Annotated in this window: 225 protein-coding genes, 3 tRNA genes and 2 pseudogenes (1 of these 230 only partly in view); 73 read left to right on the forward strand and 157 right to left on the reverse strand. The window is 64.6% G+C overall.

What is annotated here, in order from left to right; all coding sequences use genetic code 11:
• The 3 genes from V5279_RS25565 to V5279_RS25575 all read right to left on the reverse strand — a co-directional run.
• Positions 1–26, reverse strand: partial view of a saccharopine dehydrogenase family protein gene (locus V5279_RS25565; protein WP_338689120.1) — the beginning only. Its footprint begins 1,150 nt before the window's first position; 26 of the gene's 1,176 nt are visible here — the first part of the coding sequence; its start codon is at positions 24–26; the stop codon falls past the left edge of the window.
• Positions 27–86: 60 nt separating this feature from the next.
• On the reverse strand, positions 87–872 hold the full coding sequence (locus V5279_RS25570) for a DUF169 domain-containing protein (protein WP_166294676.1): 786 nt from the start codon (positions 870–872) through the stop codon (positions 87–89).
• A 78-nt stretch (positions 873–950) separates the two neighbouring features.
• On the reverse strand, positions 951–1,745 hold the full coding sequence (locus V5279_RS25575; protein ID WP_338689125.1) for a YdcF family protein: 795 nt from the start codon (positions 1,743–1,745) through the stop codon (positions 951–953).
• Between the two features lie 66 nt (positions 1,746–1,811).
• On the opposite strand from V5279_RS25575, the gene V5279_RS25580 reads away from it, so the two are divergent.
• The 4 genes from V5279_RS25580 to V5279_RS25595 all read left to right on the forward strand — a co-directional run bounded on the left by V5279_RS25580 (position 1,812) and on the right by V5279_RS25595 (position 5,554).
• Positions 1,812–2,753 carry an acetamidase/formamidase family protein gene (locus V5279_RS25580; protein WP_338689127.1) on the forward strand — a complete coding sequence of 314 codons (942 nt, stop codon included), beginning with the start codon at positions 1,812–1,814 and terminating at the stop codon, positions 2,751–2,753.
• 85 nt (positions 2,754–2,838) lie between these two features.
• Positions 2,839–4,665 carry an AMP-binding protein gene (locus V5279_RS25585; RefSeq protein ID WP_338689129.1) on the forward strand — a complete coding sequence of 609 codons (1,827 nt, stop codon included), beginning with the start codon at positions 2,839–2,841 and terminating at the stop codon, positions 4,663–4,665.
• A gap of 173 nt (positions 4,666–4,838) precedes the next feature.
• Positions 4,839–5,039 carry a hypothetical protein gene (locus tag V5279_RS25590; protein WP_016844973.1) on the forward strand — a complete coding sequence of 67 codons (201 nt, stop codon included), beginning with the start codon at positions 4,839–4,841 and terminating at the stop codon, positions 5,037–5,039.
• Positions 5,040–5,089: 50 nt separating this feature from the next.
• Positions 5,090–5,554 (forward strand): GcrA family cell cycle regulator, encoded by a 465-nt coding sequence (locus V5279_RS25595; RefSeq protein ID WP_338689141.1) that lies wholly within the window; start codon positions 5,090–5,092, stop codon positions 5,552–5,554.
• Here V5279_RS25595 and V5279_RS25600 read toward each other — a convergent pair whose 3' ends face one another.
• The 3 genes from V5279_RS25600 to V5279_RS25610 form a co-directional block, all read right to left on the reverse strand.
• Entirely contained in the window at positions 5,555–6,517 is a 963-nt protein-coding gene (locus V5279_RS25600; protein ID WP_338689143.1) for an SDR family oxidoreductase, read from the reverse strand.
• A gap of 182 nt (positions 6,518–6,699) precedes the next feature.
• Positions 6,700–6,879, reverse strand: a complete 180-nt coding sequence (locus V5279_RS25605) for a hypothetical protein (RefSeq protein WP_224497116.1) — start codon at positions 6,877–6,879, stop codon at positions 6,700–6,702.
• A 455-nt stretch (positions 6,880–7,334) separates the two neighbouring features.
• Positions 7,335–8,867 carry a porin gene (locus V5279_RS25610; RefSeq protein ID WP_338689145.1) on the reverse strand — a complete coding sequence of 511 codons (1,533 nt, stop codon included), beginning with the start codon at positions 8,865–8,867 and terminating at the stop codon, positions 7,335–7,337.
• A gap of 453 nt (positions 8,868–9,320) precedes the next feature.
• Here V5279_RS25610 and V5279_RS25615 point away from each other — a divergent pair, with 453 nt between their 5' ends.
• A complete protein-coding gene (locus V5279_RS25615; protein WP_166205492.1) occupies positions 9,321–9,833 on the forward strand; it encodes a MarR family winged helix-turn-helix transcriptional regulator in 513 nt (170 codons plus the stop codon).
• 460 nt (positions 9,834–10,293) lie between these two features.
• Here the strand turns inward: V5279_RS25615 and V5279_RS25620 are convergent, their stop codons facing one another.
• The 8 genes from V5279_RS25620 to V5279_RS25655 all read right to left on the reverse strand — a co-directional run bounded on the left by V5279_RS25620 (position 10,294) and on the right by V5279_RS25655 (position 17,013).
• Positions 10,294–11,415 (reverse strand): calcium-binding protein, encoded by a 1,122-nt coding sequence (locus V5279_RS25620; RefSeq protein ID WP_338689149.1) that lies wholly within the window; start codon positions 11,413–11,415, stop codon positions 10,294–10,296.
• A gap of 672 nt (positions 11,416–12,087) precedes the next feature.
• Positions 12,088–12,165, reverse strand: a tRNA-Pro gene (locus tag V5279_RS25625).
• Between the two features lie 85 nt (positions 12,166–12,250).
• Positions 12,251–12,868 carry a MerR family transcriptional regulator gene (locus tag V5279_RS25630; RefSeq protein ID WP_338689152.1) on the reverse strand — a complete coding sequence of 206 codons (618 nt, stop codon included), beginning with the start codon at positions 12,866–12,868 and terminating at the stop codon, positions 12,251–12,253.
• 127 nt (positions 12,869–12,995) lie between these two features.
• On the reverse strand, positions 12,996–13,331 hold the full coding sequence (locus tag V5279_RS25635) for an integration host factor subunit alpha (protein ID WP_021079083.1): 336 nt from the start codon (positions 13,329–13,331) through the stop codon (positions 12,996–12,998).
• A 130-nt stretch (positions 13,332–13,461) separates the two neighbouring features.
• Positions 13,462–14,439 (reverse strand): beta-ketoacyl-ACP synthase III, encoded by a 978-nt coding sequence (locus V5279_RS25640; RefSeq protein ID WP_166205499.1) that lies wholly within the window; start codon positions 14,437–14,439, stop codon positions 13,462–13,464.
• On the reverse strand, positions 14,436–15,497 hold the full coding sequence (gene plsX, locus V5279_RS25645; RefSeq protein WP_166296890.1) for a phosphate acyltransferase PlsX: 1,062 nt from the start codon (positions 15,495–15,497) through the stop codon (positions 14,436–14,438). The genes V5279_RS25640 and plsX overlap by 4 nt, the downstream gene beginning before the upstream one ends.
• Before the next feature lie 395 nt (positions 15,498–15,892).
• On the reverse strand, positions 15,893–16,465 hold the full coding sequence (locus V5279_RS25650; RefSeq protein WP_338689164.1) for a DUF177 domain-containing protein: 573 nt from the start codon (positions 16,463–16,465) through the stop codon (positions 15,893–15,895).
• Positions 16,462–17,013 (reverse strand): ubiquinol-cytochrome C chaperone family protein, encoded by a 552-nt coding sequence (locus tag V5279_RS25655; RefSeq protein ID WP_338689166.1) that lies wholly within the window; start codon positions 17,011–17,013, stop codon positions 16,462–16,464. The genes V5279_RS25650 and V5279_RS25655 overlap by 4 nt, the downstream gene beginning before the upstream one ends.
• 137 nt (positions 17,014–17,150) lie before the next feature.
• On the opposite strand from V5279_RS25655, the gene V5279_RS25660 reads away from it, so the two are divergent.
• Positions 17,151–17,627 carry an outer membrane protein assembly factor BamE gene (locus V5279_RS25660; protein ID WP_224741565.1) on the forward strand — a complete coding sequence of 159 codons (477 nt, stop codon included), beginning with the start codon at positions 17,151–17,153 and terminating at the stop codon, positions 17,625–17,627.
• 54 nt (positions 17,628–17,681) lie between these two features.
• Here V5279_RS25660 and makE read toward each other — a convergent pair whose 3' ends face one another.
• Genes makE through makC (V5279_RS25690) form a run of 6 tightly spaced genes read right to left on the reverse strand, consistent with a single transcriptional unit; the run spans position 17,682 to position 22,640 of the window.
• On the reverse strand, positions 17,682–18,737 hold the full coding sequence (gene makE / locus V5279_RS25665) for an alpha-pore-forming cytotoxin subunit MakE (RefSeq protein ID WP_338689169.1): 1,056 nt from the start codon (positions 18,735–18,737) through the stop codon (positions 17,682–17,684).
• A 15-nt stretch (positions 18,738–18,752) separates the two neighbouring features.
• A complete protein-coding gene (locus V5279_RS25670; RefSeq protein WP_338689171.1) occupies positions 18,753–19,541 on the reverse strand; it encodes a hypothetical protein in 789 nt (262 codons plus the stop codon).
• A gap of 59 nt (positions 19,542–19,600) precedes the next feature.
• Complete coding sequence (gene makA, locus V5279_RS25675; RefSeq protein WP_338689173.1) at positions 19,601–20,725, reverse strand: alpha-pore-forming cytotoxin MakA; 1,125 nt, start codon at positions 20,723–20,725, stop codon at positions 19,601–19,603.
• Positions 20,726–20,744: 19 nt separating this feature from the next.
• Entirely contained in the window at positions 20,745–21,803 is a 1,059-nt protein-coding gene (gene makB, locus V5279_RS25680) for an alpha-pore-forming cytotoxin subunit MakB (RefSeq protein WP_166296902.1), read from the reverse strand.
• Between the two features lie 2 nt (positions 21,804–21,805).
• Positions 21,806–22,234: an alpha-pore-forming tripartite toxin MakABE regulator gene (gene makC / locus V5279_RS25685; protein WP_210292747.1), complete on the reverse strand. Its 429-nt coding sequence runs from the start codon at positions 22,232–22,234 to the stop codon at positions 21,806–21,808.
• Between the two features lie 16 nt (positions 22,235–22,250).
• Positions 22,251–22,640, reverse strand: a complete 390-nt coding sequence (makC, locus tag V5279_RS25690; RefSeq protein WP_338689179.1) for an alpha-pore-forming tripartite toxin MakABE regulator — start codon at positions 22,638–22,640, stop codon at positions 22,251–22,253.
• Between the two features lie 129 nt (positions 22,641–22,769).
• On the opposite strand from makC (V5279_RS25690), the gene V5279_RS25695 reads away from it, so the two are divergent.
• On the forward strand, positions 22,770–23,435 hold the full coding sequence (locus tag V5279_RS25695; protein WP_338689181.1) for a hypothetical protein: 666 nt from the start codon (positions 22,770–22,772) through the stop codon (positions 23,433–23,435).
• 145 nt (positions 23,436–23,580) lie between these two features.
• Entirely contained in the window at positions 23,581–24,588 is a 1,008-nt protein-coding gene (locus V5279_RS25700) for a tripartite tricarboxylate transporter substrate binding protein (protein ID WP_338701383.1), read from the forward strand.
• 431 nt (positions 24,589–25,019) lie between these two features.
• On the opposite strand, the gene V5279_RS25705 is transcribed toward V5279_RS25700, so the two are convergent.
• The 9 genes from V5279_RS25705 to glyA all read right to left on the reverse strand — a co-directional run bounded on the left by V5279_RS25705 (position 25,020) and on the right by glyA (position 33,721).
• Positions 25,020–25,175: a hypothetical protein gene (locus V5279_RS25705; protein ID WP_165123933.1), complete on the reverse strand. Its 156-nt coding sequence runs from the start codon at positions 25,173–25,175 to the stop codon at positions 25,020–25,022.
• 168 nt (positions 25,176–25,343) lie between these two features.
• Positions 25,344–27,464 carry a sodium-translocating pyrophosphatase gene (locus V5279_RS25710; protein WP_166205509.1) on the reverse strand — a complete coding sequence of 707 codons (2,121 nt, stop codon included), beginning with the start codon at positions 27,462–27,464 and terminating at the stop codon, positions 25,344–25,346.
• Positions 27,465–27,782: 318 nt separating this feature from the next.
• Positions 27,783–28,784, reverse strand: coding sequence for a thiamine-phosphate kinase (gene thiL / locus V5279_RS25715; protein ID WP_338689186.1), 1,002 nt, complete (start codon positions 28,782–28,784; stop codon positions 27,783–27,785).
• Positions 28,785–28,922: 138 nt separating this feature from the next.
• On the reverse strand, positions 28,923–29,417 hold the full coding sequence (gene nusB / locus V5279_RS25720; RefSeq protein ID WP_166296910.1) for a transcription antitermination factor NusB: 495 nt from the start codon (positions 29,415–29,417) through the stop codon (positions 28,923–28,925).
• Positions 29,418–29,419: 2 nt separating this feature from the next.
• Positions 29,420–29,911 carry a 6,7-dimethyl-8-ribityllumazine synthase gene (gene ribH / locus V5279_RS25725; RefSeq protein ID WP_166205512.1) on the reverse strand — a complete coding sequence of 164 codons (492 nt, stop codon included), beginning with the start codon at positions 29,909–29,911 and terminating at the stop codon, positions 29,420–29,422.
• Between the two features lie 235 nt (positions 29,912–30,146).
• Positions 30,147–30,755, reverse strand: a complete 609-nt coding sequence (locus V5279_RS25730; RefSeq protein WP_338689191.1) for a riboflavin synthase — start codon at positions 30,753–30,755, stop codon at positions 30,147–30,149.
• The gene (ribD, locus tag V5279_RS25735) at positions 30,755–31,915 is read right to left on the reverse strand and encodes a bifunctional diaminohydroxyphosphoribosylaminopyrimidine deaminase/5-amino-6-(5-phosphoribosylamino)uracil reductase RibD (protein ID WP_338689193.1); all 1,161 of its coding nucleotides are present in this window, start codon (positions 31,913–31,915) and stop codon (positions 30,755–30,757) included. Before ribD ends, V5279_RS25730 begins: the two co-directional genes overlap by 1 nt.
• On the reverse strand, positions 31,912–32,394 hold the full coding sequence (gene nrdR, locus V5279_RS25740) for a transcriptional regulator NrdR (protein ID WP_029081130.1): 483 nt from the start codon (positions 32,392–32,394) through the stop codon (positions 31,912–31,914). The genes ribD and nrdR overlap by 4 nt, the downstream gene beginning before the upstream one ends.
• A 25-nt stretch (positions 32,395–32,419) precedes the next feature.
• Positions 32,420–33,721, reverse strand: a complete 1,302-nt coding sequence (gene glyA, locus V5279_RS25745; RefSeq protein WP_338689197.1) for a serine hydroxymethyltransferase — start codon at positions 33,719–33,721, stop codon at positions 32,420–32,422.
• A 621-nt stretch (positions 33,722–34,342) separates the two neighbouring features.
• Here glyA and V5279_RS25750 point away from each other — a divergent pair.
• A complete protein-coding gene (locus V5279_RS25750) occupies positions 34,343–36,619 on the forward strand; it encodes a TonB-dependent siderophore receptor (protein ID WP_338689199.1) in 2,277 nt (758 codons plus the stop codon).
• A 194-nt stretch (positions 36,620–36,813) separates the two neighbouring features.
• On the opposite strand, the gene V5279_RS25755 is transcribed toward V5279_RS25750, so the two are convergent.
• The 7 genes from V5279_RS25755 to V5279_RS25785 form a co-directional block, all read right to left on the reverse strand.
• Entirely contained in the window at positions 36,814–38,313 is a 1,500-nt protein-coding gene (locus V5279_RS25755) for a tripartite tricarboxylate transporter permease (protein WP_338689201.1), read from the reverse strand.
• The gene (locus tag V5279_RS25760; protein WP_338701384.1) at positions 38,313–38,810 is read right to left on the reverse strand and encodes a tripartite tricarboxylate transporter TctB family protein; all 498 of its coding nucleotides are present in this window, start codon (positions 38,808–38,810) and stop codon (positions 38,313–38,315) included. Before V5279_RS25760 ends, V5279_RS25755 begins: the two co-directional genes overlap by 1 nt.
• The gene (locus V5279_RS25765) at positions 38,810–39,778 is read right to left on the reverse strand and encodes a tripartite tricarboxylate transporter substrate binding protein (protein ID WP_338689203.1); all 969 of its coding nucleotides are present in this window, start codon (positions 39,776–39,778) and stop codon (positions 38,810–38,812) included. Before V5279_RS25765 ends, V5279_RS25760 begins: the two co-directional genes overlap by 1 nt.
• A gap of 2,591 nt (positions 39,779–42,369) precedes the next feature.
• Positions 42,370–42,591: a hypothetical protein gene (locus V5279_RS25770; protein WP_021078384.1), complete on the reverse strand. Its 222-nt coding sequence runs from the start codon at positions 42,589–42,591 to the stop codon at positions 42,370–42,372.
• A gap of 20 nt (positions 42,592–42,611) precedes the next feature.
• On the reverse strand, positions 42,612–42,842 hold the full coding sequence (locus tag V5279_RS25775; RefSeq protein WP_338689212.1) for a hypothetical protein: 231 nt from the start codon (positions 42,840–42,842) through the stop codon (positions 42,612–42,614).
• A 186-nt stretch (positions 42,843–43,028) separates the two neighbouring features.
• A complete protein-coding gene (gene ldtR / locus V5279_RS25780) occupies positions 43,029–43,547 on the reverse strand; it encodes a transcriptional regulator LdtR (protein WP_338689214.1) in 519 nt (172 codons plus the stop codon).
• A 670-nt stretch (positions 43,548–44,217) separates the two neighbouring features.
• The gene (locus V5279_RS25785; protein ID WP_029081124.1) at positions 44,218–44,679 is read right to left on the reverse strand and encodes a DUF6163 family protein; all 462 of its coding nucleotides are present in this window, start codon (positions 44,677–44,679) and stop codon (positions 44,218–44,220) included.
• A gap of 205 nt (positions 44,680–44,884) precedes the next feature.
• Between V5279_RS25785 and hemB the strand changes: the two genes are divergently transcribed.
• On the forward strand, positions 44,885–45,949 hold the full coding sequence (hemB, locus tag V5279_RS25790) for a porphobilinogen synthase (protein ID WP_338689216.1): 1,065 nt from the start codon (positions 44,885–44,887) through the stop codon (positions 45,947–45,949).
• A 5-nt stretch (positions 45,950–45,954) separates the two neighbouring features.
• Here hemB and V5279_RS25795 read toward each other — a convergent pair whose 3' ends face one another.
• Entirely contained in the window at positions 45,955–46,545 is a 591-nt protein-coding gene (locus V5279_RS25795; protein WP_338689218.1) for a DUF6151 family protein, read from the reverse strand.
• A gap of 205 nt (positions 46,546–46,750) precedes the next feature.
• Between V5279_RS25795 and V5279_RS25800 the strand changes: the two genes are divergently transcribed.
• Positions 46,751–47,308 (forward strand): RDD family protein, encoded by a 558-nt coding sequence (locus V5279_RS25800; protein ID WP_338689220.1) that lies wholly within the window; start codon positions 46,751–46,753, stop codon positions 47,306–47,308.
• 86 nt (positions 47,309–47,394) lie between these two features.
• Complete coding sequence (locus V5279_RS25805) at positions 47,395–48,171, forward strand: arginyltransferase (protein ID WP_166296929.1); 777 nt, start codon at positions 47,395–47,397, stop codon at positions 48,169–48,171.
• Between the two features lie 13 nt (positions 48,172–48,184).
• On the opposite strand, the gene V5279_RS25810 is transcribed toward V5279_RS25805, so the two are convergent.
• Positions 48,185–49,558, reverse strand: coding sequence for an Nramp family divalent metal transporter (locus tag V5279_RS25810; RefSeq protein ID WP_338689224.1), 1,374 nt, complete (start codon positions 49,556–49,558; stop codon positions 48,185–48,187).
• A gap of 387 nt (positions 49,559–49,945) precedes the next feature.
• On the opposite strand from V5279_RS25810, the gene V5279_RS25815 reads away from it, so the two are divergent.
• Positions 49,946–51,187, forward strand: a complete 1,242-nt coding sequence (locus tag V5279_RS25815; RefSeq protein WP_338689226.1) for an MFS transporter — start codon at positions 49,946–49,948, stop codon at positions 51,185–51,187.
• On the opposite strand, the gene V5279_RS25820 is transcribed toward V5279_RS25815, so the two are convergent.
• The gene (locus V5279_RS25820; protein ID WP_338689228.1) at positions 51,188–52,441 is read right to left on the reverse strand and encodes an adenylate/guanylate cyclase domain-containing protein; all 1,254 of its coding nucleotides are present in this window, start codon (positions 52,439–52,441) and stop codon (positions 51,188–51,190) included.
• Positions 52,442–52,615: 174 nt separating this feature from the next.
• On the opposite strand from V5279_RS25820, the gene V5279_RS25825 reads away from it, so the two are divergent.
• A complete protein-coding gene (locus V5279_RS25825) occupies positions 52,616–52,807 on the forward strand; it encodes a hypothetical protein (protein WP_166294491.1) in 192 nt (63 codons plus the stop codon).
• Here V5279_RS25825 and V5279_RS25830 read toward each other — a convergent pair whose 3' ends face one another.
• Positions 52,808–53,686 (reverse strand): DMT family transporter, encoded by an 879-nt coding sequence (locus tag V5279_RS25830; protein WP_338689232.1) that lies wholly within the window; start codon positions 53,684–53,686, stop codon positions 52,808–52,810.
• A 92-nt stretch (positions 53,687–53,778) separates the two neighbouring features.
• Between V5279_RS25830 and V5279_RS25835 the strand changes: the two genes are divergently transcribed.
• Complete coding sequence (locus V5279_RS25835; RefSeq protein ID WP_338689234.1) at positions 53,779–54,600, forward strand: helix-turn-helix domain-containing protein; 822 nt, start codon at positions 53,779–53,781, stop codon at positions 54,598–54,600.
• Here the strand turns inward: V5279_RS25835 and V5279_RS25840 are convergent.
• The 13 genes from V5279_RS25840 to rpoZ form a co-directional block, all read right to left on the reverse strand.
• Entirely contained in the window at positions 54,591–55,394 is an 804-nt protein-coding gene (locus tag V5279_RS25840) for an N-acyl homoserine lactonase family protein (protein WP_338701385.1), read from the reverse strand. The genes V5279_RS25835 and V5279_RS25840 overlap by 10 nt on opposite strands.
• Positions 55,395–55,447: 53 nt before the next feature.
• Complete coding sequence (dmeF, locus tag V5279_RS25845; protein WP_338689236.1) at positions 55,448–56,407, reverse strand: CDF family Co(II)/Ni(II) efflux transporter DmeF; 960 nt, start codon at positions 56,405–56,407, stop codon at positions 55,448–55,450.
• A 149-nt stretch (positions 56,408–56,556) separates the two neighbouring features.
• On the reverse strand, positions 56,557–57,507 hold the full coding sequence (locus V5279_RS25850) for a cation diffusion facilitator family transporter (protein WP_338689238.1): 951 nt from the start codon (positions 57,505–57,507) through the stop codon (positions 56,557–56,559).
• Positions 57,508–57,714: 207 nt separating this feature from the next.
• A complete protein-coding gene (gene parC, locus V5279_RS25855; RefSeq protein ID WP_338689240.1) occupies positions 57,715–59,970 on the reverse strand; it encodes a DNA topoisomerase IV subunit A in 2,256 nt (751 codons plus the stop codon).
• Positions 59,971–60,042: 72 nt separating this feature from the next.
• Entirely contained in the window at positions 60,043–60,792 is a 750-nt protein-coding gene (gene recO, locus V5279_RS25860) for a DNA repair protein RecO (RefSeq protein WP_338689242.1), read from the reverse strand.
• A gap of 104 nt (positions 60,793–60,896) precedes the next feature.
• On the reverse strand, positions 60,897–61,277 hold the full coding sequence (locus V5279_RS25865) for a hypothetical protein (RefSeq protein ID WP_166294478.1): 381 nt from the start codon (positions 61,275–61,277) through the stop codon (positions 60,897–60,899).
• A 44-nt stretch (positions 61,278–61,321) separates the two neighbouring features.
• Entirely contained in the window at positions 61,322–62,257 is a 936-nt protein-coding gene (gene era / locus V5279_RS25870; protein WP_338689245.1) for a GTPase Era, read from the reverse strand.
• Positions 62,250–63,071 carry a ribonuclease III gene (rnc, locus tag V5279_RS25875; protein ID WP_338689248.1) on the reverse strand — a complete coding sequence of 274 codons (822 nt, stop codon included), beginning with the start codon at positions 63,069–63,071 and terminating at the stop codon, positions 62,250–62,252. The genes era and rnc overlap by 8 nt, the downstream gene beginning before the upstream one ends.
• Positions 63,068–63,829, reverse strand: a complete 762-nt coding sequence (lepB, locus tag V5279_RS25880; RefSeq protein WP_029081105.1) for a signal peptidase I — start codon at positions 63,827–63,829, stop codon at positions 63,068–63,070. The genes rnc and lepB overlap by 4 nt, the downstream gene beginning before the upstream one ends.
• A gap of 284 nt (positions 63,830–64,113) precedes the next feature.
• The gene (gene acpS, locus V5279_RS25885) at positions 64,114–64,530 is read right to left on the reverse strand and encodes a holo-ACP synthase (protein WP_338689251.1); all 417 of its coding nucleotides are present in this window, start codon (positions 64,528–64,530) and stop codon (positions 64,114–64,116) included.
• Complete coding sequence (locus tag V5279_RS25890) at positions 64,527–65,300, reverse strand: pyridoxine 5'-phosphate synthase (RefSeq protein ID WP_338689253.1); 774 nt, start codon at positions 65,298–65,300, stop codon at positions 64,527–64,529. The genes acpS and V5279_RS25890 overlap by 4 nt, the downstream gene beginning before the upstream one ends.
• Before the next feature lie 93 nt (positions 65,301–65,393).
• A complete protein-coding gene (locus V5279_RS25895) occupies positions 65,394–67,685 on the reverse strand; it encodes a bifunctional (p)ppGpp synthetase/guanosine-3',5'-bis(diphosphate) 3'-pyrophosphohydrolase (RefSeq protein ID WP_338689255.1) in 2,292 nt (763 codons plus the stop codon).
• Positions 67,686–67,891: 206 nt separating this feature from the next.
• Positions 67,892–68,284 (reverse strand): DNA-directed RNA polymerase subunit omega, encoded by a 393-nt coding sequence (gene rpoZ, locus V5279_RS25900; protein WP_016844003.1) that lies wholly within the window; start codon positions 68,282–68,284, stop codon positions 67,892–67,894.
• Between the two features lie 360 nt (positions 68,285–68,644).
• On the opposite strand from rpoZ, the gene V5279_RS25905 reads away from it, so the two are divergent.
• Positions 68,645–69,280 (forward strand): NYN domain-containing protein, encoded by a 636-nt coding sequence (locus tag V5279_RS25905; protein ID WP_029081102.1) that lies wholly within the window; start codon positions 68,645–68,647, stop codon positions 69,278–69,280.
• Complete coding sequence (locus V5279_RS25910) at positions 69,261–69,920, forward strand: uracil-DNA glycosylase (RefSeq protein ID WP_166294464.1); 660 nt, start codon at positions 69,261–69,263, stop codon at positions 69,918–69,920. The genes V5279_RS25905 and V5279_RS25910 overlap by 20 nt, the downstream gene beginning before the upstream one ends.
• 3 nt (positions 69,921–69,923) lie before the next feature.
• Here the strand turns inward: V5279_RS25910 and V5279_RS25915 are convergent, their stop codons facing one another.
• From V5279_RS25915 to dapA, 5 genes are all read right to left on the reverse strand, one after another.
• The gene (locus tag V5279_RS25915; protein ID WP_224741670.1) at positions 69,924–70,535 is read right to left on the reverse strand and encodes an LpxA family transferase; all 612 of its coding nucleotides are present in this window, start codon (positions 70,533–70,535) and stop codon (positions 69,924–69,926) included.
• A gap of 15 nt (positions 70,536–70,550) precedes the next feature.
• Positions 70,551–71,129 (reverse strand): peroxiredoxin, encoded by a 579-nt coding sequence (locus V5279_RS25920; protein ID WP_338689275.1) that lies wholly within the window; start codon positions 71,127–71,129, stop codon positions 70,551–70,553.
• Positions 71,130–71,275: 146 nt separating this feature from the next.
• Positions 71,276–71,749, reverse strand: coding sequence for an SsrA-binding protein SmpB (gene smpB / locus V5279_RS25925; protein ID WP_029081099.1), 474 nt, complete (start codon positions 71,747–71,749; stop codon positions 71,276–71,278).
• A gap of 1 nt (position 71,750) precedes the next feature.
• Entirely contained in the window at positions 71,751–72,167 is a 417-nt protein-coding gene (gene mscL, locus V5279_RS25930; protein ID WP_166306627.1) for a large conductance mechanosensitive channel protein MscL, read from the reverse strand.
• 59 nt (positions 72,168–72,226) lie between these two features.
• Positions 72,227–73,117: a 4-hydroxy-tetrahydrodipicolinate synthase gene (gene dapA, locus V5279_RS25935; protein WP_338689278.1), complete on the reverse strand. Its 891-nt coding sequence runs from the start codon at positions 73,115–73,117 to the stop codon at positions 72,227–72,229.
• Positions 73,118–73,439: 322 nt separating this feature from the next.
• Between dapA and V5279_RS25940 the strand changes: the two genes are divergently transcribed.
• From V5279_RS25940 to V5279_RS25950, 3 genes are all read left to right on the forward strand, one after another.
• Positions 73,440–75,908 carry a lytic transglycosylase domain-containing protein gene (locus V5279_RS25940; RefSeq protein WP_338701386.1) on the forward strand — a complete coding sequence of 823 codons (2,469 nt, stop codon included), beginning with the start codon at positions 73,440–73,442 and terminating at the stop codon, positions 75,906–75,908.
• 229 nt (positions 75,909–76,137) lie between these two features.
• Positions 76,138–76,231: transfer RNA gene (locus V5279_RS25945), tRNA-Ser, on the forward strand.
• Between the two features lie 287 nt (positions 76,232–76,518).
• Entirely contained in the window at positions 76,519–76,935 is a 417-nt protein-coding gene (locus V5279_RS25950) for a hypothetical protein (RefSeq protein WP_338689280.1), read from the forward strand.
• A 52-nt stretch (positions 76,936–76,987) separates the two neighbouring features.
• Here the strand turns inward: V5279_RS25950 and V5279_RS25955 are convergent, their stop codons facing one another.
• From V5279_RS25955 to V5279_RS47210, 13 genes and pseudogenes are all read right to left on the reverse strand, one after another.
• Positions 76,988–78,568 carry an anti-phage dCTP deaminase gene (locus V5279_RS25955; protein ID WP_338689282.1) on the reverse strand — a complete coding sequence of 527 codons (1,581 nt, stop codon included), beginning with the start codon at positions 78,566–78,568 and terminating at the stop codon, positions 76,988–76,990.
• A gap of 516 nt (positions 78,569–79,084) precedes the next feature.
• A complete protein-coding gene (locus tag V5279_RS25960) occupies positions 79,085–79,381 on the reverse strand; it encodes a hypothetical protein (protein WP_338689284.1) in 297 nt (98 codons plus the stop codon).
• Entirely contained in the window at positions 79,378–79,737 is a 360-nt protein-coding gene (locus V5279_RS25965; RefSeq protein WP_338689286.1) for a hypothetical protein, read from the reverse strand. Before V5279_RS25965 ends, V5279_RS25960 begins: the two co-directional genes overlap by 4 nt.
• On the reverse strand, positions 79,734–80,198 hold the full coding sequence (locus tag V5279_RS25970) for a DUF5681 domain-containing protein (protein WP_338689288.1): 465 nt from the start codon (positions 80,196–80,198) through the stop codon (positions 79,734–79,736). Before V5279_RS25970 ends, V5279_RS25965 begins: the two co-directional genes overlap by 4 nt.
• Positions 80,199–80,201: 3 nt before the next feature.
• A complete protein-coding gene (locus V5279_RS25975) occupies positions 80,202–80,423 on the reverse strand; it encodes a hypothetical protein (RefSeq protein WP_338689290.1) in 222 nt (73 codons plus the stop codon).
• Between the two features lie 140 nt (positions 80,424–80,563).
• Complete coding sequence (locus V5279_RS25980; protein WP_338689292.1) at positions 80,564–81,289, reverse strand: hypothetical protein; 726 nt, start codon at positions 81,287–81,289, stop codon at positions 80,564–80,566.
• Between the two features lie 732 nt (positions 81,290–82,021).
• Entirely contained in the window at positions 82,022–82,315 is a 294-nt protein-coding gene (locus V5279_RS25985; protein WP_338689294.1) for a hypothetical protein, read from the reverse strand.
• 10 nt (positions 82,316–82,325) lie between these two features.
• Complete coding sequence (locus V5279_RS25990; RefSeq protein ID WP_338689296.1) at positions 82,326–82,505, reverse strand: hypothetical protein; 180 nt, start codon at positions 82,503–82,505, stop codon at positions 82,326–82,328.
• 12 nt (positions 82,506–82,517) lie between these two features.
• Positions 82,518–83,333, reverse strand: coding sequence for a helix-turn-helix domain-containing protein (locus V5279_RS25995; protein ID WP_338689298.1), 816 nt, complete (start codon positions 83,331–83,333; stop codon positions 82,518–82,520).
• A gap of 382 nt (positions 83,334–83,715) precedes the next feature.
• The gene (locus V5279_RS26000) at positions 83,716–84,255 is read right to left on the reverse strand and encodes a hypothetical protein (protein ID WP_338689300.1); all 540 of its coding nucleotides are present in this window, start codon (positions 84,253–84,255) and stop codon (positions 83,716–83,718) included.
• Between the two features lie 18 nt (positions 84,256–84,273).
• Entirely contained in the window at positions 84,274–84,564 is a 291-nt protein-coding gene (locus tag V5279_RS26005) for a helix-turn-helix domain-containing protein (RefSeq protein ID WP_338689302.1), read from the reverse strand.
• A gap of 240 nt (positions 84,565–84,804) precedes the next feature.
• Positions 84,805–86,046 (reverse strand): tyrosine-type recombinase/integrase, encoded by a 1,242-nt coding sequence (locus V5279_RS26010; RefSeq protein WP_338689304.1) that lies wholly within the window; start codon positions 86,044–86,046, stop codon positions 84,805–84,807.
• 225 nt (positions 86,047–86,271) lie between these two features.
• Positions 86,272–86,454 (reverse strand): annotated as a pseudogene (locus V5279_RS47210) (hypothetical protein); the annotation flags it as partial.
• A gap of 113 nt (positions 86,455–86,567) precedes the next feature.
• On the opposite strand from V5279_RS47210, the gene V5279_RS26015 reads away from it, so the two are divergent.
• On the forward strand, positions 86,568–87,932 hold the full coding sequence (locus V5279_RS26015; protein WP_338689307.1) for a matrixin family metalloprotease: 1,365 nt from the start codon (positions 86,568–86,570) through the stop codon (positions 87,930–87,932).
• A 97-nt stretch (positions 87,933–88,029) separates the two neighbouring features.
• Here V5279_RS26015 and V5279_RS26020 read toward each other — a convergent pair whose 3' ends face one another.
• Both V5279_RS26020 and gcvA read right to left on the reverse strand, forming a co-directional pair.
• Positions 88,030–88,242, reverse strand: a complete 213-nt coding sequence (locus V5279_RS26020) for a hypothetical protein (RefSeq protein ID WP_338689309.1) — start codon at positions 88,240–88,242, stop codon at positions 88,030–88,032.
• A 249-nt stretch (positions 88,243–88,491) separates the two neighbouring features.
• Positions 88,492–89,394, reverse strand: coding sequence for a transcriptional regulator GcvA (gene gcvA / locus V5279_RS26025; RefSeq protein ID WP_338689311.1), 903 nt, complete (start codon positions 89,392–89,394; stop codon positions 88,492–88,494).
• Between the two features lie 191 nt (positions 89,395–89,585).
• On the opposite strand from gcvA, the gene V5279_RS26030 reads away from it, so the two are divergent.
• The 4 genes from V5279_RS26030 to V5279_RS26045 all read left to right on the forward strand — a co-directional run bounded on the left by V5279_RS26030 (position 89,586) and on the right by V5279_RS26045 (position 92,948).
• Positions 89,586–90,092, forward strand: coding sequence for a PaaI family thioesterase (locus tag V5279_RS26030; RefSeq protein WP_338689313.1), 507 nt, complete (start codon positions 89,586–89,588; stop codon positions 90,090–90,092).
• Positions 90,093–90,103: 11 nt separating this feature from the next.
• Positions 90,104–91,351, forward strand: a complete 1,248-nt coding sequence (locus V5279_RS26035; RefSeq protein WP_338701387.1) for an MFS transporter — start codon at positions 90,104–90,106, stop codon at positions 91,349–91,351.
• A gap of 43 nt (positions 91,352–91,394) precedes the next feature.
• Complete coding sequence (locus V5279_RS26040; RefSeq protein ID WP_338689315.1) at positions 91,395–92,111, forward strand: AraC family transcriptional regulator; 717 nt, start codon at positions 91,395–91,397, stop codon at positions 92,109–92,111.
• A gap of 72 nt (positions 92,112–92,183) precedes the next feature.
• A complete protein-coding gene (locus V5279_RS26045) occupies positions 92,184–92,948 on the forward strand; it encodes a sulfite exporter TauE/SafE family protein (protein ID WP_166294448.1) in 765 nt (254 codons plus the stop codon).
• A 100-nt stretch (positions 92,949–93,048) separates the two neighbouring features.
• Here the strand turns inward: V5279_RS26045 and V5279_RS26050 are convergent, their stop codons facing one another.
• The 7 genes from V5279_RS26050 to gatC form a co-directional block, all read right to left on the reverse strand.
• Positions 93,049–93,315, reverse strand: coding sequence for a hypothetical protein (locus V5279_RS26050; protein ID WP_029081075.1), 267 nt, complete (start codon positions 93,313–93,315; stop codon positions 93,049–93,051).
• Between the two features lie 1,518 nt (positions 93,316–94,833).
• Entirely contained in the window at positions 94,834–96,321 is a 1,488-nt protein-coding gene (gene gatB, locus V5279_RS26055; protein ID WP_338689320.1) for an Asp-tRNA(Asn)/Glu-tRNA(Gln) amidotransferase subunit GatB, read from the reverse strand.
• Positions 96,322–96,439: 118 nt separating this feature from the next.
• Complete coding sequence (locus V5279_RS26060; protein ID WP_338701388.1) at positions 96,440–97,801, reverse strand: patatin-like phospholipase family protein; 1,362 nt, start codon at positions 97,799–97,801, stop codon at positions 96,440–96,442.
• A gap of 162 nt (positions 97,802–97,963) precedes the next feature.
• A complete protein-coding gene (locus V5279_RS26065) occupies positions 97,964–98,245 on the reverse strand; it encodes a hypothetical protein (RefSeq protein ID WP_338689322.1) in 282 nt (93 codons plus the stop codon).
• Positions 98,246–98,248: 3 nt separating this feature from the next.
• Positions 98,249–99,724: an Asp-tRNA(Asn)/Glu-tRNA(Gln) amidotransferase subunit GatA gene (gene gatA / locus V5279_RS26070; protein ID WP_338689324.1), complete on the reverse strand. Its 1,476-nt coding sequence runs from the start codon at positions 99,722–99,724 to the stop codon at positions 98,249–98,251.
• The gene (locus V5279_RS26075; protein WP_338689326.1) at positions 99,721–99,951 is read right to left on the reverse strand and encodes a hypothetical protein; all 231 of its coding nucleotides are present in this window, start codon (positions 99,949–99,951) and stop codon (positions 99,721–99,723) included. The genes gatA and V5279_RS26075 overlap by 4 nt, the downstream gene beginning before the upstream one ends.
• Before the next feature lie 78 nt (positions 99,952–100,029).
• Entirely contained in the window at positions 100,030–100,317 is a 288-nt protein-coding gene (gene gatC / locus V5279_RS26080; RefSeq protein WP_166294441.1) for an Asp-tRNA(Asn)/Glu-tRNA(Gln) amidotransferase subunit GatC, read from the reverse strand.
• A gap of 366 nt (positions 100,318–100,683) precedes the next feature.
• Here gatC and V5279_RS26085 point away from each other — a divergent pair, with 366 nt between their 5' ends.
• Positions 100,684–100,854 carry a hypothetical protein gene (locus V5279_RS26085; RefSeq protein WP_166294440.1) on the forward strand — a complete coding sequence of 57 codons (171 nt, stop codon included), beginning with the start codon at positions 100,684–100,686 and terminating at the stop codon, positions 100,852–100,854.
• Here V5279_RS26085 and V5279_RS26090 read toward each other — a convergent pair.
• Both V5279_RS26090 and V5279_RS26095 read right to left on the reverse strand, forming a co-directional pair.
• Positions 100,845–101,924, reverse strand: coding sequence for a nitronate monooxygenase family protein (locus V5279_RS26090; protein WP_338689331.1), 1,080 nt, complete (start codon positions 101,922–101,924; stop codon positions 100,845–100,847). The two genes, V5279_RS26085 and V5279_RS26090, sit on opposite strands and share 10 nt — an antisense overlap.
• A gap of 109 nt (positions 101,925–102,033) precedes the next feature.
• Positions 102,034–103,050 (reverse strand): nitronate monooxygenase, encoded by a 1,017-nt coding sequence (locus V5279_RS26095; RefSeq protein WP_338689333.1) that lies wholly within the window; start codon positions 103,048–103,050, stop codon positions 102,034–102,036.
• A 118-nt stretch (positions 103,051–103,168) separates the two neighbouring features.
• Between V5279_RS26095 and V5279_RS26100 the strand changes: the two genes are divergently transcribed.
• From V5279_RS26100 to V5279_RS26110, 3 genes are all read left to right on the forward strand, one after another.
• A complete protein-coding gene (locus V5279_RS26100) occupies positions 103,169–104,059 on the forward strand; it encodes a LysR family transcriptional regulator (protein ID WP_338689335.1) in 891 nt (296 codons plus the stop codon).
• A 76-nt stretch (positions 104,060–104,135) separates the two neighbouring features.
• Positions 104,136–104,618: a Holliday junction resolvase RuvX gene (gene ruvX / locus V5279_RS26105; protein WP_029081064.1), complete on the forward strand. Its 483-nt coding sequence runs from the start codon at positions 104,136–104,138 to the stop codon at positions 104,616–104,618.
• A gap of 2 nt (positions 104,619–104,620) precedes the next feature.
• Positions 104,621–105,547 (forward strand): AEC family transporter, encoded by a 927-nt coding sequence (locus tag V5279_RS26110; RefSeq protein WP_338689338.1) that lies wholly within the window; start codon positions 104,621–104,623, stop codon positions 105,545–105,547.
• Here the strand turns inward: V5279_RS26110 and V5279_RS26115 are convergent.
• The 9 genes from V5279_RS26115 to V5279_RS26155 form a co-directional block, all read right to left on the reverse strand.
• Entirely contained in the window at positions 105,544–106,335 is a 792-nt protein-coding gene (locus V5279_RS26115; protein WP_338689340.1) for a type II CAAX endopeptidase family protein, read from the reverse strand. The genes V5279_RS26110 and V5279_RS26115 overlap by 4 nt on opposite strands.
• A 17-nt stretch (positions 106,336–106,352) precedes the next feature.
• Positions 106,353–107,123: a CPBP family intramembrane glutamic endopeptidase gene (locus V5279_RS26120; RefSeq protein WP_338701389.1), complete on the reverse strand. Its 771-nt coding sequence runs from the start codon at positions 107,121–107,123 to the stop codon at positions 106,353–106,355.
• 10 nt (positions 107,124–107,133) lie between these two features.
• A complete protein-coding gene (locus V5279_RS26125) occupies positions 107,134–108,777 on the reverse strand; it encodes an isovaleryl-CoA dehydrogenase (protein WP_338689342.1) in 1,644 nt (547 codons plus the stop codon).
• A gap of 262 nt (positions 108,778–109,039) precedes the next feature.
• On the reverse strand, positions 109,040–109,996 hold the full coding sequence (locus V5279_RS26130) for an outer membrane protein (protein ID WP_338689344.1): 957 nt from the start codon (positions 109,994–109,996) through the stop codon (positions 109,040–109,042).
• 185 nt (positions 109,997–110,181) lie between these two features.
• A complete protein-coding gene (locus V5279_RS26135; RefSeq protein WP_338689346.1) occupies positions 110,182–110,634 on the reverse strand; it encodes a hypothetical protein in 453 nt (150 codons plus the stop codon).
• Between the two features lie 35 nt (positions 110,635–110,669).
• Positions 110,670–111,083: a hypothetical protein gene (locus V5279_RS26140; RefSeq protein WP_165123969.1), complete on the reverse strand. Its 414-nt coding sequence runs from the start codon at positions 111,081–111,083 to the stop codon at positions 110,670–110,672.
• Between the two features lie 145 nt (positions 111,084–111,228).
• Complete coding sequence (locus tag V5279_RS26145; protein WP_338689349.1) at positions 111,229–113,229, reverse strand: serine hydrolase; 2,001 nt, start codon at positions 113,227–113,229, stop codon at positions 111,229–111,231.
• A gap of 210 nt (positions 113,230–113,439) precedes the next feature.
• Positions 113,440–113,931 (reverse strand): cupin domain-containing protein, encoded by a 492-nt coding sequence (locus V5279_RS26150; protein ID WP_338689351.1) that lies wholly within the window; start codon positions 113,929–113,931, stop codon positions 113,440–113,442.
• A 94-nt stretch (positions 113,932–114,025) separates the two neighbouring features.
• Positions 114,026–114,814: a M15 family metallopeptidase gene (locus V5279_RS26155; protein ID WP_338689353.1), complete on the reverse strand. Its 789-nt coding sequence runs from the start codon at positions 114,812–114,814 to the stop codon at positions 114,026–114,028.
• A gap of 272 nt (positions 114,815–115,086) precedes the next feature.
• Here V5279_RS26155 and V5279_RS26160 point away from each other — a divergent pair, with 272 nt between their 5' ends.
• From V5279_RS26160 to plsY, 3 genes are all read left to right on the forward strand, one after another.
• The gene (locus tag V5279_RS26160) at positions 115,087–116,040 is read left to right on the forward strand and encodes an aspartate carbamoyltransferase catalytic subunit (RefSeq protein ID WP_166294423.1); all 954 of its coding nucleotides are present in this window, start codon (positions 115,087–115,089) and stop codon (positions 116,038–116,040) included.
• A 4-nt stretch (positions 116,041–116,044) separates the two neighbouring features.
• Positions 116,045–117,346 carry a dihydroorotase gene (locus tag V5279_RS26165; RefSeq protein ID WP_338689356.1) on the forward strand — a complete coding sequence of 434 codons (1,302 nt, stop codon included), beginning with the start codon at positions 116,045–116,047 and terminating at the stop codon, positions 117,344–117,346.
• Positions 117,347–117,679: 333 nt separating this feature from the next.
• Positions 117,680–118,276: a glycerol-3-phosphate 1-O-acyltransferase PlsY gene (gene plsY / locus V5279_RS26170; protein WP_338689358.1), complete on the forward strand. Its 597-nt coding sequence runs from the start codon at positions 117,680–117,682 to the stop codon at positions 118,274–118,276.
• Between the two features lie 115 nt (positions 118,277–118,391).
• Here plsY and V5279_RS26175 read toward each other — a convergent pair whose 3' ends face one another.
• Positions 118,392–119,630, reverse strand: a complete 1,239-nt coding sequence (locus V5279_RS26175) for an amidase (RefSeq protein ID WP_338689360.1) — start codon at positions 119,628–119,630, stop codon at positions 118,392–118,394.
• Between the two features lie 102 nt (positions 119,631–119,732).
• Here V5279_RS26175 and dprA point away from each other — a divergent pair, with 102 nt between their 5' ends.
• Positions 119,733–120,848: a DNA-processing protein DprA gene (gene dprA / locus V5279_RS26180; RefSeq protein WP_338689362.1), complete on the forward strand. Its 1,116-nt coding sequence runs from the start codon at positions 119,733–119,735 to the stop codon at positions 120,846–120,848.
• Between the two features lie 152 nt (positions 120,849–121,000).
• On the opposite strand, the gene V5279_RS26185 is transcribed toward dprA, so the two are convergent.
• The gene (locus tag V5279_RS26185; RefSeq protein WP_166294404.1) at positions 121,001–121,402 is read right to left on the reverse strand and encodes a winged helix-turn-helix transcriptional regulator; all 402 of its coding nucleotides are present in this window, start codon (positions 121,400–121,402) and stop codon (positions 121,001–121,003) included.
• Positions 121,403–121,501: 99 nt separating this feature from the next.
• Here V5279_RS26185 and V5279_RS26190 point away from each other — a divergent pair, with 99 nt between their 5' ends.
• Positions 121,502–122,110 carry an FMN-dependent NADH-azoreductase gene (locus V5279_RS26190; RefSeq protein ID WP_029081050.1) on the forward strand — a complete coding sequence of 203 codons (609 nt, stop codon included), beginning with the start codon at positions 121,502–121,504 and terminating at the stop codon, positions 122,108–122,110.
• Positions 122,111–122,290: 180 nt separating this feature from the next.
• On the opposite strand, the gene V5279_RS26195 is transcribed toward V5279_RS26190, so the two are convergent.
• Both V5279_RS26195 and V5279_RS26200 read right to left on the reverse strand, forming a co-directional pair.
• On the reverse strand, positions 122,291–122,449 hold the full coding sequence (locus tag V5279_RS26195) for a hypothetical protein (protein ID WP_166294400.1): 159 nt from the start codon (positions 122,447–122,449) through the stop codon (positions 122,291–122,293).
• Positions 122,450–122,607: 158 nt separating this feature from the next.
• Complete coding sequence (locus V5279_RS26200) at positions 122,608–123,381, reverse strand: glucose 1-dehydrogenase (protein ID WP_338689367.1); 774 nt, start codon at positions 123,379–123,381, stop codon at positions 122,608–122,610.
• Between the two features lie 110 nt (positions 123,382–123,491).
• On the opposite strand from V5279_RS26200, the gene V5279_RS26205 reads away from it, so the two are divergent.
• On the forward strand, positions 123,492–123,965 hold the full coding sequence (locus V5279_RS26205; RefSeq protein ID WP_338689369.1) for a helix-turn-helix domain-containing protein: 474 nt from the start codon (positions 123,492–123,494) through the stop codon (positions 123,963–123,965).
• 866 nt (positions 123,966–124,831) lie between these two features.
• Here V5279_RS26205 and V5279_RS26210 read toward each other — a convergent pair.
• A complete protein-coding gene (locus V5279_RS26210; protein WP_166293416.1) occupies positions 124,832–125,071 on the reverse strand; it encodes a hypothetical protein in 240 nt (79 codons plus the stop codon).
• 230 nt (positions 125,072–125,301) lie between these two features.
• Here V5279_RS26210 and topA point away from each other — a divergent pair, with 230 nt between their 5' ends.
• From topA to V5279_RS26230, 4 genes are read left to right on the forward strand one after another with little or no spacing between them, the layout of a single operon-like run.
• Positions 125,302–128,061, forward strand: coding sequence for a type I DNA topoisomerase (gene topA / locus V5279_RS26215; protein ID WP_338689373.1), 2,760 nt, complete (start codon positions 125,302–125,304; stop codon positions 128,059–128,061).
• Entirely contained in the window at positions 128,062–130,425 is a 2,364-nt protein-coding gene (gene rnr, locus V5279_RS26220; RefSeq protein WP_338689375.1) for a ribonuclease R, read from the forward strand.
• On the forward strand, positions 130,416–130,853 hold the full coding sequence (locus V5279_RS26225) for a DUF983 domain-containing protein (protein ID WP_029081045.1): 438 nt from the start codon (positions 130,416–130,418) through the stop codon (positions 130,851–130,853). Before rnr ends, V5279_RS26225 begins: the two co-directional genes overlap by 10 nt.
• Before the next feature lie 36 nt (positions 130,854–130,889).
• On the forward strand, positions 130,890–131,639 hold the full coding sequence (locus V5279_RS26230; RefSeq protein WP_338689378.1) for an NUDIX hydrolase: 750 nt from the start codon (positions 130,890–130,892) through the stop codon (positions 131,637–131,639).
• Between the two features lie 29 nt (positions 131,640–131,668).
• On the opposite strand, the gene V5279_RS26235 is transcribed toward V5279_RS26230, so the two are convergent.
• A complete protein-coding gene (locus V5279_RS26235; protein ID WP_338689380.1) occupies positions 131,669–132,184 on the reverse strand; it encodes a GDSL-type esterase/lipase family protein in 516 nt (171 codons plus the stop codon).
• A 147-nt stretch (positions 132,185–132,331) separates the two neighbouring features.
• Between V5279_RS26235 and V5279_RS26240 the strand changes: the two genes are divergently transcribed.
• The gene (locus V5279_RS26240) at positions 132,332–133,657 is read left to right on the forward strand and encodes an LLM class flavin-dependent oxidoreductase (RefSeq protein ID WP_338689382.1); all 1,326 of its coding nucleotides are present in this window, start codon (positions 132,332–132,334) and stop codon (positions 133,655–133,657) included.
• A gap of 20 nt (positions 133,658–133,677) precedes the next feature.
• On the opposite strand, the gene V5279_RS26245 is transcribed toward V5279_RS26240, so the two are convergent.
• Positions 133,678–134,016, reverse strand: coding sequence for a hypothetical protein (locus V5279_RS26245; RefSeq protein WP_338689384.1), 339 nt, complete (start codon positions 134,014–134,016; stop codon positions 133,678–133,680).
• 428 nt (positions 134,017–134,444) lie between these two features.
• Here V5279_RS26245 and rpmG point away from each other — a divergent pair, with 428 nt between their 5' ends.
• Both rpmG and V5279_RS26255 read left to right on the forward strand, forming a co-directional pair.
• Entirely contained in the window at positions 134,445–134,612 is a 168-nt protein-coding gene (rpmG, locus tag V5279_RS26250) for a 50S ribosomal protein L33 (RefSeq protein WP_018271988.1), read from the forward strand.
• A 106-nt stretch (positions 134,613–134,718) separates the two neighbouring features.
• Positions 134,719–135,249 carry a hypothetical protein gene (locus V5279_RS26255; RefSeq protein WP_338689391.1) on the forward strand — a complete coding sequence of 177 codons (531 nt, stop codon included), beginning with the start codon at positions 134,719–134,721 and terminating at the stop codon, positions 135,247–135,249.
• Here V5279_RS26255 and V5279_RS26260 read toward each other — a convergent pair.
• From V5279_RS26260 to V5279_RS26270, 3 genes are all read right to left on the reverse strand, one after another.
• On the reverse strand, positions 135,246–135,374 hold the full coding sequence (locus tag V5279_RS26260; RefSeq protein WP_256375187.1) for a hypothetical protein: 129 nt from the start codon (positions 135,372–135,374) through the stop codon (positions 135,246–135,248). The genes V5279_RS26255 and V5279_RS26260 overlap by 4 nt on opposite strands.
• Before the next feature lie 71 nt (positions 135,375–135,445).
• Positions 135,446–136,840 carry an ammonium transporter gene (locus V5279_RS26265; RefSeq protein WP_166294318.1) on the reverse strand — a complete coding sequence of 465 codons (1,395 nt, stop codon included), beginning with the start codon at positions 136,838–136,840 and terminating at the stop codon, positions 135,446–135,448.
• Positions 136,841–137,336: 496 nt separating this feature from the next.
• Positions 137,337–138,569: an MFS transporter gene (locus V5279_RS26270; RefSeq protein ID WP_338689396.1), complete on the reverse strand. Its 1,233-nt coding sequence runs from the start codon at positions 138,567–138,569 to the stop codon at positions 137,337–137,339.
• Between V5279_RS26270 and V5279_RS26275 the strand changes: the two genes are divergently transcribed.
• On the forward strand, positions 138,541–139,305 hold the full coding sequence (locus V5279_RS26275) for a TetR/AcrR family transcriptional regulator (protein ID WP_338689398.1): 765 nt from the start codon (positions 138,541–138,543) through the stop codon (positions 139,303–139,305). The genes V5279_RS26270 and V5279_RS26275 overlap by 29 nt on opposite strands.
• 130 nt (positions 139,306–139,435) lie before the next feature.
• The gene (locus tag V5279_RS26280; RefSeq protein WP_338689400.1) at positions 139,436–140,641 is read left to right on the forward strand and encodes a serine hydrolase domain-containing protein; all 1,206 of its coding nucleotides are present in this window, start codon (positions 139,436–139,438) and stop codon (positions 140,639–140,641) included.
• A gap of 142 nt (positions 140,642–140,783) precedes the next feature.
• Here the strand turns inward: V5279_RS26280 and V5279_RS26285 are convergent, their stop codons facing one another.
• Positions 140,784–142,157: a PleD family two-component system response regulator gene (locus V5279_RS26285; protein ID WP_338689402.1), complete on the reverse strand. Its 1,374-nt coding sequence runs from the start codon at positions 142,155–142,157 to the stop codon at positions 140,784–140,786.
• A gap of 15 nt (positions 142,158–142,172) precedes the next feature.
• Positions 142,173–142,538, reverse strand: a complete 366-nt coding sequence (locus V5279_RS26290) for a response regulator (RefSeq protein ID WP_028336390.1) — start codon at positions 142,536–142,538, stop codon at positions 142,173–142,175.
• A gap of 229 nt (positions 142,539–142,767) precedes the next feature.
• Here V5279_RS26290 and V5279_RS26295 point away from each other — a divergent pair, with 229 nt between their 5' ends.
• Together V5279_RS26295 and V5279_RS26300 are read left to right on the forward strand one after the other, a co-directional pair.
• The gene (locus V5279_RS26295; protein WP_338689407.1) at positions 142,768–143,067 is read left to right on the forward strand and encodes a DUF3572 domain-containing protein; all 300 of its coding nucleotides are present in this window, start codon (positions 142,768–142,770) and stop codon (positions 143,065–143,067) included.
• The gene (locus V5279_RS26300) at positions 143,046–144,362 is read left to right on the forward strand and encodes a DNA polymerase IV (protein ID WP_338689409.1); all 1,317 of its coding nucleotides are present in this window, start codon (positions 143,046–143,048) and stop codon (positions 144,360–144,362) included. The genes V5279_RS26295 and V5279_RS26300 overlap by 22 nt, the downstream gene beginning before the upstream one ends.
• A 109-nt stretch (positions 144,363–144,471) precedes the next feature.
• Here the strand turns inward: V5279_RS26300 and V5279_RS26305 are convergent, their stop codons facing one another.
• Both V5279_RS26305 and V5279_RS26310 read right to left on the reverse strand, forming a co-directional pair.
• Entirely contained in the window at positions 144,472–144,870 is a 399-nt protein-coding gene (locus tag V5279_RS26305; protein ID WP_338689411.1) for a RidA family protein, read from the reverse strand.
• Positions 144,871–145,161: 291 nt separating this feature from the next.
• Positions 145,162–146,028 carry a cell envelope integrity EipB family protein gene (locus V5279_RS26310; RefSeq protein ID WP_338689413.1) on the reverse strand — a complete coding sequence of 289 codons (867 nt, stop codon included), beginning with the start codon at positions 146,026–146,028 and terminating at the stop codon, positions 145,162–145,164.
• 254 nt (positions 146,029–146,282) lie between these two features.
• Here V5279_RS26310 and V5279_RS26315 point away from each other — a divergent pair, with 254 nt between their 5' ends.
• The 4 genes from V5279_RS26315 (at position 146,283) to V5279_RS26330 (ending at position 149,432) form a co-directional block, all read left to right on the forward strand.
• Complete coding sequence (locus V5279_RS26315) at positions 146,283–146,750, forward strand: RidA family protein (RefSeq protein WP_338689415.1); 468 nt, start codon at positions 146,283–146,285, stop codon at positions 146,748–146,750.
• A 3-nt stretch (positions 146,751–146,753) separates the two neighbouring features.
• Entirely contained in the window at positions 146,754–147,506 is a 753-nt protein-coding gene (locus tag V5279_RS26320; RefSeq protein WP_338689417.1) for a glycerophosphodiester phosphodiesterase, read from the forward strand.
• Positions 147,507–147,688: 182 nt separating this feature from the next.
• Positions 147,689–148,939, forward strand: coding sequence for a GNAT family N-acetyltransferase (locus tag V5279_RS26325; RefSeq protein ID WP_338689419.1), 1,251 nt, complete (start codon positions 147,689–147,691; stop codon positions 148,937–148,939).
• A 67-nt stretch (positions 148,940–149,006) separates the two neighbouring features.
• Positions 149,007–149,432, forward strand: coding sequence for an HIT domain-containing protein (locus V5279_RS26330; protein WP_166296945.1), 426 nt, complete (start codon positions 149,007–149,009; stop codon positions 149,430–149,432).
• A 102-nt stretch (positions 149,433–149,534) separates the two neighbouring features.
• On the opposite strand, the gene tsaA is transcribed toward V5279_RS26330, so the two are convergent.
• From tsaA to V5279_RS26355, 5 genes are all read right to left on the reverse strand, one after another.
• The gene (gene tsaA, locus V5279_RS26335) at positions 149,535–150,026 is read right to left on the reverse strand and encodes a tRNA (N6-threonylcarbamoyladenosine(37)-N6)-methyltransferase TrmO (protein ID WP_029083299.1); all 492 of its coding nucleotides are present in this window, start codon (positions 150,024–150,026) and stop codon (positions 149,535–149,537) included.
• Positions 150,027–150,029: 3 nt separating this feature from the next.
• On the reverse strand, positions 150,030–151,010 hold the full coding sequence (locus V5279_RS26340) for a tripartite tricarboxylate transporter substrate binding protein (RefSeq protein WP_338689424.1): 981 nt from the start codon (positions 151,008–151,010) through the stop codon (positions 150,030–150,032).
• 60 nt (positions 151,011–151,070) lie between these two features.
• Positions 151,071–151,415 carry an AzlD domain-containing protein gene (locus V5279_RS26345; RefSeq protein WP_338689426.1) on the reverse strand — a complete coding sequence of 115 codons (345 nt, stop codon included), beginning with the start codon at positions 151,413–151,415 and terminating at the stop codon, positions 151,071–151,073.
• Positions 151,412–152,164: an AzlC family ABC transporter permease gene (locus tag V5279_RS26350; protein ID WP_166296949.1), complete on the reverse strand. Its 753-nt coding sequence runs from the start codon at positions 152,162–152,164 to the stop codon at positions 151,412–151,414. The genes V5279_RS26345 and V5279_RS26350 overlap by 4 nt, the downstream gene beginning before the upstream one ends.
• A 256-nt stretch (positions 152,165–152,420) precedes the next feature.
• Complete coding sequence (locus tag V5279_RS26355) at positions 152,421–153,506, reverse strand: lytic transglycosylase domain-containing protein (protein ID WP_338689429.1); 1,086 nt, start codon at positions 153,504–153,506, stop codon at positions 152,421–152,423.
• A 91-nt stretch (positions 153,507–153,597) separates the two neighbouring features.
• Between V5279_RS26355 and V5279_RS26360 the strand changes: the two genes are divergently transcribed.
• Positions 153,598–154,527 carry a glycine/sarcosine/betaine reductase selenoprotein B family protein gene (locus V5279_RS26360; RefSeq protein WP_338689431.1) on the forward strand — a complete coding sequence of 310 codons (930 nt, stop codon included), beginning with the start codon at positions 153,598–153,600 and terminating at the stop codon, positions 154,525–154,527.
• A 172-nt stretch (positions 154,528–154,699) separates the two neighbouring features.
• Here the strand turns inward: V5279_RS26360 and V5279_RS26365 are convergent.
• Together V5279_RS26365 and V5279_RS26370 are read right to left on the reverse strand one after the other, a co-directional pair.
• A pseudogene (locus tag V5279_RS26365) lies at positions 154,700–155,404 on the reverse strand (phenylacetaldoxime dehydratase family protein); the annotation flags it as partial.
• Between the two features lie 32 nt (positions 155,405–155,436).
• Complete coding sequence (locus V5279_RS26370; RefSeq protein ID WP_166306941.1) at positions 155,437–156,447, reverse strand: carbon-nitrogen hydrolase family protein; 1,011 nt, start codon at positions 156,445–156,447, stop codon at positions 155,437–155,439.
• Between the two features lie 207 nt (positions 156,448–156,654).
• On the opposite strand from V5279_RS26370, the gene V5279_RS26375 reads away from it, so the two are divergent.
• From V5279_RS26375 to V5279_RS26385, 3 genes are all read left to right on the forward strand, one after another.
• The gene (locus V5279_RS26375; protein WP_338689436.1) at positions 156,655–157,611 is read left to right on the forward strand and encodes a helix-turn-helix domain-containing protein; all 957 of its coding nucleotides are present in this window, start codon (positions 156,655–156,657) and stop codon (positions 157,609–157,611) included.
• A 151-nt stretch (positions 157,612–157,762) separates the two neighbouring features.
• Positions 157,763–158,116, forward strand: coding sequence for a PilZ domain-containing protein (locus V5279_RS26380; protein WP_166296959.1), 354 nt, complete (start codon positions 157,763–157,765; stop codon positions 158,114–158,116).
• Between the two features lie 131 nt (positions 158,117–158,247).
• On the forward strand, positions 158,248–159,669 hold the full coding sequence (locus tag V5279_RS26385; protein ID WP_338689440.1) for an MFS transporter: 1,422 nt from the start codon (positions 158,248–158,250) through the stop codon (positions 159,667–159,669).
• A gap of 100 nt (positions 159,670–159,769) precedes the next feature.
• Here V5279_RS26385 and clpA read toward each other — a convergent pair whose 3' ends face one another.
• Both clpA and clpS read right to left on the reverse strand, forming a co-directional pair.
• Positions 159,770–162,178 (reverse strand): ATP-dependent Clp protease ATP-binding subunit ClpA, encoded by a 2,409-nt coding sequence (gene clpA, locus V5279_RS26390; protein WP_166296963.1) that lies wholly within the window; start codon positions 162,176–162,178, stop codon positions 159,770–159,772.
• A gap of 257 nt (positions 162,179–162,435) precedes the next feature.
• A complete protein-coding gene (gene clpS / locus V5279_RS26395; protein WP_029083287.1) occupies positions 162,436–162,768 on the reverse strand; it encodes an ATP-dependent Clp protease adapter ClpS in 333 nt (110 codons plus the stop codon).
• Between the two features lie 499 nt (positions 162,769–163,267).
• Between clpS and V5279_RS26400 the strand changes: the two genes are divergently transcribed.
• Positions 163,268–165,148: a pilus assembly protein gene (locus tag V5279_RS26400; RefSeq protein WP_338689444.1), complete on the forward strand. Its 1,881-nt coding sequence runs from the start codon at positions 163,268–163,270 to the stop codon at positions 165,146–165,148.
• Between the two features lie 73 nt (positions 165,149–165,221).
• Here V5279_RS26400 and V5279_RS26405 read toward each other — a convergent pair whose 3' ends face one another.
• Positions 165,222–165,560 (reverse strand): phasin family protein, encoded by a 339-nt coding sequence (locus tag V5279_RS26405; RefSeq protein ID WP_029083285.1) that lies wholly within the window; start codon positions 165,558–165,560, stop codon positions 165,222–165,224.
• 423 nt (positions 165,561–165,983) lie between these two features.
• Between V5279_RS26405 and V5279_RS26410 the strand changes: the two genes are divergently transcribed.
• On the forward strand, positions 165,984–167,771 hold the full coding sequence (locus V5279_RS26410) for a D-alanyl-D-alanine carboxypeptidase (RefSeq protein WP_338689447.1): 1,788 nt from the start codon (positions 165,984–165,986) through the stop codon (positions 167,769–167,771).
• 343 nt (positions 167,772–168,114) lie between these two features.
• Here V5279_RS26410 and V5279_RS26415 read toward each other — a convergent pair whose 3' ends face one another.
• Positions 168,115–168,834, reverse strand: coding sequence for a DnaJ domain-containing protein (locus tag V5279_RS26415; RefSeq protein WP_338689449.1), 720 nt, complete (start codon positions 168,832–168,834; stop codon positions 168,115–168,117).
• Between the two features lie 129 nt (positions 168,835–168,963).
• Here V5279_RS26415 and V5279_RS26420 point away from each other — a divergent pair, with 129 nt between their 5' ends.
• Positions 168,964–169,371, forward strand: a complete 408-nt coding sequence (locus V5279_RS26420) for a DUF302 domain-containing protein (RefSeq protein ID WP_338689451.1) — start codon at positions 168,964–168,966, stop codon at positions 169,369–169,371.
• A 13-nt stretch (positions 169,372–169,384) separates the two neighbouring features.
• Here the strand turns inward: V5279_RS26420 and V5279_RS26425 are convergent, their stop codons facing one another.
• The 5 genes from V5279_RS26425 to V5279_RS26445 all read right to left on the reverse strand — a co-directional run bounded on the left by V5279_RS26425 (position 169,385) and on the right by V5279_RS26445 (position 173,669).
• Positions 169,385–170,125, reverse strand: a complete 741-nt coding sequence (locus V5279_RS26425; protein ID WP_338689453.1) for a VWA domain-containing protein — start codon at positions 170,123–170,125, stop codon at positions 169,385–169,387.
• 115 nt (positions 170,126–170,240) lie between these two features.
• Positions 170,241–171,182, reverse strand: a complete 942-nt coding sequence (locus V5279_RS26430) for an alpha/beta hydrolase family protein (protein WP_338689455.1) — start codon at positions 171,180–171,182, stop codon at positions 170,241–170,243.
• A 430-nt stretch (positions 171,183–171,612) separates the two neighbouring features.
• Positions 171,613–172,440, reverse strand: a complete 828-nt coding sequence (locus V5279_RS26435) for an AraC family transcriptional regulator (protein WP_338689457.1) — start codon at positions 172,438–172,440, stop codon at positions 171,613–171,615.
• 9 nt (positions 172,441–172,449) lie between these two features.
• Positions 172,450–172,722 (reverse strand): hypothetical protein, encoded by a 273-nt coding sequence (locus tag V5279_RS26440; RefSeq protein WP_338689459.1) that lies wholly within the window; start codon positions 172,720–172,722, stop codon positions 172,450–172,452.
• A gap of 23 nt (positions 172,723–172,745) precedes the next feature.
• Entirely contained in the window at positions 172,746–173,669 is a 924-nt protein-coding gene (locus tag V5279_RS26445; protein WP_338689462.1) for a division plane positioning ATPase MipZ, read from the reverse strand.
• A 281-nt stretch (positions 173,670–173,950) separates the two neighbouring features.
• Here V5279_RS26445 and panC point away from each other — a divergent pair, with 281 nt between their 5' ends.
• Positions 173,951–174,802 (forward strand): pantoate--beta-alanine ligase, encoded by an 852-nt coding sequence (gene panC, locus V5279_RS26450; protein WP_166296979.1) that lies wholly within the window; start codon positions 173,951–173,953, stop codon positions 174,800–174,802.
• Between the two features lie 68 nt (positions 174,803–174,870).
• Entirely contained in the window at positions 174,871–175,623 is a 753-nt protein-coding gene (locus V5279_RS26455) for a hypothetical protein (protein ID WP_338689465.1), read from the forward strand.
• A 25-nt stretch (positions 175,624–175,648) separates the two neighbouring features.
• Here the strand turns inward: V5279_RS26455 and V5279_RS26460 are convergent, their stop codons facing one another.
• The 5 genes from V5279_RS26460 to V5279_RS26480 form a co-directional block, all read right to left on the reverse strand.
• The gene (locus tag V5279_RS26460; protein WP_024581318.1) at positions 175,649–176,089 is read right to left on the reverse strand and encodes a DUF1489 family protein; all 441 of its coding nucleotides are present in this window, start codon (positions 176,087–176,089) and stop codon (positions 175,649–175,651) included.
• A gap of 131 nt (positions 176,090–176,220) precedes the next feature.
• Positions 176,221–177,168, reverse strand: a complete 948-nt coding sequence (locus V5279_RS26465) for a hypothetical protein (RefSeq protein ID WP_338689468.1) — start codon at positions 177,166–177,168, stop codon at positions 176,221–176,223.
• A 153-nt stretch (positions 177,169–177,321) separates the two neighbouring features.
• Complete coding sequence (locus V5279_RS26470) at positions 177,322–177,525, reverse strand: hypothetical protein (protein WP_018272021.1); 204 nt, start codon at positions 177,523–177,525, stop codon at positions 177,322–177,324.
• A gap of 218 nt (positions 177,526–177,743) precedes the next feature.
• The gene (locus V5279_RS26475) at positions 177,744–178,112 is read right to left on the reverse strand and encodes a YidB family protein (RefSeq protein ID WP_166205628.1); all 369 of its coding nucleotides are present in this window, start codon (positions 178,110–178,112) and stop codon (positions 177,744–177,746) included.
• A gap of 108 nt (positions 178,113–178,220) precedes the next feature.
• A complete protein-coding gene (locus V5279_RS26480) occupies positions 178,221–178,877 on the reverse strand; it encodes a glutathione S-transferase family protein (RefSeq protein WP_338689474.1) in 657 nt (218 codons plus the stop codon).
• Positions 178,878–179,013: 136 nt separating this feature from the next.
• Between V5279_RS26480 and V5279_RS26485 the strand changes: the two genes are divergently transcribed.
• Positions 179,014–179,691, forward strand: a complete 678-nt coding sequence (locus tag V5279_RS26485) for a DUF599 domain-containing protein (protein ID WP_166296985.1) — start codon at positions 179,014–179,016, stop codon at positions 179,689–179,691.
• Positions 179,692–179,704: 13 nt separating this feature from the next.
• On the opposite strand, the gene V5279_RS26490 is transcribed toward V5279_RS26485, so the two are convergent.
• The 15 genes from V5279_RS26490 to mgtE form a co-directional block, all read right to left on the reverse strand.
• The gene (locus V5279_RS26490) at positions 179,705–180,598 is read right to left on the reverse strand and encodes a hypothetical protein (protein ID WP_338689478.1); all 894 of its coding nucleotides are present in this window, start codon (positions 180,596–180,598) and stop codon (positions 179,705–179,707) included.
• A gap of 134 nt (positions 180,599–180,732) precedes the next feature.
• On the reverse strand, positions 180,733–180,912 hold the full coding sequence (locus V5279_RS26495; protein WP_029083270.1) for a hypothetical protein: 180 nt from the start codon (positions 180,910–180,912) through the stop codon (positions 180,733–180,735).
• Positions 180,913–181,101: 189 nt separating this feature from the next.
• Entirely contained in the window at positions 181,102–181,887 is a 786-nt protein-coding gene (locus V5279_RS26500) for an aldo/keto reductase (protein ID WP_338689481.1), read from the reverse strand.
• A 70-nt stretch (positions 181,888–181,957) separates the two neighbouring features.
• Complete coding sequence (locus tag V5279_RS26505) at positions 181,958–183,307, reverse strand: cytochrome-c peroxidase (RefSeq protein ID WP_338689483.1); 1,350 nt, start codon at positions 183,305–183,307, stop codon at positions 181,958–181,960.
• Positions 183,308–183,331: 24 nt separating this feature from the next.
• On the reverse strand, positions 183,332–185,038 hold the full coding sequence (locus V5279_RS26510) for an alkaline phosphatase family protein (RefSeq protein ID WP_338689485.1): 1,707 nt from the start codon (positions 185,036–185,038) through the stop codon (positions 183,332–183,334).
• A gap of 222 nt (positions 185,039–185,260) precedes the next feature.
• Positions 185,261–185,521, reverse strand: a complete 261-nt coding sequence (locus tag V5279_RS26515; RefSeq protein WP_338689487.1) for a hypothetical protein — start codon at positions 185,519–185,521, stop codon at positions 185,261–185,263.
• A 4-nt stretch (positions 185,522–185,525) separates the two neighbouring features.
• Positions 185,526–185,819 (reverse strand): YrhB domain-containing protein, encoded by a 294-nt coding sequence (locus V5279_RS26520; RefSeq protein ID WP_338689489.1) that lies wholly within the window; start codon positions 185,817–185,819, stop codon positions 185,526–185,528.
• Positions 185,820–185,855: 36 nt separating this feature from the next.
• Entirely contained in the window at positions 185,856–186,740 is an 885-nt protein-coding gene (locus V5279_RS26525) for an alpha/beta hydrolase (RefSeq protein ID WP_338689491.1), read from the reverse strand.
• Positions 186,741–186,769: 29 nt separating this feature from the next.
• Entirely contained in the window at positions 186,770–188,182 is a 1,413-nt protein-coding gene (hydA, locus tag V5279_RS26530; protein ID WP_338689493.1) for a dihydropyrimidinase, read from the reverse strand.
• Complete coding sequence (locus tag V5279_RS26535) at positions 188,182–188,946, reverse strand: aspartate/glutamate racemase family protein (RefSeq protein ID WP_338689495.1); 765 nt, start codon at positions 188,944–188,946, stop codon at positions 188,182–188,184. The genes hydA and V5279_RS26535 overlap by 1 nt, the downstream gene beginning before the upstream one ends.
• The gene (locus V5279_RS26540; RefSeq protein WP_338689497.1) at positions 188,943–189,746 is read right to left on the reverse strand and encodes a GntR family transcriptional regulator; all 804 of its coding nucleotides are present in this window, start codon (positions 189,744–189,746) and stop codon (positions 188,943–188,945) included. The genes V5279_RS26535 and V5279_RS26540 overlap by 4 nt, the downstream gene beginning before the upstream one ends.
• Complete coding sequence (locus tag V5279_RS26545; protein WP_338689499.1) at positions 189,743–190,537, reverse strand: maleate cis-trans isomerase family protein; 795 nt, start codon at positions 190,535–190,537, stop codon at positions 189,743–189,745. Before V5279_RS26545 ends, V5279_RS26540 begins: the two co-directional genes overlap by 4 nt.
• Positions 190,538–190,691: 154 nt before the next feature.
• On the reverse strand, positions 190,692–191,996 hold the full coding sequence (locus tag V5279_RS26550) for an MFS transporter (RefSeq protein WP_338689501.1): 1,305 nt from the start codon (positions 191,994–191,996) through the stop codon (positions 190,692–190,694).
• A gap of 836 nt (positions 191,997–192,832) precedes the next feature.
• Positions 192,833–193,153 carry a helix-turn-helix domain-containing protein gene (locus V5279_RS26555; RefSeq protein ID WP_175619304.1) on the reverse strand — a complete coding sequence of 107 codons (321 nt, stop codon included), beginning with the start codon at positions 193,151–193,153 and terminating at the stop codon, positions 192,833–192,835.
• A 147-nt stretch (positions 193,154–193,300) separates the two neighbouring features.
• A complete protein-coding gene (mgtE, locus tag V5279_RS26560) occupies positions 193,301–194,722 on the reverse strand; it encodes a magnesium transporter (protein WP_166297001.1) in 1,422 nt (473 codons plus the stop codon).
• Between the two features lie 84 nt (positions 194,723–194,806).
• On the opposite strand from mgtE, the gene V5279_RS26565 reads away from it, so the two are divergent.
• Positions 194,807–195,634 (forward strand): polysaccharide deacetylase family protein, encoded by an 828-nt coding sequence (locus tag V5279_RS26565; protein ID WP_338689508.1) that lies wholly within the window; start codon positions 194,807–194,809, stop codon positions 195,632–195,634.
• A 95-nt stretch (positions 195,635–195,729) separates the two neighbouring features.
• Positions 195,730–197,112 carry a polysaccharide deacetylase family protein gene (locus tag V5279_RS26570; protein ID WP_338689509.1) on the forward strand — a complete coding sequence of 461 codons (1,383 nt, stop codon included), beginning with the start codon at positions 195,730–195,732 and terminating at the stop codon, positions 197,110–197,112.
• A 94-nt stretch (positions 197,113–197,206) separates the two neighbouring features.
• Here V5279_RS26570 and V5279_RS26575 read toward each other — a convergent pair.
• Positions 197,207–197,291 (reverse strand) — tRNA-Leu (locus V5279_RS26575).
• Between the two features lie 92 nt (positions 197,292–197,383).
• Positions 197,384–197,629 carry a FliM/FliN family flagellar motor switch protein gene (locus tag V5279_RS26580; RefSeq protein ID WP_021080574.1) on the reverse strand — a complete coding sequence of 82 codons (246 nt, stop codon included), beginning with the start codon at positions 197,627–197,629 and terminating at the stop codon, positions 197,384–197,386.
• 60 nt (positions 197,630–197,689) lie between these two features.
• Here V5279_RS26580 and lipB point away from each other — a divergent pair, with 60 nt between their 5' ends.
• Together lipB and V5279_RS26590 are read left to right on the forward strand one after the other, a co-directional pair.
• On the forward strand, positions 197,690–198,421 hold the full coding sequence (lipB, locus tag V5279_RS26585) for a lipoyl(octanoyl) transferase LipB (protein WP_338689520.1): 732 nt from the start codon (positions 197,690–197,692) through the stop codon (positions 198,419–198,421).
• A gap of 4 nt (positions 198,422–198,425) precedes the next feature.
• Complete coding sequence (locus V5279_RS26590) at positions 198,426–199,088, forward strand: SGNH/GDSL hydrolase family protein (RefSeq protein ID WP_338689522.1); 663 nt, start codon at positions 198,426–198,428, stop codon at positions 199,086–199,088.
• A gap of 27 nt (positions 199,089–199,115) precedes the next feature.
• Here V5279_RS26590 and V5279_RS26595 read toward each other — a convergent pair whose 3' ends face one another.
• Positions 199,116–199,544, reverse strand: a complete 429-nt coding sequence (locus V5279_RS26595) for a tautomerase family protein (RefSeq protein ID WP_166297012.1) — start codon at positions 199,542–199,544, stop codon at positions 199,116–199,118.
• 119 nt (positions 199,545–199,663) lie between these two features.
• Here V5279_RS26595 and V5279_RS26600 point away from each other — a divergent pair, with 119 nt between their 5' ends.
• Positions 199,664–200,518 carry a LysR family transcriptional regulator gene (locus tag V5279_RS26600; protein WP_338689524.1) on the forward strand — a complete coding sequence of 285 codons (855 nt, stop codon included), beginning with the start codon at positions 199,664–199,666 and terminating at the stop codon, positions 200,516–200,518.
• 21 nt (positions 200,519–200,539) lie between these two features.
• Here V5279_RS26600 and V5279_RS26605 read toward each other — a convergent pair whose 3' ends face one another.
• The 4 genes from V5279_RS26605 to V5279_RS26620 are packed head-to-tail and all read right to left on the reverse strand — an operon-like array spanning position 200,540 to position 203,655.
• The gene (locus V5279_RS26605; protein ID WP_338689526.1) at positions 200,540–200,965 is read right to left on the reverse strand and encodes a hypothetical protein; all 426 of its coding nucleotides are present in this window, start codon (positions 200,963–200,965) and stop codon (positions 200,540–200,542) included.
• A 10-nt stretch (positions 200,966–200,975) separates the two neighbouring features.
• Positions 200,976–202,412: a TIGR01777 family oxidoreductase gene (locus tag V5279_RS26610; RefSeq protein ID WP_338689528.1), complete on the reverse strand. Its 1,437-nt coding sequence runs from the start codon at positions 202,410–202,412 to the stop codon at positions 200,976–200,978.
• Entirely contained in the window at positions 202,409–203,074 is a 666-nt protein-coding gene (locus V5279_RS26615) for a DUF4166 domain-containing protein (RefSeq protein ID WP_338689530.1), read from the reverse strand. The genes V5279_RS26610 and V5279_RS26615 overlap by 4 nt, the downstream gene beginning before the upstream one ends.
• Positions 203,075–203,097: 23 nt before the next feature.
• A complete protein-coding gene (locus V5279_RS26620; RefSeq protein ID WP_338689532.1) occupies positions 203,098–203,655 on the reverse strand; it encodes a GbsR/MarR family transcriptional regulator in 558 nt (185 codons plus the stop codon).
• A 242-nt stretch (positions 203,656–203,897) separates the two neighbouring features.
• Between V5279_RS26620 and V5279_RS26625 the strand changes: the two genes are divergently transcribed.
• Positions 203,898–204,710, forward strand: a complete 813-nt coding sequence (locus V5279_RS26625; RefSeq protein WP_338689534.1) for a class I SAM-dependent methyltransferase — start codon at positions 203,898–203,900, stop codon at positions 204,708–204,710.
• Positions 204,711–204,719: 9 nt separating this feature from the next.
• On the opposite strand, the gene V5279_RS26630 is transcribed toward V5279_RS26625, so the two are convergent.
• From V5279_RS26630 to V5279_RS26645, 4 genes are all read right to left on the reverse strand, one after another.
• The gene (locus V5279_RS26630; protein ID WP_338689536.1) at positions 204,720–205,019 is read right to left on the reverse strand and encodes an acylphosphatase; all 300 of its coding nucleotides are present in this window, start codon (positions 205,017–205,019) and stop codon (positions 204,720–204,722) included.
• Positions 205,016–205,882: an isocitrate lyase/PEP mutase family protein gene (locus V5279_RS26635; RefSeq protein ID WP_338689538.1), complete on the reverse strand. Its 867-nt coding sequence runs from the start codon at positions 205,880–205,882 to the stop codon at positions 205,016–205,018. Before V5279_RS26635 ends, V5279_RS26630 begins: the two co-directional genes overlap by 4 nt.
• Positions 205,883–205,992: 110 nt before the next feature.
• Positions 205,993–208,008, reverse strand: a complete 2,016-nt coding sequence (locus V5279_RS26640) for an acetyl/propionyl/methylcrotonyl-CoA carboxylase subunit alpha (RefSeq protein ID WP_338689540.1) — start codon at positions 208,006–208,008, stop codon at positions 205,993–205,995.
• Between the two features lie 177 nt (positions 208,009–208,185).
• The gene (locus V5279_RS26645) at positions 208,186–208,392 is read right to left on the reverse strand and encodes a hypothetical protein (protein ID WP_016840474.1); all 207 of its coding nucleotides are present in this window, start codon (positions 208,390–208,392) and stop codon (positions 208,186–208,188) included.
• Between the two features lie 230 nt (positions 208,393–208,622).
• On the opposite strand from V5279_RS26645, the gene V5279_RS26650 reads away from it, so the two are divergent.
• Positions 208,623–209,414: a thermonuclease family protein gene (locus V5279_RS26650; RefSeq protein WP_338701391.1), complete on the forward strand. Its 792-nt coding sequence runs from the start codon at positions 208,623–208,625 to the stop codon at positions 209,412–209,414.
• A gap of 91 nt (positions 209,415–209,505) precedes the next feature.
• Positions 209,506–211,968: a PAS domain S-box protein gene (locus V5279_RS26655; RefSeq protein ID WP_338689547.1), complete on the forward strand. Its 2,463-nt coding sequence runs from the start codon at positions 209,506–209,508 to the stop codon at positions 211,966–211,968.
• Positions 211,969–211,987: 19 nt separating this feature from the next.
• Here V5279_RS26655 and V5279_RS26660 read toward each other — a convergent pair whose 3' ends face one another.
• From V5279_RS26660 to V5279_RS26675, 4 genes are all read right to left on the reverse strand, one after another.
• On the reverse strand, positions 211,988–212,284 hold the full coding sequence (locus V5279_RS26660; protein WP_338689549.1) for a septal ring lytic transglycosylase RlpA family protein: 297 nt from the start codon (positions 212,282–212,284) through the stop codon (positions 211,988–211,990).
• 88 nt (positions 212,285–212,372) lie between these two features.
• Positions 212,373–215,084, reverse strand: a complete 2,712-nt coding sequence (locus V5279_RS26665; protein WP_338689551.1) for a bifunctional diguanylate cyclase/phosphodiesterase — start codon at positions 215,082–215,084, stop codon at positions 212,373–212,375.
• A 109-nt stretch (positions 215,085–215,193) separates the two neighbouring features.
• Positions 215,194–215,724: a hypothetical protein gene (locus V5279_RS26670; protein ID WP_338689553.1), complete on the reverse strand. Its 531-nt coding sequence runs from the start codon at positions 215,722–215,724 to the stop codon at positions 215,194–215,196.
• Between the two features lie 290 nt (positions 215,725–216,014).
• On the reverse strand, positions 216,015–216,509 hold the full coding sequence (locus V5279_RS26675) for an ArsI/CadI family heavy metal resistance metalloenzyme (protein WP_338689555.1): 495 nt from the start codon (positions 216,507–216,509) through the stop codon (positions 216,015–216,017).
• A 92-nt stretch (positions 216,510–216,601) separates the two neighbouring features.
• Here V5279_RS26675 and V5279_RS26680 point away from each other — a divergent pair, with 92 nt between their 5' ends.
• From V5279_RS26680 to V5279_RS26700, 5 genes are all read left to right on the forward strand, one after another.
• Positions 216,602–216,829 carry a hypothetical protein gene (locus tag V5279_RS26680; protein WP_338689557.1) on the forward strand — a complete coding sequence of 76 codons (228 nt, stop codon included), beginning with the start codon at positions 216,602–216,604 and terminating at the stop codon, positions 216,827–216,829.
• A 92-nt stretch (positions 216,830–216,921) separates the two neighbouring features.
• The gene (locus V5279_RS26685) at positions 216,922–217,272 is read left to right on the forward strand and encodes a hypothetical protein (RefSeq protein ID WP_338689559.1); all 351 of its coding nucleotides are present in this window, start codon (positions 216,922–216,924) and stop codon (positions 217,270–217,272) included.
• Between the two features lie 113 nt (positions 217,273–217,385).
• Positions 217,386–218,600, forward strand: coding sequence for an efflux RND transporter periplasmic adaptor subunit (locus V5279_RS26690; RefSeq protein WP_338689561.1), 1,215 nt, complete (start codon positions 217,386–217,388; stop codon positions 218,598–218,600).
• Positions 218,593–221,817, forward strand: coding sequence for a CusA/CzcA family heavy metal efflux RND transporter (locus V5279_RS26695; RefSeq protein WP_338689563.1), 3,225 nt, complete (start codon positions 218,593–218,595; stop codon positions 221,815–221,817). The genes V5279_RS26690 and V5279_RS26695 overlap by 8 nt, the downstream gene beginning before the upstream one ends.
• A gap of 138 nt (positions 221,818–221,955) precedes the next feature.
• On the forward strand, positions 221,956–223,797 hold the full coding sequence (locus tag V5279_RS26700; RefSeq protein ID WP_338689565.1) for a nucleotide pyrophosphatase/phosphodiesterase family protein: 1,842 nt from the start codon (positions 221,956–221,958) through the stop codon (positions 223,795–223,797).
• Between the two features lie 42 nt (positions 223,798–223,839).
• On the opposite strand, the gene V5279_RS26705 is transcribed toward V5279_RS26700, so the two are convergent.
• Positions 223,840–224,421 (reverse strand): hypothetical protein, encoded by a 582-nt coding sequence (locus V5279_RS26705; protein WP_338689567.1) that lies wholly within the window; start codon positions 224,419–224,421, stop codon positions 223,840–223,842.
• Positions 224,422–224,587 lie beyond the last annotated feature (166 nt).

Here is a 224,587-nt window from a genome sequence, read left to right on the forward strand (position 1 = left end):
ACGATATCGAGTTTCGACGAGGACATGGATCAGGCTCCCTGCGATTGGGCGCCCTTTTGTCATTGCGGGCGCGGCGACGCAATCAGCTATTTCTTGGCGTAGGACACGCCCATGCCGGCGCGCACGTCGGCCTGAATGCCATAGGGCGCGATCGGGTAGCGCAGGCCGTTCTTGGCGAGCTGCTTCATGCCGGTGATCGCCTTCACCAGATAGGCCGGCGGCAGCGCCATCAGCATCTCCTCGTCGGGCACGCCGCCATAACGGCGCTCGGCGAAGCACGGCAGCGACAGGCTCGGCTCGCCGGTCTTCAGCGCCCGCCCCCACGAATCCGCACAGGCGGTTTCGCCGACCACGCCCCATTCGAACTTCTTGTAGCCGGTGTACTGCAGCCCGTTGATCAGGATGATCATCTGTCCCGGCGTCGCATAGACGAGGCAGATGTCGGGCGGATTGAGCCGGCCGCTGGTCAGCGGGCTCACCGCCATCGCCTGGTACCGGCCGTACGGCACGACGTCGAGCGCCTCCTGGCGCTTGCGCGCGTCTTCGGCGGTGCCATGCCAGACGCCGACATAGCTTTCGCCGGCAAGCCACTTCTCGTCCTGCGGCGCGAGCCCGATCACCGCGCGGCATTGCGCACCGACGAGATCGTCGCCGGTGATGCCGACCGTCCAGCCGAGCCGCGAGGCCATGCTGACGATCTGGTCCGTGGTGTGGACCGCCGACGGACGCCGGATCTTCGGGATCGCCTCCATCTCCTCGACGCGGGCGAACATCTTGATGCCGATGACCGTGGTCTTCAGCCGCAGCAGGTTGTTGAGATCGGCAACGATTGCCGCGAGGTCGAACTGTTCCGGTGGTGTCTGCTGTTGCATGGCGAAAACTCCCGTGATCGGCGGCTTGCCGCCGCCTGTTGTGGCGATGTTAGCCGGATTGGCTGATGGACGACAGGCCTAGCGCGCCGCCGGTCCCGGCAGCAGATCATCGGTTTTGCCCGCCAGATGATAGGCCGCGAGCCCGATCCACTCCCGCGTGGCGACGTCGGTGCGCGACAGGCCGTCGATCGCAAACGTTGCGAAGCTCATGACATTGCCGGCGCGCCAGTCGACTGGATAGGCCTCGACGCTGAATCCCGCCTTGCGGAACAGGCCGACCGAACGCGGCATGTGATAGGCTGACGTGACGAGCAGCCAGCGCTCGCCAGGCTTCGGATCGACCAGCGCCTTGGAGAATTCAGCGTTCTCCACCGTGTTGCGCGAGCGGCGCTCGATGATCAATCGCGATCTGGGAATGCCGAGGCTCTCGAACAGTTCGGCGGCATAGTCGGCTTCGCGCGCATCGTTCGAGATCAGGTTCGCGCTGCCGCCGGTGAACACCAGGCGCGCGTTGGGGTATCTGCGCGCGAGCGCTGCCGCCGCGATGACGCGATCGGCCGCGCTGCGCACCACCGGCGTGCCATGCGCAACCGACAGATCGGCATCGATCGATCCGCCAAGCACAATGATGCCGTCAGGCGCGCCACGCGAGGCGTCCCATGGCGGAAAGCGCTGCTCCAGTGTAACGATCAGGACATTGCCGAGCGGCGAGAAGCCGCAGATTGCGAGCAGCAGCAGCGCGCCCACCATCAGCCTGCGGCCGAGACGCGCAAACCGCGTCAGCAACAGCACGGCGCCGATCACGCCGATACCGATCAGGAAATTGATCGGCAGCAGCATGATGCCGAGCGTCTTGGAGAGCACAAAAAACAAGGGAAGCCTCTGCGAAGTTCTGCTACAGCGTCATACGCCGCCGGGAACGCAATAAAAAGAAGTCACATGACCCATCATCATCTGAAGTCCAGTCCCGAAACCTGCCATTGGGGCTTCTTTGAAGCCAGGCTCAAGCCGGTCCTCACGATCGCAAGCGGCGACGAGGTCACGGTCGAGACCGTCAGCGGCGGTCCGGATGTGGTGCCCGACCGCGGCAAGTTTGTCGTGCCGCCGGAGCTCGACGACATCCATGCGAAGAACGAGCGGATGGTGCCCGGGCACATTCTGACTGGCCCGATCGCGGTCAGCGGCGCCGAGCCCGGCGATGTGCTCGAGGTCGATATTCTCGACGTCCAGCTGCGCCAGGACTGGGGCTACAATCTGATCAAGCCGCTGTCCGGCACCCTGCCCGACGATTTCCACGAGACCCGCCTTCTCAACATCCCACTCGATCGCGACCGCATGGTCGGCCGCATGCCGTGGGGGCTCGATCTGCCGCTGAAGCCGTTCTTCGGGGTGATGGGCGTCTCGCCGCCGCCGGCCTGGGGCCGCATCTCCTCGCTGATCCCGCGCGCGATGGGCGGCAATCTCGACAACAAGGAGCTCGGCGCCGGCGCCAAGCTCTATCTGCCGGTGTTCGTGCCCGGCGCACTGTTCTCCTGCGGCGACGGCCATGGCGTGCAGGGCGACGGCGAGGTCTGCGTCACCGCGATCGAGACCGCGCTCACCGGCCGCTTCCGCCTGACCCTGCGCAAGGATCTCAAGCTCGCCTATCCGCGCGCCGAGACCGCTGATCATTACATGACCATGGCGATGGATCCCGACCTCGACCAGTGCGTGGTGCGGGCGCTGCGCGACATGATCGTGCTGCTCGGCGAGAAGCGCAATCTGTCCCGCGAGGACGCCTATACGCTGTGCAGCCTGGCCGCCGACCTGCGGGTGACGCAGACGGTCAACGGCTCCAAGGGCATTCACTGCATGATCGCCAAATCGGTGGTCCACGGCTGACAGGCGGTCGATAGGCCGCACTTGTTCCGCAGGCGCGGCTCGATACAATCCCCGTCCCAACGAACAAGAATGGACGGGGACGGATATGCTGAAGGACAGGCTTTCGCCGGCCGACGAGGCTATGCGCGACAAGGAGATGCAGGAGACGCTCGCCGCCTGCCCTCGCATCCTCGACCTCATTGCCCGCGGCCCGCAGGGCGCGCCGGACGCCGAAGCCGCGATCTATCTGCGTTCGCCGCTCGATCCCAATCCGGTCGTGATCTCGAACGATCAGCTGATGGGCTGCATCAAAGCCGCCGAGAACTATTTCCGCGCGCAAGGCATCGGCAAGGACGATCCGGTCGCGGTTCTGCTGCCGGCGTGTCCCGCGACTGTGGTCGCGATTTTCGGCGCAGCCGCCTGCGGCGTCGCCGAGCCCCTCAACCTCTTGTTCACGCGCGAGGCAATCGTCGCCCAGCTCAATGCGATCAACGCAAAACTGTTGCTGGCGCCGCCGCCGGGCATGCCTGGCGGGCTCTATGAGAAGGTCGAGGGCCTGCAGCGCGAGGTGCCGTCGCTCCAGCGCATCGTGATCGTGCCGCTCGACGGCACCATCTCCTTCGATGGCGATGTGCTGCGGCCGGATCCGGCCTGGCGCAACGACTACGGCAAGTCGACGGACATGAGCGAGGCCGACCGCGTCGCGGTGATGCTGCCGACCGGCGGCACCACCGGCCATCCCAAGGTGGCGCGGCTCACCAACCGCGCGATGGTCGCCTCCACGCTGTCCTCGCGGATGGCGCTCGACTTCCATCGCGGCGAGCGCGCCATGATCACGATGCCGCTGTTCCATGTCGGCGGCTTGTTCTGCACCACGGCCAACAGTCTCTCGGCGGGCACGACCATGCTCATCCCGGGCCCCGCCGGTGCGCGCGATCCGGCGCTGGTTCGGAACTTCTGGCAAATCATCGAGACATACCGCGTCAACATCGCCGGCAATGTGCCGACGACGCTCGGCGCGCTTGCCGACGTTCCGGTTGCGGACAGCGACATCTCGAGCCTGCGCGTCACCGCCACCGGTGCCTCGATCTGCCCGCCGGAGATCGAGCGACGTTATCTCGCGACCTGGGGCGGCCCCTGCATCCAGCAGCTCTACGGCATGACCGAACTCGCCGGCGCGATCACGCATGACGTGCACGGCGTAAAGCCCCGCGCCGAGAGCGTCGGCACCCGCAATCCGCTGGTCGAGCTCGCGATCCTCGACGGCGGCAGGCTGCACACCGGGCCGTGGCCGTCACCGGTCGGCGAACTCCTGACCAGGGGCCCGCAGGTGTTTGCCGGCTACGTCGACAAGAAGCAGACCGAAGAGGCGTTCCGTGACGGCTGGCTGCGTACCGGCGACATCTGCCGGATCGACGCCGACGGCTTCGTCTACATCCTGGGCCGCGCCAAGGACGTCATCATCCGCGGCGGCCACAACATCGACCCGCGCGCGATCGAGGATGCCGCGTTGCAGTTCCCGGGCGTGGCGCTGGCGGCCGCGGTCGGACGTCCCGACAGCTATGCCGGCGAAGTGCCGATGCTGTTCGTCTCGGCGCAGCCCGGCGTCCATATCGATCCGCTGGAGCTGGCTGCCTTCGTGCAGGACAACATCCCGGAGCCGCCGGCGCGCCCGCGCGCGGTGTCGGTGATTGCGGAAATGCCGGTCACGCCGGTCGGCAAGATCTTCAAGCCGAAGCTGCGCGAGATCGCCGCCGGCGAGGCCGCGCGCGAGCTGCTGGCGCAGGAAGGGTTGTCCGGCGAGGTCAGTGTCGACGCCATCACCGATCCATCCCGCGGGCTGTACCTGAGCGTGAGCGCGCCGCCTGGCAAGGCCGAAACGGCGGAGCGGCTTCTGAAGAAGTTCCCGGTCAAGGTCGAGATGCGATCCTAACGCCTTCATTTGCCTGAATATTCTGCCCCGAACATCACGCCGGAGTTGACCTCCGGCGTGCGTGGGCGCGGCTGGCCGCTCTCGCAGCTGACGGCTTGACGAACCGCCTTACTCCTAAATAGACTCTAAATAGGTACTTTTCAGTACAGGCGTTCAGAGCTAAGCGTTTTCTCATGGCTACAGAAAAGGCCGAAACCGACCGCGTCCCGGTCACGCTGGCGCTCTCGACCATTGGTTATCTCGAGAAGCTGGTGCGACAGGGCACCCACGGCACGAGCGTCCCGGGCGTTGCACGGACATTGATCGAGGAAGGCATTCGGCTCGCCATCAAGGACGGGTTGCTTGCAATCCGCGACAACGGCCGCACGCCCTGACGCGGGGGTGTGCCAGCGCGGCGGTTCAACACAGAACGTGGAACCGTCAGATGATTGCCATCGAACCGACCTGGACGCCGGAGCGCGTCGACCAACTCAAGATCTACTTTGAAGCCGGCCTCTCCTGCCGCGACATCGCTGTCAATATCGGCGTCAGCCGCAATGCGGTGATCGGCAAGCTGTCGCGGCTGAATCTCACGCGCACGACGCCGGACGAACGCCGCGCCCGGCGGAAGAGATCCAGCGCGCACGCCGCGCAACGGGCGACGGCGAAGCAGCAGCTGCAGCTGCTGCAGTCGGTCTACCAACAGGAAGCCGACGATGCGCCTGTTGTCAGCGCCAACAACTGCTCGCTGTTCGAACTGAGCGAGCAGCGCTGCCGCTGGCCGATCAGCACCCCGGGCGCCGACGATTTCTGCTTCTGCGGCAATACCCCGCTCGGCGGCATGCCCTATTGCTCGGGGCATTACCGCCTCGCCTATCAGGCCGGATCGCGCCAGCGCGCGATGCGTTAATCAGCCGACCTTCCAGCCGGTCGCCGCGACAAGGTTCTGATAAAACTCCGGCGTATAGGCCTGCTCGGGCGTGTTGCGCACCCGCTCGTCGAGCGTATGCGCGTCGTCGCCGACCAGGATGCGCCAGCGCTCGGCCTTGACGCCGTCGAGGATGATCTTGGCCGCGGCGGCGGCCGAGGTCGGCGCCTCGTCGTGGAAGATGCGGGCGCGGTCGAGTGCGATCTGCTGGATGTCGGCATCCGACATTTTGGCGACGTCGATGCCCTGCCCTTGCAGGCGCTGGCGGGCCTGCTTGAGCTCGTCGGCATTCAGCTGGTCGGAGCCATTCTGCACCTTGCGCGAGTTCGACACGATCGAGGTGCCGATATGGCCGGGCATCACCACCGAGCATTTCACATGCGGCGCGTTGAGACGCAGATCGTTGATCATCGCCTCGGTGAATCCCTTCACCGCGAACTTCGCCGCGCTGTAGGCGGTGTGCGACACGCCCAGGCCGACCGAGGCCCAGAAGCCGTTGACGCTCGAGGTGTTGACGATGTGCGCCTCGTCAGCCTTCACCAAGAGCGGCAGGAAGGTGCGGACACCGAGATAGACGCCGCCCCAGCAGATGTTGAAGGTGCGCTCCCACTGTTCACGCGTATTGGTGAAGAGGCTGCCGCCACCGCCGATGCCGGCGTTGTTGAACAGCAAATGGATCTTGTCGGTGGCCTGCTGCTCGATCAGCTCATCGCGGAAACGCTTGTAGTGATCCTCGATCGAGACGTCGGCGATGTGGGTGGTGATGCGCAGGCCCTGCGGCAGCTTCTCGACCTCGCAGAGCCGCTTGGTCTCGGCCATCGCCTCGGCCGAAACGTCGCACATCGCGACATTGCATCCCTCGGCAACGAGCTGCCGCGCGAGTTCGCGTCCCATGCCCGTGCCGCCACCCGTGATGACGGCAATCCTTCCAGCAAAATCCTTCATGCGAGATCCGTTCCTTCCCTGCTTCTTGTTCGTTTTGGCGGGAGCGCGGATCGCACTCCCAGCCGCTTTGGCTGAGGCACTCTACATCACCGAATTATCGCCCAGCAACGGCGCCTGCCAGGCAGCCGGCCGTGCAACGAAATCATTCCGTGTTGCGAACAGTATCCATTGATCAAAAAGCGCTATTCGGCGGTCTCGATGTGCACAGGCGCGCGCCGCCGCAGCACCGCGCTGCCGGCGCTCAGGACCAGCCTGAGGAGGCCGCGCCACGAGAAGTCGATGACCACCTCATGGTGCCGCAATCCCTTGCCGCCCTTCACCAGCCCGAGATCCCGTATCAAGCAATAGTGGCCGCTGCTCATGCGCGCGAGGCGGCTGTTCTTGAAGAGTCCCATGAATGGCGAGAATGCACTGCGGATCGATTCCGTCAAATCTTGACGGCGTCGAATCGGCGAGACGATGTGAACCTGTGTGCGGTTGGCAGCCGGCAATCGTAGCGCGCCTCACGATCGGGCAGCAGCGGTCCAGCCTTAAATCAAAAACCTCCGGCAGGGCATTGCCGGAGGTTTGGGAGGCTTAGCAGCAAGCTAAGAGCCATCATTCAATGTGTTGTTGGCCATTCCATATATAGTTTAGTAGATCAGGTAAGTAAATAAGTTTGCGGCCAATGAATCGCATGGCTCGTCTTCGTTGTCCGCGTGGACCGAGATGGACGCAGCTCTGCTTCTGCAATCGATCAGCAATCGATTCTTGCCAAAGAAAAACCCCGGCAGTTGCCTGCCGGGGTTCTGTAGGATCGTGATCAGATCAACCGGTATTACCAGTTGCGCTGAGCGCGGAAGAGCATCTGGACAGTGTCCTGATCCTTCAGCTCGTAGGTCGCGACCGGCTTGCCGATGCCAGTCGAGGACGTGGTGATGACGCCCGAATACTTCTGATCGAGGTGGACGTAGGTCACGTCGGCCGAGAAGGTCAGGTTCTTGACCGGGGTCCAACGGGTGATCACGCCGATCTGCGAGATGTTGTAGTCGGGGTTGCAGTTGGTCACGCCAGCGCCGCCAGCGAACGCGGCACGGAAGGTACCACCCACGCCACCAACGCCGCAGATGAGCGCCTTGGAGGTGTCGTTGTACGAGACTGCGGCATAGGCGCCGTAGATCGCGGTGTTCCAGTAGGGATCCCAGTTATGGGTGTAAGCACCGCGCATACCCCAGGTCTTGATGGACTGCTGCGCTCCGCCGGGGCCGAACACCGTGTCAGGTGCCGTACCGAAGCCAACGCTGCCATAGACGCCGGGCAGGCTCGAGCCACCGTAGATGGCGACCGAGCTGGCCTGGCTGGCCAGTTCCTGGATGTTGTAACGGGTCGCACCATCCGTATAGACGCCCTGGATGTTGATGGTGTCGCCGGGTCCGGTCGGGATGTTCTTGATCGACAGGGCCAACGCACCAGCCCAACCCCACTTGTCGTCGGGATGACCGGTCAACTCGGTGCCGCCGTAGTAGGCAGCGTGGTTGTCATGCGCGGCGACCGACGCCTGGAAGATACCCCAAGCCTGGTCGACCTTCAGCGCAGCGACGAAGTCCGGCGCGATCGTGCCGGCGTAGTCGCTGGTGCCGTAAGCACCACCGGCGCCGAGGTTGTTCACGCCAGCCTGCATGTACGCCACCTGGTCCTGCGCCGACAGTGCGAGCTGCACGCCGTTGCCGAACTGCGCGGTGTAGGTGAACTGGTTGATGCCGTTGGTGGTGTTCACGCCACCGACGAGACCGTCGTAGTTGTTGCCCGGATAACCGTTCCAGGGAGCAGCGAACTGCGAGACCGCCTTACCCATGGTGAAGCCGGCGAACTGGATGAAGGCGTAGTAGACGCCGACTGCACCGGCAGCCACGTTGCCCGAACCAGCGTTGTTCGGCGCAGAAGCCGAGCCGATCGCCGAGTAGACGGTCGAGCCGTTGCCCTGGCCGGTGTAGCTGTCGGAGGTCCAGGTGAACACCGCGTCGAAATAGGTGCGGACCACGCCGTACTCGGTCGCGGTGCGGGTGTCGATGTTGAAGTCTTCACGCGAACGCCAGGTGTAGCCGTTCGTGAAGCGGTTGTTGGCGCCGCTGGGGCCATTGATGTTCGGGCCGTAGACGCTGTTGCCGTTCACCACAACGTCAGCGCGCAGGTAGCCGCCCAGCTTGATGCAGGTGTCGGTGCCGGGGATGTAGTAGAAGCCCGGACCATAAAGAGAGCAGATCTTCACGTACTCGACCGCTTTGGCCTTTACGGGAAGATCGGCCGCCTGTGCCCCGCCGACCGCGACCAGCGCAGCCGTCGAGCCCAGGATAAGGCTCTTCAAATTCATATTAAACCTCCAAGTTGCTCATATGCGTAGAGTCCGGAGCTGCGAGCGCCCCGTGATCCTCCCGCATTGTCCAAGACCGCTTTCCCCAAACCCCGCACCCGCAGATCAATCTGTGGAGTGCGACGGACTTGAACGATCACCGCAACGGGACGATCGAGATTCCCCTACCGCCGGGTTCAATATGCCTTGGCGAGTTCGCCAATCAAAATAGTTTATAAAGTCAGGAATGCGATTGCGGCCACACTGTGTCTCGCCGGCAACGCTGCCCGTAAGCCCTTTGGTTAGCAGGGAAAACTTGTCGCACCCCAAATAGTCCAATCGTCACAGGACCATCATAATTACTTTACGTTCACTTGCGTTCGTTGGCGGCTTACGAGAAAGATCGCGATGCCGAGCGGGAAACAAGAATAAACCAGCGCAAAGCTGAGTCGGCACCTAGGGAAGAGGAAAGCTGTGTCAGTGACCAGGAAGGATACAACGCGCCTGCGCGCCATCGAGCATCTCGACATCATCAAGCGCTTCACGCTCGAGATTTCCTCGATCAATTCGCACCTCGAACGTGTCCGCCAGATCTGGGGCAAGGCGCTTGGCGTTAGCGGTCCGCAATGGATGATTCTGATCGCGATCTCGGATCTCGACAAGGACGACGGCGTGCCGATCAACGTGGTGTCGAAGCTGCTGCACGTCGATCCATCGTTCGTGACCACGCAATCCAAGCTGCTCGAGCAAAAGGAGCTGCTGCGTCGCACCCCCTCCCTGGCCGATGCGCGCGTGGTCCGGCTGTCGCTGACCGACAAGACGAGGAAGCATCTGGCGGGCCTCGCCAGCCAGCACAAGGCGTTCAAGAGGACCGTATTCGAGGAGTTCAGCGAGCCTGAACTGGCCGAATTCACGGCCAAGCTTGCGATGCTCAACAACCGCCTGGAAAAGGCGTGTCTGATCGTCGCGATGGATTCAGATACCTGAAGCGACCGGCGCGGCGCGCCTGAGATCGCGGCCCCACGATTCGACCAGAGCCTTTTCCGTTCCGATGGAATCGGAACGGGGCTCTAGATTCCTGTTTTGACGCGTTTTCTTTACGCGAACCGGTAGCCACTTCGCTCGAAAACGCTCCAGGCACCCGACCGGGTCGGGCAACAGCCTCGCCGCTCAGCGCGGTGACCTATCCATGGCCTCGCCCGGGCGACTGGAAGGCCAGAAAAGCCGCAATACCCAGCAGTGCAGCCCAGACCAGGAAGTGTTCAGCGATCACTATCAGCCCTCCATTTGATTGATGGAAAGCATGAAACGGGCCACGCGATGGGCTGGACACTTGAACGGGCTGCACAAAGAAACGGCTCGCGAACAACCCTGCATACCGTCTGCGGAACGAGTGCTCACCGCAGACAGCCCGCCCGAAGGCGCCGCACCGTTCGACCGAACGCAACTACGACAGAATGTTGAAGTCCGCCGCGGTGACCGTGCCTGCGGTCGCACCGTTAAGCCAGACCGCGGTGGCGCCGTCGACCTGAATAACGAAGTACGCGCCGTTCTGGTAGGAGTGTGCCAGCACATCGGCGAACGAACTGAAGCCGCTGCCAGTGAACTGCACGGTATCCGTGGCAGCGTTCCAGTCCTGGACCACCTGGACACCCGGCGCTCTCCGGGAGACGAACGTATTGTTGCCGCCGCCGCCGAAATAGTAGTTCACGCCGGTGCCGCCATCGAAATAGTCGTTGCCGGCACCGCCGATGAGAACGTCGACGCCGTCACCGCCATACATGACGTCGTCGCCATTGCCGCCGTAGAAATAATCGTTGCCGGCCTGGCCGTACATGACGTCGTTGCCGTCGTCGCCGATCTCGACCGCGCGGCCATTGGCGACGATGACGTCGTTGCCTGCTCCGCCGTAGGCGGTGCCGCCGTCACCGACGCTCATGTAGATCCAGTCGTCGCCGGCGTCGCCTTCGAGCAGATCGACGCCGTCGTCTCCCACCAGCGTATCGTTGCCGTTGCCGCCGAACGACGTGTCGTTGCCTCCGCCTCCGAACAGCACGTCATTGCCGTCGCCACCGAAGAGCAGGTCGTCGCCGCCGCCGGCCACCAGGACGTCGTTGCCGCCGTTGCCATAGAGGCCCGGTGCTACGGAGGTGCCGGAGGCCACCAGGATGTTCGCTCCGCTTTCGTTGCCCTCGCCGCCATAAATCGTATCGCTGCCGGCCGAGCCATACAGAGCGTCGCGCCCGACACCACCGTCGATGTAGTGGGACTGCGTCGTCAGCGTGCCGCCATCCTGAACATAGTCGTCGCCGTTGCCGCCGTACTCGAACGACGTGCTGGCGGTATTGCCACCCTGAATCCAGTCATTGCCAGCGCCGCCATACATCTCGCCGTAGGCCAGACTGCTCCATTGCGCCGTCAAGAAATCGTCGCCTTGGCCGCCCTCCCAATAGTCGGAGCCGGCAATGCTGCTTGCCAGTGTGTCGTTGCCCTGGCCGCCATAGAGCGCGTCAAAATTGCTTGCAGAGGTGACGCTGTTGTCGGTGCTATCTCCGTAGAATACGGGCATGTTTGACTTCCCTGAATACTGGCTCTCGTCGAGGCGACGTTGTGCTTCCGGCTTCGCGAACCTCGCAATCGGGAACGCTCTGGCGCCTTAAAGGGCTAAGCGGCGAGCGCCAAAGTCGCCTCGATGACGAGTGCTCCAGCCGGAATGCGATTTCATAGTATTGAGAAAGGGCGCCAACAGAGATGCCCACACGGGCTACCCCAACCTGACGACCACCGCGCGACCGGCCTTCCCGAGGATTCCGCGCACCCCGCACATACCTGCGAGGACGCCGACGCCGTTGGCGCCAACGACTTCAATTTCCACGATAATTGCTGGATGCCGCAACCCTGCTCGCCGTGACCAGCACGCCCGCCCGAGATCGCCGAGGCGCTTTGCCGGATCGTCGACAAGGCGCTGTGCGTCATTGAGCCGCGGCGTGCGCGCGCAGACGTATCGCTTCGTCAGCCAAACGGTCTTGCAGCGATTGTGATTGCTTGAAACAACGCCGCCTTTGCATTTGCGCTGCTAACCGGGCGATCTCATCACCGATGGTAGGCGGCGGGGTGATGAACCCTAACAATCGAACGACGCAGAGCGCCAGGAACGGCGGACGAAAAAATTGGCGAACAATTGGCAACGGGCGGCTTTGTACCGCCCGCCCCGATCCGCCACAGAATGTATTGAGTAAAATGGTCGGAGCGAGAGGATTTGAACCTCCGACCCCTAGTCTCCCAGACTAGTGCGCTAACCGGGCTGCGCCACGCTCCGATGCCGTTCCATTAGCTGCGATCCTGTGTTCGCGCAAGGCAAAGCAGGCCTTTCAGGGCCGCAATCGGGACCCCGGTTCCCCGACTCAGCCGTCCTTCATCGCCGCGTCGATCATCTGCCGGCAGGCGACCAGCTCCTGCAGCACGCGTTCGAGCCGCTCGCGATCGGCCGACGGAACGGAGGGGCGCACCGGCGGCGCCGCAGCCGACGCCTTACCCGGCTGCGCGGACGCCTTGCCCGGATGGGCGTGCGCCTTGTAGGTCGACAGGATCGGATCCTCGTCGGGATCGACGAATCGGTAGTCGATTCCCTGCTCGTCGCCGTCGCCCTCCTCGCCGTCGAAATCGAGGCCGTCATTGCTCTCGAGCTCGTCGGGCTCGGCCATGCTGTTGCCGACCGCCTCCTCGACCGCGCCGAACGAGACCGCCGCGGTCTGGTCGGCGATGCCTTGCACCGACTTGATGCCATGCTCCTTCAGGATCCGCTGCACGCCGCGGATGGTGTAGCCCTCGCCGTAGAGTAGCCGGCGGATGCCCTTGAGCAGGTCGACGTCGTCAGGGCGATAATAGCGGCGGCCGCCGCTGCGCTTCATCGGCTTGATCTGCGCGAAGCGCGTTTCCCAGAACCTCAGCACATGCTGGGGAATATCAAGCTCGTCAGCGACTTCGCTGATGGTACGGAACGCATCCGGCGCCTTGTCCAAATGCCCGCTCCTCTCGCCTCAATGGCTAGAACCCTTTCCGTTCCGATTGAATCGGAACGGAGCTCCAGATTCTAGTTTTGGCGCGTTTTCTTCACGCGAACCGGTATCCACTTCGCTTGAAAACGCTCTAGTCGGCCTTGCTGCCGTCGCCATTGGTGACGGCATGGCCATTGATCCGCTGCTTCAGGATCGCCGACGGCTTGAACACCATCACCCGCCGCGGCGAGATCGGCACCTCGGTGCCGGTCTTTGGATTACGCCCGATACGCTGGCCCTTCTTGCGCACCATGAAGGAGCCGAATGACGACAGCTTCACCGTCTCGCCTTTTTCAAGGCAATCGGTGATCTCCTTCAATACCAACTCGACAAATGCCGACGATTCCGTGCGCGACAGGCCTACCTTTTGGTAGACCGCCTCACACAAATCGACACGCGTCACTGTTTTTCCGGTTCCCGTGGTCATCGCCTGCCCCGCACTCTCGGCGAACAATTTCTTGACTGAAATTAAAAGCTTAGCGCGCAATGGTCAACAGCGACCAGCATCCGGACGCCGGAAAGATACCGGCAACCTGTTGGCACTCTTTAATGACGCGCTACCAGCGCACGAGCGCCGAGCCCCAGGTGAAGCCGCCGCCCATCGCCTCAAACAGCACCAGATCGCCCTTCTTGACGCGTCCGTCCTTCACGGCGACCGACAGCGCCAGCGGGATCGAGGCGGCCGACGTGTTGCCGTGCTTGTCGACCGTCAAGACCACTTTCTGCGGCGCAATATGCAGCTTGTGGGCCGATGCATCGATGATTCGCTTGTTGGCCTGATGCGGAATGAACCAGGTGATGTCGTCGGCGGTAAAGCCGGTGGCGTTGAACGCATCGACGATCACATCAGTGATCATGCCGACGGCGTGCTTGAACACCTCGCGGCCCTCCATCCGGAGATATCCGACCGTCCTGGTCGAGCCGGGGCCGCCATCGACGAACAGCTTCGACTTGTGGCGCCCGTCGGAACGCAGATGCGTCGTCAGCACGCCGGGATCGCTGATCGTGCCGGAATGCTCCTGGGCCTCCAGCACGACCGCGCCGGCGCCATCGCCGAACAGCACGCAGGTGCCGCGGTCGTTCCAGTCGAGGATGCGCGAGAAGGTTTCGGCACCGATCACCAGCGCCCGCTTGTGGTGGCCGGCACGCAGGAAATTGTCGGCGGTGGTCAGCGCAAAGACGAAGCCCGAGCACACCGCCTGCAGGTCGAAGGCCACGCCATGGTTGATGCCGAGCCCGTGCTGGACCGCGACCGCGGTGGCCGGAAAGGTGTTGTCGGGCGTCGAGGTCGCCAGCACGATCAGGTCGATCGACTGGGCGTCGATGTTGGCATCGGCGAGCGCGGCGCGCGCCGCATTGATCGCGAGATGCGAGGTGAACTCGTCATCTGCGGCGATATGGCGCTCGCTGATGCCGGTGCGCTGCACGATCCAGTCATCCGACGTGTCGATCCGGCTGGCCAGTTCGGCATTGGTCAAAACCCGCTCCGGCAAATATGAGCCGCAGCCGAGCACTACCGAACGTATCGCAGTCACGAGACAGCCTCCTGCGCGGTCGGCGCCTTTACCAGGGCGCTGCCGTCGCGGTTGAGCATCTGATTGATCTTGGTGAGGAGATCGTAGTGGGCCATCTCATAGCCAACATCCACCGCATAGGCAAAGCCTTCCGCGTTGATGCCGCCATGGCTCTTGACCACCACGCCGTTCAGGCCGAGCAGCAGGCCGCCATTCGACTTGTTGGGATCGAGCTTGTCGCGCAGCTTCTGGAACGCGCCGCGGGCAAGCAGATAGCCGATCCGCGCCAGCCAGCTCGACGACATCGCCTCGCGCAGCAGCGTGAACATCTGGCGCGCGGTTCCCTCGGCGGCCTTGAGCGCGATATTGCCGCTGAAACCTTCCGACACGATGACGTCGGCGAGCCCCTTGCCGATCGCGTCGCCCTCGACAAAGCCGATATAGTCGAACTGGTTCGAGTTCATCGCGCGCAGCATCTCGGCCGCCTCGCGGATTTCGCCGTGCCCCTTGATCTCTTCGGACCCGATATTGAGCAGGCCGACGGTCGGCCGTTCGAGGTTGAACAGCACGCTCGCCATCGCGCTGCCCATCACCGCGAGCGTCGCCAGATGGTGGGCGTCGCCGCCGATCGAGGCGCCGAGATCGAGCACCACCGAATCGCCGCGCAGCGTCGGCCACACCGCGGCGAGCGCCGGGCGGTCGACGCCGGGCAGCGTCCGCAAATTGATGCTGCCCATCGCCATCAAGGCGCCGGAGTTGCCGGCGGAGACCGCGACGTCGGCCTCGCCATGCTTCACCGCATCGATCGCCAGCCACATCGACGACGCCCTGCGGGTCCGCCGCAGCGCCTGGCTCGGCTTCTCGTCATTCTTCACGGCGACGTCGGTATGGATCACCTTCGATACTGCCTTGAGCGCAGGATGCTTCGCGAGTTCCGGCTCGATCTGGGCCCGGTCTCCGACCAGCAGGAATTCACTGCCGGGATGACGGCTCAATGAGATCGCGGCGCCGGGAATGACCACCGATGCGCCGACATCGCCCCCCATGGCGTCAAGCGCGATTCGAACCTTTTGAGGCATGAACGTCCCGGAAACCTGCTCTCCCACAGCCCTTCAACGCAGGCCGCGAGCTTGAAGTCACCGCTGTCAACGGCGCGCGGCCAAACACCAATTCGCGTCCCGGCCGGGCCGCGACAATAGCGTTTCCGCGGTCCGACACAACCTCTTGACCGCAAACGACCGAGCCGTCAAACCCGTCACGCAACACATCCAAACATACCAGAAATATATTATATTTCAACGCATTGCGACATTTATTTGAAGTGACCACCGACATCCCTCGCGAAGCCGTGCAAGCAAGCCATCCCCTCAAATGTGGCTTCAGAGCGTTTTCGAGCGAAGTGGATCCCGGTTCGCGTGAAGAAAACGCGTCAAAACAAAAAAGCTGCCCTTAGCCGCCCTCAACTGCCCTTGGGCTACTTGCCGTTAGGCTTTTCCTTCAGCGCTTTCAGCGCGGCAAAGGGATGATTTTCCGGATCAGGGGCTTCAACCTCCTGTTCAAACACCGCATCCACCTTGCGCGGATACGGGTCTATGCCGAGAAACAGCGCATCGGTGGCGAGCCGGCCGATGTCGATGAAGCCGCCTGTGATCGGCTCCGGCGGATCCGGCGTTTCCTCATCGCCGGCCTCGGCGTCGTCGACCAGGTCGGCCATCTCCGGGATCTGCTCGGGCGGCGCGAACATCACATCGATCTCTTCATCGATCTCGTTCTCGATCGGATCGAGCGTCACCACGCAGGTCTGCCCGACCTTCGCCAAAACCCTGCCGGTGACGTGGCAGCTGCCGTCGCGCTTGGGCTGCAGATCGAACGTCGCGTGCGCCGAGATCACCTCGCGCAACTCCGCGGCCTCGGCCATCGCCTTGCGCACCGCCTCGTCGGCCACGATCTCGCGATGCAGACCGGTCTCCGGGATTTGCGCGACATTGACGAGAACGCGCCAAGGGTCCCGCACGGCATCGGGCCGTCCTGTGGTCCCGCCGCTCATGCCGCCGTCCCCGCAGCCTGCGGCGCGGGAAAGCGCCACGCGCCCTCGGTCAGCGCCGCGAGGTCGGTGTGATCAAGCACCGCCATTGCCTCCCCGGCATAGGCGGCCAGTTCGCGCGCCTGGTCGATATTCTGGCCGTTGAGGATGTTCTTGCAGAACGACTGGGCCAGGGCCTCCTCGCTGTCGGTCAGCGCCAGGTCATAGGCTGCGGTGCGGCCATAGAAGGCCTCGCCGAACGCCTGCATGCGCTTGGGCACCGTGAGGTCGCCGATACCCATTTCCCGCAGGTTGTCGTCCATGTCGATGCAGAAATGATCGAACAGCGCTTGCGACAGCGCGACGCCGCCCTCGGCGGACTTTAATCGCCGCAGCACCAGCCAGAGATGCATCAGAAGCAGGTCAAAACGGCCGTTAACCGTGTCGGGAACGCCCAAGTCACGGTAAAATAACGGTTCTCGCGCCTGCGTCACGATCATGCCATAGATGGTCTCAATGGTGCTGCGCGCGGGCACCGGGGGTCTTCTGAAGTGATTGAACGGCCAAAGCATGACGGGTTCCGGCTGCCGGCCCCCCAAAGGACACCTGTTGAGCGGTCGCCCATTGGAGCGCGGCATGATTGCAATCCATTGAGCTGCCCGGTACGTCAATGCCACGGCCGATGCAAGGGGACGGATCAGTTCCGCCGATGAACCACACTCTTCCACGACAGTCTCGCGCCGCTTCCGCGCGCGGGTTTTTCACGCGCTTTCGCGCGATCGCCGTCATTGGCCTGGTCTGCGCCGCCCTCGGCGGCTGCGCCGGCGAACAATTCCAGAAGGGCTATATCCTGCCTGAAGGGGCGCTCGAGCAGATCCCGATCGGCGCGAGCCAGGATCAGGTGCTGATCGTGCTCGGCACGCCCTCGACCGTCGCAACACTGGACGGCGAGGTGTTCTATTACATCTCGCAGCGGACCTCGCGCCCGGTCGCCTTCATGAACCAGCGGGTGGTCGACCAGCGCGTGATCGCGGTCTATTTCGACAAGAACCGCCAGGTGCGCCGGCTCGCCAATTACGGCCTCAAGGACGGCAAGATCTTCGACTTCGTCAGCCGCACCACGCCGACGTCGGGCCAGGAAATGTCCTACCTGACACCGCTCTTCAAGCTGCTGAGCTTCAACTGACCGGAATCAGCTATCGCGCCCCGCCCAAGTCCGGGATGCTCAAGTCCCGGACGCTCAACCAATTCTCACCCGGCTGGTGTCGATCTGCCGCCCGGTAAGGTCGGCGACGTGGCTGTCGATCAAATTCCACTCGGTGCAAGCAGCGGTGTACCAGGCCTGACTGACGATGAGGTCTGCCGCCGACGTCGCGGCCTGCAGCTTGGCGATCACGCCGCCGAGCTCGCCGTCCAGAGCGGTCCAGCCGGTCCGGAGCGAATCAAGCGCGTTTTCGATCATCGCCATATCGCTCAGCACGAGCCCGGTGCTCATGGTCAGCGCGCCCAGCGTTGCGACGATCCTTTGATCGTCGGTGAGCGCCGACTGATCAGAGGCGATCTTCTGCTGATAGCCTGATATCTCCGATTGCATGGCATTGATCTGGCCCTCGGCTTCGGCGATCGAGGCCACGCCGATACCGGCCAGGATCAGCGACGCGCCGCCGGTCAGCGGCGCGAACACGACACCGAAGATGGTTTCGATGATGCCGCGCGTGCGCGCGGCTTTCGCCCGTGCGATCGCCTCGCGGTCGGTCTGGATTTGCACGTTGAGCAGTTTGATCTGGTTGTTGATCGCATCGATCTCGCCCTGAATCTGCTGCTCCTGGGCCTGTACCTGCCCGACCGTGTTGCGCATCGCCTGGTCGGCCTGCAGCATCGCCTGCTCGAACGTCTGGAGCTTGCCGAGATAGTCCGCGATCTGTCCGATCATGGCCTGGATCGGCGGCTCAAGCGCCTGCATCGCGGTGATCAGTTCGGCCTTGCCGCCGGCCGAGAAGCGTTGCTCGAGTGCGGCAAACAGAGCGTCGATCTGCGGCGCTGCCGCGACAAACGCCTGCCCGGCGGCGGCAATCGTATCGAGGATGTCGGTCTGGAAATACAGCACTCCGCTGCGGCGCCAGCCGACGACCAGGTTCTCGGCGGCGCCGAGCTCCTGGTCGAGCTGATCGTACCAGGGGGAAGCGACCTCCGCGATCTCGGCCTCGATCACCGCCTGGCAGGACGAGTTGAGCAGCACGATCGCGCCCATGCTCGCGTCGATCTCCGCATTCGTCGCCGCACCGCTGAAAGGCATCTCGTCTCCCCTCTGTTACGCGGCCCTGCCGGGGATTCCGATCGAAGCGGTCGCCAGCTTCTGCGCGAACTGCGTGGCAGCGGCCCATTCGGCCTGCGTGGCCGCGCCGAAAGTGTCGGCCGCGAACGTGCCCAGCGTGACCTTGCCGGCCCTAAGCTCCGCCAATGCATCGCCCATCGCGTCCCGAAGCGCGCCCCAGGCACCGATGAGCTCACGCAGACGCGTCAGTGCATCGCCGGTCGAGCCCAGCACCTGCTCGGCGGCAGACAGCGCAAGCGCCGCCGCGGCCTTTGCGTCAGGCGATTGGTCCGCCGCCGCGCGCAGCGCAGCATCGCGGGCATGCATGGTCTCTCCCCATGCACTGATCGTTGCGAGCCTCGTTTCGAGGCCGGCGACGGTTACGTGCAATGACTGATCCAGTGGGCCGGTGAGTTCGAGCCCGATTTCAACGAAGGGATCGCCTGCGCCCTGCGCATCCGGATGATCAGCCGCAATCGAGCTGACCTGTGAAGAGATCGCCGAAAACGTCGTGCCGTGGTTGATGACCAGCACCAGAACTTCGCCGGTGACATCAGGCCCGATATTGTCGATCCAGTCCTGCGCCTGCGCCTTGGCGGCATCGAGCTTGCTGTTGAGGTCGTCGAACCAGTCGGGTTTTGGCGACGGCTGGATCAGCGGCGCGTTGAGCAAACCATGGCAGGCTGCAGTGACCGCGGCGAGACCCTCGAAGGTCGCCTTGCACGCAGAAGTTAGCCTGCCCAGGCCGCCCACATCCGGTTCGCCGCCTGGCTTGTCGTTCGACATGACGAATTCCTTTCAAGCAAGGCGGGCACCGCCGGCAGGCGGCGGTGCCCGCGAGATGATCAAGCGGCTTTGCCGTCCATCGCCAGTTCCTTGGCCGGATATGAAACCGGGGCATTGACCAGCCCCTGCGCAAACGACGTCGCATCGGCCCATTCCGAGGCTGCAGCGGTGGTGAAAGCACCCGCCACGATGGTGCTGAGCGCCGCTTCAGCCGATTCAAGCTTCGCCAGCACGCCCTGCAGTTCGCCCTGGAACACAGTCCAGCTGGTGCGGAAGTCGGACAGCGCGTTGCTGGCGTCGGTGATGTACTGGATCGCCTGGCTCGAGGCGGAGCCCAGCCCCTGCAGGGCGACCATCTGGCGCTTGTCGTCGTCCAGCTCCTTCTGGTCCTGGGCGATCTCGTCGAATTGCTTGTTGATCTTGCTCTGCATGACGCCCCACGTCACGGCGCCGCCGACGACCAGCAAGCCGCCGGTGCCGGCAACAAGGAGGCTGGCGCCGCCCGTTTCAGGCGCGAGCGCGATACCCACCACCAGGAGAAGCAATCCAATGGCGATGCCGCCAGCGGACGCCGCGATCGCGATATTCTCGTTATGAATGGTGTCGTTGAGCACCTTGATCGCTTCGTTCATCTTGCTGATGTCGGCGCTCAGATCCGCTTCCGCCTTCTGAATGCTGACCGCACCCGAGGTCAGGGCGTCGTGCGACGCCTGCATCAGGTCGCCCCAGTTCTTCATCAGCGTCTGTGTGGTGTTGGCATTGGTGACGATGACCTGCACCGACTGCTCCAGCGCGGCGACCAGCTCATGAACCTGCTTGACGTAGGGGTTGTCGGCGCCTTGTGCGTCCGGGTGCGCGTTAACGATCGACTGGATCGTGCCGGTGATGGCCGAATAGGTCGTGCCGTAGTTGATGACCTGCACCGGAACGCCGCCGGTGACGCTGGGCCCGATATTGTCGATCCAGTCCTGCGCGTGCGTCTTGGCGACGTCGAGCTTGCTGTTGAGGTCGTCGAACCAACTCGGCTTGGGCGACGGCGGCACGAACACCGTGTTCAGGATGCCGTGACACGCCTGGGTGATCAATGACAAGATCACGAAGGCCGATTGGGTTTGGGTCTCGAGCTTGGTGGTCGCCGCCAATTTCGGCGCTGCTTTTAGTTTCAGTTTTGCTAGTGCCATCATGATCTCTCTCCTGCGCGTGCTAGGTTGCGATCGGATGCTGCGGGTCCAGCGTCACCGGCGGCCCGACCGTGGTCTTGGTCGCCGGTATTGCGATTGCGAACTTGCTGATCGCCTGCCAGTTCGCGTTCGCGATCGGGATGGTGAAGATGTCGAAATAGGTCGCCGGGTCGGCGCCGGCTTGAAGCGCCTGGATCGCCTGCTGCACCTTGTCGCGCTCGGTGCTCCACATCGTCACGATCTGGGGCATCACGTCGACGATGCGTCCGAATGTCAGCTCGAGATTGTAGAGCAGCCGCAGCACGAGCTTGGTGCCGGCGGCTGCCTGTGCCTCCTGGCTCGCCTCGATCTGCAGCTTGGCGATCTGCTGCAAGGTCTCGCCGACTTCGGCGGTCTTGGTGATGATGTCGTAGTAGAATTTTCCGACGGTGAAGGCGGCGGCGGCCATCCCGAGGAAGGAGAAGGATTCGCCGACCCCGGTGGCGACGTTGTAGAGTGTCTTCACCGTAGTCGTGACCACGCTCTGGCCGGTGCTGATGTCGCCCGCGGTGATGGAATCCTGGAGCGAGCCGACCAGATCCTCCAGACGCGTGAGCTGCGCGGCGATCTTGACCATCTGCTGCTCTTCGTCCTGCAGCTCGGCCCACCCCGCATTGATGCTGCTCTCCAGCAACGGCTGGATGTTCTTGAAAGCCTGATAGTGGCCTTGCAGCGCCGTCGCCGCGATGTTCGTGGCGTCGATCGACTTGTTGAGCTGGCTGAGCAGAACCTCCTTCAGCAACTTGATCCACTGATCGCTTGTGGTGGCCTTGGCATCGGCCACGCCGGCGAAGGCGCTGCCATAGTTGCTGAACTGCGTCAGCACCGGTCCCCAGACCGAGGGCTTGTCCTCGATCCATTTCGCGCCGGCCTGCCCCAACATGCCGACCCGGTTGCGCACCGGCGCCAGCCAGTCGGGGTCCTTCACCAGCACGCCGATGGTCGTGCCGCTCGCGCTGATCGAATAGCTGTCGAGCCGCAATATCTCGTTGAACGCCTGGGCCAGCAGGCTGTTCGCGACGTTGATCGATGGGCTCAGCATGGTCAGGATATCTTCAGGAATGGATCGAAGGTCATGGCCTTGCCGTCCATGGTCAGCACGCAGGAATATTGCTGGTTGCCCTTGAAGCCCTGGGCTTCGACCCGGCCGGACCAATAGGTGCCGTCGGGCGTGGTCACCGACTGCGGAACGCAGATCTTGTCGTTGATCATCTGGCCGGTGAACTGGGTGATGTTCACGTCGCTGGATGGCGACACCCCGACCACGCTCCAGTTGAGGACCTGACCGTCCTTGACCGCGGTGTAGAGCTCCGCCTGCCCTTCGCTGCCCGAGCCCGCGTGTTTGTTGGTGTCGATCATATATACGTTGTCCTGAAGGTTGCCGGAGGCGAGCGCGCCTTCGACATCCGCCACGATCAACACATCGACTTGACTCAATGCGGCTGCTGCACGCTCTGTTTTATCTGCACTCACGCTGCTGCTCCCTGCGTTAGACGATCTTGATGGATGAGTTGAGCGTCATTGACCTTCCACCGATCGACAGGGCGATCGTGTAAGAAAGGGACGCGAATTGACCGTGGGATTCGACCCGGCCGGACCACACATCCGGGTTGCCCACCTGCGGAGCCGGCTTGCAGACCGACGTGGAGATCATTTGACCGGAGAAGCCGGTGATCGACACCTGGCCCGTGGGGCTGACGGGAGTGACGCTCCAGTTCACGACCTGGCCGTCCTGCACGACCGTGTTGAGCGTCGGCGTTCCCTCGTTCCACGACCCGAGATAGCCGTTGTTGTCAGCCAGAAATGAATTGTCGACAGCCGATCCGCTGGAGAGCGCGCCCTCGGTATCAACAACGATCAGTGCGTCGACTGTTCCCATCGCTGTCCAATCCAAAAATACGAGGTGTCGTTAGCGCCCGCGCCAATCGCTTGGCAGCAAGGCACTGTTACAATTTTCGGCTTTATTTGTTAGAAAATACTTCTCTAGGTAGTTACACCCTGAGGTAGTATGCATGCACAGAAGCTGAGCGCAAGAACGATTCTTGTTCAACACGAAAAGTTGGTCATCGGCTTCACATGCGCGCTCAATTTAAAACCAATGCAACGCTGCGATAGCAAAACAGAGCAGCGCAGCTCCTTCGCGCGATTTCGATTTGTCGTGCTTCGACCGAGCGATTGCTCCAATCAATTTATAGTTGCTTGCAATATATTCACACGCTCGCAGCGATGCTCGTGCTACGCTCGCTATGAGCCCGATCATGCCAATCGGCTCTTCAAGGGCTCTCGTCAGCCTTCATTCAGCAGGGAGATCAACGTCATGGGCTTTTATGGACCGGAACCTTTCGATAGCGCACAGGCCGTTTATGTCTGGACGGGCTTGGGCGCGCCGGGATTCTTCTCCGTCACCGTCAAGGGGAACGCCCCGAATTTCACATCAGGAATCAAACTCATCCGCGACGAGCAATGGGTCGGTGGTCTCGCCATCAGGGTGATGGGATGGACCGGTCCGCTCGGCCAAGGCACCAAGCCCTACACGGTGAAAGGGTCTTTCCCCGGATCCTTCCTCAAGGAGATCGTGATTATCGGAAGCAACAAGACCGAAGTCATCAAGGTGAGCGAAATCCCGTTCACCAACGACGAAGCCTTCGCCAAGAACGCCGACGCGCTGGTGTAACCGCGCCACCGACCTGAAGCAGGCCTGCGCCAGGTCTGCTACGCCAAGTCTGCTGCGCCAAGTCGTCCGCTTGCCGGACAGCCGCGCCATGCCTACGCTCCCTGCAAAATAAAATCATGCAGGGAGCGAAGTCGTGACCAGGGGATTGACCAAGGGATATCTTTCTCGCCGAGGAGTACTTGCGGGGGCTGCGGCCCTTTCGACGGCAGCGATCCTGCCGCGCGCCAGTCGTGGTGCCGGCGACTGGCGGCCGTCTGAGACGGTTCGGATCATCGTGCCGGCGGCAGCCGGCGGCTCCACCGACGTGATGGGGCGGCTGCTCGCCGCGCATCTGCAGCCGATCTGGGGCCAGTCGGTGGTCGTCGAGAATCGCTCCGGCGCCGGCGGCACCATCGGCACATCGGAGGTCGCCCGCGCCAAGGGCGACGGCCACACCATCCTGATCGGCAATCCCGGCCCCAACGCGATCGCCTTCAGCATCTTCCGAAACCTGACCTACAAGGCCGACCAGTTGCAGGCGGTCTCCAACATGATCCGGATCCCGAACATCGTCTCGGCGCATCCGTCGACCGGGCTCAAATCGATCCCCGACTTGATCGACTATCTGAAGAAGAACCCCGACAAGCTGACCTACGGCTCATCCGGCACCGGACAGAGCCCTCACCTCACCGGCGCCTGGTTCCTGCAGCTCACCGGGCTGAAGATGACGCACGTACCGTTCCGCGGCGCCGGCCCGGCGCTGCAGGCCGGGCTCGCCGGCGACATCCAGATCCTGTTCGACAATCTCTATCCATCGCTGCCGCAGGTGCAGGACGGCAAGCTCAACGGGCTCTGCGTCACGACGCCCGAGCGCAGCGAATCCGCGCCCAACCTACCCACGATGCGCGAGGGCGCGCCGGAGCTGGCAAAATTCGACGTCTCGTCCTGGTTTGGCGTGTTCCTGCCGAAGACTGCGCCGGCGCCGGTGCTCGACGAACTGAACCGCCAGGTCAAGGCAATGCTGGAGCGCGACGACATCAAGAAGAATATCGCCGGCATGGGCGCGCGTGCCGACTACGGCACGCCGCAGCAGTTCTCCGATTTCGTCGATGCGGAAACCAAAAAGTTCGCCGCGATCATCGAGAAGGAAGGCTTGCAGATGGAGGTGAAGTGAGCTGGCTGCTCGGGTGCGGCGCCGGGGTCTTGAACCAGTTGAAGATGAGGAGAACCGCCGCGGCCAGCCCTACGGCGAGCATCGTCCGAGGCTGGTAGGAACCGACCCTGTTGATACCGACCTGCAGCTTGCCGCAGCTTGGACAGACGTCGACACCCATCGGCATCTCGCTGCCGCACTGGTTGCATTTGGTCATCTCGAACTTCATGGCGGAAAACCCACGGCCTGCACCGCAGGTTTGTCGCAGATCATGCACCTAGGGTTCAGTACACGCGGATCGCCCCGGCGGCGCTGCGAGGAGCGACGGCGCCGTGGGGCCGATTAGCCCACCGGGTCCGCGCGAAGCGCGGCCCGATGACAGGCCCAGGCGTAATCCGCCGCCGCGGTCAGACCCACTGGTGGATTGCGCTTCGCTAATCTACCCCGGGATTCTACGAAGACTTGTTGATCTTCTTGATCTTGGCGTCGGTTGCTTCAATCGACATGGCCAGTTCCAGGATCGCCTTCGACAGCAGCTCGATGGCCTCCTTCTGATCCTGCGACTTGGAGGCGCGCAGCGCATAGTTTCGTGCGGATGAGAGCGACATCGATTGATCTCCGTTTCGTTCGCGTCTGGTTCTCGACGAATATCGTTGGCGGAAAGCCGATCAATTCGGCAGTACACCGAACGAAGTCCGTGCAAAACAAAAACCCCGCGGCTCGCACCGCGGGATTTTGCGTTTCGTTGGTTTCGCGCCGCTTAGTGCGCCAAGGACTCAGTGCGCCAGAACCGCCAGCAGCAGCAGCGCCACGATGTTGGTGATCTTGATCATCGGGTTCACCGCCGGGCCCGCCGTGTCCTTGTAGGGATCGCCGACGGTGTCGCCGGTCACCGCGGATTTGTGGGCGTCAGAGCCCTTGCCGCCGTAGTGACCGTCCTCGATGTACTTCTTGGCGTTGTCCCAGGCGCCGCCGCCTGAGGTCATCGAGATCGCGACGAACAGGCCGGTGACGATGACGCCGAGCAGCATGGCGCCGACCGCGGAGAATGCCGCTGACTTGCCGGCCGCGCCGCCGCCCGCGATCGCATAGATCACGAAGTAGACGAAGATCGGCGACAGCACCGGCAGCAGCGACGGGATGATCATCTCCTTGATCGCCGCCTTGGTCAGCAGGTCGACCGCCTTGCCGTAGTCCGGCTTGTCGGTGCCCTGCATGATGCCGGGCTTCTCGCGGAACTGACGGCGCACCTCTTCAACGATTGCGCTGGCGGCGCGTCCCACCGCCGTCATGCCCATCGCGCCGAACAGATACGGCAGCAGGCCGCCGAACAGCAGACCAACCACGACGTAGGGGTTGTTGAGCGAGAAGTCCGGATTGACGCCCTTGAAGTAGACGTGGTTGGCGGAGTCGCTGATGAAGAATTTGAGGTCCTGGTTATAGGCCGCAAACAGCACCAGCGCACCGAGACCGGCGGAGCCGATCGCGTAGCCCTTGGTCACCGCCTTGGTGGTGTTGCCGACCGCGTCGAGCGCGTCGGTCGACTTGCGCACTTCCTTCGGCAGGCCCGCCATTTCGGCGATGCCGCCGGCGTTGTCGGTGACCGGACCGAAGGCGTCGAGCGCGACGATCATGCCGGCCAGCGCCAGCATGGTCGCGGTCGCGATCGCGATCCCGAACAGGCCGGCCAGGCTGTAGGTGACGAGGATGCCGGCGATGATGACGATCGCGGGCAAGGCTGTCGCCTCCATCGAGATCGCGAGGCCCTGGATCACGTTGGTGCCGTGACCTGTGACGGACGCCGCCGCAATCGACTTCACCGGGCGGTAGTCGGTGCCGGTGTAGTACTCGGTGATCCAGATGATCAGGCCGGTGACGACCAGACCGACCACGCCGCACTCGAACAGCGCCATGCCGGTGTAGTCGACGCCGTCGAGCTTGCCGAAGCCGATCAACCAGTTGATGACGAGCGCGACGCCGACCAGCGACAGCACGCCGGTGGCGATCAGGCCCTTGTAAAGGGCGCCCATGATCGACTGGCTGGCGCCGAGCTTGACGAAGAAGGTGCCGATGATCGAGGTGATGATGCAGATGCCGCCGATCGCGAGCGGCAGCGTCATCATGTTCACCAGGATCGGCGTCTTGGCGAAGAAGATCGCCGCGAGCACCATGGTGGCGACCGCGGTCACCGCATAGGTCTCGAACAGGTCCGCCGCCATGCCGGCGCAGTCGCCGACATTGTCGCCGACGTTGTCGGCGATGGTGGCCGGGTTGCGCGGATCGTCCTCGGGGATGCCGGCCTCGACCTTGCCGACGAGATCGCCGCCGACGTCAGCCCCCTTGGTGAAGATGCCGCCGCCGAGACGGGCGAAGATCGAGATCAGCGAGGCGCCGAAGCCGAGCGCCACCATGGCGTCGACCACGGTGCGGCTGCCCGCCTCCAGACCCATGAACTTGACCAGGATCATGAAGTAGATGGTGACGCCGAGCAGCGCGAGACCGGCAACCAGCATGCCGGTGATCGCGCCTGCCTTGAAGGCGAGCTCGAGACCGCCGGCGAGCGAGGTGGTCGCTGCCTGCGCGGTGCGGACGTTGGCGCGCACCGAGACGTTCATGCCGATGAAGCCGGCCGCACCCGACAGGATGGCGCCGATCGCAAAGCCGATCGCCACCAGCAGGCCCAGGAAGTAGGCCAGCACCACGAAGATCACGATACCGACGATGCCGATCGTGGTGTACTGCCGCCGCAGATAGGCCTGTGCGCCCTCGCGCACCGCGGCCGCGATTTCCTGCATGCGGGCATTGCCCGCATCCGCGTTCAAGACCGACTGCGTCGCCCAGATCGCGTAGACGATGGAAAGCGCCCCGCAGAGCACAATCAACCATAAAGCTGTCATGTTGCCTCAGATCCTTGATGTAACCCCCGCGCCTTCTTGTGCCGCTAGGGGGCGGCAGGCGCTTATTTTGCGAGGACAATCCTCCCCAAGAACGGATTGCCTCAAATCGGGCGCGACCTTGCCAAAATCGTTACCGCTGTGCAACGCCACCTGTGGCCGAAAACGCCGATATCGGCAGCTATTTAGAAGGAAAATCGGCGCCGTCAGGCGCAGCAGTTCTAGAACCTTCCGTTCCGATCGAATCGGAACGGGGCTCTAGATTCCTGTATTGACGCGTTTTCTTCACGCGAACCGGTGCCCACTTCGCTCGAAAACGCTTTAAAAATGGCTGTAGGACAGCCGCTTCAGCGCCAGTTCCCTGCCCTGTCCGTCAAGGAAGCTCGGCGGCGATGAGCCTGCGATGAGGCCGCCGATGGCGGTCACCGCGACCTTGGCCTGCCGTGCCTCCCGCACAAAGGCGGCCACGCGATCGCCCGGGACCGCGCACAGGATCTCGTAATCGTCGCCGCCGGCCACCAGGGTCTCGAACCCGATCGCCTTGCGCGCGAGGAGCCCCGCGGCCGCTGATGACAACGGGATGCTCGGCGCGTTGATCACGGCCGTCACACCACTAGCTGCGCAAAGCTTGGCCAGATCGCCGGCGAGACCATCGGACACGTCCATCGCCGCGCTGGCGTGGGCGCGGACGGCATTGGCCAATGCGTTGCGCGGCTGCGGTACACGGTAGCGGGCGGCAAGAAAATCCCGGCCGGCGGCATCGTCCGCCAGATCAGCCGCGACCGGACCGCCCTGGAGCACATCGAGCCCGAGCGCGGCATCCCCGATCGTGCCGGTCACGAACAGGCGGTCGCCGGCCCTTGCCCCCGCGCGATGCACCATCTTGCCCTGCGGCAGCCGGCCGAACGCGGTGATCGAGATCATCAGCGGCCCCGGCGTCGACACCGTGTCGCCGCCGAGCAGCGGGCAGCCGTAATGGCTGGCGTCCTCGCCGAGCGCCCAGGCAAACGGCTTGAGCCAGGCCTCCTCGGCGCGGCGCAGCGCCAGCGTCAGCACGAAGCCCGCGGGCGCAGCGCCCTTGGCCGCGATGTCGGAGAGGTTCACCCGCAGCGCCTTGCGCGCCAGCGTGTCGGGCGGATCACCGCTGAGGAAATGCACGCCCTCGACGATGGCATCGGTGGTGACCACGATGTCCTCGCCGGCCGCCCGCAGCGCGGCGGCATCATCGTCGAGCCCGAACGCACCCGGATCACTCGCCAGCGGCTTGAAATAGCGCGCGATGAGGGAATCTTCGCCGGAGGGATTGTCGTGACGCTCTGTCATGTCGCGCGCCTTACCCTCAGCTCTGTCATCGCCCGGCTTGACCGGGCGATCCAGTACGCCGCGGAAGCTTGTTGCCAATAATCGCCGCGGCGTCCTGGATCACCCGCATGCGCGGGTGATGACGGCGGAATACGTGGTTCAGCCCCGCACAAACTCATCGCCGCGGAACTGGCGCGCGATCTGGTCGAGCACGGCGTTGACCATGCCGGTCTCGTCCTTCTCGACAAAGGCGTGCGCGACGTCGACATATTCGGACACCACGACGCGGCCCGGCACGTCCCTGCGATGTTCGAGCTCGTAGGAACCGGCGCGCAGCACCGCGCGCAAAATCGCGTCGATCCGCTTCAGCGGCCAGCCCTTCGACAGCGCCTCGTCGATCAGGGGATCGAGCTTGGCCTGGTCGCGCACCACGCCGGAGACGACATCGCGGAAGAACGCCGCTTCCGCCGGCAGATATTTCTCGCCCTCGACCTCGTTGCCGAGCCAATGGCTCTCGAACTCGGCGAAGATGTCGTTGATACCCGCGCCACCAATGTCCATCTGGTAGAGCGCCTGCACGGCTGCGAGCCGTGCGGCGCCGCGCCGGTTGGCTTTCCGGTCGGGGGCTTTCGCGGGCTTCTTGCTGTCAGGCATGGTCAGGCCTTTGCCAGGCGGCGTTTGATCCGCAGCATCGCGATCGCCGCGCGCGCCGCGTCGCCGCCCTTGTTCAACTCGCTGGCGCGCGCCCGCGCCCAGGCCTGCGCCTCGGTGTTGACGGTGAGGATGCCGTTGCCGAGCGGGAATTTCCGACTCACGGCCAGATCCATCAATCCGCGCGAGGACTCCTGCGAGACGATCTCGAAATGGATGGTGTCGCCGCGCACCACGCAGCCGAGCGCGATCGCCGCGTCATAGGGCTTGCCGTTCGCCGCCGCCGCATCGATCGCAATCGCGATTGCAGCCGGAATCTCCAGCGCGCCCGGCACCGTGATCACGTCGTGGGTGGCACCCGCGGTCTTCAGCTCGGCGAGCGCGCCTTCCAGCAGCGCATCCTGGATGTCGTCATAAAACCGTGCCTCGACGATCAGCACGCGAGCGCCTGTGATGTCGGTCTGGTCCTTCAGGGGTGCGCGCCGCGCGTCAGCCATTTACGTATCCATATCATTTTGTTGACATTTACCGATAACGTTGAATGTCAACGTTTCGCGAGTTTGTAGTCGCCTCAACGACTGAAGCCAAGCAGGAATGCTCTCGCAATGTCATTCCGGGGCGATGCGTAAGCATCGCACCCGGAATCTCGAGATTCCCAGATGCACAATTGTGCATCTGCGGTCTGGTCCTTCGGACCATCCCGGAATGACCGCTAGGATGACGGCCAGGCCGTCACTTCATCTCCGCCAGCCGTGCCGCGTAGCGGGCCATCAGATCGACCTCGATATTGACCTCGCTGCCGGCCTTCCAGCCGCTCAGGGTGGTGACGGCGAGCGTGTGCGGGATGATCAGCACCGAGAACGTGACGTCGTCGACCGTATTCACGGTCAGCGACACGCCGTCCAGCGTGACCGATCCCTTCGCCGCGATGAAACGCGCCAGTTCGCGGGCGGTTCGAAGCTCGAACCGCGCCATGTCGGGCAGATCGTCGCGCTTGACGATGGTGGCGATGCCGTCGGCATGCCCGGCCACGATGTGACCGCCGAGTTCGTCGCCGATCTTGAGCGCCCGCTCGAGATTAAGCCGACCGCCCTGCGCCCAGTGCTTGGCGGTGGTCATGCCGAGCGTCTCGGCCGCGGCATCGACGTCGAACCAGGTCTTGCCATCCGCGGTGCCGGAGGCGACCACGGTGAGGCAGACGCCATCGCAGGCGATCGAGGCGCCGTCGGCGATCGTGGTCTGGTCGTAGTCGCAGGCAATCCGCATCCGGTGCAGCTGCCCCTGCGCCACCGGCTTCAGGCTGGTGATCTCACCGATATCGGTGACAATTCCGGTAAACATTACGCACGCTCGTAGATAGTTAGACTGTCGTTATCGAGGGTTTCGCTAGCACGAACCTTGAAGCCCGGCGACTGCGTGATTGCGTCGAGCGGCAATGCGTCCAGCGCGGGAACGCCGTCGGCGCCGATCATATCAGGTCCGCGCAACAGCCAGATTTCATCGACAAGACCGGCTGCAATGAAAGAACCTGCTACCCGCGCCCCGCCCTCAATCATCAGCCGCGTTATCCCCTTCTCCGCCAGCGCATGCAACACCGCCGGCAGGTCGAGCCCCACGGGCGCGCCGGATGCAACGCGGATCACCTCTGCCCCGGCAGCACCAAGCTTCATCGCGGCCGGCGCCTCCGCAAGATCAGAGGTCATCACCCAGAGCGGCGTTGCGCGCGCCGAATGCACCAGGCGGCTGTCGCCTGATATGCGCAGCGCGCGATCCAGCACCACCCGCACCGGCGAGCGCGCCGCCATGCCGGGCAACCGGCAGGTCAAGAGCGGATCGTCGGCTCTGACCGTGCCGATGCCGACCAGGATCGCGTCGCACTGCGCGCGCAAAAGATGCACGCGCCTCCGTGCGGCCTCGCCGGTGATTGCAACCGGCCTGTGGCCGCCGGCTGCGATCTTGTCGTCGGCGGACACCGCGAGCTTGAGGATGACATGCGGGCGCTTGTCGCGGATGCGGCGGAAGTGTCCGGCATGGTCGCGCGCCGCCTCCGCCGCACACAGCCCGACATCGACCGCAATCCCGGCGGCGCGCAGCTTGGCGTGTCCCTTCCCGGCGACTTCCGGGTTGGGATCCTCGATCGCGGAGACCACGCGGGCGAGCCCGGCCGCAACGACGGCATCCGCACAGGGCGGCGAGCGGCCGAAATGCGAGCAGGGTTCGAGCGTGACATAGAGCGTCGCGCCACGCGCGGCCTCTCCGGCGCGCCGGAGCGCCTCGACCTCGGCATGCGGGCGGCCGCCCGGCTGGGTCCAGCCGCGGCCGACGATCACGCCGTCCTTGACGATGACGGCGCCGACCGCCGGATTGGGCCAGGTGCGCCCGAGCCCGCGCCGGCCGAGCGCCAGCGCAAGCTGCATGAAGCGCGGATCGGCGGCCTTGGCCGTCTCCTTGGCCTCTTTGGCTTTCTGCCCGAGCTGCTCTTCCAGAATCCGGAAGATCATTTTCGCAACGTCGCGACCCGCGGGTCCTCTTCGCCGGTCAGCTCGTCGAGCACGGCCTCGAAGTCCTTGGCCTCGCGGAAATTACGATAGACCGAGGCGAAGCGCACATAGGCAACGTCGTCGAGCTGGCGCAGATGCTCCATCACGATCTCGCCGATCGCCTCCGAGGAGACCTCCGCCTCGCCGCCGCTTTCGAGCTCGCGCACGATGGTCGACACCATCTTCTCCACCCGCTCCGACTCCACCGGGCGCTTGCGCAAGGAGATCTGCAGCGAGCGAACCAGCTTGTCGCGGTCGAACGGCACGCGGCGGCCGTTGCGCTTGATGACGGTCAGCTCGCGCAGCTGCACCCGCTCGAAGGTCGTGAAGCGGAAGTTGCAGGCCATGCAAACGCGCCGCCTGCGGATGACAGCGGAGTCCTCAGTCGGACGCGAGTCCTTGACCTGCGTATCGAGAGAATTGCAGCTCGGACAACGCATTCGACGAGACCCTTACGAGCGAACTCTACTGGTAGATCGGGAAGCGATCGGTCAGCGCCTTGACGCGTTCCTTGATCGCGGCCTCGACCAGCGGCGCCTTGCCGTCCGGCGACTGCGCCAGCGCGTTGAGCACTTCCGCGATCATGCCGCCGACCTGCTTGAACTCGGCGACGCCGAAGCCGCGCGTGGTCGCAGCCGGCGTGCCGAGACGCAGGCCCGAGGTGACGAACGGCTTTTCGGGATCGAACGGGATGCCGTTCTTGTTGCAGGTGATGGCGGCGCGCACCAGCGCCTTCTCCGAGATGTTGCCCTTCAGCCCCTTCGGCCTGAGGTCGACCAGCATCAGATGGTTGTCGGTGCCGCCGGAGACGATGTCGAGACCGTGGCTGCGCAGCGTCTCCGCCAGCGCCTTGGCGTTCTCGACCACGTTCTTGGCGTAGACCTTGAAGTCGGGCCGCAGCGCTTCCGCGAACGCCACCGCCTTGGCGGCGATCACGTGCATCAGCGGGCCGCCCTGCAGGCCGGGGAAGATCGCCGAGTTCAGCTTCTTCGCCAGCGTCTCGTCATTGGTCAGGATCAGGCCGCCGCGCGGACCGCGCAGCGACTTGTGCGTCGTCGTGGTGGTGACGTGGGCGTGCGGCACCGGCGATGCATGCACGCCGCCGGCCACGAGGCCCGCGAAATGCGCCATGTCGACCAGCAGATACGCGCCGACGCTGTCGGCGATCTCGCGGAAACGCTTGAAGTCCCAGGCGCGCGAATAGGCCGAGCCGCCGGCGATGATCAGCTTCGGCTTCACCTGCTCGGCCTGCTTCTGGACCTCGTCCATGTCGATCAGCTGGTCCTCGCGGCGCACGGTGTAGTGCGCGGCCTTGAACCACTTGCCGGACATGTTGACCGGCGAGCCGTGGGTGAGATGTCCGCCGGCCGCGAGGTCGAGACCCATGAAGGTGTCGCCGGGCTGCAGCAGCGCCAGAAACACCGCCTGGTTCATCTGGCTGCCGGAGTTCGCCTGGACGTTGGCGAAGCCGGCGCCGAACAGCTTCTTGGCGCGCTCGATCGCCAGGGTCTCGGCGACGTCGACCCACTCGCAACCGCCGTAATAGCGCGCGCCCGGATAACCTTCCGCGTATTTGTTGGTCATCACCGAGCCCTGCGCCTCCAGCACGGCGCGGCTCACGATGTTTTCCGAGGCGATCAGCTCGATCTCATGGCGTTGCCGGCCGAGCTCGCCCTTGATCGCGGCGGCGATCTCGGGATCGGCCTCGGCGAGACCAGCCGTGAAGAAGGAATCGGGCGCGGAAGCGGTTTTGGAGGACGAGGTCATCGGCGAAATATCTCCACCGCCGCAAGCCCTTAGGCAGGATGCGGACGGTCACGAGTGGCGGTCGAAGCTGGTTTCAGAGCGTTATCACATCGCCCCAAAATGGCCAAGCGGTTGCGGTCCCCGGCGGTCAATTATGCCAGATATGGTGGGGATGGCGGGGATTGCCAGCGGCCGGGCCGGCCCCGCCGTCCGGGTTCCAGGCGCCCGGCGCGGCATGGCTGCGGCGCCCCGTGAGAGCGGACGAGCCCCCTGCCCGATTGCCCGAACTTGCGGACTGATCACTCCGGTGTTCGTCTGCCTGAACTGTTCGTCACCCTCGCGCGTCGCGAGACACGATCACCCATTCACGCGACTTGCGAACCTCTCGATCACAACGCCTGCGATGGCGATGCATCGAGTCAACGCGACGATTTTGAATCGTTCGATTTTTGAATCGCTCAACACTGGATCGATTCAAAGCACTCACGCGACGCGTGCAATTGTCTGTCGCACTCCGTTGTCTCGCGGTCACACACACGCGCATTGCGCACAGCTTCGATAGCTTCTAACCGCGCGCGGGCTGTTCCCGAAAATCATCGTGATAACGACTCGCTCGAGAATTTTTTACGGAGCGTGGAATAAATGTCGTGCAGGTGTATTGGGTCGAGGCAGCTCGCTGTTTCGGCAACGGTGGTGCTTTCGCTTGTTGGTGCGGACGAGGTCTTCGCCCAGACGCAATTGCCGTCCGTGACCGTCGAGGCGCCGCACCGGCAGGCGGCGCGATCGCAACAGCCCTCGCAACGCACCACGCGTGCGCGAAGTGCCGCGCGCCGCGCCCCGACCGCGCCTTCGGGAGCGCAGCCACAAATCGCACAGCAAGCCGCCGGCGCAGGCGGCGGACTCGAACGCGCCAATGGTCCGGTCACCGGCTATCTGGCGCGGCAGAGCTCAAGCGGCACCAAGACCAGCACGCCGATCATCCAGACGCCGCAATCGGTGACGGTGATCAGCGCCGAGCAGATCCGCGACCAGAAGATCGTCAGCAAGTTCGACGAGGTGCTGCGCTACACGCCGGGCGTGGTCGGCGGCACCTACGGCGCCGACTTCCGCAACGACTGGTTCTTGATCCGCGGCTTCCCCGCGCAGAACGAGTCGCTGTTCCTTGATGGGTTGCAGCTGTTCTACACTTCCTATGCGAGCTGGAAGCTGCAGCCCTTCAATCTCGAGCGCGTCGAGGTGCTGCGCGGTCCGTCCGGCATCCTGTACGGCGGCTCGGCGCCGGGCGGCCTCGTCAACGCAATCAGCAAGCTGCCGTCGGCCGAACCGATCCGCTACATCGAGACCGGCATCAACAATTTCGGCAACGCTTACACCCAGTTCGACATCGGCGGCGCGACGGCGCAGCCCGGCGGCGGGCAAGTGCAGTACCGCCTGGTCGGCCAGGCCCAGGGCGGCGGCACCCAGACCGACTATATCTACGACAACAATTTCTTCTTCGCCCCGTCGGTGACCTGGCGGCCGGATGCCGACACCAGCCTCACCGTGTTCGGCATGGCCTCCCACAGCAACACGCGCGCGCTGAACTTCCTGCCCTATGTCGGCACCGTCACCAACGCGCCGTTCGGCCGGATTCCGACCAGCCTGTTCGTCGGCGATCCCAGCGTCGACCAGTTCCGCCGCGACCAGGAGATGGTCGGCTACCAGTTCCAGAAGAGCGTCTCCGACAGCGTGGACTTCCGCCAGAACACGCGCATGGCGCATGTCGACGTCTACTATGCCGGCCTCTACGGGCTCGGCTACGCGACGACGCCGGCCGCCGCCGACATCGCGCGCGGCAATTTCTACACCCGCGGCATCGCCACCCAGCTCAACCTCGACAACCAACTCGAATATCGCGTCTCGACCGGCGCGCTGCAGCACACGGCTCTCGCCGGCGTCGACCTGAAATATTACGGCATCGACGACCGCCAGGGTTTTGGGATGGGCACGAACCTCAACGTGCTCAATCCGGTCTACGGTACCAATCTTCCGTACAGCGGCGCGCTGTATCAGAACGCCTATCTCACGCAGGGGATGGCCGCAGTCTATCTGCAGGACCAGGTCAAGCTCGACCGCCTGACCGTGGTGCTGTCGGGCCGCCAGGATTGGGTCGACCTCAACAACAACAACCGGATCGGCGCCTCGCAGAGCCGCGACGACAGCAAGTTCTCCGGCCGCGTCGGCGCGATCTACAATTTCGACTTTGGCGTTGCGCCCTATGTCTCCTACATGACCGGCTACAATCCGGTGATCGGCACCAATGCGGCCGGTCAATTGCTGCTGCCGGAGACCTCCGAGCAGACCGAGGTCGGCGTCAAGTACGAACCGGTCGGGCTCAACGCACGGTTCGGCGTCGCGCTGTTCGACCTGAAGCGCAAGAACGCGCTGACCACCGATCCGAACAACACCCTGTTCCAGACCCAGAACGGCGAGGTCACCTCGCGTGGCGTCGAGCTCGAGGCGGTCGCGAATATCACGCGCGACTTCAAGCTGGTTGCGAGCTACACCAACTACGAGCTGTTCGTCAGCAAGGACCTCAACCCCGCGCTGATCGGTACTGTGCCGACCAACACGCCCCGGCAGCTCGCCTCGGTCTGGACCGACTACACCTTCAGCGACGGCCCGCTGCGCGGCTTCGGCCTCGGCGGCGGCATCCGTTACGTCGGCTCGTCCTTTGCGGACCAGGCGAACACCGCGCGCGTCCCCGCCTTCGTGCTGGGCGATCTTGCCCTGCATTACGAATGGGACAACCACTGGCGCGCGGCGCTCAACGTCGTGAACGTAACAGACAGGATCTATGTCGCGAGCTGCGCGACGATCAGCTCCTGCTACTACGGCGATCGCCGCCGCATCACGGCGAGCCTCGCCTACAAGTGGTGAGCTGAACATTCAGTTCACGAAAAACCTGGAAACAGGGAGGCGGCGTTCAGCCACCTCTCTTTTTCGGCTGCTGTCAGGATGGTGTCAGCTAGTCGCGCTAGGTTCGCGCCGCGGCAACATTTGCCGTGCCCAGACTGGCCCGCTCCGAAATGCGAGCCCCGGAGCGGGCCTTTTACAGTCTGTCATGCCGCGGTCTAATCCTCGTTCGCCCTGAACCGCCCCAATCCCTTGAGCACGAACGGCGCCAGCAGCGCGATCAGCGCGATGCCGAGCAGCGTTGCCGACATCGGGCTTTGCAGCAGCACCATGGGATCGCCGAGGCTGATCGCCAGCGCACGGCGCAGCTGGCTTTCGGCGATCGGCCCGAGGATCAAGCCGATCACAACGGGCGCGATCGGGAAATCGAACCGCCGCATCAAAAAGCCCATCACGCCGAACGCTGCCAGCATTGACAGCTCGACGACCGACGGCTTGGCCGCGATCGTGCCCGTGGTGGCGAACACCAGGATGCCGGCATACAGCCAGGGCTGCGGGATTGCGAGCAGCCGCACCCACAGCCCGACCAGCGGCAGGTTGAGCACAAGCAGCATGCCGTTGGCGATGAACAGGCTCGCGATCAGGCCCCACACCAGATCGGGCCGCTCGGCGAACAGCAGCGGCCCCGGATTGAGGCCGTATTGCTGAAAGCCCGCCAGCATCATCGCTGCGGTCGCCGAGGTCGGAAGCCCGAGCGTCAGCAGCGGCACCAGCGTGCCGGCGGCGGACGCATTGTTGGCGGCCTCCGGTCCGGCGACGCCTTCGATCGCGCCCTTGCCGAATTCCTCCGGATGCTTCGTCAGCCGCCGCTCGGTGGAATAGGACAGGAAGGTCGGGATCTCCGCGCCGCCGGCTGGCAGTGCGCCGATCGGAAAACCGAACAGCGTGCCGCGCAGCCATGGCTTCCACGAGCGCCGCCAGTCCTCCTTCGTCATCCACAGTGAACCGCGCACCGGCTCGAGCTTCTCCTCGGCGTGATGGCGGCGCGAGGCGACATAGAGCGCTTCGCCCACCGCAAACAGACCAACCGCCAGCGTCGTCACCTCGACGCCGTCGAGCAGCTCGGGGATGCCGAACGCAAGCCGCGCCTGACCGGTCAGCTTGTCGATGCCGACGAGCCCAAGCGTCAGGCCGATGAACAGGCTGGTGAGGCCGCGGACCGGCGAGTCGCCGAAGGTTGCCGACACCGTGACGAAGGCGACGCACATCAGCGCGAAGTAATCCTCCGGCCCGAATCGAACAGCGAAGTCGACCAGCCATGGCGCGAGGAATGCGAGGCCGATGGTGGCGATGGTGCCGGCCACGAACGAGCCGATCGCCGAGGTCGCCAGCGCCGGGCCGCCGCGGCCGGCCTTGGCCATCTTGTTGCCCTCGAGCGCGGTCGCCATCGACGCGCTCTCGCCCGGCGTGTTGATCAGGATCGCGGTGGTCGAGCCGCCATACATGCCGCCATAATAGATGCCGGCGAACATGATCAGCGAGCCGCCGGGATCGAGCTTGTAGGTCACCGGCAGCAGCAGCGCGACCGTCAGCGCCGGACCGATGCCCGGCAGCACGCCGACCGCGGTGCCGAGGAACACGCCGATCAGCGCATAGAGCAGGTTCATCGGCTGCACGGCGACCGCCATGCCATGCGCCAACGCGGCGAAAGTGTCCATCACAGCAGTCGCTCCAGCGGGCCGGCGGGAAGGCTCAGCGTCAAAAGCTTGTCGAACGCGAGGTAGACCAGCGTCGTGATGACAAGCGCGATCGCGGTGTCGGCCAGGATCGCGCGCCGGCCGAACGCGGCCGACGTGGTCACGAACAGCGCCGAGGTGGCCAAAATGAATCCGCCGCCGAAGCCGATGATGGCGATAAGCAGCGCCAGGCCGCCGATGATCAGCCACACCGGTTTCGGGTCCATGCTCTCGCGCGGCGGCAGGTTGCCGCGCAGCGCATCGAAGAGATTGCCGACCGCAAGAATGACAAGACCGATGGCGATGACAACAGGCATCGCCTCCGGCCCCATTCCGTACATCGTGGTAGCAGGCAGCTTGCTGGCGTCCCACACCAGCACCGCAGCGAGTGCAGCGAGCGCGGCCGCGATCACGATGCCCGCGCGATCGACGCGCCTCGCCGGCGCGTGCGGCAGATTGTCGGAAGCGCTGTCCGGCATCATGACTTCACGAGGCCGACCGACTTCAGCACCTCGGTGACACGCGTAATCTCCTTCTTGAGGAAATCCGCGAAGGCATCGCCGCCGAGATAGGCGTCATCCCAGCCCTTCTGCTTCAGGATCTCCTTCCAGGCATCGGACTTCACCATCTTCTCGACCGCATCGCTCAGCACCTTGCGCTGCTCCGGCGTGATGCCGGGCGGTGCGACCACCGAGCGCCAATTGGCCAGCACGAGGTCGATGCCCTGCTCCTTGAAGGTCGGGATGTCGACGCCGGGCAAACGCTGCGCCGACGTCACGCCGAGCGCGCGCAGCTTGCCGGCCTTGATCTGGCCGTCGTATTCGCTGAGACCGGAAATGCCGGCCGTGACCTTGCCGCCGAGGATCGCAGCGAGCGACTCGCCGCCGCCGGAGAACGGAATGTAGTTGATCTTCTTCGCATCGGCGCCGACCGTGCCCGCAAACAGTGCCGCCATCACGTGGTCGACCCCGCCGGCCGAGCCGCCGGCAAAGGTCACCTTGGCGATATCGGCCTTCACCGCGGCGGCGAGATCCTGCGCCGTCTTGATCGGCGAGTTGGCTGGCACGACGATGACCTGGATCTCCTCGGTGAGGCGCGCGATCGGCGTCACCTGATCCAGCGTCACCGGCGACTTGTTCATGGCGAGCGCGCCGACCATGACGAAGCCGTTGACCATCATCTGGTTGCCGTCGCCCTTGGCGCCGTTGACGAACTGCGCGATGCCGACGCTGCCGCCGGCGCCGGGAACGTTGGTGACCTGGACGCTGCGCGCTACACCGGCCGCGACCAGCGCCTGCTGCATCGAACGCGCGGTCTGATCCCAGCCGCCGCCGGGCGCCGCCGGCGCCATCAGCTTGAGCTCGAGCTGCTGCGCGGGCGCCGGACCGCTCGCCCCAAGCAATAGCGCGACGACCGCGCCAAACAGGCGCATGTGGGACGAGATCATAGGGCTTCCTCCTGAATTTGCCGATGCAGCCCTTGACCGTCGGCTGCATCCGGGCACGTGGTCACAGCGCCAATCGAAGAGCGCCGTTCCGTCAGGGAAGGAATCGCTCGCCGATCGCGCGTCTGCGCACCCTTAGCGACCATTCGCCACAGTCTTCGGCAAGCCGGAGGGCGCGGCTACCGTGTGCTGCAAATCGCCGCACCTCACCGGTCGGTTTTCGCTTGCCTTGTTTCGAGCGGCTCGCCGCCAGGCCTCGTCGATGTCGGCACAGCTGACGCCACAACCAACATCACACGGCAACGCGCAATCTGCCTCGCTCTCTTGCTGCGCGTGGCACAAAGTGAATAGCACTTCGGATGGGATTAGACCAAAGGACGATACGACCGCACGCCCGGCTGAGGTGCCGTTATATTGATCGGCATATGCCGTGATTTAGAAGCATTCGAGTTGAACGATTTGGCAGATGCAATGACCTATTAGACGTGAGCCAGAGTCACATGGTTGAATGAGCTGGCGCGCGGATCGAAGAATTAATCGGCGGATTTTATTCGGCAGATCGGCGGTACCATTGAGTTACACAGCAACTGGACAGGCCAGGTTCCTCGTTCGGCAAGGAAGCACCGGCTGGATGGTTTATGATCGAGAGCGCAAGGGGCCAGCGCTATTGCAAGATCACAGCCTGGCCGAGAAGCTGACGAGGGAGCAGGCCGAAAAGCTAAAGCGGGCGTTGACGGACCCCGTCATGACGCCGGCGGCAGCGCGTTCGGCTTCTCAGTCACTGACGCCTGCGGGCAAGCCTCGGCCATGAGGAGGTATAATCATCTCGGATACACAATCGGTCCAAAAACCGAAACAGACCGCGAACAAATGACGCCTGTGTTACCTAGTAAGGTATATGAACAGAGTTGGGACATAGCGAACGCGGCGCGGCAAAACCGCGACGCCTCGATGGAGCAAATGGGGCCACGGCGAAATTCGACCTAGGCTACAGAAGCTTAGCCGCCGGCCAACGTCGCGGAACGATCGCAGAACAGCTCCAAAAGCTCCAAATGGCGGATTCGAACGATCCGGCCGAACGTGGAGCCGCTCAACGCAAGCTAGTGGCAAAAGCATAAAACTCGCCAAGGCTGTATTACAGATGACCGCCGAGCAACGTGAAAGCTTGCCCCAGCGTATCCCCTCCCGCGTCATTCTTTTGGTTGCGCCCGCGATCCCCGCCTCGGGCACGAATGTGCGAACGGCGACCCCTTGCGGGGTCGCCGTTTTCCGATGCACTTTCGATGACGCGCGAGCAGCTACGACACGATCGAGAAATTCGCCGCCGTCACCGCTGCAAAATTGAAAATCCGCCTTGGACAAAACGGCCTCGAGAGGCCGGCACTTCAATGAGCGGAAGCGTAGTGTCGGCGCGGCCAGCGTCATAACGAACCGATCACACATTGCCGGTTCCGAATGCGGCATTACGACGCGAGACAGAGACTGACAGTGACATCGCTCACAGCCACGACACGCTGAGGTGGCGCGCATCTTCTCGATCATCACAACGATCTCAGTGCGGTGAATTTTGAACGTGACAGTAGAGCAGCGGACTGCAGACCCGGCTCTCAGAGTTCGAACGAGCGAATTCATCGGTGAGAGGCCGCAACAGAACAACCCGACGGGCAACTCAGCAAAACCTGTCAAGCCCACGCGGTAAAAATATTTCCGTTTATCGGAAAGGAAACTTAGTGTATGAATAACCCGTCTCACCCGATCGAGGGGCGCTGCGCATCGTCACGGGTGTTGCGGTGAGATGCGGTGGACGCGGATCATGCAAGCGACGAACGCATGTGAGGCGGACGGTGAAGTCGTGTGGTCCTGACGCCCTAGCGGCAGGTGTCCCCTTGTAAGACGCAATTGCGTCTTGCGAGGGCGGTGACAAACAAGCCCAGTCTCGCCGGGGAGAGCACGAAGTAAGCCGTAACCCATCGCGCAGGGAAAGCCGGATTGCTCCGGTTACACCTGTGGTCCTACCCCCGTGCTTTCTACCTTTGCACGGGGCCCATGGGTGCGATCGGCACCCGGCTTTCCCTGCGCCCTCTGTTCAACGAGAGGGCGGAACGAGAAGCAAAGCTCGGACAAATCATGTCGCGAGAATGCCGAAGCATAACCCACAGCTGGCGCAACAAATTCGGTGTCGTCCTGGCGAAAGCCAGCACCCATTACCCCAAATCATTGTTGTGCGACGTTGGGGCCACGATCCCGTTCCTCACCAAGTGCGGTGGCTATGGGTCGTGGCTCCCGTGCGCAATTGCGCACTAGGCCAGGACGACGACCGTGTGTGAGGCACCCGCGCCGTCATGCCCGCGAAAGCGGGGCGATCCAGTACGCCGCGGCCTCTCGGCTCAAGCACCGGCGTCTCTGGAATACTGGATCACCCGCTTTCGCGGGTGATGACACCGAACTAGCTGTTTGACAGTTGAATCAGAAACTCACCCCGTCATTGCGAGGAGCAACGCGACGAAGCAATCCATCGCATCGCCACGTTGAACCATGGATTGCTTCGCTTCGCTCGCAATGACGTGGAGACGGTCCGCGAAACCAGGCTGACCTTACAGCCCGGTATACCCGGCCTTCACATGGTCGGTGCTGCCGTCGAGCTGGCGCAGATAGGTCAGCCCGCACACGGTCAGCCGATGCGTATCGCGCTCGCCCGCCTCGAACAGCGTCTGCACATACTCGGTGACCTTCGCCCGCGCTTCGTCGCTCGCAGCGGACGTGCGGTTGAGCAACAGATCATACGTCTGCATGATCCGATCGATCGCGGCTTCCATTGATGTCTCCGGGTTGACGCTCAGGCGACCACCAGCGTCTCGGCCTCGAACTTCGCGATCGCCTTGTTGGCGAGGCGGAGGCGGTTCATCTCACCGCGCTGGAACAGCTTCACGATGATGCTGAGGAGGCGTTCATTGGTGGCGAAAGTGTCGGGAATGGCACCGGATTTGCGCAGATAGTTCGAGGCGATCGCGTAGGCGTCACCGACGACCTCGACATTCAGTACCTCGATCCCGCGTTCGACCAGCATATCCCTGCCTTTCTGTTGGCCAAGGGATAAGCTTCGGGGAACGCCTTGGTTCCTTGCGGGGCCCGATTTATTTTCGCAGGTGCAGCATGAAAAGCGCATCGGCCGGGCATGACCGATGCGTTGACTGGAGGAAGGCTGCCGGTCTTCTGGGCGGCCGGCTTGGCCATCAGGCGAACAAAGGAAGGATCAGAGGCGATACAGGATCTGGTCGGTCCAGAAGCGCTCGAGGCGGTGCAGCGACTTGTTGAGGCTCGCGAACTCCTCGTTCGAGATGCCGCCGACCTGCTCGACCGTCTTGACGTGCTTCTGATAGAGCGCATCGACGATCTTGCGGACTTCCTGGCCCTGCGGGGTCAGACGGATGCGGACCGAGCGGCGATCGACGCGCGAGCGCTGATGATCGAGGAAGCCGAACTCGACGAGCTTCTTCAGATTGTAGGAGACGTTGGAGCCGAGATAGTAGCCGCGGGTGCGCAGCTCGCCGGCGGTCAGCTCCTTGTCGCCGATGTTGTACAGCAGCAGCGCCTGCACCGAATTGATGTCGGCGCGGCCGCGGCGGTCGAATTCGTCCTTGATGACGTCGAGGAGCCGGCGATGCAGCCGCTCCACCAAAGTCAGTGCTTCGAGATAGAGCGGCTGCACCGGAGCTTGACCGGTAGCGCGATCGGCGGCATCCGCCGCCGTTGTCGCAACGGCTTTCATCATGACACTTCCCCTGTTTGTCGTTTTTATCGACTTTATTTCGACGAAACTTGTGTCCCGCCTGATAGGTCCAACGTAAGGGGGCCGTTTGAATATCCGCTTAAATAAGAGAATAAAGAGATCATGAATTTAAGACAGTGAATCGTGGATTAAGCCCATGGATCAAGGGCTTTTCGCAACTTTTCATTGACGGTGGCAGCCCCCTGTTCACGCTTCGTCTGCCTGCCCTGTCACATTCGGAAACAGCTTCGTTCGAATTCGAAACGGTGGCGTAACGGGTATGAGGGAACCCTTTACGGTGACCGAACGGTTACCGGAAAATTCTCTGAAAATTTTACGGGATCACGTCGCGGGATATATGCACGCGATGCGCGCATGCGGCCGGCCAGGTGTTGGCCGGAGGCTGACCGGTTCCGCCGTCGACCAGCGCAAAGCCGGCTAGCGCGTGCGCCAAGATCCGAGAGAAATGGGTCCCGACGGCAGGTCCCGCGGAGACGCTCCCTGAACACGGGATGTCTCGAAAGGGGTGCGATCTGTGGCACTCACCTAGCAGAACCAATAGCGCTGTCTTCTCGTTGCGCGCACCACTTCCATATAGTGGCTGCGGCCATCAGCTATTCGTCGCGCTGTCGCCGCGTTGCAACAGTGTATGCAGCCGTCGCTGCGTGCGGAGCTATGGCGGGCGTTCGCGGGCCGCCATCCAGGCGAGCGCGAGATAGGCCGCGAGCATCACGGCCTCGAGCCCGACCACGGTGAGGCTGCCGCCATAGATGCCGGGAAACATCAGCTCGATGACCGCCATCGAGACCACGGTGGTCAGCCAGACCACGGCGCCCCAGGGCGTTGCGAGCCAGAGACCGACGGCCGCGACAAGCTCGATGACAGCGAAATAGATCGTCGCGGTCTGCCAGGCCATCGACTGGTTCTCGAAGGCCTCCTCCTCGCCGCCGACGAAGCCGGTGACCTGAGCCCAGTGATAGAGGCCCTTGGCGACCGAGACGACGGCCATGATGCGCAGGAAGATGACGAGGCGCCGCGTCCACGCATTGTCGTCCGGCTCGATCCGGTCGGATGAGATCGCGCTCACCGAGATGGCGTTGTCCCGCGCCTGATCGCGTGCAGAGGTGTCAGACATCCGAATCGCCGCAGAACGGCTGCCAAATGGGGTTCATGGCGCAGTCTTGGCCCGCCAGCCGCGCAAAATCAATTGCCGTTGCGGCAAATCAAGGGCGCCAAGGATGCAATAGAGGTGCAATAGCGGCGCAATGACGGCGCCCCTGACAGGTGCTAGAATTGGACTTATATCAGGTCCAGACCAGCCGTCCCCGAGGAGAGAAGACATGGCGATCAAATTCGGGCGCCCGATCGAACTGCGCGATGCGCCGCGGCGCCAGACCGAGGCCCTCGCCTCCCCCTCGCTCGACCTGACGATCCGGATGCGCCGCAACCGCAAGACCGAATGGGCCCGCCGCCTGGTGCGCGAGAACGTGCTGACCACGAACGACCTGATCTGGCCGATGTTCGTGGTCGACGGCCACAACACCCGCACGCCGGTGGCCTCGATGCCGGGCGTCGACCGCCTCACCGTCGACCAGATCGTCCGCGACGCCGAGCGCGCGGCCAGGCTCAATATTCCGTGCATCGCACTATTCCCCTTCACCGAGCCGTCGCTGCGCGACGAGCAGGGCTCGGAGGCGCTCAATCCCGACAATCTGGTCTGCCAGGCGGTGCGGGCGATCAAGAAGGAATTTCCCGATATCGGCGTGCTCTGCGACGTCGCGCTCGATCCTTTCACCAGCCACGGCCATGACGGGCTGATCGAAGGCGGCAGGATCCTCAACGACGAGACGGTCGCGGTGCTGGTCAAGCAGGCTCTGACCCAGGCCGAGGCCGGCTGCGACGTGATCGCGCCGTCGGACATGATGGATGGCCGCATCGGCGCGATCCGCGAGGCGCTCGACGACAACGGCTTTGGTGACGTGCAGATCATGTCCTATGCGGCGAAATATGCCTCGGCATTTTACGGCCCGTTCCGCGACGCCATCGGCTCGGCCAAGACGCTGACCGGCGACAAGCGCACCTACCAGATGGACAGCGCCAATTCCGACGAGGCGCTGCGCGAGGTCGAGCTCGACATCGCCGAGGGCGCCGACATGGTGATGGTGAAGCCGGGCATGCCCTATCTCGACATCGTCCGCCGCGTGAAGGACAATTTTGCGATGCCGACCTTCGTCTACCAGGTGTCCGGCGAATACGCGATGATCGCGGGCGCCGCCGCCAATGGCTGGATCGACGGCGAGCGCGCGATGATGGAGAGCCTGCTCGGCTTCAAGCGCGCCGGCGCCGACGGCATCCTGACCTATTTCGCACCGCAGGCCGCCGAGAAGATCAAGGCGGAATCGTAAGGGCGCTACACGGGTCCGGCCGGCGCGGTTGGACGTGGACCGCACAGCGGGCGCAGCGCCTCGCGCTCGCCCTGCGACAGCACCGTCAGCGGGTAGATCGGCTCATTTGTCTCGCGCTTGAAGAACGGATGCGGCCAGGTCCTGCCGCGCAGGCGCCAGCCCAACACCTTGCCGATCACGCGCAGGATCAGCGACGGCTTGAAGCCGGTCGATCCCTTCGGGGCTTCGCCGATTGCATATTTGCCGAGGATTGCGCCGGTTGGCTTGCCGAAAACCTCGTCCACGCGCGACGCACCGCCGTCGAAGGCCTGCACCGCAATTCCGACGAACGGGACGGCAGGTGTCAGCGAGTTGCCCACCGGCGAATTGCAGCAGGTGGTGTGCCATCGGTACAGCCCCTTTGGCGTCAGCCGCAGTCCGACGATCCTGTCATGCCCCTGCACGAAGCTGAGCGACGCCGGTGCGACCTGGACGATGTCGGTGCCGCCGTGGACATCGAGCAGATCGGCCCGGCCGACCCGATGCATGAAGGCCTGGCAGTCGTCGCAGTAGCAGACGACGCGATTGACGGCCGTTGGTGCCGCGTTCGTGACCACGCCTCGAACCTCTCCGCAGCGGCAGCGCAACCCGATTTGTGTTCCCATATGTCCCCCGCCGTCGCACAACCTCCAGCCTACACCGGGGCGGGCGCTTCCGGCCGCCGAATCGCCTGATTATTTCGGCTAGTTAATGTTCGCGCGGACTTGGCAGGCGAGCCTCCTGCTCCCATGTCCTGCGCGGGACTTTCATCGGAGGTTGGTCATGTCCTATGGCAATGACGGCGGCACCTGGCGCAACGAAGCCTGGCGCAACGACGGCGGCGTTCCCCCGCATGCGTTCGATCCGTTGATGCAGCCGGACCTGTTCCGCGGCGTGCTGACGCGACGCGTGTTCGCGTTCCTGATCGACCTCGTCGTGCTGTCGGTGCCGGTGATCCTGGCGGTGATCTTCACCGCGGTGTTCGGCGTCGTCACGCTCGGCCTCGGCTGGGCGCTGTTCTGGCTGGTGTCGCCGGCCTCGATCGTCTGGGCCATCGTCTATTACGGCGCCTCGATCGGCGGGCAGCACTCGGCCACCATCGGCATGCGCATGATGGATCTGGAACTGCGCACCTGGTACGGCGCGCGCGGTTATTTCGTGCTCGGCGCCACCCATGCGGTGCTGTTCTGGGTGACGATCTCGTTCCTGTCGCCGCTGGTGCTGCTGGTCGGACTCCTCAACGGCCGCCGCCGGCTGCTGCACGACATCATCCTCGGAACCGTCGTTATCAACAGCTCGGTCCGGACCCCGGTCAGCCCGGCCGCGCGGGCCTACTATTAGGCCCGCCTAAACCAATTGACCGTTAGCCTCCGGAGGGCGATGCTAACTCGGCTGCCTGTATTGTTTGTGGAGCCCGACGATCTGACGTGACCCAGCACTCGCGTGATACCCCCCAGTTCTATCTGACGGCGCCCTCACCGTGCCCCTATCTGCCGGGCCGGCACGAGCGCAAGGTTTTCACGCACCTGGTCGGCGACAAGGCGGGCGATCTCAACGACTTGCTGACCCATGGCGGCTTCCGCCGCAGCCAGTCGATCGCCTACCGCCCGGCCTGCGACGCCTGCCGGGCCTGCGTCTCGGTCCGGGTCGTCGCCAACGAATTCCGCCCGTCCCGCAACTTCCGCAAGGTGCTGGCCCGCAACGCCGACATCATCGGCGAGCAGCGCACCGCGGTGCCGACCTCTGAGCAATATTCGGTGTTCCGGGCCTATCTCGACCGCCGCCACCGCAACGGCGGCATGGCCGACATGACGGTGCTCGACTACGCGATGATGGTAGAGGACAGCCATGTCGAGACCCGGATCATCGAGTACCGCAAGCGCAATGCCGACAGCGCCATCACCGGCCGCGGCGACGAGCTGATGGCGGTGGCGCTGACCGACGTGCTCAGCGACGGGCTGTCGATGGTCTATTCGTTCTTCGAGCCGGGGCTGGAAAGCCGCTCGCTCGGTACCTTCATGATCCTCGATCATATCGCCCGCGCCCGCCGCCAGGGCCTGCCCTACGTCTATCTCGGCTACTGGATCGAGGGCTCGAAGAAGATGGACTACAAGGGCCGCTTCCTGCCGCAGCAACGGCTCGCGCCGTCGGGCTGGCTGCGCGTCGACGCCACGGGTGAAGCGCTGGCCGAGCCGCAGGACTAGCGCATCAGACGCTCTAGGTGCCGAAGAACGTATCGATCAGCAGCTTCACGTTCAGGATCACGATCAAGCCGGCGACGATCCAGGCCATCACCGCGACCGGCAGCGAAATCGCGAACGCGCCCATCTTGCGCTTGTCGGACACGAAGCGCACCAGCGGGATCACCGCGAACGGCAGCTGCATCGACAGCACGACCTGGCTGAACACGAGCAGTTGCGCGGTGCCACTCTCGCCATAGAGCGCGGCGACCACGATGACCGGGACGATCGCGATGCCGCGCGTCACCACCCGCTGCGCCCAGTTGGGCATCCGCAGGTTCAGAAAACCCTGCATCACGATCTGGCCGGCCAGCGTCGCCGTCACCGTCGAGTTGAGGCCGGACGCGAGCAGCGCCACGGCAAACAGCGTCGAGGCGATGCCGAGGCCAAGCAGCGGCGACAGCAGCTCGAACGCCTGGTCGATTTCGGCGACGTCGGAATGGCCGCTCTTGTGGAAGGTCGCGGCCGCCAGCACCAGGATCGCGGCGTTGACGAACAGCGCCAGCATCAGCGCGATAGTGGAATCGGTGGTCGCCCATTTGATCGCGTCGCGCCGCCCCTCCTCGGTGCGCGGATAGGCGCGGGTCTGCACGATCGAGGAGTGCAGATAGAGGTTATGCGGCATCACGGTGGCGCCGATGATGCCGATCGCGATGTAGAGCATCTCCGGATTGGTGACGATCTCGCGCGACGGCATGAAGCCGCCGATCACGCCGGCAATCGGCGGCGCGGCGGCTGCGATCTGGACCACGAAGCAGACCGCAATGACGATCAGCAGCGCGATCACGAAGGCTTCGAGGAAGCGGAAGCCGCGGTTCATCAGCAGCAGCAGCAGGAACGCATCGAGCGCCGCGAGCAGCGCGCCCCCGATCAAGGGAATGCCGAACAAGAGCTTCAGCGCGATCGCGGTGCCGATCACCTCGGCGAGGTCGCAGGCGATGATCGCGGCCTCGCAGGCCAGCCAGAGCACGAAATTGACCGGCCGCGAATAGGTCGCGCGGCAGGCCTGGGCGAGATCGCGGTCGGTGGCGATGCCAAGCCGCGCCGCAAGCGCCTGCAGCAGAATCGCCATCAGGTTCGACAGCAGGATGACCGACAGCAGCGTGTAGCCAAACTTCGATCCGCCGGCGATATCGGTGGCCCAATTGCCGGGGTCCATGTAACCGACCGAGACCAGATAGCCCGGCCCGGCGAACGCCAGCAGCCGCCGCCACCACACGCCACCAATGGGCACCGCGACGGTCGCATTCACCTCGGGCAGGCTGCGCGCATGAGCGGCGTCGCCGCGCCAGCCTCCTGGCACGGTGACGGGAAGAGAAACAGAAGGCATTTCAGGCGTCCGAGCGTCCATTCAGCCAACATGACCGAACTCACTCGTTATTGCAACTCATTTGCAACTGCATCTAGGATCACGAAAATGAAACCGCCGCCCCGCCTTCCCGGCACCGCAAGACCCCGCCGCCTGTCCAGGCCCAGGGCGGAGGGATCGCCAGCGACGCCGAAGGGATCGCTCCTCCAGCGCATCGCTTGCGGACAATCACCAGAACGGGCGCGAGCGTCACGCCGATACAGCGGCAAGCACAGGGCATGTTCGGCGCAGCGGATCGACGCCGATGCCAATTTCGCGCGTGACAACATTCGCATGGCGAGGACGCTGACGCGGTGTCGGGAAACGGGTGGGATCGGACGCCGTCCAATCCCACACTATGGTCAGATCGAATGTCCCAAGGATACTGCCATGTCCGCCGATACGCCTCGCCTGCCGGCCACCTTCAATCGTCTGGCCTGGTCCAACCTCGCCGCGCAATCGGCCGACCAGATCGCGCTTGCGGCTGCGCCCATCGTCGCCGTGCTGCTGCTCGGCGTCGGCGAAGGCCAGACCGGCCTCTTGCAGACCGCACTGACGCTGCCCTTCATCCTGTTTGCGATCCCCGCCGGCCTGTTGGCCGACCGCGTGTCGCGGCGCTGGGTGATGGCGGGCTCCGAGGCGTTGCGCGCCGCGGCCCTTGCCGCGATCCTGCTGTTGTTGTGGCTCGGCCTGATGACGCTGCCGCTGCTCGCTCTGCTCGGCTTCGTGGCGGTTTGCGGCACGGTCGCCTACAGCGTCGCAGCGCCTGCGCTGGTCCCCTCGCTGGTGACGTCACAGCAATTGCCGGCCGCCAACGCCCGCATCGAGCTTGCCCGCACCGTCGCCTTTGCCAGCGGCCCCGCGCTCGGCGGCGTGCTGGTCGGCTGGGTCGGCGCTGCGCCCGCGTTCGGCTTCGCCGCGGCGCTGTCGGCGATCGCAGTCGTGCTGCTCGCCGGCATCTACGAGCCGGCGCGTCCGCCCGCACCGCGGCGTCATCCGCTGCAGGACATCAAGGAAGGCGCGGCCTTCGTGATGCACCACGCTTTGCTGCGGCCGGTGTTCATCACCCAGTTCATCTTCAACACCGCATCCTTCTTGCTGCTCGCGGTGTTCGTGCCCTATGCGGTGCGCCATCTCGGGCTCAGCGCCACCGGGGTCGGCACGACGCTTGCGATGTACGGGGTCGGCATGGTGGTCGGCGCGCTGTTCGCAACCCGCGTGATGAAGCGGCTGGCGTTCGGCACCGTGATCGGGCTCGGCCCGGTCACCGGCTTCGTCGCCGCGGCCGTGATGGCGCTGACGACGTGGTTTCCGACACCGCTGCTCGCCGGCCTCAGCTTCTTCCTGCTCGGCGTCGGCCCGATCCTGTGGGTGATCTCGACCACCACGCTGCGGCAGTCGGTGACGCCGCCTTCGCTGCTCGGCCGCGTCTCGGCGATCAACATCATGAGCTACGGCGCCCGCCCGCTCGGCTCCGCGCTCGGTGCCATCGTCGGCGGCCTCTACGGCGCCGAAGCCTGCCTCTACCTCGCGGCCGCGATCTTCGCCGCCCAGGCGCTGGTGATCCTGATGTCGCCTGCGGTGTCGCTGACACGGCAGCCCGACATGGTCGGCGAGCCCGTGCGCTGCTGATCAGCTCGCCAAGTACCGTTCATACTTGCCGCCGACGACCTCGTCGGCGGCAACGGCCGGATCCAGCGTATAGAGATCCTGCGCGTGGCCGATCCCGCGCAGCACGAAGCGGCCGGTAGAGACCAGATAGTTGCGGCCGGCGGCGTCGAGCCCGGTGCGGAAGTCGGTCGAGGTCAGCAACTCCCGGTCGACCGAGGCGCACATCGAGGCGATCCGGCTGACCTCGTTGACCGCAGGTCCGACCACCGTGAAATCGAGGCGGTCCTCGCTGCCGATATTGCCGTAGAAGACCTCGCCGACATGGAGCCCGACATAGGCTGATGTGGTCGGTCGCCCCTCGTTCTCGCGGCGATCGTTCAGCACCCGCATATTATGACGGAATCTGTGCTCGGCCCGCAGCGCCGCGCGCTTGGCGCCCGTCATGTTCTCGCTGGTGAACATCGCCAGCACGCCGTCGCCGATCAGCTTCAGCACCTCGCCGCCGGCATCATGGATCGCGTCGATCGAGGCCTGGGCATAGTCGTTGAGGAACGGAATGATCTCGTCGGGGCCGATGCGCTCGCTGATCGCGGTCGAGCCGCGCACGTCGGAGTACCACAGCACGGCCTTGATCTTCTCGGTGATGCCGCGCTGCATGCGCCCGCGCAGCACCTGCTCCGCCGTCTCGCGGCCGAGATAGACCCGCCCGAGCGTGCGGGCGATCTCGACCTGCGCCGCCGATTTGATCGCGAGCCCGAGCACCGGCACCAGGTCGCGCAGCGCCGCCATGTGGTTGGCATCGAACCCGTCCGAATGGCGGGTGGTGTAGTAGGAGTAGAAGCAGTCCATCTCGCCGATCGTGCCGGCCTCGCCGAAGCGATGCACGAACGCGGCGAAATGCTTGTGGCCCTTCTCGGCGAGGTCGCCGATCATCGAAAAATCGTGCGAGCCGGTGAGATCGATCACCATCTCGTCATGGCCGTTTTCGAGCATGTGGTAGAAGGCCGACCGCCGCCAGTTCTGGCTGGCTTCGCCGCTGCTGGTCGAGCCGTATTCGAAGATGTCGGCCTCGTTGCTCTCGCCGTCGTTCCAGCGGAAACCGCGTCCCTCGAAGATCGGATGCAGGGTGTCGATGAACACGATCGCCCGCGACAGCGGCATGCCGGCGGCCCGGCACCGCTCGCAGAAGCCGCGCAGCAGGTCGTTTTCCGGCAGGCCGGTCAGACCCTGTCGGACCAACCAATTCATGAGGCGCAAACGGGGCGTCAGTTCCATACTTTGGATTATGCCGGGCAATTGGTGCGGGAGGAAGGGCTGGTCGTCGCGTGACAGATGCGGACGCCGATGCAGCATTGCAAGGCCGCCCGCCTCACCATTTCGCGCGGAACACCGCCGCTGAAGCCTGAGATTCCCGCTTCCCTTTGCTGCGGCCTTCGCGCACAAGAGCGCATGGACAATGATGCTGCCCCGCCAAATCCGATCCGACGCTTCATGCAATGGGCGATCACCCCGCCGCAAGCCTATGGGGTCTATCTTGCCGGCCTCATCCTGATCTTCACCCTGTCGTTCTACGCCGGCACGCTGAAGCCGAAGCACGTGCCCGGCCCGCCGCCGACCGCACCATCAGCCCCGCGCAGCTGATCAGGCCGGTTTGGTCTCCGACGTCGCGATCCAGATTCCGGCGAATACCGCGATCAGACCGACGACCAGATTGACCGTGATCGGCTCCCCGACCAGCTGCTTGGCAAGCAGGCCTGCGGCGATCGGATTGACCGTCATGGTGTTGGCAACACGGGTCGGCGATGCCCGCTCCAGCGCCAGCACCCACAGGATGAAAGCGAGCGCGCCGCCGGCTATTCCGAGATAGAGCCCGGCGATCCACTGCGGCGTGCCGGAATCGCGCAACGTCGCCAGGCTGCCGGTGAACATCCCGACCGCCACCAGCGCGGCCGCTCCCGCGCCCATGCCCACGGCGAGGAAGCCGAGCGCGCTGGAGCGACGGATGAACGGTCGCGACAGCACGTTGTAGAACGCCATGCAGAGCACCGCGGCGGCCATGATCAACTCGCCGCGCCATGCCCCCGGTGGCGCCGCCGACAGCCCGGATGCCAGCGCGGCCGCCACGCCGAGCACCGCGATCGAGACCCCGGCCGATTTGCGCATCGTCAGCGGTTCGATGCCGAGCAAGGCGCCGACCACCATGGTGGAGAGCGGCAAGGTCGCCAGCGCAAGGCCGGCGCGCGCCGCGGTCGTGTAGGACATCGCGAGGTTATAGAGCACGAAGAACACCCCGAAGAAGGCAACGCCGAGTGCTGCGACCGCCGGCAGATCCTCGCGCCGCGGCCATTTCGCGCCGAGCAGGACCGCGGCCGGGAGCACGCAGAGAAATCCGATCGCCCAGCGCAGGATCGCCAGCGTGATCGGGTCGGCGTTACCAGCCAAATAGCGCGTGATCGCCGCCGCCGTACCGCCGAGGCAACTCGAGACCAGTGCAATCGCAACGCCGATCCACTCGCCCATCCTGCTCCCCATGCGTTTCGTGTTCGCTTGTGGCATCTTGCCGAGTGAGATCATTCCGGCAACTACTTCACAGGTATTTTCGGCAGGTATCCATGTCGCAGCAGCACGATTTTGCAGCCAGCCTGCGCTGGTGGCGGCAGCGCAAGGGCCACTCGCAACTCGAGCTCGCCGGGCGCGCGGACATCTCCCAGCGCCATCTCAGCTTCCTCGAGCTCGGGCGCGCCGCACCGAGCCGCGACATGGTGATCCGGCTCGCTGCGGCGCTCGACGTGCCGTTGCGCCAGCAGAACGCGCTCTTGGTCGCGGCCGGCTTCGCGCCGGTATGGCGGCAAACCGACCTTGCCGCGCCGGAGCTCGCCCAGATCCGTCACGCGCTGGATTTCATACTGGCGCAGCAGGAGCCGTTTCCCGCGGTCGTGGTCGACCGGCACTGGAATCTGTTGCTCGCCAATGCAGGCGCCGGGCGGCTGGTGGAATTCCTGGTCGGACCACCGGCGCCCGGCACGCCCGTCAATCTCGCCGACGCGCTGGTCGCGCCCGACGTGCTGCGCCCCTATCTCACCAACTGGGCCGAGGTGGCCGGCTATTTCGTCCGCAGCGTCGAAGCCGATGCCGCCGCCGACGGCACCACCGCAACAGTGGAACTGCTCAAGCGCCTGCTGTCCTATGACGGTGTCGAGGCCGCGTTGGCCGCGCCGCCCGCGGGGCCGGCGTCCGGACCGGTGCTGCCGATGCTGTTCCGCAAGGGCGATGTCGGCCTGCAGCTGTTCACCACAATCGCAACGCTCGGAACGCCCCAGGACGTCACGCTGCAGGAGCTGCGCATCGAAAGCTTCTTTCCGATGGACGAGGCGACGGCGCAGCTGTTTCGGAATTGGTCGAAAGCAAATAGCGCCAAAGCGGCTCAATCATAGAAGTCCGGCGACATTTTCAGCCCGTCGCGCTGCGCCTTGTCGTGGTTGATCCAGAGCTGCGCCTTTTCCTTGGTCAGCGTGTCGGCGATCTTCTGCATCGAGGCCAGCGTCTGGTCCTTGCTGGCGTTCAGGCTCGGCACGCGCCGATTGTCCCAATTATCCTTGAAGTGAACGGCATCACCGGTCAGCACGACTGCACCGGTCTTCGGCAGCTTCACCAGCAGCGATTGGTGGCCGGGCGTGTGGCCCGGTGTCGACAGGATGGTGACGCTGCCGTCGCCGAACACGTCGCGGTCGCCTTCCAGCTTGGTGACGGGATGCTCAGGCTTGAAGCGCGGCGCGTTGTTGGTGCCAGGCCACTCATATTCTGCCTTCTGCACATACAGCATCGCGGCCGGGAACAGCTCGACATTGCCGATGTGATCGGGATGGGTGTGCGAGACGGCGATTGCCTTGATGTCCGACGGCTTGACCCCGAGCTGGTCGAGGTGCGCGGCGAGCGTCTTCGGCCGCCGCCAGGTGACCGCCTTGGGATCGGCAGGCGCAAGGCCGTTCGGCATCGCCGCCACCGCGTCGGGAATGCCGGTGTCCCACAGGAACCAGCCCTGCGCGTGCTTGATCAGATAGCAATTGTCGACGAAGTCCATCGACTTGCCTTCATTCACGCCGGGCGACCAGCGCGAAATGTCACCGGCAACGCCCTCGCCGCAGTTGAGGATGTACAGTTTCTCGACGCCTGAATTCGCCGGCTGAGCGCCGGCCTGCGGCGTCGCACCCGCGACCCACAGCAACATCACGAGACCGATTGCCTTCTTCATGTTGCCCTCCGTTGGCCCGGCGTAACACATCAATGCGCGTGGTCGTGATCCGGACAGGTCTCGACTTCGACCGTGATGTGGCTGAGGCCGGACAGGCCGCCGAGCCGGCGCTTGTAGGTCGCAGGCGGCAGCGGGTGATCCGAGACCACCGAGATCACGGCGGCACGGTGGCCGGGGCCGACCTGCCACAAATGCAGGTCGGTGACGCGGTCGCCCTTGGCTTCGATGCGTTTGCGGATGGTGGTCTCCAGATGCGCGTCGGCGCTGACATCGAGCAGCACGGCGCCGGCCGCGCGGATCAGGCCATAGGCCCAGCTCGCGATCACGATGCTGCCGATGATGCCGACCAGCGGATCGGCCCAGACCCAGTTCGCAACCATCGCGACCAGCAGCGCGCCAATCGCCAGGATCGACGTCGCGGCGTCGGCCAGGACATGGACATAGGCGGCGCGCAGATTGTTGTCGTGGTGATGACCGTGATCATCGTCATGGCGATGATCGTCGCCATGGCCGTGATGATGGTGATGATCATGGTCATCGCGCAACAGCCAGGCGCTGGTCAGGTTGACGACGAGACCGAGCGCCGCGACCATGATCGCCTCGCTGTAGGCGATCGGCACCGGGTGCAGCAGCCGGTCGATGCTCTCCCACGCAACCTGGATCGCGACCATCGCCAGGATGATCGCGCTGGAGAACGCGGCGAGGTCGCCGAACTTGCCGGTCCCGAACGAGAAGCGTGCATTGCCGGCCTGGCGCCGCGCCAGCAGATAGGCGAGCCCTGCGATGCCGAGCGCGGCCGCGTGCGTCGCCATGTGCCAGCCATCAGCCAACAGCGCCATCGACCCGGACAGCCAGCCTGCGACGATCTCGCCGACCATCATCACGGCCGTAAGCGCGACCACGATCCAGGTCCGGCGCTCGTTCTTGGAATGCCCGGCGCCGAGGAAGACGTGCTCGTGGGTCCACTGATCGATCGAATGCGAGTGCATGGCTATTCTCCGAGAAACTGCGCGATGGCGATGCGATCAGCGCCAGTGCTAAAGCGCGATGAGATGAGGGTGAGTCATTGTCGCGCCTTAGCTTCTTGTCTGAGCATGATCTTTTCGGAAAACCGCTTCGCACTTTTCCGGATCATGCTCTAGACCATTTCGGCCGGCGCCAGCCGGCAGGTCTCGCTGCTGATTTCGACCTGCAGCGTAGCATGGTGGATGCTGAACCGCTCCGACAGCTTTGCACAGACCTGATGCAGGAACGCATCGTCATGTCCGCCGGGGCGCACCAGGTGTGCGGTCAACGCGGTTTCGCTCGTGCTCATCGCCCAGATGTGCAGGTCGTGTACCTCGGTGACGCCATCGAGCGCGGCCAGATAATCCCTCACTTCCTTGAGATCGATGCCCCTCGGCACCGCGTCCAGCGCGAGGTTGACGCTGTCGCGCGCAAGTTCCCAGCCGCTCAGCAATACGACCACGGCGATGACCAGGCTGATCGCGGGATCGAGCCATTGCCAGCCTGTCGCCATGATCAGCAGCGCGGCAACGACGACGCCGAGCGAGACGCCGGCATCGGCCGCCATATGCAGATAGGCGCCGCGGACATTGAGGTCGCTGTCGCGGCCGCGCATGAACAGCAGCGCGGTGCCGCCATTGATCAGGATGCCGAGCGCCGCGACCCAGACCACGATCCAGCTTGCCACCTCGGCAGGCTCGCGGAAGCGGTTGATCGCCTCGACCGCAATGCCGCCGACCGCGATCAGGAGCAGCCCGGCATTGAACAGCGCCGCCAGGATCGAGGCGCGGCGGTAGCCATAGGTGTGGGTATCGGTCGGGCGCTTGCCGGCGAGCCACGCCCCGCCCCAGGCCAGCAGCAGCGCGATGACGTCGGAGAGATTGTGAACCGCGTCGGAGACCAGCGCCAGCGAGTTGGCGGAATAGCCGAAGATCAGCTCGGCGATGACGAAGGCGGTGTTGAGCGACGCGCCGATTGCGAAGGCCGCGCCGAAACTGTCGGGCACGTGGCTGTGCCCGGCATGGGAATGCCCGGCGTGGGAATGACCGCTGTGGTCATGGTCGTGGTCGTGATTGTGCGCCATGGCAACCGTCGCCCGCTATCGTCGGCGACGGTTATAGCGCGGTGAAATGTGGATACTATCACACCGCTGGCGGCGCTCCGTAGCCCGGATGGAGCGCAGCGCAATCCGGGATCGTTGCCAAATGTGACAGCGGCCCCGGATTTCGCGGAGCCCGTCATCGGGCGCGCATTCGCGCGACCCGTTGGCTCCATCCGGGCTACGCTTCCACTACTCCACGCCGCGGTTGAACTTGTTCGACTTCGGCAGGCCGTGTGCGAGCCGGCCGGCGTCGGCACGGTTGCCGCGCCAGTCGGCCAGCTCCTTCAGGGTCATGCTGTGCTCGCGGCCGGCGGAATCCTTCCAGGTCAGGCCGGTCTTGGAATCGAACACCGCGACATCGGACAGCGAGGCACTGGTGTATTTCTGCAGGCGCATGCCGCGGCCGCGCGCCATCTCCGACACCTGGTCGAGACCGAACAGCACCATCTTGTGGTTGGTGCCGATCACCGCGACGGTGTCGCCGGTTACGGTCGTGATCGCACAGGCTTCGTTCGGCGCATCGACGATGAGCACCTGCTTGCCCTTGCGGGTATTGCCGACGCAGTCCTCTTCCTTGACGACAAAACCCTGCCCCTCGCTGCTCGCGATCAGGAACTTGCGCTCGCCCTTGTTGACGAACAGCGAGATGATCGCGGCGTCCTGCTCGAGGTCGATGAACATCCGGATCGGCTCGCCATGGCCGCGGCCGCCCGGCAGCTTGGCGACGTCGAGCGAGTAGAACTTGCCGTTGGTGGCAAACAGCAGCAGCTTCGAGGTGGTCTCGGCAAAGAACGAGTGCTCGAGCTTGTCGTCGGTCTTGAAGGCGAGCCCCGAGAGATCCTCGACGTGCCCTTTCAGCGTCCGCACCCAGCCCTTCTCGGAGATCACGACGGTGCACGGCTCGCGCTCGACCAGCGCTTCCTCGATCGCGGCGAGATCATGCTCGGGCGCATCGGCAAAGGTGGTGCGGCGCTTGCCGAGCGGCGTCTTCGGCCCAAAGATGTCGCGGACCTTGCGCACCTGGTCGCTGACCTTCGTCCATTGTTCGGTCTCGGAGCCGAGCAGGCCCTCGAGGCCCTTCAGCTCCTTGCGCAGATCCTTGTCCTCGGTGCGGATCTCCATCTCCTCCAGGCGGCGCAAATTGCGCAGGCGCATGTTGAGGATGGCATCGGCCTGGATGTCGGAGAGCTTGAAGGTCTTCATCAAGACCGGCTTCGGCTCGTCCTCGGTGCGGATGATCTTGATCACCTTGTCGAGGTTCAGATAGGCGACGAGGTGGCCGCCCAGCACTTCCAGGCGGTGCTCGATCCGGGTCTTGCGGAAGTTGGAACGCCGCACCAGCACGTCGCGCAGATGGTCGAGCCATTCGCGCAGGCACTCGGCGAGGCCGACCACCTTCGGGATACGGCCCTTGATCAGCACGTTGAGGTTCAGCGAGATCTTGCTTTCCAGCTCGGTCAGCCGGAACAGCGACTCCATCATCAGCGCCGGATCGACGGTGCGCGACTTCGGCTCGATGACGAAGCGGACGTCCTCCGCGGATTCATCGCGCACGTCGCCGACCAGCGGCAGCTTCTTCTGGTCGAGCAGCTCCGAGATCTTCTCGTGCATGCGCGACTTCTGCACCAGCCACGGGATTTCGGTGACGACGACCACCCAGGCGCCGCGGGCGCCCTCCTCCACCGACCAGCGGGCGCGGGTACGAAAGGAGCCGCGGCCGGTGGTATAGGCCTCGATGATCGATTCCTTGGAATCGACGACGATGCCGCCGGTCGGGAAGTCCGGGCCCTTGACCCATTTCAGCAGCGCCTTCGACTTGGCGTCGGGCTTCTCGATCAGATGCAGCGCGGCGTCGCAGAGTTCGGCGGCGTTGTGCGGCGGGATCGAGGTCGCCATGCCGACCGCAATCCCCTGCGCGCCGTTGGCGAGCAGATTCGGGAAGCCGCCCGGCAGCACCACCGGCTCTTTGGTCTGGCCGTCGTAATTGGCGCGAAACTCGACGCCGTCCTCGTCGATGCCTTCGAGCAAGAGCCGCGCGACCTCGGTCATGCGCGCTTCGGTGTAGCGGTAGGCGGCCGGATTATCGCCGTCGATATTGCCGAAATTGCCCTGGCCGTCGACCAGCGGGTAGCGCGAGGAGAAATCCTGCGCCAGACGCACCATCGCGTCATAGATCGCCTGGTCGCCATGCGGATGGAACGAGCCCATCACGTCGCCGACGATCTTGGCCGACTTCTTGAAGGCCGCGCGCGGGTCGAGCCCGAGCAGGTCCATCCCGTAGAGGATACGCCGGTGCACCGGTTTCAGGCCGTCGCGGGCGTCCGGCAGCGCGCGATGCATGATGGTCGAGAGCGCATAGGCGAGATAGCGCTCCTCGAGCGCGTCACGCAGCGGCACCTCGTGAATTTCGGCCGGCTCTTCCGGCGGTATCTGTCGTTTTCCCATGGGGAGGCGTTAAACCTTGGCGGTGAATCGGGCAAGCCGCGAATCACCGCGAATTTAGGTTGCGAATCGGGCTTAAGGAACCGAGGTCCGGCTCCGCCGCCGGGTCACGGCGTTGATAAATCCGTCGCGGGCGTCGGAATGGCCCTGGCCGCGCGGCTCCAGCACGTGGCGGAGCAGGAACAGGCCGGTGACCTGGAAACCGTCGAGCAGGTCCTGATCCGACCAGCTGTTGGCGCCGCCTTCGCCTTCGCGCAGGAATGCCGGCAGCGGCAACAGCCGGTCGCGCCACGGCTCGCCGGCCGTGCGGGACACGGCGCCGCCGGATTTCGGAGACACGTAGACCAGGTCGGTGGTCTCCCCGGTGGCCGCGCAGTTTTCCAAATCGAGCCCGAAACCCAGCTCGGTCAGCATCGCGAGCTCAAACCGGATCAGGTGCACGGCGGCAACGCCGGCGTCATCGAAATCGTCGAGCGTCCCCTGCAGCATCTCGTAGATGTCTTCATGCGGATCGCGCTCCGGCAACAGCCGCGCCAGCGCCGCCAGATGCGTGACGCCATAGACCGCATGCGACGAGGCCAGCAGCGTCGCCGCCCGCAGCCGGGTGCCCTCCAGCACATACATCCCGAGATGCTCGTCGAGCCGCGCCCGCCACACCGCGGTGACGCTGTTGCCGGGCTGCAGCAGCGGCCGCATCCGCGAGCCGGCGCCGCCGCGCACCAGGCCGAGATGGCGGCCATGCTGGCGCGTCAACAGCTCGACGATGGCAGAGGATTCGCCATGCCGCCGCACCCCCAGCACGATGCCTTCGTCGGTCCATTCCATGGTTGCAAAAGTATCATGTGGGGCGGATCAGCGCAGCGTAATCCGCCGATATCGCCAGGAAGTTACACCGCGGGTTACGCTTCGCTAACCCGCCCTACGCAGGCTTACGCGTTGAACCAGCCTTGGGCGTCACCGGTGAAGGAATAATACAGCCCGGCCGTGGTCAGGATGCAGGACACCACCTCGATGGCGCTGTCGAGCTCCAAGCCCCTTTCGCCCATCACCTGCACCAGCGAGATCACCGACAGCACCAGCATGGCAGCCAGCGCCCAGCGCGGCCAGTTCTTGCGGTGCCGCGCGGCGAGCCGGACGAAATACACCAGCAGCAGGATCATGCACCCTGCCGTCAGCGTCTCGCCCGTGATCATCTGCTCGGTCCTCACGGCGGTCGGCGTGCGGTCCTGGAACGCCACCGACAGCGCGTCGAGCGTCAGCGACAGATAGAGCAGCACCTCAAACCACAGCACGTTTCTGGGCACATTCATTGCTCTGGGCACGCTCATTGCTCTGGGCACGTTCAAACGCCGATCTATTCCTTGGGGAATTCCAGTCCCATTTCCCGGTAGCGGTCGGGATCGTCGCCCCAGTTCTCGCGCACCTTGACGAACAGGAACAGATGCACCGGCACGCCCATGATCTCGGCGAGCTCGGCGCGCGCCTGCGCGCCGATCGACTTGATAGTGGCGCCGCCCTTGCCGAGCACGATCTTGCGTTGGCTCTCGCGCTCGACATAGATCGTCTGCTCGATGCGGATCGACTTGTCCTTGCGGTCGGTCCAGCTGTCGGTCTCGACCGTCGACTGGTACGGCAATTCCTGATGCAGATGGCTGTAGATCTTCTCGCGCGTGATCTCGGCGGCCAGATGCCGCATCGGCGCGTCCGACATCTGGTCTTCGGGGTAGTGGAACGGCCCCTCGGGCACCATCTGCGCCAGCGTCCGCCGCAGATCGTCGACGCCATCCCCCGACAACGCCGAGATCATGAATGTGTGCTCGAAGCGCATGCGTTCGTTGGCGGCCTGCGCCATCGCGAGCAATTTTTCCCGCTGAACGAGGTCGACCTTGTTCAGCACCAGGATCTTGGGATGCGCGACGGATTCGAGCTTGGCCAGAATCGCCTGCGCCTCCTCGTCGATCCCAGCCTTGGCATCGAGCAGCACGCAGACGAGATCGGCGTCGTGCGCGCCGCTCCAGGCGGTCGACACCATGGCGCGGTCGAGCCGGCGCCGCGGCGCGAAGATGCCGGGCGTATCGACCAGGATGATCTGCGCATTGCCCTCGATCACGATGCCGCGGATCAGCGCGCGCGTGGTCTGCACCTTGCGCGAGACGATGGTGACCTTGGAGCCCACCAGCGCATTGACCAGCGTCGACTTGCCGACATTGGGCGCACCGATCAGCGCGACGAAGCCACAGCGCGTCGCGTCCCCCTGCCCCTCCGCCTGTCCCTTGGCTTCGTCAGTCATTGGTGCCGACGCCTTCACGCTCGATCATGGCGGATGCTGCTGCTTTCTCGGCTGCGCGCTTGTTGCCGCCGAGCCCCTCGGCGGAGGCCAGTCCCGGCAGGTCGACCGCAACGCGGAATTGCGGATCGTGGTGCGGGCCGGTGCGTTCGACCTCGCGATAGACCGGCGTCGGCAGTCCCTTGCCCTGCGCCCATTCCTGCAGCACGGTCTTGGGATCGCGCAGTGGCCGGCGCAGCTTGTGCATCCGTTCGGTCCAGTTGCGCTCGACGAACTGGCGCGCCGCCTCGTAGCCGCCGTCGAGAAAGATCGCGCCGATCACCGCTTCGCAGATGTCGCCGAGCACGGACTTGCGCAGCCGCGCGCCCTCGACCGCCTTCACCATGCCGAGCTTGATGTCCTCGAGCAGTCCGAGCGACTTGGCGACGTCGGCGCAGCTCTCCTTGCGCACGAGGTCGGCGAGCCGCTTCGACAATTCGCCCTCGTCGGCCTTCGGGAACGCCCGGAACAGCATGTCCGAGACGATCAGGCCGAGCACGTGGTCGCCGAGAAATTCCAGCCGCTGGTAGCTGTCGGCGCGGTTGCGGGTGGCGGGCTTCAGCGCGGAGACGTGGGTGAACGCGGTGGTCAGCAGCGCGGGATCCGAGAAATTGTACCCGATGCGCGCCTCGGTGCCGGCGATCGCGGCCTTCTCTTCGGCCGCCTTGGCGGCCTTGCTGCGCCGCTTCTTCGGCGCAGCCGTGCCATCCGCGGCAGGCGTCGGGCTCGGCTCGCCGGCGGGCGCTTGATCGTTGATGGCTGCGGTGTCGTCGTTCATCGCACGATGGAGAATAGGCGGTTCCACCGCACCGCGAACGGCCAGCGCCAGATCATCCAGGCCTGCTCGCCCTCGGCGATCGAGAAGAAGATCATCTGGGCCCGCCCGATGATGTTCTCGAACGGCACGTAGCCGACCTGCGACAGGAAGCGGCTGTCGGTGGAATTGTCGCGGTTGTCGCCCATCATGAAGAAATGCCCGGGCGGAACGGTGTAGACGATGGTGTTGTCCATGTAGCTGTTGTCGGTGCAGTCCAGCGCCTCATAGCTGACGCCGTTCGGCAGGGTTTCCTTCCAGCGCTTGACGCGGGCGGTGGCATCCGCCGAGCCGCAAGGGTCCTCGCCGATGAAGTCGCTCAGCCGTTCCCGCTTGATCGGCTCATCATTGATGTAGAGCAGCCCGTTCCTGACCTCGATCCGGTCGCCCGGCAGTCCGATGACGCGCTTGATGTAGTCGGTGGAGTCGTCGCGCGGCAGGCGAAACACCACGATGTCGCCGCGGTTCGGCTCCGAGCCGAAGATGCGCCCCGAGAAGATGTTCGGCGAGAACGGGATCGAATAATGGCTATAGCCGTAGGAATATTTCGACACGAACAGGTAGTCGCCCACCAACAACGTCGCCTTCATCGAGCCCGACGGGATGTTGAACGGCTGGAACAGGAAGGTGCGGATGACGAGCGCGATTAGAAGGGCATGGATGACGACGCGGATGGTCTCGCCAAAGCCGCTCTCAGATTTGGTCCCGGTGGTCGCGCTCATTGCTTTCCCAATTCCCGCGGGCCCAGATACCCGCGCGGTGGCAGAACGTTCTCTCCACGCGAAGCGCTCGATCCCCGCGTGAGGAAAATGGCCTTGATTCTGATCTTGAGGGCAAATCCCGACCTAAACCCGAAATTCGCGTCTCGCTCGATATACCCAGCGGCGTTTTAGACGGTTGTTCGCAAGGGCGCAATCAATCGCCGCCTCAAAACTTCGCAATTCATTGAAATGTCAATGATTTTTTAGTTTGCTGAAGTTTTCCGGCCGATTCCGGCGCCCTGCGCTCATCTGGCCGGAGCAACCGCCGAAATTATGACGAAGGCCTGCGCCAGCGGCCAATCGTCTGTGATCGAAAGGTCGATCTGCGCCTGCATGCCCTCGGGCGTCATTTCCTGGAGCCGGGCCAGCGCCCCGCCGGTCAGCCGCATCGACGGCCGCCCTCCCGGCAGGTTCACCACCCCCATGTCCTTCCACCACACCCCGCGCCGGATACCGGTGCCGAGCGCCTTGGAGCAGGCCTCCTTGGCGGCGAAGCGCTTGGCGTAGGTCGCCACCACCATCTTCTCATTGTTGGCCCGGCGCATCGCCTTGGCGCGCTCGGCATCGGTGAAGATGCGATCGAGGAATCGCTCGCCATGGCGCTCGATCACCTTCGCGACCCGCGTGATATCGATCAGGTCGGAGCCGATGCCGATGATCATGCGCCGACTGCGCCTTGCGCCCTGGCGCGGCCGCGGTCCATCGCCGCGCGCATCTCGCGCACCGTCCCGGCGATGCCGACGAACAGCGCCTCGCCCATCATGAAGTAACCGATGTTCAGCTCGCGAATCTCGGGCAGCGCGGAAATCGTCTCCGCGGTCTCATAGTCGAGCCCATGGCCGGCATGGACCTCGAGCCCGGCCGCCTGCGCGAGCTTGGCGCCATCGACGATGCGCTTCCATTCGGCCTCCGCCTTGTCGGCGTGGCCGTCGACCACGGCGTCGCACCAGCCGCCGGTATGGATCTCGATCACGGGTGCCTTCAGCTTCGCCGCCATCTCGATCTGCCTTGGATCGGCGGCGATGAACAGCGAGACCCGGATGCCGGCATCATTGAGCCGCGCGATGAACGGCGCCAGCGCATTGTGCTGGCCGACCACGTCGAGGCCACCTTCGGTGGTGAGTTCCTGGCGCCGCTCCGGCACCAGGCAGACGGCGTGGGGCTTGGTGGCGAGCGAAATCCGCAGCATGTCGTCGGTCGCCGCCATCTCGAAATTCAGCGGCTTGGAGATCTCGGCCTTGAGCCGTGCCATGTCCTCGTCGCGGATGTGACGGCGATCCTCGCGCAAATGCGCGGTGATGCCGTCGGCGCCGGCTTCGATCGCGGCGAGCGCCAGCCGCACCGGATCGGGCCGCGCCCCGCCGCGCGCATTGCGCAAGGTCGCGACGTGATCGACATTGATACCGAGGCGCAGCGGAGGAGCTTTTGACATTTCTTGGACCTGCAAATCTAACTCGTGATGCGCGGGCATAGCCGTCCGGAGGACGGCGTCGCTTCCGCTCGCCTATGCCCCGCGCATCCATATTCAACCATTGACGCGCTCGACCTTTGCGACGACGGCCTTGGCGCGCAACTGCGCGATGATAGCGAGGAGATGCTTGAGGTCATAGACCTCAAGATCGATGGTCAGCTCCGTAAAATCCGGCGACTGGCGCGACATGTGGATGTTGTCGATATTGCCGTCGTGCTCGGCGATCACGGTGGCGATCTGGGCGAGGCTGCCGGGCTCGTTGACATTGTGGACCAGGATGCGCGCCGGGAACCGCTGCGGCATGGTCTCGTCGATGTCCCAGCGCACGTCGAGCCAGCGCTCCGGCTCCTCCTCGAAATCCTTCAGCGCCGGCGACTGGATCGGATAGATCGTGATCCCCTCGCCCGGCGTCACGATGCCGACGATCCTGTCGCCCGGCACGGCACCGCCGTTCGGCGCGAATTTCACCGGCAGGTCGGAATTGATGCCGCGCACCGGGATCACCGAGGTGGCGCGCGCCGGATGCGGCGGGGTCTGCGTCTTCAGCTTGGCGGCGAGCCCCTTCTTGGCGCCATAGCGCACCAGGCGCTCTTCCTTGTAGTCGGGATACATCGCGCGCGCGACATCGGAAGCCTTGATCTCGCCGCGCCCGACCGAGGCCATCACGTCCTCGATCGAGGTCCGCGCGAGCCGCGGCAATGCGCCCTTCAGCTTGTCGTCGGCATATTCGATCTTGGCGCGGGCAAACAGGCGGTCGACGATGCGGCGGCCGAGGCCGGCATACTGGTCGCGTACGGCATCACGGGTGGCACGCCGGATCGCGGCGCGCGCCTTGCCGGTGCGGGCGAGCGCTTCCCAGGCCGACGGCGGCGCCGACTGCGCCTTCGAGGTCAGCACCTCGACCTCGTCACCATTCTGCAGCTCGGAGGACAGCGGCGCGAACTTGCCATTGATCTTGCAGCCGACCGCGCTGTTGCCGACACCGGTGTGCACGGCATAGGCGAAATCGATCACATTGGCGTTGCGCGGCAGCGCGATCAGCTTGCCCTTCGGCGTGAAGCAGAACACCTGGTCGTGGAAAAGCTCGAGCTTGGTGTGCTCCAGAAACTCTTCCGGGTTGGCGCTTTCCGAAAGGATGCCGATGGTGTGGCGCAGCCAAGCGAAGGCGTTGGACTCGTGCTTCATCCGCTCGTGCGGCGAGCCCGCCCCTTCCTTGTAGAAGGCGTGCGCGGCGATGCCGAACTCGGCGATCTGGTTCATCTCCTCGGTGCGGATCTGCAGCTCGACGCGCTGCTTGCCCGGACCGATCACGGTGGTGTGGATCGAGCGGTAGTCGTTCTGCTTCGGCGTCGAGATGTAGTCCTTGAAGCGGCCCGGCACCACCGGCCAGGTGGTGTGGACGATGCCGAGCGCGCGGTAGCAGGCACCGACATCGTCGAGGATGACGCGGAAGCCGTAGATGTCGGACAGTTGCTCGAAGCCGACCGACTTGCGCTCCATCTTGGTCCAGATCGAAAACGGCTGCTTGCGGCGACCGAACACCCGCGCGGTGATGCCGTTCTTCTGGAGGTTCTTGGAGAGCTGGCTTTCGATCTCGCCGATCAAATTGCGGTTGCGCTCGGCCAGCGCGTCGAGCCGCTGCTTGACCACGGCATAGGCCTCGGGATCGAGCACGAAGAAGGACAGGTCCTCGAGCTCCTCGCGCATCTCCTGCATACCCATGCGGCCGGCGAGCGGCGCATAGATGTCCAGCGTCTCGTCGGCGATGCGGCGGCGCGAGGCCGGCGGCACGAATTCCAGCGTGCGCATGTTGTGCAGGCGGTCGGCGAGCTTGATCAGCAACACGCGGACGTCGTCAGCAATCGCCAGCAACAGCTTGCGCAGATTCTCGGCCTGCTTGGCCTCGCGCGACACCAGCTCCAGCCGCTTCAGCTTGGTCAGGCCTTCGACCAGCGCCCCGATCTCGTGGCCGAAGACATGGTCGATCTCGGCGCGCGTCGCCTCGGTGTCCTCGATCGTGTCGTGCAGCAGGGCCGCGACGATCGTGGCATCGTCGAGCTTGAGGTTGGTGAGGATCGCGGCGACCTCGAGCGGATGCGAGAAATAGGGATCGCCGGAGGCACGGGTCTGCGTGCCGTGCGCTTTCATGGCGTAGACATAGGCGCGGTTGAGCAGGTCCTCGTTGGTATCGGGGTTATAGGAGCGGACGCGCTCGACAAGGTCATATTGTCGCATCATGCGCGTCCGCGGCTTGGCCGGCCGCTCCGCCGCGGACGACGTCGGCGCCACCGCGACCGTTTCGGTTGCAGCCTGCATCTGGATGGAACTGCGGCGTCGATACGCCATGAACGCGATGCCTCTCCCGCGGGACCAGAACGTCCCACCTTGCTCAATCTAGTGCGCTTTCGAATGAAGCAGCACCCTGCGCGGGCCTTGGAACCGTTCAATTTCCCGCGCCCGTATAGGACGCACCGTAACAGCGAAATTGTCAACAAAAGCAAAGGCCCGGAGCAATGTCCGGGCCTTTTTCAAATCAATCCGAAACGAGGAGCTTATTCGTCTTCCTCGGGCTGCTCTTCCGGGGGCGCCAGGCCTTCGAGGCCCTTCAGCAGCTCTTCCTCAGTCATCCGCTCGACCGCGACCTCGGTATCGTCTGCATCAACGCTGGCACCGGCGGAACCGATCAGCGGCACGGTGTCGGGCTCGGGCTCGTCGACCTCGACGAACTTCTGCAGCGAGTGCACGAGTTCCTCTTTCAGGTCTTCCGGCGAGATCGTCGAATCGGCGATCTCCCGCAGCGAGACCACCGGGTTCTTGTCGTTGTCGCGATCAACCGTGAGTTGCGAGCCCGACGAGATCATCCGGGCGCGATGCGCAGCCAACAGGACGAGGTCGAAACGATTGTCGACCTTATCAATGCAATCTTCGACGGTGACGCGAGCCATCTCGAGGCGCTCCGTGGTAAAAGGGACCGAACATGTTGGTTATGAGGGTTAGTTATAGGGCTAGCCCCGGTTTCGCAAGGTAAAATTTGTGATTTGCCTTCCCAACAGGCTCTGATAACCCGGTCTGCCGGGGCCAGAAGGGCCGGAGCGTCTGACGACATGGCTAGGTTGCTGTCCCAGACAAGTAAATCTCTTCATTGCAATGTCAAAGGTCTAGGCTTTTTGCCCTCGCCTCACCATAATTGCGGTGGTGACTGTCGTGGGGAAAGATTCACAGAACTTTAGGCAGCAACGCAGGAAATTGCGCGCGGTCGTTCGCCGCTGCGCTAAAAACACTAACAACCACGCGAGAACACTTTGATGTCGTCACCTGTTTCCAACAAGATCGCGCTCTTCATCGACGGAGCCAATCTGTACGCAACCGCAAAGACGCTGGGCTTCGACATCGACTACAAGCGCCTCCTCAAGGAATTCCAGAGTCGGGGCACTCTGCTGCGGGCGTTCTACTACACGGCGATCATTGAGGATCAGGAGTATTCGTCGATCCGTCCGCTGATCGACTGGCTCGACTACAACGGCTACACCGTCGTCACCAAGGCCACCAAGGAATTCATCGACGCCAGTGGCCGCCGCAAGGTGAAGGGCAATATGGACATCGAGCTCGCGGTCGATGCCATGGAACTCGCCGAACACATCGACCAGATGATCCTGTTTTCCGGCGATGGCGACTTCCGTTCCCTGGTCGAGGCGGTGCAGCGCCGCGGCGTCCGCGTCACCGTCATCTCCACCATTGCCAGCCAGCCGCCGATGATCGCCGACGAGCTGCGTCGCCAGGCCGACGTCTTCACCGACCTCGTCGAGCTGCAATCCAAGCTCGGCCGCGATCCGTCCGAACGTCCGGCCCCGCGCGAACCGCGTCACCACTCCCCGCAATTCCTGCAGCGCGCGACCACCACAATGGCCCCACGGGGAGCCGATGACGATTTCGACGAGTAACCTCGTCGCCGCACCTACGCGCCCCGACAGCAACTGTCAGCTCTGTGTCAGGCTGGCCGACTTCCGCGCACAAGCGCGGGCCCTCCACCCGGACTGGTTCAACTCGCCGGTGGAGTCTTTCGGCGACCCAAATGCGCGGCTGTTGATCGTCGGGCTCGCGCCGGGCATGCAGGGCGCCAACCGCACCGGCCGTCCCTTCACCGGCGACTATGCCGGTGATCTGCTCTACGCGACCCTGCTCGAATATGGCTTCGCCAGCGGCGTCTATCAGGCGCGCCCGGACGACGGCCTCAAGCTGGTCGACAGCCGGATCAGCAACGCGGTGCGTTGCGTGCCGCCGCAGAACAAGCCGCTGCCGGCCGAGATCAACACCTGCCGGCAATTCCTGAGCGCCACCATCGCCACGATGCCGAAGCTGCGCGCGATCGTGCTGCTCGGGCGAATCGCCCACGAATCGACGTTGAAGGCGCTGGCCATCCGGCTGGCTGCGGCGCCCTTTGTGCACGGTGCAGTGCATAGCGCTGGCACCTTTAAGCTCTACGACAGCTATCACTGCTCGCGTTACAACACGAACACGGGCGTGTTGACGACCGACATGTTCCGCAAGGTCTTCGCGACCGTGCGGAAGGACCTCGGTTAGGGATCAGCCCTCGCCGACCGCCTGATCGATCAGCGACAGGCGCTTCACAACCGTTGCGGGCGCCAGGATTGCGCCCGGCGCGACAACCGCGTTAGCGCCGATCCTTGTTCGGTCGCCAACGAGGGCGCCAAACTTTTCGACTCCCGTCTCAAGCCGTGTGCCCTTGTGGAAGAACGAAATCATCGGCCTGACCAATTCGTTTCGGTAGTTGGCGATGATCGATCCTGCCTCAAGATTGACCCCGCTGCCGAGAAGGCTGTCTCCAACGAAGTTGAAATGAGCGAGCTTTGAGCCTGTGAAGACGAATGAGGACTTCAGCTCGGCTCCAGGCCCAAGAATGCAATTGGCCTCCAACCAGCAGCCGCCGCGGACGTACGCGCCTGCGGCAATGAAGCAACCTGGCCCAACGATGGCCGGCCCCTTGACGACGGCACCACCCTCGATCGTTGACGTACAATGCACGGCAACACCATCGGCGATCGCGTAACCGTCACGCAAGCCACCCAGCAGACGCTCGACAATTCCAACCGCGCCGAGCGTCAACTCCCACGGCATGCTCTCGGCGAATTCTCCGAGCGCAGACGAGCCAAACCCGGCGATGTACTCGTCGATCACCGGCGTTCCCGACATCTACTTGACCGGATGTTCCCTGAGCCACCCCAGCACATCGTCGGCGTTCCGATCCGGCGGAAACACCGGATAGAATACCTGCGTGATGCGAGCGTCGTCGATCACAAGTGCGAGCCGCTTGATCAGCGTCAGCCCGGCAACCGACATGGTCGGTAACCTCAAGGCCTTCGTCAGTTCCAGCGCTTCGTCGGACAGCACCGGGAACGGCAGGTGCAGGCGTGACGCCATTTCGGTCTGGTACGCATTGCTTTGGGTCGACAGCCCGAACACCTGGGCGGCCCCGGACGCCTTGAGCTCGGCGAACAGGTCACGGAACGCGCAGGTTTGCGGCGTACAGCCGCGGGCGCCGGGGATCATGTCCCAATCATCGACCAGCCCGATCTTGCCGGGCTCGCCGGTTCGTGGATAGGCGAACACCACGGTGCGGCCCTCGAGCGCCGACAACGTGACCGACGTGTCGTTGGTGGCGCGCAAGGTCACCGGCCGGATCGTCATGCCGGTCAGATGCGCCGCGCCGCCGTCGTCCGTGGGCGGTGGGATCTTGCTCCAGTCGACATCGGTCAGGCTGCTCTGGCTCATCGCCCAAATCTCCGTGGGTCGTCATTGCGAGCCAACGGGTCGCGCCAACGCGCGCCCGATGATAAACTTAGCGAAGCAATCCATAGCGCCGCAGTGGATGGATGGATTGCTTCGTCGCTTCGCTCCTCGCAATGACGGCTTGAATTCTATCCTCGCGCCCGCATCAGGCGGCCCTTCTCGCGGCCCCAGTCGCGCTTCTTCTCGGACTCGCGCTTGTCGTGCAGCTTCTTGCCCTTGGCGATCGCGAGCAGCAGTTTGGCACGGCCGCGCTCGTTGAAGTACAGCTTCAGCGGAATGAGCGTCATGCCCTCGCGGTCGACAGCGCCGAGCAGCTTGTTGATCTGCTTGCGATGCAGCAGCAGCTTGCGCGGCCGCTTCGGCTCGTGGTTGAAGCGGTTGGCCTGCAGATACTCGGGGATATTGGCGTTGATGAGCCATATCTCGCCGTTCTTGGAATCCGCATAGGATTCCGCGATCGTGCTCTTGCCGCTGCGGATCGATTTCACCTCGGTGCCGGTCAGCGAGATGCCGGCCTCGATCGTATCCTCGATGGCGTAGTTGAAGCGGGCCTTTCGGTTTTCGGCGACAACCTTGATCGGACGTTCGTTCTTGTCGGCCACTTTAGCCCTTCTTGAGGAGGTCGCGGATTTCCGTCAGCAGCACGACCTCGTCGGACGGCTTCGGCGGCTCGGCGGCCTTGGCCTCATCCTTGCGCTTGAACTGGTTCATGGCACGGATGACCAGGAACAGCACGAAGGCGATGATCAGGAAGTTGAGCGTCAACGTCAGGAAGTTGCCCCAGGCCAGCACCGCCCCCTGCTTCTTGGCGTCGGCCAGGTTGGTCGCGTTGACCGCCTTGGAAAGTCCGGTGAAATAGTTGGAGAAATCGAGCCCGCCCGTGATCGCGCCGATGATCGGCATGATGATGTCGCCGACCAGCGAGGTGACGATCGCGCCGAAGGCTGCGCCGATGATGACGCCGACGGCGAGGTCGACGACATTGCCCTTCATGGCGAATTCGCGGAATTCCTTCAGCATGCCCACCCCCTTCTCTTCGACATTGCGCACGGCATTGTTCACGGCAGGTCCGGTCCGGCTCAGTTGATCAGGCCGGCATGCACCATGGCGCTGCGGACAGCAGTACGGGTCGCTTCGGTGACCGGCACCATCGGCAGGCGCAGCTTCTCGTCCAGCTTGCCGAGCAGCGACATCGCATACTTCACCGGCGCCGGGTTGCTCTCGATGAACAGATTGGTGTGCAGCGGCATCAGCTTGTCATGGATCTTCAGCGCCGTGGTGACGTCGCCCTTCTGCCAGGCGGTCTGGAATTCCGAGCACAGCCGCGGCGCGACGTTCGAGGTCACCGAGATGCAGCCATGGCCGCCATGCGCCATGTAGCCGATGATGGTCGCGTCCTCGCCGGACAGCTGGTTGAAGTCCTCGCCCATCGCGGCGCGCTGCTGCGAGACCCGCACCATGCTCGCGGTCGCATCCTTGACGCCGGCGATGTTCTTCAGCTCGAACAGCCGCTTCATGGTGTCGACCGACATGTCGATCACCGAGCGCGGCGGGATGTTGTAGATGATGATCGGAATGCCGATCGCATCGTTGATCGCCTTGAAGTGCTGGTACATGCCTTCCTGGGTCGGCTTGTTGTAGTACGGAGTCACGACCAGCACCGCGTTGGCCCCTGCCTTCTCCGCGTGCTCGGCGAGCTCGATCGCTTCCTTGGTCGAATTCGAGCCGGCGCCGGCGATCACGGGCACCCGTCCCTTGGCCTCCTCGATGCACCACTCGACCACCCGCTTGTGCTCGTCATGGCTGAGCGTCGGGCTCTCGCCTGTCGTGCCGACCGGCACCAGGCCGTGCGTGCCCTCGGCGATCTGCCAGTTCACGAGGCTGCGGAAGGCCGCCTCGTCCACCGCGCCGTTCTTGAAGGGCGTCACCAAGGCAGTGAATGACCCCCGGAATTTTGTCTTGGCTGCCATGGACTTCCTCCAAACGCTTCAGGCTATAGGCTAGGTCGACGGACCGTTCTTGTTGGCGCGCTTCGCGTCCGTGTGACCGGCACCGCTCGATGCGAAACGCCACGAAAGGCAATTCATATCGGGTCTGGCCGACAGGCGAAAGGGCCGCACCGTACCTATTCCCAGCCGGTTCCAGCCGCGATTTTGCCGTGGTGCTGGCGCAAACAACCGCACCGGCAGACTTCTTAGTATTTTGTCTACGTTTTCAATCAAATAAGAAACCCATGTAAGAAACCCATGGCCCGAACGACCAGATGATTCGAGGCCGCAGAGGACTTTCGTGATCCGTTCCGCCCGCGCAGGCACTTTGCGATCGACGGCGCTGGCGACGAGCCTCGCGCTCGTTGTCGGCCTTACCGCTGTCACGGCCGATGCATGGGCCACCACGGATACGCCAGCAACACAGCCGGCTGCCGACAACGCCGCTCCCAAAGCCGCGACTCCCAAGGCCGCCACTCCCAAAGCCGCGGCACCGAAGTCTGCCGCTCCCAAGGCGGCTGCTCCCAATGCCGACGCTCCCAAGGCGGCTGCTTCAAAGCCAGCCGCAACCAAGAGCGACTCCGCAAAGACCGACGCCGCGAAGACAACTGCTTCCAAGTCCGGCGCAGCCAAGACGGACGCCAAGACCGTTCATCCCAAGACCACCGATTCCAAGAGCACGGGGTCAAAGACCGACACGCACAAGACCACCGCGCCCAAGACCGCCTCGCCCGCTTCGACGGGAAGTCTGCCAAAGAAACCGGCGCCCGCCAGCGTCGCCGCCCCCGCGCTGGTTCCCGCGACCCGCCAGCATGCCGCCCCTGTCGTGCGCAAGCCAGTGGTGCCTGCGGCGGTGGCCGCGACATCGTCGACGTCGCAGTCAGACAAGGACGCGCTCGCCAACGTCGTCGAGCTGCTGCGCAAGCGCAGGCCTTCCGACGCCACCGAGGCCGAGGCCTCGATCTCCGATCCGGTCGCGCGCAAACTTGCCGAATGGCTGATCCTGCGCAGCGAGGACAATGGCGCCTCGGTCGAGCGCTACCGCAGCTTCCTCGACGCCAATCCGAGCTGGCCCTCGCAGACCTTCCTGCGCCGCCGCATCGAGGCCTCGCTGTGGGATGATCGTCGCGACGATTCCGCGGTCTGGGCCTGGTTCCAGAATGAATCACCGGTTTCGGCCAAGGGCCGGCTCGCGCTCGCCAAGGTGATGATCGGCCGCGGCGACCGCGGCAATGCCGAGCGCCTGGTCCGCGAGGCCTGGCGCAACGACGGGATGAGCGAGGATACCGAAACCACCGCGCTCGATCTGTTCGGCTCGTTCCTCACCGCCGGCGACCACAAGGCGCGCATGGACACCATGCTCTACGGCACCGACAACGAGGCTGCCGGCATGCGCGAGGCCAAGCGGCTCGGCTCCGGTTACGTGGCGCTCGCCAAGGCCCGCATCGCCGCCACCCGCAAGGGCTCGAACCTCCGCGCACTGCTGGAAGCGGTGCCGGACGAACTCTCCGGCGACACCGGCTACCTGTTCGCGAAGATTCAGTTGCTTCGCCGCGAGGAGAAATTCGCTGAGGCTGCGCGGCTGATGCTGAGTGCGCCGAAGGAGGCCTCCCGCCTCTACAATGTCGACGAATGGTGGATCGAGCGCCGGCTGCTGGCGCGCAAGATGATCGACACCAACGAGTTTCGCACCGCCTATCTGATCGCGCGCGATGCGGCGCTGCCGGCCCGCGACATCTACAAGACCGAGCAGGAATTCACCGCCGGCTGGATCGCGCTGCGCTTCCTCAACGATCCCGCCCTCGCCGCCCAGCATTTCGCGCGGATCGGCGTCGGCAGCGCCAACCCGACCGCGCTGGCGCGTGCCGGCTATTGGCAGGGCCGCGCCGCGGAAGCCGCCGGCCGCGGCCAGGAGGCTCGCGCCGCCTATGCACGCGCGGCCGAACAATCCACCAGCTACTACGGACAGCTGGCGCGCGCAAAACTCGGCCTGCCGCAGATCGAGCTGAACAGCGCGCCGCGCGGCCGCGGCGCCGATCGGCTGGAGATCGTACGCGCAGTGGCGCTGCTGTACGAGATCGACGCGCGCGAGCTCGCGATCCCGATCTACGGCGACCTCGGCGACAATGGCGATCCGGAAGCGCTGGCCGGCCTCGGCGAGCTGACCGCACGCAACGGCGACGCACGCGGCATGCTGCTGATGGGCAAGTCCGCGCTCAACCGCGGACTGCCGTTCGACCACTACGCCTATCCGGTCAACGGCATTCCGTCGTTCCGCCAGGTCGGGCCGGAGGTCGAGCAGAGCGTCGTCTACGCGATTGCGCGCCAGGAGAGCGCGTTCAATCCGGCCGTGGTGTCGCCGGCCCAGGCCTACGGCCTGATGCAGGTGACGCCCGACGCCGGACGTTACGTCTGCAAGCGCGCCGGCATCGGCTTCGACCTCAACCGGATGAAGACCGACCCGGTCTACAACGCGACGCTTGGCGCCGCCGAGCTCGGCGGCCTGCTTGAGGACTATCGCGGCTCCTACATCCTGACCTTCGCCGCCTACAATGCCGGCCGCGGCAGCGTGAAGAAGTGGATCGAGCGCTACGGCGACCCGCGCGATCCCAAGGTCGACGCGGTCGACTGGGTCGAGCTGATTCCGTTCTCGGAGACGCGGAACTACGTCCAGCGCATCATGGAGAACCTGCAGGTCTATCGCGCCCGCTTCGGCGGCGGGACCCGGTTGCAGATCGAGGCCGACCTGCACCGCGGCGCCAGCGTGGAATGACCCGGCGGGAGCGGTTTTCAACAGGCTTGCGCCGGATCGCGGCCGAATCCTGACGCAACTCATTGTTATAGTTAGAATTTCGTACGATTGGCCGCGTCAGCCCCTCCCGATTGGCGCTGGATATAAAGGCTCCAGGGCGGCCGGCGGCGCAGCTGCCACCAAATCACCTTGTCGCAATCTGAATCTGCCGCTTGCGGCTCAGCGCCCTCTCGGGCATATCGGCGCCATTGGAGACGTGGCCGAGTGGCTGAAGGCGGCGGTTTGCTAAACCGTTATAGGCTTGTAAAGGCCTATCGAGGGTTCGAATCCCTCCGTCTCCGCCAGTCTTTCCCTATAAGCTGTTGGGATTTCTTGATAATTTGCGAGAGAAAAAGCGCTCGGCCCTATCATGAGCCCCAGCAATCGCTAAGCCATCAGACCCGGGACATCGTCAGTCTGATTTGCGTAAAAAGTTTTACCGCCGCTGTGGGAAATCCTGCTTGCGCGCGCCGCTTGCGCCCCCCCCCCCGTGCCCTTACGGGGTTGCGCTCCACCAAATTTGAGTTCGGATGAGGCTTTTCGGCCGGGGAGCGAACAATGTGTTGCTTGGTCGCTGAGGAGACGCTTCTAGATGAATGCATCATCGTCCGAGAGCACCCTGCAAGAACACATGGCGTTGCTTGCGCGCGTGGTGGCGAGATTTGTGTCGAGCGGCTTGATGACACACGAGATCGATACGCGCGGTGTTGAGAAATTTCTCGGAACGAAGGAAGACATGGCTCTCTTCGCCGACGTCCTTACGTGGATGCTCGACGAAGGGATTATCCGAGCCAAGGGCGCGAGCAAGAATTTGAATGGCGTGATGCACCTCACAGGTGCGCAACTGACGGCGAAAGGCCTGTCCATCGTTAAACAACCTCTCCCGACCGGCGACACTGTCGAGAAGAGGATTCAAAACGCCGATGGCGGAAACTCGACCTGGTCTAACATCGGAGACTTGATCGGCGGCATCGCCGGCGGACTGATCAAGTCGGTTTCGTCGGGCTAGACGCTGGCAACGTGACCATGAACTGCGTCGGTCGACCTGAACACACCGGTGCCTATCGCCCTGCTCCTCCCTTAAGCTGGCTCAGTCCGCCACTTAACAGGTCTACGACAAACGTTTCAGCTTTGAAGTACGTGGGGTAAATGACTTCCAACATGGGCTGCCCTTCTCCGCGGTTCCACTTTCGAGCTTCCCCGGTCTGGTACTTTCGCTTCCCTTTTTCAAAGAGGTCTCGGTACCGATAAGGCGAGATACCGATGAAGCGTTGAAAATTTACGCGCTTACTATCTGGCGACGCATCGAGCTCGATAGAGTCCGAATGCAAATCCTCAGCATAACTCTTTGGATACGGCTCGATATAGACTACGCGCTTTATTCCTGCAGCAACAATGTGTTTTGCGCACAGATGGCACGGAAAAGTGGTGGAATAGAGTGTCGCACCTTCGATGGGCGCCCCCTTTCGAGCTGCGTCGGTGATAGCGGACATTTCAGCGTGAATGTCGCGGCCGAATTCGATCAGATCCATGACTTTCGAGTCACGAATACTGTCTCCAGAGTCATCGAGCAGCAGCTTCGCTGCAACGGCCGCGGCATCCTCGTTGCCTACGAGTTGGGGCGATAGTTGCTTGCGTTTCATCAGTCGGTCGACAAGATCGACAAGGATCTCCGTCTTTTTTTCGTCATTCGGATCTCGACCACCCACGAAATCGCGCATATCTGACGGGTCGCCGCTCCAGTATGTTCCCCCGCCAGCTTTCGGCACCTCGTTGCATCCGAGTGAAATTACCTCACCGGAATGTCGAAAGATCGCGGCACCCACTTGCCGAGTCAGTGCCGAAGAACGGAGCGAAGCCGATTTGGCAAGATACATTCCGTATTCGTCATGAGTTGGTGACGCTTCGTTGTCGCCAAAAAGCGCCGTAACGAATCTCGTCACCGTTTCCTTGCATGATTTTTTATCGGGAGCTTCAATGAACAAATCGCCAAACGGAAAGGCGTCTCGCACATTTTGTCCATAGCCATGATCTTGCTCCATCTCGTCCTGCTTGACCAACGAGTTAGCTCCGTTTTCGGCATCAACGAGCGAGATGAGATTTCGTTTTGATTGTCTTTCCTTAGTTGCAATTCTCCTCTTTCGATATGAGGTCGGAGCGTAGGCCGATATCTGAATGAACTGCCGACCATAGACACTCCGCAGCAACTTAACTTCTTCTGGCCTCTTAAATTGACGTATGATGTATGCCTGCTTCGGCTTTGGCTCATCAATGTTTCCGGTCGCCTCTAACCGAAACTCGCGGATGGCACTGATCGCAAGGATGGCCAAGGCATCGTTGCGCTTAAGGACCTCTCGAACCTTGTTTGCATAATCAATTCGTTGCCGATACGAATCGATATAACCCGCCGCATCGAGAGGGAGCCCCACGCCCACCTCTTTCATAAGCTCGGTAATTCTGATGGTTTTGGAATCGTAGCCGACCTCCGACAACGCAATGGAGAGGCATTCCGTCACGGATTCGAGATCGACACCAATCGGTCCCACCAATCCGAAGATAAGTTCCGGATGATCCTCGACGGGAAGTGACATTGCCGGAACCCTGGAACTGGGTTTTATTGCTGACGTTGTCTCATTACTCATTCAACGCGCCTCTAGATAATCAACAGATTAGAAGGATGACGGCCTACAATTGCCGGGTGATTCGTCTATTCTGGGCAAAAGGGAGATTTCAATGTCGGAGCTAAAGTTAAAGCCCGGTTGGCTGGCGAGAGATGTTGCTCGAGCCTCCGAGCGTGCGGAGGGCTGGAGGTCTGAACGGACTTCTTCATCGCAACAGGCTACCCAGGGCCAGAGTACCGACCGAAAGACAAATCAGTTTCCGAATCAGACTCTTAACGACCAGCAATCCTAAAGGCAACCTAAGCGCGTAACGATACTTCGCTGCTTTTTTGACGGTCGGCGGGCTGGCGCTATAGGCCGACCGTTAGCTCTCTACCCGCCCTCATCGGCACCACTGCCATCAGGACCAATCCCGGTTTCGGCCAACATGGGGCGCTGCGGCTGATCATGGGGCACAGCCAGACGCCGGCCGGCAATCCCCAGCGATCACAGGACGATGGGCAGCCGGTTGGGATGTGTCCCCGTCCGCCGGCCCGGTCACCGGTAGAAATTCACGCACATCTGCGCACCGATCAGGCGCAGCCGGCCGATCGGGTCAGGGCCTTGCATCGCCATGGTGGCACCATCCCCGATCGAACCGTCATAGGCAGCCGGCGACGGAGCGCTGCCACCAAGCGTGTAATAGGCGATACCGCCCACGGCTTGGATGGTGCAGTAAGCGGCGCCGGCCGGCGGCGCAAGCTTCGCAGGCGCCGCGATCGCTGTGAGACCGGTGCTGGCCAGCCAGATCAGGCCGCGCGGCACCACGGTGATTCTGTGCGCGTACTGCGTCATCGGCGCGTGCCCGGCTGCGTCACGGGCGGCACGTCATCGGCGCCGCTCGCGAGCCACTTCTCGAAAGCGGCCTGTGCGAGGAAGGTCTGCCCTTCGGACTGAGGCAACCCGCCGATCGTTAACAGCGGCACGGCCAGCCCATGCGCCTCGGCGACCGCTCTGGCGACGAATGCGTCCAGCTCTTCGCCTTCGTTGCGCAACAGCTCATGCTCGCCGGTATTGGCGAAAAGCGGTTCGCCAGGTGGCAGCGCGCCGCTGATAATCACGACGCGCATAGGTGCACCGGGACCGGCCGGCCGCTCTGCATTGATGCGCGCCTCCAGTGCTTCGAGACGGCGGATAAGATCGTTGCTCATTTGAACCTTTCTTCAAGGGCGTTAAGTCTGGTTTCGAGATCGAGGTTTTCGACGGCGCGGCGCTGCAGCTCGATGACGCTGGCGATCTCGACGGCCTCAGCCGGTGAGACTTGCCCGGCAGCCATCGCAGCCGTGACGGCCGCCAGCGCGGTGATGACGTCGGAGATGCTTGCGATCGGCGGCAGCGCGAACCGTGCTGCGCGTCCCTTGCGCGGCGGCTCGATCCTGTCGAGGATCATTTTCTGCGATGGGCGGCAACCGCGCTTCGCCTGCCCGATTACCTTTGCGACCAGGGCCGCACGATCGTCATCGGTCATGTGTTCCAGCACCAGGGTTCGCTTGTTGAGGCTGCCCGGCTTGCGGCCTGCAGGGTTGCCGCTCTTGCCCTTCGGGAATCGGCCGGAGCCTGTTTTCGCCCTGTTTTTTGCAGGCGCGGCCGTCGCTTGTCTCTGCGTCACCATCGGTCACAGCTTCCGACCGTTGATCCGGTTGAGGCGCGCCATGATCCGGCGCGCGCGAGGATCCCCCGCTCCCGCCTTGTCCGCGATCTCGGCGACCACGGCGTCGAAACCGCCGGGGCCCAATAGCTCTTCGATCATGGCGACGCGGCGAGCCTGTGCGGCGGCTCGCTCCTCAACGATGATTTGCCACTGCGGTTTCGTCACGACACAACCACGCGCTGCCATTCCGGTCTCGGCTTCTTTGATGCTTGTGATCGGGGCGGGTGCGGCGCGTCGACCACAACAACCGCCGCACCTGCCCGTCACACAAACGGCGCTAGCCTCCGGACGTCCCTGAGCGGAGGCAGGCGCCGATGTTGCGCGCGTCAGTTCGCGTGAACCGCGCCGCCGGAGGAACCCGGCCGGCCAAGGCGAGACTCGTTGTGGAATCCGGTGACCATCCGGACCGGCCGCGCCAGTTGCTTGAAGATGGTGCCGTTTCCAACAAACGAGGTGATGCGGTGCCCGCCGGGGCTCTCCGTCTTGATCTCGCGATACTGGAAGAGCGGCGCGTCGCCCGGCGACATGCCGGCGGTGTAAGCATCCATTCGGACACTGTCCAAGACTGCGCTGAACGTCGCCGGATCGCCAGCCAGCACGGCCAACTCCGCGTTCTTGAACTTCGCGCTGTGCTTCATCAGCGGGCGATGCAGGCGCACGGCATAGTCTACGACGCTTTCGCCCTGCATGGGCTCGGGCGCGCGGCGACTGTCGAGCGCGCGATAGACGGCGTCAGCCTTGATCTGCAGGTCCGCCATGGCGTCGCGATCGGCCGGCGCACGAGCCAGGGTCTTCAAGCCCATCTCGTTTACGCGTTGCTGCAGGTGGCGGAATTCACCACGCGACACGGAGTCGGCCGCGGTGCGCATCGCTGCGTCGGGATCGCCCATGTCGTTTTCGTTCTCGCCGCTGCGCGAGCCGGCGCTGTCCTTCTTCTCGATCTTCGCGTCGAGAGCGTCGCAGCGTGCGGCGACGTCGGCGATGCTCTTGCTGATGTCGGCGCGCAATCCGTCGAGTGCGGCCATGAAAGTCTGAAGCTGTTGCTCGTCCATAAGGGAATCTCCCGAGTGAGAGTGTGCGTTGGTCGCCCGTCCTGCACCCGGTCGATGCGCACACCATAGCGCAGTTTTTTCGAAAGTGCGCGAAAAGCCTGTGAATATAGGGGCGCGGTAACAAGCGAGGTGACAGCACGCGCGATGCAATGTTTGCTTTCGGTGTTGGCGTGGTGCAAAGATGATCGCGCTGAAAAGGGAATCTCCGCCCGCTTGGTTCAGCCCCCTGTGGATCGCCCGCTCCATCACCGCACTGATGGAGCGGGCGGTTTGGTTTTTGTGAGAGGGCTTGGCGCCGGATGTACGCGCCCAAGGTCTCGACGGCGCCGGCAAAGGACAGGTCCACACCTGCCGGCGCCGCTTTCATCCTAGGACGCGACGTCGACCAATCCCAACGCACCGCTGCGGCACGTGCTGCGGCAGCGCAAGGCGCGCCAGCGGTAACCGCCTGTGATCACACGCTCCGGCCGCTCACTATGGCGGAGTGGATGTCATCCGAACCGGTTGCCGATACGGACTTCGCCCAGCTCCGAACCGGTGCCGATCGGCGCGGCCGATGCGAACGGGCAAGGGTAACAAGCCTGACGATTGGATTAGAAGGCCGTACAGCGGCCCTACGTGTCGCCGGAGTGGTTTCCGGGCCAGGGCGTTCAACGCAGTCCCCTGCTACGCGCTGGCGCGGCGCGCGGCGTTCTGGTCGGAAGCCTCCGCAGCCGCTTCCAGCATGGCACACTAGCGCTCGTCATCACGATCCCATCGGACGGCGCACCGCTGCCGTCCAACGTCATGCGGGCTTGGCACGGCATGACAGCGCGGCGCTGCGCTCGCGATCGTCCCCGAGCTGTTGCTCGCTTCGTCATCCGGAATGGATACCGCAGCGGCGCCGGCCGCGCCAGCGCGAGACGTTGCCAGCTCGTGTCGCAGCCGATCGAGAATCGGCAGCAAATAGTCGCCATGCCTCGCAATGCAGTACGCGGCAATCGCGAGCGCGCGTTCAAGTCGGGCAGCGTCGACGGGTTCGCTCATGGTCGACTCCTCACTGCAAGGTCGGATGTTCGGCGAGCACGAGGCTTCGAGACTGCACCGGCTCGCGTCGGGCGCGGGCGAGCACTTCCCGGAAGAGTTGGCCGTTGGCCTCGCGCATCTCGCAATCCGTTAACAGATCATCGATCATCGCGTTGCCGTCTTGCTGCTGCCGCTTGCGCTTCTTCGTCATTGGTCCTGCTCCCTATGCGTTGTGCGTGTTGGCGGTTGGCCGCGGTCCGACGAGTCGGCTCAGAGGCGGAGCATCGGCGAGCACTTCGCTTGCCGCCTTGTGAACGCGATCGGCCGACTCCCTATGGCAGTTTTTGAGCCTGTCGACGTTGTGCTGATTGAGGCGAAAAAACTCCTCCACGTCATCGGCCGTCTTGGCAGTCTGCAGCGCTGCAATGAAGGCATCGGCCCATCCGATGAATGTCATGCCCTTCGAGACCACGACATGAGCCCTAGAGCGCGCGCCGTCCCCGGAGGGGACAAAAGGTGAGGGTTCTCTTGAGGGTTCTCTTGAGGGTTCTATTGAGGGTTCTCTTAAGGGTTTCTGTGTGGCCAACAGTGTCCGGTTGCCGCGGTCACGTGTGTCCGGTTGCTGCGGACACGCGTGTCCGGTTGCTGCGGTCACCTGTGTCCGGTTGCTCGCGGTGTCGTGGGGATCATCCGGACACGCGTGTCCGGTTGCTCCGGTCAATATGGTGACGAGGAGTTGCCCCTTGCCGCCGCGCGTCGGGCTCGGCAATTGCTCGGTGTGGATTAAGCCGAGATCGCGCAAGGTGACCAGCGTACGGCGCACGGTGCGAACAGACTTGGAGATGTCGCGGGCCAGGTCGGCTTGTTTGTACCAGCACTGATTTTGCCCGTTGGCATATTCGGCGAGCACCAGCAAAAGCATCTTCACTGTGCTGTCGTCGATGTGCTGGGCCTTCGCCCATTTGAAAGCTTGGTTGCTCATTGCAGTGTTCATCCTTCTTTTGTTGGCGAAGGACGAAAACAGCGCTTGATTTTTCATGGCCAATGGCCACATGAAGAATCGTTATCGGGGCGCTGCTGTCGCCCTTCGCCCCCGTTAGGCCGGCAAGCCTGCGGGGGTTTCTTTTTGCGGATCGCTCCGCGGTGTGTGGTGGGGTCACGGATTTTTGGCTCGCGAGCGCCAGCGGGAAGGACTAAGGGTCGCGCTATGACGTGCCCTGGGTCTCCGGCGAGTCAGTGTTTGGATCAACCGGCCGAACAGCACAAGCCCCCCGGCTCGACGATTTTCACCATCCTATACGTGCCATTTTCTGTGATCGCTGGGACCGGCGCGCAGACACAACCGCAGCCCGCCGGCAACCCTAGAGCAAATCCAACACGCTGCTTTCCGGGTTGGGCGGATCCACGCTCATCCATGCGCATCACAACTCCGCCCGCCATGCGCAGAACTCACGGGCGAGCCGCCTGATCTCAAGCGGCGTGTCCCGGTACGGCGTCGACGGCACGGCCTCCGGCACCTCCGGACAGACCGTCGACGGCGCGGCCTTGGCTGCGATCTCGACGACGACCGGCGCGGCCTTGCCGATCTCGACGGCACGCGGTGCTGGCGCGGCCCGGGCTATGGCTGCAGGCGGGCGCGGCCGAGTCTCGACGCGCGGCCCGCGCTTCCGCCGCCTCGCCTGCGCTGCCTTGCGCCGTTGCTCCGCCGATATCATCGCGTCGAAATCCACGCGCGGCGGCAACGTGGCGAGGATCCCCGCCGCGGCCTCGTCGACGGCGCCGGCATAGGCCAGCACAAGGCCGCGCAACAGCTCGGCGGTCCGGGCCATGGCATGACCTTGCCAGGCGTCGCCAACCAGGCGCTGCAGCGACCATGCGCGATGGAAGCGCCGGGCAGCCGGCACCACGACGACGCGCCAGGTCGAATTGAGAGCCGCCACGATCTCGACAGCTTCGCTCATGGTGCAGCTGCCCCAGCGCTAGGAGACCAACCGGACAGCCGGCGACTTGCGCCGCGGCTTGCGTCGCGCGATCTCCGGCACGTAGTCCGGCAAGCTTTCAATCCAGCGCTTCAGCTCCGCCGGCAATATCAGCGTTGTGGCGCCGCGCTTCTTCGCCTTCAGCTCGCCGGCCTGCAGCGCTTCATAGAGCTGGGTTCGGCCGACCCGCGCCAGGCGGCTCGCCTCATTTATGCTCAGCGCGAGCCGATGGGAGAAATCGGGCTGCGAGAGATCGGGCTGTTGCGGGAGATCGGGATTGGATTTGTCCATGGTGGCCTTGCCGCGGGTTTCCCCATGCCAGGACCGCAGCGCAGCGGCGCTGGATCAGGCAGGGATGGGACAAAGCACTTCTGGACGTCATTTGTGTACGCGAGCCGCGGGCCGCCTGTCAAAGCTGGGACAGACGCTGGAGAAGGCGCCGGCAGCGTCTCGCCGATTGCCTGTAATTACAGGGCTTGGCGTGCGACGTGTGGCGGACAGTCCAACCGCCACACCGCACGGAATCGCCCCTCAGCGCCGGAGCTGCACCACCTTGCCGCCTTGCGGTTCGGCGCAATAGCTCGACCATGCCGCCATCAGCTCGCGCCGCTTCTCCAGCGCCGTTGCCCGCCTGTATGCGGCCTCCGCCTTGTTCTCGATCGTGTGCGCCAGCGCGGCCTCGATCACTTCGCGCGGATAGGCTGTCTCGTCTCCGGCCCAGTCTCGGAAGCTAGAACGGAATCCGTGCGGCGTTGCGCCCTTGACCTTCATCCGCTTCAGCACCGCAGCCAGCGCCATCGACGACAAGCCGCCGTCGCTGCTCTGCCCGGGAAAAACGAATTCGTTGCACCTCACCTCGAACAGCTCGCGCACCATCTCCAGAGCTCGCGCCGACAGCGGCACGCGATGCTCTTTGCCCATCTTCATCCGCTCCGGCGGCACGGTCCATAAGGCGCGGTCGAAGTCGATCTCATCCCAGCGCGCGCCCAGTGCCTCACCGGTCCGCGCCGCGGTGAGGATCACGAATTCCAGCGCGCGAGCCGCGACAGCTTCGCGGCCGCGCAAGTCGACCATGAAGGCCGGCACGTCGCTGTAAGGCAGCGCGGCGTGATGGCCGCGCGTAAGGCGCTGGCGTTTGGCTAGGAGATGATCGAGATGGCCGCGCCACCGTGCCGGGTTCTCGCCGGTGCGCAGCCCTTGCGCCTTGGCGGAGTCGAGCGCGCGCTCAATGCGCCCGCGGATTCGCGATGCCGTCTCGGGCTTGGTCTGCCAGATCGGTTGCAGCACCGCCAGCACGTCAGCGGTGCTCACCTCAGCAACGGGAACCTTGCGCAGCGACGCGCAGTAATCGTGCTTGGCTTTGATCGGCTTGCCGTCCTCGTCACCCTCCCCTGCCTCACCTAGCAGCGTCATGCGCCATTGCGCGGCGTGCTTCTCGTTTTTCCAGCCAGGCGCCATGGTCTCGACCAGGCGATTGGCAACCTCGCCGAACGTCTCGCCGACCGTTGGGCGCCGGATACCGGTTGGCTGCCGGCCCTCAGCCAGTTCGGCGCGCGCCGCTGTGGCCAGTTCCCGGGCCCGCGCAAGCATCACGTCGCGAGCGCTGCCAAGCCCGATCTCTTTGGTTTTGCCGCGCCAGCGGAACAGGAATGTCCACCTCCGCCCGCCGTTCGGCGAGATCGAGAGATAGAGATTTCCGCCATCCGCGTGCCTCCCGATCTTCGTGATTGTCGCTACTGAGCGCGCGCTCAGCCTGTTGCGCTGTTGCGCCATAATGTCGGTTTCTCCCCTGTGGTCCCTGCAACACCTGCCCTAGCGGGCGCGGCGGACAGTAGCGGACGGCGGGAATTTGGGAAGGCAGCCGGCACCGAAAAACCGAGGGAAATCAGCGCGTCGACGGACAGCGGCGGACATGGTAGCGTGTCTAAGGCGGAGGGTTTCGCGGTCTCCGTCTCCGCCATCGACTTGGTTGTCCAGCCGGGAGACATGGGTAACAGGTCATACCCAAGACATGGGTGACAACCTCGCGCCGAACGGGTTGCCAGTTGGGTGCAAGGCTTTCTGCTCCAGGTCATCCCACTCCAAGCCGCAGTACCCGCGATCGTCGTGCACGAAGCAGACGAGCCAAATGCCCTCGTCGACGTCCTTAATGCCGAGCTTCTGGTCAGCCAGGACGGTTGATCTCACAGGAATTTATTTACCCTTTCGGCACCACAAATCGGACGAAATAAAACTCCGGAAGCGAAGTATCGCGATACTGGTTTCCGGGCGCGACCCAACAGGCAGGAATCTCCATGGCAGATTACAACTTGGAAGGACCCGTCTGGTCGTCGAAGACCATCACGTGGAGCTTCGCGACGATCAATTTCTCCGGTCAGCCTGACACATTCTCAACGTTCTTCCAGGCCGGTGAGTATGAACGGGAAATCATCGATGCCTTGAAGCGATGGTCCGCCGTTGCCGATGTGACGTTCGTCGAGGTGGCGGATTCTGCGAGCGTCGACATCCGTTTCGGACTCGGGACTTTTGACGGCCCTTACGGGATCCTGGCTGAGACATCGTACTACTACTCCGACGGCGACTTTCTGCCTGATGTCACGGTCAGCTTTGACCAGGCTGAAACCTACATGTCGTCCTCCAGCGGTTTGACGCTTTCGGGAGGAATAAGTTTCGAGGCCGTTGCAACGCACGAAATCGGCCACGCTTTGGGCCTCGATCATTACACTGGCGGCCCGGCGATCATGAACCCCTACGCCAGCGCTGACATAACCAACCTGACGCAATCGGACATCGACGGCATTCAAGCGCTCTATGGACCGCCCTCGAACCAACCGCAGGTTCCTGCGGGTGTCATTGTCACTAACGGCACGGCGGCGAATGATGTTTTGCTTGGAGGAAGTGCGGCCGATGCGATCTACGCGCTCGCTGGTAACGATTATATTTATGCCTACGGAGGCAACGACCTTCTGTTCGGTGGCGATGGCCTTGACGTGTTGCTTGGTGGGAGTGGCGACGACGCGCTCTATGGCGGCACGGGCTTCAATTACCTTTTTGGCGGCGACGGCAACGATACACTTTCTGGCTCGGGCGGAGCCTCGCCGTCCGATGTCAACGTGATGTACGGCGAAGCCGGCAATGACCTGCTCTATGGGGGAACCGGCACTAACTATTTTTACGGCGGCGCTGGCGCTGACACCATGTTCGGTGGCTCCGGTCTCAACATCTTCATCTCGTCAGGCGAGAGTGATGGAAACCTCATCTATGGGGGTTCGGGCCAGAACTACGTTTATGGTTCGAACGGCGGCGATACGGTGACCGGCGGCAGCGGCGTCGACGTGTTCCTGATGGGATCAGGCGCAGATGTGATCAGCGGCGGCGGTGGCGTTGATTATGCGTGGGGCGGCGGTGGCTCGGATACGTTCAACATCAGCGATGCCAACTCAGAGATCATGGTGATCCAGGACTTCAACGCGGGCGGCGTCCACGACATTTTGAGCTTCACCGGGACCTCCCTGCATTCCTTTGCCGATGTGCAGGCCGCCGAGTTCTATTCGCCCGGCATCAATACCACGATCATCACCGACGCGGCAGGCAACGCTGCCTGGTTGATCGGCCTCGCCCCCGGACAACTCAACGCAAGCATGTTCAGCTTCGCTTAAGAAGATTGATCGCCGATGTTTGTCAGGCCGCGATGCACGGTGTGTGCCGCGGTCAAGGCAACGCCGTCACAGGGATGAACTGACCCCCTACCCGGCGTCACCCGCCGCCGCGGGTGGACGGATCGAGATTTCGGTTCTCGCCCGGCGGGATCGGCCCGTAGCCCGGATAGACGTAGTGGCCCGGAGGAGCGACCTGCTCGCTTGGACGGATGATGAGGTGCTGTCGCGCGCGCCGGTGATGTGCCGTTGCGGCGTCGGCGGCGGCGCTCCACAGCATCGCCAACAGTCCCACCATCAAAGCAGCACGCATCGCCTTGGCTCCGGTTCACCATCATATGATGCGCCGACCACAAGGCCGCCAGCGTTGGCGGCCTCACGATCGGTCACATCGACGGGATTAAGCCACGATCTGCGTCGCGCTCAGGCGCGCCGCATCCTCGGCAGCGGCCGCGGAAGGGCCTGCGCGCAGGCAACGCCGAGCAGCGCGAGGCCGCCGCCGATGACGTGGAAGGACCGGACCGGCTCGCCCAGCGTCACGATCGCAGCCAGAGCGAGACGGCTAACGCTCCGCAGCCGCCGACTGGGCCACCGGCCCCAGGATCCACTCCCTGAACGCCGCGATTTTCGGAAGCCCCTGCCTGTTGTCGGGGCAGACGAGATAATAGGCGAACTCCTCCAGATGCGCGGTCTCGAGCAGCTGGATCAGTTCACCGCTCTCGATCTCGTTTGCGACCATCGCCGCCGGCAGCAGGCCCGCGCCCTGCCCGGTCAGCACCGCCTTCAGCAGCAGACCGCTGTCGTCGAACGACGGGCCGCGCGGCGTGCGCACCTCCGCAATGCCGTTGGCCTGAAACCACAGGCTCCACCCCTTGCGATCGGCGTCATGCACCTGCGGCCAGCCGGCGAGTTCGCCGGCAGATGTCGGCCGCCCGAGACGCGCGACGAGCGAGGGCGATGCGACCACCACCATCTCGACCGTGACGACGCGGTCGCTGCGCAGCCCCGGATAGCGGCCGAGGCCGTGGCGCACCGCGACGTCGACGCCGCTGCGCGAGAAGTCGACCAGCGTGTTGCTGGTGACGATCTGCAGATCGATCTCGGGATGCGCATCCTGAAACGACGCCATCCGCGGCACCAGCCAAGCCGACGCGAAGAACGGCGTGACGCTGACCGTCAGCGTGCCGACATCGGTCGATGCAGCGACACGGCGCGACGCCTCCGCGATCTGGCGAAACGCATTGCGGATCGACGGCAGATAGTCGCGCCCGGCGTCGGTGAGATAGATGCCGCGCGGCACCCGCTCGAACAGTTTGACGTCGAGATGGGCCTCGAGCGTCTTGAGCATCTGGCTGACCGCGCCCGGCGTCACGCACAGCTCCTCGGCCGCCAGCTTCACCGAGAGATGGCGGGCGGCGGACTCGAACGCCTTCAGCGCGTTCAGGGGTGGAAGCCTGCTCTCCATGCTTTAGATTTTCTAATCTCAATCGCTCAGCAAATCTGGTTTGCCAACTCGGGTCTTCCGGGCGCTCTATCAGCCTATCCTATGGCTGAAAGCCACGTCAACGCAGCGAAAACCGGACGATAAGAATTAGATTTTCTGATCCTTATCTACGGCGTCCGACGCGGCATTCGGCTCCCCCATGGAGCAGCGACATGACTGAGGTTCCACACAAGCTCGCCCTGCATGAGATCGGCGCGGGAGCCCACGCCGGCAGACTCGTCGATCGCATCAACGCGTCGCAAGCCGGCAGCCTGCCCGGCACATTGGAGTTTCAATGGCTCGAAGCCGGACGCGGCCAGATCCGCGGCCGCTTCGAGATCGCCGCCAAGCACTTCTCGCCGCACGGGCTGCTGCACGGCGCAAGCCTCGTCGCATTGGCGGACACCGCATGTGGCTTCGGCTGCCTCGCGTCCTTGCCGGACGGCGCCATCGGCTTCGCCACTTCTGAACTGAAGACGAACTTCATCGGCGCCGCGCGCGAAGGCGGCGTGAGCTGCGAAGCGCGCCTCGTTCATGGCGGGCGCACGACCCAGGTGTGGGATGCCGAGATCAAGAGCGAAGCGACGGGCAAGACCATCGCGCTGTTTCGCTGCACGCAGATGCTGCTCTACCCGCCGGGCAAGAATGGCGGTGACGCGGCACAGGGAGAACGATCGTGAGGAATGCCGCCATGCACGCCGGTTATCAAAGAGCAAAGCCGTTCTACGGCTGGTATGTCGTCGCGGCCGCCTTCGTCTTGACCTTCATCGGCTTCGGCAGCGCCTACACCTTCTCATCCTTCGTCGAATCGTTGCAGCGCGAGTTCGGCGCCTCGCGCGGCTCGGTCTCGCTGGTGTTCTCCTTTGCCGGCTTCCTGTATTTCGGCCTCGGCATCATCTCCGGCCCGCTCGCCGATCGCTGGGGCGCGCGCAGGCTTGCTGGTCTCGGAATGGCGCTGGTCGGTCTCGGCATGGTGCTGGCGGGACAGGCGGAGACCATCCTTCAAGTCTATGCCGCCTACAGCATCGGCATCGGCGCCGGCGTCGGTTGCGCCTATGTCCCGACGCTGGGCGCGGTGCAACGCTGGTTCGTCCGGCGGCGCGGCTTTGCGTCGGGCCTTGCCGTCAGCGGGATCGGGGTCGGGACATTGGTGATGCCGCCGCTCGCGACCTGGCTGATCACGAGCCTCGGCTGGCGCGATGCCTATGTCGTGCTGGGCGTTGTCGCCGCGGTCGCCGGTATCGGAGCATCGCTTTTGATCGCGGATGATCCGCGCCGCTACGGCACCGGACCGGATGGCGATCCGCTTCAAGCGGTTTCAGGCGCGCCGCTCCGCCAGGGCGTCTCGATCCGCGGCGCGCTCAAGACAGCTCGCTTCGCCGGGCTTTATGCGGCCTGCCTGATCAGCGCGTTCGGGGTGTTCGTCCCCTTCGTGCATCTGGTGCCCTTCGCCGTCGACCATCAGGTGGCGCCTGCGCTCGCCGTGCTGCTGCTCGGGATGATCGGCGTCGGCAGCACCGCCGGTCGCTTCTTCCTCGGCGGCATCGCCGACCGGGTCGGCCGCGATGCGTTCCTGATCGCGATGTACATCGGCATGGCCGTCTCGCTGGCGATCTGGGCTGTTGCCGGTGGCTTCTGGTCGCTCACGGCGTTCGCGCTGCTGTTCGGCGTGTTCTATGGCGGCTGGGTTGCGATCCTGCCCGCCGTGGTCACCGACCATTTCGGCGGCCGCAATATCGGCGGCATCATCGGCATCCTCTACACCAGCGTCGCCTTTGGCACGCTGCTCGGCCCGAGCGCCGCCGGCTTCGGCTACGATGTCAGCCACAGCTACTTCATTCCGGTGGCGATCAGCGCTGCCGCCAATGTGGTCGCCGCGCTGATCGCGATGGCGACGATGCGAACGGCCTCGCCGATCGCGTCAGTCGCGCAGCATTGACACCTCATGACGGTCGGCGCTCGACCATGCTACGCTCGCGATCATGCCCTTCGCCTCACCCAACGCCTGGCACTACCGGCCAGCTGACGATGCCGGCATCGTCGAGCTGGCGTCCTGGCGCGGTACCGGCTCGCTTGGCCTCCGGCCGCATTTCCACGACGAGAACCAGATCGTGCTGGTGCTGTCGGGGTCGCGCGCCTTCCGCATCGACGGCGCTACCGTGACGGTGCCTGCGGGCCATGCCGCGCTCATTCCGGCGGGGCTGCTGCATGCGCCGATGCCGACACCGGACAAGGAAACGGTCTGCCTGAACGCCTATGTTCCGGCGGGCCGCACCCCCTCATCGCTGCGGGTCATCAGCATCAGGGCTCTCTGGCGGAGCGTCGACGAGATATGGCCCAAGCACATTCTTGAGATCGCCGACGACATCCAGTCGCGCGGGCGGTCCCGCTCGGCTCGCATCGCAGACAAGACGAAGCTCGGCGTTACCCTGACAGAAAGCGCCGGGCCGATCGGCGCCATCGCCATGAACTTCGGGCGCAGCCGCGAAGGGTTCAGCCGCATGGTGAGACGCGAGCTCGGCGTCTCACCGCACGCCTTCCGGATGCTGAGCCGGCTCAATCTCGCACGGCAATTGCTGCGCGCGGGCGAACCGATTGCAGCAGTTGCCGCCGATGCGGGGTTTTCCGACCAGAGCCACCTCACCCGCCTGTTCCGCCGCACCTTTGGAACCACACCGGGCGTCTACTGGCGCGGTTGAAGCGGCGTCACAGACGTTCCAGACCGTCCGGCGCCACACCCGCTAGCCTGTTCACCCTGCAAGGGGTGAAGGATGGATACAAAGACAAGTCTTCTGCTGCTCGCGGCCGGTGTCGCGGGAGGCATCATCAATGCACTGGCGGGCGGCGCGACGCTCATCACGTTTCCGACGATGCTGGCGGCGGGCCTGCCCGCCGTGATCGCCAATGCGTCGAATGCGGTGGCGATCTCCCCGGGGCATCTGATCGCAGCGCTCGCCGACCGCGGCAAGCTGCCGCCGCCGACACTGCGCACGATCAGCCTCGTTGCCGCCTCCACGCTTGGCGGCGCAATCGGCGCCGGGGTCCTGTTGCTGCTCCCCGAGCGGCTATTCGTGCTGCCGGTGCCGGGCCTGATCGCATTCGCAACGCTGCTGTTTGCCTTCGCGCCGCAGATCCAGAGCTGGACCATCGGGCGGCAGGCGAGCGCGGCCCTGCCCTCGACCGGCGCGAGCGGTGCTGTGTTGGGATTGGCGTGTGTCTATGGAGGCTTCTTCGGCGCCGGGCTCGGCGTCATCCTGACCGCGGTGCTCTCGATCACCGAGCCCAACGACATCAGGGCGATCAAGGCATTGAAGAACCTGCTCGCGACCTGCGTGTCGCTGGCCGCCACATTGATCTTCATCGTGCAGGGAGCGGTGCGGTGGCCGGAGACGTCGGTGATGCTGCTCGGCGCCATGATCGGCGGCTATGCTGGTGGCTATTTGATCCGGATCCTTCCCGCGTCCATCGTCCGGCAGTTCGTGATCGTGGCCGGAGCGGTGATGACCGTGGTCTACGCCGCGCGATACTGGTTCTAGATGGAGCGAGGGAGCCGAGGCTCCCAGCTCGATATCGGCGTAGCGTTTTCGAGCGAAGTGGGCACCGGTTCGCGTAAAGAAAACGCGTCCAAACAAGAGTCTAGTGCGTCGTCATCCAGGCGCGGGCTTCGCGCTGGGCGGCCGCGATCTCGACATCCGACATCTGCTCGGCGACTTCGCGGCGATGCGCGATCGCGTCGGTGCGTCCCTTGAGCGCCGCCAGGTTGAACCATTTGTGCGCCGCGACGAGGTTGACCACGCCGGAGCGGCCGCTCGCCCAGTACATGCCACGTTCGAACAGCACGTCCTGGATCGCGGTCGCAGCTACCGGGATGGCGCTGTCCTGATCGATGACCCCCTGAAACATTGTCGTCATTCCCCTTTTTGTTGTTGGCCGCCCTCCCCCGAGCGCGGCCCCCGTCCACTGTTGAAACACCCTGTTGTCTCCGGGCTGGTCCTTTGGATCATGCCCCGCGCTGATCCCTGGGATCACCGCTCGCCGTTTGCCGGCTCGTTGGGATGATCATGGCCCATCAAATTTGAAGAGCGGTTTAAGTATCGCGATGAACGGGATGTAAATCGGCGCCGCCAAGCGGGTTTCCCGGAATCGTAGAAGTGCCTGTGCCGCAGGCATTTCCATGCATTCGTGAACGCCGGTTTACCCTGGTGTTTTGGACAACGATAACCATCGCGGCCAATGGCCGACGCCGCCGGCCGCTCTCAGCGGCCATCCGTTTCAAATTTGGCGGAGGGGGCGCAGCTCCGGCCGACGATCCGCGGGACGTTGAGCGCGATCGGCGCGGATACAAACGAACGCGAGGCCATGAGGCCGAATGTCGATCCAGAACTGGAATGTGGAAAATAGTTGCCGGGGCGCGGACTGCGCAGGCCGCCGGAACGAGGGGGTCGGCGAACACGTCAGGACCAGATTTCAGCTCGGCATTCTCGCCGGTGAAATTGCGGAACCAAGCAGGCTCCGCACCGAACGAAGAAATCTCTGTTTCTTCTGCCGGACCGGTTTTGGGAAGGTTGCCCTCTCCGAAATTCGATCCAGCCGTTTGACCTGATGTCTCGCCGACACCCTCTTTCGTCAGGAGCCTGGGATTGGGATGTGCCTCTCAGCAGTCCGTCCGGTGGCTCTCGCGACGTGCCGGCGTCAAGCCGCCGGCAATCCTCTCAAGGCGAGAGGGTTACTTCTTCTTCTTGGCGACCTTGCGGGTCTTCTTCGCAGTCTTCTTCACTGCGCTCTTCGCCTTCTTCGCCTTCTTTGCCTTCTTAGCCATGTTGCCCTCCGATATGTGAGATGGCTCTCTACTTCGCTGCGTGCACTCGGGAATCGATATGCACTACTTCCCGAATACACCAACACGGCAAAAAAAACAGTGTCCCGCTTAAGGAAGTGTTGACGCAGCGATAGCCGTACCTGCAGCACGCGTCGCCGATCAAATCGACGACGCTTTCACGCGACGATGCAAGAAATGCAGCAACGGCCGACATCGGCATTTGTCAACGTTGCAGGAAACGCCTTTATTGCAGGCACTTTTTGAATTCGCATTCAGTCAATCAACGCACGATCGTCGTTGCGTTGAGTCGCGAGCTGTGAGGAAAAGTGGCGCGGCGCGGGCGCCGAGTCGCAACTTTTGGCAACGAAAAATATTTCGTGGGAAAGTTGGCTTTCGCCTCGTTTGAGGTCATCCAAACCCGATTCCCGGTCGAATCGTGGCTGCGACGATTCGGCGCCGAGGGGCGTCGTCAGCACCGCGGACGGAGGGTGTGAGCCAGGATCACGCCGCGTTCACGCGTGCGCGACGACACCAGAGGTGACGGGATGAGAGCATGATCCGGTTGGATCATGCGCCAAGGACAACATCATTGTCCTGTTCGTTCAGATGCCGAGCTTGGACTTCAAGAGCTCGTTGACCGCCTTCGGGTTCGCCTTGCCGCCCGACGACTTCATCACCTGACCGACGAACCACTGAAGGGCCGCAGGCTTCGCCTTTGCTTGCGCGACCTTGTCGGGATTGGCCGCGATGATGTCGTCGACCACCTTCTCGATCGCGCCGAGGTCGGTGACCTGCTTCATGCCGCGCGCCTCGACGAGTGCGCGCGGATCGCCGCCGTCCTGCCACACGATCTCGAACAAGTCCTTGGCGATCTTGCCGGAAATCGCTCCCTCGCCGATCAGATCGACGATCGCAGCGAGTTGCTCGGCCGACACCGGCGAGGCGGCGATCTCGACGCCTTCCTTGTTGAGACGGCCGAACAGTTCGTTGATCACCCAGTTGGCGGCAAGCTTGCCGTCGCGCGCCTTGTCGGCAAGACCTGACAGCACCGTCTCGTAAAACTCCGCGCTCTCGCGCTCGGCCACCAGCACGCTCGCATCATAGGGCGACAGACCGAAGCCCGTAATAAACCGGGACTTCTTCTGGTCCGGCAGTTCCGGCAGATGCGCCTTGAGATCGTCGACGAAGGCCTGGCTGAACTCGAGCGGCAGCAGATCGGGATCGGGGAAGTAGCGGTAGTCGTGCGCCTCTTCCTTGGAGCGCATCGAGCGCGTCTCGCCCTTGTTCGGGTCGAACAGCCGGGTTTCCTGGTCGATCAAGCCACCGTCCTCGATGATCTCGATCTGGCGCCGCGCCTCGTACTCGATCGCCTGGCCGATGAAGTTGACCGAGTTCATGTTCTTGATTTCGCAGCGAGTGCCGAGCGCGGTCTCGCCGTAACGGCGCACCGAGACGTTGACGTCGGCGCGCAGGCTGCCCTTCTCCATGTCGCCGTCGCAGGTGCCGAGGTAGCGCAGGATCGAGCGCAGCTTGGTGACGTAGGCCTTGGCCTGCTCGGCGTCGCGGATGTCGGGCTTGGAGACGATCTCCATCAGTGCGACGCCGGAACGGTTGAGGTCGACATAGGACATCGTCGGCGACTGATCGTGAAGCAACTTGCCGGCATCCTGTTCCAGATGCAGCCGCTCGATCCCGATGGTGACGCTGCGGCCGCCGTCGAGCTCGAGCGACACCTCGCCCTCGCCCACGATCGGCGACTTGTACTGGCTGATCTGGTAGCCCTGCGGCAGGTCCGGATAGAAATAGTTCTTGCGGTCGAACACCGAGCGCAAATTGATCTTCGCGTTCAGCCCGAGACCGGTGAGCACCGCCTGGCGGACGCACTCCTCGTTGATCACGGGCAGCATGCCCGGCATCGCGGCGTCGACCAGCGAGACGTGGGTGTTGGGTTCGCCGCCGAATGCGGTGGATGCGCCGGAGAACAGCTTTGAGTTCGAGGTGACCTGGGCATGGATCTCCATGCCGATCACGACTTCCCAATCGCCGGTGGCGCTCTTGATCAGCTTGTGTAGGGCGGCAGATGCGGTCATGGATCTCGTTGTCCGGATAATGTGATATCTGGGAAGCCTTGGGCTTCGCGCAACCAAACGCGCCAGTCAAGCCGCCTTGCAGCCCCCTTTCGGCCGTCGCCGGGCCACGTAGCGCTGATTACAGCCCACGCCGGAACTGCTGATAGGCCTTGCTTGCCCGCAGCGCGTCGGCGCCGCCCACAATCAGCTGGTCGACCTGCTCGGGCGGCAGCGAAAGCCGGGTCGGGATGGCGTTCAGGATGCCGGCACGCTCCGGTCCGAGCCGGTCGAAGCCGAGCCGCTCGACATAGATCGCGACGTCGCCGCACTTCCAGCCGGCGCCGACGCCGAGCCTGGAGCGATCCGCCGCCGACAGGCCGCAGCGCCAGCGCTTCAGCTTGCCGGACCAGTCGTTGGCGAGCGCCGTGAACGCCGCGTAGCTCGAGCGCACGCTGGCATCGATCGCGGTGTCGGCGGCCGCCGACACCAGCTCGACGCCGTTCGGTCCTTCCAGCGTCTGCACGAAGTCGCCGGAGATGCCGCGGCCTGCGTCGACCACCAGGAACAGGATGCGCCTGAGCTTGGCCGCCTGCCGTTCGTTCAAAGGCTCGTACGGACGCTGGGCTGCGAGCAGCCCGATGCTCAGCCCCGACAGGCCGTAATTGTCGACGAGGCCGCCATCGAGCAGCTTGACATAGCGCATCGAGCCGTCGCGGTAGCGCGCCTGGGCCTCGGCGTAGGAGCGCAGCAGCGGCTGCGCGTTCGGATCGTTGCGCACCCGCTCGAGCCACGGCGGCAGCGGCGCCGAGCAGCCGCCGGGAAAGGTTTCAAGCACGATCGGCGCAAATGCCAGCGGCACCGCAGCGGATGCGGCGACCGCCTCGGCGATACGATAGGAGCGGATGTCGCTGCACAGCGCATCGAACGCGGTCTTGCCGAACACGAACGGCGTGCGGTTGTAGATGTCGGACGCGTTGATCCAGACCCGCGGGCGGCGGTCGTCGGGCAATGCCTCGAACCGCGCGCCATTGAACAGATTGCGATCGAGCCAGTCGGTGAACTGGCTGTCGTTGACGCCGCCGCCCAGCGCGCGCCCGATATTGCCGAGCGAGATCCGGGTCTTCAGTCCCTCCTCGGCGTTGCGCAGCAGGAAGCGCTCGCGGAAATCGTCGAGCGCGGCGCGCCGCTTCAATCCGAAATAGGCGGCGGTGATCGAGCCGCCGGATACACCGGAGACAAAGTCGACGCGGTCGAGCAGCGTCTTGGTGCCTACAGCGCTGGAGCGCGTGCGGTCGAGCTCTTCCAGCACACCGAAGGAAAACGCCGCGGCGCGCGTGCCGCCGCCGGAGAACGACAGCGCAAGCAGCAGGTCGTCTTCATAGCTTGGCATGTCGCTGATGCCGTTGGTGTCGGCAGCCACGGCGCCGAGCGGCACATTGCCGGGCAGATTGTAGACGGACGCACAGCCGGCAAGGCCCGCCGCCGTCACGGCCACCAGCAGCGCTGACAGCCATCCCCCTATCCCCGACCCACGCACGAATACTCTCTTGCCGCTGGCCCCCGCCCGGTTCCGTTAGCCTATCACGGCCAATCTGGGCGGCGGCATGGCGGACAGAACAGGGTTAATGATCGCGGTGCCTCGGCACCGGCAAACCTAGGCGCTTTACGTCAAAAGCGTGGAAACGATCCGCTCCCACTCGGCCTCGAGCGAGTCCCTGGCAACCGGCTGATTGGCGTGGCGATACCAGTAGTCGGCATTGCCGAGATCGCCCTCGACGCGATGCAGATGGGCATGAACCCAGGCCGAGCTGGCGGCGCTGCCGTCCTTCACGATGTCGTGCGCCTTGTGCCAGTCGCCCTTCTTCGCCCACCACATTGCGGCGAGCTGCGGCGACAGCGCCGCATCAGGCGCAGTGTCAGCGAGACTGGCGCGGAAATCCGCCATCGGTCACCACCATTTCGGCGGCGTGAAACGGCCGGCCGCCTGTTCGATCACTTCGCCGAGCGAGAATAGCGTCTCTTCGTCGAACGGGCGACCGATCAGTTGCAGGCCGAGCGGCAGGCCCTGCGCGTCCTTGCCCGCGGGCACGGCGATGCCGGGCAGGCCCGCCATGTTCACGGTCACCGTGAAGATGTCGTTGAGATACATCTCGACCGGATCGGCGCCGCCCTTCTCGCCGATGCCGAACGCCGCCGACGGCGTCGCCGGCGTCAGGATCGCGTTCACGCCCCTGGCGAAGCAGTCCTCGAAATCCTTCTTGATCAGCGTCCGCACCTTCTGCGCCCGCAGATAATAGGCATCGTAATAGCCAGCCGAGAGCACATAGGTGCCGATCAAGACGCGGCGGCGCACCTCATCGCCAAAACCGTCGGCGCGCGTGTTCTCGTACATCTCGATGATGTTCTTGCCCGGCTCGCGCAGGCCGTAGCGCACGCCGTCATAACGCGCGAGGTTCGACGAAGCCTCCGCCGGCGCCACGATGTAATAGGCCGGCAGCGCGTATTTGGTGTGCGGCAGCGACACCTCGACGAGCTCGGCGCCGGCAGCCTTCAGCCATTGCGCGCCCTCGCTCCAGAGTTTTTCGATCTCGGCCGGCATGCCGTCGAGACGATACTCCCTGGGGATGCCGATCTTCATGCCCTTCACGGACTTGCCGATCGCGACTTCATAGTCCGGCACGGCGATGTCGACCGATGTCGTGTCCTTCGGATCGTGCCCCGCCATCGAGCGCATCAGGATCGCAGCGTCGCGCGTCGTTCGCGCGATCGGACCGGCCTGGTCGAGCGAGGACGCAAAGGCGACGATGCCCCAGCGCGAGCAGCGGCCATAGGTCGGCTTGATGCCGACGGTTGCAGTGAACGCGGCCGGCTGGCGGATCGAGCCGCCGGTGTCGGTCGCGGTTGCGCCCATGCAGAGCGATGCCGCCACCGCCGAAGCCGAGCCGCCTGACGAGCCGCCCGGCACCAGCGTGGTGTTGGAGCCCTCGCGCCGCCACGGGTTGGTGACCGGGCCGAAGCACGAGGTCTCGTTCGACGAGCCCATCGCGAACTCGTCATTGTTGAGCTTGCCGAGCAGCACCGCGCCGTCGCGCCAGAGCTGCGAGGTCACCGTTGACTCGTAGGGCGGGGTGAAGTTGCCCAGGATCCTGGAGCATGCCGTGGTCCTGATGTCGCGGGTCGCGAACAGGTCCTTGATGCCAAGCGGAATGCCGGCCAGCGGCCCGCCCTCGCCTTTAACAATTTTCTCGTCGACGGCCTTGGCCATCTCGCGGGCGCGGTCCGGTGTCTCGAGCACATAGGCATTGAGCACGCGCGCGGCTTCGATGGCGGCGAGATGCGCATCGGTCAGCTCAACGGCGGTGAAAGACTTGCCCACCAGGCCCTCGCGGGCCTCGGCAATCGTCAGCGATGTCAAATCGGTCATTTATTGATCGGGCTGCAGAAGAAGGGAGAAAGGGTCTTGTCGTTGCCGGGATCGTCCTGCCGCGCTTTGGCATTTTCCTTGGCGCGCGCGGCGTCGAGCGCCTCGAGCTGGTCGAGCACGGCGTCGATCGCCTCGTTGGGATCGGCGACCTTTCCCTTGCGCTCCATCACATCGAGGAAGTCCATATAGGCCTTGTAGGCCTTCTCATCGTCGCACAGCAGACACATCGGACTTTGTCGCTTTTGTTTGACGCGTTTTCTTCACGCGAACCGGTATCCACTTCGCTCGAAAACGCGATGCTAGAGTTACTCGACCACCTTCGGCACCAGGAAGAAGTGGTTCACGGTATCGGGCGCATTGCGGACGATGTCGTCGGCGATCTCGCCGTCATTGACCAAATCGGCGCGCTTCTTCATCTCCATCGGCGTCACCGAGGTCATCGGCTCGACGCCGTCGATATTCACTTCCGACAGCTGCTCGACGAAGGCCAGCATCGCGTTCAGCTCCCCCTGGAGATGGGGAACTTCGTCGTCGCTGACCGCGATCCGCGCCAGATGGGCGATGCGGCGGACGGTCGTGGCGTCTACGGACATTATATAGGGCCTCTAGGCTGAAAAGGTCAGCCCGCCGTATAGCAGAGGCCGGTTTTGCGCCGCAACCGCGCTGGGCGCGCGGCTGGCCTCAGACCCCCTGCCGGACGGCCGATCAGGCGCCCGGCAGCCGATGATTCCGGCGGCAAAACCCGCGACGAAACCACTTTGCGGACCCGGCGCAGTCGTCCTGAAACATTCGCGGCGCCTACTCCCCTCAAATAGAAAAGTACGGGAGCCGTCATGTCCATGCGTGAGATCACCCCCCAGCCGGGAGGCTGGGACCCTGCCCTCTGGTCGATCGGTACCGCGATCGGTGTCGCGATCCTTTACGTGGCCTGTCTGGTCTGAACGAGACGAGAAATAGCCATGTCCCAGGCAAAAATTCTGCAGGACAAGGCCGAGATGTTCGAGCGCCGCGCCGAAAGCGCCACGGATCCGATCTCCCGGCAACATTACAAGGAAATGGCCGCGCATTATCGCAGGCTCGCGACCGAGCATCTGGAGGTCAACCAGAGCGAGCCCGCGCGTCAGGCCTGAGATAATGCCCCCATCCGTGCCAGCGCGGCGCCTGCCAGCGCGCGGGTCAGCTCGGCTGCGGGCATTTCCTTGCCCATCCGCACCGCCTGCCCGGCCCACAGATTGGTGAAATCGACCTTGCCCTGTTTTTCGGCAGCCGCCTTCAGCGGGCCGAGCGCGGTCGCCGCATGCGGGAACGCCGGCGCGTCCGGTGAGATCGGGCCGACCTCGCGCATCACGCGATTGGCGACGCCGCGGGCCGGACGGCCGGTCATCACATTGGTGATGACGGTCGATTCATCGCTGGCCTGCGCCAGCGCGATCCGGCCTGCCGCGGTCACCTTGGACTCCGGACAGCGCAGATAGGCCGTGCCGATCTGCACAGCGGAGGCCCCGAGCGCGAACGCCGCCGCGATCCCGCGTCCATCCGCAATGCCGCCGGCCGCGACCACCGGCAGCTTCACCGCATCCACGACCTGCGGCAGCAGCGAGAAGGTGCCGGGCTGCTCGGCGATGGTCTCGGTCAGGAACATGGCGCGATGGCCGCCGGCATCGGCGCCTTGCGCGATGATGACGTCGGCGCCGTTCTCCTCGAGCCAGATCGCCTCCTTCACGGTGGTGGCCGACGACATCACGATGGCGCCCGCCGCCTTCACCCGCTGCAACAGTTTTGCCTCCGGCAGGCCGAAATGGAAGCTGACGACCTCCGGCTTCAACTCCTCGACCACCGCGCAGAATGCCGCATCGAACGGCGCACGGTTCGCCGCGTTGATCGGCGCATCCGGATCGAGGCCATGTTCGCGATAGTATGGCGTCAGCCGCTGCCGCCATTGCGCCTCGCGCGCCGGATCGGCATCGACCGCCTTGTGGCAGAAGAAGTTGAGGTTTACAGGCGCAGACACGCGCTGGCGGATGATGTTGACCTGCTCACGCGCCTTCTCGGCCGACAGCATCGCGCATGGCAGCGAGCCGAGCCCGCCGCCCTGTGCCACCGCAATCGCCAGTTCGGCATCCATCACGCCGGCCATCGGCGCCAGCACGATCGGGAACTCGGTCTTGAAACGATCGATCAATCGACGGTCTGGCCACATGGTGTGTCTCTTTCCTGGCTTGCTCGGAAGTACCCTCTCCCCTTGTGGGAGAGGGTGCGCTCGCGAAGCGAGCGCGGGTGAGGGGTTTGTCTCCGCGGATGCAGACCCCTCATCCGACGCGGACTTTGTCCGCGCCACCTTCTCCCACAAGGGGAGAAGGGAAGAAATTGCGCCGGCCCTGCAGCGACTGCTCGGCTTCGGTGACGATGCGGTCGACGATCTCGGCCGCCGGAACGATATCATGGATCAGCCCGACGGACTCGCCGGCAAACACCGCGGCGATGTCGAAATTGCCCGCGGCTCTTGCGGCGGCGTACTCCGCCGCGATCTCGTCCGCGCGCTGCATCAGCTCGATCTCGCGGCCGCTCCAGCGCCGCAGATGGTCGTTGGCAAGCGAGCGCGCGGTGAACGGCGCCGGCCACATCAATTTGCGCGACCAGTCGAACACCACGCCGCGTACCGTCTCGCCGCTCTTCGCCGCGCAGATCAGCTGCTTCGCCTGCTCGGGCGCGTCGGCCTCGACGCTGGCGTAGAAGCGCGTTCCCATCAGCACGCCGGACGCGCCGAGCATCATCATCGCCGCGACGCCGCGCCCGTCCGCGATGCCGCCAGCCGCAACGACCGGCACGCGCCCCGCCGCGAAATCGATAATCGCCGGCACGATGTCGAGCGTGGTGCGCGAGGCGCCATGACCGCCCGCCTCGGTGCCCTGCGCGATCAGGATGTCGGCGCCGCAATCGAGCGCTTGTTGCGCCATGTCCTCGCTTTGCACCTGGCAGATCAGCAGCGCGCCTGCCGCCTTGATCTTCGGTGCGAACGGCGCGGGATCGCCGAACGACAGCATCACCGCGCGCGGCTTCGCGTCGAGTGCGATATCGATCAGCTCGGGCTGCCTGGCGAGGCTCCAGGTGATGAAGCCGATGCCGAACGGACGGCCAAATCCCCTGAGCGCCGCGGCCTCCGCCTCGAGCCAGGCGCGGTCTCCGTAGCCGCCGCCCAGGATGCCGAAGCCGCCCGCATCGCTCACCGCCGTGACCAACCGGCTTCCCGTGATCATGGCCATCGGCGCCAGCAGGATCGGATGTGTGACGCCCAGACGTGCCGTCAATTCGGTGCTGATCGGCATGCGCTCGCTCCCTGTTCTGGACTTGCTGTTCTGGACTCCAAGCCTAAGCGGGCCTAACATTCTCGGAAAATGAATACTAGAGAACACTACCATCTCTAAATCAGAACGGTGGTCTCCGATGGAATTGACCGACCTCCTCACCTTTTCCACGGTCGCCCGGCTCGGCGGCATCACCCGAGCCGCCGAAGAGCTGAACACCGTGCAGTCCAACGTCACCCAGCGCATCAAGGCGCTGGAGGCCGAGATCGGTACCGCGCTGTTCGAGCGTCACAGCCGCGGCATGTCGCTGACCGGCGCCGGCCGCCGCCTGTTGCCATATGCGCAGCGCATGGCGGCGCTGTCGCGCGAAGCCGTGCTCGCCGCCCGCGACGATGGCGAGCCGAAGGGGCCATTGTCGATCGGCTCGATGGAGACCACGGCCGCGGTGCGGCTGCCGGCGCTGCTGGCCGAATTTCATCGCCGCTATCCGGCGGTGCGGCTGACCTTGCGCACCGCACCGACTGCCGACCTCGTGGCCGCCGTGCTCGACGGCTCGCTCGATGGCGCCTTTGTCGCCGGTCCGATCGAGCACGCCGAGCTCACCGCGGCGCCCGCCTTCACCGAGGAACTGGTGCTGGTCACAGCGCAGCGCTGGACGTCGCTCGCCGCCTTGCGCGCCGGCACGCCGGAGTCGGGCCCGACCGCGCTGGTGTTCCGCACCGGCTGCACCTACCGGCAGCGGCTCGAACAGGTCTTTACCGAATTCGGCTGGCCGTCGGCCGTCCGCTTCGAGTTCGGCACGCTCGACGGCATGATTGGTTGCGTCGCCGCCGACATGGGCGTCACCCTGCTGCCGCGCGCTGTCGTCGAGCGCGATCACGTGCAGCGCGACGTCCACATCCACAAGCTCAACCCGAAGCACGCGCTCGTCGAGACGCTGTTCATCCAGCGCCGCACCGCGCACCAGTACAGCCCGTTGCAGGGACTTGCCACGTGCCTTGGCGGCGACGAGCGGGTGATTGCCGCCTGATCGGCGTTTTCGCATGGACGGCCGGCTGCCGCCGGGCTTTGCCTCGGCGCGCGCCTGCGTGCTAAGCGCTAGCGCCATGCCCGCCCCCATCCTTCCCTTGATCGAAGCCGCGCCGCACTGGCCCGACCGCGGCGCGCTTGTCGGCCTCGACCTCGGCACCAAGACCATCGGCGTTGCCGTCTCCGATCCGGACCGGCGGCTCGCCACCGGCGTCGAGACCATCAAGCGCAAGCAATTCAAGGCCGACGCGGCGCGGCTGCTCGCGATCGCGGCCGAGCGCAACGCCGTCGGCTTCGTGCTGGGCCTGCCGATCAACATGGACGGCAGCGAGGGCCCGCGCGCGCAATCGACCCGGGCGTTCGCCCGCAATCTCGCTGGCCTCACGGCGCTTGCGATCGGGCTGTGGGACGAGCGTCTCTCGACCGCGGCGGTCGAGCGCGAGCTGATCGGGATGGACGTCAGCCGCGCGCGCCGCGCCGAGGTGATCGACGAGCACGCCGCGATCTTCATCCTGCAGGGCGCGCTGGACCGGCTCGCGAAGCTGCGCGGGGACCGCTGAGGATGGCCGTGGTGATCGCGGCGCTGCTGCCGGTGTTCCTCCTGATCGTGCTCGGCTTCGTCCTGAGGCGCACCCTGATGCGGCTCGACACCCAATGGCACGGGCTGGAGCAGCTGACCTACTACGTGCTGTTCCCGGTGCTCTTGGTGCAGACGCTGGTGAAGGCTGATCTGACAAAGGTGCCGGTCGCGGGCGTCGGCGGCGCGCTGCTGCTCGCGGCGCTCGTGATGAGCCTGCTGTGTCTCGCGCTGCGCGGTCCGCTCGCCCGCGCCGGGGTCGACGGTCCCGCCTTCACCTCGATCTTCCAGGGCGCGACACGCTGGCAGACCTATGTCGCGCTGTCAGTGTCGCGCAATCTCTATGGCAGCGTCGGGCTGGCGCTGGCCTCGGTCGCGATGGTCGCGATCATCCCGCTGGTCAACGTCTTCAGCGTCGCCGTACTGGCGAAATATGCCTCGTCCGAGAAGCGCACTGTGGGCGCGATCGTGATGACGGTCGTGAAGAACCCGCTGATCTGGGCCTGCGTGATCGGGCTCGCCATCAACGTCGCGCACATCGCGCTGCCGCAGATCTGGCACGATGTCGCCGACGCGCTGGGCGGCTCGTCGCTCGCGATCGGCCTGCTCGTCACCGGCGCCGGTCTGCATCTGGAAGGCATCTTCCGCCCCGGCCTCGCCGCCAGCGCCGCGCTGGTCCTGAAGCTGGTCGCGATGCCCGTGCTCACCGTTGCGCTGGCGGTGTGGTTCGGCGTCAGCGGCGCCAATCTCGCCATCGTCGCGGCCTGCGCCGCGGTGCCGACCTCGCCGTCAGCCTATGTGCTGGCGCGCCAGATGGGCGGCGACGCCCCGCTGCTCGCCCAGATCATCACGCTGCAGACGATTCTGGCGGCGGTCACGATGCCGGTCGTGATTGCCGCGGTCGGGCTTTAAACATAAGGCCCTATCATGAAGGAACTGATTATGTTCATGGCCGAGTGAACGAGCACAGTCAGCCAGGTCGAATTACTCCGCCAACGAAAGTAGCCCAGAGCGAGGCCGAAAACGAATATACAGAAGCGATCGGACCAATCGTATTGAGTGTGGTTGAGAGCCCAAACCACTGATGTCAAGACGATGGCACCGACTGGCCCGAAGAAAGACTGCGACCATCCTCGAAACAAAAAGCCGCGGACAATAAACTCCTCCATGATCGGCGCGGCCAAGCAGCAGCCGATCAGGAAGGTTAGCAAGCCACCCCGCCCTTGCACGTTCAAACTAGGAGCGATCCAACTCGTATCTGCGCCTACGAAAGCTCGAAAATAGCCCTCCACGATCAGGATGACTGCCGTGATCGCGAATGCGAGAAAAAGCTCTCGTGAACTGGGCCAATTGAGCGCAAGGTATTCGGAAAAGTCCCGATCGAGCTTGCGGACAGAGACCCAAAGCACCGCAACCGCAGCTGGACTTCCGAAGACCAGACCGGCGCCCTGCCAGCGTCCCTCGAACTCAACATGAGCAATCGGGATTGTCCCATACTGCGCGAGTATAAGGACAAAAAGTCCAAGCCCTGCCGTTAGAAGAAACGCGCCGTAAGCGACAAGGCCAATAAGCGTCGTCTCCAGGAAATCCCATACCCGCGGCGATTTCGCCGAAGCCGGGACCGGCGAATTGGCATTCTCGAAGTTCGACATCAGGATTTTTTCTGCAACAACGTTGCAGCGAAGGTGGGCCTGCTTCAAGCTAACATGCGAGACCGCTACCCCGCCAGCCACCAGGTCTGGATCGTGGCCGCGAGGTTGTTCAGCCCGTGCAGCAGGATGGTCAGCCAGGTCGAGCCGGTGCGATAACGGAGGTAGCCGAACAGCAGGCCGATCGAGAGCACCTCGCAGAGGAAGAACCAGTCGTACTGGAGGTGCATGACGGTCCAGACGATCGACGACAGCAGGATCGCGCCGTAGGGGCCGAGCGCAGATTCGGACCAGCCGCGATAGAGCCAGCCGCGCGCGAACAGCTCTTCCCAGAGCGGCGCGGCGACGGCGAAGGCGATCACCAGCAGCCACAGCGCGCTGTGCTCCTGCGCCGATTTCAGCACGTCGCCCATGAAGCCCGGCGTCACCTCGCGGCCGGCGGCGCGGGACACCATGTCCCAGGCCCCGACCAGCACGAGCAGCGCAACGATGCCGATGATGACATTCTTCCACGACGTGCCGCGCAGCCCGAGATAATCCGCGAACGATATCCGGGTCCGGCGGATCGCGAGCCATAGCACCAGCACCACCATCGGCAGCCCGGCGAGCACCGAGAGCGAGATCGTCAGACCGTCGGCGACCACATGGGTGATGCCGGCCACCGACAGCTCTGCCCCCTGCGCCATGATGCGGTAGACGATGACGGCGACCTGGCCGAGGAACATCGCCGCGAAGATGACGAGGCCCCACAGCGCGGTGCCCCAGAACTTCCAGACCCGCGGCGGACGTGGTGGCGGTGTAACCGCCGCCGGCGGAGTATCGGGATTGAGTGCGTCCATCAGCAAACCTTCATGGCAGCGCTCGCGCCAGCAGCGCGCGCTGATCGGCATCGGATAGGTCCACCGCGCCGTACATGCCGGCGTGGCGTTCGGCAAGCCGTGTCGTCGCGAACAGCTCGGCGTTTTTGGGCGAGACCTGGTTGAGCGCCGCTGCGGCCGCCAGCAGCGCAAGCTTCTCGACCGCCAGCCGCGCGATGCGCTCGCTGTCGGAGCGGCGGAATGACTTCCCAATCATCGCAACAGCATCGGCCGCACCCGGCAGGCCCTCGGTCTCGTCGGCGAGCGCGCGCAGCACGGCGAGCGCGGCATCGGCCTCGCGGCCGAGCGCACGCAGCACGTCGAGGCACATCACGTTGCCGGAGCCTTCCCAGATCGCGTTGACCGGCGACTCCCGGTAATGCCGCGCCAAAATGCCCTCCTCGACATAGCCATTGCCGCCGAGGCACTCCATCGCCTCATAGAGGAAGCTAGGTGCGCTCTTGCAGATCCAGTATTTGATCGCCGGCGTCAGCAGCCGCATATAGGCGGCCTCGCCTGCGTCGGTGGGCGCACGATCGAAGGCGCGGCAGAGCCGCATCACCAGCGCGGCCTGCGCCTCGACATGCAGCGCCATGTCGGAGAGCACCGCCTGCATCAGCGGCTGGTCGGCGAGATGCTTCTGGAACACGCTGCGATGCCGCGCGTGATTGAGCGCATGCGCCAACCCCGAGCGCATCAAGCCGGCGGATGCGATCGCGCAATCCTGCCGCGTCAGCTGCACCATCTGGATGATGGTGCGGATGCCCTTGCCCTCCTCGCCGACCAGCTCGGCATACGCGCCGTGGAATTCGACCTCCGAGGAGGCATTGGAGCGGTTGCCGAGCTTGTCCTTCAGCCGCTGGAAGTGGATCGAATTGACCGTGCCGTCGGGCGCAAAGCGCGGCATGAAGAAACAGCTCAGCCCCTGCTCGGCCTGCGCCAGCACTAGGAACGCGTCGCACATCGGCGCCGACATGAACCATTTATGCCCGGTGATGCGATAGGCATCGCCGTCGCGCTCGGCGCGCGTCATGTTGGCGCGCACATCGGTGCCGCCCTGCTTCTCGGTCATGCCCATGCCGAGCGTCATGCCGCGCTTGGTCCACCACGGCGCAAAGCTCGGGTCGTAGGCGCGCGTGCCGATCACAGGCATCGTCTTCGCCAGAATGTCCGGCTGTGAGGCCAGCGCCGCGACCGAGGCGCGCGTCATCGTGATCGGGCAGAGATGGCCAGTCTCGACTTGCGCTGCGATATAGAATTTTGCCGCGCGCACCACTTCGGCCGCGCCACCGGCCGGCCTGCCGTCCGCGGTCCAGGTCGAGTTGTGCACCCCGGCATGCGCGGAGTGCGCCATCAGCTCGTGATAGGCCGGGTGAAACTCGACCTCATCGCGGCGGTTGCCCCTGGCATCGAACATTCGCAGTTTCGGCGTGTTCTCATTGGCGACGCGGCCGCGCTCCGCCATCACGGCAGATCCCCACTGCTTGCCGAAATCGGACAGCTCAGCCGTCGCCGCCGCGCCGCCATTGGCGGCGACGGCCGCGACCAGCGGCGCGTCCGCCGTGAACAGGTCGACATCCCAAAACGGCGGCGACTGGTTGAAGACGTCGTGGGTGGTGAACGGAGCCTGCGTCATGGTCTCCTCGGTAATTGGTCTCGCTGCGCGGACAACCGGTCTCCGCCGGGGTGGATCACGGGCCAGCCGTGGCGCAATGGAATCGATGGATCATAAGCCTGCGCGCCGGTGCCGGGCAGCGAAAAATGCGCTTCAGCCAGGACGTGTACTCAAAAATGGGCCCGCGCGATGCAGGCAGGTGCTGGCCCCGAAGTCGGACATCGGGGAGAGATGATGAAGGCATGTCAGCTAAGGGCCAGAACCAGAAGTCGCCGTGGTCAGATCAGTGGAACTGATAGTTCAGCCCGACGCGCAAGACGTTGTCGGTGAAATGGGTGTGCGTGGTGATAGTGCCGCTGAAGGGCGATGTGATTAACCCCAAACCGGGCGGGTTGACGGACGCGCCAGGAAACGGGCCGATCGTGTCGAGCGATCCCAAGTCGACGTAGAGGTATTCCAATTTCCACGTCCAGCCCATCCCATACGAGATTTTGCCCTCGATCCCTCCGCCAACCGTAAAGCCAACCTTCGTCCTGGAGTCGCTGAAGGCGTTCGCGCTGGGTGTAAGGGCAGCGTTGGTGTTTATTGACCCACTAACACCAGTAACGCCCGACACTTCGACGCGGCCAAAAGCCAAGCCGCCGGTCCCATAGATCAAAACCTGATCGGTTATCAAACCTCCAACACGCCCACGAACTGTCCCAAACCAGTTAATCTTGGCATCATACGTGGTCGCTGCGGTGCCGTTGAGCGTGCCAGTCAGAAGACAGGTCGGAGGACCGTTATTAGGAAATACTACAGGCACCCCCGGTGGGCCCGCGGCCGCGAGCGTGCAAACTGTCGTTGAGAATGGAGCGGCAAACGTATTGCCCCCTCGCTCGCCCGAATCTTGAATATCAGCCTCGAAACCCAACACCCATCTCGGGCTGAATTGATAATTGTAGCCGACCTGGCCACCGCCGCTGGCGCCATTTAGCTTTGCTGTATTCGAGCCCGCAACCGCAACGCTATTGTTTGGAAAGCCACCTAAGAAGGTTGGAAACACAACGGTGGTCGCGTTGCCTACAACATCGGTATCGGCCTTGCCCCAGCTGTAACCGACGTTGCCGCCCACATACAATCCGGTCCAACTATAGACCGGTGCGGGTGCGGGCGGCGGAGCCTTGACCGGCATGTCTGCCGCGAAAACGGGCGTTCCGACCAGCGCAATGGCTGCAACCGCATTTGCCAGCTTGTTCACTACGGCCTCCAGCAATCGTCAAGGCTAACACGCTCCTACAGGCCGGGCTGTTACCCATTCATCACGACGAAACATTTTTGCAGTGACGAAGTCCGAAATGGGTCATTTGCAGACGTTCCCGGCCGGTCAGGCCATGTCCGCTCTATCCCCTAGACGCGGACAATCCGGATTTATCGGTGCCTGCCCTAGATGCTTCCATGCCTGGGCGCATGGCGGCCGAGCCAGCGGTCGACCCAGTCACTGGCGCGGGTCCGGCTCGCCTCCTTCCTGGACGCCTGGACAGGAAAAATGTCGCCGCTGCTCAGTTGCCGGTTATCCGGATAGGCCGCCAGCTGCAGGTTCGACTCATGCGCGGCGCCATCCACCGGAGAGATGTAGGCAAACCGGATCTCGATCTTGTGCTTGATGTCGGAGCCCTGCCACTTCGGATGATGCCGCGCCAGCAGCTCGACAAGCTCGCAAGGCAAGAGGTCGGAGGTCGAGCTCCGCGACCCCTCGGTCTTCTCCATGTAGCATTGCTCCTTGACGCTGCTGACGCGCGCGTCGATCGGCCGGAAGTTCACCCGCTTGTCGAGCTCGCCATAGGCATAGAAGCCCGCGACGCCGATGGCGATGATCCCGTAGAGCCCCAGACGCATCGTCGAATTCCCATCCTGCCCGACCGCCGTGACGGTCAGATCGAACGCGTCTTCTCCGCCTTGCTCTTGGAGGCCAGCACCGGCAACACGTCGCCGGCGCGCAGCGGCTTGCCGTTGGGGAAGTAGGACATCTGCAGGCTCGACTGGTGCGTGGCTCCATCGACCGGCGAGACATAGACGACGCGCACCTCGATCTTGTGCTTCACGTCATAGCCCTGCCACTTCGGATGCTCCTTGCGCAGCAGCTCGGCAGTTTCGCAGCGAGTCAGGTCGGACGTAAACGTCGTCTTGGTGATGACGCCGCGCTCGACCTTTTCGAGATAGCACTGCTCGTTGACGCCGCTGATGCGCGCATCGACGCGCTGGTAGTTCGCGCCCTTGTCGTACTGGTCGTAGATCGCGATGCCGGCAGCGCCGACGACAATGATTGCAATGGCTCCGAAACGCATGCTTCGTGCTCCCGTAATGCGCGCACTTGATACGGCCGCAATTAAGGAGTGTTGAACGCGCATTCAGCTGCTTTTGCGATGGCAAGCTTTGTCTTGCGAAAATGCCTCGGATTTGAAGGAAATCCGATCCGGCTTTTGGCATCAGCTATTTCGTCGCCGGCGCGATGATCGCCGCCTTCTGCTCCCAGGGCCCGGGATTGAGGATGAGCCCGGAGACCTTGCCCGCCGTGTCCCTGACGAACGCGATCCTGGTGTGATCCTCGTCGTCCACCGTGAATTCGTTGTTCGATGTGGCGACCAGCGGCGTCGCCTTGCCTTTCTCGAACGCAAGGAGCGGCCAGGCCCCCATAGCTTCCGCGACGAGCCTGCCCTGCTCGACGCGAAGCTGAAGCTGGACCGTATCGACACTCCGCGCAGCCCGCACAACGCTGAGCTCGTTTGCACCGTCTTGCCCCTTGTGGACCGTCTTCATCCTGATCGCCGTGTCGGCCTGCCCTCGCAGCCGGGCCAGCACGTCGCCGAGCGAACGTCCCTTGAGCGGCGCGCCGTCGAGTTCGGTGATCAGATCGCCCGCCACTACGCCGGCCTTGGCTGCGGGGCTGTGAGGAAGCGGCCGATTGATCCGCAGGCCCTCCGGCTCCATCGTGACGAACGCCTCGATGCCGAGCCAGCCGGTTTTGCCGTCGGCCAGGCCCTGCCGGTCGCGCGAACTCACCGAGGCGCCGAAATCATACATCCCGGCATAGTCGGCGAGCGCTTCCGGGCTCGCCATCGCCGATCCCGCCGGCGGAGCAGACGAGGACGACCCGGCAACCGTCAATGCGCCATAGGTGAGATGATTGATCCCGGCGTAGCGCAGCGCTGCGCGTCCCTTGCTGCCGGGCGTCGCCTGGATCATCTGGAGGCCGATCAGTTTCTCCACCGGATCGATCCAGAAATAGGTGCCCCACAACCCGGCCCAGGAATAGCTTCCGACGGCGCCGGGTATCCAGCTGAAGACGGGATTGACGCGGATCCCGAAGCCAAGCCCAAAGGTCGTTCCGGCACGGCTGCCGACCTCGTCACCGCCAAAGATCCGAGCGTCCGGAGACAGCGCGTTCGTCGTCATCTGCTTCACCGCCTGCGGGCTGAGCAGGCGCACGCCATCGAACTCACCCTCGTTGAGAAGCATCTGGCAAAAGCGGAGATAGTCGGACGCGGTCGACACCAGCCCGCCGCCGCCGGCGAACAGCTTCGTCGGCTTCGTGACATCCCAGATCGGCGGCCGTTCCGGCATGGGAGAATCGACCAGGCGGTCGAGCTTCTCCTTCGGCACATAGAAGCCCGTGTCGACCATATGCAACGGCGCGAAGATGCGGCTCTGCAGGAATTGGTCGAAAAACTGACCGGACACGACCTCGACAATGCGGCCGAGCACGTCGGCGTTCCAGCCATATTCATGGACTTCGCCCGGCTGATGGGCGAGCGGCAAGCTGGCCAGACTGGAGACGAAATCCGCCAACGTCTTGTCGCGCCTGAACACAGCCTTCGAGCCGTAGAGCATGTGGATCACCCGGATCGCAAATTCGGCGTCCGCGTCCGAAAGGCCGCGTTCCGGATAGGCAAAATCCATTTCCGGGTAGATCAGGCCCGACGTATGCCGCAGCAGATCGCGAACCGTCATCGGCCGCTTCGGCAGATCGAGCCCGTATTCCGTCTTGCCGGTGGCCGGGTCGGTCTTCAGGGACGCGACCCGCATCTCCGCAAGCTCGGGCAGATACCGCGCAACCGGTGCGTCGAGGTCGAGCTTGCCCTCGTCGACCAGCATCATGGCGGCGACGCTGGTCACCGGCTTCGACATCGACGCGATCCAGAAGATCGAATCCGTCTTCATCGGAACAGTTTTGGCGCGGTCCTGAAATCCGATCGCCTGCAAATAGGCGAGCTTGCCGCCTTTGGCGATCGCGACCACGGCGCCGGGCAAAAGGCCGTCCGACGGCGAGAAGGCATCGAAGCGGCGCTGGTACCAGGGCGCGATCCGCGCCAGCCGCGCGGCGGAGAAGCCCAGGCTCGTTGCGTCGCCCGGAGTCGTCAGCTCGTCGGCGGACGCCGGCCCCAACAGACAAAGCGCGATCGAAATCGTCCGTATCGACGCGATCAGTTTCATCCGGGGCATCTCCACGTCACGACTTGCGGGGTCCGAGCCCGCCGCATCGAAAATGGCACGGACAACGCCCCGCGGCGCGCCGATTTCCGCGCCGGATTGGCCGATTCTGTAAACGGCCAGATTTACTTCGGAATCGGCGACTGGATTTGACGGCACGACGATGCCACGTCCGCTTTGCCCTGCTAGCGGTGGGCAAATGTTTGAGCCCGCCTAGGTGAATTCGGTCCCGTATTTGAGGGCGATCGCGTTGATCTGCTCCCGCGTCAATTCCTTTCGCGGCTCGCCGGGTCGGCTGCAAGTTTCGCGAAAGAAACCGTCGAGGCCCGGGGGCACCATGATCCACAGCAGAACCAGTTCCCGGTCTGGACTACTGAACCCATGCCACGTGTTTCTGGGTATGAAAATCGTTCCATCTTTTTCGCAGGCGTGCCGCACATCGTTGAGTGTGACCGTGCCGCTGCCTTCCAGAACGTAAAAGGCTTCGTCCCTGTCGAGGTGTCGATGAAGGGGAATGCCCGAGCCCTTGGGTAGCTGCTGAATACCCAGGCCAAGATGATTGGACCCCATCATGGGGTCGGCCTTGATGAAGATGTTGCCGCCATCACGAAAATGGATCAGGTGTTCCCCCTCTCCGGCACCAATCACATAGCCCTGCGGCACCGGGGTGTGCGACTTCGCCTCGATTGGCTTGCTGTCTGGCATCGCGTGCTCCATTGGCCGATACGCAACAATGAAGAAGCCACAATAGCAAAATGCATCACGAACGCCCGTGGCCAAGAACGGCGTTGGGTCATCTCTACAGTGGCGGCTGTGGTCCTAGTCGCGCCCGTGTGATCGGGAAATCGTAGGCCGCCGCGCCCGCGCCCGGCAGCGAGAAGTGCCACCATTCCTTCGAATAATTCACAAAACCCTGGCGGGCCATCGCCGCGACCAGAAGGTTGCGCCAGCGCCGCTGTGCGGGCGTGATGGAGCTGGCAGCGGTGTGTCCCTTCACGTCGGAGCAGTCATAGCCGGTGCCCATGTCGACGCTGCCCTCGGGCGCGCGCGCCGCGACCGGCGCCGTGCAATCGGCGTAGGCGCGCGCAGGATCGAATGCCCCCGAATTGTCCGCGGTCAGATCGACCAGCGTCAGATCGACCGCCGCCCCGGTCGAATGACCGGAATGGGTGGCGATATAGCCGAGGCGGAACAGATCGGCTTTCGAGAACGCCGGGTTGTAGCGCCGCTCGGCGGCGGTCTCCCTGCCGTTCTTCGACCACGCCACCATGTCGGCGACCGCGCGGGCCGGCCGGTAGCAATCGAACATCTTCAGCGACAATTTCTGCCGCGCCAGTTCCTGCTGCACGGCCTTGAGCCGCAGCCCGACCTCGCGCTTCACGACGCATTCCGCCGCGCCATAGCCCGCGAGCGGCCGGCCCATGAAATTGTTCGCGGTGGCGTAGCGGATGTCCTGGATGATGGTCGGATCGATGTCGCGCAGGAACGCGAAGCCGCCGGGCACGCCTTGGGCAAGCGCCGGAGAGACCAGACCAGCAACGGCAACGAGGATCACGACAATTTTCACCAGTTCTCGCTCCGGCGCCATCGCCGGGCGTGGCCCGTCGCTTCCGCTCCGCCCATGCCCGGCCAACCACGTCTTGTTCCGGAAACGCCCGCAAAAGCAAGGACGGACGCCCGGAAGCCGGCTCCGCCAAGGCTCGCCGGGCTCTGCGTCAGCCACGCCGAAGCTTCAGCGAAGGCGGGAATAGGCCCGGGCATGACGGCGGAGAAGGCCGTCACATCTTACTCGGGGAAAACTCCGCTGGGCCCTCTTCGCGCTTGCCCCACCGGTCATCCGCGCCTATAGCTCTCGCTTTAATGACCCCATCATTGAAATCGACTTTTGTCCTCGGTCACCGGCATCTGCTGGGCATCGAAGGGCTTTCCGCTGACGACATCACCGGCCTGCTCGACCTCTCCGAGGAGTATGTCGAGCTCAACCGCCAGGTCGACAAGAAGCGCGCCAGCCTGCGCGGTCGCACCCAGGTCAATCTGTTCTTCGAGGCGTCGACCCGGACCCAGTCCTCGTTCGAGATCGCTGGAAAACGCCTCGGCGCCGACGTCATGAACATGTCGGTGTCATCGATGTCGACCCGCAAGGGCGAGACCTTGATGGACACCGCGGTGACGCTGAACGCAATGCACCCCGACATCCTGGTGGTGCGCCACCACGCCTCCGGCGCGGTCGAGCTGCTGGCGCGCAAGGTTGACGGTTCCGTGATCAATGCCGGCGACGGCGCCCATGAGCACCCGACGCAGGCGCTGCTGGATGCGCTGACCATCCGCCGCAACAAGGGCCGGCTCGAGGGACTGACGATCGCGATCTGCGGCGACGTGCTGCATTCGCGTGTGGCGCGTTCCAACATCTTCCTGCTCAACACCATGGGCGCGCGCGTCCGCGTGGTGGCCCCCTCCACGCTGCTGCCGCCCGGCATCGAGCGGATGGGCGTCGAGGTCGCGCGCGACATGCGCGAGGGACTGAACGGCGCCGACATCGTGATGATGCTGCGGCTGCAGCGCGAGCGCATGAACGGCTCCTTCGTGCCGTCGACGGGCGAGTATTTCCACTATTTCGGCCTCGACCAGAAGAAGCTCGGTTACGCCAAGCCGGACGCGCTGGTGATGCATCCGGGCCCGATGAATCGCGGCGTCGAGATCGACACCTTCGTCGCCGACGGCGCGCAGTCGCTGATCCGTGAACAAGTTGAAATGGGTGTGGCAGTGCGCATGGCGGTGCTCGAAGCGCTCGCCCGCAACCTGCCGAACGCGTGACGCCATGCTGACTGACCGCCGCCCCATCCTGCTCGCCAACGCCCGCGTCATCGATCCCTCCCGCGACTTCGACGGTCCGGGCGATGTCCTGATCGCCGACGGCGTGATCCGTGACGCCAAGCGCGGCATCGGCGCCGCCGGCGTCCCCGAAGGCACCGACATCGTCAATTGCGCCGGCAAGATCGTGGCCCCCGGCCTGATCGACATGCGCGCCTTCGTCGGCGAACCCGGTGCCAGCCATCGCGAGACCTTTGCCTCCGCGAGCCAAGCCGCCGCCGCCGGCGGTATCACCACCATCATCTGCCAGCCCGACACCTCGCCTGTCATCGACAACTCCGCCACCGTCGACTTCGTGCTGCGCCGCGCCCGCGACACCGCGATCGTCAACATCCACCCGATGGCGGCCCTGACCAAGGGCATGCAGGGCCTGGAAATGACCGAGATCGGCCTGCTCAAGGCCGCCGGTGCGGTCGCCTTCACGGACTGCGACCGCAGCGTCACCAACGCCCAGGTGATGCGGCGCGCGCTGACCTATGCGCGCGATTTCGACGCGCTGATCGTGCATCACACCGAGGACCCGAACCTGGTGGGCGAAGGCGTCATGAACGAGGGCGAATTCGCGACCCGGCTCGGGCTTGCCGGAATTCCAACCGCCGCCGAGTCGATCATGCTCGAGCGCGACATGCGGCTGGCAGGGTTGACCGGCGGCCGCTATCACGCGGCCTCGCTGACCTCGACCGAGTCGCTGGAGATCCTCAAGCGCGCCCGCGACTCCGGCTACAACGTTTCGGCCTCGGTCTCGATCAACCACGTGACCTTGAACGAAAATGATATCGGGCCCTACCGCACCTTCCTCAAGCTGTCGCCGCCGCTGCGCACCGAGGACGACCGCAGGGCATTGGTCGCGGCGCTGGCCTCGGGGCTGATCGACGTCGTGATGAGCGATCACAATCCGCAGGACGTCGAGGTCAAGCGGTTGCCGTTCGCGGAAGCGGCGAGCGGCGCAGTCGGCCTGCAGACCATGCTGCCGGCGGCGCTGCGGCTGATCCACAATGGCGAGATGGATTTCAAGACGTTGGTCCGGGCGATGTCGACCCGGCCGGCGGAACTGCTCGGCCTACCCGGCGGCACGTTGCGCGCAGGCGCCCCTGCCGACATCATCGTGATCGACGCCGACACGCCCTGGGTGCTCGACCGCGACGATCTCAAATCGCTGTGCAAGAATACGCCGTTCGACGACGCCCGCTTCTCCGGCCGCGTGACGCGGACCATCGTCGGCGGACGGACCGTGTACGAGCACGTCTAAAGCCAAAGCGTTTTCGAGCGAAGTGGATACCGGTTCGCGTGAAGAAAACGCGTCAAAACAAAAAATTAGAGCCCCGTTCCGACGCAATCGGAACGGAAAAGCTCTAAATTTGAATGGAACTCAACGCGCCGCGAGTTGCGACATCGCCTCCATCGTCGTTCCGACGACGATAGCTGCGACGTAAACGACAAAGAACAGCTGCTCCAGCCGCCTGCGAACAGAAGCCATGATAAGCTCCCTCATTTCCAAGGCCATGGTGCGGGCTGATGGTTAATATTTCATTGACGGAATTGGCCGAAATCGACCGGACCGGCCGTCCAGGGAACCACCGCGATGTCTGCTGACGCGATGCTGCTGCCCGCCTTCCTGATCGGCTATCTGCTCGGCTCGATCCCGTTCGGCATGGTGCTGACCAGGCTCGCCGGCACCCAGGATCTGCGCACGATCGGCTCGGGCAATATCGGCGCCACCAACGTGCTGCGCACCGGCCGCAAGGGCCTCGCCGCGGCGACGCTGATCGGCGACATGCTGAAGGGCACGGTCGCCGTCATCATCGCGGGCACCATCGACGGCCCGAACGCCGCGATGCTGGCAGCGCTCGGCGCGTTCCTCGGCCACCTGTTCCCGGTCTGGCTCAAGTTTCGCGGCGGCAAGGGCGTCGCCACCTATCTCGGCGTGCTGCTCGGGCTGTTCTGGCCAGCGGCGCTGATCTTCGCCGTGATCTGGCTCGGCACCGCCTACACCACGCGCTACTCGTCACTGTCGGCGCTGATCGCCGCGTTCGTGACGCCGCTGTTCCTGTGGTGGTTCGGCCACAACGCCCTCGCCTCGCTGTTCGTCGTGCTGACGCTGCTGTTGTTCTACACGCACCGCGAAAACATCCAGCGCCTGCAGGCCGGCACCGAAGGCAAGATCGGCGAGAAGAAGTAGCTCTCCGTCATTCCGGGACGCGCCTCTTGGCGCGGGCCCGGAATCCATTTGGCCGCATGACCTATGGAGGTATGGATTCCGGGTTCTCGCTTCGCGAGCCCCGGAATGACGCTGCCTATTTTGCCAATGCAGCTTCCACAAAGCTCGCCGCCGCCAGCGCCTTGGCATCGCCGCCGAAGCCCGCGACCACGGTCACGCCGACAGGCAATCCGTCCTCGGCGATCAGCGTCGGGACGTTGACGCAAGGCACGCCCATCAACGTCCAGAGCCGGTTGTAACGAGGATCGCCGGTCGATGCCAAACCCGCGGGAGCCGCGCCCGGCGCCGACAGCGTCAGCAGCACGTCGACCTCGCCGAGGATCGCGGCCAGCGCCTGCCGCGCGCGCAGCGTGACGTCCATCGCCGCGTCGTACTCGGCCGGCGTGCCGCCCTTGCTCTCGTCGAGCCGGCCGCGCAATAGCGGCGGCATCGCGTCGTAGTGCTGGCCGTATTCCCAGGCGAACGACTGATGCGCCTCGAACTCCTGGACCACCGGATGGATCCGCCACGCCTCCGCGACGATGTCAGGCATTGCGAGTTCGCGAACGGTCGCACCCGCCTGCTCCGCCGCCCGCGCCGCCTTCTGCAACGCCTCCGCGCCGGACGTTTCAGGTGCGCCGGCGAAAGCCTGCGTCACCACGCCGATGCGCGGAACAGCGACCGATGACGGCACGATCAGCTCAGGCCGCCTGGTCATCGCGGCCAGCCCCAGCGCGACATCGCGCACGCCGGCGCCGAACAGCCCGACGGTATCGAGCGTCCAGGAAAAGCATTTCACGCCGACGGTCGGCAGCAGCCGGTAGCTCGGCTTGATCGCGGCGACGCCGCAGAACGAGGCCGGCCGGATCACCGAGCCGCCGGTCTGCGTGCCCAATGCCAGCGGGATCATCCCGGCGGCGACCGCGGCGGCCGAGCCCGACGACGATCCGCCCGGCGTATGCGCGTGATTGTGCGGATTGAGGGTTGCAGTCGGATCGTTCGCGGCGAACGCCGTGGTCGTGGTCTTGCCGATGATAGTGGCGCCGGCCTGCTTCAGCGCCATCACGACCGGCGCATCGGCGCGCGGCTGATGGGCGCGATAGATCGCAGCCCCCATCTCGGTCGGGAAGTCGGCGGTATCGATGATGTCCTTGATGCCGACCGCAATACCGCGCAGCGGCCCGGCAGTCTGCGCCCGCGCCTTGTCGTCGTGGCGGACGAAGGCGCCGATGGTCTTTTCCAGCGCGCCGATCGCCTCCAGCGACTGGCCGATGGCAGCCTCGGGCGACAGCGCGCCCTGCTCGATACGCGCTTTGAGGTCGGCAAGTGAGATCATGGTCGGCTTCCCCGGAATTGGCGACCGCTTGTAGCGCGTCACGCCCACTGCGCCAATGTCGTGGTTGATCACAATCCCAGGTTGGGCGAAGCTACGCTCCACATGCATGACCGGACGCCCAGCGCTGTAAAACTCACCGACACCGAGCGGCTCAACCGCCTGCGGCTGATCCGCTCCGACAATGTCGGCCCACGCACCTTTGCATCGCTGCTCCGCCATTTTGGCGATGCGGCGCACGCGCTGGAGCGGCTGCCCGATCTCGCGCGCCGCGGCGGCGCGTCGGGCCCCGGGCGCATCACGAGCGAAGCCGACGCGGCTGCGGAGCTTGCGGCCTGCGCGAGGCATGGCATCGACCTCGTCGCGCCGGAGGAAGCGCATTATCCGGCCCGGCTTGCCACCATCGACGACGCGCCGCCGCTGCTTGCCGTGCGCGGCGCGCGCGACACGCTGATGCGCCCGATGATCGCGATCGTCGGCTCCCGAAATGCCTCCGGCGCCGGGCTGAAATTTGCAGGCACTCTCGCGCGCGATCTCGGCGACGCCGGCTTAGTCGTGATCTCCGGCCTCGCCCGCGGCATCGATCAGGCGGCGCATCGCGCGACCGTTGCGAGCGGCACGGTCGCGGTGCTCGCCGGCGGCCACGACAGGATCTACCCGCCGGAGCATGAGGATCTGCTGGCCGCCCTGCTCGAGCGCGGTGCCGCGATTTCGGAGATGCCGCTCGGCCATGTGCCGCGGGCGCGCGACTTCCCCCGCCGCAACCGGCTGATCTCGGGCGCCTCGCTCGGCGTCGTGGTGGTGGAGGCCGCGCATCGCTCGGGCTCGCTGATCACGGCGCGGATGGCCGCCGAACAGGGCCGTGAGGTGTTCGCGGTGCCGGGCTCGCCGATCGATCCGCGCGCCGCCGGCGCCAACGATCTGATCAAGCAGGGCGCCACGCTGGTCACTGAAGCCGCCGACGTCATCAGCGCGGTGACGCCGATCATGGAGCGGCCGGTGATGCTTGGCGCGCGCGAGGACGACGAGCCGCTGGATTTTGCCACCGATGGCGGCGACCGCGCCCGCATCATCAATCTGCTCGGTCCGAGCCCGATCAGCCTCGACGATCTGATCCGGATGGCCGATGTCTCGCCCGCTGTCGTCCGCGCGGTGCTGCTGGAGCTGGAGCTTGCCGGCAGGCTCGAGCGTCACGGCGGCGGGCTGGTGTCGATGATCTAGAAATTAAGAGCGCACGCCCCGTGGCGCCGCACCTCTCCCCGTCATCCTGAGGAGCGGCTTCTTGGCCGCGTCTCGAAGGATGCACGGCCCCGCTGGTGGCCGTCGACCCTTCGAGACGCGCTTCGCGCTCCTCAGGGTGACGGGTCCAGATTTCAGTCGCCGTTCCGCGCATCAAAACTGCTGCGCGCGCCTTCGATCTCCGGCAGATGCGCGAACGCCCATTCGCCGAGCGCCTTCACGGGCGCCGCCAGCCCGCGGCCGAGATCGGTCAGCTCATAGTCGACCCGCGGCGGGATGGTCGGAAACACCGTGCGGGTCACCAGGCCGTCGCGCTCCAGTCCACGCAGCGTGAGCGTCAGCATCCGCTGCGAGATGCCGCTGATCATGCGCTTCAATTCGTTGAAGCGCTTCGGCCCGTCGATCAGCATCATGATCACGAACACGCTCCACTTGTCGCCGACCCGCGCCAGCACGGAGGCGACCGCGCGGCAATCGCTGTGATCGGGACTCGGCCGCGGCGGCGGGGCAGTCACATGGATGTTCTCAGGTCTCATCGCTGTGCTCGGGTTTCAAAAATGTGCGTTCTTGCGGACATTTAGGGCGGTCACTCATATAGCGCCAGTTACAAACCTATACCAAAGGTGATCCCAGCCATGAAACTTCTGCACATCGACTCCTCGGTCCTCGGCCCCCACTCCGTCAGCCGGCAGGTCTCCGCCGCCGCCGTCGAGCGGCTGCGCCAGGCCAATCCCGGCCTCGTCGTGAGCTACCGCGATCTCACCAAAACCCCGCTCGCCCACCTCTCCGGCCTCCACCTGGCCGCGAGCCAGGGCGCCGCACCGGACCCGTCGGTGCGCGACGATATCGCGACCGGCCAAGCTGTGCTGGACGAGTTCCTCGCCGCCGACATCGTGGTGATCGGCGCGCCGATGTACAATTTCACCATTCCCTCCCAGCTCAAGGCCTGGATCGACCGCGTCCTGGTTGCGGGCAAGACCTTCAAATACGACGCCACCGGCGTTCAGGGATTGGCCGGCAACAAGCGGGTCATCATCGCGATCTCGCGCGGCGGCTATTACGGCGCCGACACGCCGATGGCAGCCCTCGAGCATCTCGAGACCTATCTGCGCGGGGTGTTCGGCTTCATCGGTGTCAGGAATCTTGAATTCATCCCGGCCGACGGCATCCAGGTCGGTCCCGAGCATCGCGAGAAGGCGGTCGCAGGCGCGCTGCAGGCCGCCGGCAGCCTGAACGCCGCTTAACCCCAGAACCACTGTCGTCACCCGCGAAAGCGGGTGACCCAGTATTCCAGAGACGGCCGTTACTGAACCGGGAGGCCGCGGCGTACTGGATACCCCGCACGCGCGGGGTATGACAGTTGTGGGCGGGACAAGGTCTTGGCCAAGCGGCAAGCGTCATGCGCGGGCGACTCGCCGGATGCCTCAGAACCAGACGCCCTGAATGCCGGCGATGACGGCGACGAGGGAGATCAACAAACCGATGCCGGAAAACAGCGCGACCGTCACGAACTGTGCCGTGTCCGAATTCTCGGACGCGGACGAAACTCTGACCGGAGTCGCAATACGAGCTGCTTTGGGCATGACGGCACTCCAAATGATTCCGTGGTGAAAAAATTCCCCGCCCTTTTCAGGAGTCCCGGGAGTACGTCAAAGGTTCAATTCACGCAATGATAGTCGCGCACGCAACCGGCCGGTATGAAGCGCTTCACACCGGCCGGTTCGTTACAATGAGAAACAATTTAGCCGCGATAGATCGGCGCGCCCGCGGGCGAGGCCGTTGCGCCGCCATCGATGAACAATTCCTGCCCCTGCACGTGCGCCGCGTCGTCGGACGCCAGGAACAGCACCGTCTTCGAGATGTGATCGGGTTCGCCGATCCGCCCCAGCGGCGTGGTCTTGCCGATCCGCGCCTCGAACACCTTCTCGGCCTCGGGCGTTGCGATCGCCGCGCCCCAGATCGGTGTACGCACCGCGCCTGGCGCCACCACATTGACGCGGATGTTGCGCGGCGACAGCTCTGACGCCATCACCCGCGCCATCGCGCGCACGCCGGCCTTGCTCGCGGCATAGGCTGAGTAGCCGGGATTGCCGAGCACCGAAATCACCGAGCCGTTGAGGATGATGGATGCACCGTCGTTGAGATAGGGCGCGACCGCCTGCACCGTGAAGAACACGCCGGTGAGATTGGTGCGGATCACATTTTCGAAAGCAGCCAGCGTGGTGCCGCCGACCGGCGTCTGGCCGGGAATGCCGGCATTGGCAAACAGCACGTCGTATTTGCCGAACTTCTCGGCGCCCTGCTTCACCGCGGCTTCCAGCGCCGCGACATCGGTGGCGTCGGCCACCACCGCCAACGCGTTCGGCCCGAGTTCCTTGGCCGCCGCCGCAAGCGTCTCCTTGTTGCGCCCGGTGATGACGACCTTGGCGCCCTCGGCCACGAACAGTTTTGCCGTCGCAAGCCCGATGCCGCTGTTGCCGCCGGTGATCAACGCCGTCTTGTTTGCCAGTCTCATTGTCCGCCTCCAGTTAGTTGCATTATTAAACTTCGTTGCCTACTTAGGGCATCAGGTTTAATATTGCAACCACACAAGACCGTGATGGCCCAACTTCCGGAGACCGCGCCGTGAAACGAACCAGCCTCGCAGGCGATTCTTGCCCGGTGGCCCGCGCGCTCGACGTGTTCGGCGACTGGTGGTCGCTGCTGATCATCCGCGACGCCAGCCTCGGTCGGCGGCGCTTCGGCGAATTCCAGGCGAGCCTCGGCCTCGCCAAGAACATCCTAGCCACGCGGCTGCGCACGCTGGTCGAGCGCGGCATCCTGAAGATGGTCCCCGCCTCCGACGGCAGCGCCTACCAGGAATATCTGCTGACGCCGAAGGGCCGCGGCATCTTTCCGATCCTGGTCGCGCTCCGACAATGGACCGAGGAGTTCGACGAGCACCCGGACGAAATCGCGACCATCCTGGTCGACCGCGACAAGGGCAAGCCGGTGAAGAAGCTCGCGCTGTTTTCGCAGGACGGCCGCGTGCTTGATGCCGCCGACACGGCGCTGAAGCCGCGGCCTGCTGCGAAGCGCGCGCGGCGTGTATCGGCCTAACTCCGTCCATCGAGATGGCAACCGGTGTTGCCCATTCGACACGACGGGCAACTCAGCAAAATCTGTCAATCCTCGCGCGTGAAAATATTTCGCTTTATCAGAAATGCAACTCAGTGCCATAGATTGCCCGTCTCACCCGATCGAGGGGCGCTTCGCGATCGTCACGAACGCGGTGTGGGATGCGGTGGACGCCGATTGCGCACCTGACGAGTGCGCATGAGGCGGACGGCGAAGTCGTGTGGTCCTGACGCCCTAGTGGCCGGTGTCCTCTAGCAAAACGCGCAGGCGTTTTTGCGAAGGCGGTGACAAACAAGCCAAGTCTCGCCGGGGAGAGCGCGAAGTAAGCCGTAACCCATCGCGCAGGGAAAGCCGGAGTGTTTCCGGTTACACCTGTGGTCCTACCCCCGAGCTTTCTACCTTTTGCTCGGGGCCCATGGGTGCGATCGGCACCCGGCTTTCCCTGCGCCCTCCTCAAGAGTGAGGGCGAAACGAAATGCAGAGCTCGGACGATTCATGTCGCGAGAACGCAAATCTGCGTCCCCACCGGTACCTGTCATCGCCCGCGAAGGCGGGCGATCCAGTACGCCGCGGCCCCTCGGCTCACACACCGGCGCCTCTGGAATACTGGATCACCCGCATACGCAGGTGATGACACTGAACAAGCTGCTTGACCGTTGAATCGAGAACCATCCTCATCGTCGTCCTGGCGGAAGCCAGGACCCATTGCCCCAAATGAGAATTGTTGTGCGATGCTGGGGCAACGATCCCATTCATCATCAAATTCGGTGGTTATGGGTCCTGGCTCCCGTGCGCAATTGCGCACTAGGCCAGGACGACGCGGGAAGAGAGCCGAGCGCGACGTCCCCTCACGACAACCTCCTTCGGCTGCGCACACGCAACTGCTCGTCGGCTTCCAGGCGGGCCATCGCGAACAGCCGGTCGAGGACCTCGAATTTGTGGCGCTGGGCGAGTTTGGCGAGTTCGGTCGCGGCGGCTGCGATCAGGACCAGGGCGTCATCCGGACCGCCCTCCCCACCTGTCTCGTCGCCCGCCGGTCGTCGCCGACCGGATGCCTTGCGCTTCCGGCCGCCCCCTGTGCTGCTCAAAAGGCCTAGTCCGATTCCCACCCCTATATATAAAGAGATACGCCGTTTCCGGCCGCAACTCTAGGACGTATTTTTCAACTCTTGGGATAGGAACTCCACAGCCTGGACCCTCCCTTCAATATCTGGCGATTTGACAGGGACCGCCTCAGCACCCATGTTCGCCCCGACACGGCGGGCCGCGAGTCTAGCGGAACCGACCTTCAAGTTTTCCCGTAAGCTATTGGAATGACATGAATATCGTCATTGTGGAGTCGCCTGCCAAGGCCAAGACGATCAACAAATATCTGGGATCCTCCTATGAGGTCCTGGCGTCGTTTGGCCATGTCCGCGACCTCCCGGCCAAGAACGGTTCGGTCGATCCGGACGCCAATTTCCAGATGATCTGGGAGGTCGACGCCAAGGCCGCTGGCCGTCTGAACGACATCGCCAAGGCGCTCAAGGGTGCCGACCGTCTGATTCTCGCAACCGACCCTGATCGCGAGGGCGAGGCGATCTCCTGGCACGTGCTGGAGGTGATGAAGGAGAAGCGCGCGCTGAAGGACCAGAAGGTCGAGCGCGTGGTGTTCAACGCCATCACCAAGCAGGCCGTCACCGATGCCATGAGGGCGCCGCGCCAGATCGATGGCGCGCTGGTCGATGCCTATATGGCGCGCCGTGCGCTGGACTATCTGGTCGGCTTCACCCTCTCCCCCGTGCTGTGGCGCAAGTTGCCCGGCGCCCGCTCCGCCGGCCGCGTGCAGTCCGTCGCGCTGCGGCTGGTCTGCGACCGCGAACTCGAGATCGAGAAGTTCGTGCCGAGGGAATACTGGTCGTTGGTCGCGACGCTGCTGACGCCGCGCGGCGACGCCTTCGAGGCGCGGCTGGTCGGTGCCGACGGCAAGAAGATCGCGCGACTCGACATCGGCTCCGGCGCCGAAGCCGAGGACTTCAAGAAGGCGATCGAGGCCGCGTTGTTCAAGGTCGCGACCGTCGAGGCCAAGCCGGCCCGGCGCAATCCGCAGGCCCCCTTCACCACCTCGACCCTGCAGCAGGAAGCGAGCCGCAAGCTCGGCTTCGCGCCGGCGCACACCATGCGCATCGCGCAGCGGCTGTATGAAGGCATCGACATCGGCGGCGAGACCACCGGCCTGATCACCTATATGCGAACCGACGGCGTGCAGATCGATCCGTCCGCGATCACCCAGGCCCGCAAGGTGATCGGCGAGGACTATGGCAACGCCTACGTGCCGGACGCGCCGCGCCAGTACCAGGCCAAGGCCAAGAACGCCCAGGAAGCGCACGAAGCGATCCGCCCGACCGATCTGTCGCGTCGCCCCGCCACCATCGGCCGTCGGCTCGATACCGACCAGGCCAAGCTCTATGAGCTGATCTGGAAGCGCACCATTGCGAGCCAGATGGAGTCGGCCGAACTCGAGCGCACCACCGTCGACATCGAAGCCAAGGCCGGCGCCCGCACACTCGAGCTGCGCGCCTCCGGCCAGGTCATCAAGTTCGACGGCTTCCTCGCGCTCTATCAGGAAAGCCGTGACGACGAGGAGGACGAGGATTCGCGCCGCCTGCCCACGATGAGCCAGGGCGAAGCGGTGAAGCGCCAGAGCCTTGCCGTCACCCAGCATTTCACCGAGCCGCCGCCGCGCTTCTCGGAAGCCTCGCTGGTGAAGCGGATGGAAGAACTCGGCATCGGCCGGCCCTCGACCTACGCCTCGATCCTGCAGGTCCTGAAGGACCGCGGCTACGTCAAGCTGGAGAAGAAGCGGCTGCACGGCGAGGACAAGGGCCGCGTCGTGGTCGCGTTCCTGGAAAACTTCTTCTCGCGATACGTCGAATACGACTTCACGGCCGATCTCGAGGAACAGCTCGATCGCGTCTCCAACAACGAGATCTCCTGGCAGCAGGTGCTGAAGGATTTCTGGAGCGGCTTCATCGGCGCGGTGAACGACATCAAGGATCTGCGCGTCGCCGAGGTACTGGATGCGCTCGACGAGATGCTTGGCCCGCACATCTATCCGCCGCGCGCGGATGGCGGCGACGTCAGGCAGTGTCCGACCTGCGGCACCGGGCGGCTCAACCTCAAGGCCGGCAAGTTCGGCGCCTTCGTCGGCTGCTCGAACTATCCGGAATGCCGCTACACAAGGCCGCTGGCGGCCGACAGCGCCGAGAGCGCCGACCGCGTGCTCGGCACCGATCCCGACACCGGGTTCGATGTCACGGTGAAGGCCGGCCGTTTCGGCCCCTACATCCAGCTTGGCGAGCAGAAGGATTACGCCGAAGGCGAGAAGCCGAAGCGCGCGGGGATTCCGAAGGGCACCTCGCCTGGCGATGTCGATCTCGAACTGGCGCTGAAGCTGTTGTCGCTGCCGCGCGAGATCGGCAAGCATCCGGAAACCGGGCAGCCGATCACGGCCGGCCTCGGCCGGTTCGGGCCGTTCGTCAAGCACGAGAAGACCTATGCCAGCCTCGAGGCCGGCGACGAGGTGTTCGACATCGGATTGAACCGCGCCGTCACGCTGATCGCGGAGAAGATCGCTAAGGGTCCGAGCGGCCGCCGCTTCGGCGCCGACCCGGGCAAGCCGCTCGGCGACCACCCGACGCTGGGCGCCGTCGCGCTCAAGAACGGCCGTTACGGCGCCTATGTCGCGGCCGGCGGCGTCAACGCGACGATTCCGAGCGACAAGACGCCCGATGAGGTCACGCTTGCGGAGGCGATCGCGCTGATCGACGAGCGCGCGGCCAAGGGCGGCGGCAAGGCAAAGGGCAAGAAGGCGAAGGCGGCAAAGCCCGCCAAAGCCAAGGCCGAAACGGCCGACGGCGATGCCGAGGCCAAGCCCGCCAAGAAGGGGGCGTCCAAGAAGGCCGCGGCGAAGCCGAAAACGGATGCGACCAGCAAGGCGCGCGCGCCGGTCGCCTCCGGTGCCAAGACGTCGCCTGCAAAGTCATCGGCACCCGCGAAAGCGCCCGCGAAGAAGAGCGCCGGCAAGGCAAGAGGATAAGTGAAACCAAAACCCGACCATGGCTTTCCGGGCCGGGACGCCATCGTCGCCTTCATCCGCGCCAATCCAGGCAAGATCGGCACCCGCGAGATCGCGCGCGCGTTCGGCCTGAAGAACGCCGACCGCATCGAGTTGAAGCGGATCCTCCGCGAGCTTGCCGACGACGGCACGGTCGCCAAGCGCGGCCGCAAGATTCACGAGCCGGCGGCGCTGCCGCCGACCGTGCTTGCCGACATCACCGGCCGTGACAGCGACGGCGAGTTGATCGCCACACCCGCCGAGTGGGACTCCGAAGAAAACGGCACCGCCCCGAAAATCCGCATCGAGACGCCGCGGCGGCCGAAGCCCGGTACCGTCGCCGGCGTCGGTGACCGCGCGCTGCTGCGGGTCGAGGTGACCAACGAGCGCGACGGCACGCCCTATCGCGGTCGCGTCATCAAGGTGATCGATCACGGACGCACCCGCATTCTCGGCATCTTCCGCAAGAACCCTGAAGGCGGCGGCCGCCTGATCCCGGTCGACAAGAAGCAGGCCGGCCGCGAGCTCAACATCGCCCAGGCCGACAGCGGCGGCGCCGAGGACGGCGACCTCATCAGCGTCGATTTGATCCGCACCCGCGGCTACGGGCTCGCCTCCGCCCGGGTCAAGGAACGGCTCGGCTCGATCGCCAGCGAGAAGGCGATCAGCCTGATCGCGATCAACACCCACGACATCCCGCAGGTGTTTTCGTCTTCTGCGCTGCGCGAAGCCGAAGACGCAAAGCCCGCGACGTTGCAGGGTCGCGAGGATTGGCGCGACGTGCCGCTCGTCACCATCGACCCGCCGGACGCCAAGGATCACGACGACGCCGTGCATGCCGAGGTCGACCCCGATCCGAACAACAAGGGCGGCTTTATCGTCCATGTCGCGATCGCCGACGTCGCCTTCTATGTGCGGGCGGGCTCTGCGCTCGACCGCGACGCGCTGCAGCGCGGCAACTCGGTGTATTTCCCTGATCGGGTGGTGCCGATGCTGCCCGAGCGCATCTCCAACAATCTCTGCTCGCTGGTGCCGGGCGAACCGCGCGGCGCGCTCGCGGTGCGGATGGTGATCGGCGCCGACGGCCGCAAGCGCTCGCACACCTTCCACCGCGTGCTGATGCGCTCGGCCGCAAAGCTCAATTACGCGCAGGCGCAGGCCGCGATCGACGGCAGGCCCGACGACACCACCGGCCCCCTGCTCGATCCGATCCTGAAGCCGCTGTGGGCGGCCTATGAGCTGGTCAGGCTCGCGCGCAACGAGCGTGACCCGCTCGATCTCGATCTGCCCGAGCGCAAGATCCTGTTGAAGCCCGACGGCACCGTCGATCGGGTGATCGTGCCGCAGCGGCTGGATGCGCACCGGCTGATCGAGGAGTTCATGATCCTCGCCAACGTTGCCGCGGCCGAGATGCTGGAGAAGAAGGCGCTGCCGCTGATCTACCGCGTGCACGACGAGCCGAGCCAGGAAAAGGTGCACAACCTCCAGGAATTCCTGAAGACGCTCGACCTGCCCTTCACCAAGCAGGGCGCGCTGCGGCCCGCGCAATTCAACCGCGTGCTGGCGCAGGTTTCGGGCGAGGATTACGAGCCGCTGGTCAATGAGGTGGTGCTGCGCTCGCAGGCGCAGGCCGAATATTCCGCCGAAAACTACGGCCATTTCGGCTTGAACCTGCGCCGCTACGCGCACTTCACCTCGCCGATCCGGCGCTATGCCGATCTGATCGTGCATCGCGCGCTGATCCGCGCGCTCGGCCTCGGCGAAGGCGCCTTGCCGACGGATGAGACCGTGGAGACACTGGCCGAAATCGCCGCGCAGATTTCGGTGACCGAGCGGCGCGCGATGAAGGCGGAGCGCGAGACCACCGACCGGCTGATCGCGCATTTCCTTGCTGACAAGGTCGGCGCCTCGTTCCAGGGCCGCATTTCCGGCGTGACGCGATCCGGCCTGTTCGTGAAGCTCGATGACACCGGCGCCGACGGCCTGATCCCGATCCGCACCATCGGCAGCGAATATTTCAACTACGACGAAACCCGCCATGCGCTGATCGGCTCGCGCAGTGGAACCATGTATCGGCTTGGTGACGTCGTCGACGTGCGGCTGGTCGAAGCCGCGCCGGTGGCGGGCGCGCTGCGCTTTGAGCTATTATCCGGCGGCCAGGCAATTCCGCGCGGCAGAAAACGCGACGGCGCAAGGCCTGAGCGCAGCGCTGTGGGATTTGGCAAGGGACCAGGCAAGGGAACTGGCAAGAAGGCACACAAGGAGCGGAAGGCGCGCAACAAGAAGGACCGCAAGCCGGCGAAGTCCAAGCCCGGCAAATCGAAGCGAGGCACGTCATGGAAGTGACACCGCCGACAGTGGTCTGGACTCGCGACGGAGCCGAGCCCGAGAAGCGCGACGTGTGGACCGCGATGAAGCGCGGGTTCCTCAGCCGCTGCCCGCGCTGCGGCAGAGGCAAGCTGTTTCGCAAGTTTCTCAAATGCGACGGCCATTGCCCGGTCTGCGACCTCGACTTCTCGCCGCATCGCGCCGACGATCTGCCCGCCTATCTCGTCATCGTCATCGTCGGCCATATCGTGGTACCGACCGCGCTGTGGATCGAGACCGATTATTCGCCGCCGGTGTGGCTGCAACTTGCGATCTATCTGCCGTTCACGCTGTTCGCATCGCTGGCGTTGTTGCAGCCGGTGAAGGGAGCCGTGATCGGATTGCAATGGGCCCTGCGCATGCATGGCTTTGACGAAAATGCCCCTAGCGACATCCCGCCGGTCTAGCTAAACCGGACCCCAAGAAGAAATGAAAGGGATGAAATGACTGAAGCTGCCGCACCTGCCGCCGTCGTCCACCAGGGCGAAAAAGAAGCCGATCATCATGCGTACTTCCGGCCGAAAGATGCGGCGACGCTGATCCTGATCGATCGCTCCGGTGCCAAGCCGAAGGTGCTGGTCGGCAAGCGCCACGACAAGGTGGTGTTCATGCCGGGCAAATTCGTCTTCCCCGGCGGCCGCGTCGACAAGGCCGACAGCCGCGTGCCGGTCGCAGCCCCGATCACGCCGGAGCTCGAAACCAATCTGCTCAAGGGCAGCCCGAAGATCACACCCGGCCGCGCGCGTGCGCTCGCCAATGCAGCGATCCGCGAAGCCTGCGAAGAGACCGGGCTCTGCCTCGGCCGCAAGGTCGAGAAGACACTGAGGCTCGACGGTCCCTGGGCGCCGTTCGCCGACGCCGGCCTGCTGCCCGATCCGTCCGGCCTGTTCCTGATTGCGCGCGCGATCACGCCGCCCGGCCGCGTCCGCCGCTTCGACACCCGCTTCTTCACCGCCGATGCGTCAGCAATCGCGCACCGCGTCGAAGGCGTGGTGCATGCCGACGCCGAACTGGTCGAGCTGGTCTGGGTCGAGATTGGCTCCGAGCCGCTCGCGGACGCGCATGCCATGACCAAGAACGTGCTGGCCGAGCTCGACCGCCGTCTCGCCACCGGCCCGCTCCGCCACGACGCGCCGGTGCCGTTCTTCCATTTCTACGGCGGCAAGATGCATAAGGACGTGCTGGGAGCATGACCCCTGCTGCGCCGGGACACGGTGTCAGGTCAGTGCACGGCTGATATCACCGAGGGCAGCATGTGCGCGGCGACCACCCTGTGTCCCTCCGGCGTGAAGTGAATGTGGTCCGGCTGCAGATAATTGCGCAGCACCGCATTCCACCACATCGGGATCACGCGGATGCCCCGGCTGCGAAGCCGCGCCTCGATCGCAGCGAGCTCGGCGGTTTGATCCCCTTGATGCAATCGCCTGGCGTTCCAGCCGCCGCCGAGCCGGTCGAGCAGCACGATCTTCGTCCCTGCGGGGACCGCGGAATCGAGCCGGGCCAGCATGCCCGCATTGGTCTCGCCGTTGATGCCGGCGTTGGTGACGTGAACGCTGCGGCCCTTCGCCGCGAGCATGCCTTCCAGTTGCGCCGGCCAGGCATCCGAACTGCTGACGCCCCGGCCCGCGACATTGCTCGCGCCGATCGCAACGATCTGCGCCCGCGCCGGGCTGCCGAGACAGAGCGCGATCGCAACCAGGAAGCCCGCGATCAGCCATGGCCTTGCCGGATAGATCATGTCCCCCTCCACGATGACAAAGGCGTCGGGTTGAAAATATCCTCTGCTCGTCGCCCAGATTGCAAGATTCTTCTTAAGGACCCTCATGGCGTTGTCCGCGGCGCTCCCTATCTGTTCCGCTAACGACATCAAGAACGGAACGGGGCAATGGCGAAGCGTCAACTCAAGCTCGGCGCGTTCATGCGGCCGATCAGCATCCACACCGGCGCCTGGCGCTATCCCGGGGCCTGGCCCGACGCCAATTTCAACTTCGACCATATCAAGCAGCTGATCCGGAAGCTCGAGGCCGGCAAGTTCGACGCGTTTTTCATGGCCGACCATCTGGCCGTGCTCAACATGCCGATCAACGCGCTGAAGCGCAGCCACACCGTGACCTCGTTCGAGCCGTTCACCCTGCTCTCGGCGCTCGCGGCCGTCACCGAGAATATCGGCCTGATCGCGACCGGCTCGACCACGTTCGACGAGCCCTATCACGTCGCCCGGCGCTTCGCCTCGCTCGACCACATCTCCGGCGGCCGCGCCGGCTGGAATATCGTCACCACATCCAATCCGGACGCGGCGCTGAATTTCGGGCTCGACGATCACATGGAGCATGCCGAGCGCTACAAGCGCGCCCGCGAATTCTACGATGTCGTCGCCGGCCTCTGGGACTCCTTCGCCGATGACGCATTCGTGCGTGACGTCGAGTCCGGGCTGTTCGTCGATCCCGACAAGATGCATGTGCTCAACCACAAGGGCAAATATCTCTCGGTCCGCGGTCCGCTGAACATCGCCCGCCCCGTGCAGGGCTGGCCGGTCATCGTGCAGGCCGGCGCATCCGACGACGGCAGGCAGCTTGCGGCCGAGACCGCGGAGGCCGTGTTCACCGGCGGCGGCAGCCTTGCGGACGGACAAAAACTCTATGCCGACATCAAGGGCCGCATGGAGAAGATCGGCCGCGATCCCGAGCATCTGAAGATCCTGCCCGGCGCCTTCGTGGTGGTCGGCGACAGCGTCGAGGAAGCCAAGGAGAAGCGCGCGTTGCTCGACAGCCGCGTGCATTACGAGAGCGCGATCGCCTCGCTCTCGGTGATCCTCGGCACCGACGCGTCCGGCTTCGATCCCGACGGGCCATTGCCGCCGATCCCGGAAACCAATGCCAGCAAGAGCGGCCGGCAGCGCCTCGTCGACGTCGCCGCGCGCGACAAGCTCACCGTGCGCCAGCTCGCCCAACGCGTCGGCGGCTATGGCGGGCTCGCCTTCGTCGGCACGCCGCAGACCATCGCCGATCAGATGGAGGAATGGCTGACCGGCCGCGGCAGCGACGGCTTCAACATCATGTTTCCGTATCTGCCGCAGGGATTGTTCGAGTTCGTCGACAAGGTCGTTCCCGAATTGCAGAGGCGCGGGATCTTCCGCAAGGACTACGAAGGCAAGACCCTGCGCGAAAATCTGGGCCTGCCGCGGCCGAAGAACCAGTTCTTCGAGGCCTGATCGGGCGCAGACGATCGATGCTAGTCCGCGTCGGGCTCGGTGCCGACATAGTCCTTCGGCCGCAGCTTCAGCTCGGCCCCGAGCGTCTGCGCAAACTCGTTCGCCTCGTCGCGGCGGCTGAAGGACACCATGACCGGCCTGGTGCCGCGGCCTCCGCACAGGCTCACGTGATACGCGGTGAAGCTGCAATCGGGATCGGAGTGATCGGTGATACTGATGAACTTGAATTCGCTGAGTTGGCGCAGGCTGCGAAACTTCAGCGGACCGAATTGCTTGGTGACGATCAGCTGCCGCGCGATCGGGTCGACCTCGATGAAGTAGCGCAGCGTCGCGAGGATCAGTCCGGGCGCGCCGATCACCAGCGCAAAGCCGGTCAGGAACAGCAGCCCGACCCAGTCCTCGCTCCAGTAGCCCGATCCCGTCAGATCGGCCTTGAGGATCAGGCCGATGTAGTAGGCAAAGTAGAGGCCGCCTGCGAGGGAACGGCAGCGAGGCCAGGCGGAAGTACCACTGCTTCAGCCATTCGACGCGCACGCCCTGGTCGTCATGGGTGATTGCAACCGACATCCTGTCCTCTGCCATCAGCTGGAAATGGGGACAGGCGGTAGTCGGCAGTCCGGTGCGCCAGGTTCGACGAAAATCGCCGCTTTTGGGTCGAAAAGCCTCGAAATCAGGCCCGTTTCGGCCGGGAAATCCTTGACTTCCCACGGTTTATGGCTAGTTTCCCGGCCAAACGCGGGCCGATTTGGCCGGCTCCCGATATCCCTGCATTTTCGAGGTTTTGCACATGGCCAAGGCGGTCACCATCAAGGTCAAGCTCGTGTCGACGGCCGATACCGGCTTTTACTACGTCGCCAAGAAGAATTCGCGCACCATGACCGACAAGCTGGTCAAGAAGAAGTACGACCCGGTCGCGCGCAAGCACGTCGAGTTCAAGGAAGCCAAGATCAAGTAAGATCGCCTGCTTCTGACGTTTCAAACGGGGCCCTTTGGGCCCCGTTTTTGCTTTGTGTCCACGCGTCATCCCTGATGCGTCCCGGACCGCCCGGGCGAGGGCTCGCATGATTGCAACCTTGGACGAGGGAAACGTCGGCGGCTATTCGGTCGCCTACGGCCGCGAAGACATCTACTTTCCGGTCTATGTCACGGCCGCGCTGGCCGCGATCTTCCTGACCGCGAGCTGGATCACCGGCGCGATCTACTGGCTGGCTCTAGCGGCGGCGGCGGCCGGCTTCACCTACTACAACATCCCCCTGCTGGAGGCCGGTCGTCCGACCATCGGGGCCAACCAGTACGGCATCTTCATCCAGGCCTTCGGGCTGATCCGCTGGCGCGCCATCGCGCGCATCGACCTCGTCGAGATCGCCGAGCGCGCGATGACCGTTCACGAGTTGCAGATCGCGCTCAACGGGCCGCTCGGCAGCGCGCTGGTGGCCGATTGGCGCAAGCGGCCGGCCTATCGGCTGCTGATGCGCTTGCCCTGGCGCATGGACCATCGTGGCGTGGTGCGCGTCAATCTCGGGCCATTCGATCGGTCGCCCGACGAGATCCACCGGACGTTCCTCAGGATGTGGCGCTACTACCGGAGCTAGCGCTTGAACGCCTCATCACGCAGATGCGCATCCGCAATTTGCGCATCAGGATTGTGCGTGATGGTCATGAACCAAACCAGGCTGAAGAACAGCGACCACGCTGTGTTCCAATAGAACCAGTTCATGGGATCACCTCGAACAGCTTTGACCCGCACCGGCCGGCGAACCTCGCCGGCCCTGCGGAACGCCGCCCAGTCTACTGCACGACCTCGCCGTGCAGCGCGAGATCCAGTCCTTCCCGCTCGATCTCCCGCGTCACGCGAAGCCCGACGAAGAGATTGATCACGAACAGGATGACCAGACTCACGACGGCATCATACACGAAGACGGTCGCGACGCCGATGCACTGATTGATGAACTGCGCGGCATTCCCCTCCAGAACGCCTGCCGTACCACCATACTGCTCGACCGCGAACACGCCCGTCAGCAGCGCTCCAACGATGCCGCCGACGGCATGGACGCCGAAGCAATCCAGCGCGTCATCGTAGCTGAACATGCGCTTCAAGCCGGTGCATCCCCAGTAGCAGAACACGCCCGCGGCAATGCCGATGGCAAACGCACCGACCGGGCCGACGAAACCGGAGGCCGGCGTGATCGCGACGAGACCCGCAACGGCACCCGAGCAGATGCCGACGCCGGTCGGCTTGCCCTTCAGCGCCCATTCCACCAGCATCCAGGTGAAGCCCGCCACCGCCGTGGCGATCTGGGTCACCAGCATGGCCATGCCCGCCTGCATTCCCGCCGTGACGGCGGAGCCGGCGTTGAATCCGAACCAGCCGACCCACAGCAGCGAGGCGCCGATGAAGGTCAGCACCATGTTGTGCGCCGGCCCCGTCTCGACGCGCTTGCCGAGCATGATGGCGCACATCAGCCCGGCCACGCCGGCATTGATGTGCACCACGGTGCCGCCGGCGAAATCGAGAACTTTGACATACGCGGCGTCGTTACCCGCCGAGAAGATCCCGTCGGGCCCCCAGACCCAATGCGCGATCGGCGCATAGACGAAGATCGCCCACAGCCCGATGAACCAGAGCATGGCGGAGAACTTCATCCGCTCGGCAAACGCACCGGCAATCAGCGCCGGCGTAATGATGGCGAACGTCATCTGGAAGCAGATGTAGACAGACTCAGGGATGGTCGCGGCGAGCGGATTGGGATTGCCGATGCCGCCCTTGCCGATGTCGCTCAGGATGTCCTTGAGGAACATGCGATCCAGACCGCCGATAAACGGCGTGCCGGCACGGAACGCCAGACTGTAGGTCAGGACGGCAAACAGGATCGTGACCAGGCAGGTGACGGCGAAGCTGGTCATTACGGTATCGCCGACATTCTTCTTGCGCACCATGCCGCCGTAGAACAGGCCGAGGCCCGGTACCGTCATCATCAAGACGAGTGCGACGGACGTGAGCATCCACGCCGTGTCGCCGGGGTTTGGTGTGCACTTCTCGAGAATCTTGCCGCCGCAGGCCGGAGGCGCTGCGTCCTCAGCCAGCGCGAGGTCGCTGAACAGCAGGCACAGAAACGCCACCCCCAGCAGCGCAACCACTGTTCTCACGAGCTTCTGGCGCGTGTATGTCCCAGACTCCATCATCGTCCTCCCATCACAAGAAATGTTGCTGTTCGGAATGGGCGCGGTGCGCTCGAGGCGCCGAGAGGCCACTTGCGCGTTCGGTTATCGGGATGTCTCGAAGTGCCGCGATGCGGGTGGCGGGATGCAGCGAAGCCGCGGCGACATCACGCCGGACGCGAGGCACAAGCGCCCCCTGCTCGGCGGCGCGGCGAAGGCCGTGGTGCGCGGATGGCTGGAGAATGCCGGCGACTAGCCTCATCGCGGCCAGCCCTTCCCATAGGCCCCCAGGCCAGAAACCTCAGCGACGGCTTCCGGCACGATTCCTAGCCATATTCAATCAAGATTCGTGCCATCGGCGCGCACGGAATAACGCTCTGAAAGCGCTGCTACTTCAATCCCCGCACGGGACAACGGCGCGCGCCGCTGCACGTTCTCGCAGCAAATAATCGATGTAAAAATAGGCAGTAACAGCGACTGCCCACACACGGGGCAGTCGCCGATCTTGTCGGATCGGACGCTAGGCGGTCTTGAGCAGCGGCGGCTGCGACGGCCGGATCAGCGCGAACGCGACTTGGATGATGCCGCCGGCAAGGCCGAGCGCGACGCCGATGCGCCAGGCCATGGTGTAGGAGCCGAGCGAGTCGTAGATCACCCCGCCTCCATACGCACCGAGGAAGCTGCCGACCTGGTGGCTCATGAAGGCGAGGCCCTGGATCATCGCCTGCCAGCGCAGCCCGAACATCTCGGCCACCGCACCCGCGACCAGCGGACCGACACCCATCCAGAGGAAGCCCATGATGGCGCCGAACAGCAGCGTCGAGGCAGGCGTCGCCGGCAGCATGAAATACCAGGCGAGCGCCAGCGAACGCAGGATGTAGATCGCGCCGAGCAGCGCGAGCTTGTTCCAGTGCTGGCCGGCCCAGCCGAAGAACAGAGAGCCCAGCACGTTGAAGCCGCCGATCATGCCGAGCGTCTGTGCGCTCAGCATCGGATCGAGCCCGCAGATCGCCAGATACGACGGCAGATGCGTGGTGAGGAAGACGAGCTGCATGCCGCAGACCATGTAGGCGCAGGTCATCACCACGAAGGACGCGTTGCCGAACGCGGTCTTTGCCGCGGTCGCCGCGGTGGCATTGCCGATATCGTCGGCTGCGGGCTTCGGCAACGGAATGCTGTCGACACGCCCTGCGAACCAGGCGGCCGGAATCATCGCGATCGACAGGATGACAAAGCCGGCGAGCCCGACGCGCCACCCGAATCCTTCATTGAGCATCTGGCCGAGCGGCGCCGAGAGCAGCGCGCCGAGCGAGCCCGCACCGGAGACGATGCCGAGTACGGTCGAGCGCACCGTCTCCGGCACCGCCCGCGCGGCAACCGACATCGCAATCGCCGCCGCGGTACAGGCCAGCGAGGTGCCGATCAACGCGCCGCCGCCGATCATGACACTGACCAGCCCATGCGCGGTCGTCATCAGCACCAGGCCCGCGATATCGAGCAGTGCGCCGACCACCATGATGGGGCGGAAGCCGTACCGCACCGTCATCGCACCGGCGAGCGGCTGCAAAAAGCCCCAGGCGAGGTTCTGCACGGCCAGCGCCAGCGTGAAATCGGATATCGAGATGTGGATGTCGTGCGTCAGCGGCTGCATGAAGATGCCGAGGCTCTGCCGCAGCCCCATGCTCAGCGTGAGCATGATGGAAGCACCGATCAGAATGGGAAGCGTGGGACGCAGGACCTGCAACAGGGGCATTGTTCTTGTTCTCCCAAATGGGCACGGCACGCGTGCCGCAGCCTGCAATTCACGCTTGTTTTGGTTACACAGACCTGTGTCCTTAGGCTATACAGGGGGCGAGCTGTCAAGCAAAGAGGATCACGGCTGGCGCATGGCTTCCCCGCCTCCCAAACAGACCATGAAAGAGCGGATCCTCGAGACCGCTGACAAGCTGTTCTACCTGCAAGGCATTCGCGCCATCGGCGTCGACACCATCGTGGCCGAGATCGGCATCAGCAAACGCACGCTCTACAATCACTTCCCGTCGAAGGACGCGCTGATCGAGGCTTACTTGCAGCGCCGCTTCGTGCAGCCCCGCCCCTCCGACAAGCCGCCGGCCGAGCAGATTCTCGCGACCTTCGATTCGCTGGAGCGGCGCTTTTCAGCACGGGATTTTCGCGGCTGCCCGTTTGTGAACGCGGTGGCCGAACTCGGCCCGGAGGACGAGGACCGGACTATCAAAAACATCGCTGTTGCCTTCAAGGAAAGCCGCCGGGTCTGGTTTCGCGATCTGCTGCGGCAGCTCGGCGTCGCCGATGCCGAGGGACTGGCGACCCAGCTCACGCTGCTGGTCGACGGCTCGATTGCGCAGGACCTGGTGCGCGACGATCCGGCCATGGCGCGCGCGGCGAAGGAAGCCGCCCGCGTGCTGCTGGCGAATGCGGGCGTCAAGGTCGCCAAAGCCGATCCCGCAGCCAGGAAGCCAGCTGGCTGAATACGGTTGCGTCCCGAAGCGGCGTTTGGTTGGTAGCGCTGACGACGCGCGACGGCGTCCGAAGGAATATTCCGTCAGGCGAGATTGACAGCGACCGCACAAGCAGCCCGCGGCGCAACAGGGAGCGACCATGGAAGATCTGAAGGTGACGGCCACCGGCTACGATTTCGCGCCGGCGCGCGCGGCCATGCAGCGTTATATCGACAACGATCTCCTGTCCGGCATCTCGTCGGCGGTCATGGTCGGCCGCGAACTGGTCGACGTCAGCTGCGTCGGATGGGCCGACAAGGAAGCGCAGATCCCGCTGCGCACCGACCACATCTTCCGGGTCTTCTCCAACACCAAGCTGATCACCTCCTGCGCGGCGCTGCTGTTGGCCGAGGATGGCCGCTTCCAGCTCGACGATCCGATCGAGAAATTCATCCCGCAGCTCCGCAACCGCAAGGTCCTGCTGAAAGGCGCGACGTCGATCGACCAAACCGAGCCCGCGAAGAGCTCAATCACCATCCGTCAGCTGCTGAGCCACAGCGCCGGTTTGAGCTACGGCTTCTTCGATCCCGGCACCGTCATTTTCAAGGCGCTCAACGAGCGCGGCGTGCACAATCCCAATACGACCTTGGCTGAGATGGTAGACGTGCTGGCCGATCTGCCGCTGATCTATCAGCCGGGCACGTCGTGGGAATACTCGCTCGCGATCGACGTGGTCGCACGCCTGGTGGAAGTCGTCAGCGGCCAGACCTTTGACAAGTTCATCAAGGCACGCATCCTCGATCCGCTCGGCATGGTCGATACCGGCTTCGTCGTTCCGCAAGAGGATCAGGGTCGCCTTGTTGCATACTACGCCGGCGCCGATCTGATGGAGCCGATGAAGCCGGGTCTCACCCGCACCGACAATGCGCCCTTCCCCGGCGCCTATCTGCGTCCGGTCGCACGGCTCAATGGCGGCGGCGGCCTGGTTTCGACATTGCCCGATATGGTCGCGCTGATCCGCAGCCTGCTGCCCGGCGGACCGACGTTGCTGAAGCCGGACACGATCGCAATGATGATGTCCAACCAGTTGCCCGAGGGACAGTGGATCCGCTTCGCGATGATGGGCGAGCAACCCGGCAAGGCGCACGGGCTCGCCGGCGGCCTGATCCTCGACCCCTCGCCGATCGATCATCCCGACGCTGCCGGCGAGTTCTACTGGGGCGGCGTCGCCGGCACGCAGTGGTGGATTTCGCCGAAGACCGGGATGGCCGGCGTGATGATGGCGCAGCGCCAGATGGCGTTCGTCCATCCGTTCTCGTTCGAGTTCAAGCGGATGGCCTATGACGCGGTGAAGCGCGGGCGTTAGGTTCATCCATCCTGTCGTCACCCGCGCATGCGGTGACCCAGTATTCCAGAGGCAGTGCCGTTTGAAACGAGAGGCCGCGGCGTACTGGATACCCCGCATTCGCGGGGTATGACGACGGATATGATGGTGTGAAACGCGGACGTTACGCCGCTGCCGAAACCACGCGGTTGCGGCCGTCGTGCTTGGCGCGATAGAGCGCGGTGTCGGCGCGCTTGAGCACGTCGGTGACCTGCTCGCCCTTGCGCTCCAGCGTGGTGAGCCCGATCGAGATCGTGACGGTGATCCGCTTGCCGCCCTTTTCGACGGAAAAGGGCTCGCCTGCGATCGAGCGGCGCAGCCGCTCGGCGACCATGCCGGCGACATGCAGGTCGGTCTCGGGCATCACAATCACGAACTCCTCGCCGCCATAGCGGCAGGCGAGATCGATGCCGCGGATCGACTTGCGGATCCGGACGGCGAATTCGCGCAGCACGTCGTCGCCGGCATCGTGGCCGTACGTGTCGTTGATCGCCTTGAAGTAGTCGATGTCGAGGATCATCAGCGCCAGCGGCTTGCCGCGGACCGAGGCCTGCTCCGCGAGTGTCGCGAGGTGGCTCTCCATGTAGCGGCGGTTATTGAGGCCGGTCAGCGCATCGGTGATCGCCATCTCGATCGAGTTCTGCACATTGTCGCGCAAATGATCGGTGTAGCGGCGGCGGCGGATCTGGGTGCGCGCGCGCGCCAGCAGCTCGTTCTTGTCGACCGGACGCAGCAGATAGTCGTTGACGCCGATCTCGAGGCCGCGCATCAGCCGCGCGTTGTTGTCGGCATCCGAAATCGCGAGGATCGGCACCTGGCGGGTGCGCTCCAGCGAGCGGGCCTGGCTGCACAGCCGCAGGCCGTCGTAATTGTCGAGGCTGAGCGACACGATCAGCAGGTCGTAATTGCCCTCGGCAGCATGGAACAGCGCTTCCGCCGGATTGGTCTCGACATCGACGGTGTGCTCGGCAGACAGGATCGGCGCCAGCTTCTCATAAGACGACGGCCGGTCGTCGACCAGGAGGATGCGGCCGCCGGTGCCCCGATCGGCGATCGCGCTGCGCTCGGGCGCCTGCATGCCGATCTCGAGCGAGGTGATGGCGCGCATGCGCAGCTCATCGGTCATCATCTTCAGCCGCGTCAGCGAACGCACGCGCGCGATCAGCACGACGTCGGACACCGGCTTGGTCAGGAAATCGTCGGCGCCGGCCTCGAGGCCGCGCACGCGGTCGGCAGGGCTGTCGAGCGCGGTGACGATGACGACGGGAATGAAATGGGTCGCAGGGTTCGACTTCAACCGGCGGCAGACCTCGAAGCCGTCCATATCAGGCATCATGACGTCAAGCAGGATGATGTCGCATTCGGCGCGGGTGCAGATTTCCAGCGCCTCCGTCCCGTTGGAAGCCGTCAGCACATCGAAATATTCGGCTGACAGGCGGGCTTCCAACAGCCTGACGTTCGCCGGAACGTCATCGACGACGAGGATACGCGCGGACATGGCACCACAACTCCCCTATCCGATAAAGCGTCGGACAGTCTCAATAAATTTGCCGACCGAGATCGGCTTGGACAAATAGGCTTCGCAGCCGCCCTCGCGGATGCGTTCTTCGTCGCCCTTCATTGCGAAGGCGGTGACCGCGACCACCGGAATCGCGCGCAGATCGGGATCGTCCTTGATCCAGCGCGTGACCTCGAGGCCGGAAACCTGCGGCAGCTGAATATCCATCAGGATCAGGTCGGGGCGCAGCTTGCGGACGAGATCGAGCGCTTCGAAGCCATTGCTGGTGCCCGAAGTCTGATAGCCGTGCGCTTCCAACAGATCGCGAAAGAGCTTCATGTTGAGCTCGTTGTCCTCCACGATCAGGACGGTTTTGGCCATCCCGTCCCTCCCAAACCCAGGACACAGGCCCGGCTGCGGCACCTCACGCACCGCGCTTGGGGCGCGTCGAAAAAGTGAATTCAAACTAGCGCCAGAATCGCTCTAACCCGTTAATCCCGTAGTCCAAACGTCCGCGGTGGGTTTCCGTTGCTTGAACACGTGCGGAAGACTCGGGCATGATGGGCCTCTCAATAGACACCATAAGTTAACGGAAAGGCAAACCGGCACGTTGAAAAAGCCTGTTCACAACCCCCGGGAAGTTGCTGAAATCGTTGCGATTCAGGCGCTCGGTTTTATTGCCGGCGATCCTGAGCGGCTGGGCCTGTTTCTGGCCGAGACTGGAATCGGTCCAGAGACGCTGCGGAACGCCGCATCTGACCCTCAATTTCTCGCGAGCGTGCTCGATTTCGTGATGCGCGACGACGCCACCGTGACGGCGTTCGCGAAGGCCTCCGAGCTGCACCCGACCAACATCGCTGCCGCCCGTCAGGTGCTGGGCGACCCGCAATGGGAGTGCGACGTGCCGTGACGACGGCCGCGGCAGCTCACGACGGCCCCCTCAGTTTCTGCCGGGACTGCCTCGGCGATCTCGATATCAAAGTGAAGCGCTGCAGCCATTGCGGATCGCCGCGGCTGGTGCGGCATCGCACCCTGCCCGCGCTGACGCTTGCGCATATCGACTGCGACGCGTTCTATGCCACCGTCGAGAAGCGCGATAATCCAGATATCGCCGACCGCCCCGTCATCATCGGCGGCGGCAAGCGCGGCGTGGTGTCGGCCGCCTGCTACATCGCCCGCACCTACGGTGTCCGCTCGGCGATGCCGATGTTCAAGGCGCTGGAACTGTGCCCCGATGCCACCGTGATCCCACCCGACATGGCGAAATATGTCCGGGTCGGGCGCGAGGTGCGCCACGCGATGCAGGCGCTGACGCCGCTGGTCGAGCCGCTGTCGATCGACGAGGCCTTCCTCGATCTCGCCGGCACGCAGCGCGTCCACGGCATGATCCCGGCCAAGGTGCTCGCGAAATTCGCCCGCGATGTCGAGCGCGACATCGGCATCACCGTCTCGGTCGGGCTGTCCTGCAACAAGTTCCTCGCCAAGATCGCCTCCGACCTCGACAAGCCCAGGGGCTTCGCCACGCTTGACCAGGACGAGGCGCGCGAGATGCTCGCAAGCAAACCGGTCGGCTTCATCTACGGCGTTGGCCCTGCCACGCAGGAGAAGCTGGTGCAGCGCGGCTTCCGCGTCATCGCCGACCTGCAGCGCGCCGACGAGAACGAGCTGATGAAGCAGTTTGCCAGCGAAGGCCGCAGGCTGTGGCGGCTGGCGCGCGGCATCGACGACCGCAGCGTGGTGCCCGACCGCGGCGCCAAGACCATTTCGAGCGAGACCACCTTCGAGACCGACATCCGCGACTTCGCAACGCTCGAACGGCTGCTCTGGAAACTGTCCGAAAAGGTCTCGGCGCGGCTGAAGACCTCTGAGCTTTCCGGCTGCACCATCACGCTGAAGCTGAAGACCGCGGACTTCCGTCAACGCACCCGCTCGCAATCGATCCAGACCCCGACCCAGCTTGCCGCGAAGATCTTCGCGGTCTCGCGCGAGATGCTGGCGAAGGAGATCGACGGCACCGCCTTCCGCCTGATGGGCACCGGCGTTAGCGCGCTGCGCCCAGGCTCGCAGGCCAACGATTCCGACATGCTCGACCGCCGATCGGCGCACGCCGAACGCGCCATCGACAATCTGCGCAAGAAGTTCGGCAACGCCGCCGTGATCAGGGGCATTGCTTATGAGGGGCCGGCAAAGCCGGCGGAGGAGTAGGAGGTTGTCATTCCGGGATGGTCCGAAGGACCAGACCCGGAATCTCGAGATTCCGGGTTCGATGCTTCGCATCGCCCCGGAATGACGTCGCCCGGCAGAGACACGGCCCTCAATCCGCGACCGCGACAGCCTCGATCTCGATCAGCCATTCCGGCGCCGCCAGCGCGCTGACGCCGACCAGCGTAGAGGCCGGCGGCTCCATGCCCTCGAAGAACGCCGAGCGCGCCTTGCCGATGATCGGGCGGAGCTCCGGCTTGTAGCCGACCACGTAGGTCGTGATCTTAACGATGTTGCCGTAGCTCGCTCCCGCAGCCTTCAGCGCCATGCCGAGATTTTGCATCACCTGCGTTGTCTGCGCGGCGAGATCGCCGGCGCCGACCACCCGTCCCTCCTCGTCGACCGACACCTGTCCCGAAATGTAGATCGTGCGTGCACCCGAGGCGACGACGACGTGGGAGTAAGCCGGATTGTGATGAAGGCCGCTGGGGCGAAGGTGGAGCTTGCTCATGATGTGCCTCCCTGACACGCGTGTTTTGGGAAGCGTACTCGCGTCGGACGGTTCCGGCCAGAGCGGTCTCGCGGGGACCGCAGGCTTGCTCCGTTGTCGTCCCGGCGAAAGCCGGGACCCATAACCACCGAAGGTGATTGCTGCGCGACGTTGGGGCCACAGCCCCCTTCAACAACGCAACCCTGTGGTTATGGGTCCCGGGTCGCGCGGAGCCTGTCATCGGGCGGCGCTTCGCGCCGGCCCGTTGGCTTGCCCGGGACGGCGGCTGTTTTATATCGCGTGCTTAGCCCCTCACTTGCAGGGCTTGGAATCCCTGACGTCGAACTTGTCCAGCGCGCCCGAGATCACGAAATCGTTGTAGTCCAGCACCAGCGCGCGGGAGACGCCGTTCTCGTAGAGCTCGAACGACATCGCGTAGACCGGGGTCTGCTCGCCGTCCTTGGCCCGTGCGTCGCTGTCATAATAGCTCACCGTCACCGGCCAGCGCGTCATCGTTTTCATCGCACCGCTCGCCGTCGACGGATCGGGCGACGACGGCGCCCGGTCGCCTGCGATCGGCCGGCCGATCACGGTCAGCGTGTTGTAGACCTTCTCGCCATTGTCGGAGCCGTCATAGACAGTCTGCTCGAGCACCGATTTGCCGTCGCGGGCGGCGACGATGATGTGCTGGATCTGCTCGGTCGGGAACACGACCTTGCCGTCGATATTGAACGTCTTCTTCACCGGCTGGGTCAGCTTCACGGTGATATGATCGCCTACGCGCTCGGCGATACCGTCCACCGGCGCCGGTTCGCTGTCGTTCATTCGGGTGTCGATCTTGAAGCGGTAGCTCCTGCCCGCCGCGTCCTCCCAGGACGAGGAGCGGAGATCAGAGAGCGTCACCTTACCCTCGCCACTGTCGAGCTCCGAGACCTGGCGGAACTCGGAGGTGTAGCCTTCGCAGGAGCTGCCGGAGAAATTGTAGAGGATGCGCCCGCGCGCATCGTTGACCGAATTGGAGCCGCGCGACTTCACCAGGCTCAGATCGTACAGCGCCTGATGCGCGAGAAACGGCCCGCTGGCCGCAGCGGCGGCCGGCCCCTGAACCAGACCGGACCCTGCGGCAACGGCAATCGACAGCACCAGGGCACGCGACGGCTTCCGAAACGGCAGGATCATGATTTCTCCTCAGGGAGGCAGGGATTCGCCACAATAGTGACGGTGGTATTGCGCCGCAACTGGGGCAAATTTTACAAAATGGCAATGTGCGCAGTGAAAATGCCGTCAATTTCGACCGCTTCCGTGCGATTCCACTCGCAACAGCAACGTCATTGCTGCCGTACCCTAGCTTGCAACGGGCGGCACGATGCGCGAAACAAACCGGGCCCTGACCGCGTTTCAGGCTTCGTTCAAATCCAATCTGGGGATCAAAAATGGCGGGTACCGTCGAACAGAAACTGGCGTCACAGGGCATCACACTTCCCGAGCCGACCTCCCCGGTCGCGAATTATGTCCCCTTCGTCCGCAGCGGAAACCTGCTGTTCGTGTCCGGCCAGGTCTGCTTCAACGCCGAAGGCAAGCTGATCGCCAAGGGCAAGCTCGGCGCAGGCGTCACGATCGAGCAAGGCACCGAGGCGGCGCGCGGCTGTGCGATCAATTTGCTGGCGCAGATCAAGGCCGCGCTCGGCGACCTCGACAAGGTCGCGCGCGTGGTGCGGCTGGGCGGCTTCATCAACTCCGCGCCGGACTTCTTCGACGGACCGAAGGTGCTGAACGGCGCCTCCGACCTGATGGTTGCGGCGTTCGGCGACAAGGGCCGTCACGCCCGCACCACCGTCGGCGTCGCCTCGCTGCCGGCGGATGCCGCGGTCGAAGTCGAAGGCGTGTTCGAAGTCTCCTGAGCGATGCGCGCCCCTGATTGGCTGACAAAGCGGCCGGTCGCCCATCGCGGCCTGCACGATGCCGCACGCGGCATCATCGAGAACATGCCGGCCGCGGCCACCGCCGCGGTCGCGGGCAATTTTGCCATCGAGTGCGATATCCAGCTCACCGCCGACGGCGAGGCGATGGTGCATCATGACGAAGCGCTCGGCCGCCTCACCGAGGGCTCGGGCCTGCTGTCGAGCAAGACCGCAGCCGAGCTGAAGGCGGTGAAGTTCAAGAATACCTCCGAGCAGATGATGACGCTCAGCGATCTCTGCGCGCTGGTCGCCGGCCGCGTTCCGCTGGTGGTCGAGGTGAAGAGCCATTTCGACGGCGACCGCAAGCTGGTAGCTCGGATGGCCGAGGTGCTGTCGTCCTACTCCGGCCCCGTGGTCGGCATGTCGTTCGATCCCGACCAGGTGCTGGCGCTGCGCGAGATCATGCCGGGCCTGCCGCGCGGCATCACCGCCCAGCGCACCTATGACGACAGTTCCTGGACCAAGCTGACGCAGGCGCAGCGCGACAGCATGGTCTATCTGCGCCACGGCTTTAAAACCGAGCCGCATTTCGTCGCCTTCTGGGTCAACCAGCTACCGGCGCCGGCGCCCTGGATCGCCCGCAAGGTGTTCGGCTGCCCGCTGCTGGCCTGGACCGTGCGGACGCCGGAACAGCGCGAGCGCGCGGCGCGCTACGCCGACCAGATCATTTTCGAGGGGTTTACACCGGGAACCTGACATGTCCCCTTGCAGCCTTGAAGTCGTCGCTGCGATGCACGATCTTGGCAAGGGCTGGTAAGGCGTTGGTTGGTCAAGCGTTGGTCGTCATCGGCGATGGCGGAATGCGGAGCATGATCCGGAAGTGGAGCCAGCTGTTCCGGAAAGATCATGCTCGAACGAGGCACCGGTCTTCATTCTCGATGGCGTCTTCTGAAATCACCCTAGAGGCTGTAGCTGACATCGGCGGCATTCCGGCCGCCGAATGGGACGCCTGCGCCAATCCCAAGGCGGACGCGGACAGCATCCATCACCTCGACACGCTGGCCTCGCCCGGCTCCGCAGGCAATTGCCAGGCGACCGCAAGTTCGAGCTATAACCCGTTCGTTTCCCACGCTTTTTTCGCGGCCGCCGAAGCCTCCAATTCGGCCTGCCCGCGGACCGGCTGGGGCCCCCGGCATCTGGTGGCAAAGCTCGATGGCCGGATCGTCGGCATCGTGCCCTGCTATCTGAAATCGCACTCGCAGGGCGAATACGTGTTCGACCGCGGCTGGGCCGAGGCCTATCACCGCGCCGGCGGCAGCTATTACCCGAAGCTGCAGGTCTCCGTTCCCTTCACGCCCGCGACCGGACCACGGCTGTTGATCCGCGACGGCGCTGACCGCGAGGCGATCGGCTCGGCGCTGGCACGGGGCCTGCGGGCGCTCTGCAACGCCACCGAGGCCTCGTCGGTGCATGTGACGTTTGCCCGTGAGGATGAGGCAAAATTCCTCGGCGCGCATGGCTTCCTGCAGCGGACCGACCAGCAGTTCCACTGGCACAATGAGGGCTACAAGACCTTCGACGATTTCCTCGGCTCGCTGAACTCGCGCCACCGCAAGGGGATCAAGCGCGAACGCCGCGAGGCTGTAACCGCCGGGATCACCATCCACTGGCTGACCGGTTCCGACATCACCGAGGACGCCTGGGACGCGTTCTTCGAATTCTACATGGAGACCGGCTCGCGCAAATGGGGCCGGCCGTATCTCACCCGACAGTTTTTCTCGCTGATCGGCGAGAGCATGAGCCGGGACGTGCTGCTTGTGATGGCCAAGCGCAACGGCCGCTGGATCGCGGGCGCCATCAACTTCATCGGCTCGGATACGCTGTTCGGCCGCAACTGGGGTGCGGTCGAGCACCACCCGTTCCTGCATTTCGAGGTCTGCTATTACCAGGCGATCGATTTCGCGATTCAGCGCGGGCTCAAGGTGGTCGAGGCCGGCGCGCAGGGCGAGCACAAGCTGGCGCGCGGCTACCTGCCGCAGACGACTTATTCGGCACACTTCATCGCCGACCCCGGCCTGCGCAAAGCGATTGCCGATTACCTCAAGCGCGAGCGCGACTATGTCGCCGAAGTCGGACGCGAACTGGCCGAGGCCGGTCCGTTCCGGAAGACCGTCGACGACGACGCTTGACGTTTGGATCGCGACCGAGACACTAGACTTGCAGATTTAGACCTGCAAAATCCAGGGAGCCGCCGCAATGCCCGCCGCCTACGACAACAACAATCCCTTCGCAAAAATCCTGCGCGGCGAATTCCCCTGTTACAAGGTCTATGAAAACGAGCACGTGCTTGCCTTCCTCGACATCATGCCGCGCTCGCCCGGGCACACGCTTGTCATCCCGAAGGCCCCTGCCCGCAACATCCTCGACATCAAGGCTGACGACTACGCCCATGTCGCGCGCGCCGCCCACAAGATCGCCGCCGCCGCGATGAAAGCGTTCGAGGCCGACGGCATCACGGTGCAGCAGTTCAACGAGCCCGCCGGCGGCCAGGTGGTTTTCCATCTCCACATGCATGTGATGCCGCGCAAGGACGGCGTCGCGCTGCTGCCGCCTGCCAGTCACAAGGAAGACGGCAAGGTGCTGGAGACGAATGCGGCGAAGTTGATCGCGGCGTTGAAGTGACGCCCTCGGCGTCATCCCGGGGCGGCGCGTAGCGACGAACCCGGGATCTCGAGATTCCGGGTTCGATGCTTCGCATCGCCCCGGAATGACAACGGAGAAATCCTACTCCGTCTCGAAATCCCCCGGCTGCGGCGGGGCCAGCGGGGTGAACTCGCAGCGGTCGGGCTTGACGTCGATCAGCGGCGTCTCGTCGAGGCAGTCGAGGCCGCGCACCAGGATGACGTTGCCCTCCACGCCGACCAGCTTGACGATCGAGGTGCCGATCGGGTTCGGCCGTACCGGCGAGCGCAGCGAGAACGTGCCGCGGGTGTTGCCGTTGTTCTTCGGGCTTTGCAGCACGATGTCGCGGCGCGACTGGTGCAGCCAGTACAGCACTTCGAGGTTCGAATAGAAATCGACGCCCTTGATCGCGGCGACCCAGGGCTCGAAGATCTCGAGCCGGCACACCGGGCCGTCATGCCGCCCCTGCCGCGGCGTCGCCAGCCGCGAGGTCCAGGGCGTGCGGATACGGCCGATGAAGACCAGGCCGGCATCGCGCGCCGCCGGCATGTCGACGGCGACCTCGCCCTGGCGCAATTCCATTTCACGTACCATGTGTCAGTCCAGCGATATGTTCAGTGCCTTGACCACGCCCGCCCATCGCGCGCGATCTGCACCTACGTATTTGTCGATCTCGGCCAGGCTCTTCGGGCGCAGTGGCGGAAAACCGATCTTGACCAGCGAAGCGCGAAACGCCTCGTCGTTCAAGGCCCGGTCGAGGCTGGCCTTGATCCTGTTCGCGACGTCGTCAGGCACTTTCGACGGCGCTGCGATACCATACCAGACGCTGACCGCATAATCGGGATAGCCGCTCTCGGCAATCGTCGGCAGATCGGGCAAGTCGGAGATCCGCTCGGTCGAGCTGACGCCGAGCGCGCGCAGCATGCCGGATTTGACCGGCGGCAGCGCGGTGCCGAGCGTGTCGAACATCAGCTGAATATTGCCGGACAGCAGATCGGTCAGCGCCGGCCCGGCGCCCTTGTAGGGCACGTGGGTCATCTCGACGCCGGCCATCTGCTTGAACATCTCGCCGGCGAGATGAACCGTGCCGCCGGTGCCGGCCGATCCGAAATTGAGTTTTCCGGGATTCTTCTTGGCGTAGGCGACGAATTCGGCGATCGTCGTTGCCGGCACCGAGGGATGAACCTCCATGATCATCGGCGCATCCGTGATCACCGAGAGAAGGCGGAAGTCTTTCGCGGGATCGTAGGGCAGCTTCTTGTAGAGCAGCGGATTGAGCACGAAGATCGAGGCGGCCGTCACGAACAGCGTGTAGCCGTCGGGATCGGAGCGCGCGACGGCCTCGGCGCCGATCGCGCCCTGCGCGCCGGCCTTGTTCTCGACCACGACCACCTGCTTGAGATCGCGCCCGAGATATTCGCCGACCATGCGGCCGAGCACGTCGGTCGGTCCGCCCGCGGCATAGGGCACCACGAGCTTGATCGGACGCGCCGGATAATCGGCGGCACGGACCGGCAGCGCCGCCGCCAGCAGCGCGGCCAGAGTAACGATGAATGCCGATGATGCGCGTCGCTGCATGCCGTTTCCCCCATTGTTGTTCTTGGGGAACGAGACTAGCGGATAGTGCGCTCGCCGCAATCAGCCGAGCCAGTATTTGCCTGTCAGCATCACGATTTCGCCCGCGATCACGCCGGCGAAGATCGATTTCCGTGTGAGCATGAACACCACGAAGCCTGCGGCGACGGCGCCGTAGCGCAGCCAGTCCGGCACGCTGGCGAGCGCGCCCGGCGGCTGCACCACAATCTGCGCGATGATCCCGGCGAGGATCGCGGTGGCCACTGCCCTCACCCAGACCAGCAGCTCGGAATTCTCGTCGATGCCGCCGCCGAACCACAAGCCGAGCATGCGCCAGATCTGGTTGGGGATGACGCCGGCAACGAACAGGATCGCCAGCGCGTGCCAGTCGCCGATGAAGCTGCTCATGCGCGAGCCCTCACGCTGCCTGCCCTCGCCCGGTGCACGCCATACGCAATAGTTCCCGCGATGACGCCGCTGACCAGGATGTCGACGCCGCTGTTCAGCATCGCCGCCAGAGGGAACAACAACAGCCCGAGCACCAGCGCGATGACATCGGCGAGCTCGCGGCAGTTGCGCGCAGTCGAGAACAGGAACGCCAGCGGCGTCAGCATCAGCATGCCGGCAGCCAGCAGCGGCGTGAGGTTGGCCGCGAGCGTGTAGCCGATCGTGTTGGCGATCAGGCAGACGGTGACCAGCCCGCAGCCGAGCCCGTGGATGAAGGCGATCCGCCTGATACGCGGCACCTGCGGCAGGAAGCGGAAGCATTCGACCCACAGCGTCACCGCCGTCAGATGCGCCACCAGGATCAGGTGCCGCCGCTTGGTGTCCTCGGTGCGCATCATCGGCAGCACCGACACCACCATCGGGAACAGCCTGATCGCACTGACGGTGACCGCGATCGCCGATTGCAGCACTGTGGCACCGGAGCCGAGCGTCGTGATCACGATGATCTGCGCGGGCCCCGCCCAGACGAACGCCGTGCTCGCCAGGGTCCAACCCAGCGAGAAGCCGGAATCATGCGCCAGCGCGCCGATGCCGAGATAGGTCGCAAACAGCACCAGCGTCAGCACCGTCGCGCCGATCGACCGCGCGCCCCACAGGAAGGCGCGGAACGAGGTCTGCCATTGCGGAGAATCGAGCGGAGGAAGCGCCACGGGATACCGGATGGTTCTGCAATGGCGGCGGCTTAGGGCGGCGGGGACGCAGGGTCAAGCAAGTGGCGGCACAGCGCTGCTATGCAGCAGCCCGGATAACCTCTGTCCGTCATTCCGGGGCGATGCGCCAGCATCGAACCCGGAATCTCGAGATTCCGGGTTCACGCTTCGCGTGCCCCGGAATGACGATGATGCGAAGCGCAATTCGAGATGTCCGGATTTCGCTTCGCTTCGTCCGGGCTACGGGATTTAGACATCACGCCCTGTTCTTCAGCACGAAGCACGCGCCGCCCGCCTTGCGGATGCGGCTGCAGAGGCCGTCGGCCTCGGGGCGCGTGTCGGCGCCGATCCGCACCTGGTAGAAGGTCGCGCTGCCGCGGGTGCGCAGCCGCGAGCTCAAGAGGCTCGGATCCTGATCGCCGATCACGCTCGACAGCCGCTTGATGGCGCGGGCATACATCGCGAGTGCCTTGTCGCGGCTGAAGCCGGCGGCGAGCTGCACGCCCCACAGCTTGGCTGCCGACAGCGTGACGTGCTGCTCGAGCCCGGTCACGAACGGATTGGGCGCGCGCTTCAACAGCGCCATCAGCTGGCGGCAGCTCGCGGTCGGCGCACGCGCCGACATCTTGCCGCTGCGGCCGGCGGCAGCCCAGTCGTCGACGCTGGAGCCGGTGATCGCGGAGACGTAATTGCGCGTCTCCTGCGGCATGTAGCCGGAGCCGGCGAGCCAGTCCTGCACGCGACGCGGGCCGGCATTGTAGGCGGCCGCCGCGAGGCCGAGATTGCCGAACTGGTTGCGCAGCTCGCTGAGGAATTCGGCCGACTTCGGCAGCGCCTGCACCGGATCGAGCGGATCGAGCAGCCCGCGCTCGTTGGCAGTGCCCGGCATGAACTGCGCGATGCCCTGCGCGCGCTGGCCGTTGCGGGTCATGGGCCCGACCGCATCGGCCTGGAAGCGGCTCTCCTGCCAGATCACGCGGGCGAAGAATTCGAGCGGCAAATCATTCGCGCGTGCCGCCGACTCGATCATCAGGCACATCGCCTCGCGGGTGTCGCTCTCGCGCGCGTCATCTGCGGGCTTGTCGCTCGCCGCCGCAGGCGTGTCCCCGGGAGGCGCCGCAGGTTTGTCGGCCTGCGTCCCCGGAGGCGTCGCAGGCTGCTCCGCTGGCGCAGCCGCGGGAGTCTCGGCAGGCGTGGCGGGCTTGTCCGCCGGCGGCGATGCGGGCTGTTCGGGGCCTGGCGGCGTCGCCGGGGCTGCGGCAGGCGCGTCCTCCGCGCCGGCGCCGACCGGCGGCAGCAGCGTCAGAAGCATGACCAATGCGGCGCAAAGACCCGTTCGCATCGCAAATCTGTTCCCGCGCAACGCGGCTTGACACCGCAGGCTCGTGGTCTAGCTATGGACTGAAATGATGGCGCGCAAAAGGGAGCGCAAAATGGCCGCAGCCTCCGACGATCAAGCAGGCTTTGCCCCCGACGACGACGCCCCGATCGGCTACATGAAGCGAACCCGCGATTATTATGCGGCGATCGGCTACACCACCCCCTACCGCTGGGCGCATTACACCTCCGCCCCGTTCCAGCCCCTGAACAAACCGCTGAGCCAGTCCCGCGTCGCCATCATCACGACAGCGGCACCGTTCGATCCCATCAGGGGCGACCAAGGTCCCGGCGCGAAATACAATGGCGGGGCCAAATTCTATTCGGTCTATGACGGCGACACGTCGCAGCCACAGGATTTGAGGATTTCACACATCGCCTATGACCGCACGCACACCACGGCGACCGACAGCGGCACCTGGTTCCCGCTGGCGCAGCTCAAGCACCTCGCTGCGGCCGGCAAGATCGGCGAAGTCGCCCCGCGCTTCTTCGGCGCCCCGACCAACCGCAGCCATCGCGTCACCATCGAGACCGACGCGCCCGAAATCCTCAAGCGCTGCCGTGACGACAAGGTCGACGCCGCGGTGCTGGTGCCGAACTGCCCGGTCTGCCACCAGACCGTCAGTCTGGTCGCGCGGCACCTCGAGGCGAATGGCATTCCCACCGTTGTGATGGGCTGCGCCAAGGATATCGTCGAGCACGCCGCGGTGCCGCGCTTCCTGTTCTCGGATTTCCCGCTCGGCAACTCCGCCGGCAAGCCGCATGACGAGGCCTCGCAGGCGTTCACGCTGGAGCTCGCGCTGCGCGTGCTGGAGCAGGCCCCCGGTCCGCAGACCACCGTGCAATCGCCGCTGCGCTGGAGCGAGGACGCGTCCTGGAAGCGCGACTACAGCAACGCCGACGCGCTGAGCGCCGAGGAGCTGGCGCGGCTGCGCCGCGAGTTCGACGCGCAGAAGGAGATCGCGAAAGGCCTGCGCGTCGCGTAGCGTAAGGCCGAGCGTGGAAGACTTTTCCAAACCGACAGTGTCATCGCCCGGCTCGACCGGGCGATCCAGTATTCCAGAGGCACCAGTCGGTGATGGAGAAGCCGCGGCCTACTGGGTCCCCCGGTCAAGCCGGGGGACGACAGGCGAGAGGCCTCTCTTACTGCGCCTTCACCAGCACCGGCTCGACATCGTCGAGATACATCTTGCGCTCCGACGCCTCGGTGTCGCTCCAGTCCTGCCCGGAGCGGATCAGGCAGAGATTGTCATGCGCAACCACGCGGATCCGCGCGCCTTCGCGGATCACGCGAGGCTCCCCGCCCGGCGTCATCGCGTCGGTCTGGGACAGCGGGATGCGGTCGCGCATGCCGCCCCAATAGGCGTGCTCCTGCACCTCGCCGCTCATGCCATCGGCAAGAACGGCGACGCCCTCCGGGCGGCCGAGCGACGAGAACAGCGTCTCGTAGCGCGCAACATGCGGCCGCAGCACCTCGATGAAGCGGCCGACGCCGCCACCCGCCGCGGCGCTGCCGGTCCAGGCCTCGCGCGCGCCGTCGAACCAGGCATCGAAACGCCCGGCATCGTCCCAATAGGCCACCGAGACGACATTGGTGAAGCCGGCCTGGTCGACATATTGCGCGCGATCCCAATGGGTCGGGCCGTTCTCCCCGGCAAAGCGCTTTGCGATTTGCGCCAGCGCCTCGGCCGCTGCTGCGGTCGGCTCGCCGCGAACCTGCACGCCGAAATAGGCCATGATGACGCTTTTGACCGCGGGCTTGTGGCGCGCGACGAACGACGGATAGGGCGGCGCGTAGTCGTCGGGCACGCGACGATGACGCGACCGTTCTGCTTGCAGATGAGTGGGAATCGCGGATTCCATGGCAGTCGCCTCCGGTTGGATTTCCCGATGCTTCAGCTCGCGGCCGCGTCGATCTCCTCGAGACTGTCGAGCGGCAGCGCGAAATGCTCGACCCGCTTCGAGGGCTTCTTGTTCAGCAAGAGACGCGTGACGTCGGGCCGCGAATAATGCCCGGCCGGATCGGCGGCGTTCTTGGCGATCCCGATCGCGCCGAGATCGATATCGGCGAGCAGCAGGCCTTCCTGATCGGGCGGCAGTTTCTCGGCGATCGAGCTGCCGTCCGGCCCGTAGATCGCCGCGTGTCCACCGCCGACATGCAGCAGCCCGTGCTTGTCCTCGCGGTCGCACATCTCGTCGATCATCGCCTGCGAGACCGTGGCGCAGGGCGCCAGCACGAAGCACGAGCCTTCGACCGCATAGACGCGCGAGGCCGCGTTGTTGACCTCCCAGCCGAGCGCCGGCGCAAACGGATCGTACAGCGAGAAGCTCGGCCAGGCCGCGACATGCACCTGCTCGTTCTGGGCATACATCGCGTATTTCGACAGCGGCTGCAGGTGCTCCCAGCAGCACAGCGCGCCGAGCCGGCCGATGCCGGGGCGGTCATGCACCGCAAGGTCGCTGCCGTCGCCCTCGCCATAGACAGTGCGCTCGGCATGGGTCGGCCGCAGCTTGCGCCGCTTGGCGATGGTCTCGCCGTCGGGTCCGATCAGCCATTGTGCGAGATAGAGGCTGCCGCCGTCGCGCTCGGACAGGCCGAGCACTGCTGTCATGCCGGCCTTCTTCACCGCGAGCCGCAGCTTCTCGGCCTGCGGGCTGTCGTAGCTCAGCGAATTGTCGAAATAGCGCTGCACAAAGCCGCGCCCGATCGCCCAGGCCGGCGAATCCAGCCAGATATACCAGGGATAGCCGGGGATGAAGGCCTCCGGGAATGCGATCAGTTTGGCGCCTTTGGCGGCGGCCTCCTCGATCAGCGCGATGCTCTTCGCAACGGAGGCGTCGAGGTCGAGCCAGGCCGGTGCTGCCTGCACCACCGCAACGCGATATTTCGGATGTTCGATACCCATGATGTCCTCCTCGCGGCCGGCCACTCCGGCCGGTTCGTACTTGATCGGCCCTATCAGCCTCTGACATCATGCTGCCCCGGGACCGGAAACGCCGTTCGACCAGGACGGAAGGAAAATTCGACTGCGGAGGCGATTCCCCAGCCGTGCCCGGTACGAAGCTTGCTTTGTTGGAGTGGCCAGCGTTTGCACTCGTGAAGGGAGGAAATCATGCCGGCCCTGTTCACCACGGACAACGCGCCCACGCATCGGCGCCTCGCGCTCTGGCGGGACATCGTCTGCGACGTGTTCGTGCAGCTCGACTGCAAGTCCGAGCTCGGCAGCGCCTTCCACGGCGCCATCACCAGCGCGCAACTCGGCGCGGCGAAATGCTCCGTCGTCTCGTCAGGCCAGCAGCGCGTGCTGCGCACGCCGTCGCGTATCGCGCGCGCCAGCGAGGACTTTGTCCTCGTCGCGCTCGGCCAGCGCGGCTGTGGCGCCGTGCTGCAGGACGGCCGCGAGACCGTGATCCAGCCGGGCGAGTTCGCGTTCTACGACACGACGCGGCCCTACGAATTGCGCTTCGACGACGACTTCACGCAAACCATCTTCCAGGTGCCGCGCGAGATGCTGCACCGGCGCTTCGCCGGCACGCAGGGTCTCACGGCGACCACGTTCTCATCGGATCGTCCGGTGCAGCGGCTGGCCTGGCAGTTCATCACGGGCCTCTCCGACGTCGCCGACAGGCTCGATCCGGACAGCGCGATCCGCCTCGCCGATCAGGCCGCCGACCTGCTCGCGATGGCGATGAGCGAACGGCTCGGCGGCGCGGCACTGCCCGCCTCGACCCACCGCTCCGCGCTGCTTTACCGACTGAAGGCGCATGTGCTCGCGCACCTGCAAAACCCCGATCTCGGCCTCACCGAGACGGCCGCCGCACTCGGCATCTCGCCGCGCTATGTCAACAGCCTGCTGGCCGACGAGGACACCTCGTTCCAGCGTTTCGTGCTGGCGCAGCGGCTGGAGCGCTGCAAGCGCGACCTCGCCTCGCCGGCGCACGCCCATCGCCACATCGGCGAGATCGCGTTCGCCTGGGGCTTTAACGATCTCTCGCATTTCGGCCGCGTGTTCCGCGACCATTACGGCCTGTCGCCGCGCGTTTGGCGGCACAGCCGGCTGCCGAATTAGCGTCAGATGGCGGTTTGCGGCGCAAAATAGCCGAGAATCCGCACCCTCACGGATGCTAACAATTTACGCTAACTGCAACCGGTTCCCGCCGCGCCCTTCTTTTCGCAGGTCCGGACCGGTACAGTCCTGCCGTTCATTTGGAGTATTTCCCATGCAGGACCGGCGCCAGAGCCCACGCGACAAGGTATTTTACGGTGCGGTTGCGGAGATCAATGAGCGCGGCTCGACGATGGATTGCGTCGTCCGCAACATCAGCGAAAGTGGAGCCTGCGTCGAATTCGGCGACGCCGCACGCCTGCCCGAGGAGATGAACTTAAGCATCGCGCGCAAGGGCCGCTCGTTCCTGGCGCGCCTGATCTGGCGCCAGGCCAACAAGGTCGGCCTCGCGTTCCGGATCATGACCTCGGACACGCCGGTCAGCGATCTCGACGAGCGGGTCCGCCGCAGCGAGATCAAGAAGCGGCAGCTGCAGCGTCGCATCAAGGAGTTGCTCGGTCAGGACTAAGGCGTCCTCGCGCGGCTCGCCGGCCTCGTTTCGATCGCGGCCGGCGTCTGCCATTTCGGGGGTTGCAAAGGTCAGGCTAATCCAGCATCCGGTAAGCGCGCCGATGCTGGAACCGAAAGCAACTTCACGACATGTCGTCCGCGATCATTGAGCATCCCGACGGGCTGCCGCAGCCGCAGCGCAATTGGGCCATTCTCACGATCGCACTCGGCCTCGTGATGGCCGTCGTCGACGGCTCGATCGCCAACGTGGCGCTGCCGACCATCGCCCGGGATCTCGACGCCAGCCCCGCATTCTCGATCTGGATCGTCAACGGCTACCAATTGGCGATCACGATCTCACTGCTGCCGCTGGCCTCGCTCGGCGAGATCATCGGCTATCGCCGGGTCTATCTGGCGGGACTGTTGCTGTTCGCGCTGGCCTCGCTGTTCTGCGCACTGTCGCACACGCTGCCGCTGCTGACCGTCGCCCGCATCCTGCAGGGATTTGGCGCCGCCGGAATCCTCAGCGTCAACACCGCGCTGGTTCGCTTCATCTATCCGCATTCGCTGCTCGGCCGCGGCATCGGCGTCAACGCGCTGGTCGTCGCGATCTCGGCCGCGGTCGGCCCGACCATCGCCTCGTTCATCCTGGCGATCGGGACTTGGCCCTATCTGTTCGCCATCAACGTCCCTCTCGGCATCATCACGCTGGCACTGGGCTGGCGCTTTCTGCCGCACACCATGCCCGCCGTGCACGCCTTCGACTGGCAAAGCGCTGCGATGAGCGCCATCGCATTCGGGTTTGGCATCAGCGCGCTCGATAGCGCCGGCCATGGCGAGGCGCTGTATCTCTGCGCATTGGAGTTCGCCGTCGCCGTGGTTGCCTCGCATTTGCTGTACCGGCGGCAGCAGCATCTGCCCTCGCCGCTGCTGCCGGTCGACCTGCTGCGGATTCCGATCTTTGCGCTGTCGATCGGCACCTCGATCGCCTCGTTCTGCGGCCAGATGCTGGCCTTTGTCGCGATGCCGTTCTATCTCGAGAACCATTTCGGATATTCCGCGGTGCAGATCGGGCTGTTGATCACGCCGTGGCCGATCGCGGTCGCCTTCGCCGCCCCGCTCGCCGGCTGGCTGGTCGAGCGCTATCCGGCCGGCCTGCTCGGCGGCATCGGCCTGCTGTTGTTCGCATTGGGATTGGGCACGCTGGCATTCATGCCGGCCAACGCGACGCCGATCGACGTGATCTGGCGGATGGCGCTTGCCGGTGTCGGCTTCGGCCTGTTCCAGACCCCGAACAACCGCACCATGATCGCCGCCGCCCCGCGCGAGCGCTCGGGCGGCGCCAGCGGCATGCTCGGCACCGCGCGCCTGCTCGGACAGACCATCGGTGCTGCCCTGGTGGCGTTGCTGCTGGCGCGGTTTCCGGCCGACGGCACAAGGATCTCGCTGATGGTCGGCGTCGGCTTTGCGCTGGTCGGTGCCGTGCTCAGCACGCTACGGCTGTCATCCGTCGGCAGCCGCGGCGCCGAGCAGGTGCGGGTTCATGAGGGGCAGCGTTTGAAGGGCGAGTGAGGCGGCATACGATCCGGATTGATCGCGTCATGCGCCAATCGTCGCCAAACAAAAAGGCCGGCTGTTCAGCCGGCCTTTTCATTTGATTGCTCACTGCGCCTCAGGCCTTGACCATCGGACCCTTCGAGGCCGGCCCCTTGGTGCCGCCTCCGCCGCCGTTGTTGGGACCGCCCTTCGGCGGCTTGCGCTTGCGCGGCGGCAGGTTTTCCGGCTTCGGCGTGACCGGGCCCTCGACATACTCGAAGCCGATCTTGTCCTTGGCGGTCGCCTCGTCCTTGACCAGGACGACGCGGACATGCCCGCCGCCCTTGAGCTGGCCGAACAGAACCTCATCCGCGAGCGGCTTCTTGATGTGCTCCTGGATGATGCGCGCCATCGGACGCGCGCCCATCTGCTCGTCATAGCCGTGCTCGATCAGCCAGGCCTTGGCAGGCTCGGACAGCTCGATCGTGACGTCGCGGTCGGCGAGTTGCGCCTCGAGCTGCAGCACGAACTTCTCGACCACCATGCCGATGACGTCGGCATTGAGGTGCGCGAAGGAGACGATCGCATCCAGCCGGTTGCGGAACTCCGGCGCGAACTGGCGGTTGATCGCCTCGTGGTCGTCGCCTTCCCGCTTCGAGCGGGTGAAGCCGAAGGCCTGCCGCGCGAGGTCGGCCGCGCCCGCATTCGTGGTCATGATCAGGATCACGTTGCGGAAGTTGACCTGCTTGCCGTTGTGGTCGGTGAGCCGGCCATGGTCCATGATCTGCAGCAGCACATTGTACAGATCCGGATGCGCCTTCTCGATTTCGTCGAGCAGCACCACGCAATGCGGATGCTGGTCCACGCCGTCGGTGAGCAGGCCGCCCTGGTCGAAGCCGACATAGCCGGGAGGCGCGCCGATCAGGCGCGACACGGTGTGCCGCTCCATGTATTCGGACATGTCGAAACGCAACAGCTCGACGCCAAGCGAGGCTGCCAGCTGCTTTGCGACCTCGGTCTTGCCGACGCCGGTGGGGCCCGAGAACAGATACGAGCCGATCGGCTTTTCCGGCTCGCGCAGGCCGGCCCGCGACAGCTTGATTGACGCAGCCAGCGCCTCGATCGCCTTGTCCTGGCCGAACACCGTTCGCTTCAGCGTCTGCTCGAGATGCTTCAGCACCTCGGCATCGTCCTTCGACACGCTCTTCGGCGGGATCCGCGCCATGGTCGCGATCGTGGTCTCGATCTCCTTGATGCCGATCGTCTTCTTGCGCTTGCTCTCGGCGACCAGCATCTGCGCCGCACCTGACTCGTCGATCACGTCGATCGCCTTGTCGGGCAGCTTGCGGTCGTGGATGTAGCGCGACGACAACTGGACGGCCGCCTCGATCGCCTCATTGGTGTATTTCAGCCGATGGTAATCCTCGAAATAGGGCTTCAGGCCCTTGAGGATCGCGATCGCATCTTCCACCGTCGGCTCGTTGACGTCGATCTTCTGGAAGCGCCGCACCAGCGCGCGGTCCTTCTCGAAGTGCTGACGGTATTCCTTGTAGGTGGTCGAGCCCATGCAGCGGATCGTGCCCGAGGCCAGGGCCGGCTTCAGCAGGTTGGACGCGTCCATCGCGCCGCCGGAGGTGGCGCCGGCGCCGATCACGGTGTGGATCTCGTCGATGAACAGGATGGCGTTCGGATGCGCCTCCAGCTCCTTCAGGACCTGCTTGAGCCGCTCCTCGAAATCGCCGCGGTAGCGGGTGCCGGCCAGCAGCGTGCCCATGTCGAGCGAGAACACGGTCGCGGCCGCCAGGACTTCCGGCACATCGCTATCGACGATGCGCTTGGCGAGGCCTTCGGCGATCGCAGTCTTGCCGACGCCGGCTTCGCCGACGAACAGCGGGTTGTTCTTCTGGCGGCGGCACAGCACCTGGATCGCGCGGTTGATCTCGGCATTGCGGCCGATCACCGGATCGATCTTGCCGTCACGCGCCTTCTTGTTGAGGTTGACGCAATAGGTATCGAGCGCCTCGCCCTTCTTCTTGGCGTCCTCGTTGCCCTTGGTCTCGGTTTCCTCGTCGACGCCGCGCACCGGCCGCGCCTCGGAGACGCCGGGCCGCTTGGCGATGCCGTGGCTGATATAGTTGACGGCGTCGTAGCGCGTCATGTCCTGCTCCTGCAGGAAGTACGCAGCGTGGCTCTCGCGCTCGGCGAAGATCGCGATCAGGACATTGGCGCCGGTCACTTCCTCGCGACCGGACGACTGGACGTGAATCACCGCGCGCTGGATCACGCGCTGGAACCCGGCCGTCGGCTTCGCGTCGTCGGCGCCGTCGGTCACCAGATTCTCGAATTCGGTCTCGAGATAATTGACGAGGCTGGTCCTGAGCTTGTCGAGATCGACGCTGCAGGCCCGCATCACCGCCGCCGCATCCGAGTCATCGATCAGCGACAGCAGCAGATGTTCGAGCGTCGCGTATTGATGGTGACGCTCGTTCGCGATCGCCAATGCACGATGCAAGGATTGTTCAAGGCTTTGAGAAAAAGTAGGCATTCGCGTCCTCTATGGCCCCCGGCCATCATGATCGCCATTACCGGGTCAGGCAATAACAACCTTCGTGATCGCCATTGATATAGTTACGACGGATCGTGGCGAAAGACCGGCCCCGACACGATGGTTTTCCTCTAAATTGCAGGCTCCGGAACGTCGCATGCGGCCACGCCCGTGATCATACGGGACGTGCGGCTGCGTCATGAAACGCGATGCAAGACCCGTTCCGCGGCCCGCGGCGGGTCAATCGTTCCAGCGAACTACTTCTTTTCCATCACACATTGCAGTGGATGCTGATGCTTGCGCGCGAAGTCCATGACCTGCGTCACCTTGGTCTCGGCGATCTCGTAGGTAAACACGCCGCACTCACCGATCCCGTGATGGTGAACATGCAGCATGATCTTGGTCGCCGCCTCGGCGTCCTTGTTGAAGAATCGTTCCAGCACGTGAACAACGAACTCCATCGGCGTGTAGTCGTCGTTCAGGATCAGGACACGATACAGGTTCGGCCGCTTGGTCTTCGGCTTGACCTTGGTGATGACCGAGGTCGACGGGCCGGTGCCCGCGCCGTTGCGGTTGTCGTCATTGCTCATTGTCGGCGCATGCGCGGCGGCGACCGCCGGCATGGACGAAACCGGCTCGGAGATCAGGGCTGTAGACGTAAGTCGCAACATGGCTCAGGCGTTCGAATTCCCCAGGGGAAACCGGTTGGCGATTGGAAGGTGGTCGCGATGGCCGCAAGACTGATCGCGGAACCCCCAGCAATGCTTTCCAGATTGCCGCTCCCGGTTCGATCCGGCGGCCGGATCGACCTCCCGAATATGGGCCTCGCGACGCCCTGCCGCAAGCGCAGAACCGCAGCGGCCCACCGGTCCGATTCCGGGCGCGGCAACCCTCGGAAGGTTAATCATTTCTGCCTGATTTGACAAAGGATCAGGGCAGCCAATTTAGACGCCATTGAGGATAGCGAGTACTTTTGCCCTGATTTTGACCCTTCCGCAGGGCCGGCTGCCGGGTTTCCCCAGCCCGATTCACCATCTGTTTAGCCGCGCGCGTAGAGATGGCCCAGCAATCCATTTTGACGAGAGCGCCATGCTTGGTTCAGCCATTTCCAATCGCTTCCGCTCGGCTGCCCGCCGGTTTTCCAGGGCTACCGACGGCAATGTCGCGGTGATCTTCACCCTCGCAATCCTGCCGCTGATCGCCTTCGTGGGTGCCGCGATCGACTACACCCGCGCCAACAACGCCCGCTCCTCGATGCAGGCGGCGCTCGATTCCACCGCACTGATGCTGTCCAAGGATCTGACCATGGGCAGCATCACGGCCGCCCAGATCCCCAGCAAGGCCACGACTTATTTCACTGGCCTTTATACCAACAAGGACGGCCAGGGCATTTCCGTCTCGGCCACCTATACGACCCCGACCGCCAGCACGGCGGCGACCATTCTGCTGAGCGGATCCGGCTTCATCAAGTCTGACTTCATGCAGCTTGCCGGCTTCCCGACCATGAATTTCAGCAGCTCGACGACCACCACCTGGGGCAACGTCAAGATGCGCGTCGCGCTCGCCCTCGACAACACCGGATCGATGGCCCAGGACGGCAAGATTACCGCGCTGCGCAACGCGGTGGCCGCAACCGGCGGACTGATCGACCAGCTCAGCGCGCTGAGCAAGAGCAACGGCGACGTCTACATCTCCGTCATTCCGTTCGCCAAGGTCGTCAATGTCGGCACCGGCAATTCCGGCCAGAGCTGGATCGACTGGACCGACTGGCTCAATCCGCCGACCACGCAGCCCGCCAACGGCACCATGCAGGCAAGTCTGCCGATGAACTGGCATGCGGTCGGACCGGGTGCGCGCTGCCCCTGGACCACCAGCAGCGGCGGCTTCAGCTGCGTGAGGAATCCGACCAGCACGTCCACCACGAACTACATCCCCTCGAGCGGGACCTATTCCGGCTACATCTGCCCGAGCGTCGATGCCAACTCGCACACGCGCTACAACGGCTGCTGGGTGAGCACGGCGGCTGGCACCGGCGTGTTCTGCACCGGGTCGTCGTCCTGCGCCTGTCCGACGGATTCCTCCGGCAACGCCGTGAGCGGCTGTAGCTGCTCTACCAGCGGTGGCGTCAAGTCGTGCACCGGCAATCTGTATACCCACAACTGGACGCAGCCGGGCCCCAACGACACGACCGACAATCCGGGCCAGCCCCGCGTCAGCGCCGTTGTCGGATGGACCAACAACAAATGGACCGCGACCACTCAGACGCCCACCGTGCAGAACGACTGGCGGCAGGCGTCCACCAATCCGATCGGCAACTGGACGGGCTGCGTCGCCGACCGCACCCAGCCGAACGATGCGACCGGCGTGCTGCCGGCGTCGTCCGACGTCACCACGCTGTTCCCGGCCAACGAGTACTATGAGAACAGCACGTACTACTGCAACACCAGCGTTTCGACGCCGCTCGAGGCGATCATTCCGCTAAGCTACAACTGGACTACGCTCAAGAATGCGGTCAACGCCATGCAGCCGACCGGCGGCACCAACCAGGCGGTCGGACTGGCCTGGGCCTGGCAGTCCCTGCTGGTGGGCGGTCCGTTGAACGCACCGGCGGAGGATTCCAATACGACCTACAACCGGGTCATCATTCTCTTGTCCGACGGTCTGAACACCGAGGACCGCTGGCCCGACTACGGCGACGGCAGCTCGCAGGCTTCCGGCAATCCGATCGACGCAAGGCAGGCGCTGATGTGCCAGAATCTGAAGGCCGCGACGGATAGCGGCGGCCGGCCGATGTACACCATCTACACAATCCAGGTGAACACCGGTACGCCAGCCGATCCGACCTCGACCGTCTTGCAGAACTGTGCGAGCAGCGCCGACAAATTCTACATGCTGACCAGCTCGACCCAGATCGTGTCGGCGTTCAACTCGATCGGAACGGCGCTGAGCAAGCTGCGGCTGGCGAAGTAGCCGCCCGCTTCAGGCACAACAAAAAAGCCCGGCCGCAACGGCCGGGCTTTTCGTTTGTCTCGATCAGCGGGGCTTACTGAGCAGCCGGCGTGAACTTGGAGACCAGGCCCTCATAGGGCTTGAAGGTCTGCTTGGCGCAGTCGCTGTACAGGCCGGCGATCTTCTGCGATTCCGCGACGAAGGTCTCGTAGGACGAGCGCAGGTACTCGGTCTGCGCCTCGAGCGCCTTGTCCAGCGACTTCACGCCCGACAGCTTCTCGACGAACGACTTGGTGTCCTCAAAGGACTTCTTGGCATAGTCGCCATAGGCGGTGGCAATGGCCTGGACGCCGCTTTGCAGGTTGTTCGCGGAGGCGGTAACCGACTCCATATGCTCTTTGCCGTAGCTCTGAATGTCTTCGATCTTGACCATGGATAGAATGTCCTTTTCCCAGACTTGAACGCGCAAATTCCCATGCCGGGAAGCTCCCGGCCCCCTGACTTGATCAGAATACCGCATCGCACAATAAAGTCAACAAATATTGTGCAACGCACAATCACGCAGCCCGAATCTTCGGCATTTGCGCTAAACCCCGGGCGACTGCGCAACGGTTGCTTAATCTTTTGGAAACTCGGTCCGCCTAACCTGATTCCCGGGCTCTTGTTCGCCTTCCAACAGACGGCCCCGAAAGCTGTTTGTGAACAACACCTTAGCTAGAAGAGCGACCTGAGCGGCCACCGCGGCGAATGGGTTCTGCCCGAAGTGGTTGGTTGCGCAGGCAAGGATCGATGGCCGCCGGGCACAATTTCGCCTCACGAGCCAGTGATCTAGATAGAAATTGGGACGGGGAAGTAGATGCTTCGAACAACCTTGGCCTCCTCGCGGGCGCTGCGAGTTGGCGTTCTTGGGCTCGTGACCGTCACGACGGCGATCCTGATCACCAGTGATAGCGCGGAGGCGCGCCGGCACCGGCGCCACTACGCTCGGCACCACAACAGCGAGCCCGCGCGCGAAAGCTACAGCCCGCAATTCGCGACGATCATTGTCGACGGCAACACCGGCTCGGTGCTGACATCAAACAGTCCCGACGGCCTGCGCCACCCCGCCTCGCTCACCAAGATCATGACGCTCTATCTGCTGTTCGAGCGCCTCGATTCCGGAAAGATGAAGCTCGACACCGAGATGCCGGTGTCCGAGCACGCCTCCGAACAGGACCCGACCAAGCTCGGCCTGCGGCCCGGCCAGACCATCAAGGTCGAAGACGCCATCAAGGGCCTGGTCACCCGTTCCGCCAATGACGCCGCGGTCGTGATCGCTGAGGCGATCGGCGGCAGCGAAGACGATTTCGCCCGCATGATGACCCGCAAGGCCCGCGCGCTCGGCATGAGCCGGACCACCTATCGCAACGCTTCGGGCCTGCCGAACGACGAGCAGATCACGACCGCGCGCGATCAGTCGACCCTCGGCCGCGCGATCCAGGACCGCTTCCCGCGCTATTATCGCTACTTCTCGACGACGGCCTTCAATTTCCGCGGCCACACCATCACCGGTCACAATCGCCTGCTCGGCAGCGTTGAGGGCGTCGACGGCATCAAGACCGGCTACACCCGCGCCTCCGGCTTCAACCTCGTGACCTCGATCCACCGCGGCAATCGCTTCCTGGTCGGCGTGGTGCTCGGCGGCCGCAGCGGCGGCTCCCGCGACGCCATCATGCGCAACCTGCTGGCCGAGAACATCGGCAAGGGTGCGACCACCCGCACGGCCGCCGCGATCACCGAACGCAATCCGGCCGACGCCAATGTCGAGGTCGCCGATGCAGACGATGCACGCGCTTCGGCGGAGACCACGCCGGTCGCAGCGGCGGAGCCCGCCGCGCCTGCGCCGATGCCGGCGCCGCGCCCGGCCAAGCCCTCCCTGATGGCAGCGGCCGCTGCCGCCCTGCCGCCGCCTCCGGCAAAGCCGGAGCCGCAGGCCAAGCCCGAGCCGGCGCCGCTGACCTCAGGCGTGATCCAGACCCAGCCGATCGCGGCGATCCCGGGCTCGGCTGAACCGATGAAGCCGGTCAAGGTGAAGACCGTCCAGGTCAAGGCCGGCCAGATCAAGCTCGCCGCCGCCGGCCCGGTGCAGGCCGCGCCCCCGATCACCAGCACGATCCCGTCGCGCGGCGAGATGCCCGAGACCTCCAATGCGATGATGGCGCGTGCCGCCGAGACCTCGAAGCCCGAGATGCCGCCGCAGCCGGCCAATTTCGGCACCGGCAACGGCATCCTCGGCGTGCTGCCGGCTTCGGCCGTGCGTGCGCCCGCCCCGCCGGCGCCGCAGGCCGTGGCGTCGATCGAGCCCACCCGCAGCCTGCAGGCCGCGCCGCAGACCAGCGCCGCCAAGCCGAGCGCCGCGCACACCGGCTGGATCATCCAGGTTGGTGCGCTGGAGACCGAAGGCGAAGCCAACAAGCGTATCGATCTCGCGCGCAGCTCGGCCCGCGGCCTGCTCAGCAAGGCGGATCCGTTCACCGAGGTCGTCGCCAAGGACAATCGCAAGCTCTACCGCGCCCGCTTTGCCGGTCTCGAGCGTGACCAGGCCGAAGCGGCTTGCAAGACGCTGAAGCGCGCCGAGATTTCCTGCATCACCGTTCGCAACTGATCGACGCCGGAGTTTCGGTTCTGATTGAATCAGAACCGAAACTCTCGCTTCCTTGTTTTGACGCGTTTTCTTCACGCGAACCGGTGTCCACTTCGCTCGAAAACGCTTTTGACTGCTGATCTCAAAGGGCCGGCGCCAAAAGCGCCGGCCTTTTGCTTGGCATGCCGCCGCAAGAAAAACCGAGCCGTCAGCGCGCGGCGCAATCATGAAACTTCTCGTCAAGCTTTTACGGTTAAGTTTTCCCGAAAGAACATCGGTCACGCCGGACAGCGGCGGGCCAGACAGGGCGTCGATCAGAGACGGAAGGCAGCTCTCGGCTGTGGCGTTGTTGGCGTAGCCGGAGTCAGAGATGCGTGCGAAGCAGAGTATCCTTGGCCTCGTTCACCCGGGCCGCGAGGTACGTCGAGCCCCCCTGGTCGGGATGGAGTTTCTTCATCAAGGTGCGGTGAGCGCGGCTGATGTCGTCGCGCGACGCGCCCGGCTGCAGGCCAAGGATCTGATAGGCCTCCTCCTCAGTCATTTTGCCGCTCGCCGCCGCACGGCTCTGCCGCCCTGCCCGGTCGCCCTGCGCGTCCTGACGCCAGGCGGGAAAGCGGCGGTCCAGATAGCTTTCAAGTAGCGCGACGCTCTCGGCGTCGAAGCTCGGGACCATCGCCAACAGCTGCGACAGGTCGAACTCGTCGAGCATGCGGCCGGCCTGCGGTCCGGCCACGATCTGGCCGCTGAGCACACCGCTGCCGTGATCAAGGCTCATGTCGAGATATTGCGAGCGCACCCGCGAGCTCTGCCCCGCGCTGCGCGAACCGCCGAACATGCCGCCGAAATTGGGGAAGCCGGTATTGCCGAACGGCGACCAGCCGAGCAGTCCGGCGCCGAAGATGCCGAGCGGAATGGCCACCGCCAATTCGCCCCGCACACCGGTGAAGGCCGCAACGGCGAGCGCAAGCACCCCGCCTCCGATCTTGATTGCGCGCGCGAGCACGGCGGGATTGGCCGCACGAAACATCTGCAGCGCGGAATACAGGACGACAATTGCGACGACGCCGGCGATCAGGGTTGGCATGCGCAGAATATAGGCGGCCCGGCGACAAAAAGCATGCGAACCTTCGTCTCACCGGAGCGTGAAGCGCAGCCGCGTGGCGCCAGCCCCCGCCATTGAGTAGCTTGCGCCGACCGCACCGGAGGACAGTTGATGGCGATTGACGGACTGATCAGCCTTCGCAGCAATGTCGGGCCGAAGCAAACGGCCGATCGGCTCAAGTCCGAACTCGAGGCGCGCGGGCTGACCCTGTTCGCGCAAATCGATCACGCCGCGGGCGCCGCCGGCGCCGGTCTCGCGCTCCGCCCCACCGAGCTCTTCGTGTTCGGCAATGCGAAGGGCGGCACCCCGCTGATGCAGGCCACACAAACGATCGGGATCGATCTGCCGCTCAAGGCGCTGGTCTGGCAGGACGCCGGCGGCGACACTTGGCTCTCCTACAACGATCCGGCCTGGCTCGCCGAACGGCACGGCGTTGCGGACAACACCCAGGCGGTGACCGCCGCCATGTCGGCGTTGCTCGGCGCAATTGCAAAGACCGTGACGTCAGGCGGGGCCTGACGCGCCGCACCCCCTACTTTATCTGGCCGATCAGCTTCGCCGCACCGCTTGCGGTCTTGGCCAGCTGCAATAGCGCCTCGCGGCCACCCGCGGCATAGGCCGCGGCGGCGCGCAGCAGCTCGCGGAGCTGCGCGGCCGCGCCGGGATCGAACCTGCACCATGCGCCGCCGGTCAGCCGTGCGATCTCGCGGAACGCGTGCTCGGCGGCCGCGTCGTGCCCTTCCTGGAACATGAAGACCGGCACCTTGAGCAGGCCGAGTTCGCCGGCCTTGGTGCAGAGCTCGTCGACGCTCTCCTCCATCGCGTCGCCCACGAACACCAGCGCGCGCACGCCCGATGCGACCGCTTCGCGACGCGTCTCCGACAAGACCTTGCCGATCTGGGTATTGCCGCCCTGGCAATCGATCTTGCTCATCAGCCGCGCGAGCTGCGCGCTGTCGGAGATCCAGCCGGTGGCACGGCATTCGTTGAAGCCGCGGTAGTACACCAGGCGAATATCGAGGCTGCCGAGCGAGCCGGCCTCGCGGAACATGTCGGCCTGCAGCGTGCATGCCATGTCCCAGGTCGGCTGCCGGCTCATCGTGGCGTCGAGCGCGAACACCAGCCGGCCGCGTGCGCCGGCGCGATGCGGCGACATCGCCCGCGCCTTCGCCACGAACGCGGCGATGTCGTTCGCGGTCGACGACGGCACGTCCGGAGTGTCGGCCGGGCGTACATCGCTTCCGGATGTCGGTTTGATTGTCTTACCGGCCATCAGCGCTTGCCTCGTGCAGCAAACACTATGTGGGCCGCGCCGTCGAGTTGGTCAACGTAGCGGATCGATCAAGATCGCGGACCCCTCTGCCCGGATCGGATCCCGGGCGGCCCCGTCAATTGGTGATCGACGGATCCTTCTTCGTCTCGGTCTTGGTCAGCGAGAGCGACTTCTTGACCTTGTCGGTGAAGGTCTGACGCTTCTCGATCGGCACGTAGAGCGAGACGGGACCCGGCTCCAGAATCTTCGGCGGCGCATTCCTTGTGTCGACCGCAGCGACATCGCTGTCGGTGTCGGCCAGGAATTTATCGAGCATCGCCTGGATCGAGTCCTTGGCCTTCTCGGGTCCGGTGTCGCGCATGTCGTTGTGCTGGAAGTTGGTGTTCACAACGGTGATGCCGGCCTTCTCGCACTCCTCGGCATCGGGAACGACGCCGGGATCAGGCTTGAACTGCGAGTCGTGGGAACGGAACGACAAAATCTTGAACCTGCCGTCGGTCATGAACGGCACCCGCAGATTGTCCAGCGTCACGACCTTCTTGATTTCGTCGGGATACTGCTTGGCGAAATACATCGCGATGTCGCCGCCATTGGAATGGCCGACCATCGTCAGCTTGCTGTAATCGGCGTTCGGGTGACGCTTCTTCATCTCCTCGATCGCGAATTTGATGTTGGTGATGCCGCGCTGATACTGCGGCAACCGGCCGACATAGATCTCGCCGACCTTGGTCACCATCGGTCCGTCCGACGGCAGGTCGTTCTGAATGCTGATGGTCAGATAGCCGCGCGCCGCGAACACGTTCGCGAGGAAGGAATATTCGGTGAATTTGACGGTATTGCCATGATTGAGGATCGCAACCGGCAACTTGATCATGCCAGCGTCGGCCTGCATCTCCTTGTCGAAGCGCACGGCGACGTCGACTGCGACCGGTCGCTCATCGCGAGTCGGATCCTTGAACATGATGGTTTCGTGACGGATCGCCCACTTGCTCGCGGTGAAGTAAGCCGCCGTGACCACCACACAGAGCGAAAGCAGAACGGAAATTCCACGCTTCATGACGTCCTCAAGGCGCCCGCCTTACAGGGCTGATTTTCGCCGGAGGCTCTGCGGCCTCCTTTCTCAGAATATATGTCACAGCGCCGTGACAGGAAGTCCAAATATTGTGGCTTTGACGCCATAACGTTGTGCGCTGCACCTATAGTTTGTGCATTTGCTTCTACCGCGTTGGCGCGATGGCACCGCAGCACCTCACCCGCCGGCATGACGGATAAGGGAGCGATGGCGCCCTAGTCAAACCGGATTTCGGCTGCTTTGTTCCGGCTTTTTGGCCACTCTGTGGCAAAAATCACCGGAAAACCACGGATTTCAACCGATTTCGGTGTAAATGACCAGCTTCAGGCCGGGATCGTCATTGGCCTGGAAACTGCGTATTCGAAACGCAGCCGGCCGCGCCTGCGCCGGGTTCTGAACCCGGTTGGCCGATTCCTCAGTCCGGCTGGCCGATTCCTGGGACGTCATCCGGGTTGCCCGCCCCGGACGCGTGCTTCGCGAGCGCGACGCGCCGGAATTCAGTCGGTGTCAGATCGGTGGCTGCCTTGAAGGCCCGATTGAACGGGCCGATCGACTGGAATCCGGCGTCCATGGCGATGGTCAGCACCGGAACTTGCTTTTGTCCGGGATCCGCCAGGGCCGTGCTGGCATCCTCGATCCGGTAGTGATTGAGGAAGGCATTGAAGTTGCGATACCCCAGTCCTTCATTGATCAGCTGCCTCAGCCGGTATTCCTGAATACCGAGCTCTGCAGCCAGCGCGCCGATGGTCAGTCCTTCACGCCGATAGGCGCGCTCCACGGTCATCAGCCGCAGCAGCCGGCGCAACAATTCGGGGTCGACCGCGGGCGGCTTATCCTCTCCAGGTGCCACAGCACTGGTCTCGCCCGGCACCCTGTCCGTGGTGGGCAGAAAAGCGGATGCCTGCTGCATTCTGGCCGCCTGAAACAGGCTCCATCCACTGAGGCTCAGCAGCACCCACAGCCCAACCGCGTTGGCGATGCTCCAAACGGAGGAGCCGAACGCGGGCCAAAGGCCGTGAAAAAACCCCGCGACGCTATAGGTCACCGCGCCGACCAGGACGACGGCGCGCAACCGCCGTCGTCCCGCCACCAGGTCCAGGCGCCATGTCGGGAGTATCTGCGCCGCAGCCAAGAGAGCGAGGCCGAGATAGACCAACGACAGCGGTCGATCGAGGTCGCCTCTGAGCACGGTTCTTGCGGGCCAGAGGTCAAACAGTTGCGCGCCGGGAATGGCGACCAGCAAGGCGCCATGTCAGGGCCGCAGCACGAAATCGTCATCGAAGGTCGCGCGCGCCCAGAGCCAGAGCAGGACCGCCCCGCTGCTGGGAAGAGCGGCCAGGATCAGGCTCCAATATGGCCATGGCCGCGGAAACCCCGGCGCCGAGGAAATCGCTGATGCCGCAACGGCGACCAGCAACGCGGCGCTCAGGCGCACCGCCGTGTCGCTGCGGTCGCGAAGCAGCACGCCTGCGATCAACAACGCCAATCCGACCGCGGCGCCCCGACAACCCAGATCGATCGCCATCAACGCGCTGCTGCTCACGATCGCTAGCTGCCGATGATGTCGTGGACTTCCAGCGGCTTGTCGACCTGGCTGAACCATTCCGCCCGGTTGGCGGCCCGGCGGCGGCCGCGCTCGTCGAGCGGCAGCTTGAGCTGGCGTAACAGGCCCATCACCTCCTCGCGCGCGGTGACGTGCCCGAGATTCGGGCGGGTACCGAGCGTCGCCTCGTCGATGTCGTCGAGCGCCGTCAGCCCGCGCGGGAAGAATTCGCGATAGACCACCCGCTCGGCAAAGCCGTCGACCGAACGGAACCCGAGCCGCAGCGAGAGCTGCTTGAGGCCGTCGGCGACCAGCTGCTTGTTGCGTGAGCCGAGCATCGACAGGCGGTTGCGCACCACGATCCAGTCGGTCGAGGCGCCATCGAGCTGGCGCCGCTTGCGTCTGGTGTCGCGCACCATCTCGGCATAGTGGCTCTCGCCGGTCACCGCATAGGTCGCGGCATCGACGGTGCCCAGCACGTCGAAATCGAGGAAGCTGTCGTTGATCGGCGTCACCAGCGTGTCGGCCATCGAATGCGCGAGCCGCATCAGGTAGCTGTCCGAGCCCGGCGTATCGATGACGATGAAATCATAGCCACGTTCCACCGCGCTCACGGCTGCCATGAACTGCTGGAACTCGGCGTTCTCGTTGTCCTCGATCTGCATCGTCTCGCCGTACTTGATGCAGTGGTGCGCCGGGAGTTCGAGATCGAGCCCGGAGCGCCGCGCCCAAGCCTGGCGATTATTGATGTAGCGGGTGAAACTTTGCTGGCGGCAATCGAGATCGATGGTGGCGACGCGTTGTCCGGCCTTCAGGAGCGCGACGGCGATATGCAGGGCGGTGGTCGACTTGCCCGAACCACCCTTCTCGTTGCCCAGCACGATGACATGCGCGGAGCCGGACTGACCCTGACTAGCCTGCACCAACATGATTCAAACCCCGGCAATGATCTTCAAATCGCGCACGGCTGCGGTCAAGTGAAATGCATCACGGCGAGAGGAATTCAATTGAAGCCGTCCTTAATGATGAATCGATCAGGCAAGATGGCTGCGTCGATCGGCGGCATGACTTGCGTGATCCACGCGCGCCCGGGATCGGGTAAGGCTGGTCGCGACGCGACGGTTTGCCGATAGCGGTGCGGTCTTGATAAGCTGCGCCACCCGCCGAACCGCAAACATCCCACCCGGATCGCCCCACGAGTTGAGACCAGATGCCGAGAAATCCCACCGTCGTTCGTACCGTCCCTGCCCTTCGTCGCGCCGTCGACGCCTTCCGCGCCAAGAAGGCGGCCGTCGCGTTGGTCCCGACCATGGGAGCCCTCCATGACGGCCATGTGTCGCTGGTGCGGCTTGCCAAGCGCCGCGCCAAGCGGGTCGTCGTCTCGATCTTCGTCAACCCGACCCAGTTCGCGCCGACGGAAGATTTCGGCTCCTATCCGCGCACCTGGAAGGAAGACGTCGCCAAGCTCGCGGCCGAAGGCGTCGACCTGATCTGGCATCCGGAGGTGAAGGCGATGTATCCGGACGGCTTCGCCACCAGGATCGTGCCGGAGGGTCCGGCCACCGCCGGACTCGAGGATCGCTTCAGGCCGCATTTCTTCGGCGGCGTGGCCACCGTGGTCGGCAAGCTGTTCACCCAGGTCCGGCCCGACGTTGCGATCTTCGGCGAAAAGGATTTTCAGCAGCTCCGGGTCGTCACCCAGATGGCTGTTGACCTCGACCTCGGCGTCAAGGTGATCGGGTCCAGGACGGTGCGCGAACGCGATGGCCTCGCGATGTCCTCCCGCAACGTCTACCTCTCGGCGGAGGAACGGCGCACCGCCCCGGAGTTGCATCGGGTGATGAAGGAAACGGCGGGGCGCCTGCGTGCCGGCGAGGACACCGCAACCGCGATGGCCGCCGGCGCCGCGCTGATCACCAAGGTCGGCTTCGTGCTCGATTATCTCGAGGTTCGTCACGCCGCCTCGCTGGCGCCGATCGGCTCGCTGAAGGACGGCCCGATGCGGATGCTGGTGGCGGCACGGCTCGGCAGCACACGCCTGATCGACAACATCGCTGTGTAGCCATGCCGCGTTGAGCTTGCTCCGATGCCGCGACGCAGGGATGATCGCGCCTTTCAGGGGCGGTCGGAATGAACAATCTTTACAGGCTAGGCATTCTTCTCGGCATCGCGCTGTTGGCCACCGGCTTGGCGCAGGCGCAGACCCGGCCGCCGGTCGGCGGGGTCAATTCCTCGCCCGGCGCGATGATCTTCTATGTCGCGCATGGCGCACCTGATGCCTGCGGCCCCGGCTGCTCGGACTGGATCGCCGCCGAGGGCGTCGTGCAATGGGACACCTACAAGCGGCTGCTGGCGATCCTCGACCGTCAGGCCGGGCACAAGCTCCCTGTCGTGATCAATATCAAACAGGGGTCCGACCTCACCGTCGCTGCCAGCCTCGGCCGGATCCTGCGCGGTCGCGGCATCGACGCCACGGTCGCTGCGACCGAGGTCGAGGCCTGCAACGGGAAATCTGACGCGGACTGTTTTGCACTCAAACGCCCCGGCGGCCCGCTGGATGGGAAGGAAAAGCTCTCCGATGTCCCCTGCGAGCTCGCCTGTGTATTGGTGCTTGCAGGCGGCGTGCATCGCAGCCTGCCGCCCGGCAATCGCGTCATCCTGACCGCCAGAATGGCGATCACCAACCGGCTCGCGCCCAACGTCTCGGACGAGCATCGCGAAAGCCTGACCTCGATCTTCACCGATCAGTTCCGGCGATATCTCGGCGAGATGGGGATCGATCACGAACTGCTCGACGTCACCGTCAACAGAGCGGGTGGCCGCTATGTCGAAATCCCGGCATCCGAATGGGGCCGGCTGCATCTCGTCACGCAGTCGCAGTGATCCTCGGCAGCCGCCGTCCGATTGCTCACAGCAATCCGAGGTCGCGCAGCTCGCGGCGCATCGGCTCGGGCATCGACGCCACGCTGGCCGCGCTCGATTTGGTGAGATCTGCCGGCGCCGAGTCCGCGGTCAGATAACGCCAGCCCTGGAACGGCCGCATAGGCCGCGGCGAAACCGCGATCACCTTGGGCTGCATGACCAGCCGGCAGCGTCCGATGCCGTCCTTGTCGCGGAATGGCTCGATGGCGATGATCTTCTCGCGCGCGGCGATCTCGCCGCGGATCACCCAATAGAGCGAGCCGCCGGCAAGGAGCTCCTCCTCGCGCTTCGGTGTCATCCGCGTGATGTGGACGTGACGGAGCGGCAGGCCCTTTTTCTTCGCGGTCGCCATCCGTTCGGCGACCCAGCCCTTGAGTTCCTTGACGGAGTCGCAACCGACGGCGAGCTTGATGAGATGAAGCGGCATGCGCCGGATGTAGCGGCCGGCGCGCACTTTGAAAAGGGAGCGCTATCCACGGCGGTGGATATCGGGATTTACTGCGCGAAACAGTGCAATGGCGACGGCTCAGGCCGCGGTCATCGCGCTCATCATCACGCCTATTCCTGGCCCTCGGCCGCCGCCGGCGCACTCGCAGCGGCGGGGGCCGCAGGCGCGGCGGGAGCCGGCGCGATCTGGACCGGGCGCTTCGCCGCCGGTGGCCGCTTCGGAGCGGCAGGCGGCGCGGCGGCAGCACGGGCGGCCGGCGGCGGAGCCGCGGCAGCCGGCTTCGTCGACGGTTCAGGCGTCATGATGCTGACCGGCGGCGTCGACGCCGCGCTCGGGAACTCGGCGTTGGTTGGCCTGCCCGTGGGTATCGACTGCGGCAGCGCCGCGACCAGACCGGCGGCCGACGGCTGGCCGGCGGGCGCGTTCCAGGACGAGGCGTAGCGCGTGACCAGGTTCTCGTAGGTGCGCTCGTTCATGTTGGCGATGATCTGATGATTGTCGCCGAGCGAGCGGAACGCGGGGCACGCGGTCGGTGTGCAGTGGTCGCGCGCCATCAGCGCATAGGCGACCAGGCCGTAACGGTCATGCTCGATGGCGCGGCGCAGTGCCTGCAGCTCGGTGGTCGCGTTGCGCTCCGCCGTGGCGAGGTCGCCGAGCGCGGTCAGGCGCGAGACCTGGGCTGCCGCATAGCTGACTGCCGCCGCCGCGGTATCCGATGAGCCGAACAGCACCTTCTCGCAGGCATTGAGAACGGCATCTCCGGCGAGGTCGTCGACGCAGGCCAGCGCCGGCACCGTCTGGCCGGTCAATTGCGCCGTGCGTGTCTCGGCCGGCGACGCCGTTCCGCCCGGCCCGAAGCCGCGGATCGTCGCGGCGACCGCAACCGCGATCGACAGCAGCGTGATGACGGTCAGCGCGCCGTTGGCGACGGATTTTTCCGCGCGCAGCAGCGTGACCAAAACGACCACCCCAAAGAACCCGGCGGCGGCCAAGGTCAGCCACATCGGGAAGGTCGGCGAGCGCCACACCTGATCCAGCGAAGTCCAAGCCCAGTTCATGCGCGATGTCCCTCAACGCAGCGTAAGCACAATCGGCGACGGCCAACGCCGCCACCACGGCACTCGACCTTCAGCAGAATGTGTCTGCGAACAGGGCCTTTTGACGGCGACGGCGCGGAACCCGCTCCAGCCACCGGCTTGCGCACAACTCCATCAGGACAGCGCGAGCTGACTCTCCTTGGCCACCCGTTCGAACGCTTCGGTCGAGCTCTTGATTCGATACTGGCAGTCGTCACCATCGGTCGGCAGCAGGCGGATCACCTGGTAGGTGCCGCTCGCGGCGGGGCGCGCCACATTGCTGGCCGTGAAATAGACGGTCTCGCCAATCGAGTACTTATGCTTCAACGCCCTCTCCATTTTCTTAGAGATTGCTGGCTGAGCTGACAGTCCCGATAGCTCTGGCCGGCATTTTGAGAACCCTGCGGCAACCTAGCACAGGGCAGGGCTCAAAATCCAGCAACATTGGGGCATGGCAAAGGTGCCATTTTTGCAGGTTTTTCAGGGCGATAGGCAGCAATTTATGTGCCAGCCGGAAATTGCCCGCAGACCCGGCCGAAACCGGGTTCCACCGTCCCTCAGGCGGTATGCGGCAGCTTGCCGTTGGGGCTCGCGCTGTCGACCGCGGTCGGCAGTTGCTGGGCCAGCACCTTGGACAGTTCGTCGACCGGAATGTTGAACTTGGCGGCAAGCTGCCTGACGGTGTCGCTGCCGAGCACCTCCTGAAGCTGCTCGGCCGTGATCGGCAGGTTCTGGCCGGTGCCGATCCAGGATTTGACCTGCTCGCCAAGGCCGGCCTGCTGGAGCTTGGCGACGATCGCCGACAATCCACCCTGCCCGCCATTGCCCATCACCTCGCCGAGCACGACGGGGATCACCGCCGCCCCGAGCTGGCCAAGCATGCCCTTCAACTCCGGCGAGTTCTCCAGGGAATCCAGAATGCCCATGGTCTAAGTCCTTTCACGACTTGCAAAACCGGTTCTTCGGATTCGACGTCTTCGGCCCCGCGGCGTCAAGCCGCGATCTTTGCCGCCGCTGTCACATTTCGGAAGCGGTCAGGCGTCCTCGAATCGGTCGATCAATAGCGTCTCGGCGAGGCCGTCCTTCGTCCATTCCTGGAACGCCGGCAGCGACATCATGGCGTCGACGTAATGCTGCGCCTCGGCCTTCACCGGGATCGCATAGGTGCGGAAGCGATGCACCACAGGAGCGTACATCGCATCCGCCCCGGAAAATGCCCCGAACAGGAACGGGCCCTGCTTACCGTAACGCGCGTGGCACTCGGCCCAGATCTCCTGGATCCGCGCCACATTGGCGCGCGCGTCGTCCGACAGCGCGACGGCACGGATCGGCCGGTGCAGGTTCATGCCGCACTCGCTGCGCAGCGGCACAAAGCCCGAATGCATCTCGGCTGAGACCGCGCGGGCATGCGCGCGCGCGGCGCGATCCGCAGGCCACAGCTTCGCCTCGGGAAATTTTTCGGCGAGATATTCGATGATCGCCAGCGAATCCCACACCGTGACGTCGCCGTCGATCAGAGTCGGCACCTTGCCGGCCTTGCTAAAGCTCAGGATGCGATCCTTGTCGGCCTTGTTGTCGGTGTAGAGCGGAATGAAGACTTCCTCGAACGGGATGGCGTTGGCGCGCAGCGCCAGCCAGGGCCGCATCGACCATGACGAATAGTTCTTGTTGCCGATGACGAGCTTGAGCATGTCCGGAGAATCCTGTTGTCACCGCATGTTGCCATAGTGCATTGCACGCGTTCAACCTGTACATGACGCGGAACGCCGCGCGGCGCGGCAGCCGCGCATTCACAGAGGCAGCCGCGCGTTCACGAAGGAAGGCACCATGACCGGCTATTGGGCCGACATCCTGGCCGTCAGCTTCTTCGCGCTGGAATGGCTGGTCTACGCCATCACGCTGGAGCACAGCGCCTATGGGCGCGACAGCCTGTCGGCGCGGATGCATGTCTATCGCGAGATCTGGGTGCGCAATCTACTCAATCGCGAGGCGCGGATGGTCGACATGCAGATCATGGCCAGCCTGCAGAACGGCACCGCGTTCTTCGCCTCCACCAGCCTGATCGCGATCGGCGGCGGGCTGGCGCTGCTGCGCGCCACCAACGACGCGCTCGCCGTGCTCGGCGCATTGCCGGTCGACCTCTCGCCCTCGCCCGCTCTGTGGGAGATCAAGTGCATCGGGCTGATCCTGATCTTCATCTACACCTTCTTCAAATTCGCCTGGGCCTATCGCCTGTTCAACTATGTGGCGATCCTGTTCGGCGCGATGCCGCCGGCCGGCCAGCGCGACACGCCGGAGGCCGAGGCCCATGTGGTCCGCACCACGCGACTGTTCGAGACGGCGGGCCGGCACTTCAACCGCGGTCAGCGCGCGTTCTTCTTCGCGCTCGCCTATCTCGGCTGGTTCGTCAGCCCCTGGGTGCTGTTCGTCACCACCGCCGCCGTCGTCATCGTGATCTGGCGCCGGCAGTTCGCCTCGAATGCCTGGCAGGCGATGGGAAGCTGACGCTTGTCTCGGCTCACGACGCGAAGTCGCGCGGCGTGAAGTCGAGGTCGAGCACCTTCCATTCGCCGTAGCGATCCCTCGGCAGCATCGCATAGGGCTGGCAGGCCTCCAGCGCATCGGTCGCGCTCTTCAGCAACAGCGGCCCTTTGGCCGACGCGCTGGCCTCGATCAGCAAGGGCGATGAGGCGAGCTTGCCGTCGGGCTTCATGAACACCCTGAGCTTGACCCTGACGTCATCGGCGCTGCTCAGCGTCGGCGGCAGCTTCATGCAACTCTTCAGATGGCGGCGGAATTCGGCTGCTACGCTGGAGCCGACGTCGGCCTTCTCGGTCGCCGCCGCGTCGAAATTGTCCTTGCCGGGCCCGGGTCCGGCCGGCGCGTCGGCGGGCGCCTGCACGGAGATGTCGGGCGGCAGGCCCAGCATGACGTTGTATTTGACCGAGAGATCCGGCTCGGGCTGCACATAGGCGGGTGATGCCGGCGGAGCCGGTGGCTGCGGCGTCAGTGGAGGCGTCGGCGGCGTGGGCGGGACGGCCGCCGCCGTCTGCTGCGGCGACGGGCTGGGCTTGGACGCCGGCGGCGTCGGCGGCTTCTGCGCGGGCTGCGGCGCATTCTGTTGCGGCTGTGGTGCAGGCGCCTGCGCTGACGGCTCCGGCTTGGCGGTGTCGATCGGCTTGTCGAGCGACGGCAATTGCAATTCGGGCGTCGGCGACGGGCTCGGCACCGGTTCGGGCTCGGTCTTGATCTCGGACTTGGCCGCCTCCTGCGGCGTCACGATCTCGACCGGCACCGTGTCAGCGGCGACGGGATCGAACTGATGGACCTCCGAATAAAGGAAAATCAGCGCGAGCAGCATCAGGTGTACGAACACCGACGCCATAAGATCCGCGTTTGGCCGAAACTTCATCCCACTCGATCACGTCGTGATGCTCCCCTGCCCGGCACCATAGCGGGCAATCAGGACCGGCCTCAATCCCATTCTGGTTCGGGCGGCGGATCCCGGAAGGGAGCCACCGCCCATCATCAGCGCGCAGCAACGTCTCAGTAGCACGCGCGGTTGCGTGTCCTGCAGGGGCGGTTGTTGGCTTGCCCGGTCGTTTGCCCGGCCTTCTTGGCACCGGCCTTCGGCGGGTTCTGCTGGGCGACCGCATCAGTCACTAAAAGCGGCGCCGTTACAGCACCCGCGAACAGAATACTCAAGAGAACGACTATGATTTTCATCGAAACCTCCCTTGAAAATGTCGGCCGGGAAAATCGGGCAAAAGAGATCGGCCGCAGCAAGGCGAACGGAAAAGGATTTCGAAGTCAAGGTATTTTGGAACCAGAGATTGCAAGCAGGGCCGAAGACCAGTCAGGCGATGCAGCGGGTCACCCGGTGGCCGGGCAAGCCGCCCATGCGCAATGCGCCGATCATCGCGCGTTGCCGCTGCCCATCGCCGAAATCTCGCGCATGTCTTCATCCGACAATTCGAAATCGAGGATGTCGATGTTTTCCTGGAGCCGCTCGAGCTTCGAGGTGCGCGGGATCGCGGACACATTCTGTTGCAGCAGCCAGCGCAGGCAGACCTGGGCAGCGGACTTGCGATAGCGGTCGCCGATCCGCCCCAGCGCACGGTCGCCCTTGACCCGCCCCTTCGCGATCGGGCTGTAGGCGACGAAGCCCATGCCATGGCGCGCGCAGGCTGAGATCACGTCGGTCTGGTCGAGATAGGGATGGTACTCGGACTGGTCGCAGGCGAGCGGCTCGGGGCACGCCGCCACCGCCTCCTCGATCAGCGCCACGCTGAAGTTCGACACGCCGATATGCCGCGCCAGTCCCGCCTGCTTGACCCGCGCCAGCGCGCCGAGCGTCTCGGCCAGCGGCACATGCGGATTGGGCCAGTGCAGCAGCAGCAGGTCGACCTCGGTCAGGCGCAGCCGCGCGAGGCTCTCCCTGGCGGAGCGCTCGAGATCCTTCGCCATGAAATGCGTGGTCCAGACCTTGGTGGTCACGAACACATCGTCCCGCTTGATGCCGGAGGCGCGCAGTCCCTCGCCCACCTCGCGCTCATTGTCATAGATCTGGGCGGTGTCGAAGTGGCGATAACCGAGCCGCAGCGCCTGCTCGACGATGCGCGCGCAGACCCGCCCACGCAATTCCCACGTGCCGAGCCCGATCGCGGGGATCATGACGCCGTTGCCTTCGACAACATTCATGCGGCCATTATGCGCGCATGACGACAGCCTGCCAACTCACCTATCGGTTCCGCAGGTCGGTCGCGACGGCTTACCGCTCCACCTGGTAGCCGTCGGTCAACGTCTTCAGGAAGGCGATGATGTCGGCTTCCTCCTGCGCCGTCATCGCCGGCGTGTCGCCCAAATGGCGCTCGAACGGCGGATCGCTGACGTCGACATTGCCGTGGTATTTCTCCGGCAGGTCGTCGTATTTCCGCACCGCCCCATTGGCCGCACGCGGATACACCTTCTCCGGATTGGTATCGCGGAAATTATAGAAATCGAGCACCTGCTCGAGGCTCGTAAAGACGCCGTTGTGGAAGAACGCGCGGCGCCTTGCGGTGTTGCGCAAGGTGGGCGTCAGAAACATCCCGCAATATTGCGTCTGCTCGGCGACGTCGGTGCGCTGCGGACCGCAGACCCCGAGGTCGAAATAATTGGCATCGGCGTTGCCGGCGAGCGCGGCATTGCGCGGCGCGCCGAGCGCCTCATACTGATGGTCGGTGAACAGCGGCGGGAGGCCGTCACGGGTCGGCGCCGAAGTATGGCACCCGGCGCAATTGGCCTTTTCCGGATCGTTGAACAATTGCAGGCCGTGCAGCTCGGTCTCGCTCAGCCGCGCCTTGCCCTCCAGCCAGTAGTCGAACTTGCTGGTGTAGGGATGGAAGCTCACCTCCTCCACCTGATAGCGCGCCACCGCGAACATCGCCTCCGCGACCAGGAGCCGCCTGTTGTCGAAGATGCCGGCGCCGAACAGCTCGACGAAGCGCTTGGCGTAGGGCTCGCGGCGCAGCTTGTCGGCCACGATGTCGAGGCTGCCACCATCCATCTCATTGGGGTCGAGCAGCGGCATGATCGCCTGATCCTGCAGCGTGTCGGCGCGGCCGTCCCAGAACAGGCCGCCCTGCGGCACGATGTTCGCTGCCGACGCGGCGGTCGCGGTCGCGGTCTTCTTCGCGCGCGCGGTCTGCTGGCCGAGCGCCGCCATCTGCGCGAGGTCGACGACGTTGTCGTCCTCGTCCTTCTCGGGGCCGATGCTGAAATTCGGGTGACGTTCGAGATAGGTCAGCGACGGAACGGCGCGCGCGCCCTGCCGCTGCAGCGTGCGGCCGCCGAGCATCACCGGGCCATCGTTGGGCGGGCCGTAGGCGTGGTCGGGGCTGTGGCAGGAGGCGCAGGACAGCGCGCCCGACGAAGACAGCGACGCGTCGTAGAAGATCTCGCGACCGAGTTGCGCCATCGCCGAGAGCGGCGCGACCGGCGGGCGCACGAGCCGGACCGGATTGGGATTGGCTCCCGGAAGCTGGCTTGCGTCCGGAAGCTGCTGCGTCCCCACCGCAGCGACAGCGCCGGCCATGCAAAGCAGGCCGGCGCCGAGGAGCCACAAAGTGCGGCCGTTCATCTGACGTCCCGTCGTCCGAGCGCGTTAGTGATGATGGTGGTCGTCGGGCGGGCTGACGATCACGGTGCCGCTGGTCGGATCGAGGAACAGCGCATCCTGCCGATCGTCATGGTCATGGTCGTGGTCGTGACCGCGGCCGTGATCGAAATCGAACATGTCCGCGATCGATTCGACGCTGTCGTCGAACGCGCCGCCGCCAAGACGCTGGCCGTGCAGCCAGTTGTCTTCGATGAAGCGAACCACGGAGGCCTGCGAGATGCGGGTGTGGCTGACGAAGTTCCTCTTGGCGAAGGGCGAGATCACCAGGAACGGGACGCGGGTGCCCGGTCCGCAGCGGCCGTTCACCGGCTTGCCGTCGAGGCCCTTCGGCTGCGTCTGCTTGCCGATACCGCGGCCGCACTGGCCGGGACCGTTGATCTGATCGGCGGTCGGATCATACGAGGCGCTGGTCGGCGCAACGTACTGGTGGTCGTACCAGCCGTCGGAGTCGTCATAGGTGATGATGACCGCCGTCTCGCCCCACTCCTTCTGCTTCTGCAGGAAGTTGATCAGCTCGACATTGCCGGCCTGCTCGTCGAGCGGATCGGAGTTGCCGGGATGACCGTCCTGATAGGCCGGCATCTTGATGTAGGAGACGGCCGGGAAGTTGCCGGCTTTCACCGAGGCGTAGAAGTCGTCGAGATCGTAGGCGTGATTGGCCGGATCGACGGTCTTGCTGCCGGGAACGTAGGTGTGGCCAACGGCGTTCACCGAGCTCGGCCGCGCATGGGTCGGGTTGGCGGTCGACTTGTAGTACTGGAACCAGGCGTGGTGCGGGATGTAGTCCACGATGGTGCCGTTGACGTTGCTCGAGAAGGTGCTGCGGCCGCAGTTGGTGGTGCCGTTGGTGTTCTTGAGCGTCAGGTCGAAGCCGCCCATGAAGCTGCCCCAGCTGATCTGCTCGGCATTGAGCAGGTCGCCGATGTTCTTGCTGGTCATCAAGACCTGGCTGGTCGTGCTCGAGCAGGAGTCGTAGGCAGGATCGGTATCACCGATCAACGTCAGGCCGCCCTGGCCATCGGCGATCGACGATGACGTGCCGACGATGTTCTGCGCACCGTTGGTCTGACCGGAAACCACCTCGAGCGCGCCGGGCGTCGACGGACCAAAGGTGTCGGTCCAGTGATTGTCGCTCATCGCGAAGTTCTGGGCGTAATTCCAGAACGCGGTGACGGTGTTGCCGTCGAAATAACCCATCACCTGCCCGTTGGTACCGAAGGCGCCGACGCCGCCGGCAGTGCCGCGACCGGTGAATTCCGGAAACAGGTCGTCCTTGCCGTTGTCGACCGCCTGCTGCTCGGGCGTGTAGGAGTGGTTCTGCGAGCGCGTGTTAGCCTGGGTGCGGTCGAGGCGGAACGGATTGGTCGCGCCGGTGCCGTTGGCCGGATTGGTGTTCGGGTTGTTGGTCAACAGATTGGCGTTGGCGAGGTTGTTCACCTTCGGCGTATGCGGCTTGGCAACGAACGGAATCGAGCCCGACGGATTCGCCGCCTTCGGGTAGGTCGCGAAGTAATGATCGAACGAACGGTTCTCGTTGAAGATGACCACGAGATGCTTGATCGGCGTGGCCGTGTGGATGTCATGCGGATGACGATGATCGCGGTCGTGATCGTCTTGCGCCGCCGGAGCGCTGCTCGCGATCGCCGCGGCGACCACACAGAATCCGACCGTTGAAAGGAATTTCGCCTTCACTTCTTGCCCCATTTTTTAAGGATTTATGACGTCGACATGCGACACATTAGCCAGCGCGCGTAACAGCTCTGTGTCGGTTTTGCGATTGCCGCATCATCGCGACATAATCGTCCCGCGTTCGATTCACGCGGCGGTTGCAGCGCGCCCGAACGGATATTGAATCGATGTCATTGAAGCGATCGCTGCGTCGATGACGCCGGCAAGCACGATCGTCAGATCAATTCATTTGAACGACTTGATATCGTCATATCCATAGAATTTTGGGTTAGCCAAAATTTGATTGACCAGCGACTCCGCCTGGCTCTCCAGGTCAAGCTGCGTCAAAATCTCAATCGTCTTCGATCGATCCGCCGCATGGACCGCCTTGTCCCATTCCGCCAGCCGCCCGGAAACGACGATCCGTTCGTTCAACGTCATGCCAGCGTATGGTGATTGCATATTCCGGCTCCGCGGACGCAACTCGTCGACGTCATAGGAAACCACATGGTTATCCGCGTTCTTTCAGTTTCCCTTCGTACTCCGCCAATATGATTTCGAGCGGAGCGGCGCTTCCAAAAAAATCGACTTCGCCAGTCGCCTTGTTGACGAACACGGGACCATTCCCGGCCAAACGATGCATAAAGATGCCCGTCTCAAGAAACTCCTTAGACTGGTAGAAGAAAATCCATCCAAAGGGCTTCTCGATAGTGGAGCTCTCCACGACGACGTACTGAACATCGTCAGGCGATCTCAGCTCCAGCTGCTTCGAAACGAGTTCGAGTGCTTCTGATATTCGCAGCATAACTTTGCCTCGGCCATCTCGTTGGATACTCGATCCCTAATCCTTCATCCCCGTGATCGACGCACTCACTGCTCGGGGATCGCGCTGCGGCCAGCGGCCGCTTTCGACTTGTGCCAGGAATTCGCCGACGATCCGGTTGTATTCGTCGGGCTCCTCGATGTTGATGGCGTGGCCGCAGTTCGGCATCACCGCAAGCGCGGCCAACGGGATGCTCTGCTTCATCAGGATGCCCGGCATGAGGCACGGCCAATCTTCGTCGCCGGTGATGATCAGCGTCGGCACATTGATGCGCTTCATCTCGTCGACCAGCGTATAGAGCGAGGGACGCTCCTTCTGCACGCCCTGCTGGGTGTTGGCCGATCCCACCGCCGAGTGTTCGGCCAGCATGGCCTTGAACTCGGCGTGGCCGCGCGGATCCTTGTTCTCATACTGCACGCGGGTCGGCCCGTAGGCGTAGCGCTCGGCGAAGGCCGGCATGCCCTCTTTCCGGATCACGCCCGCGATGATGTCGGCCTCGGCACGAAACGTCTCGCGCTTGTCGAGCTCGGCGCCATAACCGCAGCCGCCGATACACAGCGACAGCGCCCGCGTCGGATGGCGCAGTCCGAAATGCAAGGTCGCGAAGCCGCCCATCGAGAGACCCACGATATGCGCCTTCGGCGCGCCGATGTGATCGAGCACGGCCAGAATATCGTCGGCGGCGCGCGCCTGCGAGTAGGACGCGACCTGCTCCGGCACGTCAGACGGTGGAAAGCCGCGCGCATTGTAGGCAATGGTGCGGAAGCGCTTGCCGAAATGCCGCATCTGCGGCTCGTAGCTGCGCAAATCACCGGCGAACTCATGCACCAGGATCAATGGATGGCCCGATCCGGTCTCCTCGAAATAGAGGCGGACGCCGTCATCAGTTGTTGCGTAGGGCATGGTGGTCTCCTGCCTTCTTGCTTTGGGTGTTATGGGATGGTTGCTCCCGCCGGCGGCTTGGCGCGCGGCAAATAGGTGCCGTGATCCTTGCTGCCGACAAGGGTGCCGTCATCGACGACGACCTTGCCGCGCACCATGGTCAGCACCGGCCAGCCGGTGACCTCGAGCCCTTCATAGGGGGTGTAGTCTGCGCCGTCATGAATCAGCTCATGGCGGATCGTCACCTTGCGCTTGGGGTCCCACAGCGCGATATCGGCATCCGAGCCGACCGCGATCGTGCCCTTGCGTGGATAGAGGCCGTAGATCTTGGCATGGTTGGTGGCGCTGAAGGCAACGAAGCTGTTGAGGTCGATCCGGCCCTTCACCACGCCCTCGGAAAACAGGATCGGCAGCCGCGTCGCGACGCCGGGGATGCCGTTCGGCACCCAGCGGAAGCTGGTGCGCCCTTTCGGCGCGAGCTTGCCTTGCGGGTCGTCGTAGCGGAACGGGCAATGATCCGACGAGAACACCGAGAACACTTTCTGCTGCAGGCCTTCCCAGCACGCCTTCTGGCTCGCGAGGTCGCGCGGCGGCGGCGAGCAGACGTATTTTGCGCCTTCCATGTTGAGCTGATCGAGATCCTTCTCGGTCAGCATGAGATATTGCGGACAGGTTTCGCCCATCACACGCAAGCCCCGCTGCTGCGCGCGCCGGATTTCCTCCATCGCCTCGCGGTTCGACACATGCACGATCATGATCGGCACATCGACCAGCTCGGACAGCGAGATCGCGCGATGGGTGGCCTCGCGCTCGACCGGGATCGGCCGCGAGGTCGCGTGGAAGCGCGGCGCGGTGTTGCCAGCGCGCTCCAGCCGGTCGGTGAGAAAGCGGATGGCGTCGAAATTCTCCGCATGCACCATCAGCATCGCGCCGGTCTCGCGCGCCACCGACATGGTTTCGAGCAGCTCGCGATCCGATAGCGCCAGCCCCTCATAGGTCATGAAGACTTTCAGCGATGTATAGCCGTCCTCGACCAGCGCCGGCAGCTCCTGGCCCAGCACATGCTCGGTCGGATCGGTGACGATGAGATGGAAGGCGACGTCGACATGGCATTCGCCCTCGGCCAGCGCATGGTAGTACTTGAGCGCCTCGCGCAGCGTCTGGCCCTTCTCCTGCAGACAGAACGGCAGCACGGTGGTGTTGCCGCCGAACGCCGCCGAGCGCGTGCCGCTGGCAAAGCCGTCGGCCATCACGATGCCCTCGCCGGAGGGCTGGGCGAAATGGACGTGGCTGTCGATGCCGCCGGGCAGCACCAGCCGGTCGGTGGCGTCGATGATCTCGGTCGCAGCGCCGAGATCATGACCGAGCGCGGTGATCTTGCCGTCGCGGATGCCGACGTCACAGGCGAAGGTGTCGGCGGCGGTGACGACGGTGCCGCCGCGGATGATGGTGTCGAAGGACATCAGCGCGTCCCCTCCTTCGGTGAGCGGTGTTCGATGATTGCGGCAAGCGGCTCGGCGAGCCCAAGCGTCGGCTTGGGATCGGGACGGCGGTAGGTGCCGGCGACCGCCTTGCGCGGCTTCAGCACAGCAAGCGTCTCGGCCTGGCGCACCGCGGCCGCAACCGGATCGACCACCGGCACCAGAATGCGGTCGCGGACTTTTGCGGCCAGCCCGGCCAGCGGCGCGCCAGACAGAATCACGACGTCGGCCTTGTCCTGCTCTACCGCCTGGTTGGCGAGCGCGACCAGCAGCTCTTCCTTCTCGGCCTGTACCTCCGAGATCGACTGGAAGCTTCCATCGAGCGCGCGGATCCCGGCGCAGCGAGAGCTCAGCCCATGCATGGCGACGCATTCCTCGTACCAGGGTGCCAGCGCGCCGGCGAAAGTCACGATGGCAAACCGCCGGCCAAGCATGCAGGCGGTGAGCATCGCGGCTTCCGCGAGGCCGACGACGGGAAACGCAAACAGCTCGCGCGCGCCGAACAGGCCGGGATCGCCGAATGCGGCGATGATTGCGGCGTCGATGCCGGGGCCGGCCTCGGCCAGCATCTCCAGCGCGATCGCGCCGCCGATCTGCGCCTCGGCGCGGGTCGCGATATAAGGCACGCCGCGCGCGGCGGTGACCGGCACCAGCTCGGTACCTTCAGACGCCACCTTGCTGCCGGCGGCATGCAGAAGATCGGTCACCGCTGCCGTCGTGTTGGGATTGAGCAGCAGGATCTTCATGGCGCAACTTTCCTCGTCTTGCGGCCGCGTGGCTTCGCGGGTGCGTCCGGCACGGCCGCGTCTTCCGGCGTATTGTCCAGCGTTTCGGCGACGATCTCGCCGGTGCGGCGGACGTGATGCGCCAGCATCTGCCCGGCACGGGCCGCATCGCGGCGCTTAAGCGCGGCCAGAATCTCCTGGTGCTCGCGCACCGATTCATCCCAGCGACCGAGCACCGACAGCGCAAAGAAGCGCGCGCGCTCGGCCCGCGCCAGCAGCGCCTCATGGGTTGCCTTCAGCACCGCATTGCGGGCGAAGCCGACAATCGCGGAATGGATCTGCTGGTTGACCTGGAAATAGTCGCGCAGCTCGCCGCGGCCGTGGTGCCACTCGATCTTGTCCTGCAGCTCCTCGAGCCGTTCGAAGTCGGCGCCCTCCATGCGCAAAGCGGCGAGCTCGGCGGCGCAGCGCTCGATGCCGCTGACGGCTTCGAACAATTCGGTCAGCTCGGCGCGGCGGAACGGCGCCACCACGGCGCTGTGGTTGAGCCGCAGTTCGACCAGGCCTTCGCTCGCCAATTGCTTCAGCGCCTCGCGCAGCGGGGTGCGCGAAATGCCGAGCGCGTCGGACAGGTCCGCTTCGCCCAGCGATTGCCCCGGCGCCAGCTCGCCGCGCACGATCATGGTGCGCAGCCGCGCCGCCGCCTGCTCATGCAGCCCGACCCGCGGCACGCGCAGGCGGCGCCGTTGCAGCGCGGTCATCGCGCGCTTGGGTTCCTTGTTGCGTCTGGTCGCCCTGACTTCGGTCTTGGCTTCAGTCACCGCTTGCCTTCATTTTCATGATTGGAGATCGCATCCTCGATCTGGATCGCGGTCGCCGCGCGCAGATCGGGGTTCGAGAACAGGCTGCCCCAGCTGCGCACGCGCGACGGATCGCAGGCGGCAGCTGCGAGGCATGCCCACAGCGTCACCGCAATCGAATCCAGCACGGGCACGCCAAATCGCCGCTCCAACCGCTCGGCGGCGCCGGCGCCGCGCATGTTGGTGCAGAGCACGACCGCGGCATCGCAGCCCTCGCGGATCACCTCCTCGATCAGGCCTGCGACCGCGGCCTCGCTGACCTCGGCAAAGGAGAAATTGTCCTGCAAGGCGAGATGCCGTTCGGCAAAGCAATGCAGCCCTTCCGAATTCCAGTTGGCGATGATCCGGTCCTGCACATCGCTGCGATACGGCGTCACCAGCCCGATGCGTTTGGCGCCGATCCGCCGCAGCAGCTCGCGATAGGCCAGCACCGTGGTGCAGGCTTTGATGCCGGTCGCGGCGGTGATCTGCTCGCACAGGCTCTCGTCGCGATCGAAGCCGAGCCAGCTTGCCGAGGTGCCGTTCCAGGCGATGACGTCGACCTTGGCATGGGCGAGCAATTCTGCTGCGCGCAAAATCTCGGTGGCGTCGAACTGGCGCAGTGCCGCCTCCGACAGCGCGATCTCGGTCACCTTGAAGCGCGAAAAATGCACCGAGACGTCGTCGATCCCAGCGAGCATCGCGCAGGTGATCGGCTCGAGTGCGGTGTTCGACGACGGCGTCAGCATGCCGAGCCGGATAGGACGTGTCATGGACGGGCCTCATCAAGCGGCCGAACCCAACGTGGATTCGGCCGTATCCGTTCTAGAGCCTCTTCCGTTCCGATTGAATCGGAATGGGGCTCTAGATACTTTTTTTGACGCGTTTTCTTCACGCGAACCGGTATCCACTTCGTTCGAAAACGCTCTAGACCGGGAGCTTGCGGCTGTAATCGATCAGGGTCGAGCAGATCAACAGCGCAATGCCCGCGGCGGCGAAATACATCAGGGCCAGGAAGTAGGAGCCGGTGGCCTGCACGATGAAGCCGACAATCAACGGCGTCGTGATGCCGGCGATGTTGCCGCCGAGATTCATGCAGCCGCCGAGGAAGCCGGACTTGCCGCGGCCGGCCAGCGCCGAGGGGATCGCCCAGTACATGCCGCACCAGCGCAGGAAGAACAGCGTCGTCGACAGCAGCACCACGACCACAACGGGATTGGTGACGTAGGCGACGAGGAAGATCGAGATGGTCGCCATGATCGCTGCGATGCCGAACAGGGTGCGGAACACGGTGTTCGGCGCCCCGCCCCGCTCCCGCCAGCCATCGCCGATCCAGCCGCCGACCAGTTCGCCGACGAAGCCTGCGAAGAAGATGATGAAGGAGGCGCCGCCCAGCGCCTTGATGTCGAAGCCGTGCACCTTGAACAGGTAGGTCGGCATCCAGGTCAGCAGGCCGTAGAAGGTGGTGTTGAAGAACATCCACCCAAGGCACATGCACCACACCGAGCGAAAGCGGAAATAGGCCACCCAGCTGGCGCCCGACGCGGCCGGCGTCGCCGCGTCCTCGATCGCATGCGCCGCTTCGAGATAGCGCGCCTCGGCCTCATTGACCGACGGATGCTCACGCGGCGCGTTCCGGATGTAGTACCAGGCCCACAGCCCGCACAGCATGGTGCCGACACCCGCGACGACGAAGGCGACGCGCCAGGAGCTGAACGCTGCCATCAGCCAAGCAATCACGATCGAGCCGAGCGCAGCGCCCAGCGGCGCGCCGCCGTCCAGCAGAGTGGCCCCGCGGCCGCGCTCGGTCTGCGTCATCCAGATCGCGTTGAGCTTGCCGCCGGCCGGATAGATCGGCGCTTCCGATGCGCCAAGCCCGAGCCGGGTCAACAGCAGCAGCATCCAACTGGTGGACAGCGCCGCCAGCGCCTGGAAGAAGCCCCAGAATAGCGTCGCCAGAGCGATCACGATGCGCGGCTTGAAGCGGTCGGCGAGCATGCCGCCGGGCACCTGCATCAGCGCGTAGGTCCAGAAGAACGAGCTCAGGATCAGGCCCTGCATCGCCGGATCGATGTCGAACTCCTTGGCGATGACCGGCATCGCGACCGAGAGCGAGGCGCGATCGATATAGTTGATCGAGATCAGGAACAGCATCAGCAGGAAGATCTTCCAGCGCACGCCGGAAGGCTTCGCCGTATCTGCCATTGCGATGGTGGACACCTGATCGCTCATTGCTCGCTCCTCTGCCGGCAGATTGTTGTGTGCCCCTGGCACGACCCTCGTCATCGAAGGTCATCGGCCTCTCCTGCCCCGCGCAAAGTCTGCTTCGAGCCGCGCGAGGCGACAAGCATATTTTGTATTCTGCATGCAATTATCTACAATGTGTTGATATAACTACATATTATTATATTGTCGTACTGCGATTGAGCAGCCGGTGATGAGGGATTGGGCGCGAGCCTCTTCGTTTTTTCCGAATTTACTCTTGACGTGGACCCCAACTCACCGGTCTAATGCCGCCGTCTCACCCGATTGAGGGGCGCTCGCGATCGTCACGAACGTTGCGGTGAGATGCGGTGGACGCCGATTGCGCAACTGACGAGGACGCAAGAGGCGGACGGCGAAGTCGTGCAGGCCTGACGCCCTAGTGGCAGGTGTCCTCTCGCAAAACGCGAACGCGTGTTGCGAAGGCGGTGACAAAAAAGCCCAGTCTCGCCGGGGCGAGCACGTATGAGCCGTAAAACCATCGCGCAGGAAAAGCCGGAGTTCCCGGTTACACCTGTGGTCCTACCCCTGTGCTTTTTTGTTGCACAGGGCCCATGGGTGCGATCGGCGCCCGGCTTTCCCTGCGCCCTATTCAAGAGAGGGCGGAACGAAAGAAGCAAGACTCGGACAATCATGTCGCGAGAACGCGAAACTGCATCCGCACTACATCTGTCATCGCCCGGCTCGACCGGGCGATCCAGTACGCCGCGGCCTCGCGGCTCAACAACCGGTGCCTCTGGAATACTGGATCACCCGCATGCGCGGGTGATGACACCGGGGATGGGGCGATGGCGTCTTGTGGCGGACTATGCCGCCGTCGGCTCGCTCGACAGCGCGGCGAACACCGTCTCCGGCGAATGGGCGATCACGGCGAGCAGCGCGCGGGCGGGGCCGCGCGGGGCGCGCTTGCCCTGCTCCCAGTTGCGGATGGTTTCCACGGGCACACCGAGCTTGGCGGCGAATTCGAGCTGGGTGAGTTGGGCGCGGCGGCGCAGATCCCGCACGGCCGGTTGCGTGGCCGAGGGCTGCATCGCCGGCACCGCCGGGTGTGCGGGCACGAGCGGGATTTCCTGTCCGTCGCGCAGTTCGACGATCCGTCCGTCCGCCTTGAGCCGCAAGCGCTGCATGATGGCCCCCGTAATGGCCCCCGTGGAGATGCGAGCATCATCCGCCAACCCCGTTAAGGCGCGATTAACGATAAACCGGCCCGCTGGCCCCCGGCTAACAGCATGATCTTTTCGGAAAACCGCTTCGCACTTTTCCGGATCATGCTCCTATTTCAGCCCGAACCACAGCGTGGCGATGCCGAGGAACGAGAAGAAGCCGACCACGTCGGTGACAGTGGTGACGAAGGTGCCGGAGGCGACCGCGGGGTCGGCCCGCACCCGATCCAGCACGATCGGAATCAGGATGCCGCCGAGCGCGCCGGCGACCAGGTTGCAGATGATCGCAAGCCCGATCACGAGGCCGAGACCAGGGATCTTGAACCAGGCCACCGCCGCGATGCCGGTGATCACGGCAAAGGCGAGGCCATTGACGAGACCGACCATGGTCTCGCGCAAGACGACGCGCATCGCGTTGGCCGAACCGAGCTCGCGGGTGGCGAGCGCGCGCACCGCGACCGTCATGGTCTGGGTCGCGGCATTGCCGCCCTGGCTCGCCACGATCGGCGCCAGCACCGCGAGCGCCACCATCTTCTCGAGCTGGCCCTCGAACAGGCCGAGCACCGACGAGGCCAGGAACGCGGTGGCGAGATTGACCAAGAGCCAGTTGAAGCGGCCGCGGGCGATGGTCCAGACCGTGTCGGACAGCTCTTCCGGATGGGTGACGCCGCCCAGCGCCTTGAGGTCCTCGTCGGCCTCCTCCTCGATCACGTCGACGACGTCGTCGATGGTGATGACGCCGACCAGCCGGTCGACGGTGTCGACCACGGGCGCTGCGACCAGATTGTACTTGCCGAACATCCGCGCGACCTCTTCCTGGTCCTCCAGCGCGGAGACGCGGCGACGGTCCTCGTCGATCAGGTCCTTGACCGCGACCGGGCGGCGCGTGCGCAGCAGCACGTCGAGCGGCACGGCGCCGAGCAAGTGCTTGTCGGCGTCGACGACATAGATCTCGTAGAAGCGGTCCGGCAGATCGGGCGTGTCGCGCATGTAGTCGATCGCTTGCCCGACATTCCAGTCCGGTGGCACCGCGATGAACTCAGTCTGCATCCGCCGGCCGGCGGAATTCTCCGGGTACAGCAGGCTGCGCTCGATGTCCTCGCGCTCGGCCGCCGGCAGCTTCTCCAGGATCTCTTCCTGGTCCTCCTCGTCGAGGCTTTCCAGGAGCTCGACGGCGTCATCGGATTCGAGCTCGCGGACGCCCTCCGCCACCGTCTCCGGCTCGAGCTCCTCGAGGATCTCCTCGCGGACGGTCTCGTCGACCTCGTTGAGCGCCGAGAAGTCGAAATCCGTGCCGGTGATCTCGACCAGGGTGACGCGGTCGTCCGGCTCCAGCGCCGCGATCAGGTCGCCGAGATCGGCCTCGTGCAGTTCCGCGACCACTTCGCACAGCAGCGGTCGGTCCGCGGCGTGAATGGCCCGGGTGACCTCCGCGACGAATTCGGGGCGCAGCTCGCCCTCCTCGTCCCGCATCGGCATCCGGGCCAGCGGGTCGGTCTCGGCGGGTTCGGCAACGTCGAAATTCTCGGCCATGCCGTGTTTCGCCGGTTTGACAGGAGGGGAAAAACTGCTCTGATGAGTGCGGAACGGATTACCTAATCGGCGGTGCCCAGCGCAATGAGAAATATGTCGAGCGGCTCTCGGCCAATCCTGAACACTTGCCTGAGCGTCGTCGCGGCGCTGATTACCGTGGTGCCGGCTGCGCTGTTTAGCCCCGCGCGGGCCGCCGAGTGCCAGCGCAACGACGCGCTCGGCACCTCGCGTGTGCTCGAGGTCGATCCTGCGACCTATCCGCGCGTCGGGCTGAAGAGCTTCCCGCAGACCCTGCCGCTGCGCGATGGCGAGATCGTGCTGACCTTCGACGACGGCCCGACGCCGGGCACGACCGACAAGGTGCTGGCGGCGCTGGCGAGCGAATGCGTGCGCGCCACCTTCTTCATGGTCGGCCGCAACGCGGCTGATCATCCCGATATGGTCCGCAAGGTCGCGCGCCTCGGCCACACCATCGGCTATCACACCTGGGACCACCCGCATCTCAACAAACTCCCGTTGGACCAGGCCGAAGCGAACGTCAATCGGGGGATCGAAGCGGTCGGGAAGGCCTTGCGCGGAACCGAGAGCACGATCCCGAGCACGCCGTTCTTCCGGTTCCCCTATTTCGAGTCGACGCCCACCCTGCTGAATCACCTGGAAAAACGCGGTATCGCGGTGTTCGGCGCCGATTTCTGGGCCAGTGACTGGGTCAAGATGGCGCCCGAGGAGGAACTCAAGCTCCTCACCGGACGGCTTGAAGGCCACCGCAAGGGCATTATCCTGCTGCATGACGCGCAAATGCGAACAGCCGAGATGCTGCCGGCCTTTTTAAGGTATCTGCGTGAGCATAATTATCACGTCGTCCACATCGTCCCGGCGGCAATGAAGACCGTGTCCGACCGGTCACATTGAACCCGGAACCAGAACTGGATTACAGACCGTTAAGGCGGCGTTCATGGCGCCATACCTAAGGATTCGTCAGTGCGTTTGGAATGCGGCCGAATTTGATGATTGCGAACTTCCTGGTGACTGTCCGGAAGCGGTCGCGGACCGTGATCGGCGCGGCGTTGCTCAGCTGCTGCTTCATGGCGCCGCAGGCCGTTCGCGCTGCGGATTGCCCGGGTAACCCCAACGCACTCGGCACCTCGCGAACCCTCGTCGTCGATCCCAAGGAGCATCCGCGGATCGGCACCATGCAGTATCCGGAGACGCTACCGCTCGCCGATCACGAGGTGGTGCTGACCTTCGATGACGGGCCGCTGCCGAAATACAGCAACCAGGTGCTGGCGATCCTCGCCAGCCAGTGCGTCAAGGCGACCTTCTTCACCATCGGCTCACAGGCCCGTTTCAATCCGGAGGGCGTGCGCAAGCTGATCGCGGCCGGACATACCGTCGGCACGCACAGCCAGAACCATCCGTTGACGATGAACAAGATGCCGCTCGAAAAGGTGCGGCAGGAGGTCGACGACGGCATCGCCTCGACCTTGGCCGCGCTCAACGGCGACAAGAGCAAGCTTGCGCCATTCTTCCGGATTCCCGGCCTGATGCGCGCCGAGATCCCGGAAGCCTATCTGGCGTCGCAGGGCATCCAGGTGTGGAGCGCCGACTTCCCGGCCGACGACTGGCGCCACGTCTCGCCGCAGCGGGTCTACGATCTCGCGATCCAGCGCATCGAGGCCAAGCGCAAGGGCATCCTGCTGCTGCACGACATCCAGCCGCGCACGGTGGCGGCGCTGCCGCGAATCCTCAACACGCTGAAGGAGCGCGGCTACCGCATCGTTCACGTCGTGCCTGCAACGGCGGACCGCCCGGCGACACCGACCCAGCCGCAGCAATGGTTCATGCATCCGCCGACCGAGACGGTGGCGATCACGCGCTGGCCGAAAATTCCGAACTTCGTCTTCACCGCGGCGCGGACGCTGCCTGCCCCGGTGTTTGCCGACATGGATTGGCGCGACGCCGACATCCTCGATCACGCGCAGCGCAGCCGGATCGCTGGGCCGGTCCGCACGCTGTGGCCGCAGCCGCAGCTCGCGCAGCTGGCGGCGGTCTCGACATTGCCGATTCCCTCGTCCGATGTGTTTCGTGTTCCCGAAGCGCTTGACCTGACCCTGCTCGCGACGCGATCGGCGGCCAGTCGCCGGATCGCCGCGACCGTCGGCCCGGGCGTTGCCGGACCGCGCGCGCAGGCGATCTCCGCGCGCCAGGCCAAGCATCCGAAGCAGGCCGCGCATCAGGCGCCCGCTGCGGCTCACGGCAGAGCCCACGCCGCGCCCCGGCCTGTCGCGCAGCCCAATGAGAGCAACGCGTCTGTCCGAGTCGCCAATTTGAAGAAGCGCACCCCGCGTGCCGAGGCCTCGGCGGCGGCCAGCAAGCGCGTGCCCGATTAGAGCGTGATCCAGGCTCGGGACGTGGCTTGCCGCGAAGCCGGAGCAACCGCTCCTGCTTCGAAAAATCCAGCGATTTCAAGGATCAGCTGAGGTATGGTGCGCTCGGAGGGACTCGAACCCCCACGGTGTTACCCACTGCCACCTCAAGGCAGCGCGTCTACCAATTCCGCCACGAGCGCTAAGGATGTCGGATGGAACCCTAAGGCGCCGCCGCATCGACGGGGCGATGTAACAAATCATGCATGCAGGGACAAGGCGCTAAATGCGAGAATTAACTGCGAACCCCGGGAGATTTCGGCAGCATTTGCTTGACCTCGACCGCAATCCGGTTGCGGTCGACCAACACCACGCCGCTGGCCACCGGCAGGTTGTTGGCGAGGATCTTGACCTCGTCGGCCTCGGTGGCATCCAGTTCGATGATGGCGCCGCGGGACAGCCGCATGACCTGATGAATCGGCATGGTGGTGGTACCGAGGACCACCATGAGATCTACGCTGACTTTATCGAGGGTGGGCACTTCTGAACCGCCGAACCGGAACTAAATTGTGGATTCACCTGACCACGTTAGGGTTAGCCAATGGTTAACGACCGCCAAAGCCTCGATGTGACGACCTTTGCGCGCCCTTCGGGCGGCGGTGTGATCGAATGGCGGATTTCGGACGGTCTGGTGCCCTACCCCGATTCTCTCGCCGCGATGGATGCAAGGGTGGCGGCGATCGCCGCGCGCGAGGCGGCCGAGCTGGTGTGGCTGCTCGAGCACCCGCCGCTCTACACCTCCGGCACCAGCGGCAAGGCGAGTGACCTGCTCGCCCCGCGCTTTCCGACCTTCCAGAGCGGCCGCGGCGGTCAGGTCACCTATCACGGCCCGGGCCAGCGGGTTGCCTATGTGATGCTCGACCTCAAGCGGCGGCGGCCGGATGTGCGCGCCTATGTCGCCTCGCTGGAAGAATGGATCATCCGCACGCTGACCGCCTTCAACGTCCGCGGCGAGCGCCGCGAGGACCGCGTCGGGGTTTGGGTGCGACGCCCGGACAAGGGGCCAGGTTTTGAGGACAAGATCGCCGCGATCGGCGTCCGGCTGCGCCGCTGGGTCTCGTTCCACGGCATTGCGATCAATGTCGAGCCCGAGCTCTCGCACTTCCAGGCGATCGTGCCCTGCGGCGTGGTCGATCCGCGCTACGGCGTCACCTCGCTGGTCGATCTCGGGCTGCCGGTCACGATGGCTGATGTCGACATCGCGCTCCGGCAGGCCTTCGCCGAGGTGTTCGGCGACACCGCGGCGCGCCTGCCGGAAGCGACGGCGCTGTGACCTGATGCGCAAGTGGTTTCTGGTCGCGTTGATCGTTCTGGCCTCCGCAAGCCTGGTCTATCGCCTGCTGGACACTCCGGTCGAAAAGCTTCGACAAAACGCAACACTGCAGCGCGTCCAGGATTTCATGGCGCGTCATGGCAGCGAGAAGCCGGTTGCTTTCGTCGGCGACAGCCTGGTCGAAAGCGCCAGTTTTTCGCCTGCGATCTGCGGACGACCCGTCTTCAACGCGGGTTATGCCGGTGCGATCGCCAGCGGCGTGCTTCAACTGGTCAAGGAGTTCGACCGCATCAAATTTTCGCCGGGCATTGTCGTGATCTCGGTCGGCGTCAATGACGCCCTCGTGGTCGACCGGCGCCCTTTTGCCGAGTCCTATCAGGAGATCGTGCAGCGGGCCGGCGCACTCGGCGCCAAGGTCTTCGTCGTGTCGCTGGCGCCGATTGCCGGGTCGGGCGTGCTGGCCAATGCCATCGACCGGTCACGCTTCGCCGACATCGACCGGGTGATACGGCAGACCGCCCGTGATCGTTCGATCCCGCTGATCGATGTCGGCACGTTGCAGACGCAGGCGAGCCCCCAGGTCGAGGACGGCATCCATCTCAGCGCAGATGGCTATGCCGCCTGGACCGGCACGATCGAGAGCACGATCGGCGGGCAGTGTCCTTGAGGCACGCGCCAGCCGGACAACTGGCAATCATGCCGCCGCCTTCTGCGGCGCGACCTCCAGCTTGCCGGCGATGTAGCGGCGCTCCTGGGTGAGGCCGCCGAAGCCGTAGGCATCGCCCTTCACCTCGTCGACATGGGCATAGCTCTCGGTGTGCAACGGCCCGAGCAGTTCGCCCATCCGCTTGAACAGCGCAGCGAGATAGGCCGCCTTCTCGTCCTTGGTGTTGGTGCCCTCGGTGACGTGGATGTCGAGCCAGTAGCTCGCGAGCCCCTGCTCGGCGAGCGACTTGCCGCCGGCGAACCAGTCGGCGGCGGCGGCCGATTTGACGATGATGGCGGTGACCTTGGGATCCTTGTGCAGGATGTCAGCGGTGAGTTCCGACACCGCGGCGGCGATGTCGGACTTCAGCGACGGCCTCTCGCGCGAGGTCGCATAGGTGACGGTGATAAGCGGCATGATCGGTCTCCTTGAATTCGGTTGGCGCGGGTCAACCGCGCCTCCTCTCACTAGACCTTTCGCCATCATCTTGGTATCTTATCTATACGGATAGCAATGATAACAATCTCTGATCATCAATGACGACGCTCGATATCGATACCGTGCAGGCCTTCCTCCTCGTCGCCGAGTTGCAGGGTTTTACCCGCGCCGCCGAGGCGCTCGGCACCACGCAGGCGGCGATCAGCATGAAGTTGCAGCGGCTCGAAACGCTGCTCGGCAAGCGGCTGGTCGAGCGTTCGCCGCGCGCGGTGCGGCTGACCGCCGACGGCGCCGCCTTCCTGCATCACGCCCGCGCGCTGATCGAGGTGCATGACCGTGCACTCTCCGGCGAGAAACCGGCGCGGCAGCAGCTCACGCTCGGGATCAGCGACCACGCCGCAGGTCCGGAGCTGGTACCCCTGCTGGAGCGGCTGCACGCGATGGCCTCGCAGCTCGCCCTCGCCGTGACCATCGGCTTCTCGCGCGAGATGCTCGACGCTTACGATGCCGGCGAGCTAGATGCTGTCATCGTGCGCCAGGAAGGCAGCCGGCGCGGCGGCGAGAAACTGACGGAGGACGAATTCGGCTGGTTTGCCACCAAGCGCTTCGTATGGCCGCGCGGCGACGCCCTGCCGCTCGCAACGCTCGCACCGCCGTGCGGCGTGCGTGCCATGGCGGTGCGGGCGCTCGATAAAGCCGGCATCGCGTGGACCGAAAGCTTCGTCGGCGGCGGTATCACCGCGGTGGTAGCTGCCGCCCTCGCAGGGCTTGCGGTCGCTCCGCTCGTCCGCCGCATCGCGCCGCCGGGCCTGATCGACATCGCACCTACGCACAGATTGCCGCGGCTCGGTATGTCAAAAGTGATGCTGCATTCGAAGGTCAGCGACCCCGCGAAGTTGGCCGCATTGCGGACCCTGGCCGCGACGTTCCGCAGCGTGGCGTCTGCAGCGTAGTGCGAGCATGGCTCTGCGGCATCACGAAGAATGCTCGGCGGCTTCCAGCTCTCGCACGACAAACCAGTAAGTCAGACCTGCGACAAATCCGGCTGCGACGAACAGACAGACAAGTCCTGATGTCCAGACGGCCGGAGACCGCAGCAGCACCGTGATGCTGAGCGCGCCGATCGCAGCGCCTGCGCCGGCGAAGAACCCGGCGGATCGGATCCGGAGCTCCTCGCCGAGCCAGATCGCGATCGCTGCAGGAATCGCGGTCAGCAGGCATGTGATGACGAAGATCACGGCCGAGGGAATCAAAAGCACCACGATGCCGTACAGAAGCCGGGCGAGATCGCCGCGCGCAGCAAACATCAGCACGGTCTGGCCGATAGCAGCAATCACCGCCGTTGCGGCACCGCAGCCTGCAAGCCAGCCTCCGAATGCACGGGAACAGCCACTGGACATATCGCCCTCCTCACAGGATCGCATCGAACGCGCTGCGCAAGGTTTCGTGCCGGAACACAAAACCGTTGCTCAACGCCTTGTTCGGCAGCACCCGCTGGCCGCCCAGCAGCAGCTCATCGGCAAAATCGCCGCCGACGGCGCGGAGCAGCACGGCAGGAACGCGGAAGATCGCGGGCCGGTTCAGGCGGCGCCCCAGCTCCTCGGTGAATTTCGTGTTGGTCACCGGGATCGGCGCGGTCGCGTTGACAGGGCCGGACAGTTCGGGCCTCGCGATCACATGCGCGATCAGGCGCACCAGATCGTCGCGCTCGATCCACGACATCCACTGCTTGCCCGAGCCAAGCGGCCCGCCGAGACCGAACTCGAACGGCGTCAGCATCCGCGTGATGAAACCGCCATCGGTGCCGACCACGAGACCAATCCGCAAGTACGCGACGCGCACGCCATGATCGGCGGCCGGCTTCGCCGCATTCTCCCAGGCCTCGCACAGCTCGTGACTGAAGCAGGCGTGGGATTTCGCCGACTCCGTCAGCACCTGGTCCTGCCAGAGCCCGTACCAGCCGATCGCCGAGCCGCTTACCAGCACCGAAGGCTTGCGCTCGAGACGCGCGATCAGCCTGACGACCTCCGCCGTCATGTCGATCCGCGAGGCGAGGATCGTCCGCCGCTTGGCCTCGGTCCACAGGCCATTGCCGATCGGTTCGCCCGCGAGATTGACGATGGCGTCGATCCCTGAGTCGGCGGGCAACTGGTCGAGGCTTGTGATCAGCGTCACCGGCGGTGCCAGCATCTCGGCCTTCGCCGGATTGCGGATCAGCGCGATGACCTGATGGCCTGACGCGGTGAGGCTTGCGACCAGACGGCTGCCGATGAAGCCGGTCGCGCCGGTGACCAGCACGGTCTGCCGCGCCGGCAATTTCTCAACCAGCGTCGTGGCCGGCACGCTGGCCATCCGTCCGAGGCGTCTTGCCGCGGCGAAGTCTCGCGCACCGAACAGCGCAGCGCCGAAGGCTGCGGCCGTCGCGAACAGACTGAGCAGACCCGCAGAGGCAGGCGCAACGCCGGTCGGCAGCATCGCCCAGCCGATCAGCACCGGCACAAGCAGCACCAGGATCGCGCCATAGTTGATCGCCAGCAGCGTATGGTTGATCCGTTCGCTCGGCGGCAGCTTTCGGCTCAGATCCTCCTCGACGAAATCCATCAGCGTGATGACGACCTCGACGACCAGCACGGCCATGATGGCGATCGCAAAAATGCCGTGCACCTCGAGCCAGCCGAGCACCAGGAACAGCAGCGCGTAGAGCATGTTCCGCACGCTGTGCAGCTGCAGCTCATGGCGCTGCGACGGACGCCACGCCAGCCGCTCGGTGAATTCGTGGTGATAGAAGGTGTCGAACGCCCCCATCGCGATCTGGATGGCGACGAGCGTCCAAAGCAGCGGCGTCATGACGAGGCCTCCCTGAACACGGCGGACTGACGGATCAGCCGGCCCAAACGCGGGTGGATGATCTCGAGCGTGAAGCGGAAGTCGCCGCAGCCGAGATCGGAATGGGTCACGGTGAGAGCGCCGGGCGTGAGCCATTCGGGCAGCTGCAGGCGAAACGGGCCGAACTGCAGCGAGTAGCCGACGCTGTGAAACACCAGCGCCTCGTGCTCGACCGCGATCCGCAGCGCCATGCTGACGCCGAAGCCGACATACTCCTCAAGCCCGGTGGAGCCGGCAAAACGCTTGGCAGAATGAATCACCTGCGGGAAGCCGTCGCGGCGCGCGCAGATGCGGGTCCAGATCTGGCCGCCGCTCGCCGCGTCCTCGGTGACCGTGACGATCATCGGCACGCCGGTCTCGGTGCCGGTCGGAAGCGGACCGCCGATCAGCCGTGCGGCCTGTGCCAGCCACCAGCCGGCGCGGCTGCTCGAAGCTTCCTCGACCTCGCCGACATAGACGACGGTGTTGCCGTCCTCGAAGCGTTTCGAAAAACGCCGCCAGATCGCAACCGGCAGGCGTCCCCAATCCTCATCCGGCAGCAATGCGCGGAAGCGATGGTCGTCGAGCAGTTTTGTATCCGGGACCGGCGATGTCTTGAGGCTGGATATCCTTGCTGACGCCATCGCACACTCCCGTTACGCCGCCTCTATTTGGCCCTGCCTGTGGGCAGGAAACTTACGATCTTCTCGCCGAGCCTGATCAGCGCGACCAGGCGCGGCCGCGGCACGTTCAGCATCTGCGTGTACCAGCGGTCGACCAACTCGGTGAATGTCAGCATCTCCTTCAGCCGCTTGCTGGCGAGCGGACTGATGGCCGGATCGTCGGCCGCGTCGGAGACGCAGGCGCGCAGCGCTGCCAGCGCGGGATCGATCTCGCGCTCCTTGCGCCCGGCCGCGATCTTCGCTGCGACCTCCCAGATATCGGTCTCGGCCTCGAAGTGGTCGCGACGGTCGCCGAGGATCGGCACCCGCCGGATCAACCCCCAGGACAACAGCTCCTTGATCGAATTGGAGACGTTGGAGCGCGCCATGCCGAGGGTGTCGGCGATGTCCTCGGCCGTCATCGGAGCCTCGGCGAGATAGAGCAGCCCGTGGATCTGGCTGACCGAACGGTTGACGCCCCATTCGTCGCCCATGTCGCCCCAATGCAGGATGAAGCGCTCGACGACGGCAGGCAGTTTTTTCTTGGCAGTTATTTCTGTCATGACAGAAATATCAGACGGTTCGGAGTAGAAGTCAAGGGCCGCCAGCGCCGCCGTGAGGGGCTCGCGCGACCCGCAAGGTCTCCTGCGCTGTGTGACGTAGCGGTGTTGCAATTGATCGCAGGTGACGAGTTTTCCTTTGTGGTTGCCGAGGTCTTCGGCCAAGCTGAACCGGGTCGACCATTTTGGGCCGTACGCCGGGCTGTCGACGTGAGCCAGCTTCACGGCCGCCCAGGGAGATTGCGATGCCAGCGTCAGACAAGGAGTTCGTCGGCTCCATTCCAGAACTTTACGACCGGCTCCTCGTGCCGATGATTTTTGAACCCTATGCGTGCGATCTGGCGCAACGCGCCAAAACCCTTGGCCCGCACGACCTGCTTGAGACCGCGGCGGGCACCGGCGCCGTCACGCGCGCGCTGTCGTCGGCGCTCGGCCGCGCCACGAGGATCACAGCGACCGACCTGAATGAACCGATGCTGGAACGGGCGAAATCGCGGATGCCGGACGCTGCTGATATCAGGTGGCGGCAGGCCGACGCACTCAACCTGCCGTTCGACAATGCAAGCTTCGATGTCGTCGCCTGCCAGTTCGGCGCGATGTTCTTCCCCGACAAGCCCAAGGGTTACTCGGAGGCACGTCGTGTCCTGAAGCCGGGCGGCCGCTTCCTGTTCAACATCTGGGATCGCATCGAGGACAACGAGTTTGCCGACGTGGTGACCCAGGCATTGGCAGAGGTCTTTCCAGCCGATCCGCCGCGATTCCTGGCACGCACGCCTCATGGGCACTATGCGGTCGACCCGATCCGGGCAGATCTTGCGGCCGCGGGCTTCAGCAAGATCGAGATCGATACCGTCCGGAAGCAAAGCCGGGCGAATGCGCCTCACGATCCGGCGATCGGTTTTTGCCAGGGCTCACCGCTGCGCGGCGAAATCGAGGCGCGCGGCGGGATCGGCCTTGATGCTGCGACCGAGCACGCAGCAGCGGCGCTCGCGCACCGCTTCGGCAAGGGCGCCATCGAAGGCCGCATTCAGGCACTGGTGATTTCAGCCGTCGCGTAACAACGTGCTTCAGACCGTCGGCAGGACCGAGAACCGCTCCCCTGCCCGGCGCTGGTTCAAGAGATCGGAATTGACCGCCGTAGCGTGCACGGCAACGACGCGCGCAGAGAACGGGCCGCGGTCGCATGCTGCGATCATATCGGCGACAACGTCCTCGGCTCCGGCAAACACCGCCTCGACGCTGCCGTCGCGGCGGTTGCGGACCCAGCCTTCGAGGCCGCGCGAGTTCGCCTGCTCGTCGACCCAGGCGCGGTAGCCGACGCCCTGGACACGGCCGCTGATGGTGACGTGGCGGATCACGCCGCTCATTTCTTCAGACCGAGGAACTCGCCGCTGCGCGCCTTGGTCTCGGCCTCGCGCATCACGCGGCCGGTCAGTTCGGATGAGGCGATGCCCTTGAGATTCTTCGGCGAGGTGCCTTCGCGCAGCGCCTTCAGCGTGTCATAGACGGCCTGGGTTGCGGCGGCGAACGGCGCGTGGCCCTGCAACGCGATCCTGACGCGCTGGCTGGCCAGATAGTCCAGCGCGGTCATCTCCTCCGGCGCCCCGCCGAGCACGATCGGCAGCGTCGTCGCGGCCGACAGCGCCTCCAGCTCGCCGCGCGACTTGATGCCGGTGAAGAACAGCCCGTCGACGCCGACCGCCTCATAGGCCCTGGCGCGTGCAATCGCGTTGTCGAGATCAGTGATCGAGACGGCGCCGGTCCGGCCGAGGATCACGAGCGACGGATCGCTGCGGCCGTCGAGCGCGGCCTTCATCTTGCCGACGCCTTCCTCGAGCGAGATCAGCTGCGTCTTGGCCTGGCCGAACGCCTGCGGCAGCAGCGTGTCCTCGATGGTGAGGCCGGCGGCACCGGCGGCTTCCACTTCCTGCACCGTGCGGCGAACGTTGAGCGCATTGCCGTAACCATGGTCGGCATCGACAAGCACCGGCAGGCTCGAAGCACGCGACATCCGGCGTATCTGCTCGGCGAACTCGGTCAGCGTGATCAGCGCGATATCGGGATCGCCGAGCACGGCGAGCGAGGCGACCGAGCCACCGAACATGCCGAGTTCGAAACCGAGATCCTCGGCAATCCGGATCGAGGTTGCGTCATAGACAGAGCCCGGTCGGATACAGGTTGATCCGTTGAGAATCGATCGCAGTGCTTCGCGGCGTTTGCGGAAGGCCATGTCTGGGACTCCTCAATTCGTCATTGCGAGGAGCGCAGCGACGAAGCAATCCAAACCTTCTCTGCCGCACTATGGATTGCTTCGCGACGCTCGCAATGACGGGATAGCGTCTAAGCGAACTCCAGGATCAGCGCATCGACCGCGAGCGTGGCGCCGGCGGCGGCGTGGATCTTCTTGACGGTGCCGTCGCGCTCGGCGCGCAGCACGTTCTGCATCTTCATGGCTTCCACGACCGCCAGCGTCTCGCCGGCCTTGATCTCCTGGCCCTCGGTCACCGCGATCGACACCACGAGACCGGGCATCGGGCACAGCAGCTTCTTGCCGGTGTCGGCCGCCGAGGTCACCGGCATCAGCCGCGCCGAGGTCGCCTCGGTCTCGGTGAAGACGTAGACCGGCACCTCATAGCCCTGATGCGCGAGGCGGAATCCGTTGTTGATGGCGCGCACCTGCACGGCGACAAAATTGCCGTCGATGGTGCCCTGCCAGACCGGCTCGCCCGGCGCCCAGCTCGACACCAGATTGTGCGGATTGCCCGGCAGCCCGTCGGCGCCGATGAAGCGCACCGCGATGGCGTCATCCTCGCGCGCAACGTCGAGCGCGATCTCGGCGCGGTCGAGCCACACCGCGCGGCGGCGCTCACGCTGCACCACGCGGCCACCCATCTGGCCGGAAATCTGCCGCTTGCGTTCGCCCAGCACGTGATCGATCGCAGCACCGACCGCGGCCAGCCGCCGCGCGATCTCGCCCTCGGGCGCGCGCGCCGAAAACCCTTTCGGGAATTCCTCGGCGATGAACCCGGTCGAGAGCCGGCCCTCGCGCCAGCGCGGATGGTTCATCAAGGCCGACAGGAACGGAATGTTGTGCCTGATGCCGTCGACATAGAAGGCATCGAGCGCGGTCGCCTGCGCCTCGATCGCGGCCGCGCGCGACGGGGCGTGGGTGACGAGCTTGGCGATCATCGGATCGTAATGAATCGAGATCTCGCCGCCCTCCTGCACGCCGGTGTCGTTGCGGATCGTGATGCCGTCATGGCTGGCCTCGGCCGGCGGACGGTATTTCACCAGGCGTCCGATCGACGGCAGGAAGTTTCGGAACGGATCCTCGGCATAGACGCGGGATTCCACCGCCCAGCCGGTCAGCGTCACGTCCTTCTGCGCGAGCGCGAGCTTCTCGCCGGCCGCGACCCGGATCATCTGCTCGACGAGGTCGATGCCGGTGATCAGCTCGGTGACGGGATGCTCGACCTGCAGGCGGGTGTTCATCTCCAGGAAGTAGAAGCTCTTGTCCTGGCCGGCGACGAACTCAACGGTGCCGGCCGAATCGTAGTTCACGGCCTTGGCCAGTGCGACCGCCTGCTCGCCCATCTTGCGGCGGGTCTGCTCATCGAGCAGCGGCGACGGCGCCTCCTCGATGACCTTCTGGTTGCGGCGCTGGATCGAGCACTCGCGCTCGCCGAGATAGATCACGTTGCCATGCTTGTCGCCGAGCACCTGGATCTCGATGTGCCTGGGATCGGTGATGAACTTCTCGATGAAGACGCGGTCGTCACCGAACGACGATTTCGCCTCTGCCTTGGCGAGGTTGAAGCCTTCGGCGACCTCCGATTTGGAATGCGCGATGCGCATGCCCTTGCCGCCGCCACCGGCGGACGCCTTGATCATCACGGGATAGCCGATCTCGTCGGCGATCTGGACGGCGTGCTTGTCGTCCTCGATGACGCCGAGATGACCGGGCACGGTCGAGACCTTGGCCTTGGCCGCCGCCTTCTTGGACTCGATCTTGTCGCCCATCGCGGCGATCGCGCCGGGGTTCGGGCCGATGAACACGATGCCGGCAGCTTCCAGCGCACGCGGAAACGCCTCGCGCTCGGACAGGAAGCCGTAGCCCGGATGCACGGCCTCAGCGCCGGTCTTGCGGCAGGCCTCGACGATCTTGTCGATCAAAAGATAGCTCTCGGCCGCGGCGGGCGGGCCGATCAACACGGCCTCGTCGGCCATCTCGACATGCAGCGCGTCGCGGTCGGCCTCGGAATAGACGGCGACCGTCTCAATCCCCATACGGCGCGCAGTCTTGATAACCCGGCAGGCGATCTCGCCGCGATTTGCGATCAGGATTCGTTTGAACATGCTCTTCTTGCTTGGGCTTTTTCGACTTGAATTTGTCTATTGGGTAGGATCCTCCCCGCGCAATCCGGCACGGGCGATTGGCCACTCCGTGGTACAGCAAATTGCCCCGGAGGCAACGGTCTAATGCAGACCCTGCCGGGTGCATGGCCAGTCCTTGGCGGTAGCCTGAGGGGTATTTCAGCCCGAATAGGTCTTGAAGCGGCCGCGCGAATGCGCCTTCGCCACGGCTTTCATCAGCTCGCTGACCTCGTTCTCCAGGAATTCATTGGCAACGATCAGCGCCCGGATGGTCGCGCGCAAATTGCCGCCGCAGGCCGAGATGGCCTGATCGACAGCCGCTTCCAGCCCGTCATCGTCGTCAGATTCGGGCCGTGCAGACATCATGAGGTATCCGGGATTCAGTTGGTGCATCATGTTCCTATTTTGTTCTCACCAAGTCAATCGGATCTTTGATCTGATGCCACCACGCACGCAGCTCGCACGAACGGGCCCGCACTCGAACGGGCCTTGGTTGGATCGTGCCGGGCTGTGCTAGAAGTTCGGCTGCCCGCCCAAGACCTGCCATCAAGATCTGACGCCCAAGCCCTGACGTCCAAAGACCTGAAGTGAGAATGATGCGGTTTCGAAATCCGGTCGCCACGACGCTCCTCCTGACCTGCCTGTCTGCAAGCCTTGGCCTGTCCGCAGCCCCCGCCCTCGCCGCCTCAGCGGTCATCAAGGATGCCGGCGCCGTTCAGCTCGGCAACACGACCTATCGGCTCGACGGTATCGACGCGCCGGCCGCCGATCAGCTCTGCATCGACGAGCATGCCGATGTCTGGAGCTGCGGGATCGAGGCGCGCGACCAACTCACCAAGCTGATCGGCGGCAAGCCGATTCATTGCGACGATATCGGCGTCGACCCCACCTTCAAGAAGCGCCGCCTCGGCGTCTGCAAGATCGAGGGCGACCCGACCAGCCTGAGCCAGCTGCTGGTCCAGAAGGGTTACGCCCTCAATGTCGAGACGTCGGCCACTGGCCGATTCAAGCCGGATGAAGCGACCGCGAGGGATAGTCGTGCCGGGCTCTGGAAGGGCTGCTTTGTGGCGCCGCGCGATTTCCGGACCGGCAAGAAGGACGGCGCCCTGCTCGGCAACGCCTGCCCGGCCGACCGCGACAAGCAGATCCGCGATGCGCTCTTCCCCGACGACCTGCCGATGCCGGCGAGCTGCAACATCAAGGGCAAGTACGCCGTGCGCGCCCGCGTCACCGGCAATGTCGGCATCTATCACCTGCAGGCGTGCCGCAGTTACCCCGGCCTCAACAATCCGGATCGCTGGTTCTGCTCCGAGGAGGATGCCCAGGCCGCCGGGTTCCGCAGGGCCTATAATTGCCGTCCGCCCAAAGACCAAGCCAAGACCAAGTGAAGCGCAAGTGAAGAGCAAGCGACCGCGATAAATCACGCTGGCAAAGCCGCCTTGTCCTGTGTGAAAATGCGCCAAGAGGTTGCCGGCGCGTATGACCCCACCCGATCCCGCTGATGTGCTCCCCGAAACTGCGGCAGCCGAACGGCTGCGGCAGCACCTTGAGGAGATCGCGCGCGAACGCGATCGCGCCCATCGCGAGCTCCAGGAGCGCGAGGCCGAGCTGGCGCGGATCCAGCGCATTGCCCGGGTCGGCGGGCTCGAGATCGATTTCCGCGACGGCGTGCGCAACCGCCGCTCTCCCGAATATCTCCTGGTACACGGGCTGCCGCCCGAAGAGGTCAACGAGACCTATGAGAACTGGGTCGCGCGCATTCATCCCGAGGACCGCGAACGCACCATCCAGCATCTGTTCGGCGTGCTCAAGGCCGGCGGCGAGGACTACACGGCCGAATACCGCATCATCCGCCCGAACGACGGCGAGAGCCGCTGGATCCGCGTCGTCGCCAAGATCGAGCGCGACCGCAGCGGACGAGCGTTGCGGCTGGTCGGCGCCGACCTCGACGTCACCGATCAGATGCTGGCGCAGGAGACCCTGCGCGAGAGCGAGGAACGCTTCCGCCTGATCGCCGACAGCGCGCCGGTCCCGATCTGGGTGACCAAGCTCGACCGCACCCGCTCCTTCGCCAACCAGGCCTATCTCGATTTCCTCGGCCTGCCATTCGAGGAAGCGGTCGTGTTCGACTGGCGCAAGGCGCTGCATCCGGATGATCTGCCGAATATCCTGCAGGAGCAGATCACCGGCGAGCTCTCGCTCAAGCCGTTCGTGCTCGAGGCGCGCTACCGCAATGCGGCCGGCGATTGGCGCTGGCTGCGCTCGGAGTCGCAGCCGCGCTGGGACCCGACCGGCAAGCATATCGGCTTCATCGGCGTCGCCCACGACATCACGGCCGCCAAGGAAGCCGAGATCGAGCTGCGCAAGCTCAACGAGTCGCTGGAGCGGCGCATCCTCGAGCGCACCGCGCAGCTCGAATCCCGCGAAGCCCAGACCCGCGCGATCCTGGAAACCAGCCATCAATACCAGATGCTGCTCAACCGGGATGGCGTCCTGCTCTACACCAACCAGACTGCGCTCGCCGGCATCGGCACCGATGCCGCCGATGTCGTCGGCAAGCCGTTCTGGGACACGCCGTGGTTCGCCGCGACCGACGGCATGCCGCGCCTGATCCAGAATGCCTTCGCGACCGCAATGCGCGGCGAGGAGGTCAAGATCGAGCTGCTACTGCGCCTGCCGGCGGGCGAGCGCTATTTCGATTTCGCGATGCGGCCGCTGCAGGACCAGCACGGCACGATCGTCGGCGCGGTGCCGGAGGCCGTCGACATCACCGAGCGGCGCCGCGGCGAGGAGGCGCTGCGGCAGTCGCAGAAGATGGAGGCCGTCGGCCAGCTCACCGGCGGCGTCGCGCACGACTTCAACAATCTGCTCACCATCATTCGTTCGGCGACCGACTTCCTGCGCCGCCGCGAGCTGCCGGATGAGCGGCGTCGCCGCTACATCGACGCGATCGCCGAGACCGTGGAGCGGGCCTCCAAGCTGACCGCCCAGCTGTTGGCGTTTGCGCGCCGGCAGCCGCTCAATCCCGAAGTGTTCAATGTCGGCACCCAGGTCGACAGCGTGACCCAGCTGATCCGCCCGCTGGTCGGCGGACGGATCCACATCGAGATCAGGATCGACGACCCCGACTGCTTTGCGATCGCCGATATCGGCCAGTTCGAGACCGCGTTGATCAATCTCGCAGTCAACGGCCGCGACGCGATGAACGGCGAAGGCCTGATGACGATCCGCGTCAGGAAGGCCAGGAGCATCCCTGCCCTGCGCGGCCAGGCCTCGCGCAGCGGCGATTTCGTGACGGTCTCGATCCAGGATACCGGCACCGGCATCTCGCCGGAAAACCTCGACGCGATCTTCGAACCGTTCTTCACGACCAAGGAGGTCGGCAAGGGAACGGGCCTCGGATTGAGCCAGGCCTTCGGCTTCGTCAAGCAATCCGACGGCGACATCGAAGTCACCTCTACGCCCGGGCACGGCGCGGCCTTCACCATCTATCTGCCGCAGGCGATGCGCCCGGCCGATACCAAGGTCGCAGCCAGCGCGGGCACCGAGCAGACCTCGATCGGCCGCGGCTATCGCGTTCTCGTGGTGGAGGACAATGATGATGTCGGCCAATTCTCCACCGAGCTGCTCGAGGATCTCGGCTATTCGGTCAAGCGCGCCGCCAATGCCAACGCAGCGCTCGCGATCCTGTCGGAGAACGAGTTCGCCGCCGACCTCGTGTTCTCCGACGTGATCATGCCCGGCATGAACGGCGTCGAGCTCGCAGGCGTGATCCGCCATCGCTTTCCCGGCCTGCCGGTGGTGCTGACCAGCGGCTACAGCAACGTGCTCGCCGAGAACGCGCACAGCGGCTTCGAGCTGATCCAGAAACCCTATTCGGTCGAGGCGCTGTCGCGCACGCTCAGGAAGGCGATCGCCGAGCAGCGGGCTTCCAAGCCCTGATCCCGCCTTCGGTCGCGAGCTATTCGATCACCACATGCGCGACGCCGAGCTGAAGGATGCCAAGCGCGCGGGCCGCCGTGGTCGAAACGTCGATGATCCGTCCGCGAATGAACGGGCCGCGATCATTGACGCGGCACCGGATCGATTTCCCGCCATAGGACACCGTGACCATGCTGCCGAACGGCCGCTTGCGATGCGCACAGGTCATCTCGCCGCTCCTGCCGATGCCGTGATAATAGGACGCAAGGCCACTCTCTGCGTTTGCCATGGACGAGGCAAACAGCAGCATGGCCGCGGACGTAGCTGCGGTTCTCATTGATCGCCTGCCGGTCGAGCCCCGCAAGGGAACGCGGTTCCGGCAAAACAGTTCCTCAATGTCCGGGAAAACGACGACCGGCGGCGCCCTATGCCGCGTCCTCGACCGCGTCGGCCGCGAGCAGCGTCCGGACGTCCTGCGCGGGAACCGGCTTGCTGAATAGGTAGCCCTGCATTTGCGTGCAGCCGAGCATCTGCACGGTGTCGCGCTGCTGGTCGGTCTCGACGCCCTCGGCGGTCGTGATCATGTTGCGGTCGGCGGCGATCGAGACCACCGCGCGGATGATCGAGGCAGAGCCGCTGTTGCGGGTGACTTCCTTGACGAAGCTGCGGTCGATCTTGATCTTGTCGAACGGGAAGCGCTGCAGGTACTGCAGCGACGAGTATCCGGTGCCGAAATCGTCGAGCGCGATGTGGACGCCGAGCGCGCGGAGCTGGCCGAGCGTGACCAGCGCCGCATCATCGTCGGCAATCAGCACCGCCTCGGTGATCTCGAGCTCAAGCCTGCGCGGGTCGAGCCCGCTCTCGGCGAGCGCGCTCGCGACCTTCAGCGCCAGCGTCTCCGACTTGAATTGGACGGGGGACACGTTGACCGCGAGCCGCACATGCGCGGGCCAGGCCGCCGCCTCGGTGCAGGCAGTGCGCAGCACCCACTGCCCGATCTCCTCGATCAGGCCGGTTTCCTCGGCAAGGGGTATGAACTCGGCCGGCGAGATCATGCCGCGCACCGGGTGCCGCCAGCGCAGCAGCGCCTCGCAGCCGGTCACCTCGTCGCTGCGCAAATCGACCAGCGGCTGATAGTGCAGCTCGAAGCCGCCGTCCGCCAGCGCGGTTCGCAAGTCGGCCTCCAGCGCCCGGCGCAGATTGGCGTGCTTCTCCATCGCCGGGTCGAAGAACCGATAGGTCCTGCGACCGGCCGCCTTGGCGGCGTACATCGCCAGATCGGCGCATTTGAGTAGGTCGAACAGGTCGGAGCCGTGGCGTGGTGCGATCGCGATGCCGATGCTGGCATCGCTCGACAGCCGATGGCCGAGACAGTCGAACGGCGTGCGCAGCGACTGATAGACGCGCGCAACCAGGTCGCTGACGTCGTCATCCGAGACAATGTCGCGCTGGACGATGGCGAATTCGTCGCCGCCGAGCCGCGCGATGAAGTCGTCCGGGCCGACCGATTGGCGCAGCTTTTCGGCAACGCGCCGGAGGAATTCGTCGCCGATCAGATGACCCAGCGTGTCGTTGATCCGCTTGAACTCGTCGATATCGATATAAAGAATCGCGAAGTCGCGCGCCGTCGGCCCGAGCAGCAGCCCTTCCGCGTGGCGCTGCAGCAGCGTCCGGTTCGGCAGATTGGTCAGGGCGTCGTAATGCGCGAGATATTCGATGCGCGCCTGCGCGCGCCGCCCTTCGGTGACGTCCTCGAGCGTGGTGGCCCAGCCCCCGTCGGGCGAGCGCTTGTAGATCAGATGGATGCTGCGGCCGTCCGGGATCGTGATCACAGCGTCCTGGACTTTGTCGCTGTCAGGGTTGATGAAGCGCGCGCAGTACGCATCGACATCGCCGACGAAAGAGCCGGTCGCCTGGCGATGCAGGATCAGGTCGCGCAGATGGCATCCCGGCTTGGCGATGTCGGGCGAGAGGCCGAACACATCGATATATTGTTGATTGCAGATCACGAGCCGCGCCGAGTCATCGAACAACAGCAGGCCCTGCGTCATGGTGTTGATGGCGGTGTCGAGCTGCTGGCTCTGCTCGGAGAGCCGGCGCTGCGCCGCGTCGTGCTGCCGCCGCAGCTGCCGCACGATCAGGAAGATCGTCATGATGACAATCAGCACCGCCAGCACCGCAGCGCAGAACTGCAGCTTGGTCTGGGCACGCCAGTCCTCCAGCGCGCTGGAGGTTCGCGTGGTGGCGAGTATCAGGATCGGAAAGTGCGACAGTGACTTCACGGCCCCGACATTTTCGTCGCCCGACGCGCCGACGAAGCGTCCCGACAGATTGCCGCCAAGACTGATGACCTTCCGGAACGCCGGCTGATCGGCGATGTTGCGACCGACCACGCTGGCATCCTGCGGATAGCGCGCGATGATGGTACCGTCGCGGTGGATGATCGAGATCACGGTGTCGCCGTTCAGCGCCAGCGAGGCCACGAAATCCTCGAAATGGCTCGGCTCGACGCCGCGGCTCGCGAAGCCGATGATCTCGCCATTGCGCCCGGTGATCTTGCGCGCAAAGATCGTGGTCCAGTTGCCGGTCACCTTGCTCATCGCCGGTTCGACGATCACGGGCGACGTGGGCCGTCCCGAGGTGAACTCCTGGAAGTAGCGCCGGTCCGCGACGCTGATGTCGGGCACCGGCCACATCTCGGACGAGTTGATCAGCCATCCCTTGGCATTGAACAGATTGAGCCCGCCGACATGCGGCAGTGTCGCCAGCCGCGTGCGCAGCATTTCGTGCGCGCTCAGCAGCGACATGCTCTTTTCGAACTGATCGGCGGTCTCGACCTGCTCGGCCCGCAAATAATTCACGACGTCGTCGTGGACGTGCTGGAGATCGACAAGCTGCTGGTCGAAATGCCGCGACAGCAACAGCGCGGTGTTGTTGAGCTCGCGTTCGGACATCTCAAGCGCACGCTCGCGAAACTGCAGCGCGAGATAGCCGGTGCCAAGCGTGATCGCGAGCACCAGCAGCGCGGCACTCAACACGAGCCACTGGATGGCGCCCATCCTTGTGGCGCGCGACACACCTTTGATCGACAGCCGCCGGTATTCCGGCATCGCGCTGTTCGTGGAGACAACCGACATTTTTCCTGCCCCTTGCGGCTGCCCTTGTAGGGGAACACAACCCAAGGGGCGGTTAGGAAAATCAGTTATCGGACGGTTAAGACGAATGCGGACCAGAAGCGATCCACCGTCAGGAGACAGCTCCGGACGCCGCGCCGGCCTCCTTCAGGCTGCACTCGATCAGCGCCCCCTCGATGGTGAATTTCGAGAACGGTGAATATGGCGTCGCGACCTTGAGCGCAGCGAAGAATTGCGAATCGCCCGGGCTCTTCAGAAGAAACCGGATATGGGTGGCCGACAGCGCATCCCTCGACAGCCAGACGACACCCGAGAACAGCGCCACAAGCATCTGCCCGTAACTGCCGGAATCGGTGAGGCCGAGATCATAGATCGGAGACACGTTGACGAACCGCGCGCTGAGCGCCGGCCCGGTATACTTGCTCATCAAGAGACGTCTGACCTGGCAGACCGCATGGACGCGCTCGCCGTCGCTCAGGTGATACAGCCCCTGGCTGTCGCCCTCCCTCGACGCCAGCGCCTCGAAAGCGGTGATGCCTCCGATGGTGGCAAAATCCTCACCGACGCCTTCAGCGTCCTTCTTCCATTGTGCCTTGATGTGACGCCAGGACCGCTCGGGATCCTTGAGTGGCAGAAGCCGCATGGTTGACCGGCGGTTAGCGCGGGGGGCAGTCGATCGCGGGATATTATGTCGCAGGCATTAAGCCTTTGCTTACAGCGGTAGCGTGGTGCGTCAGTGCCCGCGAGGTGCCGCAGACCGTCTTCATGCAGAGATCGGCTAGAATCTACCGCCGCACTCAAGCGGCGATAGGCAGCAGGCCGAGTCCACCACCGCCGATTGCAGTGGGCTCCGAAGTCCCATCCGATGGCCCGACGGAATTGCCCATGACCGACGAACGCGTCGACGCAATTCATGGACGCGAATTGGTCTGTTCAGGAACGGCAGCAGTTCGATGCCTCAGAAGGCACGATCTGGGGCTGCGGCGCGCAGCACGCGCCTTGTGTCTCGCCCGGCTTCTCGTGAGCGACGCGCGCGGTTCGCTCGCCGGTGCCGTCGCCATAGACGATGCTCTCGCCCGTCGTATGGAACGTCTCCCAAGCGATCCCGGCTGGATCGTCGATCCACGACTTCTCCGACTTGGCATAGCAGCACACTGTCTGACCCTGCTCGATGACCTCGCCGCCTACCTTGCGCAGCCGTCCATAGACCTCGCCGAGTTCTTCCGCGCTCTCCACCTGAATGCCGAGGTGATCGAGGCCCGGCTCGCGGTCGCGGCTCGAGATCGCGAAGTTGACGCGGGGATCGTCGAGCATCCATTTGGCATAGTCTGACTTCACGACCGTAGGCTCGGCCCCGAACAGCGCCGAGTAGAAGCCGATCGATTGCGAAATGTCCTTGACGGCGACGTGAACATGCATGCGCTTCATGGGGCAGTCCTTCCGGGCGGCGACGCTGGATGGATATTCCACCCCAGGCATGTTCAGATATCAACATCGACGTAACGGGGTTCACCTGCGCGATGGATGCGCTCACGCTGTTCGGATTATTCGCGGTGACCATGATGCTCGTCTGCTATGCGGCCGAAGATCGCAGCGCCTGGTTCATCCTGGCCTTTGCCATCGCATGCGCGCTCGGCTCGGCCTACGGTTTCCTGCAAGGCGCCTGGCCGTTCGGCCTGGTCGAAGCGATCTGGGCTATCGTCGCGGCGCGCCGCTGGCTGATGCGCCGAACCGCAGATAGCGTGTAACGTTATAGTATCCACGGCCAATCTGTCGCGGGTTCGAACTTGAATGCGCGCAGTCACAGCGCTAATGAGGGCTCATGGCCGCTTCGTGCACCATGATTCAGTCTTCCTCTCACGCAACGGGAACGCGCCGCTGGCGCAGCCTGCTTGCGGGACTGATTTCGCTTGCGCTGGTGCTGTCGTTCTTCCACGGCTGGACCTTCGACGGCGATGACGATGCAGCTCCCGGCTTCCCGATCGCACAGTCGATCAACGACACCGGCGGCAAGGCTCCCGCGCATCCGGCTTCACTGCACGGCGACCACTGCCTGACGCACGTCGCCTCGGTGGCTCCGCAGGAGACGGCGTTCCCCATCGCCTATGCACCGAATAGCTATGGCGACAGCAGCATCCGCCAGCCCGCATCGGCCGACCGCCTCTCTCCATTCAAACCACCCCGCGCCTGATCCGGTCGACATGACCGGCCGTGCGCCGCCGCCATCAGGCAGCGGGCACGCTTCCGCACAAATCGATGTCGCGACAGCGCAGGGCCACCGGCATGCGCTGCGGAGAGGCGCATATGAAACGGGTTGTTGTATTTTTCGCTGGCGTCGCCGCCGGCATCGCACTGGTCGTTGTGGCGGCTGGATGGATCGGCTGGCCGGTCCCGGAGACGACGCGGCAGACTGCGGCCACACACACGAAGACCGAGGCGAGCCATGAGGCTCCCGGACATATCGAGCTGAGCGAAGACCAGATTCGCGACGCCGGCATCACCTTCGCGCAAGCCGGTGGCGGCATGCTGAAGCGGCATTTCCTCGCGCCGGGATCGCTGATCCCCGATGCCGACCATATCGGCCGCGTCTCGGTGCGTGTGCTCGCGACGGTCACCGAATTGCGCAAGCGTCTCGGCGACGTCGTCGAGAAGGGCGAGATCGTCGCCGCGATCGAAAGTCGCGAGGTGGCCGACGCCAAGAGCGAATACCTCGCCGCGCGGCTCACCAACGATCTGCAGCAGACCCTCTATGCGAGGCAGAAGACGCTGGTCGAGGCCCGTATCGTGTCGGAGAACGAGTTCCTGCGCACACGGCTGACCGCAAACGACGCCCAGATCAAACTCGACGGCGCGCGCCAGAAGCTGTTTGCGCTGGGTCTGTCGGAAAGCGAGATCGCCGATCTGCCCAACCAGCCGCCGGAGAGCCTGCGGACGCAATTCTTGCGCGCGCCGATCAGCGGCCGGGTTTCCGAACGGCGGGTCGATCTCGGCGGCCTGATCGGGCGCGAGGGCCAGGAGAGCGAGCTCTACGTCATCGTCAATCTCGACGATGTCTGGGTCGATCTGGCGGTTTCGCCCGAAGACATCAACGCAGTCCGCGAAGGCGTCTCGGTGAAGATCCGCACCATCGGCACCGAGGATGAAGCCAGCGCCGGCGTGATCTTCGTCAGCCCCCTGCTCGACCGCGAGACCCGCAACGCCCGCGTGATCGCGACCATGCCCAACAGGGATCACCGCTGGAAACCAGGCACGTTCGTCACCGCGGAGGTCCCGCTGTCGGGCGCGCCATCAACCGTGATCGTCCCGAAGAAGGCGATCCAGACCATCAAGGGGACGCCGACCGTGTTCGTGCGCGATGCCGACGGCTTCGAGGCGAGGTCCGTGCGGACCGGCCGTGAAGACGACGACGATATCGAGATCGTCGCCGGCCTCGCTGCGGGCGAAACCATCGCCGTGCAGAACACCTTCACGCTGAAGGCCGAAATCGAGAAGGACGAGACGGAGCACGGCCATGATTGAGCGCATCATCGGCCTTGCGATCCAGCGGCGCTGGGTCGTCGTCACGCTCACCGCGGTCCTGATGTTCCTCGGCGGTCTCGCGTTGACCAAATTGCCGATCGACGCGGTGCCCGACATCACCAACAAGCAGGTCCAGATCAATACGCTCGCACCGGCAATGTCGCCGGCGGAAATCGAGAAGCAGGTCACCTTCCCGATCGAGACCGCACTAGCAGGGGCGCCCGGGCTGGAAAGCACGCGGTCGCTGTCACGCAACGGCTTCTCGCAGATCACCGCGGTGTTCAGCGAAGCGACGAATATCTATTTCGCCCGCCAGCAGGTCGGCGAGCGTCTGACCGAAGTCCGCGCGCGCCTGCCGCAAGGCATCGAACCTCGGATCGGCCCGACCTCGACCGGTCTGGGCGAGATCTACATGTGGACCGTGCATTTCTCCGGACAACCTGTGCAGACCGACGGCGCGCCGGGCCTGCAAAGCGACGGCCGCTTCCTCACGGCTGATGGCCAGATGCTGCAAAGCGAGGTCGAGAAGGACGCCTATCTGCGCACGGTGCAGGACTGGATCATCAAGCCGCAGATCAAGATGGTGCCGAGTGTCGCCGGCGTGGATTCGATCGGCGGGTACCTCAAGCAGTACCAGGTCCATCCCGATGCGGCAAAGCTGATCGCGCTCGGCCTCACCTTTGCCGACGTCGCCAAGGCGATCGAGAGCAACAATGTCAGCCGCGGCGCGCGCTATATCGAGCGCAATGGTGAAGGCATCGTGGTACGGTCCGGCGGGCGGCTCGAAACCATCGAGGAACTCGGCGCCGTCGTCGTCACCACCCGCGGCGGCGTCCCGGTCCGGATCCGCGACCTCGCGACGCTTTCGATCGGCGGCGAGACGCGCACCGGCAGCGCCAGCGAGAACGGCCGCGAGGTCGTGGTCGGCACCGCGCTGATGCTGATCGGCGCCAACAGCCGCACCGTATCGGCCGCGGTCGACGCCAAACTGCGCGCAATCACCCCATCCTTGCCGGCGGGTATCGAGGTCAAGACGGTACTCGATCGCACCCAGCTGGTCGATGCGACGATCGGCACCGTGGCACGCAACCTCTCCGAAGGCGCGCTGCTCGTGATCGCGGTGTTGTTCATGCTGCTCGGCAATTTCCGGGCGGCGCTGATCACCGCGCTGGTGATCCCGATCGCGATGCTGATGACGGCCATCGGCATGTGGCAGGGGCGCATCAGCGCCAATCTGATGAGCCTTGGTGCACTCGATTTCGGCCTGATCGTCGACGGTGCCGTCATCATCACCGAGAACAGCCTGCGTCACCTTGCCGAGAAGCAGCACGCCCTCGGCCGCGTGCTGACGCGCGACGAAAGGCTGGCGACGGTGCGCGCCTCCGCCGTGGAAATGGTCCAGCCGAGCCTCTACGGCCAGGCCATCATCCTGCTGGTCTATGTACCGCTGCTCACCTTCACCGGCGTCGAAGGCAAGATGTTCGAGCCGATGGCGCTGACCGTGATCCTCGCACTTGCCGCGGCCTTCGTGCTGTCGCTGACGCTGGTTCCCGCGCTGATCGCGATCGGCATCACCGGCCGCGTGCAGGAGAAGGAAAACTGGCTCGTTGCGGCACTGAAGCGCTGGTACAGCCCGTTGTTGCACCGAGCGATCGCAACGCCGGTCCCCATCATCGCGGTAGCGGTCGTGCTGTTCGCGGCCGCCCTGTTCGGGTTCTTCCGCCTCGGCCAGGAGTTCATCCCCTCGCTCGACGAGAAGAATATTGCCATGCACGCGCTCAGAATTCCGAGCACGGCGCTGTCGCAGTCGCAGTCGATGCAGCTCTCGGTCGAGAAGGCCGTCAGCCGCTTTCCGCAGGTGTCGTTCGTCTTCTCCAAGACCGGCACCGCCGAGGTGGCGAGCGATCCGATGCCGCCAAACGCATCCGACACTTTCATCATCCTGAAGCCGCGCGCAGAGTGGCCGGATCCATCGTTGACCAAGGAGCAATTGATCGGGGACATCTCGAAGGCGGTCGGCCGGCTGCCGGGGAACGTCTATGAGTTCACTCAGCCGATCCAGATGCGCTTCAACGAGCTGCTCGCCGGCGTGCGCGGCGATATCGCAGTCAAGGTTTTCGGCGACGAGTTCGAGCCGATGCAGAAGGCCGCCAACCAGGTTGCGGCGGCGCTACGGAGCGTGCGCGGCGCGACCGACGTCAAGGTCGAGCAGACGAGCGGCCTCCCCATCCTCGAGATCAAGGTCGACAAGGCGGCGATCGCCCGGCGCGGTTTGAGCGTCTCCGCTGTGCACGACGTGATCGGTGCCGCGGTCGGCGGCCAGGATGCCGGCGTCGTGTACGAGGGCGATCGCAGCTTCGACATCGTGGTGCGATTGCCGGAGAGCGTGCGCTCCGATCTGGAAGCATTGAGCAATTTGCCGGTCGCGTTGCCAAAGGCAACGCCGAACTCACCTGTGCAGAGCCTGCCGCTCAACCGCGTCGCGCAGTTCTCCTTCACCGAAGGGCCGAACCAGATCAGCCGCGAAAACGGCAAGCGCCGCATCGTGGTGACGGCCAATGTCCGCGGCCGCGATCTCGGCTCGGTGGTCGAGGAAGCCCAGGCCAGTGTCGCGCAATCGGTGAAGCTGCCGCCGGGGTACTGGATGACCTGGGGCGGCCAGTCGGAAAATCTCGCGGCAGCGCGCCAGCGCCTTGCCGTCGTGGTGCCGGCCTGCTTTGCGATGATCTTCCTGTTGCTGCTGGCCGCGATGGGCTCGGCGCGCGATGCGCTCTTGGTGTTCAGCGCGGTGCCGCTGGCGCTGACCGGCGGCATCGCGGCGCTGTGGCTCCGCGACATGCCGTTCTCGATCTCGGCGGCGGTCGGCTTCATCGCGCTCTCAGGCGTTGCGGTGCTGAACGGGCTGGTGATGCTGAGCTTCGTCAGGCAGTTGCGCGAGCGCGGCGTGCCGTTGCGGGAGGCCATCGAGCAAGGCGCCCTCACCCGCTTCCGGCCCGTCGTGATGACCGCGCTGGTGGCCTCGCTCGGCTTCGTGCCGATGGCCTTCGCCACCGGAACCGGCGCCGAGGTGCAGAAGCCGCTCGCCACCGTCGTGATCGGCGGGCTGATCAGCGCAACCCTGTTGACGCTTGCCGTGCTGCCTGCGCTCTATGCACGGTACGGACATGCCGGCAGTGCTGCGCACAATGAGCGAGCCGCGATTCAGCCCGCGGAATGACGGTGTGTTGACCGGCCGTCGCCAGGAAAAATCCGCCAGTTGCAGCGCTGAACAAGCGCTGTAACATCTCTGTCATATGGCAAAACTAAACGAAGGCGGCGGCGGGCTGCCGCGGGGCTTCATTTGGGGGAATAAAGAATGCGTCGAGCCATTACGTTACTGTCCGCGAGCATGATCGCGCTTTCAGCGGGCGCCGCCTCGGCGCAGAACGCCAAGCCCCGCAACCTCATCCTGTTCGTTCCGGACGGCCTGCGCGGCGGCATCGTGACGCCGGAGACGGCACCGACGATGGCCGAGATCCGCGACAAGGGCGTCAACTTCAAGAACTCGCATTCGCTGTTTCCGACCTTCACGATGGCGAACAGCTCGGCGCTCTCGACCGGGCATTATCTCGGCGACACCGGCACCTTCTCCAACACGATCTATACCGGCTACACCTCGGTGCCGGCCGGCGACACCGTGGTGCCGTTCATCGAGAACGACGCCGTGCTCGCCGATGTCGACGATCACTTCAATGGCGACTACCTCAACGAGGAGACGCTGTTGAAGATGGCCCGCGGCCAGGGCTTCAGCACCGCCGCCATCGGCAAGGTCGGCCCGACCCTGCTGTTCGACCACACCGATCGCGGCAAGAACACGATCGTGGTCGACGATTCCACCGGCGGCAAGACCGGCGTGCCGCTCTCCGACGAGGTGAAGGAGGCACTGACCAAGGCCGGCCTGCCGCTCGCCACCCCGAGCCGCGGCGATAACGCCAAGGCGGGCGACGCCAAGACGCCAGGCACGACGGTCGCCAACGTCGCCCAGCAGGCCTACATGGCCGATGTCGCGACCAAGGTCGTGCTGCCGATGTTCAAGGCGCGCAACAAGCCGTTCGTGCTGGTGTTCTGGTCGCGCGATCCGGACGGCAGCCAGCACAACACCGGCGACAGCCTCAACACCATCACCCCCGGCATCAATGGCCCGACCTCGATGGCCGGCATCAAGAATGCCGACAACAACCTCGCCCAGCTCCGCAAGGCGCTCGACGAGCTCGGGCTTTCCGCCAACACCAACATCATGGTCTCCTCCGACCACGGCTTCTCGACGATCTCGAAGGAGAGCAAGACCAGCCCCTCGGCCAAGATCGCCTTTGACGACACGCCGAAGGATTTCCTGCCGATGGGCTTTTTGGCGATCGATCTCGCCAAGGCGCTGAACCTGCCGCTGTTCGACCCCAACGACAAGAACGCCAAGGTCGCCGACAATGCCCATCCGAAGGCCGGCAACGGCGTGCTCGGCCAGGACCCGGCCAAGCCCGATGTCGTGATCGCGACCAATGGCGGCTCGGACCTGATCTATCTGCCGAACCGCGACAAGAAGCTCGCCGACCGCGTCATCAAGGCGCTGCTCGAGCAGGACTATGTCAGCGGCCTGTTTGTCGACGACAAGCTCGGCAACTTCCCGGGCACGCTGCCGATGTCGAACCTCAATCTGAAGGGCAAGGCGGTGACGCCGAACCCGTCGATCGTGGTCAACTTCCGCTCCTGGTCGAGCGGCTGCGCGATCCCGACCAATTGCTCGGTGCAGATCGCCGACACCGTGCTGCGCCAGGGCCAGGGCATGCATGGCAGCTTCAGCCGCGGCGACACCTTCAACTTCACCGCCGCGATCGGCCCCGACTTCAAGGCGGGCTATGTCGATCCGCTGCCGGTCAGCAATGCCGATGTCGGCATGACCGCGGCGCAGCTGCTCGGCCTGCGCGCGCCGAACAATGGCGGGCTGATCGGCCGGGTGATGTCGGAAGCGCTGCCGAACGGCATCGTGCCGAAGATGGCCGAGGGCACCCTGATGTCGAAGAAGCCTTCGGCCAACGGCCTGCGTACCGTGCTGAAATTCCAGCGCGTGCTCTCGACCCGCTATTTCGACGTCGCCGGGTTCCCGGGGCGGACGCTCGGGCTCGAGGAGACCGGCGGCAAACAGAAAACGGCGGGGAAGTAATCCCCGCCGCTCTCGTCAAGATCAGTCACTCGGGATGATGGCCTACATCATCCCGATGTCGAACACGTTGGGCAGCTGGGCTGCAAGCGGCAGCGCGGCGGCGCCGACCAGCGTCGCCACCATCGCCGCCAGCGCACGGCCGGTGCGGCGCTGGCCACGCATCTGGCCCGCGATCCATTCCAATACCTTGGTGTCGATCTTGGCGCCTTGGGTCGGCGCCCAGCGATCGATCTCGGTGTCGGGCGACAGCGCGACCGTGCGGGGCGGCACCGGCAGGCCGGACTCCGAGGCGGCATGATGGGCGATCGCCTTGGCGAGCAGATCGTCGAACCTGCCGTCATCGCTGCGCTCGGCGGCGGCCTCGTTGATCGAAAACAGCGCCTCGATCTCGGCCCGGCTGACCGGCTGATGCTCGACCGCGGCCGCCGTCAGGATGCGCGCGCACCAGGCTGCGTCATCGGCGTCGAGTGAGCGGGAGAAATGGATACGGCCCTTGGTGGTCGGGCCTTCGCCGGTGATCACGCCGTCGCGCACGATGGTCAGCGCATGGGCAGCGGTCTTGCGGCAGGATGGATGCAACGCACCGCTGAGAGCCTCAGCGGTCTTGGTACTTGGGGCAGACATTGTGGGAGCTTTCAATTCCTATCTCAGGCCAGCTTTTCCATGCGGGCGTAAACGAGTGGTTAATGATTCGAAACTTGCGTTCCGAGATTTTTAGATGGTTGCCATTTGGTCGCTTTGGAAGCTTTCGCGGTTCAGTCCTATAGCAGCCGGGGCCGGCGTGATGACG

This window comes from Bradyrhizobium sp. 26S5 (assembly GCF_036923295.1).
GTDB classification, from domain to species: domain Bacteria; phylum Pseudomonadota; class Alphaproteobacteria; order Rhizobiales; family Xanthobacteraceae; genus Bradyrhizobium; species Bradyrhizobium septentrionale.

Bases quoted from the DNA above. Each gene is read 5' to 3' on its own strand.
- V5279_RS26670 (WP_338689553.1), bottom strand. From the start codon at position 215,724: ATGCGGCTTCTGCCACTCAAGGATCCCGAGCGGTCCTGGCGTCACATC.
- thiL (WP_338689186.1), bottom strand. From the start codon at position 28,784: ATGACAGAGCGTCACGACAATCCCTCCGGCGAAGATTCCCTCATCGCG.
- V5279_RS26100 (WP_338689335.1), top strand. From the start codon at position 103,169: ATGGAATTGACCGACCTCCTCACCTTTTCCACGGTCGCCCGGCTCGGC.
- V5279_RS25905 (WP_029081102.1), top strand. From the start codon at position 68,645: ATGTCGTCACCTGTTTCCAACAAGATCGCGCTCTTCATCGACGGAGCC.
- V5279_RS26175 (WP_338689360.1), bottom strand. From the start codon at position 119,630: ATGATCTCACTTGCCGACCTCAAAGCGCGTATCGAGCAGGGCGCGCTG.
- gatC (WP_166294441.1), bottom strand. From the start codon at position 100,317: ATGTCCGTAGACGCCACGACCGTCCGCCGCATCGCCCATCTGGCGCGG.
- V5279_RS26650 (WP_338701391.1), top strand. From the start codon at position 208,623: ATGCGGTTTCGAAATCCGGTCGCCACGACGCTCCTCCTGACCTGCCTG.
- V5279_RS26440 (WP_338689459.1), bottom strand. From the start codon at position 172,722: ATGGCGATCGATCTGGGTTGTCGGGGCGCCGCGGTCGGATTGGCGTTG.
- acpS (WP_338689251.1), bottom strand. From the start codon at position 64,530: ATGATCATCGGCATCGGCTCCGACCTGATCGATATCACGCGGGTCGCG.
- V5279_RS26015 (WP_338689307.1), top strand. From the start codon at position 86,568: ATGGCAGATTACAACTTGGAAGGACCCGTCTGGTCGTCGAAGACCATC.
- V5279_RS26200 (WP_338689367.1), bottom strand. From the start codon at position 123,381: ATGAGACTGGCAAACAAGACGGCGTTGATCACCGGCGGCAACAGCGGC.
- V5279_RS25890 (WP_338689253.1), bottom strand. From the start codon at position 65,300: ATGTCAAAAGCTCCTCCGCTGCGCCTCGGTATCAATGTCGATCACGTC.
- V5279_RS25830 (WP_338689232.1), bottom strand. From the start codon at position 53,686: ATGGGCGAGTGGATCGGCGTTGCGATTGCACTGGTCTCGAGTTGCCTC.
- V5279_RS26140 (WP_165123969.1), bottom strand. From the start codon at position 111,083: ATGCGTTTCGGAGCCATTGCAATCATTGTCGTCGGCGCTGCCGGCATC.
- V5279_RS26570 (WP_338689509.1), top strand. From the start codon at position 195,730: ATGATTGCGAACTTCCTGGTGACTGTCCGGAAGCGGTCGCGGACCGTG.
- V5279_RS26640 (WP_338689540.1), bottom strand. From the start codon at position 208,008: ATGTTCAAACGAATCCTGATCGCAAATCGCGGCGAGATCGCCTGCCGG.
- lepB (WP_029081105.1), bottom strand. From the start codon at position 63,829: ATGAGCGCGACCACCGGGACCAAATCTGAGAGCGGCTTTGGCGAGACC.
- V5279_RS25960 (WP_338689284.1), bottom strand. From the start codon at position 79,381: ATGACGCAGTACGCGCACAGAATCACCGTGGTGCCGCGCGGCCTGATC.
- ldtR (WP_338689214.1), bottom strand. From the start codon at position 43,547: ATGATGAAAGCCGTTGCGACAACGGCGGCGGATGCCGCCGATCGCGCT.
- V5279_RS25750 (WP_338689199.1), top strand. From the start codon at position 34,343: ATGTCGTGCAGGTGTATTGGGTCGAGGCAGCTCGCTGTTTCGGCAACG.
- V5279_RS26345 (WP_338689426.1), bottom strand. From the start codon at position 151,415: ATGAGCAGCTTCATCGGCGACTGGCACGCGCTGGCGATCCTGTTCGTT.
- V5279_RS26565 (WP_338689508.1), top strand. From the start codon at position 194,807: ATGAGAAATATGTCGAGCGGCTCTCGGCCAATCCTGAACACTTGCCTG.
- plsY (WP_338689358.1), top strand. From the start codon at position 117,680: ATGTCTGCTGACGCGATGCTGCTGCCCGCCTTCCTGATCGGCTATCTG.
- V5279_RS25920 (WP_338689275.1), bottom strand. From the start codon at position 71,129: ATGAGCCAGAGCAGCCTGACCGATGTCGACTGGAGCAAGATCCCACCG.
- tsaA (WP_029083299.1), bottom strand. From the start codon at position 150,026: ATGGTACGTGAAATGGAATTGCGCCAGGGCGAGGTCGCCGTCGACATG.
- V5279_RS26610 (WP_338689528.1), bottom strand. From the start codon at position 202,412: ATGACGCCGCTGCTTTGGACGCTCGTCGCCATCCAGATCGCGATGGGG.
- V5279_RS26605 (WP_338689526.1), bottom strand. From the start codon at position 200,965: ATGTCCAGTGGCTGTTCCCGTGCATTCGGAGGCTGGCTTGCAGGCTGC.
- V5279_RS26600 (WP_338689524.1), top strand. From the start codon at position 199,664: ATGACGACGCTCGATATCGATACCGTGCAGGCCTTCCTCCTCGTCGCC.
- V5279_RS25825 (WP_166294491.1), top strand. From the start codon at position 52,616: ATGGACAATGATGCTGCCCCGCCAAATCCGATCCGACGCTTCATGCAA.
- V5279_RS25660 (WP_224741565.1), top strand. From the start codon at position 17,151: ATGAACCACACTCTTCCACGACAGTCTCGCGCCGCTTCCGCGCGCGGG.
- V5279_RS26280 (WP_338689400.1), top strand. From the start codon at position 139,436: ATGGAAGATCTGAAGGTGACGGCCACCGGCTACGATTTCGCGCCGGCG.
- V5279_RS26035 (WP_338701387.1), top strand. From the start codon at position 90,104: ATGCACGCCGGTTATCAAAGAGCAAAGCCGTTCTACGGCTGGTATGTC.
- V5279_RS26195 (WP_166294400.1), bottom strand. From the start codon at position 122,449: ATGCCCAAAGCAGCTCGTATTGCGACTCCGGTCAGAGTTTCGTCCGCG.
- makB (WP_166296902.1), bottom strand. From the start codon at position 21,803: ATGCTGAGCCCATCGATCAACGTCGCGAACAGCCTGCTGGCCCAGGCG.
- V5279_RS26325 (WP_338689419.1), top strand. From the start codon at position 147,689: ATGGCGTCTTCTGAAATCACCCTAGAGGCTGTAGCTGACATCGGCGGC.
- V5279_RS25730 (WP_338689191.1), bottom strand. From the start codon at position 30,755: ATGTTTACCGGAATTGTCACCGATATCGGTGAGATCACCAGCCTGAAG.
- V5279_RS25895 (WP_338689255.1), bottom strand. From the start codon at position 67,685: ATGGCGTATCGACGCCGCAGTTCCATCCAGATGCAGGCTGCAACCGAA.
- V5279_RS26700 (WP_338689565.1), top strand. From the start codon at position 221,956: ATGCGTCGAGCCATTACGTTACTGTCCGCGAGCATGATCGCGCTTTCA.
- V5279_RS26240 (WP_338689382.1), top strand. From the start codon at position 132,332: ATGGCGAAGCGTCAACTCAAGCTCGGCGCGTTCATGCGGCCGATCAGC.
- V5279_RS26695 (WP_338689563.1), top strand. From the start codon at position 218,593: ATGATTGAGCGCATCATCGGCCTTGCGATCCAGCGGCGCTGGGTCGTC.
- V5279_RS25955 (WP_338689282.1), bottom strand. From the start codon at position 78,568: ATGAGTAATGAGACAACGTCAGCAATAAAACCCAGTTCCAGGGTTCCG.
- V5279_RS26005 (WP_338689302.1), bottom strand. From the start codon at position 84,564: ATGGACAAATCCAATCCCGATCTCCCGCAACAGCCCGATCTCTCGCAG.
- V5279_RS26595 (WP_166297012.1), bottom strand. From the start codon at position 199,544: ATGCCGCTTATCACCGTCACCTATGCGACCTCGCGCGAGAGGCCGTCG.
- dprA (WP_338689362.1), top strand. From the start codon at position 119,733: ATGCATGACCGGACGCCCAGCGCTGTAAAACTCACCGACACCGAGCGG.
- V5279_RS26550 (WP_338689501.1), bottom strand. From the start codon at position 191,996: ATGAGCGATCAGGTGTCCACCATCGCAATGGCAGATACGGCGAAGCCT.
- V5279_RS26190 (WP_029081050.1), top strand. From the start codon at position 121,502: ATGAAACTTCTGCACATCGACTCCTCGGTCCTCGGCCCCCACTCCGTC.
- V5279_RS26020 (WP_338689309.1), bottom strand. From the start codon at position 88,242: ATGCGTGCTGCTTTGATGGTGGGACTGTTGGCGATGCTGTGGAGCGCC.
- V5279_RS25770 (WP_021078384.1), bottom strand. From the start codon at position 42,591: ATGGAAGCCGCGATCGATCGGATCATGCAGACGTATGATCTGTTGCTC.
- V5279_RS26655 (WP_338689547.1), top strand. From the start codon at position 209,506: ATGACCCCACCCGATCCCGCTGATGTGCTCCCCGAAACTGCGGCAGCC.
- V5279_RS25600 (WP_338689143.1), bottom strand. From the start codon at position 6,517: ATGAAGGATTTTGCTGGAAGGATTGCCGTCATCACGGGTGGCGGCACG.
- V5279_RS26400 (WP_338689444.1), top strand. From the start codon at position 163,268: ATGCTTGGTTCAGCCATTTCCAATCGCTTCCGCTCGGCTGCCCGCCGG.
- dapA (WP_338689278.1), bottom strand. From the start codon at position 73,117: ATGGCAGCCAAGACAAAATTCCGGGGGTCATTCACTGCCTTGGTGACG.
- clpA (WP_166296963.1), bottom strand. From the start codon at position 162,178: ATGCCTACTTTTTCTCAAAGCCTTGAACAATCCTTGCATCGTGCATTG.
- V5279_RS26355 (WP_338689429.1), bottom strand. From the start codon at position 153,506: ATGCGAACGGGTCTTTGCGCCGCATTGGTCATGCTTCTGACGCTGCTG.
- V5279_RS25835 (WP_338689234.1), top strand. From the start codon at position 53,779: ATGTCGCAGCAGCACGATTTTGCAGCCAGCCTGCGCTGGTGGCGGCAG.
- V5279_RS26520 (WP_338689489.1), bottom strand. From the start codon at position 185,819: ATGCTGCGAATATCAGAAGCACTCGAACTCGTTTCGAAGCAGCTGGAG.
- V5279_RS26030 (WP_338689313.1), top strand. From the start codon at position 89,586: ATGACTGAGGTTCCACACAAGCTCGCCCTGCATGAGATCGGCGCGGGA.
- V5279_RS26630 (WP_338689536.1), bottom strand. From the start codon at position 205,019: ATGAGCGGCGTGATCCGCCACGTCACCATCAGCGGCCGTGTCCAGGGC.
- V5279_RS25595 (WP_338689141.1), top strand. From the start codon at position 5,090: ATGATTGCCATCGAACCGACCTGGACGCCGGAGCGCGTCGACCAACTC.
- glyA (WP_338689197.1), bottom strand. From the start codon at position 33,721: ATGACCTCGTCCTCCAAAACCGCTTCCGCGCCCGATTCCTTCTTCACG.
- V5279_RS26410 (WP_338689447.1), top strand. From the start codon at position 165,984: ATGCTTCGAACAACCTTGGCCTCCTCGCGGGCGCTGCGAGTTGGCGTT.
- V5279_RS26290 (WP_028336390.1), bottom strand. From the start codon at position 142,538: ATGGCCAAAACCGTCCTGATCGTGGAGGACAACGAGCTCAACATGAAG.
- hemB (WP_338689216.1), top strand. From the start codon at position 44,885: ATGGCGATCAAATTCGGGCGCCCGATCGAACTGCGCGATGCGCCGCGG.
- plsX (WP_166296890.1), bottom strand. From the start codon at position 15,497: ATGCCTCAAAAGGTTCGAATCGCGCTTGACGCCATGGGGGGCGATGTC.
- V5279_RS26545 (WP_338689499.1), bottom strand. From the start codon at position 190,537: ATGACACGTCCTATCCGGCTCGGCATGCTGACGCCGTCGTCGAACACC.
- V5279_RS26375 (WP_338689436.1), top strand. From the start codon at position 156,655: ATGCCGGCCCTGTTCACCACGGACAACGCGCCCACGCATCGGCGCCTC.
- V5279_RS26645 (WP_016840474.1), bottom strand. From the start codon at position 208,392: ATGATGTCTGCACGGCCCGAATCTGACGACGATGACGGGCTGGAAGCG.
- V5279_RS25710 (WP_166205509.1), bottom strand. From the start codon at position 27,464: ATGACAGCTTTATGGTTGATTGTGCTCTGCGGGGCGCTTTCCATCGTC.
- V5279_RS26525 (WP_338689491.1), bottom strand. From the start codon at position 186,740: ATGCCCTACGCAACAACTGATGACGGCGTCCGCCTCTATTTCGAGGAG.
- V5279_RS25850 (WP_338689238.1), bottom strand. From the start codon at position 57,507: ATGGCGCACAATCACGACCACGACCATGACCACAGCGGTCATTCCCAC.
- V5279_RS26480 (WP_338689474.1), bottom strand. From the start codon at position 178,877: ATGCTCAAGCTCGTCATCGGCAACAAGAACTATTCGTCATGGTCGATG.
- V5279_RS26415 (WP_338689449.1), bottom strand. From the start codon at position 168,834: ATGCCAACCCTGATCGCCGGCGTCGTCGCAATTGTCGTCCTGTATTCC.
- V5279_RS26155 (WP_338689353.1), bottom strand. From the start codon at position 114,814: ATGGCGCCGGAGCGAGAACTGGTGAAAATTGTCGTGATCCTCGTTGCC.
- V5279_RS26090 (WP_338689331.1), bottom strand. From the start codon at position 101,924: ATGTGGCCAGACCGTCGATTGATCGATCGTTTCAAGACCGAGTTCCCG.
- V5279_RS26185 (WP_166294404.1), bottom strand. From the start codon at position 121,402: ATGAGACCTGAGAACATCCATGTGACTGCCCCGCCGCCGCGGCCGAGT.
- V5279_RS25910 (WP_166294464.1), top strand. From the start codon at position 69,261: ATGACGATTTCGACGAGTAACCTCGTCGCCGCACCTACGCGCCCCGAC.
- V5279_RS26305 (WP_338689411.1), bottom strand. From the start codon at position 144,870: ATGAGCAAGCTCCACCTTCGCCCCAGCGGCCTTCATCACAATCCGGCT.
- V5279_RS25775 (WP_338689212.1), bottom strand. From the start codon at position 42,842: ATGCTGGTCGAACGCGGGATCGAGGTACTGAATGTCGAGGTCGTCGGT.
- V5279_RS26095 (WP_338689333.1), bottom strand. From the start codon at position 103,050: ATGCCGATCAGCACCGAATTGACGGCACGTCTGGGCGTCACACATCCG.
- V5279_RS26085 (WP_166294440.1), top strand. From the start codon at position 100,684: ATGTCCCAGGCAAAAATTCTGCAGGACAAGGCCGAGATGTTCGAGCGC.
- V5279_RS26045 (WP_166294448.1), top strand. From the start codon at position 92,184: ATGGATACAAAGACAAGTCTTCTGCTGCTCGCGGCCGGTGTCGCGGGA.
- V5279_RS26255 (WP_338689391.1), top strand. From the start codon at position 134,719: ATGATTGCAACCTTGGACGAGGGAAACGTCGGCGGCTATTCGGTCGCC.
- era (WP_338689245.1), bottom strand. From the start codon at position 62,257: ATGACTGACGAAGCCAAGGGACAGGCGGAGGGGCAGGGGGACGCGACG.
- hydA (WP_338689493.1), bottom strand. From the start codon at position 188,182: ATGTCCTTCGACACCATCATCCGCGGCGGCACCGTCGTCACCGCCGCC.
- V5279_RS25820 (WP_338689228.1), bottom strand. From the start codon at position 52,441: ATGGAACTGACGCCCCGTTTGCGCCTCATGAATTGGTTGGTCCGACAG.
- V5279_RS25815 (WP_338689226.1), top strand. From the start codon at position 49,946: ATGTCCGCCGATACGCCTCGCCTGCCGGCCACCTTCAATCGTCTGGCC.
- V5279_RS25605 (WP_224497116.1), bottom strand. From the start codon at position 6,879: ATGAGCAGCGGCCACTATTGCTTGATACGGGATCTCGGGCTGGTGAAG.
- V5279_RS26490 (WP_338689478.1), bottom strand. From the start codon at position 180,598: ATGAAGTTTCGGCCAAACGCGGATCTTATGGCGTCGGTGTTCGTACAC.
- V5279_RS26235 (WP_338689380.1), bottom strand. From the start codon at position 132,184: ATGATCTATCCGGCAAGGCCATGGCTGATCGCGGGCTTCCTGGTTGCG.
- V5279_RS26465 (WP_338689468.1), bottom strand. From the start codon at position 177,168: ATGAACTGGGCTTGGACTTCGCTGGATCAGGTGTGGCGCTCGCCGACC.
- V5279_RS26555 (WP_175619304.1), bottom strand. From the start codon at position 193,153: ATGCAGCGCTTGCGGCTCAAGGCGGACGGACGGATCGTCGAACTGCGC.
- parC (WP_338689240.1), bottom strand. From the start codon at position 59,970: ATGGGAAAACGACAGATACCGCCGGAAGAGCCGGCCGAAATTCACGAG.
- topA (WP_338689373.1), top strand. From the start codon at position 125,302: ATGAATATCGTCATTGTGGAGTCGCCTGCCAAGGCCAAGACGATCAAC.
- V5279_RS25970 (WP_338689288.1), bottom strand. From the start codon at position 80,198: ATGGTGACGCAGAGACAAGCGACGGCCGCGCCTGCAAAAAACAGGGCG.
- V5279_RS25635 (WP_021079083.1), bottom strand. From the start codon at position 13,331: ATGACCACGGGAACCGGAAAAACAGTGACGCGTGTCGATTTGTGTGAG.
- V5279_RS25590 (WP_016844973.1), top strand. From the start codon at position 4,839: ATGGCTACAGAAAAGGCCGAAACCGACCGCGTCCCGGTCACGCTGGCG.
- V5279_RS25705 (WP_165123933.1), bottom strand. From the start codon at position 25,175: ATGTCGCTCTCATCCGCACGAAACTATGCGCTGCGCGCCTCCAAGTCG.
- V5279_RS26320 (WP_338689417.1), top strand. From the start codon at position 146,754: ATGCGCGCCCCTGATTGGCTGACAAAGCGGCCGGTCGCCCATCGCGGC.
- V5279_RS25765 (WP_338689203.1), bottom strand. From the start codon at position 39,778: ATGATCTCGTCCCACATGCGCCTGTTTGGCGCGGTCGTCGCGCTATTG.
- V5279_RS26040 (WP_338689315.1), top strand. From the start codon at position 91,395: ATGCCCTTCGCCTCACCCAACGCCTGGCACTACCGGCCAGCTGACGAT.
- V5279_RS26380 (WP_166296959.1), top strand. From the start codon at position 157,763: ATGCAGGACCGGCGCCAGAGCCCACGCGACAAGGTATTTTACGGTGCG.
- V5279_RS26225 (WP_029081045.1), top strand. From the start codon at position 130,416: ATGGAAGTGACACCGCCGACAGTGGTCTGGACTCGCGACGGAGCCGAG.
- lipB (WP_338689520.1), top strand. From the start codon at position 197,690: ATGGTTAACGACCGCCAAAGCCTCGATGTGACGACCTTTGCGCGCCCT.
- V5279_RS26075 (WP_338689326.1), bottom strand. From the start codon at position 99,951: ATGTGTCTGCTGTGCGACGATGAGAAGGCCTACAAGGCCTATATGGAC.
- V5279_RS25975 (WP_338689290.1), bottom strand. From the start codon at position 80,423: ATGGCAGCGCGTGGTTGTGTCGTGACGAAACCGCAGTGGCAAATCATC.
- nrdR (WP_029081130.1), bottom strand. From the start codon at position 32,394: ATGCGTTGTCCGAGCTGCAATTCTCTCGATACGCAGGTCAAGGACTCG.
- V5279_RS26535 (WP_338689495.1), bottom strand. From the start codon at position 188,946: ATGAAGATCCTGCTGCTCAATCCCAACACGACGGCAGCGGTGACCGAT.
- V5279_RS26160 (WP_166294423.1), top strand. From the start codon at position 115,087: ATGACCCCATCATTGAAATCGACTTTTGTCCTCGGTCACCGGCATCTG.
- V5279_RS25760 (WP_338701384.1), bottom strand. From the start codon at position 38,810: ATGCCGGACAGCGCTTCCGACAATCTGCCGCACGCGCCGGCGAGGCGC.
- V5279_RS26445 (WP_338689462.1), bottom strand. From the start codon at position 173,669: ATGTTGGTGCAGGCTAGTCAGGGTCAGTCCGGCTCCGCGCATGTCATC.
- V5279_RS26065 (WP_338689322.1), bottom strand. From the start codon at position 98,245: ATGGCGGATTTCCGCGCCAGTCTCGCTGACACTGCGCCTGATGCGGCG.
- V5279_RS26620 (WP_338689532.1), bottom strand. From the start codon at position 203,655: ATGACAGAAATAACTGCCAAGAAAAAACTGCCTGCCGTCGTCGAGCGC.
- V5279_RS25580 (WP_338689127.1), top strand. From the start codon at position 1,812: ATGACCCATCATCATCTGAAGTCCAGTCCCGAAACCTGCCATTGGGGC.
- V5279_RS26690 (WP_338689561.1), top strand. From the start codon at position 217,386: ATGAAACGGGTTGTTGTATTTTTCGCTGGCGTCGCCGCCGGCATCGCA.
- V5279_RS26310 (WP_338689413.1), bottom strand. From the start codon at position 146,028: ATGATCCTGCCGTTTCGGAAGCCGTCGCGTGCCCTGGTGCTGTCGATT.
- V5279_RS26485 (WP_166296985.1), top strand. From the start codon at position 179,014: ATGACCGGCTATTGGGCCGACATCCTGGCCGTCAGCTTCTTCGCGCTG.
- V5279_RS26165 (WP_338689356.1), top strand. From the start codon at position 116,045: ATGCTGACTGACCGCCGCCCCATCCTGCTCGCCAACGCCCGCGTCATC.
- makC (WP_338689179.1), bottom strand. From the start codon at position 22,640: ATGGGAACAGTCGACGCACTGATCGTTGTTGATACCGAGGGCGCGCTC.
- V5279_RS26110 (WP_338689338.1), top strand. From the start codon at position 104,621: ATGGCCGTGGTGATCGCGGCGCTGCTGCCGGTGTTCCTCCTGATCGTG.
- V5279_RS25585 (WP_338689129.1), top strand. From the start codon at position 2,839: ATGCTGAAGGACAGGCTTTCGCCGGCCGACGAGGCTATGCGCGACAAG.
- nusB (WP_166296910.1), bottom strand. From the start codon at position 29,417: ATGCCTGACAGCAAGAAGCCCGCGAAAGCCCCCGACCGGAAAGCCAAC.
- V5279_RS26150 (WP_338689351.1), bottom strand. From the start codon at position 113,931: ATGCCAGACAGCAAGCCAATCGAGGCGAAGTCGCACACCCCGGTGCCG.
- V5279_RS26615 (WP_338689530.1), bottom strand. From the start codon at position 203,074: ATGGCGTCAGCAAGGATATCCAGCCTCAAGACATCGCCGGTCCCGGAT.
- V5279_RS26340 (WP_338689424.1), bottom strand. From the start codon at position 151,010: ATGCAGCGACGCGCATCATCGGCATTCATCGTTACTCTGGCCGCGCTG.
- V5279_RS26635 (WP_338689538.1), bottom strand. From the start codon at position 205,882: ATGGCCTTCCGCAAACGCCGCGAAGCACTGCGATCGATTCTCAACGGA.
- V5279_RS26505 (WP_338689483.1), bottom strand. From the start codon at position 183,307: ATGAACGGCCGCACTTTGTGGCTCCTCGGCGCCGGCCTGCTTTGCATG.
- V5279_RS25810 (WP_338689224.1), bottom strand. From the start codon at position 49,558: ATGGACGCTCGGACGCCTGAAATGCCTTCTGTTTCTCTTCCCGTCACC.
- clpS (WP_029083287.1), bottom strand. From the start codon at position 162,768: ATGAGCAATGACGACAACCGCAACGGCGCGGGCACCGGCCCGTCGACC.
- V5279_RS26590 (WP_338689522.1), top strand. From the start codon at position 198,426: ATGCGCAAGTGGTTTCTGGTCGCGTTGATCGTTCTGGCCTCCGCAAGC.
- V5279_RS26315 (WP_338689415.1), top strand. From the start codon at position 146,283: ATGGCGGGTACCGTCGAACAGAAACTGGCGTCACAGGGCATCACACTT.
- mscL (WP_166306627.1), bottom strand. From the start codon at position 72,167: ATGCTGAAGGAATTCCGCGAATTCGCCATGAAGGGCAATGTCGTCGAC.
- V5279_RS26120 (WP_338701389.1), bottom strand. From the start codon at position 107,123: ATGGACGCACTCAATCCCGATACTCCGCCGGCGGCGGTTACACCGCCA.
- dmeF (WP_338689236.1), bottom strand. From the start codon at position 56,407: ATGCACTCGCATTCGATCGATCAGTGGACCCACGAGCACGTCTTCCTC.
- V5279_RS26495 (WP_029083270.1), bottom strand. From the start codon at position 180,912: ATGAAAATCATAGTCGTTCTCTTGAGTATTCTGTTCGCGGGTGCTGTA.
- V5279_RS26625 (WP_338689534.1), top strand. From the start codon at position 203,898: ATGCCAGCGTCAGACAAGGAGTTCGTCGGCTCCATTCCAGAACTTTAC.
- ribH (WP_166205512.1), bottom strand. From the start codon at position 29,911: ATGGCTGACGCGCGGCGCGCACCCCTGAAGGACCAGACCGACATCACA.
- V5279_RS26010 (WP_338689304.1), bottom strand. From the start codon at position 86,046: ATGGCGCAACAGCGCAACAGGCTGAGCGCGCGCTCAGTAGCGACAATC.
- V5279_RS26665 (WP_338689551.1), bottom strand. From the start codon at position 215,084: ATGTCGGTTGTCTCCACGAACAGCGCGATGCCGGAATACCGGCGGCTG.
- V5279_RS26330 (WP_166296945.1), top strand. From the start codon at position 149,007: ATGCCCGCCGCCTACGACAACAACAATCCCTTCGCAAAAATCCTGCGC.
- V5279_RS26705 (WP_338689567.1), bottom strand. From the start codon at position 224,421: ATGTCTGCCCCAAGTACCAAGACCGCTGAGGCTCTCAGCGGTGCGTTG.
- V5279_RS25620 (WP_338689149.1), bottom strand. From the start codon at position 11,415: ATGCCCGTATTCTACGGAGATAGCACCGACAACAGCGTCACCTCTGCA.
- V5279_RS26470 (WP_018272021.1), bottom strand. From the start codon at position 177,525: ATGGAGAGGGCGTTGAAGCATAAGTACTCGATTGGCGAGACCGTCTAT.
- mgtE (WP_166297001.1), bottom strand. From the start codon at position 194,722: ATGGCCGAGAATTTCGACGTTGCCGAACCCGCCGAGACCGACCCGCTG.
- V5279_RS26370 (WP_166306941.1), bottom strand. From the start codon at position 156,447: ATGGGTATCGAACATCCGAAATATCGCGTTGCGGTGGTGCAGGCAGCA.
- V5279_RS25965 (WP_338689286.1), bottom strand. From the start codon at position 79,737: ATGAGCAACGATCTTATCCGCCGTCTCGAAGCACTGGAGGCGCGCATC.
- V5279_RS25995 (WP_338689298.1), bottom strand. From the start codon at position 83,333: ATGAAAAATCAAGCGCTGTTTTCGTCCTTCGCCAACAAAAGAAGGATG.
- V5279_RS26680 (WP_338689557.1), top strand. From the start codon at position 216,602: ATGGATGCGCTCACGCTGTTCGGATTATTCGCGGTGACCATGATGCTC.
- gatB (WP_338689320.1), bottom strand. From the start codon at position 96,321: ATGACCGCATCTGCCGCCCTACACAAGCTGATCAAGAGCGCCACCGGC.
- panC (WP_166296979.1), top strand. From the start codon at position 173,951: ATGCCGAGAAATCCCACCGTCGTTCGTACCGTCCCTGCCCTTCGTCGC.
- rpmG (WP_018271988.1), top strand. From the start codon at position 134,445: ATGGCCAAGGCGGTCACCATCAAGGTCAAGCTCGTGTCGACGGCCGAT.
- V5279_RS26455 (WP_338689465.1), top strand. From the start codon at position 174,871: ATGAACAATCTTTACAGGCTAGGCATTCTTCTCGGCATCGCGCTGTTG.
- V5279_RS26500 (WP_338689481.1), bottom strand. From the start codon at position 181,887: ATGAATGTTGTCGAAGGCAACGGCGTCATGATCCCCGCGATCGGGCTC.
- recO (WP_338689242.1), bottom strand. From the start codon at position 60,792: ATGGAATGGACCGACGAAGGCATCGTGCTGGGGGTGCGGCGGCATGGC.
- V5279_RS26300 (WP_338689409.1), top strand. From the start codon at position 143,046: ATGGGAGTGCGACGTGCCGTGACGACGGCCGCGGCAGCTCACGACGGC.
- rnc (WP_338689248.1), bottom strand. From the start codon at position 63,071: ATGAACGACGACACCGCAGCCATCAACGATCAAGCGCCCGCCGGCGAG.
- V5279_RS26125 (WP_338689342.1), bottom strand. From the start codon at position 108,777: ATGACGCAGGCTCCGTTCACCACCCACGACGTCTTCAACCAGTCGCCG.
- V5279_RS25980 (WP_338689292.1), bottom strand. From the start codon at position 81,289: ATGGACGAGCAACAGCTTCAGACTTTCATGGCCGCACTCGACGGATTG.
- rpoZ (WP_016844003.1), bottom strand. From the start codon at position 68,284: ATGGCTCGCGTCACCGTCGAAGATTGCATTGATAAGGTCGACAATCGT.
- gatA (WP_338689324.1), bottom strand. From the start codon at position 99,724: ATGACCGATTTGACATCGCTGACGATTGCCGAGGCCCGCGAGGGCCTG.
- V5279_RS26260 (WP_256375187.1), bottom strand. From the start codon at position 135,374: ATGAACTGGTTCTATTGGAACACAGCGTGGTCGCTGTTCTTCAGCCTG.
- V5279_RS25865 (WP_166294478.1), bottom strand. From the start codon at position 61,277: ATGAATGTGCCCAGAAACGTGCTGTGGTTTGAGGTGCTGCTCTATCTG.
- makA (WP_338689173.1), bottom strand. From the start codon at position 20,725: ATGATGGCACTAGCAAAACTGAAACTAAAAGCAGCGCCGAAATTGGCG.
- V5279_RS26265 (WP_166294318.1), bottom strand. From the start codon at position 136,840: ATGATGGAGTCTGGGACATACACGCGCCAGAAGCTCGTGAGAACAGTG.
- V5279_RS26420 (WP_338689451.1), top strand. From the start codon at position 168,964: ATGGCGATTGACGGACTGATCAGCCTTCGCAGCAATGTCGGGCCGAAG.
- ribD (WP_338689193.1), bottom strand. From the start codon at position 31,915: ATGATCTTCCGGATTCTGGAAGAGCAGCTCGGGCAGAAAGCCAAAGAG.
- V5279_RS26360 (WP_338689431.1), top strand. From the start codon at position 153,598: ATGGCCGCAGCCTCCGACGATCAAGCAGGCTTTGCCCCCGACGACGAC.
- V5279_RS25985 (WP_338689294.1), bottom strand. From the start codon at position 82,315: ATGAGCGAACCCGTCGACGCTGCCCGACTTGAACGCGCGCTCGCGATT.
- V5279_RS26000 (WP_338689300.1), bottom strand. From the start codon at position 84,255: ATGAGCGAAGCTGTCGAGATCGTGGCGGCTCTCAATTCGACCTGGCGC.
- V5279_RS26460 (WP_024581318.1), bottom strand. From the start codon at position 176,089: ATGCCGCTTCATCTCATCAAGCTCGCCGTCGGTTGCGACTCCGTCAAG.
- gcvA (WP_338689311.1), bottom strand. From the start codon at position 89,394: ATGGAGAGCAGGCTTCCACCCCTGAACGCGCTGAAGGCGTTCGAGTCC.
- V5279_RS26685 (WP_338689559.1), top strand. From the start codon at position 216,922: ATGATTCAGTCTTCCTCTCACGCAACGGGAACGCGCCGCTGGCGCAGC.
- V5279_RS26270 (WP_338689396.1), bottom strand. From the start codon at position 138,569: ATGCCCCTGTTGCAGGTCCTGCGTCCCACGCTTCCCATTCTGATCGGT.
- V5279_RS26475 (WP_166205628.1), bottom strand. From the start codon at position 178,112: ATGGGCATTCTGGATTCCCTGGAGAACTCGCCGGAGTTGAAGGGCATG.
- V5279_RS25570 (WP_166294676.1), bottom strand. From the start codon at position 872: ATGCAACAGCAGACACCACCGGAACAGTTCGACCTCGCGGCAATCGTT.
- V5279_RS26135 (WP_338689346.1), bottom strand. From the start codon at position 110,634: ATGCGTCTGGGGCTCTACGGGATCATCGCCATCGGCGTCGCGGGCTTC.
- V5279_RS26050 (WP_029081075.1), bottom strand. From the start codon at position 93,315: ATGTTTCAGGGGGTCATCGATCAGGACAGCGCCATCCCGGTAGCTGCG.
- V5279_RS26385 (WP_338689440.1), top strand. From the start codon at position 158,248: ATGTCGTCCGCGATCATTGAGCATCCCGACGGGCTGCCGCAGCCGCAG.
- V5279_RS26660 (WP_338689549.1), bottom strand. From the start codon at position 212,284: ATGAGAACCGCAGCTACGTCCGCGGCCATGCTGCTGTTTGCCTCGTCC.
- V5279_RS25800 (WP_338689220.1), top strand. From the start codon at position 46,751: ATGTCCTATGGCAATGACGGCGGCACCTGGCGCAACGAAGCCTGGCGC.
- V5279_RS25990 (WP_338689296.1), bottom strand. From the start codon at position 82,505: ATGACGAAGAAGCGCAAGCGGCAGCAGCAAGACGGCAACGCGATGATC.
- V5279_RS25755 (WP_338689201.1), bottom strand. From the start codon at position 38,313: ATGGACACTTTCGCCGCGTTGGCGCATGGCATGGCGGTCGCCGTGCAG.
- V5279_RS26230 (WP_338689378.1), top strand. From the start codon at position 130,890: ATGACTGAAGCTGCCGCACCTGCCGCCGTCGTCCACCAGGGCGAAAAA.
- V5279_RS25950 (WP_338689280.1), top strand. From the start codon at position 76,519: ATGAATGCATCATCGTCCGAGAGCACCCTGCAAGAACACATGGCGTTG.
- V5279_RS25610 (WP_338689145.1), bottom strand. From the start codon at position 8,867: ATGAATTTGAAGAGCCTTATCCTGGGCTCGACGGCTGCGCTGGTCGCG.
- V5279_RS25840 (WP_338701385.1), bottom strand. From the start codon at position 55,394: ATGTTGCTGTGGGTCGCGGGTGCGACGCCGCAGGCCGGCGCTCAGCCG.
- V5279_RS26430 (WP_338689455.1), bottom strand. From the start codon at position 171,182: ATGAAGCGTGGAATTTCCGTTCTGCTTTCGCTCTGTGTGGTGGTCACG.
- V5279_RS25655 (WP_338689166.1), bottom strand. From the start codon at position 17,013: ATGCTTTGGCCGTTCAATCACTTCAGAAGACCCCCGGTGCCCGCGCGC.
- ruvX (WP_029081064.1), top strand. From the start codon at position 104,136: ATGCCCGCCCCCATCCTTCCCTTGATCGAAGCCGCGCCGCACTGGCCC.
- V5279_RS25695 (WP_338689181.1), top strand. From the start codon at position 22,770: ATGCATGCACAGAAGCTGAGCGCAAGAACGATTCTTGTTCAACACGAA.
- V5279_RS26145 (WP_338689349.1), bottom strand. From the start codon at position 113,229: ATGAAACTGATCGCGTCGATACGGACGATTTCGATCGCGCTTTGTCTG.
- V5279_RS26675 (WP_338689555.1), bottom strand. From the start codon at position 216,509: ATGAAGCGCATGCATGTTCACGTCGCCGTCAAGGACATTTCGCAATCG.
- V5279_RS26405 (WP_029083285.1), bottom strand. From the start codon at position 165,560: ATGGTCAAGATCGAAGACATTCAGAGCTACGGCAAAGAGCATATGGAG.
- V5279_RS26285 (WP_338689402.1), bottom strand. From the start codon at position 142,157: ATGTCCGCGCGTATCCTCGTCGTCGATGACGTTCCGGCGAACGTCAGG.
- V5279_RS25670 (WP_338689171.1), bottom strand. From the start codon at position 19,541: ATGTCGAACGACAAGCCAGGCGGCGAACCGGATGTGGGCGGCCTGGGC.
- V5279_RS25650 (WP_338689164.1), bottom strand. From the start codon at position 16,465: ATGAGCGGCGGGACCACAGGACGGCCCGATGCCGTGCGGGACCCTTGG.
- V5279_RS25785 (WP_029081124.1), bottom strand. From the start codon at position 44,679: ATGTCTGACACCTCTGCACGCGATCAGGCGCGGGACAACGCCATCTCG.
- V5279_RS26425 (WP_338689453.1), bottom strand. From the start codon at position 170,125: ATGGCCGGTAAGACAATCAAACCGACATCCGGAAGCGATGTACGCCCG.
- makE (WP_338689169.1), bottom strand. From the start codon at position 18,737: ATGCCTTTCAGCGGTGCGGCGACGAATGCGGAGATCGACGCGAGCATG.